The 230686-nt window shown below is 38.4% G+C and carries 193 protein-coding genes, 5 tRNA genes, 3 rRNA genes and 1 riboswitch (2 of these 202 cut by a window edge); of the genes, 111 read left to right on the top strand and 90 right to left on the bottom strand.

All coding sequences use genetic code 11. The annotated features are described in order from the left end of the window. The 6 genes in view from QUE72_RS07330 to QUE72_RS07355 are tightly spaced (at most 40 nt apart) and all read right to left on the bottom strand, a layout consistent with a single transcriptional unit that may run on beyond the window. On the bottom strand, positions 1 to 498 hold the 5' portion of the coding sequence (locus QUE72_RS07330; RefSeq protein ID WP_074498574.1) for a gluconate 2-dehydrogenase subunit 3 family protein. The gene continues 78 nt to the left of window position 1, outside the view; 498 of the gene's 576 nt are visible here — the first part of the coding sequence; its start codon is at positions 496 to 498; its stop codon lies beyond the left edge, outside the window. Between the two features lies 1 nt (position 499). Then, a complete protein-coding gene (locus QUE72_RS07335; protein ID WP_286272457.1) occupies positions 500 to 2203 on the bottom strand; it encodes a GMC oxidoreductase in 1704 nt (567 codons plus the stop codon). 12 nt (positions 2204 to 2215) lie between these two features. Then, complete coding sequence (gene nagA, locus QUE72_RS07340) at positions 2216 to 3397, bottom strand: N-acetylglucosamine-6-phosphate deacetylase (RefSeq protein ID WP_286272458.1); 1182 nt, start codon at positions 3395 to 3397, stop codon at positions 2216 to 2218. Next, positions 3387 to 4301: an ROK family protein gene (locus tag QUE72_RS07345; protein WP_074498571.1), complete on the bottom strand. Its 915-nt coding sequence runs from the start codon at positions 4299 to 4301 to the stop codon at positions 3387 to 3389. Before QUE72_RS07345 ends, nagA begins: the two co-directional genes overlap by 11 nt. 40 nt (positions 4302 to 4341) lie before the next feature. Continuing rightward, positions 4342 to 5466: an SIS domain-containing protein gene (locus QUE72_RS07350; protein ID WP_286272461.1), complete on the bottom strand. Its 1125-nt coding sequence runs from the start codon at positions 5464 to 5466 to the stop codon at positions 4342 to 4344. 10 nt (positions 5467 to 5476) lie between these two features. Next, entirely contained in the window at positions 5477 to 6766 is a 1290-nt protein-coding gene (locus QUE72_RS07355; protein ID WP_286272463.1) for a D-tagatose-bisphosphate aldolase, class II, non-catalytic subunit, read from the bottom strand. Positions 6767 to 7067: 301 nt separating this feature from the next. Between QUE72_RS07355 and QUE72_RS07360 the strand changes: the two genes are divergently transcribed. The 5 genes from QUE72_RS07360 (at position 7068) to QUE72_RS07380 (ending at position 11175) form a co-directional block, all read left to right on the top strand. Next, positions 7068 to 8528, top strand: coding sequence for a Gfo/Idh/MocA family protein (locus QUE72_RS07360; RefSeq protein ID WP_074498568.1), 1461 nt, complete (start codon positions 7068 to 7070; stop codon positions 8526 to 8528). Between the two features lie 730 nt (positions 8529 to 9258). Further along, positions 9259 to 9681 carry a hypothetical protein gene (locus QUE72_RS07365; RefSeq protein ID WP_286272465.1) on the top strand — a complete coding sequence of 141 codons (423 nt, stop codon included), beginning with the start codon at positions 9259 to 9261 and terminating at the stop codon, positions 9679 to 9681. Positions 9682 to 9736: 55 nt separating this feature from the next. Further along, on the top strand, positions 9737 to 9931 hold the full coding sequence (locus tag QUE72_RS07370; RefSeq protein ID WP_286272466.1) for a hypothetical protein: 195 nt from the start codon (positions 9737 to 9739) through the stop codon (positions 9929 to 9931). A gap of 183 nt (positions 9932 to 10114) precedes the next feature. Further along, positions 10115 to 10669: a hypothetical protein gene (locus QUE72_RS07375; protein ID WP_286272467.1), complete on the top strand. Its 555-nt coding sequence runs from the start codon at positions 10115 to 10117 to the stop codon at positions 10667 to 10669. A gap of 101 nt (positions 10670 to 10770) precedes the next feature. Continuing rightward, complete coding sequence (locus tag QUE72_RS07380; RefSeq protein ID WP_286272468.1) at positions 10771 to 11175, top strand: ABZJ_00895 family protein; 405 nt, start codon at positions 10771 to 10773, stop codon at positions 11173 to 11175. 270 nt (positions 11176 to 11445) lie between these two features. Here the strand turns inward: QUE72_RS07380 and QUE72_RS07385 are convergent, their stop codons facing one another. Beyond that, entirely contained in the window at positions 11446 to 12414 is a 969-nt protein-coding gene (locus tag QUE72_RS07385; RefSeq protein WP_286272470.1) for a dihydrodipicolinate synthase family protein, read from the bottom strand. A gap of 856 nt (positions 12415 to 13270) precedes the next feature. On the opposite strand from QUE72_RS07385, the gene QUE72_RS07390 reads away from it, so the two are divergent. The 7 genes from QUE72_RS07390 (at position 13271) to QUE72_RS07420 (ending at position 19771) form a co-directional block, all read left to right on the top strand. Further along, entirely contained in the window at positions 13271 to 13720 is a 450-nt protein-coding gene (locus QUE72_RS07390) for a hypothetical protein (RefSeq protein ID WP_286272472.1), read from the top strand. 125 nt (positions 13721 to 13845) lie between these two features. After that, positions 13846 to 14265 (top strand): VOC family protein, encoded by a 420-nt coding sequence (locus QUE72_RS07395; protein WP_286272474.1) that lies wholly within the window; start codon positions 13846 to 13848, stop codon positions 14263 to 14265. Positions 14266 to 14356: 91 nt separating this feature from the next. Then, positions 14357 to 14806, top strand: coding sequence for a GyrI-like domain-containing protein (locus QUE72_RS07400; protein WP_286272476.1), 450 nt, complete (start codon positions 14357 to 14359; stop codon positions 14804 to 14806). Between the two features lie 145 nt (positions 14807 to 14951). Then, on the top strand, positions 14952 to 15533 hold the full coding sequence (locus QUE72_RS07405; RefSeq protein ID WP_286272477.1) for a YqaA family protein: 582 nt from the start codon (positions 14952 to 14954) through the stop codon (positions 15531 to 15533). 292 nt (positions 15534 to 15825) lie between these two features. Further along, positions 15826 to 17220, top strand: a complete 1395-nt coding sequence (locus QUE72_RS07410; protein WP_286272478.1) for a M28 family peptidase — start codon at positions 15826 to 15828, stop codon at positions 17218 to 17220. A gap of 166 nt (positions 17221 to 17386) precedes the next feature. Then, positions 17387 to 18658 carry a DUF2254 domain-containing protein gene (locus QUE72_RS07415; RefSeq protein WP_286272480.1) on the top strand — a complete coding sequence of 424 codons (1272 nt, stop codon included), beginning with the start codon at positions 17387 to 17389 and terminating at the stop codon, positions 18656 to 18658. Between the two features lie 33 nt (positions 18659 to 18691). After that, entirely contained in the window at positions 18692 to 19771 is a 1080-nt protein-coding gene (locus QUE72_RS07420; protein ID WP_286272482.1) for an endonuclease/exonuclease/phosphatase family protein, read from the top strand. A 534-nt stretch (positions 19772 to 20305) separates the two neighbouring features. On the opposite strand, the gene QUE72_RS07425 is transcribed toward QUE72_RS07420, so the two are convergent. Then, entirely contained in the window at positions 20306 to 23287 is a 2982-nt protein-coding gene (locus QUE72_RS07425) for a TonB-dependent receptor (RefSeq protein ID WP_286272483.1), read from the bottom strand. Between the two features lie 442 nt (positions 23288 to 23729). Here QUE72_RS07425 and zapE point away from each other — a divergent pair, with 442 nt between their 5' ends. Further along, entirely contained in the window at positions 23730 to 24956 is a 1227-nt protein-coding gene (gene zapE / locus QUE72_RS07430; protein ID WP_286272484.1) for a cell division protein ZapE, read from the top strand. Here zapE and agaR read toward each other — a convergent pair. After that, positions 24947 to 25714, bottom strand: a complete 768-nt coding sequence (gene agaR / locus QUE72_RS07435) for a transcriptional repressor AgaR (RefSeq protein WP_286272485.1) — start codon at positions 25712 to 25714, stop codon at positions 24947 to 24949. The genes zapE and agaR overlap by 10 nt on opposite strands. A gap of 278 nt (positions 25715 to 25992) precedes the next feature. Between agaR and QUE72_RS07440 the strand changes: the two genes are divergently transcribed. From QUE72_RS07440 to QUE72_RS07455, 4 genes are all read left to right on the top strand, one after another. Further along, a complete protein-coding gene (locus QUE72_RS07440) occupies positions 25993 to 28854 on the top strand; it encodes a TonB-dependent receptor (protein WP_286272486.1) in 2862 nt (953 codons plus the stop codon). 92 nt (positions 28855 to 28946) lie between these two features. Next, positions 28947 to 31877 (top strand): discoidin domain-containing protein, encoded by a 2931-nt coding sequence (locus QUE72_RS07445; protein ID WP_286272487.1) that lies wholly within the window; start codon positions 28947 to 28949, stop codon positions 31875 to 31877. Between the two features lie 69 nt (positions 31878 to 31946). Beyond that, complete coding sequence (locus QUE72_RS07450; protein WP_286272488.1) at positions 31947 to 33302, top strand: DUF3472 domain-containing protein; 1356 nt, start codon at positions 31947 to 31949, stop codon at positions 33300 to 33302. A 96-nt stretch (positions 33303 to 33398) separates the two neighbouring features. Further along, complete coding sequence (locus tag QUE72_RS07455) at positions 33399 to 34262, top strand: endonuclease/exonuclease/phosphatase family protein (RefSeq protein WP_286272489.1); 864 nt, start codon at positions 33399 to 33401, stop codon at positions 34260 to 34262. Between the two features lie 84 nt (positions 34263 to 34346). Here the strand turns inward: QUE72_RS07455 and megL are convergent, their stop codons facing one another. Beyond that, positions 34347 to 35549 (bottom strand): methionine gamma-lyase, encoded by a 1203-nt coding sequence (gene megL, locus QUE72_RS07460; RefSeq protein ID WP_407704970.1) that lies wholly within the window; start codon positions 35547 to 35549, stop codon positions 34347 to 34349. A 251-nt stretch (positions 35550 to 35800) separates the two neighbouring features. On the opposite strand from megL, the gene QUE72_RS07465 reads away from it, so the two are divergent. Further along, on the top strand, positions 35801 to 37318 hold the full coding sequence (locus QUE72_RS07465) for a sigma 54-interacting transcriptional regulator (protein WP_286272492.1): 1518 nt from the start codon (positions 35801 to 35803) through the stop codon (positions 37316 to 37318). A 136-nt stretch (positions 37319 to 37454) separates the two neighbouring features. Beyond that, positions 37455 to 38633 (top strand): IS4 family transposase, encoded by a 1179-nt coding sequence (locus QUE72_RS07470; RefSeq protein ID WP_286269174.1) that lies wholly within the window; start codon positions 37455 to 37457, stop codon positions 38631 to 38633. A 155-nt stretch (positions 38634 to 38788) separates the two neighbouring features. Here the strand turns inward: QUE72_RS07470 and QUE72_RS07475 are convergent, their stop codons facing one another. The 4 genes from QUE72_RS07475 to QUE72_RS07490 form a co-directional block, all read right to left on the bottom strand. Next, positions 38789 to 39586, bottom strand: coding sequence for a response regulator (locus tag QUE72_RS07475; RefSeq protein WP_074496609.1), 798 nt, complete (start codon positions 39584 to 39586; stop codon positions 38789 to 38791). Between the two features lie 18 nt (positions 39587 to 39604). Further along, positions 39605 to 39934 (bottom strand): SUI1 family translation initiation factor, encoded by a 330-nt coding sequence (locus tag QUE72_RS07480; protein ID WP_286272495.1) that lies wholly within the window; start codon positions 39932 to 39934, stop codon positions 39605 to 39607. Between the two features lie 98 nt (positions 39935 to 40032). Continuing rightward, positions 40033 to 40959, bottom strand: a complete 927-nt coding sequence (locus tag QUE72_RS07485) for an electron transfer flavoprotein subunit alpha/FixB family protein (protein ID WP_074496608.1) — start codon at positions 40957 to 40959, stop codon at positions 40033 to 40035. Continuing rightward, positions 40956 to 41708 (bottom strand): electron transfer flavoprotein subunit beta/FixA family protein, encoded by a 753-nt coding sequence (locus QUE72_RS07490; RefSeq protein WP_074496607.1) that lies wholly within the window; start codon positions 41706 to 41708, stop codon positions 40956 to 40958. The genes QUE72_RS07485 and QUE72_RS07490 overlap by 4 nt, the downstream gene beginning before the upstream one ends. A gap of 283 nt (positions 41709 to 41991) precedes the next feature. Here QUE72_RS07490 and QUE72_RS07495 point away from each other — a divergent pair, with 283 nt between their 5' ends. Further along, on the top strand, positions 41992 to 43641 hold the full coding sequence (locus tag QUE72_RS07495) for an electron transfer flavoprotein-ubiquinone oxidoreductase (RefSeq protein WP_286272499.1): 1650 nt from the start codon (positions 41992 to 41994) through the stop codon (positions 43639 to 43641). A 50-nt stretch (positions 43642 to 43691) separates the two neighbouring features. Here QUE72_RS07495 and QUE72_RS07500 read toward each other — a convergent pair whose 3' ends face one another. Further along, positions 43692 to 44441 (bottom strand): type 1 glutamine amidotransferase domain-containing protein, encoded by a 750-nt coding sequence (locus QUE72_RS07500; protein ID WP_286272502.1) that lies wholly within the window; start codon positions 44439 to 44441, stop codon positions 43692 to 43694. A gap of 159 nt (positions 44442 to 44600) precedes the next feature. Here QUE72_RS07500 and yegD point away from each other — a divergent pair, with 159 nt between their 5' ends. Beyond that, positions 44601 to 45959 (top strand): molecular chaperone, encoded by a 1359-nt coding sequence (yegD, locus tag QUE72_RS07505; RefSeq protein ID WP_286272504.1) that lies wholly within the window; start codon positions 44601 to 44603, stop codon positions 45957 to 45959. Positions 45960 to 46056: 97 nt separating this feature from the next. Here yegD and QUE72_RS07510 read toward each other — a convergent pair whose 3' ends face one another. Further along, on the bottom strand, positions 46057 to 47070 hold the full coding sequence (locus QUE72_RS07510; RefSeq protein ID WP_286272506.1) for a metalloprotease: 1014 nt from the start codon (positions 47068 to 47070) through the stop codon (positions 46057 to 46059). A gap of 405 nt (positions 47071 to 47475) precedes the next feature. Between QUE72_RS07510 and pnp the strand changes: the two genes are divergently transcribed. The 4 genes from pnp to QUE72_RS07530 all read left to right on the top strand — a co-directional run bounded on the left by pnp (position 47476) and on the right by QUE72_RS07530 (position 54020). Further along, positions 47476 to 49605, top strand: a complete 2130-nt coding sequence (pnp, locus tag QUE72_RS07515) for a polyribonucleotide nucleotidyltransferase (RefSeq protein ID WP_074496603.1) — start codon at positions 47476 to 47478, stop codon at positions 49603 to 49605. Positions 49606 to 49730: 125 nt separating this feature from the next. After that, on the top strand, positions 49731 to 50624 hold the full coding sequence (nlpI, locus tag QUE72_RS07520) for a lipoprotein NlpI (RefSeq protein ID WP_286272510.1): 894 nt from the start codon (positions 49731 to 49733) through the stop codon (positions 50622 to 50624). 9 nt (positions 50625 to 50633) lie between these two features. Then, positions 50634 to 51998, top strand: a complete 1365-nt coding sequence (locus tag QUE72_RS07525; RefSeq protein WP_286272512.1) for a hypothetical protein — start codon at positions 50634 to 50636, stop codon at positions 51996 to 51998. A gap of 369 nt (positions 51999 to 52367) precedes the next feature. Further along, positions 52368 to 54020 carry a SufS family cysteine desulfurase gene (locus tag QUE72_RS07530; RefSeq protein WP_407704962.1) on the top strand — a complete coding sequence of 551 codons (1653 nt, stop codon included), beginning with the start codon at positions 52368 to 52370 and terminating at the stop codon, positions 54018 to 54020. Here QUE72_RS07530 and tcdA read toward each other — a convergent pair. Both tcdA and QUE72_RS07540 read right to left on the bottom strand, forming a co-directional pair. Next, complete coding sequence (gene tcdA / locus QUE72_RS07535; RefSeq protein WP_074496598.1) at positions 54017 to 54814, bottom strand: tRNA cyclic N6-threonylcarbamoyladenosine(37) synthase TcdA; 798 nt, start codon at positions 54812 to 54814, stop codon at positions 54017 to 54019. The genes QUE72_RS07530 and tcdA overlap by 4 nt on opposite strands. Positions 54815 to 54885: 71 nt before the next feature. After that, the gene (locus tag QUE72_RS07540; RefSeq protein ID WP_286272514.1) at positions 54886 to 55152 is read right to left on the bottom strand and encodes a hypothetical protein; all 267 of its coding nucleotides are present in this window, start codon (positions 55150 to 55152) and stop codon (positions 54886 to 54888) included. Between the two features lie 115 nt (positions 55153 to 55267). On the opposite strand from QUE72_RS07540, the gene QUE72_RS07545 reads away from it, so the two are divergent. Beyond that, complete coding sequence (locus tag QUE72_RS07545) at positions 55268 to 56257, top strand: GlxA family transcriptional regulator (protein ID WP_286272515.1); 990 nt, start codon at positions 55268 to 55270, stop codon at positions 56255 to 56257. 122 nt (positions 56258 to 56379) lie between these two features. Here QUE72_RS07545 and QUE72_RS07550 read toward each other — a convergent pair whose 3' ends face one another. Next, positions 56380 to 57666: a citrate synthase gene (locus QUE72_RS07550; RefSeq protein WP_286272517.1), complete on the bottom strand. Its 1287-nt coding sequence runs from the start codon at positions 57664 to 57666 to the stop codon at positions 56380 to 56382. Between the two features lie 400 nt (positions 57667 to 58066). Here QUE72_RS07550 and sdhC point away from each other — a divergent pair, with 400 nt between their 5' ends. From sdhC to sucD, 8 genes are all read left to right on the top strand, one after another. After that, positions 58067 to 58441, top strand: a complete 375-nt coding sequence (gene sdhC, locus QUE72_RS07555; protein ID WP_074496595.1) for a succinate dehydrogenase, cytochrome b556 subunit — start codon at positions 58067 to 58069, stop codon at positions 58439 to 58441. After that, a complete protein-coding gene (gene sdhD, locus QUE72_RS07560) occupies positions 58435 to 58782 on the top strand; it encodes a succinate dehydrogenase, hydrophobic membrane anchor protein (RefSeq protein ID WP_286272521.1) in 348 nt (115 codons plus the stop codon). The genes sdhC and sdhD overlap by 7 nt, the downstream gene beginning before the upstream one ends. Then, the gene (sdhA, locus tag QUE72_RS07565; RefSeq protein WP_286272524.1) at positions 58783 to 60552 is read left to right on the top strand and encodes a succinate dehydrogenase flavoprotein subunit; all 1770 of its coding nucleotides are present in this window, start codon (positions 58783 to 58785) and stop codon (positions 60550 to 60552) included. Positions 60553 to 60564: 12 nt separating this feature from the next. Beyond that, entirely contained in the window at positions 60565 to 61275 is a 711-nt protein-coding gene (locus tag QUE72_RS07570; RefSeq protein ID WP_074496592.1) for a succinate dehydrogenase iron-sulfur subunit, read from the top strand. A gap of 149 nt (positions 61276 to 61424) precedes the next feature. After that, positions 61425 to 64232 carry a 2-oxoglutarate dehydrogenase E1 component gene (locus QUE72_RS07575; protein WP_286272526.1) on the top strand — a complete coding sequence of 936 codons (2808 nt, stop codon included), beginning with the start codon at positions 61425 to 61427 and terminating at the stop codon, positions 64230 to 64232. Positions 64233 to 64270: 38 nt separating this feature from the next. Beyond that, the gene (gene odhB, locus QUE72_RS07580; protein WP_286272527.1) at positions 64271 to 65791 is read left to right on the top strand and encodes a 2-oxoglutarate dehydrogenase complex dihydrolipoyllysine-residue succinyltransferase; all 1521 of its coding nucleotides are present in this window, start codon (positions 64271 to 64273) and stop codon (positions 65789 to 65791) included. Between the two features lie 302 nt (positions 65792 to 66093). Then, the gene (gene sucC, locus QUE72_RS07585; protein WP_286272528.1) at positions 66094 to 67260 is read left to right on the top strand and encodes an ADP-forming succinate--CoA ligase subunit beta; all 1167 of its coding nucleotides are present in this window, start codon (positions 66094 to 66096) and stop codon (positions 67258 to 67260) included. Further along, positions 67260 to 68132: a succinate--CoA ligase subunit alpha gene (gene sucD / locus QUE72_RS07590; protein ID WP_286272530.1), complete on the top strand. Its 873-nt coding sequence runs from the start codon at positions 67260 to 67262 to the stop codon at positions 68130 to 68132. The genes sucC and sucD overlap by 1 nt, the downstream gene beginning before the upstream one ends. A gap of 57 nt (positions 68133 to 68189) precedes the next feature. On the opposite strand, the gene QUE72_RS07595 is transcribed toward sucD, so the two are convergent. Continuing rightward, the gene (locus QUE72_RS07595; protein ID WP_286272532.1) at positions 68190 to 69062 is read right to left on the bottom strand and encodes a hypothetical protein; all 873 of its coding nucleotides are present in this window, start codon (positions 69060 to 69062) and stop codon (positions 68190 to 68192) included. Between the two features lie 1936 nt (positions 69063 to 70998). On the opposite strand from QUE72_RS07595, the gene QUE72_RS07600 reads away from it, so the two are divergent. The 4 genes from QUE72_RS07600 (at position 70999) to QUE72_RS07615 (ending at position 73345) form a co-directional block, all read left to right on the top strand. Then, entirely contained in the window at positions 70999 to 71208 is a 210-nt protein-coding gene (locus tag QUE72_RS07600; RefSeq protein ID WP_286272535.1) for a class IIb bacteriocin, lactobin A/cerein 7B family, read from the top strand. Between the two features lie 17 nt (positions 71209 to 71225). Then, positions 71226 to 71414 carry a hypothetical protein gene (locus QUE72_RS07605; RefSeq protein WP_074496585.1) on the top strand — a complete coding sequence of 63 codons (189 nt, stop codon included), beginning with the start codon at positions 71226 to 71228 and terminating at the stop codon, positions 71412 to 71414. A 210-nt stretch (positions 71415 to 71624) separates the two neighbouring features. After that, positions 71625 to 71951 carry a hypothetical protein gene (locus tag QUE72_RS07610; protein WP_286272537.1) on the top strand — a complete coding sequence of 109 codons (327 nt, stop codon included), beginning with the start codon at positions 71625 to 71627 and terminating at the stop codon, positions 71949 to 71951. Between the two features lie 317 nt (positions 71952 to 72268). Then, on the top strand, positions 72269 to 73345 hold the full coding sequence (locus QUE72_RS07615) for a tetratricopeptide repeat protein (RefSeq protein ID WP_286272538.1): 1077 nt from the start codon (positions 72269 to 72271) through the stop codon (positions 73343 to 73345). A gap of 76 nt (positions 73346 to 73421) precedes the next feature. Here the strand turns inward: QUE72_RS07615 and QUE72_RS07620 are convergent, their stop codons facing one another. Next, on the bottom strand, positions 73422 to 73892 hold the full coding sequence (locus QUE72_RS07620; RefSeq protein ID WP_074496582.1) for a nuclear transport factor 2 family protein: 471 nt from the start codon (positions 73890 to 73892) through the stop codon (positions 73422 to 73424). A 604-nt stretch (positions 73893 to 74496) separates the two neighbouring features. Here QUE72_RS07620 and QUE72_RS07625 point away from each other — a divergent pair. The 4 genes from QUE72_RS07625 to QUE72_RS07640 all read left to right on the top strand — a co-directional run bounded on the left by QUE72_RS07625 (position 74497) and on the right by QUE72_RS07640 (position 78399). Beyond that, complete coding sequence (locus QUE72_RS07625) at positions 74497 to 75375, top strand: alpha/beta fold hydrolase (protein ID WP_286272540.1); 879 nt, start codon at positions 74497 to 74499, stop codon at positions 75373 to 75375. After that, positions 75372 to 76532, top strand: coding sequence for an RNA polymerase sigma factor (locus QUE72_RS07630; RefSeq protein WP_286272543.1), 1161 nt, complete (start codon positions 75372 to 75374; stop codon positions 76530 to 76532). Before QUE72_RS07625 ends, QUE72_RS07630 begins: the two co-directional genes overlap by 4 nt. A 131-nt stretch (positions 76533 to 76663) precedes the next feature. Continuing rightward, a complete protein-coding gene (locus tag QUE72_RS07635; RefSeq protein WP_286272544.1) occupies positions 76664 to 77878 on the top strand; it encodes a DUF418 domain-containing protein in 1215 nt (404 codons plus the stop codon). A 41-nt stretch (positions 77879 to 77919) separates the two neighbouring features. Continuing rightward, positions 77920 to 78399 (top strand): YybH family protein, encoded by a 480-nt coding sequence (locus QUE72_RS07640; RefSeq protein WP_286272546.1) that lies wholly within the window; start codon positions 77920 to 77922, stop codon positions 78397 to 78399. A 76-nt stretch (positions 78400 to 78475) separates the two neighbouring features. Here the strand turns inward: QUE72_RS07640 and QUE72_RS07645 are convergent, their stop codons facing one another. The 5 genes from QUE72_RS07645 to QUE72_RS07665 all read right to left on the bottom strand — a co-directional run bounded on the left by QUE72_RS07645 (position 78476) and on the right by QUE72_RS07665 (position 81759). Further along, positions 78476 to 78775 (bottom strand): DUF6172 family protein, encoded by a 300-nt coding sequence (locus QUE72_RS07645; RefSeq protein WP_286272548.1) that lies wholly within the window; start codon positions 78773 to 78775, stop codon positions 78476 to 78478. 187 nt (positions 78776 to 78962) lie between these two features. Next, positions 78963 to 79586 carry an SCO family protein gene (locus QUE72_RS07650; RefSeq protein WP_286272550.1) on the bottom strand — a complete coding sequence of 208 codons (624 nt, stop codon included), beginning with the start codon at positions 79584 to 79586 and terminating at the stop codon, positions 78963 to 78965. Then, positions 79579 to 79977, bottom strand: coding sequence for a hypothetical protein (locus tag QUE72_RS07655; protein WP_074496575.1), 399 nt, complete (start codon positions 79975 to 79977; stop codon positions 79579 to 79581). Before QUE72_RS07655 ends, QUE72_RS07650 begins: the two co-directional genes overlap by 8 nt. Before the next feature lie 5 nt (positions 79978 to 79982). Beyond that, positions 79983 to 80540 (bottom strand): hypothetical protein, encoded by a 558-nt coding sequence (locus tag QUE72_RS07660; RefSeq protein WP_286272552.1) that lies wholly within the window; start codon positions 80538 to 80540, stop codon positions 79983 to 79985. Between the two features lie 10 nt (positions 80541 to 80550). Next, positions 80551 to 81759, bottom strand: a complete 1209-nt coding sequence (locus tag QUE72_RS07665) for an MFS transporter (protein ID WP_286272555.1) — start codon at positions 81757 to 81759, stop codon at positions 80551 to 80553. A 159-nt stretch (positions 81760 to 81918) separates the two neighbouring features. Between QUE72_RS07665 and QUE72_RS07670 the strand changes: the two genes are divergently transcribed. Then, positions 81919 to 82890 carry a LysR family transcriptional regulator gene (locus QUE72_RS07670; RefSeq protein WP_286272556.1) on the top strand — a complete coding sequence of 324 codons (972 nt, stop codon included), beginning with the start codon at positions 81919 to 81921 and terminating at the stop codon, positions 82888 to 82890. 38 nt (positions 82891 to 82928) lie between these two features. Here the strand turns inward: QUE72_RS07670 and QUE72_RS07675 are convergent, their stop codons facing one another. The 4 genes from QUE72_RS07675 to QUE72_RS07690 all read right to left on the bottom strand — a co-directional run bounded on the left by QUE72_RS07675 (position 82929) and on the right by QUE72_RS07690 (position 86320). Continuing rightward, positions 82929 to 83348: a VF530 family protein gene (locus tag QUE72_RS07675; RefSeq protein ID WP_286272558.1), complete on the bottom strand. Its 420-nt coding sequence runs from the start codon at positions 83346 to 83348 to the stop codon at positions 82929 to 82931. A 140-nt stretch (positions 83349 to 83488) separates the two neighbouring features. Beyond that, entirely contained in the window at positions 83489 to 84244 is a 756-nt protein-coding gene (locus QUE72_RS07680) for a DUF4097 family beta strand repeat-containing protein (protein WP_286272559.1), read from the bottom strand. Positions 84245 to 84329: 85 nt separating this feature from the next. After that, on the bottom strand, positions 84330 to 84713 hold the full coding sequence (locus QUE72_RS07685; RefSeq protein ID WP_139302555.1) for a hypothetical protein: 384 nt from the start codon (positions 84711 to 84713) through the stop codon (positions 84330 to 84332). A gap of 269 nt (positions 84714 to 84982) precedes the next feature. Further along, positions 84983 to 86320 carry a CsgG/HfaB family protein gene (locus QUE72_RS07690; RefSeq protein WP_286272560.1) on the bottom strand — a complete coding sequence of 446 codons (1338 nt, stop codon included), beginning with the start codon at positions 86318 to 86320 and terminating at the stop codon, positions 84983 to 84985. A gap of 270 nt (positions 86321 to 86590) precedes the next feature. Here QUE72_RS07690 and QUE72_RS07695 point away from each other — a divergent pair, with 270 nt between their 5' ends. After that, the gene (locus QUE72_RS07695; RefSeq protein WP_286272561.1) at positions 86591 to 88645 is read left to right on the top strand and encodes a tetratricopeptide repeat protein; all 2055 of its coding nucleotides are present in this window, start codon (positions 86591 to 86593) and stop codon (positions 88643 to 88645) included. 315 nt (positions 88646 to 88960) lie between these two features. Here QUE72_RS07695 and QUE72_RS07700 read toward each other — a convergent pair whose 3' ends face one another. From QUE72_RS07700 to QUE72_RS07720, 5 genes are all read right to left on the bottom strand, one after another. Beyond that, entirely contained in the window at positions 88961 to 90139 is a 1179-nt protein-coding gene (locus QUE72_RS07700) for an IS4 family transposase (RefSeq protein ID WP_286269174.1), read from the bottom strand. 357 nt (positions 90140 to 90496) lie between these two features. After that, positions 90497 to 91081 (bottom strand): flavin reductase family protein, encoded by a 585-nt coding sequence (locus tag QUE72_RS07705; protein ID WP_322111099.1) that lies wholly within the window; start codon positions 91079 to 91081, stop codon positions 90497 to 90499. 163 nt (positions 91082 to 91244) lie between these two features. Then, positions 91245 to 91637 carry a hypothetical protein gene (locus tag QUE72_RS07710; protein WP_074496564.1) on the bottom strand — a complete coding sequence of 131 codons (393 nt, stop codon included), beginning with the start codon at positions 91635 to 91637 and terminating at the stop codon, positions 91245 to 91247. 133 nt (positions 91638 to 91770) lie between these two features. Then, the gene (locus tag QUE72_RS07715; protein ID WP_286272564.1) at positions 91771 to 91956 is read right to left on the bottom strand and encodes a hypothetical protein; all 186 of its coding nucleotides are present in this window, start codon (positions 91954 to 91956) and stop codon (positions 91771 to 91773) included. Between the two features lie 653 nt (positions 91957 to 92609). Continuing rightward, a complete protein-coding gene (locus QUE72_RS07720) occupies positions 92610 to 93356 on the bottom strand; it encodes a substrate-binding periplasmic protein (protein ID WP_286272565.1) in 747 nt (248 codons plus the stop codon). A gap of 423 nt (positions 93357 to 93779) precedes the next feature. Between QUE72_RS07720 and QUE72_RS07725 the strand changes: the two genes are divergently transcribed. Continuing rightward, a complete protein-coding gene (locus QUE72_RS07725; RefSeq protein WP_074499047.1) occupies positions 93780 to 94040 on the top strand; it encodes a DUF2999 family protein in 261 nt (86 codons plus the stop codon). A gap of 48 nt (positions 94041 to 94088) precedes the next feature. On the opposite strand, the gene QUE72_RS07730 is transcribed toward QUE72_RS07725, so the two are convergent. Continuing rightward, the gene (locus tag QUE72_RS07730; RefSeq protein WP_286272567.1) at positions 94089 to 94676 is read right to left on the bottom strand and encodes a uracil-DNA glycosylase family protein; all 588 of its coding nucleotides are present in this window, start codon (positions 94674 to 94676) and stop codon (positions 94089 to 94091) included. A 71-nt stretch (positions 94677 to 94747) separates the two neighbouring features. On the opposite strand from QUE72_RS07730, the gene QUE72_RS07735 reads away from it, so the two are divergent. The 6 genes from QUE72_RS07735 to QUE72_RS07760 all read left to right on the top strand — a co-directional run bounded on the left by QUE72_RS07735 (position 94748) and on the right by QUE72_RS07760 (position 101132). Further along, positions 94748 to 95107 carry a Rieske (2Fe-2S) protein gene (locus QUE72_RS07735; protein WP_286272568.1) on the top strand — a complete coding sequence of 120 codons (360 nt, stop codon included), beginning with the start codon at positions 94748 to 94750 and terminating at the stop codon, positions 95105 to 95107. A gap of 128 nt (positions 95108 to 95235) precedes the next feature. Next, entirely contained in the window at positions 95236 to 96081 is an 846-nt protein-coding gene (locus QUE72_RS07740; RefSeq protein WP_286272570.1) for a hypothetical protein, read from the top strand. Between the two features lie 88 nt (positions 96082 to 96169). After that, on the top strand, positions 96170 to 97387 hold the full coding sequence (locus tag QUE72_RS07745) for a lytic murein transglycosylase (RefSeq protein WP_286272572.1): 1218 nt from the start codon (positions 96170 to 96172) through the stop codon (positions 97385 to 97387). Between the two features lie 165 nt (positions 97388 to 97552). Next, positions 97553 to 99226: a glutamine--tRNA ligase gene (gene glnS / locus QUE72_RS07750; protein WP_286272574.1), complete on the top strand. Its 1674-nt coding sequence runs from the start codon at positions 97553 to 97555 to the stop codon at positions 99224 to 99226. A gap of 167 nt (positions 99227 to 99393) precedes the next feature. Next, a complete protein-coding gene (locus QUE72_RS07755) occupies positions 99394 to 100338 on the top strand; it encodes a Gfo/Idh/MocA family protein (RefSeq protein ID WP_286272575.1) in 945 nt (314 codons plus the stop codon). Between the two features lie 524 nt (positions 100339 to 100862). Continuing rightward, complete coding sequence (locus tag QUE72_RS07760) at positions 100863 to 101132, top strand: hypothetical protein (RefSeq protein WP_286272576.1); 270 nt, start codon at positions 100863 to 100865, stop codon at positions 101130 to 101132. Positions 101133 to 101334: 202 nt separating this feature from the next. On the opposite strand, the gene trpA is transcribed toward QUE72_RS07760, so the two are convergent. The 7 genes from trpA to QUE72_RS07795 are packed head-to-tail and all read right to left on the bottom strand — an operon-like array spanning position 101335 to position 109034. Continuing rightward, on the bottom strand, positions 101335 to 102165 hold the full coding sequence (gene trpA, locus QUE72_RS07765) for a tryptophan synthase subunit alpha (protein WP_286272577.1): 831 nt from the start codon (positions 102163 to 102165) through the stop codon (positions 101335 to 101337). Positions 102166 to 102167: 2 nt separating this feature from the next. Further along, positions 102168 to 103373: a tryptophan synthase subunit beta gene (gene trpB / locus QUE72_RS07770; protein WP_074499057.1), complete on the bottom strand. Its 1206-nt coding sequence runs from the start codon at positions 103371 to 103373 to the stop codon at positions 102168 to 102170. A gap of 1 nt (position 103374) precedes the next feature. Continuing rightward, the gene (gene trpCF / locus QUE72_RS07775) at positions 103375 to 104766 is read right to left on the bottom strand and encodes a bifunctional indole-3-glycerol-phosphate synthase TrpC/phosphoribosylanthranilate isomerase TrpF (protein WP_286272579.1); all 1392 of its coding nucleotides are present in this window, start codon (positions 104764 to 104766) and stop codon (positions 103375 to 103377) included. After that, the gene (gene trpD / locus QUE72_RS07780) at positions 104766 to 105782 is read right to left on the bottom strand and encodes an anthranilate phosphoribosyltransferase (RefSeq protein WP_286272581.1); all 1017 of its coding nucleotides are present in this window, start codon (positions 105780 to 105782) and stop codon (positions 104766 to 104768) included. The genes trpCF and trpD overlap by 1 nt, the downstream gene beginning before the upstream one ends. Before the next feature lie 2 nt (positions 105783 to 105784). Beyond that, positions 105785 to 106393: an aminodeoxychorismate/anthranilate synthase component II gene (locus QUE72_RS07785; RefSeq protein ID WP_074499077.1), complete on the bottom strand. Its 609-nt coding sequence runs from the start codon at positions 106391 to 106393 to the stop codon at positions 105785 to 105787. 8 nt (positions 106394 to 106401) lie between these two features. After that, on the bottom strand, positions 106402 to 108021 hold the full coding sequence (locus QUE72_RS07790) for an anthranilate synthase component 1 (protein ID WP_286272582.1): 1620 nt from the start codon (positions 108019 to 108021) through the stop codon (positions 106402 to 106404). Then, positions 108018 to 109034 carry a bifunctional 3-deoxy-7-phosphoheptulonate synthase/chorismate mutase gene (locus tag QUE72_RS07795; RefSeq protein WP_286272584.1) on the bottom strand — a complete coding sequence of 339 codons (1017 nt, stop codon included), beginning with the start codon at positions 109032 to 109034 and terminating at the stop codon, positions 108018 to 108020. Before QUE72_RS07795 ends, QUE72_RS07790 begins: the two co-directional genes overlap by 4 nt. A gap of 317 nt (positions 109035 to 109351) precedes the next feature. Here QUE72_RS07795 and rnm point away from each other — a divergent pair, with 317 nt between their 5' ends. The 17 genes from rnm (at position 109352) to QUE72_RS07880 (ending at position 124983) form a co-directional block, all read left to right on the top strand. Beyond that, on the top strand, positions 109352 to 110221 hold the full coding sequence (gene rnm, locus QUE72_RS07800; protein ID WP_286272586.1) for an RNase RNM: 870 nt from the start codon (positions 109352 to 109354) through the stop codon (positions 110219 to 110221). Positions 110222 to 110289: 68 nt separating this feature from the next. Then, positions 110290 to 110910 carry an L-threonylcarbamoyladenylate synthase gene (locus tag QUE72_RS07805; RefSeq protein ID WP_074499063.1) on the top strand — a complete coding sequence of 207 codons (621 nt, stop codon included), beginning with the start codon at positions 110290 to 110292 and terminating at the stop codon, positions 110908 to 110910. A gap of 62 nt (positions 110911 to 110972) precedes the next feature. Further along, the gene (locus QUE72_RS07810) at positions 110973 to 111776 is read left to right on the top strand and encodes a segregation and condensation protein A (RefSeq protein ID WP_286272958.1); all 804 of its coding nucleotides are present in this window, start codon (positions 110973 to 110975) and stop codon (positions 111774 to 111776) included. Continuing rightward, positions 111769 to 112386, top strand: a complete 618-nt coding sequence (gene scpB, locus QUE72_RS07815) for an SMC-Scp complex subunit ScpB (protein ID WP_286272589.1) — start codon at positions 111769 to 111771, stop codon at positions 112384 to 112386. Before QUE72_RS07810 ends, scpB begins: the two co-directional genes overlap by 8 nt. Before the next feature lie 42 nt (positions 112387 to 112428). Then, positions 112429 to 113292 carry a 23S rRNA pseudouridine(2605) synthase RluB gene (gene rluB, locus QUE72_RS07820; protein ID WP_074499065.1) on the top strand — a complete coding sequence of 288 codons (864 nt, stop codon included), beginning with the start codon at positions 112429 to 112431 and terminating at the stop codon, positions 113290 to 113292. A 7-nt stretch (positions 113293 to 113299) separates the two neighbouring features. Beyond that, the gene (rnd, locus tag QUE72_RS07825; RefSeq protein WP_286272593.1) at positions 113300 to 114442 is read left to right on the top strand and encodes a ribonuclease D; all 1143 of its coding nucleotides are present in this window, start codon (positions 113300 to 113302) and stop codon (positions 114440 to 114442) included. A 54-nt stretch (positions 114443 to 114496) separates the two neighbouring features. Beyond that, positions 114497 to 114787, top strand: coding sequence for a YcgL domain-containing protein (locus QUE72_RS07830; RefSeq protein WP_286272595.1), 291 nt, complete (start codon positions 114497 to 114499; stop codon positions 114785 to 114787). A 12-nt stretch (positions 114788 to 114799) separates the two neighbouring features. Beyond that, the gene (locus tag QUE72_RS07835; protein ID WP_074499079.1) at positions 114800 to 115834 is read left to right on the top strand and encodes a lytic murein transglycosylase; all 1035 of its coding nucleotides are present in this window, start codon (positions 114800 to 114802) and stop codon (positions 115832 to 115834) included. A 19-nt stretch (positions 115835 to 115853) separates the two neighbouring features. Continuing rightward, positions 115854 to 116357, top strand: a complete 504-nt coding sequence (locus QUE72_RS07840) for a YcgN family cysteine cluster protein (protein ID WP_286272596.1) — start codon at positions 115854 to 115856, stop codon at positions 116355 to 116357. Between the two features lie 287 nt (positions 116358 to 116644). Further along, complete coding sequence (locus tag QUE72_RS07845; RefSeq protein WP_286272598.1) at positions 116645 to 117832, top strand: ABC transporter substrate-binding protein; 1188 nt, start codon at positions 116645 to 116647, stop codon at positions 117830 to 117832. Positions 117833 to 117924: 92 nt separating this feature from the next. Next, positions 117925 to 119472 carry a Re/Si-specific NAD(P)(+) transhydrogenase subunit alpha gene (locus QUE72_RS07850; protein ID WP_286272599.1) on the top strand — a complete coding sequence of 516 codons (1548 nt, stop codon included), beginning with the start codon at positions 117925 to 117927 and terminating at the stop codon, positions 119470 to 119472. A 10-nt stretch (positions 119473 to 119482) separates the two neighbouring features. Then, on the top strand, positions 119483 to 120889 hold the full coding sequence (gene pntB, locus QUE72_RS07855) for a Re/Si-specific NAD(P)(+) transhydrogenase subunit beta (protein WP_286272602.1): 1407 nt from the start codon (positions 119483 to 119485) through the stop codon (positions 120887 to 120889). Positions 120890 to 120937: 48 nt separating this feature from the next. Continuing rightward, on the top strand, positions 120938 to 121177 hold the full coding sequence (locus QUE72_RS07860) for a hypothetical protein (protein WP_074499072.1): 240 nt from the start codon (positions 120938 to 120940) through the stop codon (positions 121175 to 121177). Between the two features lie 10 nt (positions 121178 to 121187). Next, a complete protein-coding gene (locus QUE72_RS07865; RefSeq protein WP_074499073.1) occupies positions 121188 to 121460 on the top strand; it encodes a hypothetical protein in 273 nt (90 codons plus the stop codon). Positions 121461 to 121539: 79 nt separating this feature from the next. Continuing rightward, positions 121540 to 122937 carry an alanine/glycine:cation symporter family protein gene (locus QUE72_RS07870; RefSeq protein ID WP_286272606.1) on the top strand — a complete coding sequence of 466 codons (1398 nt, stop codon included), beginning with the start codon at positions 121540 to 121542 and terminating at the stop codon, positions 122935 to 122937. Between the two features lie 97 nt (positions 122938 to 123034). Next, positions 123035 to 124318: a DEAD/DEAH box helicase gene (locus QUE72_RS07875; RefSeq protein WP_286272608.1), complete on the top strand. Its 1284-nt coding sequence runs from the start codon at positions 123035 to 123037 to the stop codon at positions 124316 to 124318. A 5-nt stretch (positions 124319 to 124323) separates the two neighbouring features. Next, the gene (locus tag QUE72_RS07880) at positions 124324 to 124983 is read left to right on the top strand and encodes a hypothetical protein (protein WP_286272610.1); all 660 of its coding nucleotides are present in this window, start codon (positions 124324 to 124326) and stop codon (positions 124981 to 124983) included. Between the two features lie 16 nt (positions 124984 to 124999). Here the strand turns inward: QUE72_RS07880 and QUE72_RS07885 are convergent, their stop codons facing one another. Beyond that, on the bottom strand, positions 125000 to 125890 hold the full coding sequence (locus QUE72_RS07885) for a GGDEF domain-containing protein (protein ID WP_074499076.1): 891 nt from the start codon (positions 125888 to 125890) through the stop codon (positions 125000 to 125002). 321 nt (positions 125891 to 126211) lie between these two features. Between QUE72_RS07885 and QUE72_RS07890 the strand changes: the two genes are divergently transcribed. Next, positions 126212 to 127390 (top strand): IS4 family transposase, encoded by a 1179-nt coding sequence (locus QUE72_RS07890; RefSeq protein WP_286269174.1) that lies wholly within the window; start codon positions 126212 to 126214, stop codon positions 127388 to 127390. A gap of 259 nt (positions 127391 to 127649) precedes the next feature. Next, positions 127650 to 129626, top strand: coding sequence for a monovalent cation:proton antiporter family protein (locus QUE72_RS07895; protein WP_286272611.1), 1977 nt, complete (start codon positions 127650 to 127652; stop codon positions 129624 to 129626). Between the two features lie 383 nt (positions 129627 to 130009). Here QUE72_RS07895 and QUE72_RS07900 read toward each other — a convergent pair whose 3' ends face one another. From QUE72_RS07900 to QUE72_RS07945, 10 genes are all read right to left on the bottom strand, one after another. Beyond that, complete coding sequence (locus QUE72_RS07900; RefSeq protein WP_286272612.1) at positions 130010 to 131161, bottom strand: patatin-like phospholipase family protein; 1152 nt, start codon at positions 131159 to 131161, stop codon at positions 130010 to 130012. 478 nt (positions 131162 to 131639) lie between these two features. Continuing rightward, complete coding sequence (locus QUE72_RS07905; protein WP_074498554.1) at positions 131640 to 131999, bottom strand: DUF3718 domain-containing protein; 360 nt, start codon at positions 131997 to 131999, stop codon at positions 131640 to 131642. A 65-nt stretch (positions 132000 to 132064) separates the two neighbouring features. Continuing rightward, positions 132065 to 132155, bottom strand: a riboswitch (cyclic di-GMP riboswitch). Between the two features lie 224 nt (positions 132156 to 132379). After that, entirely contained in the window at positions 132380 to 133039 is a 660-nt protein-coding gene (locus QUE72_RS07910; RefSeq protein WP_074498553.1) for a 3-oxoacid CoA-transferase subunit B, read from the bottom strand. A 9-nt stretch (positions 133040 to 133048) separates the two neighbouring features. After that, a complete protein-coding gene (locus QUE72_RS07915; RefSeq protein ID WP_286272613.1) occupies positions 133049 to 133750 on the bottom strand; it encodes a CoA transferase subunit A in 702 nt (233 codons plus the stop codon). Positions 133751 to 133827: 77 nt separating this feature from the next. Continuing rightward, entirely contained in the window at positions 133828 to 134733 is a 906-nt protein-coding gene (locus tag QUE72_RS07920; RefSeq protein WP_286272614.1) for a hydroxymethylglutaryl-CoA lyase, read from the bottom strand. After that, positions 134733 to 136763 (bottom strand): acetyl/propionyl/methylcrotonyl-CoA carboxylase subunit alpha, encoded by a 2031-nt coding sequence (locus QUE72_RS07925; RefSeq protein WP_286272959.1) that lies wholly within the window; start codon positions 136761 to 136763, stop codon positions 134733 to 134735. The genes QUE72_RS07920 and QUE72_RS07925 overlap by 1 nt, the downstream gene beginning before the upstream one ends. A 19-nt stretch (positions 136764 to 136782) precedes the next feature. Continuing rightward, positions 136783 to 137598: an enoyl-CoA hydratase/isomerase family protein gene (locus QUE72_RS07930; protein WP_286272615.1), complete on the bottom strand. Its 816-nt coding sequence runs from the start codon at positions 137596 to 137598 to the stop codon at positions 136783 to 136785. Positions 137599 to 137606: 8 nt separating this feature from the next. After that, positions 137607 to 139214 carry a carboxyl transferase domain-containing protein gene (locus tag QUE72_RS07935; RefSeq protein WP_286272616.1) on the bottom strand — a complete coding sequence of 536 codons (1608 nt, stop codon included), beginning with the start codon at positions 139212 to 139214 and terminating at the stop codon, positions 137607 to 137609. Positions 139215 to 139299: 85 nt separating this feature from the next. Continuing rightward, entirely contained in the window at positions 139300 to 140469 is a 1170-nt protein-coding gene (locus QUE72_RS07940; protein ID WP_286272618.1) for an isovaleryl-CoA dehydrogenase, read from the bottom strand. Positions 140470 to 140524: 55 nt separating this feature from the next. Further along, positions 140525 to 140920 (bottom strand): MerR family transcriptional regulator, encoded by a 396-nt coding sequence (locus QUE72_RS07945; protein WP_074498547.1) that lies wholly within the window; start codon positions 140918 to 140920, stop codon positions 140525 to 140527. Positions 140921 to 141172: 252 nt separating this feature from the next. Here QUE72_RS07945 and QUE72_RS07950 point away from each other — a divergent pair, with 252 nt between their 5' ends. The 6 genes from QUE72_RS07950 to QUE72_RS07975 all read left to right on the top strand — a co-directional run bounded on the left by QUE72_RS07950 (position 141173) and on the right by QUE72_RS07975 (position 152288). Then, complete coding sequence (locus tag QUE72_RS07950) at positions 141173 to 142357, top strand: acetyl-CoA C-acyltransferase (protein ID WP_286272622.1); 1185 nt, start codon at positions 141173 to 141175, stop codon at positions 142355 to 142357. Between the two features lie 145 nt (positions 142358 to 142502). Further along, positions 142503 to 142913, top strand: coding sequence for a hypothetical protein (locus tag QUE72_RS07955; protein WP_139302595.1), 411 nt, complete (start codon positions 142503 to 142505; stop codon positions 142911 to 142913). Between the two features lie 209 nt (positions 142914 to 143122). Next, entirely contained in the window at positions 143123 to 145822 is a 2700-nt protein-coding gene (locus tag QUE72_RS07960; RefSeq protein ID WP_175573108.1) for a glycosyl hydrolase family 18 protein, read from the top strand. Between the two features lie 323 nt (positions 145823 to 146145). After that, on the top strand, positions 146146 to 149430 hold the full coding sequence (locus QUE72_RS07965; protein ID WP_286272627.1) for a TonB-dependent receptor: 3285 nt from the start codon (positions 146146 to 146148) through the stop codon (positions 149428 to 149430). A gap of 109 nt (positions 149431 to 149539) precedes the next feature. Continuing rightward, positions 149540 to 151045 carry a tryptophan halogenase family protein gene (locus QUE72_RS07970; RefSeq protein ID WP_286272630.1) on the top strand — a complete coding sequence of 502 codons (1506 nt, stop codon included), beginning with the start codon at positions 149540 to 149542 and terminating at the stop codon, positions 151043 to 151045. A 199-nt stretch (positions 151046 to 151244) separates the two neighbouring features. Beyond that, positions 151245 to 152288: a glycosyl hydrolase family 18 protein gene (locus tag QUE72_RS07975; protein WP_286272632.1), complete on the top strand. Its 1044-nt coding sequence runs from the start codon at positions 151245 to 151247 to the stop codon at positions 152286 to 152288. Positions 152289 to 152378: 90 nt separating this feature from the next. Here QUE72_RS07975 and QUE72_RS18995 read toward each other — a convergent pair whose 3' ends face one another. Continuing rightward, positions 152379 to 152537: a helix-turn-helix domain-containing protein gene (locus QUE72_RS18995; RefSeq protein WP_407704971.1), complete on the bottom strand. Its 159-nt coding sequence runs from the start codon at positions 152535 to 152537 to the stop codon at positions 152379 to 152381. A gap of 777 nt (positions 152538 to 153314) precedes the next feature. On the opposite strand from QUE72_RS18995, the gene QUE72_RS19000 reads away from it, so the two are divergent. After that, positions 153315 to 153641 carry a CPBP family glutamic-type intramembrane protease gene (locus QUE72_RS19000; protein WP_407704972.1) on the top strand — a complete coding sequence of 109 codons (327 nt, stop codon included), beginning with the start codon at positions 153315 to 153317 and terminating at the stop codon, positions 153639 to 153641. Here the strand turns inward: QUE72_RS19000 and QUE72_RS07985 are convergent. Further along, a complete protein-coding gene (locus QUE72_RS07985; protein ID WP_286272636.1) occupies positions 153638 to 154507 on the bottom strand; it encodes an AraC family transcriptional regulator in 870 nt (289 codons plus the stop codon). The two genes, QUE72_RS19000 and QUE72_RS07985, sit on opposite strands and share 4 nt — an antisense overlap. 263 nt (positions 154508 to 154770) lie before the next feature. Here QUE72_RS07985 and QUE72_RS07990 point away from each other — a divergent pair, with 263 nt between their 5' ends. The 11 genes from QUE72_RS07990 (at position 154771) to QUE72_RS08040 (ending at position 168955) form a co-directional block, all read left to right on the top strand. Beyond that, on the top strand, positions 154771 to 158151 hold the full coding sequence (locus QUE72_RS07990; RefSeq protein ID WP_074498539.1) for a methylmalonyl-CoA mutase family protein: 3381 nt from the start codon (positions 154771 to 154773) through the stop codon (positions 158149 to 158151). A 120-nt stretch (positions 158152 to 158271) separates the two neighbouring features. Beyond that, positions 158272 to 159288 (top strand): oxidoreductase, encoded by a 1017-nt coding sequence (locus QUE72_RS07995; RefSeq protein ID WP_286272638.1) that lies wholly within the window; start codon positions 158272 to 158274, stop codon positions 159286 to 159288. An 8-nt stretch (positions 159289 to 159296) separates the two neighbouring features. Next, positions 159297 to 160058, top strand: a complete 762-nt coding sequence (locus tag QUE72_RS08000; RefSeq protein WP_286272639.1) for an SDR family oxidoreductase — start codon at positions 159297 to 159299, stop codon at positions 160056 to 160058. A gap of 96 nt (positions 160059 to 160154) precedes the next feature. Further along, positions 160155 to 160691 (top strand): D-glycero-beta-D-manno-heptose 1,7-bisphosphate 7-phosphatase, encoded by a 537-nt coding sequence (gene gmhB, locus QUE72_RS08005; protein ID WP_074498536.1) that lies wholly within the window; start codon positions 160155 to 160157, stop codon positions 160689 to 160691. Positions 160692 to 161295: 604 nt separating this feature from the next. Further along, positions 161296 to 162838: ribosomal RNA gene (locus tag QUE72_RS08010) — 16S ribosomal RNA — on the top strand. Between the two features lie 87 nt (positions 162839 to 162925). Then, positions 162926 to 163001: transfer RNA gene (locus QUE72_RS08015), tRNA-Ala, on the top strand. 28 nt (positions 163002 to 163029) lie between these two features. Then, positions 163030 to 163106 (top strand) — tRNA-Ile (locus QUE72_RS08020). Between the two features lie 442 nt (positions 163107 to 163548). Then, a 23S ribosomal RNA gene (locus QUE72_RS08025) occupies positions 163549 to 166428 on the top strand. Between the two features lie 120 nt (positions 166429 to 166548). Next, positions 166549 to 166663: ribosomal RNA gene (gene rrf, locus QUE72_RS08030) — 5S ribosomal RNA — on the top strand. The 16S, 23S and 5S rRNA genes sit together here with 2 tRNA genes alongside, the layout of an rRNA operon. Before the next feature lie 728 nt (positions 166664 to 167391). Beyond that, positions 167392 to 168282: a tetratricopeptide repeat protein gene (locus QUE72_RS08035; protein WP_286272640.1), complete on the top strand. Its 891-nt coding sequence runs from the start codon at positions 167392 to 167394 to the stop codon at positions 168280 to 168282. 4 nt (positions 168283 to 168286) lie between these two features. Next, entirely contained in the window at positions 168287 to 168955 is a 669-nt protein-coding gene (locus QUE72_RS08040) for a CPBP family intramembrane glutamic endopeptidase (protein ID WP_286272642.1), read from the top strand. 354 nt (positions 168956 to 169309) lie between these two features. On the opposite strand, the gene QUE72_RS08045 is transcribed toward QUE72_RS08040, so the two are convergent. The 5 genes from QUE72_RS08045 to QUE72_RS08065 all read right to left on the bottom strand — a co-directional run bounded on the left by QUE72_RS08045 (position 169310) and on the right by QUE72_RS08065 (position 171376). Further along, positions 169310 to 169717, bottom strand: coding sequence for an ExbD/TolR family protein (locus QUE72_RS08045; protein ID WP_074495748.1), 408 nt, complete (start codon positions 169715 to 169717; stop codon positions 169310 to 169312). A gap of 103 nt (positions 169718 to 169820) precedes the next feature. Further along, positions 169821 to 170567 (bottom strand): pseudouridine synthase, encoded by a 747-nt coding sequence (locus QUE72_RS08050; protein WP_286272643.1) that lies wholly within the window; start codon positions 170565 to 170567, stop codon positions 169821 to 169823. A 516-nt stretch (positions 170568 to 171083) separates the two neighbouring features. Then, positions 171084 to 171159 (bottom strand) — tRNA-Val (locus tag QUE72_RS08055). Positions 171160 to 171186: 27 nt separating this feature from the next. Continuing rightward, positions 171187 to 171262: transfer RNA gene (locus QUE72_RS08060), tRNA-Val, on the bottom strand. 38 nt (positions 171263 to 171300) lie between these two features. After that, positions 171301 to 171376 (bottom strand) — tRNA-Val (locus QUE72_RS08065). Between the two features lie 247 nt (positions 171377 to 171623). On the opposite strand from QUE72_RS08065, the gene gltX reads away from it, so the two are divergent. Continuing rightward, positions 171624 to 173036, top strand: coding sequence for a glutamate--tRNA ligase (gene gltX / locus QUE72_RS08070; RefSeq protein WP_286272646.1), 1413 nt, complete (start codon positions 171624 to 171626; stop codon positions 173034 to 173036). 606 nt (positions 173037 to 173642) lie between these two features. On the opposite strand, the gene QUE72_RS08080 is transcribed toward gltX, so the two are convergent. Continuing rightward, positions 173643 to 174365, bottom strand: coding sequence for a DUF6445 family protein (locus QUE72_RS08080; RefSeq protein WP_286272648.1), 723 nt, complete (start codon positions 174363 to 174365; stop codon positions 173643 to 173645). Positions 174366 to 174478: 113 nt separating this feature from the next. Between QUE72_RS08080 and QUE72_RS08085 the strand changes: the two genes are divergently transcribed. The 3 genes from QUE72_RS08085 (at position 174479) to QUE72_RS08095 (ending at position 179408) form a co-directional block, all read left to right on the top strand. Next, positions 174479 to 175183 carry a SapC family protein gene (locus tag QUE72_RS08085; protein ID WP_286272649.1) on the top strand — a complete coding sequence of 235 codons (705 nt, stop codon included), beginning with the start codon at positions 174479 to 174481 and terminating at the stop codon, positions 175181 to 175183. 778 nt (positions 175184 to 175961) lie between these two features. Continuing rightward, positions 175962 to 176546 (top strand): porin family protein, encoded by a 585-nt coding sequence (locus QUE72_RS08090; protein WP_286272650.1) that lies wholly within the window; start codon positions 175962 to 175964, stop codon positions 176544 to 176546. A 345-nt stretch (positions 176547 to 176891) separates the two neighbouring features. Then, positions 176892 to 179408 (top strand): acylase, encoded by a 2517-nt coding sequence (locus QUE72_RS08095; RefSeq protein ID WP_407704973.1) that lies wholly within the window; start codon positions 176892 to 176894, stop codon positions 179406 to 179408. A gap of 27 nt (positions 179409 to 179435) precedes the next feature. On the opposite strand, the gene QUE72_RS08100 is transcribed toward QUE72_RS08095, so the two are convergent. Continuing rightward, positions 179436 to 179900 (bottom strand): hypothetical protein, encoded by a 465-nt coding sequence (locus QUE72_RS08100; protein ID WP_286272653.1) that lies wholly within the window; start codon positions 179898 to 179900, stop codon positions 179436 to 179438. A 135-nt stretch (positions 179901 to 180035) separates the two neighbouring features. Between QUE72_RS08100 and QUE72_RS08105 the strand changes: the two genes are divergently transcribed. Genes QUE72_RS08105 through QUE72_RS08115 form a run of 3 tightly spaced genes read left to right on the top strand, consistent with a single transcriptional unit; the run spans position 180036 to position 182127 of the window. Next, on the top strand, positions 180036 to 181376 hold the full coding sequence (locus tag QUE72_RS08105) for a DEAD/DEAH box helicase (protein WP_074495759.1): 1341 nt from the start codon (positions 180036 to 180038) through the stop codon (positions 181374 to 181376). 50 nt (positions 181377 to 181426) lie between these two features. Further along, positions 181427 to 181717, top strand: coding sequence for a hypothetical protein (locus QUE72_RS08110; protein WP_074495762.1), 291 nt, complete (start codon positions 181427 to 181429; stop codon positions 181715 to 181717). A 2-nt stretch (positions 181718 to 181719) separates the two neighbouring features. Beyond that, a complete protein-coding gene (locus tag QUE72_RS08115; RefSeq protein ID WP_074495764.1) occupies positions 181720 to 182127 on the top strand; it encodes a GFA family protein in 408 nt (135 codons plus the stop codon). Between the two features lie 44 nt (positions 182128 to 182171). On the opposite strand, the gene QUE72_RS08120 is transcribed toward QUE72_RS08115, so the two are convergent. Together QUE72_RS08120 and QUE72_RS08125 are read right to left on the bottom strand one after the other, a co-directional pair. Beyond that, the gene (locus tag QUE72_RS08120) at positions 182172 to 183698 is read right to left on the bottom strand and encodes a carotenoid oxygenase family protein (RefSeq protein WP_286272655.1); all 1527 of its coding nucleotides are present in this window, start codon (positions 183696 to 183698) and stop codon (positions 182172 to 182174) included. A 10-nt stretch (positions 183699 to 183708) separates the two neighbouring features. After that, positions 183709 to 184128 carry a DUF2141 domain-containing protein gene (locus QUE72_RS08125; RefSeq protein WP_074495769.1) on the bottom strand — a complete coding sequence of 140 codons (420 nt, stop codon included), beginning with the start codon at positions 184126 to 184128 and terminating at the stop codon, positions 183709 to 183711. A 271-nt stretch (positions 184129 to 184399) separates the two neighbouring features. Here QUE72_RS08125 and QUE72_RS08130 point away from each other — a divergent pair, with 271 nt between their 5' ends. Next, on the top strand, positions 184400 to 185110 hold the full coding sequence (locus QUE72_RS08130; RefSeq protein WP_286272656.1) for a LytTR family DNA-binding domain-containing protein: 711 nt from the start codon (positions 184400 to 184402) through the stop codon (positions 185108 to 185110). Between the two features lie 64 nt (positions 185111 to 185174). Next, entirely contained in the window at positions 185175 to 185975 is an 801-nt protein-coding gene (locus QUE72_RS08135) for a substrate-binding periplasmic protein (protein ID WP_286272657.1), read from the top strand. Positions 185976 to 186255: 280 nt separating this feature from the next. Here QUE72_RS08135 and QUE72_RS08140 read toward each other — a convergent pair whose 3' ends face one another. The 3 genes from QUE72_RS08140 to QUE72_RS08155 form a co-directional block, all read right to left on the bottom strand. Next, positions 186256 to 186762, bottom strand: a complete 507-nt coding sequence (locus tag QUE72_RS08140) for a helix-turn-helix domain-containing protein (RefSeq protein WP_286272658.1) — start codon at positions 186760 to 186762, stop codon at positions 186256 to 186258. An 833-nt stretch (positions 186763 to 187595) separates the two neighbouring features. Next, on the bottom strand, positions 187596 to 189185 hold the full coding sequence (locus tag QUE72_RS08150; RefSeq protein WP_286272960.1) for an ABC-F family ATPase: 1590 nt from the start codon (positions 189183 to 189185) through the stop codon (positions 187596 to 187598). 234 nt (positions 189186 to 189419) lie between these two features. After that, complete coding sequence (locus QUE72_RS08155) at positions 189420 to 191672, bottom strand: YgiQ family radical SAM protein (RefSeq protein WP_286272659.1); 2253 nt, start codon at positions 191670 to 191672, stop codon at positions 189420 to 189422. Positions 191673 to 191991: 319 nt separating this feature from the next. Here QUE72_RS08155 and QUE72_RS08160 point away from each other — a divergent pair, with 319 nt between their 5' ends. After that, positions 191992 to 194535 carry a S9 family peptidase gene (locus QUE72_RS08160; protein WP_286272661.1) on the top strand — a complete coding sequence of 848 codons (2544 nt, stop codon included), beginning with the start codon at positions 191992 to 191994 and terminating at the stop codon, positions 194533 to 194535. A gap of 164 nt (positions 194536 to 194699) precedes the next feature. On the opposite strand, the gene cysZ is transcribed toward QUE72_RS08160, so the two are convergent. After that, on the bottom strand, positions 194700 to 195446 hold the full coding sequence (cysZ, locus tag QUE72_RS08165) for a sulfate transporter CysZ (protein ID WP_286272664.1): 747 nt from the start codon (positions 195444 to 195446) through the stop codon (positions 194700 to 194702). 139 nt (positions 195447 to 195585) lie between these two features. Here cysZ and smc point away from each other — a divergent pair, with 139 nt between their 5' ends. The 4 genes from smc (at position 195586) to QUE72_RS08185 (ending at position 202597) form a co-directional block, all read left to right on the top strand. Next, positions 195586 to 199101, top strand: a complete 3516-nt coding sequence (gene smc / locus QUE72_RS08170; RefSeq protein WP_286272666.1) for a chromosome segregation protein SMC — start codon at positions 195586 to 195588, stop codon at positions 199099 to 199101. A 12-nt stretch (positions 199102 to 199113) separates the two neighbouring features. Beyond that, a complete protein-coding gene (gene zipA / locus QUE72_RS08175) occupies positions 199114 to 200160 on the top strand; it encodes a cell division protein ZipA (protein ID WP_286272668.1) in 1047 nt (348 codons plus the stop codon). Between the two features lie 65 nt (positions 200161 to 200225). Further along, positions 200226 to 202277, top strand: coding sequence for an NAD-dependent DNA ligase LigA (gene ligA / locus QUE72_RS08180; RefSeq protein WP_286272669.1), 2052 nt, complete (start codon positions 200226 to 200228; stop codon positions 202275 to 202277). Next, positions 202274 to 202597, top strand: coding sequence for a DUF3392 domain-containing protein (locus QUE72_RS08185; protein WP_286272670.1), 324 nt, complete (start codon positions 202274 to 202276; stop codon positions 202595 to 202597). The genes ligA and QUE72_RS08185 overlap by 4 nt, the downstream gene beginning before the upstream one ends. On the opposite strand, the gene QUE72_RS08190 is transcribed toward QUE72_RS08185, so the two are convergent. Further along, complete coding sequence (locus tag QUE72_RS08190) at positions 202594 to 202956, bottom strand: hypothetical protein (RefSeq protein ID WP_074495794.1); 363 nt, start codon at positions 202954 to 202956, stop codon at positions 202594 to 202596. The genes QUE72_RS08185 and QUE72_RS08190 overlap by 4 nt on opposite strands. A gap of 59 nt (positions 202957 to 203015) precedes the next feature. On the opposite strand from QUE72_RS08190, the gene QUE72_RS08195 reads away from it, so the two are divergent. The 4 genes from QUE72_RS08195 (at position 203016) to map (ending at position 205693) form a co-directional block, all read left to right on the top strand. Continuing rightward, positions 203016 to 203648 carry a hypothetical protein gene (locus QUE72_RS08195; protein WP_286272673.1) on the top strand — a complete coding sequence of 211 codons (633 nt, stop codon included), beginning with the start codon at positions 203016 to 203018 and terminating at the stop codon, positions 203646 to 203648. Between the two features lie 121 nt (positions 203649 to 203769). Then, positions 203770 to 204555, top strand: coding sequence for a M48 family metallopeptidase (locus QUE72_RS08200; RefSeq protein ID WP_074495797.1), 786 nt, complete (start codon positions 203770 to 203772; stop codon positions 204553 to 204555). A gap of 144 nt (positions 204556 to 204699) precedes the next feature. Beyond that, positions 204700 to 204906 (top strand): ParD-like family protein, encoded by a 207-nt coding sequence (locus QUE72_RS08205; RefSeq protein ID WP_286272676.1) that lies wholly within the window; start codon positions 204700 to 204702, stop codon positions 204904 to 204906. After that, on the top strand, positions 204899 to 205693 hold the full coding sequence (gene map / locus QUE72_RS08210; protein ID WP_286272678.1) for a type I methionyl aminopeptidase: 795 nt from the start codon (positions 204899 to 204901) through the stop codon (positions 205691 to 205693). The genes QUE72_RS08205 and map overlap by 8 nt, the downstream gene beginning before the upstream one ends. A 23-nt stretch (positions 205694 to 205716) precedes the next feature. Here the strand turns inward: map and QUE72_RS08215 are convergent, their stop codons facing one another. The 7 genes from QUE72_RS08215 to QUE72_RS08245 all read right to left on the bottom strand — a co-directional run bounded on the left by QUE72_RS08215 (position 205717) and on the right by QUE72_RS08245 (position 212198). Then, positions 205717 to 205899 (bottom strand): hypothetical protein, encoded by a 183-nt coding sequence (locus tag QUE72_RS08215; protein ID WP_074495809.1) that lies wholly within the window; start codon positions 205897 to 205899, stop codon positions 205717 to 205719. Next, positions 205892 to 206575 carry a M15 family metallopeptidase gene (locus tag QUE72_RS08220; RefSeq protein ID WP_286272679.1) on the bottom strand — a complete coding sequence of 228 codons (684 nt, stop codon included), beginning with the start codon at positions 206573 to 206575 and terminating at the stop codon, positions 205892 to 205894. Before QUE72_RS08220 ends, QUE72_RS08215 begins: the two co-directional genes overlap by 8 nt. A 14-nt stretch (positions 206576 to 206589) precedes the next feature. Beyond that, the gene (gene dapE, locus QUE72_RS08225) at positions 206590 to 207729 is read right to left on the bottom strand and encodes a succinyl-diaminopimelate desuccinylase (protein WP_286272681.1); all 1140 of its coding nucleotides are present in this window, start codon (positions 207727 to 207729) and stop codon (positions 206590 to 206592) included. Further along, positions 207729 to 208073, bottom strand: a complete 345-nt coding sequence (locus QUE72_RS08230; RefSeq protein WP_074495815.1) for an ArsC family reductase — start codon at positions 208071 to 208073, stop codon at positions 207729 to 207731. Before QUE72_RS08230 ends, dapE begins: the two co-directional genes overlap by 1 nt. A 1-nt stretch (position 208074) precedes the next feature. Continuing rightward, positions 208075 to 208455 (bottom strand): ACT domain-containing protein, encoded by a 381-nt coding sequence (locus QUE72_RS08235; protein WP_286272684.1) that lies wholly within the window; start codon positions 208453 to 208455, stop codon positions 208075 to 208077. Between the two features lie 435 nt (positions 208456 to 208890). Continuing rightward, complete coding sequence (pta, locus tag QUE72_RS08240; protein ID WP_286272685.1) at positions 208891 to 210999, bottom strand: phosphate acetyltransferase; 2109 nt, start codon at positions 210997 to 210999, stop codon at positions 208891 to 208893. Next, on the bottom strand, positions 210999 to 212198 hold the full coding sequence (locus QUE72_RS08245) for an acetate/propionate family kinase (RefSeq protein ID WP_286272687.1): 1200 nt from the start codon (positions 212196 to 212198) through the stop codon (positions 210999 to 211001). Before QUE72_RS08245 ends, pta begins: the two co-directional genes overlap by 1 nt. 154 nt (positions 212199 to 212352) lie before the next feature. Here QUE72_RS08245 and yfbV point away from each other — a divergent pair, with 154 nt between their 5' ends. Beyond that, positions 212353 to 212778 (top strand): terminus macrodomain insulation protein YfbV, encoded by a 426-nt coding sequence (gene yfbV, locus QUE72_RS08250; RefSeq protein ID WP_286272691.1) that lies wholly within the window; start codon positions 212353 to 212355, stop codon positions 212776 to 212778. A 20-nt stretch (positions 212779 to 212798) separates the two neighbouring features. Here yfbV and rlmA read toward each other — a convergent pair whose 3' ends face one another. The 7 genes from rlmA to udk all read right to left on the bottom strand — a co-directional run bounded on the left by rlmA (position 212799) and on the right by udk (position 218793). After that, the gene (gene rlmA, locus QUE72_RS08255) at positions 212799 to 213611 is read right to left on the bottom strand and encodes a 23S rRNA (guanine(745)-N(1))-methyltransferase (protein ID WP_286272693.1); all 813 of its coding nucleotides are present in this window, start codon (positions 213609 to 213611) and stop codon (positions 212799 to 212801) included. Continuing rightward, the gene (gene xthA, locus QUE72_RS08260) at positions 213608 to 214414 is read right to left on the bottom strand and encodes an exodeoxyribonuclease III (protein WP_286272695.1); all 807 of its coding nucleotides are present in this window, start codon (positions 214412 to 214414) and stop codon (positions 213608 to 213610) included. Before xthA ends, rlmA begins: the two co-directional genes overlap by 4 nt. Positions 214415 to 214829: 415 nt before the next feature. Beyond that, positions 214830 to 215486: a uracil phosphoribosyltransferase gene (gene upp / locus QUE72_RS08265; protein ID WP_286272697.1), complete on the bottom strand. Its 657-nt coding sequence runs from the start codon at positions 215484 to 215486 to the stop codon at positions 214830 to 214832. Between the two features lie 51 nt (positions 215487 to 215537). Further along, positions 215538 to 216113 carry a thymidine kinase gene (locus QUE72_RS08270; protein WP_074495828.1) on the bottom strand — a complete coding sequence of 192 codons (576 nt, stop codon included), beginning with the start codon at positions 216111 to 216113 and terminating at the stop codon, positions 215538 to 215540. Between the two features lie 6 nt (positions 216114 to 216119). Further along, complete coding sequence (deoC, locus tag QUE72_RS08275) at positions 216120 to 216890, bottom strand: deoxyribose-phosphate aldolase (RefSeq protein ID WP_286272699.1); 771 nt, start codon at positions 216888 to 216890, stop codon at positions 216120 to 216122. 9 nt (positions 216891 to 216899) lie between these two features. Further along, entirely contained in the window at positions 216900 to 218138 is a 1239-nt protein-coding gene (locus QUE72_RS08280) for a NupC/NupG family nucleoside CNT transporter (protein WP_074495832.1), read from the bottom strand. A gap of 16 nt (positions 218139 to 218154) precedes the next feature. Continuing rightward, positions 218155 to 218793 carry a uridine kinase gene (udk, locus tag QUE72_RS08285; RefSeq protein ID WP_074495834.1) on the bottom strand — a complete coding sequence of 213 codons (639 nt, stop codon included), beginning with the start codon at positions 218791 to 218793 and terminating at the stop codon, positions 218155 to 218157. Between the two features lie 185 nt (positions 218794 to 218978). On the opposite strand from udk, the gene QUE72_RS08290 reads away from it, so the two are divergent. Beyond that, the gene (locus tag QUE72_RS08290; RefSeq protein WP_286272701.1) at positions 218979 to 220193 is read left to right on the top strand and encodes a phosphopentomutase; all 1215 of its coding nucleotides are present in this window, start codon (positions 218979 to 218981) and stop codon (positions 220191 to 220193) included. Between the two features lie 196 nt (positions 220194 to 220389). Then, on the top strand, positions 220390 to 222630 hold the full coding sequence (locus QUE72_RS08295; RefSeq protein ID WP_286272703.1) for a TonB-dependent receptor: 2241 nt from the start codon (positions 220390 to 220392) through the stop codon (positions 222628 to 222630). Between the two features lie 64 nt (positions 222631 to 222694). Here QUE72_RS08295 and deoD read toward each other — a convergent pair whose 3' ends face one another. The 3 genes from deoD to add form a co-directional block, all read right to left on the bottom strand. Continuing rightward, positions 222695 to 223399 carry a purine-nucleoside phosphorylase gene (deoD, locus tag QUE72_RS08300; protein ID WP_074495841.1) on the bottom strand — a complete coding sequence of 235 codons (705 nt, stop codon included), beginning with the start codon at positions 223397 to 223399 and terminating at the stop codon, positions 222695 to 222697. 114 nt (positions 223400 to 223513) lie between these two features. Then, a complete protein-coding gene (locus QUE72_RS08305; RefSeq protein ID WP_074495843.1) occupies positions 223514 to 223684 on the bottom strand; it encodes a XapX domain-containing protein in 171 nt (56 codons plus the stop codon). A 3-nt stretch (positions 223685 to 223687) separates the two neighbouring features. After that, positions 223688 to 224707 carry an adenosine deaminase gene (gene add, locus QUE72_RS08310; RefSeq protein ID WP_286272706.1) on the bottom strand — a complete coding sequence of 340 codons (1020 nt, stop codon included), beginning with the start codon at positions 224705 to 224707 and terminating at the stop codon, positions 223688 to 223690. A 189-nt stretch (positions 224708 to 224896) separates the two neighbouring features. Between add and aroG the strand changes: the two genes are divergently transcribed. Next, positions 224897 to 225949, top strand: coding sequence for a 3-deoxy-7-phosphoheptulonate synthase AroG (gene aroG / locus QUE72_RS08315; RefSeq protein WP_074495848.1), 1053 nt, complete (start codon positions 224897 to 224899; stop codon positions 225947 to 225949). Between the two features lie 46 nt (positions 225950 to 225995). Here the strand turns inward: aroG and QUE72_RS08320 are convergent, their stop codons facing one another. Next, positions 225996 to 228554 (bottom strand): EAL domain-containing protein, encoded by a 2559-nt coding sequence (locus QUE72_RS08320; RefSeq protein WP_286272708.1) that lies wholly within the window; start codon positions 228552 to 228554, stop codon positions 225996 to 225998. A gap of 273 nt (positions 228555 to 228827) precedes the next feature. Between QUE72_RS08320 and QUE72_RS08325 the strand changes: the two genes are divergently transcribed. Next, positions 228828 to 229322 carry a low molecular weight protein-tyrosine-phosphatase gene (locus QUE72_RS08325; protein ID WP_074495853.1) on the top strand — a complete coding sequence of 165 codons (495 nt, stop codon included), beginning with the start codon at positions 228828 to 228830 and terminating at the stop codon, positions 229320 to 229322. 39 nt (positions 229323 to 229361) lie between these two features. Here QUE72_RS08325 and ilvN read toward each other — a convergent pair whose 3' ends face one another. Together ilvN and QUE72_RS08335 are read right to left on the bottom strand one after the other, a co-directional pair. After that, complete coding sequence (gene ilvN, locus QUE72_RS08330; RefSeq protein ID WP_074495855.1) at positions 229362 to 229859, bottom strand: acetolactate synthase small subunit; 498 nt, start codon at positions 229857 to 229859, stop codon at positions 229362 to 229364. Further along, on the bottom strand, positions 229859 to 230686 hold the 3' end of the coding sequence (locus tag QUE72_RS08335; protein WP_286272711.1) for an acetolactate synthase 3 large subunit. Its footprint extends 897 nt past the window's final position; the window shows 828 of its 1725 coding nt (coding positions 898–1725); the start codon falls outside the window, past its right edge — the gene reads right to left on this strand; its stop codon occupies positions 229859 to 229861. The genes ilvN and QUE72_RS08335 overlap by 1 nt, the downstream gene beginning before the upstream one ends.

Raw genomic sequence — 230686 nt, forward strand, 5'->3', positions numbered from 1 at the left:
AATAACTAACAACGTTTTTAATGTGCTTAAAAATGCATATTGATAGTAGTGTGCTTTTTTATTTGCTGGTATTTTTTTAAGAGGAAGAGCATCAAAATTTTGATACTCCTCCAGTTGTGTATGCGGTAACGAAAAAAAATGGCTTAAATAATTAACGCACAACTGTGGAGTTTTATGTTCGGTATCGTTGGTAGGGAGTGCTTTTTGGAAAAGTGTTAAGCCATTGAGAAACAAACGTTGTTTTTGTTTGCCAAGTGTCTCTTTCACCATTATGTCAACAAAGTAGTGTAATTTAAGCGTTGTTGCACCTGGGCTGGATGTTTCCGGTAAAATTATTTCACTGAACTGTTTAATTAATTCAAGCTGATCTTCACGAAACCATAACTGGCTTTCAGGGGGATTTTGTTGACTCGCTTGTGCAATACGAAACAATGTTTGACTAGAAGCTGCTACGCCGATTGACGCAAGCAGAGCTTTGATTGCTTGACGTCTTTCCATGTTAGAATAACCCTTGTTTAAATTGTTTTACCGCATGAGCAGCAGCTCGTGCGGTAAATGCCATATAGGTCAAAGATGGGTTTTGATAGCCAGAAGAAGCCATAAAGGATCCATCAGTAACATAGACATTGGCGACGCTGTGTAGTTGATTATGTTTATTAACCACTGAAGTGGTTGGGTCTTTGCCCATTCTAGCCGTTCCCATTTCATGGATTGCTTGTCCAGGGAACGAACCGTCATCGTAGGCTTGTACGTTTTCGTAACCGGCGGTACTTAACATGTCAACTGCTTGGGTTTTCATATCTTCACGCATATTTATTTCGTTATCACCGTATTGGCAATCAAAGGTAACGGTAGGAAGCCCCCAAGGGTCAAGTTTAGAGTAATCTAGTGAAAGTTTGTTTTCATATTGTGGTAAGCACTCACCAAAACCAATTAACGCTACTTGCCATGATCCAGGGTTAAACAGTTGCTCTTTAAAGTCGGCTCCAAATGACATTTCTTTGATGCCTCTACGCCAATCTGAGCGTGTTGCATAACCTTGATAGCCATAGCCTCTAATAAAGTTTCTGTCAGATTTTTTTGATGGTACTAGGTTTCTGAATCTTGGAATATGAAAGCCAACAGGTCGCTTTCCTTGATCAACAAGATGATCAAATTTTGACACTGTCGCTGTTGCACCTATTCTAAAATGATGATCCATTAAATTATGGCCAAGTTGGCCACTGTCATTACCAAGACCATGAGGGAATCTTCGGCAAGTTGATTGCATCAGTAATGATGTGGTTGCAACAGTCGATGCACAACAGAAAATAATATTTGCTGCAATGGTGAATTTTTTATGGCTGTTAGTATCAATTACTTCAACACCCGTTGCCAATTTTGTTCGCTCATTGTAATTGATTTTGCTGACAATTGAATGTGGGCGAAGTGTCATGTTTCCTGTTTTTTTCGCCGCAGGTAGTGTTGAAGCATTACTACTAAAATAACTGCCTGTTGGGCAGCCACGCATGCATTTATTTCGATAGGTACATTGGCTTCTACCTTCGAAGTTTTTATTACCTGTTAGATGTGCAACTCTACCTATAGTTAAATGTCGATCTTGATAGTGCTTGCTAATAGATGCTCTTAAATCTTTTTCAACACTGTTTAATGGCATGGCTGGTAAAAACTTACCATCAGGTAGTTGGCTAAGATTTAACGGTTCTCCCATCACACCAATGAATTGTTCAACTTTATCGTACCATGGGGCTAGATCGTTATATCTTATTGGCCAATCAACCCCATGATTATCAATAGCATTGGCATTAAAGTCTAGATCACTTAACCGTAAGCACTGTCGTCCCCATGTTAATGAACGACCGCCAACATGGTAGCCTCTGAGCCAATCAAAGCGTTTGTTTTCTTGATAAGGGTGCTGAATATCGTTCACGAACCAATGCTTGATATCTTGATTGGTCGCAAAGCCACTACGAGATTGCTTAGCTTGTTGTGTGAATGAATGTTGGTCGGGTAGATTACCAAAGGGCAGTTGCCAAGAAGCTAAGTGGGCAGTAGGGTAGTCTATTGGATGTTCTACCATTCTGCCGCGTTCGAGTACGAGCACTTTTAACCCTTGCTCGCAAAGCTCTTTAGCTGCCCAACCACCTGTAATACCGCTACCAATTACGATCGCGTCAAATTTAGTATTCAGTAAGTCTACCATTGTGTAAACGTATTATTGAGTGAGCGGAGCGAACCCTTGCTCACAAAATACAACGTCACCGTCAATAATGGTGGCATTAACATTGAGTTCGTTATCAAGCACTGCTAAACAAGCACGTTTACCGACTGCAATGCTACCAAGTTGATCGGCTAGCCCTAAGTGAACAGCAGGCACTAAGCTTGCCATATGAACGGCTTCAAAGAATGGTATTTCTGTCATGTCGGTAATGTTTTTTACACTTTTTTCTAGTGTTAACGTACTACCTGCTAATGAACCTTGCTCAGTACGAGCGATACCATCTTTTACCACGACATCAAGTTCTCCTAAACGATAAGTTCCGTCAGAAAAACCACCAGCATTGATACAATCACTGATCAAGGCGATTTTATCTTTACCTTTTAAACGATAAATCATATTCATGATGGTGGGGTGTAAATGTACGCCGTCTGCAATCACTTCAGCAAGTGCCCCTTTGTGCGTTAATACTGCACCTGCACAACCTGGATCACGGTGATGAATACCGCTCATGCCATTAAATACATGTACACCGCCACAAGCACCGGCAGCAAAGGCTTCGGTAGCTTGTTGATACGTTGCATTGGTGTGACCTAACATTACATTGACCCCGAGCGAGTCTAAATAACGAATGATCTCTAATGATCCTTCAAATTCAGGGGCCAGTGCCATGACTTTTAATGTGCCTTGACTCGCTTGGTAGATCTCGTCTACGCGTTCTTTTGTCAGTTCAAGGAAGAAAGCTTCGTTATGTGCTCCTTTATGGGTTTCAGTAAAAAATAGTCCTTCATTATACGCGCCTAGTACTTGAGCACCTGGCATGTTACCGTGGCTTGCTTCGCCGATAACTTCAAAGGCTTTCAGCGTTTGCTGCCAACTGGCGGTCACTGTTGTGGCCAGAAAGCCAGTAACGCCGTGCTTGGCCAATGATTGTGAAATGGTGGCTAATGAGCTTAACTTTGCATCCATCACATCACAGCCTTCGCGGCCGTGAATGTGCATATCGATCATACCGGGGATTAATGTTTGATTATCGAGCTCAATAATTGCGGTATTGTTGCTAGGAGTGTCGGTTATTTCACTGATAATGCCATGTTTGATTAAGACAAACTTGTTATGCTCTACGGCATTCTCTGTGACAACCTTTGAACATTTGAGGTAATATTGATCATGATTCATTGGGTAAGCTCCCTAAAATTGCAGCTCCTCTAACACCGCTAGAGTCGCCAAATTGTGCCGCTACTATTTTGGGTGACGAAAAACCTGGAAATAAATGGCGTTTTATCACTTCAGGAAGTTGCGTGACAATATCGTCTACCAAAGATAAGCCACCGCCTAACACGATGATGTCGGGTTCTTGCACTTTTATTAAAGTAGCAAACGTTTCTGACAGTATATCGAGATAGCAATCAAGAATTTTTTGTGCGGTGTCATCTTTCAATTTTAGCTGTTGGTGCCAATAAATGGCTGTTTCAGTTTTGCCGGTAAAATGTTGATATAAGCGACTGATGCCGGGCCCCGCAATATAGCTTTCAACACAGCCAGTTAAACCACACCCACAGGTAAAAATAGGGAGTTGGTATTTTTGCTGTAATTGAGCCGATAAGGGGATGTGTCCATATTCACCTGCGATGCCTAGTGTTGTTTGCTCAAGCTTACCGTTGACACAAAGCCCGCCAGCAGCGCCTGTGCCAATAATAGCCCCAAACACTCTAGCGTAATGTTTACCTGCTCCTAGGGTAGCCTCAGATAAGGCAAAGCATCTTGTATCGTTTTTGATACTAATGGTGCGATTCAACAAGGTGTTTAAATCATGTGCGATATCTTTATTGGTCGCACAAGGAATATTCGCCGATAACACTTTACCGTGGTGATTGATTAAACCTGGCATACCAATACCTAGGTTACATTGCTCACCGGTGATTTGATCTGCTTTGATTATTTGCGCATTAATTGTGTTTAAAAATAATGCGTAGTCAGTAGTTGGCGTATTTACACGCCAACTATCTAGTAAATTAAAATGGTCATCAAATATAGCAGTTTCTATTTTAGTACCGCCGATATCTACACCGTAACGCGCCATTTTACAGTCCTAATGGTTATTAGTTTTAATGGATATTCACTTAAATATCTTGATAAGGATAAATAGTAACACCTTGAACAACACGGTTCACCTCGCCAGTTGGGCAGGGGTTGTCTGGTGATAAATTGAGTGACATTGATTTATAAAATGCCAACATTTGGCAGTATACAATGAAAGGAAAGCCTGCCCAAATATCATCAATTTTTCGCTCAGTACCAAACACAACCTCGTCAATACAGGTAATTTCATTTGCGATATTGTCTTTTACAACTTCATTGTATAAATCTTCGGTATAACGTCGAGTAACATTATTGTTTGATTGAAAAATAATAATGTCTGTGTTGTTGTTCACTATAGATTTAGGACCATGACGAAAACCTAACGGGCTTTCACAATAACTGGTAATTTTTCCTGCGGTAAGTTCTAAATACTTTAAGGCCGCTTCACGTGCAATACCTAGATTAGTGCCAGAGCCTAAAAATACGATCCTGTCGATATCATTACTGGCTTTCTTTTTAATCGTATTTACTTCTTCTGCCAAGAGGTGCTTAGCGGCGTTAATTGCTAACGATAGCTGTTCTTCATTAGGCGTGAAAATACTTAACACCGACACCATCATCGACGTAAAACTGCTGGTCATTGCAAAACTTTCATCAAGGGTGCCTTCCGGCATAATTAAACTTAATGCGTTTGCTTTGTTTCTTGCGCCATTGGCAAGTTCGCCATTGCTGTTACAGGTGATGACTAAATGATAGCAATCATCAATTAATTGGTTTGCCAATTCCACAGCGGCAATGCTTTCAGGGCTGTTGCCAGAACGCGCGAAAGAAATTAACAGCGTGGGCTTTTCTTTTTGTAAATAATACTCAGGTGTACCGACAATGTCTGTTGTACTAATTGCTTTGCAAGAAAGGCCTGTTTTTTTAGCAATATAAGGAGCTACTGTATCGCCAACATACGCAGATGTGCCAGCACCAGTAAATAACACTCTAATACCGTTTAAGGCAAGAATTGGAGTTAAGAACGCTTGAATTTCATCATGCTTATTAACAATGTTATCGAACGCTTGTTGCCAGACGGTAGGTTGTTGAGCAATTTCTTTTGCGGTCCAGAATGCACCTTGTTCTTTTAAGGAATCGGTGTCGATAGTCAAAAATTTATTCATCGGGTCAAACCTATAGTGGAGACTGTTGATTGCAAGCGTTAGCATATACTTCAGTCACTTGCATAATTTTGTGAACAACTAAGTCGTGTGGACAGTTCTGTATTTCACCTTCTCTTAATGCTTGGTATTGCTCTGGTAGAAACTGGCTGATCAATGGTAACGGAATCGCATTGTTTGTTAAGTTTTCTAACAACACTTGCACCGCTTGTTCAACACGTACTGTATTCCAATAATATCGAATACGGTCACTGTAGCTGTATTGACGATAAAACATTTCTTTTTCAGGGGCTACTTGGTAGAACTTTTGCCAATAACCTGGGTTTTCTTGCATCTCTGTTTCAAACACTGCCATTAAGTTAGCTTGACGTTCTGGCTCAATATACGCTTGTTCAATAAAGCTTAATGCAAATAGTGCCTCTCGCATGGCAAAAGTTAATTGTGGGCCCACTTTTAAAATCGCAAAATGATCAGCGACTAACGCTTTATAAGCACTTGGCTTTTGGTAATCAGTAGAGTGCGCTTCAAAGACAATATTGGGTACTGTTTTAATAAATTGACTAAGCGATTGAGCTTTTTCAGCGTTATAGTCGATGATGCTGGTATGATCAAATTCAACACCGGGTTGAACCACAATGCCGATAACACGTTGCCAAGCATCTGTTAATGCTTTTGCTTTAAACGCCGCTAAATGAATATCATATGTTTTCGCGACATTTTCTTTAGGTGTTACTTCAAGTGAAGTAATTTCTTCAGTTGCACCACCTGGAGGAGGCACTTCAGTGCCAATAACATAAAGAATATCTGATTGACCAAAGGTTTCAATCGCGGTTTTTTCTGCAATTTCGCATAAAATAGCTGCACGTTCTGCGATGATTTCATCGGTTAGTGCTGGTTCATCATCAGCACAAGGCATGCTGGTATCAAGGTGAATTTTTTTAAACCCAGCAGCAACATAACTTTTGATTAAGGTTTTTGACTTTTCCATCGCTTGTTGAGCTGTTTCAGTTACCCAACATACAGGACCAAGATGATCACCACCTAAAATAACCTTTTCCATTGGAAAATTTAACTTTTCGGCAATACTCGTGATAAAAGTTACATAATCAGCTGGTTTCATTGATGTATAACCACCAAATTGATTCACTTGATTGGCGGTTGCTTCTATAAGCACAACGGAATTATTTTTTTGTGCTTGTTTAATTGCAGCTTCAATAATCAAAGGCTGAGCACAGCAAACAGAATAAATGCCAACTTTTACATCATTACGATTACTATTAATGATATCTACTATCTTAGTCACTGCTAATCCTATTTTTACAATTTAAAAATTAATAAAGATACTATCAGCTTTCGTTTTCTTTCGCAATAATGTTAATGAAAGAATGTTATTTATAATAAGTGTTATAATAAAGTTTAATTAAAACAGTGATTTGTGTTATTTGCGTGGTTTGTGTTATGTCTGTTTTTTTCTTTGATTATGGTTTTATTGTTTTTATTGAAGTCTTTTGAAAGTTTTAATTGCGTTTTAAGTCGTGTTTGGTTATATATAGTGCATTACATTTATACATAATTTAGTTTGATAAGAAATAAAGGAAACACACATGTCTGATCTTGGTCGTCGTAAATTTTTAAAGTCAGCAGCCGCAACAGCTGCTGTAGGTGTTGTAGCCGGTTGCGCAGCTACCGCTCAGAATACGGGTTCTCCAATACTTAAACAGCAGGGCCCAAGTGTTATGGGTCTTGTTGTGCCAAAAATGGATGTAGTAAGAGTAGGCTTTATTGGTGTTGGTGTTCGTGGTGGAGATTATCACGTTAAAAATTTCCTTAAAATGGAAGGCGTTGAGGTAAAAGCAATTTGCGATACCGATCAGCAGTCACTTGATAAATCTGTTGCCCATGTTGTTAAGCAAGGCTTTCCAGCACCTGAAAGGTATACAGGCTCTGATTACGCTTACCGTAAAATGCTTGAGAGACAAGATATAGATGTAGTTGTGATTTCTACGCCATGGAAATGGCATGCACCAATGGCTGTAGAGTCAATGGAAAGTGGTAAACACGCACTAATTGAAGTACCAGCGGCGACGACTATTGAAGAGTGTTGGCAGTTAGTTGATACCGCAGAGCGTACTCAGAAAAACTGTATGATGATGGAAAACGTTAACTACGGTCGTGATGAATTAATGTCGCTTAATATGGTGCGTCAAGGCTTATTCGGTGATTTACTGCACGGTGAAGCTGCTTATATTCATGAACTCCGTTGGCAAATGAAAGAAGTTGATCGTAAAACAGGATCATGGCGTACACAACGTCATGCTATGCACAACGGTAATTTATATCCAACGCATGGTTTAGGTCCAGTAGCACAATATATGAATGTTAACCGAGGTGATCGTCTCGATTATCTTACTTCTATGAGTTCACCTGCAATGGGACGTCAACAATATGCTCAACGAGAATTCCCCGCGAGCCACCAACGTAATCAAATGAAATACATCGCCGGTGATATGAATACGAGTATTATTAAAACCGTGAAAGGTCGTAGTATCATGGTTCAACATGACACGACAACTCCAAGACCGTACAGTCGTCATAATTTAATTCAAGGCACTAACGGTGTATTTGCAGGCTTCCCTAATCGTATCGCACTTGAGAACATTCCAGATAAAATTAAAGCTATTTATGACCAAGAGCATGAACAAGCTTTGGCTCAATGGACAGCGAATGGTAAAAAAGGTTATAAGCCACACCATCAGAATTATCATTCATGGGACACAGACATGGAGAAATGGTATCAAGCATATGATCATCCATTATGGAAGCGTTTAGGTGATGCAGCCAAAGGTGCTGGTCATGGTGGTATGGACTTTATTATGACACATCGTATTATTTCATGTTTACGAAATGGTGAGCCTTTAGATCAAGATGTTTATGATGCAGCGGCATGGTCTTCGGTATTCCCACTTAGTATGGATTCCGTTGCAGATCGTAGTAACAGCAAGGTCATTCCAGATTTTACCCGTGGCGCATGGAAAACAGGGAAGCCATTAGGAATTGTTACTTAATTACAGGCCGTAAGCGACTTTTAATAAAGGGCTTTAATTAGATGAACCAATAATTTGGTCATTTGATTAAGGCCTTTTTTATAAGCATCTCATTCTTAATTTTTATTCTTAACACTCACGATTCATGGCATTAAACGAGTGATAAAGTCGAGAAAAACTACTGTCGAAAATTCAGATTTTGTTTGTTCCAGCTTTAAACGCGCAAAGCAATTACTATTTCTAATTATATCGTGGAAGGCGAGAATAGATCTTATTATCCCGTTGATATGATATGGAAGTAGTGGTAATTTGAATATTGAATTTTTGTAATGAGGAACTGTTCATAGCGTGACTTGCGAGAATGGTTCTTATGAAAAATCGCTCGTGTGAATAACTAATTTAATTAACGTTTATTGGGTTTAGTGTTTAATAATTTAATTTGTTTTCGGCTCAATTATTATGACTCTGCTGTTTAAAAAGTTGCGGTTTGGTTTGGTGTTATTGGCAGGGCACTTGTCTCGGTTGTACTCACTACTTGTTGCTTGGTTCAGGTTTACGTTCTTAGGTTAATTAATCAGGTTTAGCAGTGAATCGAACCACTTGCTAAATAACAGATGCTTAAGTAAATTCATCTACAAAAAATTCAAATCGGACTTAAAGAGTTTGTTTCGTTTTTTGCAAAGTGCAAAAAAGTAAACCAATCATTTTAAGTCGTTTAATATAAGCGTTAGGTGATATAAAAGGATTTAGTATGAATTTTGATGATCGTATTATTAATTTTTATCGTGCAGGTATTGGATTAGCTACCTCAGCGATTTGTTTAGCATTCTTAGCACTAATTGGCTTTTTACTTCTCAATAGAACTGCCCCATTTTCAATGCAAGCTGCAGGATTTATTATGGTATTTCTACTTCTAGCTGTTTGGTTTGGTAAGCTTAGCTATCAGCTCATTTTTAAAGCATCAAAGGAACGCACGTATCTGTTTTCTCCAACTTCAATCATCGTAATATTTTCGCTAGTTGGCTTGGGCGCATTATCTGGAATTGTATTTAGGTTCTCAACGGGCGATTTCGAAAACAGCTTCCTAAGTCTCTTAATTTTATTAATACTGTTCCCACTTGGCCATTTTTGTTGGAAACATGCAAAAAATAATAGCAGCGTAAATGTCACCTAAGAAAATAAATCAGGACATTATTGTGGGCGTCATGTGTTTTCTAAGGAGTGGAATTATGAGTGATAAACAGAATAAAGCATTTTGGATTATTTTTATTATGTTTAGTGTTTTAGCTACTGTAGGTATTTATTCTCAAGGGGCCTTCGATAGCATAACGTTGGGTGGCTCTGTAATAATGACTATATTTTATTTATTAGTAGCTTTTTTAATACGTTTATATGTTAAATCTAATCCTGAAACATTTGATTAGCTATCAATAAATTAAACACATAATAAGGGCATAAAGTAATGGGACACGTAAAGCTTGCTCGATTCCACTTTGTTTCACATTTTAGCAAGCATTACTTCGCTGTTTAATGCGGCGTTACATTTCACGCGAACATTGGTGGAAACTAATTGTTTTGGTATTTAATTTGGAAATCATATTTAAGTAATGAAATATTTTAAAACTCCAGAGTTTCTTTATGAAGTACTTGGAGAGAAACAATCAATATTAGAAGTCTCTTGCACAATAATTTTCGCTTTACTTGGTAGCTGGATTATCTATTCCCTCGCAGGCATTGAATTGTGGAATTGGCAAACAGTTGTAGCTTATCTATTAATAACTGATGTATTAGCAGGGTGTATTGCTAATTTTAGTTTTGGTACTAATGAGTTTTACGCAAAAAGGCCTAAAAATCGTCTTATATTTATTTCCATTCATGTTCATATATTAGCTATTGCTTGGTTACTTTCTGAGCCAATGGATACTGCTTTAATTGTTTGGGGGTTCACTATAGCTTCAGCATTTTTGATTAATGCCTTAAAAGGAAAACCCTTTCAGGGCTTTATTGCAGCAAACTTAATGTGTTACGGGATATTGTTACTCATTTATTTGTCTCTTCCTGAATGGTTCTTGATGGTAAGTATGTTCTTTATGATTAAAGTGTTGTTTAGTTTTTCAGTTGATCATTTTGATAAGCAAACTAAAGAGGCAAGTGAAATATAACAAGCGCATAAAGTCACGGGGCACGTAAAGCTTGCTCGGTTCCGGTTCGCTTCACATCTATTTTTGTCCGTTTATATGGACGTCAGTCATCAGGAGAGTCAATGAATTTGCGTAATGTTTTTATATCTTTTTCTATTTATTATATTTTAGCTTCAATAATTATAGGTTCGGCCCTGGTTTATTTTAATATCGGAGGAGTTAAGGCATTAGATGTTTTAATTTTATATTTTGTTATACGTTACATAGGAGAATCTTTTGCTAAAAGTAATGGGCGTTGTTATACGAGCTCAGAACAAACCAAAGTTATCTTGGGCATTATTTTAATTATGACTATCATCCAAAGTCTTTTTGTTCTAAAAGCATTCACAGAACTTGAACAATCATTTAGTTTTGTTGTCTTTATTCCTACAGTAATGATTACCTCAACTATGTATGCAATAGCCATTTATTTATTTGTAATAATCACCAAGAAAAGCTTAATTAAACGTGGCTATGTTGCTGGCTAACAAATCACTTAAATAATCGGACACGTAACGCTTGCTCGGTTACACTTCGTTTCACATTTTAGTAAGCATTACTCAGTTGTTAATTGCGGCGTTAGCAGTACAGGAAAATTCTAATTTAGAACTGTGTCATTAATGGGGAAGTGGACAGTAGTTTCTCGTAATGGCGTTGCGGTATTCGCTATTCATTTCTATGAGCAAAAAGGGCTTATACGAAGCTTTTATTAAAAGCCCCGTGAAAACAGAGCTTTTTCTTTTAAGTATTTGAAAAGATCAGTCTATTAAACTCAGAAGTTCAAGTCTTTCTTTTGCTAGCAAATATCTCGCGCGAACATCATCTATTTGTTCTTGGGTTAATTTCTTGCCAAGGGTACGAAGCCCTCCGGTAGTATCATTATGGTGAATGCCGAATGCAAACTTTAGATATTCCATAAGTAATGGTTGAGCATCAAGATATGAAATGGAATTCATCGCTTGAGAAATTTTGTTTGCCTCAGCCCATTCTCCATTATTAACATATTCTTGCATGGTGACACTCGCTTTTGGAAATATACAACCTACACCGGTAATTCCACCACATGCGCCAGCAAGTCCGGCGTGTACTGTTACAGTGTCAACACCTGCCAGAATTTTTAAGTCTTTATTTTCTAACATCAACGTTTCAATTATTGAAACATCTATCGTCGATATTTTTAGAGCAGTTACTTCAGGTAGGGCAGCAAGCTTTCTAAGAATATCTGTTGAAAGTGCATGATATCCGGCGGCATCAGGGTTGTTATAAGGCATAATGGTTATGCCTGCCTCTTTTGCAGCTTTTGCAGAGAGCTCATAATAGGCAAACATTTCCTCATCAGAAGGTGTTTCCTGAGTTTTGGGTGGCATTACCATTACGGTATCCACGCCAACTGTTGCGAGTTCTTTAACAATGTTGGCAAGTTCTTCTTTCGTCTCTGCCGCAGCTCCGCTGATTAACGGCACATTGTATTCTTTAGCAACAACAGAAAGGGCTTTAAGTAATGAAAGGCGTTGCTCTGCGCTTAGGTAACTATTTTCACCTAGCGTACCAGAACCGACTAACCCGCCCATTCTGCTACCGCCTTTTCCTTTGACTTTCAATATATCTGCAGCGTATTTTTGTGTTGCAGCAAAATCAATTTCAAGGGCACCGGACTCTGACTCTTTTAGCCATGTAAACACGGCCGGCATAACCGTATATCGCCAATCTGTGCTATTTGTTTCCATTATTTTACCTTTAGTTTAAAATCAAATTGTATAAAATATACTAAACAGGATTGTATCAGATAAATTTCTTTCGGCAAAGCAGGAAGTTTGTAGAATTATACCAGTAACGGAGTTAAGTTAACGGCTTAGGTGTATCACATGCCAAATTTCAGTTAATTCTTGAATTCAAAATTTTCACTTGATTTTGGCTGTATTCAATTACTATGTTTACATCTAAGTCAATGGTTGAAACAAAACACCCTATAGCACAATAGTTCTTCCAATGAGTTAAGCTATTACCTACGAGGCTTGATTGTACTTTTCCATTTAATGTACCTGACCCTTGCCACTCTCTTGTCGTTTAATAGATATACATAGATAATTCAAGCACGTAGGTAGATTCTATTTTAAAAACAATGTAATTTAATGCACTGTCATTGAGCTTTTTTCCTTGTGGTTTTGTCGCCTTGCAGCTTAGTCTGTAGCTAAACCTTGGGTAGAAGCTTAAGTATATTAAATACACCCGTGCACTGCTGTTGCAAGTGCTATATACCTAGGCTAGTTTTGATGAATGCATCAACTTTCAATAGTATAACTCGTTTCTTTGGTATCATTTTTATTGGTTTTTTAGCTGCGTGTACTTCTAAATTACATGTGCGAGTGTTCGACGAACATTTGACAAAAAAAGATTTGGCTTTAATTGAAAAGTCATTTAAAACGTTCAAACGTACGGTATTCAATTAGTTCTGTTAGGGTACCTAAATCGCTTACAAGCAACTCAATTATTTATACCCCAGCAATCAATTCCAACCAGCGCGTTTACAAGATCATTGATATTGTAGACTCTTCTGGATTTGATATTTCACAGACATCAATTTTGAGAATAGAAAATCATAGCTTTACAGCGAATAATATGGGCTTATATCTATTCTCTGATGGATACATACAAAAGAGTAACCAAACAGAGTTAGATCAAATAAATGAGTACGGGAGTGTAGAGTATGGCGGTTACCTAACCTTAAAGACAGACACTACATTCAATGTTACTTTTGATATTTGGGATGAAAAGTTAGAAGATTATCGTGTAACAACCGTTTTAGGTACTTGGAAAGCCGAACATGAGGGTAACGTTACCCTTATGGCTAGTAATTGGCAAACCGAGCTTATTTTTAAGAAAAGACAAAGAGTTGAATCTACCCCTGATGGTATTTTGCATACGGTAAGCTTAGAGCCTATGGCAAAAAATGCTGAAAGCGGTTTTTATTTAATAGAGCCCGCAAGCCAACCTGATGTTAATTGCTCATATAATACTTATGTATATCAATAACTATTGACTTATTTCTATCGAGTAAAGTTTGTATTAAACCTTGATAGATAAAAGTGCAGTATAATATTTTTAAAATAGTGGGGTGTTATAGGTAATAATCGTATTCAAACACCGAGGAGATAAAAATGGTAGAAAGGATGATCCCAGCGCTTTATGTCGATGACATTGCTGTTTCAAAGACATTTTATTGTGACCTGTTAGGCTTGAAGCCCGTTTTTGAGTCTGATTGGATAGTGCAACTGTCAGATCCTGAGAATGAAGGAGTAGAACTGATGCTCCAACCTAGAAATCATAAGCTTATACCAGAAGCATTTAGAAAACGTCCTCAGGGAAGTAGCTTGGCTTTTGTGGTGTCAGACTGTGATGAATATTTTGAAAAGGCAAAATCGATGAACTTGAACATAGTGCAAAAACCACGAAATGAGGATTATGGTCAACGTAGATTTCTGACGGTTGACCCTGATGGTTTGTTAATCGATATAAGTGCTAATTGCGAGCCATCTGCGGAGTTTATAGCAAAATATTTTGGCTCAGAAAACGTATAACAAACAAGTCACAATACTGCTGCCAAAATAACTTAACCACTTCATTTGTTGTTTGCTTATTTTATTGTTATGTAACGAAGGAGATATTGACATGGAATTGAAATTTATTTCAGCAAAAAAGATAAACGGGTTAACTATTCGCACTGATAATGCTACTGAGATGGACCCTCATAACGGAAAAATAGGAAGGTTATGGCAAACCTTTGATGAAACTGTGCCAGTAGATTATAAAAAAGGTGAAAGAGTATACGGTGTGTATTCAGAATATGAATCAGATCACACAGGACAGTTTACCGTGCTTGCTGGCTTTGATGGTAGCGCTAATTCACTTGATTCAAGTCTTGAGTCAGTAACTATTCGTGAAGGTAATTATCTTGTATTTAAGCGTAAAGGGGGAATGCCACAAATAGCGATTGATGCGTGGGCAGAAGTGTGGAACTATTTTTTACAAGACAACAAGGAATATATCAGGCTTTATACCACTGACTTTGAGTATTATCCCAATGAAAGTGAAATAGAAGTGCATATAGCCGTAGAGTAATAATTATCACGCAAACAGACAGACTAGCTGATTTTTTGCTGTTTATTCGTTTGTTTTCACGTTTTATGGTGTGATTAGTAATGAATAACATAAAGAAAATCAACTTGAACACCTTATCTAAACCGAGTCATTGAAAGGAAATTTTTTGGCTATTCATACAAGATTAAAACATAAAACACGTCAGTTGATTGATTCAAAAAATATGCTTAGTGGGGTTACGATTGCCTCCTTTTTAGAGTCTACCATTGTGCCTATACCACTTGAAACTGTATTAGTGCCATTAATGCAGGCGCGTCGTGAAAAGCTATGGCTTATTGCTTTAATGGCGACCTTAGGTTGTATTATCGGTGCGTTTTTAGGTTACGCATTGGGGTATTACTTATTTGATGCCATTGGTGATTGGATAATAAGTACCTTTTTTAGTACAGAACAATTTGAAAACGTTAAACAACAAATGCAAAACCAGGGTTTTTGGTTTGTTATTACCTTAGGAATTGCGCCTATTCCGTTTCAAATTGCAATGCTTGCTGCCGGTGCAACGAAATACTCGCTTTTATTATTTTTAACGGCCTCAGCTATTGCGCGATCTATTCGATATTTTGGACTGGCCATTGTCGTGTATTACGCAGGTAATCAAGCGGAACGGATTGTAAATAAACATAAAACTAAAAGTATTATTGTGTTAACTCTTTTAGTGCTGACAGCATGGGGAATCAGCACGATATAAAAATCTCTCTTTTTAACTGTGAAGGGGAGCAGCTTTCCATTAGCTCTCATGTAAAAGTGAGAAATGTTTTGTCCTTTGAGCTAATTTCATTGGGTTATATTGTATTTTAATGTTAAGTAAGCACTCTGTTTAAGGAGAAACGGCAGTGTGATCAAACTAGGCTTTAGCGAAGTTTGAGCTGTTCTGAATAAATGGGCTTAAATTTAAGGTGTTTAACGTTTATCTCAAATAAGTTGCGGTGATGGTTTCACTCTGTCATGTTGGATATATTCACAATAAGGATACTAATGCGATGCCAATTCCACACGTAAAGTTAGTCAGTCAGTTGATAAAGTATGGTGCTTTAGCCTCTCTATATTCAATACCTTTAACTGGTATTGCTAAAGAGCCTTCACAACAATCAAAGTTGCATCAAATCGCTCAACAAATATCAGCTCAACGTATTGAAGCTGATATTCAAACGCTGGTTAACTTCGGTACTCGTCATACTTTGTCAGAAACGCAATCTGATACTCGCGGAATTGGCGCAGCGAGACGCTGGATTAAACAAGAATTTGAAGCTATATCTGCTAAATGTGGAGGTTGCTTGGAAGTCATAGAAGTTAAAAAGACGATATCCGGTGAAAAACGTATACCTGATCCTGTTGAGGTGGTGAATATCGTAGCGATTCAACGAGGAATGTCTGATCCCGATAGAATGGTGATTATGTCGGGAGATATAGACTCAAGAGTCAGTGATGTAATGGACTTTACCAGTGATTCGCCCGGCGCAAACGATAACGCCTCGGGTGTTGCTGGGGTGATTGAAGCGGCTCGGGTTTTATCTCAGTATACATTCAATGGCTCGGTTGTATACGCTGCATTATCTGGCGAAGAGCAAGGCTTGTTTGGTGGTAAAATATTAACCGCTCATGCGCAAAAATATAATTGGCAAGTTCAAGGCGTATTAAATAACGATATGATTGGTAATATTACGGGTATTAACGGTGTAACTGATAATACTACCGCACGGATCTTTTCTGAAGGTACGCGCGTTGTTGAAACTAAAGCTCAAGCTCGTAAACGCCGCTTTACTGGCGGAGAGGTTGATTCAGCAAGTCGAAATTTAGCGCGTTACATAGATACTATTGCTGATCAATACATTGAAAACTTAGATACAATATTGGTGTACCGACTCGACCGTTTTGGTAGAGGAGGGCATCATCGCCCGTTTAATGATGCTGGTTTTGCTGCTGTGCGCATTATGGAAACTAATGAACACTACGATCGACAGCATCAAGATTTACGCACTGAAAATGGTATAGTTTATGGTGATACCATTGAAGGAGTTGATTTTGACTATGCCGCTAAACTTACCTCACTAAACGCAGTTAGTTTAGCTTCTATGGCGTGGGCACCTGCGCCACCTAAAGGGGTTGAAATTTCTGGTGCTGTACGTGCCAGCACGACATTATCGTGGCAGCCAGCAAAAGATGAAAATATTGCGGGTTACCGTATCTATTGGCGCTACACGAGAGAACCACAATGGCAATATAGTCGCTGGGTTGATAATGTAAATGAGTTTACTCTTGAAAATATTGTCATTGATAATTATTACTTTGGAGTTGCTAGTGTCAATAAAAACGGTATTGAATCACCCGTTGTGTTCCCTGGTGATGTTGGCTCGTTTGATCATAATATTCAATAGCGATATTACCGAAAAGTATTGTTCAGTCATTGATAAGGTTTATATAAATTGAAATTCGGTTAATTCTTTTACCATGTCGTGTGTATCTCTTTTGCAATATGGCATATCATGGCAAGACAGCAGGGAAAGCCCCATTGATTTGCAAGGCAATACATAAGGTATCAGTATGAATTCTATCGTTTCGTTAGACCGTCTTCGATTTCTGTTACATCGATTGGGTGAAAAGCTTTGGGTACGCCCTTTAGTGGTATGTTTGCTTTCTATTGCATTAGTATTTGCTGCCAAAATTATTGATGGCTATCCTATTGAAGTTTCCATTCCTGATGTCACAAAAGATTCGGTAGAAACTTTACTTTCACTATTGTCTGCAAGTATGTTAGTTATCGCTACATTTTCGGTTTCGTCTATGGTATCAGCATATTTTGCGGCGAGTAATTCAGCTACACCTCGTTCTTTCAAACTTGTGCTTGCTGATGATGTTTCTCAAAATGCGCTTTCAACATTTGTTGGCGCCTTTATTTTTAGTGTAGTGGCACTTACTGCGGTAAAAAACGCCTTTTATGATAAAGCAGGTCTTTTCGTTATTTTTGTTTTGACGATGATTGTATTTGCGATGGTTGTTGTCACTTTTGTCCGTTGGGTTGACAGTATTGCACGATTAGGTCTTGTTGGCTCAACCATTGATAAGGTTGAACAGGCGACTAAAGCAGCGTTAATACGACGAAGAGATAAACCTACCCTTGGCGGCTTACCAATTTCCAACAGTACAAGCAAAGGGGAGGCTGTTTTTACGGAGGAAATAGGCTATGTTCAACTTATTGATATGGCGAAAATTCAATGTTGGGCTGAAAAGGTTAAAGCGCACGTTGAAATTGCTGTACTGCCAGGGGCATTTACATCTGCAGAACAGCCGCTAGCCTACGTTGATTTTACTTCAACGGAACTAGCTGAAGTAGATTACTCTGACTTCTTTAAGTCATTTAGTATAGGCAATGATCGTACTTTTGAGGATGATCCTCGATTTGGTGTGATTGCATTATCAGAGATTGCTGCCCGTGCTTTATCGCCTGCCGTTAACGACCCAGGTACTGCCATCAAAGTCACTGGTACTTTGGTGCGCTTGATTTCTTTAATCAATGAACCATCAACAGAAAATAGTAATCTAGTTTTTGATCGTGTTTTTGTGCCTGAAATTAAGATGTCTGATTTATTCAATGATGCTTTTACGGCCATAGCGCGTGACGGCGCAAGCTCTGTTGAAGTCTGTGTTTGTTTACAAAAAGGCTTATCTTCGCTTGAATCGCTTAGTAATGAAAGTATCCGTGAACAAGCTAGATACCATAAAAAACTTGCGTTAAAAAGAGCATATAATGCGCTTGATATTGAAGAAGATATAGCAGCAGTTAACGATGCTGCTAATGAAAATAACGTTGAGTAAAACAAAATTATTAACATTATATAGGTTTAAGTTGTGTCTTTACTATTAGCTATTTGTACCGTATTAGTCGTTCTGTTAACTTTGCTCCCGCTTTCGCGTCATCCGCATTGGATCATTCGAGGGTTAGACTTTCCGAGGTTACAACTAGGTATCTTAATTGCTGTTTTGTTAATTGCCGATTATCTATTTCTTGATAAACAATCATTGCAAACATGGCTTTTACTTTCAATCTCAACTTTTTGTTTAATTTGGCAGCTTTGGTGGATTATCCCTTACACAAGTCTGTGGTCTAAAGAAGTCAAACAAGCCAAAAAGGGCAATGCTGATAATCAAATTATTATCATGACTGCCAATGTGCTTACTTCTAATCGAAATGCTGACTCATTGATTCAAATGGTGGAAAAACATTGTCCTGATGTCTTAGTTACATTGGAATCAGACCAATGGTGGGAAGATAAACTCAATGCGGTTGAAGGTGATATGTCATATGCGGTTAAATGCCCATTGGATAACCTATATGGTATGCACGTTTATTCAAGGTTACCTATATTAGAGCACGAAATAGCTTATTTAGTGGAAGATGACGTACCTTCGATTTATGCAAAAATAAAGTTACGTTCAGGCGAGTTGGTACGCATGCATTTTATTCATCCTGCGCCACCAAGCCCGACGGAAAATCCTGAATCAGCCGAGCGCGATGCTGAATTAGTGGTTGTGGCTCGAAGTGTTATTGAAAGAGATTTGCCTGTTATTGTAACCGGTGATTTAAACGATGTTGCTTGGTCTTCTACCACACGCTTGTTCCGTAAAATTAGTGGCTTGTTAGATCCACGAATAGGGCGTGGTATGTTTAATACTTTTCATGCAAATTATTTTTTTATGCGCTGGCCATTAGATCACTTATTTCATAGCGAACATTTTACGTTAAACTTTATTAAACGCTTACCTGCTTTTGGCTCTGATCATTTTCCTTTGTTAACAAAACTAACATATATGCCTAAACGTGCAGTAGAGCAGAGCGGTATTGATCCAGATGTTGATGATCTAAATAGATCAAAAGAAATTGTTAATGAGGAAAGTGTAAGTAAAGAAAATGTACCTAAACCAAGTTGAATAATTGTATGGAACAACGTGTGTTTTATGCTCTTATACCAATTCGCATAAAGATTAAGTCAGTTCAGAGCGATGTCAGAGGTGGGAGAATAAGCGAAACGTGTGCAGGTATAGTCGTTCTACATCAAACACGTTTTGCGCAATTATCGCGCCTCTAACACGCTCCCAAAGGTCGAGTTTAAACGCTTCATAGCCTGTGTTGTTGATTTTAACAAGGACGCTACAAGGATGTAGCTTATTAGAGAACGCAGGAGCACGTTCTCCTGAATAACCATTCTCTGCAATCAACGCCGTGCCTCTAAAGCGTTTAATTCTCGCTGAATGACCGAATATTTATGCGAATTGGTATTAAATGCCCGAAATAAACTAGCTTTAATTTCAGAGCAATTTTTTTATCTCGATGGATTATATAAGGTTTATTATTTACGCAACTTTAGCTAATTATCATACTATTTGTTAACTATGTATAAATAATAAAAGCCTATCAGCATGAACTGATAGGCTTTTTCTAACAAGTTATATTTTGCTTAACAATTAGAATGAAATACGTGCCCCTAGGTAGAAACGACGTGGTTCAACCCACTCCATTTCTTCACCATAAGAAAACGTACCATCACCACCAGCTAAGTCTTGTACTCTGATTGGTGCTTGATCGTCTAATGCGTTAAAGATATCTAAGAAAAATTCGGCTTTGTAGTTGTCAAATTCATGAACATACTTAACTCGAATATCTAAGGTACCGTAAGATGGCGTTACATCTGAGCCGACAACACCGTCTTGAACCCATTCAGTGTTCCAACCGCCAAATTCATAGGCATTTTCTTCCATAAGCGGTAAGTGACGGCCATATAAAGCAAAGGTCTTACTGTAACGTGTACCTGAGTTCCAGTTATACACTGCACCTACTTCAATACCGTTTTCAAAATAGTAGGTACCTAATACTTTTGCTTGATGCTCAATATTACCAGGCTGCTTACCATACATATTTGGTGCTCTAGGATCTAATACTTCCCAATCACCTTGGAAGTCAGCGTTTCCGTCTGAGTTAGAGTTACCTTTCGCATCATTATAGGTATACGATGCTAGTAAGTTCCAATTATCAGTACGTAGTTTTTTGAAGGTCACTTCAACGCCTTCATAATCACGTTTACCACCTGCTAATGTGCCAATAACATAGTTAGAACCAGGGTTACCATCATAGCCGAAGTAAGAATATGGTAATTCAAAATCAGTTCCTGCCATATAACCGTCTTCACTGTAGATACTAAGATCATAGTCTTCCATAATATCTCTTGTTTTACGGTTGGTATAAGTAATTGAGATATTGGTATCTTCAGATAAGTTGGTTGAGTAACCAATTAAAAACTCATCAGTGTAAGGTGTTTTCGTTGTTGGTGAGAAAAACGCATCTTGCGTACTTACACCACCACGAGTTCTGTAGGTTAACCATCTGTCTTGTACATAAATTTGCTCTTCACGTACTGAACCGGTTAAGTTACCCGCGAATGAGGTCATATCTGTTCTAATTGGATCATAATATCGACCACCGAATGCCCACACTTTTGAGTCGCCATCACCATTAATGTCATATACAACACTTAAACGTGGTGCAATTTCCCAATCAAATGTGAAAATACTTTCGCCAGTTGACGCAATGTGTTCCCATTCTTCAGCACGAATACCAGCATTAATTGTCCATTCTTCATAGGTGATACTGTCTTGAAAATAGAATATTTTGCCTTTGGTTTCCATTTTAGATTCAGCTTGCTGAGTTTGCTGAATACGGTAAACGTTTACCGCATCATTCGGGTTACCCGACGTACTACCGAAAGTTAAACTTTCTAGTTCATCTTCTGAAATACTGCCATCACTATTAGCATCAAGAAGGTTTAAGTAGTAAGCTGAGTCAGAACTACCTTCCATGGCTTCTTGAATACGCTGATAATCCGTAGAAGATAATGCTTTTTCACCTGTCCAACTACCGTTTGCGTAGTCACCTAAGGTTGCACCTGCATCACCAGTACCAATCGAGTTGTATTGTGCTCCGTCACCGGTATAAACAGAATTGGTAATATTTTCGTTTGTTTCCCATTCGAAACCTGTTTCAATGGTATGCTCACCAAAAGCGGTGTCGAAATAGTATTCGAAGTTAATATAAACATTTTCTTTGTTACGGTCTCTTAAAGTATCAGCCCCTAAGCCACCTTGGTCCGTTTGACTTTGCGTAGGGTTTATAGAGCGATAGGCAACATCATTAAAGGTTGATTTATCCGCGGCAATATCAGAAAGTTCTGACTCATGACGCATCCAACCGGCATTGATAACTAATTCATCCCAATAATGGGTATAATCAATTTTTATATTATCACCACCCGTTTTACGAGCGCGATCACGGTTATTCAGCGTACTAATATCTTTTGAACCTGAGATATCGGATGGGTCATTAAAGTAAGTTAGCACTAAACGGTCATTATCTGTTGGTTGCCACGTTAACTTACCAAAGCCTAGTTCATCATCTCGTTCAACATTACGGCTAAATTGGCCTGTTGATGGATCTACCACATCATCTTCACGGTTTTTTAATTGATATGAGGCAAAAAACCACAGTTGATCTTTAATGATTGGGCCACCTAACGTAACGGCTGTATCAAAAGTAGAAAATGCGCTATCGGCTTTTGTAGAGCTTTCATAATCACTGACTAAACTATCATTTTGTAAATAATAGTTAATTGAACCATGAAACTCGTTACTGCCTGATTTTGTTACAACTCGAGACACTAAGCCAGAACCACCAGCGTATTTTGCCGGTATAGCGCCGGTAATAACTTGTTGTTCCTGTATAATTTCAGAGTTAATACCACCGCCGTGAGTACCTGTAACATTATCGGTTACATTTACGCCATCAATATAATAAACGTTATCTGAAGACGTACCTGCACCACCATAGCGGGCATCTGGTACATCAGAGTAGTTAACCCCTGATTTTGATGAAGGGTTACCACCTGCACTTGGTTTTACCCCAGGTGCTAATTGTAAGTAACTTTGATATGAACGACCAGTTGGTAAAGACTCTGTCATATCGAGTGTGATATCCATACCTGTTGTCGCTGACGTAGTATCTATTGCCGCTGTAGAGCGCCCTGATACCACGATAGTTTCCATGTCACTTGAAGCCCCGCCTACAGCGTAACTTAAGTTTAAGTTTTTACCTGTTACCACTCTTACATTATTCGCTTCAAATGGCTGAATTGATGCACCATTTATGCTCACAGTATACTTACTAGAAGCATCTAAGCCACGCAATGTTACATAACCTTCAGAGTCTGTTACAGCTTCTCTACTGGTTAAACTATCTGGAGTTTGTACAGATACCGTAGCACCCGCGACAGATTGACCATTTGCATCAGTTACATGGATTTTTAAACCACCAGTTGATGCAGCGTATGCCGTTGCAGACATCCCTATTGTGGCCGCTACAGCAATAGCTGTTAATGACCTTTTAAATGTGTATTTCATATTGTTTCTCTCCGGACTTAAATTATTAATTTTTATGTAATTATTGAGACTACAAAATGCAGTATCATCGTTAATGATGCACGAATAATCTTCTTTTTCAAGTTGCTTTACTAAAACGCTAAAAAATATTAATAAAACTTGGTTGTTTTTATAAGTTGCTGATAAATAAGTGTTAATACTCTTTAAAAAGCTCGATACGTTCTTAAATATGTACATTTTGCATATTTTTCAATATTAATAGTGTTGTAATAATTTGTGTAAAAAGGTAAAAATTTGTTTTGGTTACATTTTGTTCCTTTCTTGTTTACATTTTATTAACTGATATTCGCTGGGTGTCATTCTATAAAAGGTATTTCTGTTAGCTGGAACGAGTGATAGATTAGTTCAAAACAAATCGTAAAATATCTTTTGACTACATACGTAACCCTAAAATCAATAAATAATGTTAGATAATTCACCCATAAGACAATACAACTCATTAATTAGTCAAAATAAAATTTATACTGATCCTGCTCAGACTCAGGCTATTTCTTTATTACAACAACTCTATGAAACAATACAGCAAACACCGCATAAACGTGGTTTGTTAAAGAAAGCAGCTGAAGTGAAAGGTCTCTATTTGTGGGGTGAAGTGGGGCGCGGCAAAACATTTTTAATGGACTTGTTTGTTCAAAGCTTACCTGCTGAAATTTGCAGAAGGCATCACTTTCACCATTTTATGCAAGACGTTCATCACCAACTTCAACGTTTAACCGGTAAACCAGAACCACTCACACTTATTGCTAAGCAATACCGTCAGCAATTTAGAGTTCTCTGTTTTGATGAGTTTTATGTTTCAGATATTGGTGATGCAATGTTACTCGGCAGGTTAATGAAAGCGATGTTTGAGTTTGGCATTGTTATCGTTACGACCAGTAATTGTGCTCCTGAACAGTTATATCGCAATGGTTTACAACGTGAATGCTTTCTTCCTGCAATTGCAGCCATAAAGCATTACATGCAAATAGTACATCTTGATGGAAAACAAGATCATCGGCATCGTAGCCTAACCTTCCAAAAAATTTACTTTCAATTACCCCATGATGTTGAAGAACAAAATAAACTACATCAACGCTTGTTAACTGAATTTAATTTAATATTCTCAACGTCAGCTAGCGATATAGATGCAGAGAACTCATCAAATGAAATAGCTATCTTAGGTAGAAATATTCCCTTTATTGCTAAAAGCACTAATGATAATAATCGCAGCATCTGTTTTGACTTTTCACAACTGTGCCAAGGCCCACGTAGTCATTTTGATTATGTAGAATTAGCAAAGAAATTCGACACAATACTATTATTAAATATCCCACCATTAAGTGGCGATCCTTATGAACGTATTAAAGCAAGAGGCACTGAAGACAACGGTTTAGCGATGGATAATTCAGCTAGTAAAACAGGTGACAGAGAAATTTGCTTAGCTCCTATGGATGATGCAGTAAGACGGTTCATTGCTTTTATTGATGAATGTTATGATCGTAGAATAAATGTTGTACTAACCAGTTATGTCGCTCAAACTGCACTATATAATAGTGGAACGTTAATGTTTGAGTTTGAACGAGCTAAAAGCCGGTTGATCGAAATGGCATCGTTAGAATATCGACAATTAAGTACAAAACATTATGGATGAATAATAAGGTTCACGCCATTTCTTTCAAGCATTTGAGCAAAAGCATCAGGTATGCCTGAATCAGTGATCAAAACATCTATGTCAGCTAAACCACATATTTTGTGTACGCCTGAGCGATTGAACTTTGATGAGTCAGCAACGGTGATCACTTCTTTAGCAACTTTACGCATTAAACGATTCATCATTGCTTCATATTCAAAATGGGTCGTAATTCCAGAATTAAAGTCTATACCATCTACACCGAGAAACGCTTTGTCAAAATGATAGCGCTCTAAACTGTCTTCTGCTTGTCTACCGTAAAAAGATAACGACGTTTTTCTTAGTACACCGCCAGTCATCAACACCTCTACCCCAGAAGCACTTAATAGGTTTTGAGCAACATTTAAGCCGTTGGTCATAACAACGAGTCTATCAAAAGAATGCAAGCAGTTCGCTAATTCAGCCATTGTTGAGCCAGAATCTAAAATAATAGCTTCACCTTCTTTAATTTGATGGCTAGCCAACTCTGCTAGTTTTCGTTTAATATCAATTTGAGCACAATGCTTTTCATTGATTGAAAGCTCTTTTGAAATTACCTTGCTAGCCACAGCACCACCACGAGTTCTACTGACTAAGCTCTTTTTATCTAAATAATTTAAATCGCCTCGAATGGTGACTTCTGATACTTGATAGTTAGTAGCTAAATCATCTACAGATACTCGTCCGTGCTTGAGAGTTTTTTGCACAATATCATGTCGTCTTTCTATCGTATTCATCATAACTTCCAACTTACTACGTTTTGAACATCATAATCTTCTTTCATAATCTTTCAACAATAAAAAACTGTGAAACCTCTTTCGTATCACTTAATGTTATGATTTATAAGTTTAAATTGTGAATGTTTTGTTTTTATTTAGCCTTGTTTAAATAAAAAGTGAAAGGTTTTGTTGGTTTTAATTGTTGATTTTTGGGTTTCATTAGGTGTATATATATAGCGTGGTAAAAGTAAAACAAATAATAACTACAACTAAACATGAGATATAAGAGAGGGTACAGCATGGCAAATCACCAGAAAAAATACCTGAGCTTACTTATTGGTTCCATATTGGGGGTCAGTAGTGTTTGCACAGTTGCTCAAGAAACAGATCAGGAAGTGGATACTTCTGATAACGCGAAAGAAAAAGAAACCGAAGTTATTGAAGTTCGCGGTATGAAGAGCAGTATAAAAGAATCTTTATTTATAAAGCAAAACTCTATTCAAGTGGTTGATGCCATTGTTGCAGAAGATATTGGTAAGTTTCCGGATCAAAACGTTGCTGAAGCATTACAGCGTATTACAGGTATTACCATTACACGTAATGCAGGTGAAGGACAAAACGTTACGGTTCGTGGTTTAGGTGGTGATTATAACGTTACTACTATTAACGGACGTCGTATGGCTTCTGAGCACAATAGCCGTGACTTTAACTACGACTTGATTGCTGCTGAACTCTTAGGTGGCGTTGAAGTTTATAAGTCTTCTGTTGCGCAAACACAAGAAGGCGGTATTGGTTCAGTCATCAATATTAAAACCCGTAGACCGCTTGATTTTGATGGTTTCACTATGTCTGCTTCTGCAAAGGGCATATATGAAGATAGAACGAAAGACACCACACCTCAAGCATCATTTTTAGTAAGCAACACCTTTGATGATGGTAAATTTGGCGCGTTATTTACCGCAGTTTATTCTGAAAGAACCTTGCGTATTGACAGTTATGAAGGCCAAGGTTTTTATAATCCAGTGACAGATCCAGAGCTTACTATTCGCCAAGATGTGGATGGTAATGGTGAGTTTGATAAATACGTTGATAATGAATGGGGTTCAATTATCCCTGGTTATCTTCGTTATGGTAACAAGCAGGATACTCGCGAAAGAACCGGCGGTAGTTTAGCATTACAGTGGGTGCCAACCGATGATTTTGAATTAAATTTTGACAGTATCTATTCTTCATACGAAACAAATGGTACTGAATCACAAATTTCTTTTGTCACCTATGATGAAAGTTGGACTCCAGGTATTCCAGGCGTGAAAGACGTTGGTTTTGCTGATAATGGCTTAGTCAACAAAATGACCATGTACAACAGTGGTGCAATGGCGGAATTATTGAACGTATCTCGTCCAAGAATTACTGAAACATATCAAGTAGGTGTTAACAGTAAATGGAGTGTGAATGATTCATTAACCCTAAACTTCGATTTATCGCATTCTCAATCAGAAAACGAAAACAATGGTCATAACCGTTATATTGTAGCCCGTGGTTTTGTCGAAGAAGTGTCGATTGATGCATCAACCAGTAATTTATTGCCTGACGTTACTGTTTCTCCTAATTTAGATTCAAGCTCGCCGTTTGGGGCACACTACAGTTACAACAGTGGTACGGGTATTAAAGATAAAGTGAGTGAATTCCGTGTTGATGGTAAATGGGTACCAAATATCCACTGGATTGCCTCAGTTGATTTTGGGATAAATATTGGTAAGCAGACAAAAACCACGATCGCAAACGCTTCTAAAAATGCGAGTGCATTCTCAAATGCAGGTACCATCTTAGACTCAACTGAGTATGATGAATGGGACATTGATTTTTCTTCGGCTGAGGAAATCAACGGTTTTGACTTATTCAGACTACCAAGTGATGCAGTAATTGCAGGTAACTTTGATGGCTTTATGAGTGGTGAACCAGGTAAACACCCAACGCCATGGCCAATGTTTGATTACGATAAATTATTCTCATTCTATGAAAGTATTAGCCCAGAAGCTGCAAATCAGCTGATAAAAGCAACGCCTCGTCCAAATGATTCATATGATGTATCTGAACAAACAAGTGCTATTTACCTTGCGATAAACATTGAAGATGATATTTATGATTTTCCATACGTGTTAAATCTTGGTGTACGCGCAATTGAAACCAAGGTGACCAGTACCGGATTTTCATTAAACCCAGCATTAGTGAATTTTGTGGCAGCAGACAATGAGAACCCTGAAATCATCAAATTTTTGAAAGAGGTTGAAAACTATCAAGAAGTTGTTGATTTTGAAGATTCATATCAAGATGTATTACCAAGTTTCAACTTTAAATTAAACCTAACCGATGAGTTGGTTTTCCGTGCGGCAGCGTCAAAAGTTATTACGCGTCCTAGCATTGGTAACTTAAAAGCATGGAGCTACGTTAATATTAACGATCGCGAATATCATGCATCTAACCCAGGTTTGGAGCCATTACGTGCAACGCAAGGTGACTTGGCATTAGAGTGGTATTTCTCCGAGTACGGTGCATTAACGACTGCGTTTTATGTTAAAGATATCGAAACCTTTTCTACGTACGGTAGAAACGGCACCATTGATATAGATGGTGAAGAATTCACGATTGAATCACATATTAACAGTGATGCTGGCGGAAAAATTCAAGGTGTTGAAATTGCCTATCAACAATCTTTTACCGATATTTTACCAGCGCCATTTGATGGTTTAGGTATTCAATTAAACTACACCATTGTTGACTCTGGTTATGACGAAGTAGAAGAAGGTCACGATGAATTTGATTTTCGTGAACGAGACTTACCGTTCAAAGGTATGTCTAAACATTCTTATAACGCCGTTATTTACTATGAGAAAGACAAAATTCAAGCACGTTTTGCCTATAACTGGCGCGATAAATATTTAACAAATGAAGAAGACTGGGGTGGTGTTAGGTGGCAAGCCGATTATGGTCAGCTGGACTTTAGTGCAAGTTATGATCTAACCGAGCAACTTAATATCAATATTTCAGCAAATAACCTAACGAATGAACGCGGTTATGCCTATATCGAGAACGAAGAGCAACTCGCTTATCTGTATCGTTCAGGACGCCTGTTTAATCTAGGTGTTAATTATCGTTTCTAATTTCCAATAAATGAGACAAGAACTCCAGCAAGTATGCGTAATATTCATAACAATTACTTGCTGTAATTATAAAAAATAGCGTGGAAAAAGTGATGAATTTAAAAAACAAGTTATCCATATTATCAACGGCGATCATACTTGCTACGACTGCCGGTTGCGGTTCGTCTGATGACGAAAATGTTACAAATATTGTTGTTGAAAAACCAGTAGTTATACCACCTGGTGAAACAGACCGAGCGCCTTCAACATGGTTGCGTTTTGGTGATGATTTTAATGGCGATACCATCATGCAAGATGTGTATATTCCATCAAATGGTCTAACAACCTATACCTATTATTCAGTATTAAACTGGAATGCCGGTCTAGATGGAGGTGGTTATGCGGGTATTCAAGATCACCCGGATGGTAGAAATTTTATCTTTTCAATTTGGGATCCCTCAAATGGCGAGCCTATTACAGCTGAATACCAGGGTGAAGGTACGCAAGTTGAATTGTTTGGTGGTGAAGGCACCGGTCTTAAATCGTGGAACTTCCAATTAGGTTGGGAGCCAGATAGATGGTACACCTTAGCGACTAAAGTGTGGCATACGCGTGATGACGGTCATACGCACTTTGCTTTTTGGTCCCAAGATAAAGAAACGGGCGTATGGACACATTTAGTGACCATGGATTTTCCTATGCCATGGGTTGTCTTTAGTACAGAAACTGGCTCATTTGTTGAAGATTGGTTAGGTACCGGTAATAACACGCGTACTGCACTATTTAATAATGGTCGTAAACGTGGCATGGATGGCGGTTGGAAAGCCTTCACAAATGCGGATTATAATGTTGTGCAAGAAGAAGCTACTGCCGCTTATAATGAAAACTTCGATATTGCATCAAACGCAGATTATTACCGCATGACAACGGGTGGTACCGCGGGCCCCGCTGAAGATGAAGATGCTTTTGAGCCAGAAGGTGAACTATCAAGACCTTATTTATTAGCAGCGCCAGATGATGCTCCTACTAGTATCACATTATCGACTGTGACAACTACGGGTATTGATTGGCAACTAGCCACCACGGAAGTGCCACAATTATCTTATCGTGTATTAGTTAAAGGTAAAGTGGTTGCAGAAGGTACTGATCCTCAAGCAAGAAGTGCAATGTTCGACCTTATTGATGTTGATGACGAAATCACGCTTGAAATTGAAAATATATTTGGTAAAACAAGCACGTTTAAAGCGACTGCAAATCAAGGACAAATTGAAGTAAATGATACGATTGCTGTCGCTACAGAAGCGCATTTACTTGAGCGCAATGAAGCAACAGTGATTGAATCTATCGCTGCCGGTGAGTCAAAGTTATATCAAGTGATGGGTTTAGATGCGTCTAAATCGATGACAGTAAAACTAGCGGGTGATGAAGGTGATGCTGATATCTACGTGATGGAAAATAGCATGCCTACCACAACAGATTATGACTGTGTAGGCTTCTCTGGAAGTAGCATTGAATCATGTCGTTTACCCGTTAATGTACGTGAAGAAACGCCATATTATGTACTTGTTACTGCAAGAACTGATGTGTCATGTTTAGCATTATCAACCACGCAAGATGGTGAACCTGGTTGGATCAGTGGTTCAAACTATATTGTTAGCTCAGAGTCAGCAACAGGTTCAGGTAATGGGCTTGGCAATGCATTTGATGGTAATGAAGCAACTATTTGGCATACAAATTGGGGCGATGGTGCACCGACTTACCCTCATACTATTACCATTGATTTAGGGGATACTTATGATGTAAATCGTATTCGGTATTTACCGCGTCAAGATGGTGGTGTAAACGGTACAATTGTTGGTTATGAACTCTATATTTCTGATGATCCTGATGTCTATCCAGCGGAACCACAAATTGTTGGTACATGGGAAGATAACACGGATGAGAAAATTGAGTGGTTTGCTGAAGCTGTAACAGGTCGTTTTGTTAAATTTGTTGCTACAGAAGAACGTGGCGGCAGTGAATGGGCATCAGCTGCAGAAATTAAATTTGGTTTTGATGATGGTTCAGATCCGCTAGCAGAAGGTGGTGAAGACGAAACAGAAACTGAAGTTGAGGATGGTGGTGTTTGCTCTGGTGGCGGAGATACTGGCGATGGTAATCATGTTAATATTCCTGTGAATTCAACGTTACTCGATAATGCTGGTTTAACTGCTACTAGTCCGTCAGGGGCGCAACCAGGTCATGAATTGTCTTTTGCACTTGATGGCTTAACTGGCGATGCTGGACATTGGCATACACCGTGGAGCGGCGTTCCTGCTTATCCTCATGAAGTGTTGATTGACCTTGGTGAGATGTACGAAGTTAACCGTTTTGATTATACACCGCGCACCGGTGGCGGTAATGGAACAGTGGTTGAGTATGAGATTTACGTTGGCGATAGTGCTGATAGCTTAGGCGAGCCGGTAGCACAAGGTACGTGGGAAAATAGTGCTGATGTTAAAACCGTAACCTTTACTGATAAACCCGGGCGTTTTGTTAAGTTTGTAGCACTTGCTGAACAAGGTGATGGTGCATGGGCTGCAGCCTCTGAATTTAATGTAGGTGTTAATATGTCTGAGAAAGTGGATAACAGCACATTAAGTTATTCTACTAGCTCAGGGGCACAACCTGGTAATGAACTATCTTATGCCTTTGACGGATCATTTGATGCTAATCATTGGCATACCCCATGGAGTGGTATTCCTGGGTTCCCTCATGAAGTCATTATTGATTTAGGCGAAGCTAAAAATGTTGTTCAATTTAACTATACGCCTAGAGCTGGTGGCGGAAACGGTACGGTTGCCGGTTATGAAGTTTATGTGAGCGACAATAATAGCGACTGGGGTAATGCTGTTGCAACGGGCACTTGGAAAGGTAATGGTAACACTGAAGTTGCAGCGTTTGATGCAACAACAGGCCGTTATATTAAGTTTGTTGCATTAAGTGAGAAAAATGGCAATAACTTTGCTGCCGCAGTTGAGTTTGGTATTCGTGTTAACCCATAATTAGTTAACGATGAGTGTTAAAAGGAAGAAGAGTAAAGCCTTCTTCCTTTTTTATTTAGAGTAAAGAACATGATGAAAATGAAATCGGTGTATCAACACGTAAAATATTGTGTAGTAGGTATGGTGTGTCTTGGTATGCTTGGTGCATGTGGTTCTAGCACAAACAAGACTGAAAAAACTGCAAACCAGGCAGTGGTTTTAACTACTGACGATCTTACCATTGAAGTGCCTATTGCCGGTAATAGTTGGATTGAAAACGATATAGAAGCATCCGATACGTTGATCACCAAAGAAGGGATAACGCAGTGGCAAAGTGAGCAACACCAATTATCTACTTACTTTTATGTTAGTAAAGTGGGTAAAGTTAATTTAGGGCTTAAAGCCAAAACATTAGCTGGTACATCGACGATTTTGGTTGAGCTCAATGATCAGAAAAAACGTATTTTGTTGTCCAATAGCATTGAAAAGATTATTCCTATTGGACAATTTGAGGTAGTAAAACCAGGCTACCAGAAAGTTATAATTACAGGTATTGAAACCTCTAGCGAGTATTACCCTACTATTTCGCAACTGTTGATTGGCGGTGAAGCAACCGCCGGTAGTAATTATTATGTCAAAGATGATTTTTACTGGGGGCGAAGAGGGCCATCAGTGCATTTGCAATATCAATTACCAGATGAAGACGGCAGCTATGAATGGTTTTATAGTGAGATCACCGTGCCTAAAGGGCAAGACACGCTAGGTTCTTATTATATGGCAAATGGCTTTAATGGTGGCTATTTCGGTATACAAGTTAATTCTGAAACTGAACGCAGAGTTTTGTTTTCTATTTGGAGTCCATATCAAACAGATGATCCAACGACTATCCCAGAAGAATACAAAATAAAGTTGTTAAAAAAAGGCGATGATGTTTATACAGGAAAGTTTGGTAACGAAGGCTCTGGTGGTCAAAGTTATGTAAAATATCCTTGGAAAACAGGGGTTACCTATGGTTTTTTAACTCGTTATCAACCAAGGCCCGAGGAAAATAAAACAGATTTCACTGCCTATTTTTATGACCCTCAAATAAAAGAATGGCATCTTATTGCTAGCTTTAGAAGACCCAAAACGACAACTTATTTAGCATCACCATACTCTTTTTTAGAGAACTTTATACCAGGTGCAGGTCAATTCGAACGTATGGCTAAATATGGCAATCAATGGGTGAAATCAAGTGATAAAGCATGGGAGCCTATGCTACACGCAAAATTTACTTATGATGCAACGGCAAGAAAAGAAGCGCGTGTTGATTACCAAGGCGGCATTCAAGGTGACGGTTTTTATTTGAAAAACACGGGTTTTTTCTCCGAACATACTGCATATAAAACACCGTTTACACGCAAAAGTACACAATTACCACCTATAAATTTGGAACAACTTCCTTAGTGCTTAGTACCCGTTGGTGTTGGGTTAGCTTAGGTTGAGTAATATTGCTTAACCTAAGCTTTTTTAAGCGTTAAATGTTGCTGAAGTCTACTTAATATGACCAAAATTTTATTTAATTGTAATAGCTATGGCATGAGTAAAGTTTGCCTTATTACCGTAGTTTTTGTTTGTTCTATTTTTAGCTCGGCGTTTGTAACCGCAGCTAAAACAGCGCCATTTAAATCAACGCTATTGAAAGTAATGACCTATAACGTAAGGCATGGTACTGATTTACATGGTGATATAAGTATTGCAAAACAAGCGGCGTTTATAAAACAACATAATGTTGACTTGTTGGCACTACAGGAAATTGACCAAGAAACCAAGCGTGTTAATGGCGCAAACCAAACAAAATATTTTGCCAATTCGTTATCATTAAATGGTTTGTTTCAACCATTTATGATTTTTGATGGCGGTCAATATGGCATTGCTGCATTCAGTAAAATGCCAATTTTGAAAAGTAAGTCGATAACATTACCCAATGGCTTAGAGCCTAGAAGCTTTCCTTTGTTGACCGTTAACGTTGAAACCCAGCCGCTGATTTTTGTACCCGTTCATTTTGATTGGCCGACGAATGACAGAGCGCGTTTTGAACAAGCAACGCAATTACTTTCGCAATTAGATATAAAGTTACCAATTGTTTTAGCAGGTGATTTTAATGATTACCCTGACTCACGTACCATAGCACTGTTTAAAGATGCCGGATTTTCATTTATCGTGAATAATACTTCAACGTTCTTAGGCCCAAATGAGGGGGGAAAGTCTATTGTTGAAATTGATTTTATTGCGGTTAGGAGTGGCCAGACGACTTCTCTTTCGTTATTAGAGAGCTTTGTTTTTGAACAGCATATTTTTTCGGATCATGCAGCGGTCCTTTCATCAATACTTGTCACTCAAAAACAAATTAATACGGCTTATTGATAAACCAAAGCTCGACGTTTAACGTCGAGCTTTATCTATTGAACATTAATGGCTGCATGTGAGTTGCTAAAAATACTGTTTTGTCTAAGCCACTTTTGTCGTGTTAAGCCTAACCTGATCTAACGACTGTTTAAGGTCGGAAATGATGTCGGTCACATTCTCTAGGCCAACGGAGATTCTTATTAAGCCGTCACTAATACCTGCTTTAGCGCGCTCTTCATCGCTATAAGGAGAATGTGTCATTGATGCTGGGTGTTGAATTAAAGATTCAGCATCACCTAAACTGACGGCGATGGAAAATAACTGCATACGATTAATAAATTCGGCACCACCTGTTACGTCACATTTGAGCTCAAAACCGATAACGCCACCAGCAGCCTTCATTTGTTTACCTATGTACTGGTGGCCTTGATGCGAGGGTAGTCCTGGGTAATATACGGTATCTACCGCAGGGTGGCTTTCTAAGAATTCAGCAACTAACTGTGCATTTTGGCAATGTCTTTCAATTCGAATAGGCAAGGTTTTTAAACCACGTATGATCAACCATGCATCATGAGGGCTCATGGTACCGCCAATATCTTTTAGTGCCGTTAGCTTTATCTCGTTAATCATTTCTGTGCGACCACATATAATACCTGCAACTACATCGCCATGGCCGTTTAAATACTTTGTTGCGCTATGTACAATAATATCTGCTCCAAATCGAATAGGTTTTTGAAGTACGGGCGTTAGAAAAGTGTTATCAACGATAGAAATTAAGTGATGCTTTTTTGCTATCGATAAAATAGATTCTAAATCAAGTACCTGTAGGTTCGGATTAATAGGAGACTCTAGGAAGATAACTTTAGTATTATCTTGAATAGCAGCGTTGATATTTTCTGCTTCGCTCATATCAACAAAACTCACTTCGATGCCGAAGCGCGTTAACATGTGATTCATTAAGGCATATGAGCAGCCATAAATTGCTTTTGATGCAATCAAGTGATCGCCCGCTGTTAAATTAGTTAATAAGGCCGCAGACACTGCAGCCATTCCTGTTGCTGTTGCGGCTGCATCTTCGGTACCTTCTAATTGTGCCATGCGTTGTTCAAGTTCACGCGTAGTAGGGTTACCTAAACGCGTGTACATATATCCCTCAGCTTCTCCCGCAAACCGCTGTGCCCCTTGTTCTGCACTGTCGAAGGTAAAGGTTGATGTTTGATATAAAGGAGACGCTAACGAGCCAAACTGTTCGTCTTTTATTTTGCCGCCGTGCACAACTTGTGTTTCGATAAATTTGCTTTTAATCATAGTTTTCTCATGTGATATCGGAATACGTTCGTTAATGAATTTGGTATCAATATTCACGCCATAACGAGAAATGACATATAAAACAATAGCTTAATGTTTTTATGTAAAAGTAGAGTAATTATTTTTGTAATGTATTTATTACAGTTTGGTTTTTAAATGAAATTAATAAGGCTTTTAATCACTAAATACTTGAAAATTAAATACTATAATGTTGTCATTAAATTATTACTAAGTATCAAAATTATTACATGAAAATTTGTATTGAATCTGCAGACAGAGTAGGTATTAGCCAAGAAATATTAGCCACGTTTGCTTCCCATGACTGGAACGTAAAAAGTATTGAAGTACAAAGCCAAAATACTTTTGTTCATATTGATGCTATAGAGGCGACCCTTTCACGGGTTAAACGTTTGTTAATGCCTGTTGACGGCATAAAACAGTGCATTGAAATTAATGAGATGCCGTCTGAAGTGCGTGAAAAGCATGTACAGGCGTTGTTGGCAAAAATAACGGATCCTATTTTAGATATTAGTAGCACAGGAATGATTTTAGCCTCTAATCAAGCCGCGAAAGCTATTGCAAAGCGAAGTAGCGTGGATTTAGTCCATAGCCATATTGACGATGTGATTGATGCCTCGATAGATGCACTAATACAACCTCATGAATTAAGTATGACGGTCACTTTTTTTGGTGAACCTTTTATTGCAGACATTAATCCAGTGATGAGCGCGAATACTGTCACTGGAGCGGTTATCTATTTAAAATCAGTTGAAAAAGTGGGGCGTCAGTTATCCTTAGTGCAATCATCTAAAGATAACGCGCTGCAAGCCATGATCGGAGAGTCTGAACAAATTAACTTAGTAAAATCTCAGATCTCGCGTTTTGCTACCCTAGATTTACCAGTGTTAATCGTAGGTAAAACAGGCACTGGTAAAGAATTGGTGGCTCAAGCATTACATCAATTAGGCCCGCGAAAAGATAAACCTTTTTTAACGATTAACTGTGCGGCTATTCCTGAGCAACTGCTTGAAAGTGAATTATTTGGTTATACCTCTGGGGCATTCACAGGGGCGAACAAAGGCGGCAAACCAGGCCTTTTTGAGTTAGCAAATGGTGGCACATTATTTTTAGATGAAATCGCTGAAATGTCACCTTATTTGCAAGCCAAACTCTTACGGTTTTTACAGGACTTTCGTTATCGCAAAGTAGGTGGCACCAAAGAATTTAAAGCGGATGTAAAAATTATTAGTGCTAGCCATCAAGACTTTGATGAATTGTTTATACAAGGGGAGTTTCGAGAAGATTTATTTTATCGACTAAATGTATTAAAAGTTGAATTACCGACACTTGCACAACGGCAGTCTGATATTGAATTACTGGTTAATTACTTTTTGTCTTTAGCATCTCAACAAATTAACCAACAAGGTGTTGATATAACTGCAGCTGCTCTTGAATTGCTTCGTGGTTATCACTGGCCGGGTAATATAAGGCAATTGGAAAATACGATTTTTAGATTAGTTGCACTATCTGATGGCGATGTAATAGATACTGAACAAGTGCAACAAGTACTTTTTGGCCAGCAAAAAAACGACGGTCAATTAGAAACGTTACATGTGCAAGACTGGGCTTCTGCGCAAGCTGAGTTTGAAAAAAGTCTGCTAACGCAACTTTACCCACATTACCCTACAACTCGAAAGCTAGCTGCACGTTTAAATGTGTCGCATAATAAAATAGCAATGAAGCTTAGGGCTTATCACATAGGATAAACCCTATTAGGGTCTGTTGATCTTTTGAGATTAAATTTTGTTCGAACCCAAAGGGCTGACGAATCCCCAAAAAATGACAGGCACAACATTTTATGATCTTATTAGTTCGCCAAAACAAAAATAAGAGTAAAATGCTATGCCTGAATCCTTACTTTGCCATAACTTCTTTGATAAGTCCTTATCGAATTTCAATCAAGCGAGAATGAAGACACTTAAAGCATGCTCTGAAGCACTTATAGCGTCTGATAGATTAACCTTAACAAGTTTGGGGCGTTACTTAGCTGGGCGTGCGAACATTAAGCATAAAATAAAAAGGGTTGATCGTTTTCTTAATAACGAGCATTTGTTTAACCAACAAGTTGAAATATACGCTTCGTTGGCCAAACCAATCATTAGCAACTTGCCTTATTTAGCCATTGCAGTGGACTGGAGTGGTTGTTGTCGTTCAGATTACCACCTGCTTAGAGCGAGTTTACTCGTTGATGGTCGTTCTTTAGTGCTTTACAACATGGTTGTTGAATTAAAAGATTTTGATACGCCAGAAACCAATGCCAGATTTTTAGACAACCTCCTTCAAGTTATTGGTGAACACCGGTCCGTTTATATTTTGTCAGATGGTGGTTTTCTTACTCCTTGGTATACTAAAGTCCGTTCATTAGGATGGCACTTTATTGGCCGTCTCAGAGGCACGATGACATGTAAGTTAGAAGGTAAAAATACTTGGGAAAAACTCCCTGCCTTTCATCAGGGAGCGAGCTGTCAACCAACTCGACTTGGCAAAGCGAGGGTTACTCAACACAGTCCAACAGCATGTGATGCATTTCTCCATTTGTACAAAGGAAAATACAAAGGACGAAAAGGGAATAGCCGTTTTACTAAAGATACTCGCATGTATCGACGGCATGCTCATGAGCCATGGTTACTCGCAACATCAGATAATACACTCACTAGTGATCAAGTAATTAAGTTGTACAGTAAAAGGATGCAAATTGAGCAAAACTTTCGCGATGACAAAAGCCAACAATATGGCTTTTCGTGGCGGTTTAGTAAAACACAAGGCGTAAGGCGAATGAGTGCCTTGTGCTTAATTGCATGTTTAGCTAGTCTATTACTTTGGTTTGTTGGCTTTGAAGCGGAGCAGCGCAATTGGCAAATAATGTTTCAGGCTAATACGATAAAACACCGCAGAGTTCTATCGTTTCTTACATTGGCGAAGCAAGTAATTCGGCATAGACTCCACAAAATTAAAAATCACTATCTACAGAAAAGTCGAGAAAACTTTTTAGCTTATTATCAAATATGTTCAGTTATATAAAAATGGGGATCCGTCAGCCCAAAGGGCAGCGTTTTTTGTCATTTATACGTCGTTATTGTTTTCTCATGTGGAATAACCACACATTAATCGCAATGTCTTGTCTAAAGACCCATAAACTGCTGCAAAAATAAACGCGAAAGATCAACAGACCCTAATTAATGCTCTAATAGGGTATATAAAATTTGTTTAACAAATTTAGGTTCAAAGGGTTTGTCGCACAAGGCATTAACGCCATCTTGTTCAATATTTGCTAAGTGAGTATCTTTACTTTCACTGGTTACCATTAGAATAGGTATATGCGATTGTTGGCTTTGCTCTCGTACATATTTAGTTAACTGGCGTCCGTCAACTTCAGGCATATTAAAGTCAGTAACAATTAAATCGAACATGTTTTCGTTTAGTATTTCTATTGCTTCACTGCCGTCTTTTGCTTCTGTAACTTTTAACAAACCCAAATTATTCAACACACGTTTTATATGATTGCGAGCAAGCATGCTGTCGTCAACAAGTAATACACGAATTTCATGCACGTCGAAGTAATCGAGTTCCATTTCATCAGGTGAAATTAAATCAATGGTATTGTTAATGGCGGCGTGTAGGTTTTCAGGTGTAAAGGGTTTTGGCAATATTGCGACAACACCTGATTGTTTAAACTCTTCAAGGCTTTCACGTTTATATTCACTTGACACTAACATAAACGCTGAGTCTTGACACTTATCAGATGTTTTTACATGGCTTAGTAAATCAAGTGCTGTACCTTTATCAAAGTACATAGCACTGGCAATTAAATCAAAGTGATAACGTGTTATTTGCTGTAATGCATCATCAAAGGTTTTTGCTAAGGTAATTTCAGTTATGTTCTGCTGTTTTAATCGATTAATGATTATTTTACTTTGCGTATCAGATGGCTCAACGAGCAAAATAGATAGTTCACTTGGTTGTATATTTGTCATATCTTCTCTCTAGCGCTCTTAGCCGCCGGTAAATTTAACCTTGTAACCTGCTTTTTCTAATTCAGCTTTGATCACATCTCTTTTGTCGCCTTGAATTTCGATGGTTTCATCGACAACACTCCCGCCGGTGCCGGCTTTTTTCTTTAACGTACTTGCTAAGTTTTTTAGTGCTTTTTGATCAAGCCCCAAGCCAGAAATAACAATAACACCTTTACCTTTTCTGCCTTTTGTTTCTCGCCTAACTTTAGCTGTACCATCAGATGGGCTGACTTGTTCAACCTTTTCAGGTTCAATTCTACCTTCGTCAGTTGAGTAAACGAGTTGCGATAACTGATCTTGCCAAGACATATGATAAGCCCTTCGTAAGTTTTCGGCATTATATCTTTACGCATAAAAAAAACCAGTCTTTCGACTGGTTTTGTTATTTTATTACCGTATAAGTCGGTTTATAGTTTGCTTTCAAGCTCGGGTAATACGTCGAATAAGTCAGCAACAATACCGTAATCTGCAACTTGAAATATAGGCGCTTCGGCATCTTTGTTAATGGCAACGATAATTTTAGAATCTTTCATGCCGGCTAAATGCTGGATAGCACCAGAAATACCAACCGCAATATATAAGTCAGGCGCAACAATTTTACCTGTTTGACCTACTTGCATATCGTTAGGTACAAAGCCAGCATCAACAGCTGCACGAGAGGCACCAATTGCGGCACCTAGTTTATCTGCAATACCTTCTAATAATGTGAAGTTATCACCATTTTGCATACCGCGACCGCCTGAAATAACAACGTTTGCTGCGCCTAAGTCAGGGCGCTCTGATTCAGTAAATTCATCATTCACGTGTGATGAAGTACCCGCGTCAGTTGCCTGTGAAAGGTTAACAACGTCTGCGTTACCGTCGGTTGCTACCGCATCAAAAGCTGTAGCACGTACAGTGATCACTTTCTTACTGTCTAAGCTCTGTACCGTTGCTATTGCGTTGCCTGCATAAATTGGACGCACAAAAGTATCAGCAGATTCAACACCGATGATGTCTGAAATCTGTGCTACATCTAACAATGCCGCAACACGTGGCATAAAGTTTTTACCTGTTGTTAGGGCTGTTGCCATGATCACGTTATAATCGGCAGCCAGTTCAGTTACTAATAAACTTACGTTTTCTGCTAACTGGTTTTCGTAAGCTGCATTGTCAGCAATCAATACTTTTGTTACACCATTTACTTTTGCAGCCTGCTCTGCAACCGCTGAACAATTATGACCTGCAACAAGTAAATGAATATCACCACCAATTGCTTGAGCAGCTGATACTGTTTTAAGCGTGTCGGCTTTTAATTCGTTATTATCGTGTTCTACATAGATTAAAATGCTCATGCGATCACCTTAGCTTCGTTTTTCAATTTATCGACTAACTCATCTACTGTTTCAACAACAATACCCGCTTGACGTTCCGCTGGCGGTGTTACTTTTATTAAGGTTGTACGAGGTGTTAAGTCTAAGCCGAATTCTGATGCTTCTTTAACATCTAATGGCTTACGTTTTGCTTTCATAATGTTTGGTAATGAGGCATAACGTGGCTCGTTTAAACGTAAATCAGTCGTCACGATAGCAGGAAGGTTAAGAGCAACTGTCTGCAAACCACCATCTACTTCACGTGTTACGTTAACTTTATCGCCGTCTATTTTTACTTCAGAGGCGAAAGTACCTTGTGGAAGGCCAGTTAATGCTGCAAGCATTTGTCCTGTTTGGTTGTTGTCTGAATCGATTGATTGTTTTCCAAGAATAACCAATTGTGGTTGCTCTTCTTCAACAACTTTTTGCAAAAGCTTGGCGACATGTAATGAATCTAGCTTTTCATCTGTATTTATTTGAATAGCACGGTCAGCACCTAAAGCTAGGGCAGTACGTAACTGTTCTTGACAAGATTTATCACCAATTGAAATCGCGATAATTTCAGTTGCTGTACCTGCTTCTTTGAGTCTTACTGCTTCTTCTACTGCAATTTCACAGAAAGGGTTGATTGCCATTTTAACATTAGCAAGATCAACATCTGAGTTGTCAGCTTTTACACGTACTTTAACGTTATAATCGATGACACGTTTTATCGGAACTAATACTTTCATCGTTGCCTCTAATTGTGCTTGTTGTAATTTAGTGCCCAGTTTTTATAGAAAAGAACTAGACTAGTAATAACTTAACTTGAATTTGTTCAAAGGCTACTTTAGGGTTACGTGAACGTCAACGTAAATTTGTGCGATTGAACGTTTTTTGTTTTATACCAATAAACAGTCTTTTACATCATAGTATTTACTGGCGAAAATTCTATAGGTATGATGTTATCAAACAGGTGTTTGAAAATCAAACGGGTGTTTGAATTTCAGTATGGTTATCATTTCGGGGGGAATTATGGAACGCGAATCAATGGAATTTGACGTAGTGATCGTGGGGGCTGGTCCTTCTGGTTTATCTACTGCATGTAAGCTAATGCAGTTAGCTCAAGAAAAAGAACAAGAGCTAATGGTTTGTGTTGTTGAAAAGGGGTCAGAGGTTGGGGCACATATTTTATCTGGTGCGGTATTTGAGCCAAGAGCCTTAAATGAACTTTTTCCTGATTGGCAAGAAAAAGGCGCGCCACTAAATACCAAAGTAACTGGCGATGATATTTATTTATTAAACGGGGATGAAAGCGCGATTAAACTCCCCGGTTTTGGTGTACCCAAAACAATGCACAATAATGGTAACTATATTGCGAGCATGGGTAACATGTGCCGCTGGTTAGCTGAACAAGCAGAAAGTTTAGGCGTTGAAATTTTTCCAGGCTTTCCGGCACAAGAGGTTATTTATCACGAAGATGGCAGTGTTGCTGGCATATTAACCGGTGATATGGGGCTTGATACTGAAGGTAATCAGAAAGATTCATTTGTGCCTGGTATGGAACTTCGTGCTAAATATACTGTGTTTGCTGAGGGTTGTCGTGGTCATCTAGGTAAAGAACTTATTGGTAAATTTGCCTTAGATGCTGATAAATCGCCTCAACACTATGGTATTGGTTTTAAAGAAATCTGGGATATTGATCCTGATAAACATCAAGAAGGTTTAGTGGTGCATACTGCCGGTTGGCCATTAGATAAAGATACCGGTGGTGGTGGCTATTTGTATCATGCAGAAAACAATCAAGTGTTTGTTGGTATGATCATTGATCTCAATTATAGCAACCCGCATTTAAGTCCATTTGACGAATTTCAACGATATAAACATCATCCTAAAATTGCACAATATTTAACAGGCGGTAAGCGGGTTTCTTATGGTGCAAGAGCGTTAGCAAAAGGTGGATTTAATTCATTACCAAAAATGACAATGCCAGGTGCACTGTTGGTAGGTTGTGATGCTGGCACCATTAATTTTGCTAAAATTAAAGGCAATCATACGGCGATGAAGTCGGGTATGCTTGCCGCTGAAACTGTATTTCAAGCACTTGCTTCGGGTGATGAAGGTGGCAAAGACCTCACTGGTTTCACTGATAAGTTTAAGCAATCATGGCTTTATGATGAGCTATACAATACACGTAACTTTGGCCCTGCAATGCATAAATTTGGTACCTTTTGGGGCGGTGCCTTTAACACCATTGATCAAAACTTTTTTGGTGGTAAGTTACCGGTTAACTTTAAAGATGAATCATTAGATCATGCACAGCTTAAAACGGCGGCAGAGTGTGCGGTAATTCAGTACCCTAAACCGGACAATACATTAAGTTTTGATAAGTTATCTTCAGTATTTTTATCGAATACGAACCATGAAGAAGAACAGCCATGCCATCTAAAATTAGCTGATAGCAGCATTCCTCTCTCAGTCAATTTACCTAAGTATGCAGAACCTGCTCAGCGATATTGTCCTGCAGGAGTATATGAAGTTGAAAGTACCGACGATGGCGATAAGTTTGTGATTAATGCTCAAAACTGTGTTCACTGTAAAACGTGTGACATTAAGGACCCAAGCCAGAATATTACTTGGGTAACGCCAGAAGGGGCTGGGGGGCCAAATTACCCCAACATGTAAACGATTTGAGCCGGCATAAGCCGGCTTTCTTTTAGTTAAACTTATATTGATTAATTTTTCCGTAATTGATTGATTAGCGCGTCAGCTAATGGTGTTGCTGATGCAGGGTTTTGACCGGTTATTAACTGCCCATCAATAATTACATTACTTTGCCAAGGCTTTCCTTCTATGAATGTTGCACCTTGATCTATTAACTTACTTTGTAAAAGAAAAGGCACAATATTTTCAGTGCCTAATTCTTGCTCTTCGATATTACTAAAGCCTGTGACTCTTTTACCTTTAATCAGTAAATCACCATTTGGTAATGTGATACTAGTTAACGCAGCAACACCATGGCAAACTGCGGCAACAATACCATTGTTTTGATAAATAGTGGTCGATATTCGCTCGATGTCAGGGTTATTTGGAAAATCCCACATCGGCCCAGAGCCACCACTGTAGATAACAGCGTCATATTCGTTAGCAACCACCTTATCTATAGGTATGGTATTTAGCACCTTTGTTAGTAGGTCGGTATCATTGAGAAATCGTTGATGGTTATCATCAGCTTCTGTAAAGGCTTTCGCATCTATGGGGGCTAACCCTCCTTTGATGCTGGCAATATCAACGTCAATATTAGCTTGCGTTAAACGGTAGTAAGGATGCGTAAGTTCAGGTAACCAAAAGCCTGTTTTTTTGCCTGTACTCCCAAGTTGATCGTGGCTTGTTAAAACAATTAGCACTTTTTTTGTATCGTTTGCTAATGCCTGATTAGCGAACGATATCATCACTAAAATACTTAAAATGACTTTGTAAAACATCGGATATACCTTTTAAATGGAGAAAGTGAAGGTAGTGTAGATGCCTTGAGCGCGCAGCTCATTTACATAGGTTGATTTTGTTAAGTTTTAGTATTTTTACTTGCACTATTGTTATCAGCCTCTTAAGCTACGCGGCTTTTTATTGCGATGGGGGATAATATGATTGGTTTTGACTATGGTACATCTAATTGTGCTGTTGGCGTAATGGAGCACGGCCAACCCAAAATTGTAAACTTACCCGCGCATGGCACGTTAATGCCTTCAACACTTTATTCACCAGATAGAGATATTATTGTTAGTTGGCTTTATGCTCAGTTAACGCCTAGTGTACAACAAGCGTTTAAAACGTTGCGTATGTTATCGATGCAAAAAGGGCAAAAAGCACTACGAGAATTAGCGTTAGATGGGCTATCAAGCGAGTTATCGTTCGGTCAACAAGCTTTAGCAAATTACTTGGAAGAGCCAGAAGAAGGCTACTATATTAAATCTCCGAAATCATTTTTAGGGGCAAGTGGTTTAAAGCAACCACAAATAGATTTATTTGAAGATATTGTTGCCGCAATGATGTCGCATGTAAAGCAGCAAGTAGAAAGCTCTTTAGGGCGAGAGGTTAATCAGACCGTTATTGGCCGTCCAATTAACTTTCAGGGGTTAAAAGGTGAGGAAAGCAACCAACAAGCGATTGCTATTTTAACAAATGCCGCGAAACGGGTGGGTTTTTCTTCGATTGAATTTCAGTATGAACCCGTTGCTGCAGGCTTTGAATATGAAGCGTCGCTTTCAACAGATAAACGTGTATTAGTTGTTGATATTGGTGGTGGTACGACAGATTGTTCAATGATTTTAATGGGGCCTGCTTATATTGATAGTGATGATCGAAGTAAACAGCTCCTTGCACATTCAGGTGAACGTATTGGTGGTAATGATTTTGATATTCAATTAGCGTTTCGCGGTTTAATGCCAAATTTAGGGGCGACTAGTCAGTTAAAATCGGGTAAACCTATGCCAACGAACAGTTATTGGCAAGCGGTTGCGATAAATAATATTAATGAGCAAACCGCGTTTTATAGCGCAGCCAATGGCCGGCATTTAGACATGTTACAACGTGATGCAGAGCATCCTGAGCTGGTTAGTCGTTTAATAAAACTGTACCGAGAAAAGTTAAGTTATCAATTGGTCAATAGCGCTGAAAATGCCAAAATCTCCTTATCAACACAACCCAGTAATACCGTTGATTTAAGCTATATTGAACATGCATTAATGCAAACGTTGTCGATTGAGGGGTTCCAGCAAGCGTGTGAAAAAGAATTACAGGCTATTGGAAGACTTATGCAAGATTGTGTAAGACAGGCAGGGTGCCAGCCTGATGTTGTATTTGTTACTGGAGGTACCGCTAAATCAACGGTAATCAGCCAGTATATAGAGCAACAATTTCAAGGGGTAGAGCTTGTAATTGGTGATCATTTTGGCAGTGTTACAGCTGGTTTAACACGCTGGGCAGAACGAATATTTAAATAATTAGCTTTAGTTTATTAACATTTATGTCAGTAGTTGTTCTCTAGAGCGTTAATTGAAAAGCCTGAATTATTCAGGCTTTGCTATTTTACAGTTGTAATTAGCTAGATAATATTTTCATGGGTAAACTAAGAATAACATTATCGGCATCGGCAAAATGCATCATTACTGCTACATGCCCGGCAACAACGGCAACATACATTATTGCTGAAAATATCTGACCGTACCTATCTAACGGTAACAAATGAGATTGTTTTCTGCTTCTCCATTCGAAGATTATTTCTATACTGCCAATAAAGATAAAAAAGACTAAAAGCATCAAGCCAAAGGTATAGCTAATCCATAATCCAAGCGTTACACCAGCTAAACACGCGAGTAAACCTATCCAAGAGCGCATGGAAAAACTGATACTTTTTAATACGTGACCTCCATCAAGCGGTAAAATTGGTAATAAGTTAAATAAATTCAGTAATGCACTTATTACGGCAACACCGGCAAAAATTTCCAAGTCGGTTGCATAATATAACACGACACCTAAAATTGAGGTGATCAAACCATAGGCTGGACCCATCAAAGAAATGACCACGTCTTGCCAGCGAGTGGTAATTTTTTCATCGCTGACCGCTAAGCCGCCGACAAAGGGAATTAAATAGATGCCTTTGGTTTTAATACCAAAATATTGCATGGCACGAACATGGCCATATTCATGAATGACTAAACAAACAATTAACATCATGGCAAACTCAAAAGAGAATAACCATGCGTACCCCGCAACAGAAGCGCCGGCTAGCGCCGCTTTAATGATCTTTGCACTTTTAAAAACTTTAAGTCCCAATGCAGCTAAACCTAGCCAACCTGTTTTATTCTCTGTATTTGTTGTGGGCACATCAAGATAATCAAAAGGTGCATCAGTAGTGGCAATTCCAATACGGCCTGCTGATAATTGTTCGGTATCAAATTGAAGCATTGCTCCGTTAATTTGACAGCTTTTAATGAAGTTATTTACCGTGGTTAATTGTATCGCTTGTTGGTCGCAAAACACTTGAACTATTTCTGAGTCATTAACAAAGACGGTAAATTGGGCATCGGCATAGGTGAATGCGAGTTTATTCATGATTAGATAAATTTCGTGCCTTTAATATATAGAGGGAGCAGAGTATAAAAAGTTGTGCTTAGTTTTTACAGTTAAATAATGACAAATTGAACTTTGCCAAGACTAAGTAAACACTTTAATCCATACGAGCCTTTAAACTTATGACATTCTGTCAATGGTAAAATATTTCATCAAATACTAGGAAATCTAGCTAATCTGTGATTTTTTAAGCAATAAAATCGTTAATTGACCTAGCAATACGTAACTCACTCAGTATAATATCCCGTGCTGAAATAAGTCAGCAACGATAAAGCTCCAAACTGTATAATTATTTGTTTATTGGCCATCAGTTTTTCATGGTAACTAAGTGAACAAATAATTGTACAGATTGGATAAAAAGAAATTTTGAATGAAAGGTAAAAGTTAATGTTCAATCCAGTAACAAAATCATTCCAATTTGGCCAACATACGGTCACATTGGAAACAGGTGCGATAGCACGTCAAGCAACTGCAGCTGTCATGGCAAGCATGGACGATACATCAGTATTAGTTTCTGTAGTCGCAAAAAAAGATGCAGTTGAAGGCCAAGACTTCTTCCCACTAACGGTTAATTACCAAGAGCGTACTTACGCTGCAGGTAAAATTCCAGGTGGCTTTTTTAAACGTGAAGGCCGCCCTTCAGAAGAAGAAACATTAATTGCACGCTTAATTGACCGCCCAATTCGTCCGTTATTTCCTGAAGGATTTACAAACGAAGTTCAGGTTATTATCACGGTTGTTTCAGCAAACCCTGAAATTTCACCTGATATTATTTCACTATTAGGTACTTCTGCTGCCTTAGCTATTTCTGGTGCACCATTTAATGGCCCAGTTGGTGCAGCACGTGTTGGTTACTCTGATGGAAAATATCTCCTTAACCCGCTTCAATCTGAACTTGAGTCTTCTCAATTAGATTTAGTGGTTTCTGGTACTGAGTCAGCGGTATTAATGGTTGAGTCTGAAGCAGACGTTTTATCTGAAGAAGTTATGTTAGGTGCCGTTGTATACGGCCATGAGCAAATGCAAACGGCAATTACGGCGATTAATGAATTTGCTGCAGAAGTTGCAACACCTTCATGGGAGTGGTCTGCGCCAGCGAAAAACGTTGATTTAGCAACCAAAATCGCTGAACTTGCAACCGAGCAAGTGAATGATGCATATCAAATTACCGAAAAAGCAGCACGTTATGAAAAAGTTGCTGAAATTCGTAATGCCGTTCTAGCACAATTAGAAGAAGCTGATGCTGAATTGAATGTTCAAGAAGCAAAAGATTTATTCCATGATTTAGAAAAAACAATCGTGCGTGGTCGTATTACACAAGGTTCTCCTCGTATTGATGGTCGTGATCCAGAAATGATCCGTGCATTAGACGTAATGACGGGTGTATTACCAAGAACTCATGGTTCATCTGTATTTACGCGTGGTGAAACACAAGCCTTAGTAACAGCTACTTTAGGTACGCAGCGTGATGCACAACGTATTGATACTATTATGGGTGAGAAAACTGACAACTTTATGTTGCATTATAACTTCCCTCCATACTGTGTAGGTGAAACGGGTTTTGTTGGTTCACCAAAACGTCGTGAAATTGGCCATGGTCGTTTAGCTAAACGTGGTATGTTAGCGGTTATGCCTTCAGTTGATGACTTCCCGTATTCTGTACGTGTAGTATCTGAAATTACTGAATCAAATGGTTCATCTTCAATGGCTTCTGTTTGTGGTACTTCGCTTGCGTTAATGGATGCTGGTGTGCCAATTAAAGCCTCTGTTGCGGGTATCGCGATGGGTCTCGTGAAAGAAGGCGATGACTTTGTTGTGCTTTCTGATATTTTAGGCGACGAAGATCACTTAGGTGATATGGATTTCAAAGTAGCTGGTACTACTGAAGGTATTACTGCGTTACAAATGGATATCAAAATTGAAGGTATCACGCAAGAAATCATGCAAATTGCATTAAACCAAGCAAAAGGTGCGCGTACGCATATTCTTTCTGTAATGGATGATGCAATTAACGGTGCCCGTGACGATATCTCTGAATTTGCCCCACGAATTCATACAATGAAAATCAACGCTGACAAAATTCGTGACGTTATTGGTAAAGGTGGTGCAACAATTCGCCAACTTACCGAAGAAACGGGTACAACGATTGAAATTGAAGATGATGGTACAGTAAAAATTGCTGCAACTGACGGCGAACAAGCAAAAGATGCGATTGCGCGTATTGAAGCATTAACGGCTGAAATTGAAGTGGGTTCGGTTTACACAGGTAAAGTTGTACGTATCGTAGACTTTGGTGCGTTTGTTAACGTTCTTCCTGGTAAAGATGGTTTAGTGCACATTTCACAAATTGCCCATGAGCGTGTTAATGCAGTGACAGACGTATTGAACGAAGGTGAAGAAGTGACGGTTAAAGTGCTCGAAGTCGATCGTCAAGGTCGCGTACGTTTAAGCATGAAAGAATGCATTGAAAAACCAGCACAACCTGAAGAGTCATCTGACGATTCAGCTGCTGAATAACGTTAAATCGTGTTGAAAAAGGAGCCTTAGGCTCCTTTTTTTGTCTCATGGATGTAGATAACTACTCGCATTCATTAATAGCATGAGTATAATCAAACAGACATATTATAAAGGCTGAATTATTCGTGAAAGTATTATTATCTTCCTCGCTTGTGTTAGGGCTTGTCGCTATTTTACAAGGCTGCGCTGCTACTTCTTCCACATCAAATACTTATATTGATCAACTCGTTATTGCTGAGCCTTTACCGGTAAATTATAAAAGTGAAGTAGCAATTGCCAGAATGAGTGATGTCATTCATCGCGCTGAAATTACTGATGAGCAACGCGCTCAGCTTTTTTATGACCGTGGTGTCATTTATGACAGTGTTGGTTTGCGTTCGTTAGCAAGGCTAGATTTTAATCGTGCACTACGCTTAAAACCTGATTTGGTTGAGGCTTATAATTTTTTAGGTATTCATTACACGCAAATGCAAGAATACGAACAAGCTTATGAATCGTTTGACGCTACTCTAGAACTTGCACCTGATCACCAGTATGCATATTTAAACCGAGGTATCGCGCTTTATTATGGTGATCGTGCTTCATTAGCTGTTAATGATCTACGTGAATTCTATCAACAAAGTGAAAATGATCCATACAGACTGTTATGGTTATATATAGGCGAACAAAGAGTAAATGCTGATGAAGCTTTAGTTAACCTTAAATCTCGCGCTAAAAATATTAGCGACAACAGTTGGGCAAAATCAATTGTCAATTTATATGCGGGTAATATTAGTCAAAGTCATTTTATTGATACCGTCACTGAAGATATACATTCGAACAAGCAATTTAGTGAACGATTATGTGAGGCATATTTTTATCTTGGAAAGTTAAACCTACTCAAGGGAAACAAAAGAGCAGCAGCTAATTTTTATAAACTTGCATTGAGTACCAATGTTTATGAGTTTGTTGAACATCGCTATGCACAGCTAGAACTCGATTTACTAAAAAGTCCAAAAATACAATTTCCTGACTCTTAAGCAAAAGCTATGAGGTTGAAAAACCTGATCATATCGGTATGCGCTGTTATACTTTTAGTCATACCGTTGCTATTACCTGCGATTACTAATGTTGCTTTAGAACGTGATATCGCCCCTTCATGGTTGCAAACTTATGGGGCGTACAAAGAATTACCTGCTTATTATCATTTTTTAAGAAGAAATCACAAAGTCGATAGTGAAAAGTGGCTTCGTGCCAGTATTAAACTATCGGTTGATATACCTGAAGTAAGTTATGAAGTTTCTGAGTATTATCGGCATTTAGGTCGCGATAACCAGGCGCTATTTTGGTTAAAAAAATCAGCGAACAAAGGTGTTGAAAAAGCAATATTGCGCTTAGCTAAATATTATATTGCTGAAAAACAAGTCGTGAAAGCAGATCGTTTACTTTCTTCATCTATGCAACACCGAGACGTACTCGAACTATCAATAGAAACCGCGCTAATGTTGGGTGATGAACTTCAATTTAAAGAGCGAAAAAATATACTGGCCAATATTGATAAACGTGCTCCATTACTTGTTACACTCTCTAACTTTTCAATTTTCGAACAGCTACAACCTTTGAATCGCCAATGTGTCATAAATATTCAACCCATAGCGACAAAGCTCAACGACTTAATTTTATTACAGCATCGTATAAGCGAATTGTCAGCCTTCCCAATAAACGACTTTATTTGTTTCGAAAAGCCGTTGTATCATCCGTTAAAAGCCTTAGCATGCTTTCATCAAAACGCTGAACGTATTCAGTGTAATGTGAATATTTGGCAATCATATCCATTAACGCATGTAGACTATTTATTGATCATGTCCCCAGAAGGAGGGGCTAACGTTGATCATGGCATTATTTATATTGATCGGCACGATACAATTGATGTATTAGTGCATGAATTGATGCACTCTTTCGGCTTTATTGATGAGTATCCACTACCACTGAACCATCAACGATGTTCAACTGCGCAAACTAAACCATTTGCACATAACGTCGTGGTATTGGAAAACGAGGTGTTATATGGAGATCGAAAAAAATTGAGAACGAAAGTGTTAGAACAACTGCCATGGCGTGATCATATTTTACCGACTACACCAATTTTAACTGCGGTTGAAAATGGCTGGCAAGTAGGTACTTCTGAAATGCAAAATAACCTTGTCGGTTTATACCATAGCAGAACTTGCCATGGGAATCGCACAGGTAACAAAACCGCTATTAAGCTACAAGCATTTAAACCAATACAATCAAAAACAAAACTAGAATATTTTGAATTAAAAGTGCCAACATTATATTGGCAAATACTTAAACAGCAGCCAAAACGATTTTTGATGCCTGATCACCGAGTTAATGCAAAACGTTTACATTAACAAAGGTTAAGCTACTGATTTATAATTGGTTGTCTAGAGATGTTAGCCTCTCTTAATGATATTTTTTTATTGATATCTGTTTTCTTGTTTATCGGTATGTGCGTTGTTGGCCAGTTAATATTATTTGTTATATTCTTTGCATGTCTCTGTGTGAATTGTTGTGTTTGGGGTAATAACGATTGATTTTTTGCATTGAACCACGAAAATAAAGCCATGAGATACACCTAGCAATTTACCTAATTAAGTTATAGTCAATATTTCACTTTTTACATAAGACGAAAAAGTAACTAACAGGAAAATATTATTAAAAATTTGTATTAAGGATGGGGTATACTCGTTGCAAATTTATGATGCTTTTTTTATTGTTTAATGACGTCTGTGGAACTTACTCAATTACGCCGAACTTTCCCTTTGTTGAATCAAGAAATCAACGGAAATGAAATTATTTATTTCGATAATGCAGCGACTACACAAAAACCCAAAAGTGTAGTTGAAGCAATACAAACCTATTATCAACAAAGTAATGCTAATGTTCATCGTTCAGCACATTCTTTAGCGAGTAAGGCAACAACGCAATTTGAAGACACTCGAATTGCTGTTCAGCAGTTAATTAATGCAAAACATTCACACGAAGTAATTTGGACTAGTGGTACCACAGAAGCCATCAATCTTGTTGCCTATTCTTGGGGAAGATCTCAATTAACAGTGGGTGATGAAATAATTGTTAGTCAGGCAGAGCATCACGCTAATATTGTACCTTGGCAACAACTTGAAAAAGAAATAGGCATAAAGTTACGCATCATTGAGCTGACCGAAACAGGTATTATTGATGTACATTCATTCGAAACATTACTATCAGAAAAAACAAAATTAGTGTCGATTAATCACATCTCAAATGTGATCGGTAAAGTAAATCCGATTGAGGATGTGATTGTCAAAGCTAAGGCCGTTGGTGCGAAAGTACTGCTTGATGCTGCTCAATCAATTGCCCATCTATCTATTGATGTACAACAACTTGATTGTGACTTTATGGTATTTTCTGCGCACAAAATGTATGGCCCTACTGGTGTAGGTTGCCTTTATGGAAAAGCAGAACTCCTCAATGCCATGCCGCCTTATAAAACCGGCGGAGAAATGATCAAAAAAGTGAGTTTCATCTCAGGCACTACTTTCAATACTCTACCTTACAAATTTGAAACAGGTACACCGAATATCGCGGGAGTCATTGGTTTTAATGCGGCAATTAATTTTCTAAAACTGAACCCAAAAGCAAGAGATAAAGAAAAGGCGCTTACTCAATATACTTATCAGCAATTATTAGCTTTAAAGCCTTTAACCTTGTTAGTTGCTGAACAACCAGACATTGGCATATTTTCGTTTAATATCGAATCAGTCCACCCACAAGACGTTGCTAGTTATCTGGATAGTAAGGGCGTAGCAGTAAGAGGAGGGCATCATTGTGCGATGCCTTTAATGGAATACTTCGCTGTGCAAGGTTGTATTAGAGTATCGTTAGCACTTTATAATACAAAAGAAGAAGTTGATAAATTAATAACCTTGCTAAAAAGCTTTCTCACTGAAAATGAGAGATCAAATGTCACGCGTAAAACAGTAGTGCTTCCTAACGATATTATGCCTTTATTTGCACAGGCAAAGTCTTGGGATGCTAAGCACCGCCAAATTATGTTGCTTGGTAAAACGTTGACTGCAATGCCCGATGCATTGAAAACCGATGAAACACTCGTTGATGGCTGTGAAAGTGATGCATGGCTGTATGTTTATGTGAATGACAAAAATGAAGTGGTCATTCAGGCATTTTCACAAGCTAAAATTATCAAAGGATTATTAGTTATTGTGCAAAAAGCGGTAAACAATAAGCCAGTACAGTACGTTAAATCGTTTGATTTTAATAAGTATTTTGATTCACTAGGGCTACTTCAACATTTAAGCCCATCCCGCGGTAATGGGCTATTAGCGATTGTAAATAAAATAAAGCGTGTTATTGCTTATTCTGATACTTAACGTTCATTTTTTAATCGTGCTTTTTTAGTGATTTTATCTAATGCTTTACCTACAGCAAAAAAGGCGAAGCTTGCAGTTACATGGGTAGCCGCACCAAAGCCACCACTGCAATCAAGGCGCATTGCACCGTCGTTAGACTGTTTAGCCTGACATACTTCACCTGAGCCATCAGGGTAGTTTAATTGCTCGGTTGAAAAAACGGCATCAACACCGAATTTTCTTTTAGTATTGCGGCTAAAGTTAAACTCCCGACGGAGTTGATTTCTTACTTTTGATAATAAGGGATCTTGATAAGTATGCGCGAGATCTGAGATAGCAATTTTACTTGGATCGGTTTGCCCACCAGCGCCCCCCACAGTGACTAAATTTATTTTATTTCGCTTACAGTGAGCTATCATTGCTGTTTTGATTTGTACAGAATCAATAGCATCAATGACATAGTCATAACCTTTATCCATTAAATCGGCTAAATTTTCTTTCGTAACAAAATCTTCAATACAATGAACAATGCAATCAGGGTTAATAAGTGAGATGCGTTCAGCCATCACATCAACTTTACTTTGACCGACAGTAGCAGTAAGGGCATGTATTTGCCTGTTAGTATTCGTCGTGCAAATGTCATCTAAATCAATTAAGGTGAGGGTGCTTACACCAGTTCGAGCCAGCGATTCAGCCACCCAAGAGCCAACACCACCGATGCCTACAACACAAATGTGTGAATTTTGAATAGCAGCAGTACCTACTTGTCCGTATAAACGTTCGATACCGCCAAATCTTGTTTGATAATCTGACATAACACGACAACTAAACTAAAAAGTTGGCGCATTATATAGTCAGTACTTCTATTAGGCAAAACTGTATTTTATTAGCAACACATTCCTTTTAAATATGGGCAATCTTTTACATGTGCTTTAATCGTTCCTGAAAGAGTATTAATGTTATTTAACAATCTATTCAATCTGTTATCTATTATCACACCAAAAGTTATGGTCATTAATAGTAATAATGGTAACACAACAAAAGCACCAAATGCTGATATGGGATAATAAAATGGTATTACTGCGAAGGTAATAAAAATTACCAATATAAATAAACTGTGTACTGTTTGAATGAAGCGTATCGTTTTTATCATGTGAATTTCCTCCTGAAGGCTCACCAAGTCAAGTTTATGGCTTGCGCATTTAATCAACAAGTGTCATATTTGACATATTAAAAGGTGAAAGTGACAGTGTTGTACTGGGTGTGTAATGAATATTGGTTTAATTGCAGTAAACAATTGTATGGTTTCGGGCATTTATGGTGTGCTTGATATTTTTTATACAGCCAACTTCTGTATTGAAAAAAAATACGGTAAAAATAGTAAACATCACTTTAATTGCAATATATATACGATTGATGATCGCCCAGTAAAAGGTTTTAATGGAATCGAAATAAAACCAACAGCATCAATTAAAACAAACGATGCGTTAGATATTTTGATTATTTCAGCCAGTGCAGAAATTGTTGTTGAGTGCTGTCAAGAATCAACAGAAATAGAACATCAGGGTGCAATAATCAATTGGTTAACCTACTACCATCAGTTAGGTACCGTTGTAGCAAGTTACTGTACAGGAGCCTTTTTGTTAGCTACTAGCGGGCTATTAACTGGAAAACTAGCGACAACACATTGGCGAAATGCAGACATGTTTAGACGCTTATATCCCAATATTAAGTTAACCTCAGATGAGTTAATTGTAGATAATGGCGATACTATTTGTTCAGGTGGCTCAATATCTTATATTGATTTGTCTTTATATTTAATCAATAAATATATCGGTAAAGATATCAGTGCTGAATGTGCGAAACTATTAGTGTTTGATCCAATACGGGAGAAGCAGTCGCCTTATGTGAGTTTCGAAAAGCAAAAGGATCATCACGATCAGGCTATTTTGAAAGCACAAGAATACATCGAAAGTCATTATCAACAAGACATATCAATAGAGGCGTTAGCTGAAAGGGTAGGTTTGGGATCTCGTACCTTCAAACGACGTTTTAAACAAGCAACGTCAGAAAATCCTTTAACGTATTTGCAGCGAATACGGGTTGAGCAAGCAAAATTGAAATTAGAAAACTCCACTGAATCAATCAACAAAATTATTTGGTCAGTTGGATATGAAGACATTAGTAGTTTTCGACAATTATTTAAAAGATTTACTGGCTTAACACCGAAGGATTATCGTCAAAAATTTGCGGTATAAACGGTTAGAAAAAATGAATAATTATTTGAGTATTTATTTCAAATAGGTGTTTGATTTTTAGCGTTTCTGAGATAAAAAAAAGGGAACATGAAGCTCCCTTTTTCGTAAAAATTAAATTTAAATTATCTTTCAGATAATGCTTTAAATTCACGGTTGATATCGCCAACATAGTTTTGACGAGGACGACCAATTTTCTGACCTGGTTGACCTAACATTTCATCCCAATGTGCAATCCAACCAACGGTGCGCGACATGGCGAAAATAACCGTAAACATATTTGTTGGAATACCGATTGCTTTTAAAATAATGCCTGAGTAGAAATCAACATTTGGATATAACTTCTTCTCAATGAAATATGGGTCTTCTAATGCGACTTTTTCCAGTGCCATGGCTACGTCTAATAGCGGGTCTTTAACACCTAACTCGTTTAGTACTTCGTGGCAAGTATCACGCATTACCGTTGCGCGTGGGTCGAAATTCTTATACACACGGTGACCAAAGCCCATTAAACGGAAAGAGTCATTTTTATCTTTAGCACGTGCAACAAATTCGTCAACACGGCTCAAGTCGCCAATTTCTTCTAGCATGTTTAAGCACGCTTCATTAGCTCCGCCATGTGCAGGACCCCATAATGAGGCAACACCAGCAGCAATACATGCGTAAGGATTTGCGCCAGAAGAACCTGCTAAACGTACAGTAGAAGTAGAAGCATTTTGTTCATGATCAGCATGAAGCGTGAAAATGCGATCCATTGCGCGAGCAAGCGTAGGACTTACTTTATATTCTTCAGCAGGTACTGAAAACAACATGTGAAGGAAGTTTTCAGCATAAGTGAGGTCATTTCTAGGATAAACAAAAGGTTGACCAATACTATATTTATACGCCATTGCCGCAATTGTTGGCATTTTGGCAATCAAGCGATGTGCACTGCGCATACGCTGTACACGATCATTAATATCTAAGTCACTGTGGTAGAATGAAGATAGTGCGCCAACTACACCACAAACCATCGCCATTGGATGCGCATCAGGTAAAAAACCTTGGAAGAAGTGTGCTAACTTCTCGTGCACCATCGTGTGGTTGGTAATAATGCCTTTAAATTCGTTATATTGCGCTTCTGTAGGTAGCTCACCATTTAGCAATGTGTAGCAAACTTCTAAATAATCTGCTTCTTTTGCTAGGTCGTCAATAGCGTATCCACGGTGTTGTAATACACCTTTACTGCCATCGATAAAGGTAATTGCTGATTCACAAGAAGCCGTAGCTAAAAAACCTGGGTCGTAAGTGAAGTAGCCTGCACCGCCTAAAGTGCGAATATCGATAACAGGATTGCCTGCAGTACCTTCAAGTACTGGTAATTCGGCAATTTGTTTGCCATCAATACTAAGAGTGGCTTTTGATTCAGCCATATGTTTTATCCCCTATTTAATTCGTTTTCTGATCATCTGATAATTATAGAATGAAAAGATAATCAGTTTTTATGAATATAAAACTGCGCCGTATTCTACTTCAAAACACCCCCCAAAAGTCAATTTAATTGTTATAAGATTAGACTAAAGTCATATGATTATTTGTTATCGATTAAAAAATAAGCGCAAGCCCTTAAAAACAAGGAAAAATCTCGGGTAAGAAAATTGTAATTAAAAATTTAGAGCTATATAATCACATTGATCTGAGTAAAAGTTCTACAAACAAGGAAAGTTTTTAGTTTTTTGACTAAGATCGTTGGGGGGTTATTCATTTATATCGTAAAAATGGGTAACAAAAAAAGAAAGTTGAAGGCTCTAAAAGAGCACTTAGGCAACAATCGTGAAAAAACAACGTCCTGTAAACCTAGATTTAACTACGATAAAAATGCATTCGGCAGCACATGCATCTATTTTACACCGTATCTCAGGTGTGATTATGGTATTTGCTATCGGTATTTTATTGTGGACATTATCCTTATCATTAACTTCTGCAGATGGCTTCGCGCAAGTAAAAGCATTGCTTGATGGTGTTTTCTTTAAATTAATCATAATCGGTATTATTTCCGCGCTTCTATACCATTTGCTTGGTGGTATTCGTCATTTATTGATGGATCTTGGGCATTTTGAAGAGAAAGCGTCAGGAATTGCTAGTGCCAAACTTATCATTGCTCTTTGGTTAGTATTAACTGTCGTATTTGGAGTTCGTTTATGGTAAATAACGCAGCTACTGTGGGCCGTTCAGGCGTCCATGATTTTATTTTATTACGTGCAAGCGCTGTACTACTAGCCGCTTATACTCTTTACCTATTAGGTTTTTTCGTTATAACGCCTGAAGTAACGTTTGATATTTGGCAAGGTTTTTTCAATAACCTTTGTACAAAAGTCTTCACTGTTTTAGCGCTTTTTGCCTTATTAGTTCATGCATGGATTGGTGTTTGGCAGGTACTTTCTGATTATGTCAAACCAGCCTTTTTGCGTGGCGTATTACAATTTTTATTTGCCGTATTGCTACTTGCATATCTAGTAGCTGGCTTTTTAACAGTGTGGGGTGTGTAAGTGAGCGTATCAGTTCGTGAATTTGACGCCATCGTTATTGGCGCAGGCGGTGCTGGCATGCGTGCAGCACTCGCAATCTCGGAATCAGGCAAAAGTTGTGCTTTGATTTCAAAAGTTTTCCCTACTCGTTCTCATACAGTATCTGCTCAAGGTGGTATTACTGTTGCGCTTGGTAATGCGCATGAAGATCACTGGGAACAACATATGTACGACACAGTGAAAGGTTCTGATTATATTGGTGACCAAGACGCAATTGAGTATATGTGTAAAACTGGCCCAGAATCTATTATTGAATTAGAAAAGATGGGTTTACCGTTTTCTCGATTTGAGAACGGCAAAGTTTATCAACGTCCTTTCGGTGGACAATCGAAAAACTTTGGCGGTGAACAAGCTGCGCGTACAGCGGCTGCTGCCGATCGTACTGGCCACGCTTTGTTACATTGTCTTTATCAGCAAAATGTTAAAAATAAAACTAATGTTTATTCAGAGTGGTATGCATTAGATTTAGTTAAAAATGACGATGGTGCTGTTGTAGGTACAACTGCTATTTGTATCGAAACGGGTGAAGTTGTTTATTTTAAAGCACGCGCAACTGTATTAGCTACTGGTGGCGCAGGTCGTATTTTTGCTTCAACAACCAATGCTCACATTAATACCGGTGATGGTGTTGGCATGTCGCTTCGCGCTGGCGTACAAATGCAAGATATGGAGATGTGGCAATTCCATCCAACGGGCATTGCAGGGGCAGGTACGCTTGTCACTGAAGGCTGTCGTGGTGAAGGTGGCTATCTATTGAATAAAGATGGCGAACGCTTTATGGAACGTTATGCACCAAACGCTAAAGATTTAGCAGGTCGAGACGTTGTTGCTCGTTCAATGATGACAGAGATTCGTGAAGGTCGCGGTTGTGACGGCCCTTGGGGTCCGCACATTAAACTTAAGCTAGATCACCTTGGTCGTGAAACGTTGAATCAGCGTTTACCAGGTGTTTGTGATTTATCGAAAACCTTTGCACATGTTGACCCCGCTGAAGAGCCAATTCCAGTTATTCCTACCTGTCACTACCAAATGGGTGGTGTACCTTGTAATGTTAACGGACAGGCTATCACATTCAATCCGCAGACAGGTGAAGATACTATTATTGAAGGTTTATTTGCGGTTGGAGAAATTGCAAACGTATCTGTACATGGGGCAAACCGTTTAGGTGGTAACTCATTACTTGATTTAGTGGTATTTGGCCGTGCAGCCGGTAACTTCCTGGGGACTTACCTTAACGATACGCAATCAGCTAAAGATGCGTCTGGTTCTGATATTGATGCAGCGCTTGCGCGTTATAATCGTTGGGAATCATCAACAACAGGTGAAGATCCAGTTCAAATTCGTAAAGACCTACAAAAATGTATGCAATTTAACTTCTCGGTATTCCGTGAAGGTGAAGCGATGGCCGAAGGTATGAAAGAATTAACTGAAATTCGTGAACGCCTTAAGCACGCAAAACTTGATGATAAGTCTTCTGAATTTAACACGCAACGTATCGAGTGTTTAGAATTAGACAACCTTATGGAAACGGCCTTTAGTACAGCTAAAGCGGCTAACTTCCGCACTGAATCTCGTGGCGCACATGCTCGAGAAGATTTCCAAGAGCGTGATGATGAAAATTGGTTATGTCATACAATTTACAGCCCTGACACAGAAGATATGTCTAAGCGTACTGTAAATATGGAACCTGTTCACCGTGAAGCTTTCCCACCGAAAGCTCGTACATACTAAGGAGCATTAACGATGAAACAAGTATTTTCTATTTACCGTTACAACCCTGATGTTGATAATGCCCCTTACATGAAAGATTATGAGCTAGAAATACCAGAAGGCTCAGATATGATGGTATTAGATGCGTTAATTTTGCTTAAAGAGCAAGATTCAACATTGTCTTTCCGTCGTTCATGTCGTGAAGGTGTTTGTGGCTCTGACGGTTTAAACATGAATGGTAAAAATGGTCTTGCCTGTATTACGCCTTTATCGGCAGTAAAAGCAAGTAAGATTGTATTACGACCATTACCTGGCTTACCGGTAGTGCGTGATTTGGTTATCGACATGACACAATTCTATAACCAATATGAAAAAATTAAGCCTTATTTAATTAACGATGGCAAAGAACAACCTGCTAGAGAACATTTACAAACGATTGAAGAGCGTGAAAAGCTTGATGGATTGTATGAGTGTATCTTGTGTGCCTGTTGTTCAACATCATGCCCATCGTTCTGGTGGAATCCAGATAAATTTGTCGGTCCTGCTGGCTTGTTACACGCGTATCGATTCTTAATTGATAGTCGAGATACAGCCACAGATGAGCGCTTAGATGATTTACAAGATGCTTACAGCGTATTTCGTTGTCATGGCATTATGAACTGTGTAGATGTGTGTCCAAAAGGGTTAAACCCAACGAAAGCAATCGGCCATATTAAGTCGATGCTACTATCGCGCGCAGTGTAAAAACAATAAAGGCAAATAGCGTGAGCTATTTGCTTTGCTTTTGTCAGGGATATTAATGATTTTTATAGAAATTAGGCTATAGTCTAATAGACATTTAATTCGTTATTATTTAATTTTTAATTGCTTCAACCCTATTCAAGGATCAGGCAATGCCAGAAGGTGTAATGAAGGCTTGGCTAGAGTCTTCCCATTTAAGCGGTGCGAACACTGCTTATATAGAAGAACTATATGAATCTTATTTAGATAATTCGCAATCTGTTTCAGAAGAGTGGCGTGCTGTATTTGACGATTTACCAAAAATCGAAGGTGCAGAGGTCGAATATCGTCATTCTGAAATTCGAGATGAATTTCGTGAACTTGCTAAGCAGGCTCATAAAACAGTTGTTGTCTCAGGCGGTAGTGATGCTAAGCAGGTAAAAGTCTTGCAACTCATTAATGCATTCCGCTTCCGTGGACATCAAAACGCTAACATAGACCCGTTAGGCCTATGGCAGCGAGAGAAAGTTCGTGATTTACAACTATCTCACCACGAATTATCAGAAAATGATTTTGATCGTGAGTTTAATGTCGGTTCATTTGCTTGCGGACAAGAGCAAATGAAGTTAGGTGATTTATACAAAGCGCTAAGCAAAACCTATTGCGGTTCAATAGGTGCAGAGTATATGCACATGACTTCAACCGAAGAAAAACGTTGGTTACAACAGCGTTTAGAATCGGTACAGTCTAAAGCTCAATTGTCAGTTTCTCAAAAAGAAGAAGTGCTTAAAGGCCTCATTGCTGCCGATGGTTTAGAAAAATACCTTGGTGCAAAATTCCCTGGTGCAAAACGCTTTTCATTGGAAGGTGGTGATTCACTTATTCCAATGCTGAAAGAATTAATCACTCGTGCGGGCACTCATGGCACTAAAGAAGTTGTGTTTGGTATGGCCCACCGCGGTCGATTAAATGTACTGGTAAATGTGATGGGTAAAAACCCGTCAAAATTATTTGATGAATTTGCCGGTAAACATGATGATTTAGTTGGCTCTGGTGATGTTAAGTATCACATGGGGTACTCATCAGATTTTGTTACACCAGGTGGCAATGTTCATCTAGCTCTTGCGTTTAACCCTTCACATCTAGAAATTGTTAACCCTGTAGTAATGGGATCTGTACGAGCACGTTTAGATCGTCGTAAGTGTAATGAAGGTGATCTAGTATTACCTATTACTATCCACGGTGATTCAGCAATTGCAGGGCAAGGCGTCGTTCAAGAAACCTTTAATATGTCACAAGCTCGTGCATTTAAAGTAGGTGGCAGTATTCGCATTGTGGTGAATAACCAAGTTGGCTTTACTACATCAAACCAAGCGGATACACGCAGCGGTGAATATTGTACAGAAATCGCGAAAATGGTTCAGGCACCAATTTTTCATGTTAATGGTGATGACCCTGAAGCTGTGATCTTAGCCACACAAATAGCGTTAGATTTTAGAAACAAATTTAAGCGTGATGTGGTGATTGATTTAGTCTGTTACCGCCGTCATGGCCATAATGAAGCAGACGAACCGAATGCTACTCAACCTTTAATGTATCAAAAGGTCAAGAAGCATCCTACGCCACGTCAAATGTATGCAAATCAGCTAGATGAAGAAGGTAGCGTAAAAATAGAGCGCGCTAACGAGTTAGCTGAATATTACCGCACTCTGCTTGATGAAGGGCAATGTACGGTGGAACAATACCGCCCGATGACAGAACACTCTGTTGATTGGACACCGTTTTTAGAACATGACTGGGATGATGAATATGACGCATCAATTCCGCATGATGAAATAAAAGCATTGGCTGATAAAGTAGCTTCATATCCTGATGATCATTCTTTGAACTCTCGCGTTAAGAAAATTTATGATGATCGCAAAAAGATGGCTAATGGCGAAAAACTACTTGATTGGGGGTTTGCTGAAAACCTTGCTTATGCAGCTATTGTAAAAGATGGTCAGCGGGTACGAATTACAGGTCAAGACTCTGCACGTGGCACGTTCTTCCATCGTCATGCTGCGCTGCATAATCAAAAAGATGCAAGCGTCTATTATCCGTTGCAAAACATTAGTGAAGACCAAGGACCTTTTAATGTCTATGACTCAGTACTTTCAGAAGTATCTGTGTTAGCATTTGAATATGGTTACACTACTGCTGAACCAAACGGTTTAACAGTTTGGGAGGCACAATTTGGTGACTTTGCCAACTGTGCACAAGTGGTATTTGATCAATTTATCTCTTCAGGTGAACAAAAATGGGGTAGGTTATGTGGTTTAACTATGTTGCTACCACATGGTTATGAAGGACAAGGCCCAGAGCATTCATCGGCACGTTTAGAACGTTTTTTACAGTTGTGTGCTGATCATAATATGCAGGTGTGTGTACCTTCAACACCGGCTCAAGTATTTAATATGCTTCGTCGCCAAGTTGTGCGACCAATGCGTCGTCCATTAATTGTTATGTCACCAAAATCACTATTACGTCATTCATTAGCTGTATCATCGTTAGATGATCTAGCAACGGGCGTATTCCAGAATGTTATTGGTGAAATAGACGAAGATATTATTGCTAAAGATGTTGATCGTGTTGTGTTTTGTAGTGGTAAAGTGTACTACGAATTATTAGAGCAGCGTCGTAAGAACGAACAAACGAATGTTGCTATTATTCGTATTGAACAATTATATCCGTTCCCAGAAAAAGAGTTAGCAGTTGAATTAGAACAGTATCAACATGTTAAACAGTTTGTTTGGTGTCAGGAAGAACCTCAAAACCAAGGTGCTTGGTATTGTTCGCAGCACCACTTTAGACAAGCAATACCTGATGGAACATATTTGACATATGCTGGCCGTAAGGCTTCTGCTGCACCGGCTGTTGGTTATATGTCTGTCCATGTTAAAGAACAACAAGCGCTCGTTAATGACGCGCTAAACGCTAAGTAGACCATTGTTGTGGTTAAGAGATTGTAAGGAATAAATGAATGACAACCGAAATTAAGGTTCCAGTATTACCAGAATCAGTTGCTGATGCGACAGTAGCTACTTGGCACGTTCAGGAAGGCGATAGTGTTTCTCGTGACCAAGTATTAGTTGAAATAGAAACTGATAAAGTAGTGTTAGAAGTGCCTGCTACATCCGACGGTGTAGTCAGTGAAATTCGTGAAGGCGAAGGTGCAACTGTTCTTGGCGAACAAGTGATTGCAATTATTGAGGCTGGCGATGCAAAAGCAGCTGATGATAAGCCTGCTAAAGAAGAGTCTTCAGAAGATAAACAAAGTGAAGCACAAGATAGCACTGATGCAAAAGAAACCTCTTCTGATGGTGAAGCACAAGATATTCTTGTACCGGTGTTACCAGAATCAGTTGCGGATGCAACGATTGCGACTTGGCATGTTTCAGAAGGTGATTCTGTATCACGTGACCAAGTATTAGTAGATATCGAAACAGACAAAGTGGTACTTGAAGTACCTGCAACATCTGATGGTGTGATGGGTAAAATAATTCACGCAGAAGGTGATACGGTATTAGGTCAACAAAAAATTGCTGAAGTGATTGCTGGCGGTTCTTCTGCTAAAGCTTCTGAAAGTGCTAAAGAAGAATCATCAGAATCAAGTGATGAAGTTGCAAGCCCATCTGTACGTCGTTTATTGACTGAAAAAGGCTTATCTGCAAGTGATGTAAAAGGATCGGGTAAAGGCGGAAGAATTACCAAAGAAGATGTAGAAGCTGCAGTTAACAAATCTGCGCCAGTTGCTAAATCATCTCCAGCTGCTGTTACACCTCAAACTAGTGCATTAGGTGAGCGTACTCAGAAACGTGTACCAATGACACGTTTACGTAAAACAATTGCGAATCGTTTACTTGAAGCGAAAAACTCAACAGCAATGTTGACGACGTTTAACGAAGTGAACATGAAACCAATTATGGATCTTCGTAAGCAATACAAAGATGTGTTTGAAAAAACACATGATACACGTTTAGGTTTTATGTCTTTTTACGTGAAAGCAGTAACTGAAGCGCTAAAACGTTTTCCAGCAGTCAATGCATCACTTGATGGTGATGATATTGTTTATCATAACTTCTTTGATATTTCTATTGCTGTATCTACGCCTCGCGGTTTAGTTACACCCGTTTTACGTGACGCTGATCAATTAAGCATGGCTGGTATTGAAAAGGGAATAAAAACTCTTGCAATTAAAGGCCGCGACGGTAAGTTAAGCATGGATGACATGCAAGGTGGTAACTTTACTATCACTAACGGTGGAGTGTTTGGTTCATTACTATCAACACCTATCATCAACTTACCGCAAACAGCTATTTTAGGCATGCATAAAATACAAGATCGCCCAATGGCGGTAGATGGTAAAGTTGAAATTTTACCAATGATGTATTTAGCACTTTCTTATGACCATCGTTTAATCGATGGTAAAGAGTCTGTTGGCTTCTTAGTAACGATTAAAGAGTTGTTAGAAGACCCTACACGTTTACTATTAGACGTTTAAAATAACCTATGGTTATGCCTATAGTAAAAACCGCTCTGTAGTGAGCGGTTTTTTTGTATTGATTGCATTGTTTTGTTATAAATGTACGAAAAATGCAGGCTCACGAAAAGCATTAACAATTCTGAAACGTATTTTTGGCAAAATGATTGAGCAATAAACAAAAAAACTCATAATCTAGACTATAGTATAGCTTCTAAGGGGTTTGCTCTTTAGAGCTTTTGTACTATAATCGGTCGACTTTTCGATGGTAATGATAGATAGAAATCGTTACCTCTTCATTTACAGATAAGTGGAAAAACACCATGAATTTGCATGAGTATCAAGCGAAACAATTATTCGCTGAATATGGTTTACCAGTTTCTGAAGGTTTCGCGTGCGATACCCCTCAAGAAGCTGCTGAAGCTGCTGACAAAATTGGCGGCAATATGTGGGTAGTTAAGGCACAAGTTCACGCTGGTGGCCGCGGTAAAGCTGGCGGTGTTAAGCTAGTTAAAACTAAAGACGAAATCAAAGAATTCGCACAACATTGGTTAGGTAAGAACCTCGTTACTTATCAAACAGATGCAAACGGTCAGCCAGTTGCTAAAATTTTAGTAGAAAGCTGTACTGATATTGCTAATGAACTATATTTAGGTGCGGTGGTTGACCGTGGTACTCGTCGTGTTGTGTTCATGGCATCAACTGAAGGCGGTGTAGACATCGAAACAGTTGCTGAAGAAACGCCACACTTAATTCACAAGGCGGCGATTGATCCATTAGTAGGTCCTCAAGGTTACCAAGCGCGTGAATTAGGTTTCAAATTAGGTTTAAACCCTACTCAAATGAAGCAATTCGTTAAGATCTTCATGGGTCTTGGCAACATGTTCATTGATCATGATTTCGCTTTACTTGAAATTAACCCATTAGTTATTACAGATGAAGGTAATCTTCATTGTCTTGACGGTAAAATTGGTGTTGATTCAAACGCATTATATCGCCAACCAAAAATTCGTGGTTACCATGATCCATCTCAAGAAGATGAGCGTGAAGCACATGCCGCACAATGGGAATTAAACTACGTAGCATTAGACGGTAACGTAGGTTGTATGGTTAACGGTGCAGGCCTAGCAATGGGTACAATGGATATCGTTAATTTACACGGCGGTAAGCCGGCTAACTTCTTAGATGTTGGTGGCGGTGCTACTAAAGAGCGTGTATCAGAAGCATTCAAAATTATCCTTTCTGATGACAACGTAAAAGCAGTATTAGTAAACATTTTTGGTGGTATCGTTCGTTGTGACATGATCGCTGAAGGTATTATCGGTGCTGTTAAAGAAGTAGGTGTTGAAGTACCAGTAGTTGTTCGTTTAGAAGGTACTAACGCTGAAGCAGGTCGTGAAGTATTAGCTAACTCAGGTTTAGCGATCATCGCTGCTGAATCTTTAACTGACGCTGCAACGAAAGTTGTTGCTGCTGCGGAGGGCAAATAATGTCTGTATTAATTAACAAAGATACTAAAGTTATCTGTCAAGGTTTCACTGGTGGTCAAGGTACTTTCCACTCAGAGCAAGCGATCGAGTACGGAACGCAAATGGTTGGTGGTGTATCACCAGGTAAAGGCGGTCAAACTCACTTAGGTCTTCCTGTGTTCAACACAGTACGTGAAGCAGTAGAAGCAACTGGCGCAACAGCAACAGTAATTTACGTTCCTGCGCCATTTTGTAAAGACGCTATCTTAGAAGCGATCGATGCTGGTATCGAATTAATCGTTACAATCACTGAAGGTATTCCTACGTTAGACATGCTTGACGTTAAAGTGAAGCTTGAAGAAACTGGCGTTCGTATGATTGGTCCTAACTGTCCAGGTGTTATCACACCGGGCGAAACTAAGATCGGTATCATGCCAGGTCACATCCACAAGCCAGGTAAAGTAGGTATTGTATCTCGTTCAGGTACATTAACGTACGAAGCAGTTAAACAAACAACTGATGCTGGTTTTGGTCAATCAACATGTGTTGGTATTGGTGGTGACCCAATCCCAGGTACTAACTTTATTGACGTATTGGAAATGTTCCAAAACGACGACCAAACTGAAGCAATCGTAATGATTGGTGAAATTGGTGGTACGGCAGAAGAAGAAGCAGCAGAGTACATTAAAGAAAATGTAACTAAGCCTGTTGTTTCTTACATCGCAGGTGTTACTGCTCCTCCAGGTAAGCGTATGGGCCATGCTGGCGCAATTATCGCTGGTGGTAAAGGTACAGCTGATGAGAAATTCGCTGCATTAGAAGCGGCTGGTGTTAAAACGGTTCGTTCTTTAGCGGAAATCGGTTCAGCACTTAAAGAGAAAGCGGGTTGGTAAGCTAAGACTTAACAATCTGTTATTCTTTATAGAAGGTCGCGAAAGCGGCCTTTTTAATTATCTTAAAGAACTTCGCAGTTTCAGTTTAATTGGGTTATTAACTGACAGATCTTTTTTCTCTTGCTCATATTGCATCTGAGCTAACATAATCAATTCATCTAATAATTCATATTCTTGATCAAATGAGAGTATGACTTCCAAAATCTGACAAGTATTAGTTATATCTTGATATATATCACTAAAGTAGACTTCATTAATCTTTAGCTTTCTTTTCAAACTATGAAGTGGATAATTTATGTCCTTAAAGCCTAGATATTTTCTTATATCAACAATAGGATAATGTGATGTTAGTAACAATTTTATTAAGTTGCTGTTATCTGAAACGTCATCTATTTTTATTGAATCAATGTATTTCTCCAGTTTTTTTAGATTTTGATGAGTTAATAGTAATCTATTGTTTAAATATTTAGTTGTGTCCTCATCAATTTCAAAAATTCCGTCTCTTGAGCCTGGGAATAGCTGCTTGTGTAATTTACTTACGCTTAAAAAAGTTTCATTACACTTATTATTAGTTAGTAAGTTATTAAATTCTTCTAGATGCTTATAATAATTTGCAAATTTGTTCTGACTTTCGATACTTTTTATTTGTGCTATTGATATCTCAGATCTGTGTTGAGCAGCATAAATTGCACCAATGGGAATTAGAAGAGATAGTATTCCAATAGGGAGCTTATAACTATCAATAAAAGTTTCGTAGCATTTTGCAGATATACATCCAACATAGTTTTCATTAATAGTCACACCATAAGTAAGCACTATTGCAATAATTAAAATTATAGAAAATGTAAACCAAACTACTCCTAACTGAAAAAAGCTTTTGTTGGCTGAAAAGAAACGATAATTTTTAAAACCTACCCAAAGTTTGTTCACTTAGCTTTTCCTTTTATTAATAGTAACCATAAGAAATATAACAGGAAAATTTTACGAAAGCATTTATAAAAGTAACAAACACCTTAAAGACAGATTATCTTCATAAATACTTTAGAATTTGGTTTTCTTTTCTAGTCATATTGTCGCGGTGGCGACTGCACCCAAAGGGAGACTACCTCCGACCTCCCTTTGGAAACCCTCGGAGCTGCTGAAAAATGTATTCTTCATTCTCATCAATAGTCGAGCTAACGTTCAGATAGCACATCCATGTGCTACTTCACTTTGCTGGCGTCCTGCCAGCAATAGCTGATATTGATTTTTTCATTCAGCATTTTTCAAAGCAGAATAATGCTTCGCTCTAGTTTGATGATTAATTTCGCTGTATCCCCAAATGGGATACGAATAAGAAACGAGCGTTGAATTCAACACCATTTCCCATCGAAGCGATTCAAATAGTATTTAGATGAACGATTTAATCATTATCAGCATGGATGCTGATAACTGACGTGATACATGGATGTATCATCGTCAGGAATGGTCAATCGGCTAAATGCTATTTGATGTTTTCGCTGAGTTGGGCACCGAGGGAGTTGTTAGAGGGAAACGGTGTTATTTCCCTCTAACGTGCTGGGGCCACCGCCGCAATATAGCTTGAATAGAGCACCAATTATTGAAAGTATTTTTCTGTAAAGCTTCCTCTTTCTGTAAAAATACTTGTTAGTTTGGCTATTTAATTCTGATTATATTGTGCGGCGGCGACTACGTCCAAAGGGAGGCTGCCTCCAGCCTCCCTTTGGAAACCCTAGGGCTGTGAACAAACGTGATTCTGAAATGAAGAAAAGTGTGTTTCGACGTAACAGCGCTGATGGCACATCCATGTGCCGACAGCGCATTGACTGGCATCCATGCCAGTAATACGTGAATATTTTTATTTATTTCAGCGTTTGTTCAAGCAGAGTTTTATGCTCCGTTCTAGTCTGGTGATGATTTTGTTGTTTTAGGTTTTGTGATTATGAAAGCTAGCTATAGAAGTGAGTAGGGCGGATTTAACCAATTCCCATGTCAGCGGTTTGCTAAATGACTAGCAATGGTAGACCTCGACCCGAGACATGGATTTCGAGGGCTGCCGCGCGGAGGGACGAGCATTCGGCAGGTATCGAGATTTACGCTAGTTGTTTAACAAAGTATTCCGCTGTTTGGGCTCCGAGGGGGTTGCAAGGGGGAAACTGGTGTTATTTTCCCTTGCGTGCTGTCGGCACACCGACAAATTAATGTTAATTAAAACACTTTTATTAAAAGAATTTCACCAGTTAACTTTAAAAGGGCATATAGTTTCAGGTTAAATACTTTATGGATTGGTTTTCTTTTCTGGTCATATTGTCGCAGTGGCGACGGCACTCAAAGTGGGTTCACGCAAACCCTTTTTGAAAAATCTTGCGCTGCTTGCAATGCTTTTCTAAAATCATAATCCTATGCTACTTAGCTTTGCTGGTGTTCTGCTAGCAATAGCTGATATTGATTATTCATTCAGCATTTTTCAAAGCAGATAAGTGCTTCGTTCTCATTTCGTGTTTACTTTTGTGTAATTGCTTTTATTTGTTATAGAAACGAGCAGTTAAGCTAAGCTATGGATGACAATTATTTCAACTTATTTTGTAAACCTCCTTCATATGAATAACCAAATGCTCTAAGTTTTATACCCACTTTTTGCTTTTAATAGTAGTAAGCTCAAAGGAGCTACCACACAATATATTTACTACATTTATACAATCTTTTAAAGTTGATAAAAATCAAATAGTTATAGAGGCTTTTCTAAAACTCCTCTTTTATTAAAAGTTCATATATTAAATGTCTGCTAAATTTTCGATGAAGTATAACCCTGTTAAATGGATAACTATATTTCAATATATGAAAATTAATCGAAAAAGGATAAGTTATGAAAGAGTTAACAAATAAGGAAGTTAAGCACGTAAACGGTGGTGTGAGTAAAATTGAAGTTATTAACTACCTAGGTGATGCATTAACTATTGGTGGTGGTATATTGGCGGGTGCTGCTTATACTGCTTCAGGTTTAGGTGTTGTAACCGTAGCTGTCGTGGGTTCTTATTACGCGGGGCAAGCTATTGGAGACTGGTTGTTTAATTGATACTTTAGGAGAAGGATATGAAAAAAGTATTAGCACTAAGTGTTATTCTGACTTTTTATAGTTTAATCATTCTTTATAGTATTTATGCTATTCCAACTGTTTTTGATAAGAGTAACTTGAAAGGCTTACTTTTAGTACTATTAGCAGGTGTTGCCTTGATAATTTGGACTAAAATTTCTTATCATATTTTAACGTCTAAAAGTTAAGGCTCCTAAAAAGAGTTTTAGCTTATTCTCATTATAAAGTTGGTGTTTAATCGTCAGTAGTAATGTTTTCACTTGTTCAAATCGTTAATGGGGTCAGGTACAACTTAAACCTAAATTGAACCTGACCCCATTTATTCTTTGACATCAATGGTTTGTTTGATCAAAATTGCTAGGCTAAACAGGTACCTAAAATAATGGATGTACAAGAAGATGAACAAAGCAATTGATCAACGTGAAGCAATGGAAGTGATGTGCAAACCAAGGTTATCCTTACCTCATGCGCTTTTGTTAACTGCAGTCGTGTTTTTGAGCGTACAAGCTCTTTGTTGGATATTTGTTGGTGAGTATAGTTTTCCTAATGCTCCATCCATGCTAGATACTACTACAGCATATAGCCGATGGTTAATGATCGATTTGGCAATTCCTTATAAAGCTGCAAATGCTTTAGATTTTACTAATCCCGCTCCGCGAGGGATTATTGCATTTATATTAGCATTTTGTACCTTTAAGCTTGCTCGGGCGAAAGTGATAAAATAGCTTATCTTTGAAATGAATAGTTCAAATATCAAGCGCTAATTAAGTTCAACACTACCCGAGTTGTCAGTGGGAAAGGTTGTTATCCCTGCTGGCATGCTGCGGCCATCATCGCGATATTGATAGCTTCCAACATAAGTTTATTTCAAGTGAAGTAATCTTATTTTCTAGTAACGTCTTAACGCATTCACCTGTATTTTTAACGAAATAGACTTTATGTATTTAGTTTTTAATCGAAACTACGAAAAAATTAGTATATGTACTTGTTTGATTTATAAACGAATGCTATAAAATAACAGCGAATAATAATAACGGATTAAATGATGGATTACCGAGAATCGACTTTATGCTTAGGAACGACAGATAAATTGCACTGTTCTAACTGTGGTGGTCAAACACATAGTATTAACTCGATAATTACTTACGGCTACTATTTCCTTGAATATTTACCCATAGTGCCAATTAAGCGAAATACCCAGGTTCATTGTTTACAATGCCAAAGTATTGTTGATATCCCTCGTAACTCAACAGATTTATCGTTAATTTTTTCAAATTTTGCTTTAGCGTTGTTTAATAAGCTGCGGTTATTAAGTACCTTTAGCGGCAGTTTCTTAATCGTTTTATTTCTAAGCTTCTACTTTTCTGACGAACAGTTACATGTCCGCCAAAGTCAAACGCATATAGATGTACCAAAAGTGAATGACTTTTATTATTTAGACTACCAAAATTCCGTCGGTGATTTTCGCCCTCATCAAAAGTATCGTGTCGCAAAAATTGTTGATATTACCGGAGGAACGGTTTCTCTTGTTTATGGAAACTATTATTACCCGCTAAAATCTACGCTAAGCAACGGTGTTAATTTAGGGCATACGGTAAGTGACGATTATTTCGAGAAAGAAAGGCATCACTTTTCTTACTCGCAATTAAATCAGTTATTCCAGCAAGGCTTTATTTATCGCGTCATTAGACCTGAGCTTAATTACATTGGCCGAAATAGATCGGCGTATATGATTGATGGTAACGTTGTTACTGAGCCTGAAATAGTCGAAAAAGAGTGGCGTTACGTACCCGGAAAGCGGCAAAACACGCAAGCGATGGCTTTTTTGAAATCAACGCATTTAGAAGATAGGTTCGAAAAAGCTTTTGAGTTGTTAAAACAGTCTGCCGACTTAGGCTACGCACCAGGACAAACACATTTGGCGGAGCTTTATTTAACAGGCATTGAAGGCCATAAGGATGTTGAAACAGCAGTGTATTGGTTATTTGAAGCTGCAAAGCAGGGTTATCAACCAGCGGTTGAAAAATATCGTGTGATCTGTCAATTAAAAGAGCAATGTCAGATTGAAGACTTTTACCAAGCGTTAAAAGAAACAGGTGCTAGTTTTACTATTTATTAAACTATTTTAATACTAAAAACTAGCTGTTTTATTTTGATGGTATTCGACTTCTGGGTAAATTTTAACGCTGAAAAACTTATTCTTTAATCGTTAATGCTTGTGACATTTCTCCGGCATTTAGCCATGATTCGTGACTTTGTACAACAAGCCATTGATTATCAGTTTTCTTTAAAACAGCTGACCAAAAAATTTGTCCGGTATATTCTTTAATACCTTTTAATTTCAATCGCAGTTTTACAAGTAATGTAAAAGAAACCAAATCAGCACTCAACACGTTAACGTTCCAGTCAAGTATATCATTGTGAAGATCTTCTACGGCAGCTCCTGCTATTTCGTAGGACGCTTTCAGTTCATCGAGTGATTTTATCGAACCACCACTTATAAAAAACGCATCACTCGTATTTGAGTAATAGTCTAGTCCCTTTAAATATTGTCTATTGTTAGAGGCTTCAAAAATTTTAGTTACGACACTGGAAGTTGTATTCATTATTTCTTGTTTTTCAGCGTCTGTCAGTAATGTTGAGGCTACTCTCTGTTTATTAGTCATAAAATCCTTAAAAAGTTATTTGATAATTCAAACGGTAAATTACGCTAGTTCTTAATGATTATTCAAGCATTTATTTGTATTAAAGTATTTAGGGATACGCTTAAGTGCGAAAAAAGGTTAATAGGGTCAGGTACAATTTAATTCCAGCGCAGGTCAAGCTATTGGAGTCTGGTTAATTAATACTTAAGAAAGTATATTAAAAAAAATTGTTAGTGAGTCTTATCTTAACTTTTTAATGCCTGATCAATATTTATAGTGTTTTTAAATTCCAGATGTTTTTGATAAAAGCTATTTGAAGGGCTTACTTCTAGTACTATCAGTAAGAGTTACATTGTTAATTTGGACTTAAGTTTCTTATCATATTTTTAATATCTGAAAAAAGTAAAGTGGGATCACAAGTTAAATGTACCTGACCCCATTAACCCATAGCCACATGCTACTTCACTTTGTATGCGCTTTAACTGCAACAACTGAGGTTGGTTATCTATTTTCCTGTCTTAATCAGGCTAGACCTTTAAATATTTTTTAAATAATAATAAAAAATGTCACACTTTTTATTATCACCGTGACTTTGTAAGTAACTTAATCAATAAAGAGAAAACCCATGAAACCTATTTTATTATTTTTACTTACCTTGTTACTTAGCGTATCAGCATCGAATGCGAATGCAGACTCGTGTATTGTTTCTAAAGTATCAGGCTCTGGCCAACCGATCTTATTACTGCCTGGTTTTGTTAGTGATGAAACGGTTTGGCAAGCGGTTGCAAACGAACTTAAAAAACAATACCAAGTACATCAAATAGCGATTGCCGGCTTTGGTAAGAATAAAGCCTGTAGTAAAGCAGAATCAATTTACCCACAAGTTATCCAAGAAATAAAGGGGTACATCACTAACAATAAACTACAAAAACCTATTATGATTGGTCATAGTATGGGAGGTTTAATATCTATCGAGTTAGCGTTAGTTAAAGATATTAATCTCGGTGGTGCCATATCTGTCGATGGTTTGCCATTTATCGGCCCAGTGTTTACAAGAAGTAATGAAACAACAGTTGAAGATCTTTCGTATCAAGCGACTTCAGCAAAAGGCATGTACCAACGTGCAACGCCAGCACAAATTAAGAACATGACAAAACAAGGCATTAGTATTCAAACGAAATTGAAAGAAAAATATCAGCACTTACTTGATATGGCCGGAGAATCAGATCCCATTACAGCTGGTAGCGCTATTTATGCAGTGATGACAACTGATTTACGCAAAAACCTTGATAAACTTCAAGCTCCGTTATTACTGGTAGGAGCAGCAGGTGGTTTTACAAATAAGGCGCAACAAACATTATTACAAGAATTATATGCAGATCAATTATCGCAGGCTTCTCAAGCAACTCTTATTATGAATAATAATGGCCGTCATTTTTTAATGTGGGATCAGCCGAAATGGTTAACCCAAACGATAGTAAAACAAGTTGAGATATGGAAATGAGCGCTAAAAGTTACCATTCAGATCTAACAAACGAGCTAAATCATTATGTTGAATTGGCCAAAAATGGAGATAAAGTCGCTTTTCAATCTTTAGTGAGTAAGGTTGCCAATACTGTTTCAGCTATCGCTTTGAGTATAACTAAAAATATACAAGACAGTCATGATGTTAGCCAATTGGTATTTGTTAAAGTGTGGCAGCAAATTAAACAGTTAAAAAATAATGACAGTGTACTGCCGTGGATCCGCCAAATTACACGCTATACCGCGGTGAATTTTGTCAGAGATAACAAAATTAATCGTCAGGTACATCAAGATGAAGATGCTTTAGACACTTTGTTAGATAAAGTTTGCGATGAGCAGCACGAGCTTGATACTAAACTGATTAAACAACAACAAAGTGAACTTATCTGTCATTTGCTGGATCAACTGCCAGATGAAAGCCGTGAAATTATCTTACTTTATTATCGTGAAGAGCATAACAGCAAAGCAGTGGCTAAGCTTTTAGGGATCACTGAATCAACGGTTCGTAAACGTTTGCAACGCGTTCGGTTACAATTAAAATCTGAAGTACTTGCTAAATATGGAGAAGTTATTTTTGCTACTGCACCTATAGGTTTAGTATCTTTATTTGCTTTTACCGCAACCGCTTCAGCACCTGTTGCTGCTAGCTCGTTTACTATTGGTGTAGCGGCAAAGCAAGGCCATTGGTTTAGTAAGTTTATACTTGGTCTAGGTGGAGCGGCTTTAGGTGGCATAATTGCTATTTTCACTAATACGTTAATGATGAATTACATGAAAAAGCATATTGAAAATGAAGAGGATGTACAAAAGCTTAATCAAATAAAGCATAAAAGTAATGCGGTAATCGCCATTACCTGTTTATTCTTTGCGCTAAGTTACAGTTTTACTCAAGGTTGGGTAATGCCAGTAGTAACCTATATTGTTTTCTTATTTGGCCTATACATAAATATAACTGCCGCTAATAAAATAACACATGCTAATTTGTGTCAACAAGCTCTCAATAGCAAAAAAAGTGCAACCTTGCTGAAGTTGAGTCAATGGGGTAATAAGTTAGGTTGGGTGCTTGGCTTAGGCGGGGGAACATTAGGCTTATTATATGGCCTATATAACAGTGGTCGTTTTCAATATTTTTTTTAATTCTTAATCAGCCAGTATTTGACAATTTTTTACATTTTATTTCAAAAAAAGAACAAGAAATATCAGAAATTTTTCTTATATTTCATTATTATGTCTTTTGATATAGATGTAAATAAAAATAAGAGGACTACATGGAGTTTCAATCTCATCACCCTGTACAGACTAGCGATCGTTTGATTGCTATTGATCTTATTCGTGGTGTTGCTTTACTGGGTATTTTGATCATGAATATTCAAGCATTTTCGATGGCTTTTTCAGCGTATAGTAACCCTACAGCATATGGCGATCTTACAGGTGTTAACTATTATGTTTACTATGTTTCACATGTTTTTGCTAACCAAAAATTCATGACGATATTCTCGTTATTATTTGGCTGTAGTATAGTACTCATGGCTGATCATATAGTGAAAAAAGGTGGAAACGCGAGCAAGATTCACTATAAAAGAATGTTCATTTTAGCCGTGGTAGGTATTGCCCATGCCTATCTACTGTGGTTTGGCGATATTTTATTTCCCTATGCTATTGCAGGGGCGTTTGCTTATTTAGGGCGAAATCTAAAAGCGAGAACGCTGATCATTCTTGGGCTTGTGTTCATCGGTTTAAGCTCATTACTGATGTGGTTGGCGGGTATCTCTCTGCCGCATTGGGAACAAGCAGAAGTTGAAGCAATGCAATCGTTGTGGATGCCTACGGCTGAATATATTCAGCAAGATTTATCAAACAATCGTGCTTCGTGGCTAGGTCAAATGGACTCACGTCATATGATGGCGTCAAAAATGCAAACAAACATCATTTTTTATATTCCTCGTATTTTGGGGCTCATGTTTGTTGGTATGGCGCTTTATAAAATGAATTTTTTTGGTCAACGTTTTTCCAATAAGTCATTATTAATTGCTGGTGGGATAAGTTTTATTATTTCAACAATAGCGATCATTGTAGAACTTGAACAAAATTTCGCATTAAATTGGAAATTTGAATTGATGTTCCTCGGTATTCAATATAATTATTGGGGCAGCATTTTAATGGCATTTTCTTATATGTGCTTCTTACTTGTATTTTCTCGTTTGAATATACTACCTCTGCTGCAAAGTGCGATTACTAATGTAGGCAGAATGGCATTAACTAACTATTTGTCACATACCATTATTTGTTGCATTATTTTCTATGGTTGGGGGTTTGGTCTGTATGGTTCACTTGAACGAATTGAACAGTTCGCGGTTGTATTGGCTATTTGGCTATTTCAATTGGTTTTCTCAACATATTGGTTGAAACATTATCGCTTTGGACCATTTGAATGGGTTATGCGTTCATTAACCTATAATTCGCTACAGCCATTGAAAAAATAGCTATTTAATAGGTCACCAAGCACACTTTTAAAAGCAGGTATATGATGAAAAACCTACTAACAGGGTTGAGCATGTTACTTTTATCATTGATCAGCGTTATAACGTTGGCTGATGATAAGGCCTCTGATCGAGAGGCGATAACCGCTCAAGCAAAAGCATTCTCTCAAGCATATGTTGATGGCGATATTGAAACGATTATGGCTATTTATAGTACTGAAGCTAAGATTGTTGATGTTAATGACAACATTGAAAGTAACATTGATGCTATACGCCATTTTTGGACTGCAAACCCGAATAGTAAATGGCAAATAAAGTGGCATAAAACAACATCAACAGAATTAATCATTGAAGGCAATATGGCCAGTGATATTGGCTATTATTCTGGGATGTCAATGCACGAAGATGGCAGGGAAGTTGAGTTTGGTGGAGCTTATGTTATCGTTTGGCGTAAAGTTGATGGTATTTGGCGCATGCATCTTGATATGTGGAATAACATTGATAATGAGTCGTTAAAACAGTAAATTAATACATTGACAATCCTTTGGCGACTTATCAACCGAAAACAGTGTCAATGTTTCACCTTTCTTTAAGTAGTGGTTATTCTTCGCCACTACTTTTCGCTGTTCTATAACCCGGTTTCGCAAGAATCTCAATATAAAAGCTTTTCAAATTATGATCAGCAGCATGATCAATTGATTTGTTCAATTGAGACACATGAATCATATCGGCAGTGGCTTCTGTTGTTCCATATTTACAATCAAAATCCCAGTAATCAGCATCAGTAGGAAGCTGTTTATTTCTTTCTCGTTTTAAATATTTTTTTACTTCAAATTTTATTGCGTCTACAAGACGTGGTGTTTTGATTTTTTCATGTTCTAAAGAAAACGTTTTTTTCATGTGTAACCTTAAAGCTATAATTAAAGGGGTGATGGAACCTCTTAACAAGGGGGTATTCTAACATACTAAGGAGCTTTCAGTTAGCTGCAAATATTTCTTTGAATCCGTTTATAAAAAAAGTAGTTACTTCTATCGCATAAAATAATGTGCTTCATTTGTTTTTGCCTTGAGGGCACTTAACGACCATTTATAGCACGGCTGATATTGCCATTTTTTGTAGCAGCTCATCGGCAATGTTTGCTGCAGAGAATCCTGGCGAAAACCTTCCTCTGAGCTCTCCCTTAGGCCCAATGATTGAAAGCAATATTGAGTGGGCTACGGTATAATTTTGCCCAGTTTTTGACACGTTGAACTGTATACCCAGACTGTCAGTTAATGCCGTTAATTGGCGTTTACTGCCTGACACACCAACAAAGTTAGGATTAAAATATTTAACAAAATAGCCTAAGTTCTTAATACTAACTCGCTCATGATCTACTGAAACGAAAACAAAGTTTATTGGGTGAGCTACTTCTTGTTCGGAAAGCTGCTGCGCAAGTAACGACATTTGAAATAAACTTGTCGGGCATATATCTGCACATTTACTATAACCAAATAACACTATGGTCCAATGTTTATGCAATGAGTGGTTATTGAACGTCCCTAAGTCAGACATTAAGGTAAAGGTATTTATTGGTCGTGGGTTATCTAGCCATTCAATTGTTGATTTTTTAACATAATGTCTATGTTTATTTAAAGAGAAATTTGAAGCAATTATTATGCTTACAGTTATGCCAAAGAAGCAACAAAGAAAGAATGCCCATTTACGCATTTTTAGACGTTCTATGCGTTAAGTAAATTAATCCAATGGCAATCATTGCGGGGAAAATAACACCAGCAAAGTCATCAATTAGCGCTTCTGGATTACAAATACCTGCATAGACTTCCCAGATATGAAATATTGCGTGACCAGTGAGCCAAAGCGTGGGAACAACCCATAGATCAACGCTATGTTTTTTTAAAAGTGCTCCGTAAATAAAGGCAATGCCAATTAATAGGTAGATGATGCCAATATCTCTAATGAAGTGTTGGTTAAATGGTCCACGATCAGGTACACCAGGCACTAACCAATACCAAGTGTCTGGACTAAATGTCATTAAAACGCCATTAACGAAGGCAAATAACCCAAGCAAAATAGCAGTAAACATTATTGATATTTTCATCTAGTTTACTCCTCTATTGTCTGTAAAGTTGAATTAGGTATGAGAGGTTTACTGTTTATTTTTATTTGTTGGCATGCTTTTCCGTAACCTAGAGAGTATTTTAATGTGGGGTAAACACGAGTTGAACTAATAGCATAGGCAATCGCTATAAGAGCTTTATTGCCCCATAGCATTATTATTTTTTCGCGTAATTCATCAGCTGTTGGGTCATGAGTTAATACCTTCTCAGTATACTGAACAATTAATGCAGTTTCTTCCGACAGACTTGTTAAGTCATTAATTATGATAGCTTCAATCGTACTTGTTGGAATTTCAGCTTCAAGAGCCATATTTACCATTAACTGAGTGCATGAGCCGCAATCATCCCAAAGAATAGTGCGAATTCTTGCTGCATATAATAGCTCATTAGCAAGCGTGCCTTTATGTGATGACATAGTTTGAAAGCACATAAACTTAATAAAAGCAGCGAAGTCAGTGTGCAATATGCTTTGCATATAGCTTACATCATAGTTGTATCGGTTTTTCATCGCCAACAACATCTTATTGCATATATATCGAAACATCTTACTATCCTTATTGTTCTAACGTTAATGGGCTTGTTTCTGGGCGCTTAATAGGAACCTTTTTACACGTCTTATCTGCTTTACTCGCTGTTTTGTATAGTAATATCCCGCTGATAACAAACAACAATACACAGGTATAGAGCATGGTATTGAAGTCATTTCGCTCAACTAACATAGAGGCAAGCATAGGCCCGCTTGCGATACCCAATGAAGAGGCAACTGCAGACATTGCGGCAAGTCTGCCACTGTTATCAAACTGTGCTGTCATGGCAAGTAAATATGCTAATAATGCTGGCCATGAAAAAAACAGTAAGGCTAATGCGATCACAAATGATAATGAAGTGTTCAGAGTTGCTAACAAGACGGCAGCTGTAATTGAAGCAATTATTCCAATAATTAAGGGAGGTCTTCGACCAAAGCGGTTACCTGAAATTACCGGCATTAGTGCACCAAGTAACCCTAATAATCCTGTTGTTGCAATGTAAATATTTGTACTGTTATGACTAATGTTAGCGTGTAAGCCGATAAGTCCGCTGTAGGCATATATAGCACTTGCTGCTGTTTGATAAAGAAATATTGATAACAACAATAACGTTGAATACTTACTAAAGATAAGGCCGACTGAATTTTGCAGATTCGTTGCTTTTATCTTTGTTAATTTAGGGACTATTAGTACAAACAAAAGACTGAGCATGGAAATGCTTGCCATAATATAGAAAACTGTAAACGTGCCTAGTATAGGCTCTAAAGTTGGTAATAGACCGATGACTAGCGCACCTATCAAGAATTGGATAAATAGCAGAAAGCCAAATGCACGATCGGGGTTTTGTAAACGCGCTAATACAGAAAATACTATACCAGTACAAACCCCACCAATAACGCCTGCCATTAAGCGCCAGCTCAACATTAACGAGTATCCATTGATTCGAGAAGTGCCTAAATCAATCAGAACTAATAAAGCTAAACAGGCAAATGTTGCTTTGCGCCATGCGATATGACGTACTAGAAAAATAGCGATCATACTCCCAAATATACCGCCATAGCTGTTTGAAGCGACGATTTGCCCTGCGTCACTACTGCTATAAGAAACATTAACGGCTAATGCGTTTACTACACCGGGTAAAAAATTAATGTAGGCAAGGCCAGCCATAGCAATGAAGGCAAGCAAAAAGTAAGTGAAAAGGCTATTTTTTTCTGTTCTATTTAAATGAGTATTCACCGATTTTATTCCTTTCTGGGTTGAACTCAGGATGAAAAATGAGATATTAATGCATTGGAATACAGAGAAAAATAGACGGAATAACCATACTATAGTGAATGTTTTTCATGAACGTTTCTTGTTACTATGAGAAGATTAAACACTGAGATAAGTATGTGAATGGACAAATTACGGTCTTTAGAGATATTTTTAGCAACTTATGATCATGGTAGCTTTGCAGCAGCGGCAAGAGCATGTAATACCGACCCATCAACCGTTAGTAAAGCTGTTCATCGCTTAGAACTGCAACTCGGGTTAACGTTATTTCAGCGTTCCACAAGAAAGTTAAGCATTACCGCAGCAGGAGAAAGGTACGCACACACTGTTAGGAAAATGACTAAAGAGCTAGCAATATGTGAAGATGAATTAAAATATTCAAACAATACGCCTAGCGGTAAACTATGTATTAGTGCAGCGGTTTGTTACGGACATTTGTATATTCGGCCGCTTATAAGTGCCTTTTGTGAGCAATACCCTGAGATAGAATTAGTACTTGAAATTAATGATTTACATGTGGATATTATCGAAAATAATATTGACCTAGCGATTCGTACAGGCTTTGTTAAAGATAGCCGTTTGGTTGCAAGATGTGTGAGCCCGATGGACTTTCTTACCTGTGCATCCCCACAATATTTAGCTAATCATGGTACACCAGGTTGTTCAGATGATTTTCATCAACACCAATGGATAGGCTTTCGTATAAAAGAAACACAACAGTTACAACCTATTTTATTACCTAATAGCCAAGGAGAATACAGACCGTTTTCATTGAAACGAAGCCATATTACCGATGATGGTGAAACTATGGCTCATATGTGTGTTGATGGTTTAGGATTTGCCCAACTACCGCATTTTCTCGCAAAAGAAGGGTTGCAAAATGGCAGTCTTGTTTCTCTTTATCCGTGTTATAGAGCCCCTCAACCTGAGAGTGGCGTATTTGTTATTTATCCTAAACGCGATTTCCTACCCGCTAAGGTAAGAGTATTTATTGATTTTCTCACACATTATTTAGACGAAATAGGTGAAAGTGCTAACCACACTTGGGCAAAAAACTGGCCCCCGTTGATAGCGTTTTCTAATGAGGGTAAGTAAGGTTGATATGCCAATGAAAGATAGCTTTCATTGGCCCATTAGCTGTTTCCCCATGGATTGAACTTACCGGTATTGCGCTTTTCTGCTCTTTGCCTGGTTTTTTCTGCGCGTTTTAATCTCAGGTTTTCTGCATCTTCAAAGCTTAATTCAGCCGGTTCTTTAGGGTTTTCATTGTTGGGAATTATGCGTTCGCGCGGCGGTTTCTCAAATTCTCGATCACTTGCTCGTGGTAAATTTTTATATTGATATAGGTAGAATGATTCAACTTTTTCTCTCGCCCATTGTGTTTTCTTTAAAAACTTTACACTGGCATTAATGCTAGGGTTTTTATTGAAACAATTAATATTGAGGTAAGCATAAAGCAAAGGAAACCCATAATGATCAACAATTTCATTCAGCACAGTTGTTAAACTTGTACCATGAAGTGGGTTAGTTAAATAGGGATTTTCGTTGGTCATAAAAATGATTTACTAGCATAATTTGCGCGAAGTATAGTTCAAGCGCGCGTGTATTTATATCTTTAAGGTTACTCTTTTTTATTTTTCTTAAAGAGCGGTTGTGAATACACGCGATATTAACGTTAACGACTTACACTCTGTTAAAAAGTGTTGTTACCATTCATGTTAACCTTCTCGGCAATATTTTTGATATTGACAGAGCCTGAACCGTCATCGACTAAAGTAAAGCTTTTGGCTTGATCGACGTTAATACTGCCTGAACCATCCGAAATAGAAACTTCTTGTTTGACATTTTTCACATCAATACTGCCTGAACCATCATCTATGGTAACAAACCCTTGTATCGATTTAGCTGTGATAGAGCCAGAACCATCATTTATCGTTAGTGAGCCTTGGATTGATTCTACGGTAATTTCTCCAGAGCCATCGCTTATGTTTACATCGCCGTCAATAAAAGAAATATCAATACTGCCAGAGCCATCGTTTATGTTGGCGGATTTTACATTTGTTAGGGTTATTGGGCCTGAACCATCTTGAATATTTACTGAGAATCGACTAGGTAATTGCAATGCTAAATCAATTCGTGTGCTTTCATTAAAACCTTTATTTTTGGAAGTTAACATCGCGTAAGCATTTTCATTTGTTAATGATAATTGATAATTATCGTGAGCCTCTTTTTGATAAATTTGGGCAACTACTTTGATGATATTAGTGTCACTTCCGGTTATTGATAAAGAGCCTGAACCCACATCTATTTTAATTTTTTGTATGCTATCGGCGTCAAGTTGTAAGGTTTTTGTGTCTTGTAAGGTTAAAGAAGAGTGCCAGTTAGCTAAGGTTGAGAAGGCAATTATAGCCGTGGCAATTAAGGCTGTTATTGGTTGTAGAAGTTTCATTTTAATCCTAATACTTATTATGTTTTATAATTAAGTAACGAGAAATGATAAAAAGGTTTAAACCGATTTACAAAAATTATACTTTTTAGCCTGATAGTTTTTCAATCGCTTTCATTTTTTTGTCTATTAACTCAATTAATGTACCAGTTAATGTCATTAATTGAGTTTCAAGTAACTTGCGTGTTTCTTCTGCTTGTGTTGATTTTTCGTACTGTAATTCAGTGAGTTTACGCTGTGCTTCTTTTATTTGTTCTTTGACTTCTTTAATGAGTTTATTGAGTTGGGTAATTTCACTGTCTTGAGGTTCGGTTTCTGTTTTATCAGTTTGGTTTTCAATGATTTGTTCACCCAATTTTTTGCCGATTTCTTGCTGTTCTTTTTCAAACTTTTCAAGTGCCTCTGCTGAAATAGATACGCGTGTGCTTGGTATACTATTAGAATGACTATCCGCAATATTAATATTTGTCACACTGTTATCTTGTCTAACACTTCTAAGTGATGACAACTGAGTTGATAGCGAAGATGAAACGTTTAAGGTGTTCATATCAATAGTAATGGATTTGAATATGCGTTTACTTGTTATCGGCAAAGAATAAACTTTCTTTACATGTTATTTATTTCAGTAGTGGAACTTGGTTGAGCTGAGAAAATATCTAGGCGTTTAAAATGATTAAGCCATAAGGTTTGAGAAAGTAACCAGTAGCCAGTGAAGGCTACTGGTTATCGAGAGATTAAGAGTTAATGATTAAATAATGACTCTTCGGTGATTAACTCAATAGAGTTTAATACATTAGCAAAGCTATCAGTTAATGAATCACTGTTTAGTACGTTTTGACGGTGCATTTCGAAAAGCTTGTTATATTTTTTGATTTTCTTTCCGAGCACTCTCCAAGCTTGTTTCTTGGCGCCCATCGGCCAAGATTCAAGTTCTATTTTACTCGTCGCTAATCGACTTGAGAACATATTCATCGCTCCAAGTGCCATCTGTCTATGCTGTGAATTAGAATCAGCACTTGAGATAGTTGCTAAGCCCGATGCCACTTCAGATGCTTGTTTTAATGCGTCATAATAATCTTTCATCGCATCTTCGTCGTATTCATCAACTTCAAAATCATATTGTCTATCGCGCACAACATTATGCGTTTGTACGGCGGTATGATGTGTCACAACGGTTGGCTCGGGTTGAACTTCAACAATGGTTGCGCTTGCTGTCGCTTGTGGTGTTGGGTCATCAGCACCGCCAACGGTAAGCATGCCTCCTTTACCTAGCCCCCCTTTAACTTGCTGTGCTTTATAATTTCGCAGCGCTTTAACCATTTGGTTATATGAATCTGCAAATGCTGCAGTGATTATTTTACCTTCGGGAGAGTTACTAAACCCACTTGCTCCTGCAAAACCACCTGAAAACAGTCCACCAAAAAAACTAAAATCGTAATTACCCGCGTTTCCAACGGCGGCTGAAACTTGAACACCTGATCTATTGTCTATAAGTAATAATGTTGTGGCTGCTTCATTTTTGCTTAAACCGCCGCCAATAATGGAACCGAAAGACCCTAATAATGATGCGCCAACGGCTTTTAATCCTTGCGTACCTTGTGCTGAAAATTGTATTTCAGGACTTATGGTGTAATCTGCTGCTACCATTTGACCACCACCTAGATTACTGCCTTGCCTAAGTTGTCCTGATTGCATGAGTTGGCGTTCTCGGTTCATGGCATTCATAGCCTTGCCACGCTCAACGACAACAAAACAATTAGACTGTTGTATCATTAATCTAACAACAGGGAGCGTACTGCCGAGTTTTGGGTATCTGCGTCGATAATCATGCCACCATGCTAAAGAAGTATCTTCAAAGACCGATAAGGTACCTAAAGGTATGGTACATTTTTCTAATCCTGCATTGTCATTTTCTGCGTTACTACCTGCAGCACCACCGCTCACAACATTACCACTTGAGCCTCCCATTTTAGGTGAAGTGGACATACAGCCTATTAACGTGATAGAGATGCTACAAACTACAATTAGCTTTTTTAAATTGAAAGGGGTAGTAAGGATTTTGATATTTTTATTCGCCATGTTCATTTCTCCATTGAAAAGCTTTAATCCTTGCGATTTATCTAAAGATAATAAATAAATCGAGTGTTAATTATATTGAGAACAAAACGTTAGCATTTCGTTAAAAAAGAGGCATCGATAGATAACGGAATTTATCGACAGTTAACGCTATTTAACGATAATTTATATATTTAAAACAGAATCTTTTTGGTTTAATATTAAACAGATCTTGAGTGGTGATTAAATAGCTATAACGCTTTATTTAGTTTATACCAAAGGAATGTTCACGGAATGAAAGAAAAAGTACAGCGTAAAAGAGGGATCAAAGCGTCTCGTGTAAAACTTGAACACGCACTGTTTGCAGCAGGCTTTAAAACTCAAGCGGCTTTAGCTGAACATATTGCTAATATTGAGCAACTCGAAAGTGCGCCTAAAGATATGGTTAATCGTGTTTTTAGGGAAAAAGCCGTGTCTGCGGCATCAATTGAACGAATTGCCGCTGCGTTAAATGTTGATGCTTACACTTTATATTTAACACAAGAAGACTCTTTATCACCGAGTACGGTATTGGTAGATGGAGCAAACGATTCATCAGTTGAATTTATAAAAAATCGTAACAGTCTACAATTTTGGATTGCAGTTGTGATTGGTGTTTTTTTAGTGATTATTGTTTTGTGGCAAGGGACAAAGCCTTCGGTAGAAAATTATATTTCGCAAACTAAAAACAAAGTTGTAGATAACACAGCTTTCACTAAACAATACCGCTCGATGACAGAAAAAGGATTAACACCTGCTATCGCATTTTATGCAAAACCTGAACTTGAATCAGTACTTGTCAGCTTACGTCATCAATTAGAAAATGACTTTAATATAGTTGCTGACACTATTATTAGCTCTCCTGAAACGATACTTCCTAGCGAACAAATTACCCTAAAACAAGTTGATTTTACATTGAGTTTACAAAGCCGTCAGTTTGGTCGGCATATTTTAGTGGAAACGTTTTTAGCAAATGAACAGCAAAAAGTGTTAATAAATCAACACTTTTTTATTAGTAAGGCTTTGTTTTTAGAACCTACATTATTGACAAAAAAGCTCGTTGAACCGATCCAAACACGTGTTACAGGTCAAACTTCTACAATAGAACAAAATAATGTCGTTGATAGTACCGCAGCGATGTTTTATCTAGAGGGAATAGCTTGGCTAGATGAATCTTATGATCTAAATAAAATTAAAATGGCACAAGGTCGTTTTCTCAATGCTATACAAATAAATCCACGCTTTGCTCGTGCTCATGCTGGTTTATGTCAAGCGTATATTTTTGAAAGCTGGAGCGGAGATGAAAAGCATTTATTGGCCCAAGCAACTAAACATTGCCAAATAGCAATAGACATTGATCCTAATTCTACGAACGCTATTGCTGCAGAAACATTCCTAATGCGCCGCACAGGCAGATTAGCAGAAGCTATTCAAAGATTACTCTCACTGCCAAATAAAAATGCCGAATTAAACTATGAATTAGCGTATGCACAATTTGAACAGTTTAGACAATTGGGTCTAGATAAAGAGTCGTTAGATACTGCGAGACAATCAACTTTACAGGCTATTCGTCAAGATGAACATATGTGGAAGTATTATCTGCTATTAGGGTTAATTGAATGGACAGATGGTCATACAGAACGAGCGATTTTAGCTTATGAAAAAGCTGCTCAATATAATCAAAGCGATGTGGTTTTAGCAAATTTAGGTACGCTAAATTATTGCGTAGGAAATATTGAAAGTGCAAAAGGTTATTATCATCAAACGTTATCAAAAAAACCTGATTCATACTTAGCATTAGAGCAACTTAGTATGTTGCATTACTTTGCCGGTGAATACCCCAAAGCTATCGAATTACGCTTACAAGCTATTGCATTAGCGGGCGAAGCCGGAATTCATCAAATATGGGGAGGGCTTGCTGATATGTATGTTGCTAATAATCAGCACAATGAAGCGATTAATGCTTATCAAAAAGCACTAGCGGTTATTGATCGAGACTTTGCTAGGGGCAATGAAACGATTAACGATAAAGTGTATCAATTGTATTATTCAGTGCGTATAGCAAAAGAAAACGGGATGAAGCAACTATCTGAAAGTGACTTGTTAACACGCATAGAACCTTTATCGTCAAGAAGTGATAGTTTAGATTTATCAACTAAAGTTAGAGTGGGATTGTTATATGCGTACGTATCTAAAGATGATAAGGCACAATTGTATTTATCTAAAGCAATAGAAAAATGTCCTATTTATCAGCAATTGCCTGAATTAAAAGCAGATGATAACCAGTTTGTTTTTAAAACCCAGTTGTAGGTACTTGCGAGTAAAACGTTAGGGTCATCGAGATTAAGTTTTGTTGAACTCACGTATCTTTGAAGAAATACGAGGTTATCAACATGCTTGCTAATTTTGCATTTTGATGAGTAATACCAATTCGCATAAATATTCGATCATTCAACGAGAATTAAACGCTTTAGAGGCACGGCGTTGATTGCAAAGAATGGTTATTCAGGAGAACGTGCTCCTACGTTCTCTAATAAGCTACATCCTTGTAGCGTCCTTTTCAAAATCAACAACACAGGCTATGAAGCGTTTAAACTCGCCCTTTGGGCTGACGGATCCCCATTTTTATATAACTGAACATATTTGATAATAAGCTAAAAAGTTTTCTCGACTTTTCTGTAGATAGTGATTTTTAATTTTGTGGAGTCTATGCCGAATTACTTGCTTCGCCAATGTAAGAAACGATAGAACTCTGCGGTGTTTTATCGTATTAGCCTGAAACATTATTTGCCAATTGCGCTGCTCCGCTTCAAAGCCAACAAACCAAAGTAATAGACTGGCTAAACATGCAATTAAGCACAAGGCACTCATTCGCCTTACGCCTTGTGTTTTACTAAACCGCCACGAAAAGCCATATTGTTGGCTTTTGTCATCGCGAAAGTTTTGCTCAATTTGCATCCTTTTACTGTACAACTTAATTACTTGATCACTAGTGAGTGTATTATCTGATGTTGCGAGTAACCATGGCTCATGAGCATGCCGTCGATACATGCGAGTATCTTTAGTAAAACGGCTATTCCCTTTTCGTCCTTTGTATTTTCCTTTGTACAAATGGAGAAATGCATCACATGCTGTTGGACTGTGTTGAGTAACCCTCGCTTTGCCAAGTCGAGTTGGTTGACAGCTCGCTCCCTGATGAAAGGCAGGGAGTTTTTCCCAAGTATTTTTACCTTCTAACTTACATGTCATCGTGCCTCTGAGACGGCCAATAAAGTGCCATCCTAATGAACGGACTTTAGTATACCAAGGAGTAAGAAAACCACCATCTGACAAAATATAAACGGACCGGTGTTCACCAATAACTTGAAGGAGGTTGTCTAAAAATCTGGCATTGGTTTCTGGCGTATCAAAATCTTTTAATTCAACAACCATGTTGTAAAGCACTAAAGAACGGCCGTCAACGAGTAAACTCGCTCTAAGCAGGTGGTAATCTGAACGACAACAACCACTCCAGTCCACTGCAATGGCTAAATAAGGCAAGTTGCTAATGATTGGTTTGGCCAACGAAGCGTATATTTCAACTTGTTGGTTAAACAAATGCTCGTTATTAAGAAAACGATCAACCCTTTTTATTTTATGCTTAATGTTCGCACGTCCAGCTAAGTAACGCCCCAAACTTGTTAAGGTTAATCTATCAGACGCTATAAGTGCTTCAGAGCATGCTTTAAGTGTCTTCATTCTCGCTTGATTGAAATTCGATAAGGACTTATCAAAGAAGTTATGGCAAAGTAAGGATTCAGGCATAGCATTTTACTCTTATTTTTGTTTTGGCGAACTAATAAGATCATAAAATGTTGTGCCTGTCATTTTTTGGGGATTCGTCAGCCCTTTGGGAGCGTGTTAGAGGCGCGATAATTGCGCAAAACGTGTTTGATGTAGAACAACTATACCTGCACACGTTTCGTTTATTCTCCCACCGCTGACATCGCTCTGAACTGACTTAATCTTTATGCGAATTGGTATGAATGTTAACTCTCAAGTTCGAATATAAACACTCTTGATGATAACAGATTCATAGAGTGAGATAGACAAATGGAAAGTGAAAGGTGCTACTTTCCATTTGTCATTTTAGTCAATAAATGCAGTATGATTGTTAAGCGATTAATCAGGTCGATTTTTCTTGAACGGTTGGGTGATCCCTGAGTACTCATTAGCGCCTAATCTTGCTAAAGGCGCTATTTTTTCAGCATGGATTGTCATCCTTTCATTGCTTGAGGAGACCACGTTATCATTGAGAAAAAGTGTTTTTACCTCGACAAATATTAAGCTTTGAGGTGTGTTCCCAATTTCTTTAATTTCATATAATTCACAACCATACGCGATATCACACTGTGCTAGTCTAGGAAGGTCAAATTGATCAAAGGTCGTTGTGTTGAGTAAATTCGTGTCAATTTCTGCTAACTCTGATTCACCATGCGCTAATGTAGCAGCGGTTTGTGTGACGAGTGATGCTTGGCTTTCACTAGCAATGTGTATGACAATTCTTTGATTTTCTAGAATATTCGTTAATGTATCTTTTACTTCACCATGAGGTTTTTTGCCAACAGATATCATTAAAAGCGCCGGTTCACTACTTATCGCAGTAAAATATGAAAAAGGAGCGAGATTTAATACTTGGCGAGTAGTGCCTAAATTTGAAGCGGTTAGTGCCCATGCTATTGGTCTTGGGATCACTGTCTGTGTCATGAAATGGTATCGTTGGTTAGCAGAGAAATCGGAAAAATTTATAAGCATAATAATGAATAAATAACTGTAGATGAATGTATTGATTTATAACAAGTTAGTTTTTGTGTTACCACCATAAATTGTAAATTTGTTAACACGATGCAAGTTATTCAATATTTTTGTCTTATGAATGACAATTTTGTAGTTCTAATTTTAGCCAGTTTAGTGCGCACTCTCTTCCTAGCTGATAACCATCAAATGTTTTCATGTTTAACTTATCGACTGATCTTGCATGGGCCAGTATGTTCGTTTGTTTGGCGTCGAAAGGGTGATAATGTACTATCGCAAAAGCGGCAATATTGCTTAATGACCCTATGCATAACTGTGCTTCGGGCGTATAGGTATAGCGATTAATTTTGTTGACTAAGATGCCTAGTTTATTTGAATAATGTTGCTGTAAAAACGTTTCGTATTCTTCTACCATCTCTAAAGTAAACGTTACATTATTATTGACGATCACTTCCGCAGTATTTTCGGAAAGTTTTTTGATATAACCAAAGCTCAAGCGGTACAACATGGGCTTATCTCGCAAGATGAATAGTTATTTAAATATAGTATAAATACGGTAATTAAAAAATTTTTGTGTTGAAATTATACTAAGGTTAAACCATGGGTAAAAATAAAAATGCGTTTGATAGGTTCTGACTATATTAGACTAACACCACCTCTATATCTTCATCAAATGACTGTTCTAAATAGATAATAGCTAACTCAATAGAGCCAAACTTGTCATTTAACTGCTGACGTGCGTGTTTTTTTGCATTGGCTAGTTTTGGCTCTGATGTGTGTGCTAAAAATAACCAAGTTTTAACGAGCGTTTCAGGATACGTTTTCATACATTGCTTTCCTTGCAATAATACCAATTCGCATAAATATTCGGTCATTCAGCGAGAATTAAACGCTTTAGAGGCACGGCGTTGATTGCAGAGAATGGTTATTCAGGAGAACGTGCTCCTGCGTTCTCTACATCCTTGTAGCGTCCTTTTCAAAATCAACAACACAGGCTATGAAGCGTTTAAACTCGCCCTTTGGGAGCGTATTAGAGGCGCGATAATTGCGCAAAATGTGTTTGATGTAGAACAACTATACCTACACACGTTTCGCTTATTCTCCCACCGCTGACATCGCTCTGAACTGACTTAATCTTTATGCGAATTGGTATAACTACTGTTGATAAAGGTATTATAGACGAATTTTTTAATGTTATAAAAATTGCTAGGGTATTTTTAACGATAACATACGCAGATTTTGTTGTTTTCGTCAAAGGCAATGGTGAATTACATGCTTAAGCTTTGTAAGAATAATGAATCGCGGTATTTGACGTTTTTTTGGTATAAAAGAGGTGCGTTTAGCTCAGCCCAAAGGGCAGCGTTTTTAGTCATTTATACGTCGTTATTGCTGTTTCATGTGGAATAACCACACATTAATCGCAATGCCTTGTCTAAATGCCTATAAACTGCTGCAAATAAACCTGAAAGATCAGCAGGCCTTAATTAATAAGTTGATATTTTTTCTTTAATTCATGATGTTGAGGTGAATTTAAGAATATCTCAAGTTGTTGATTAAAGTTATTTCGAAAGAAGTGGCTTTTAAATGCCGCACTGTATAGGCTTTCTGGGAATACTTTATGTATGGTTAATTGGTTAATATCTTCGCCAGGGTAATATTTGCTGAGCATATAGGCAAAAATATTTTTATCCATAATGATCACCTCAACTCTTTCCTTAAACAACATTTCTAATTGGTGTTGTTGTTTAATTATTTGAATGTAAACGGGGCTAAGTTCAGCACTTTTAGCAAATTCACTGCCGAGTACTTTATGGGCTGATTGAAAAGTTGCTAATGAATAACTTGCTAAATCTGCAACCTTATCAATGCGTAATTCATTTTTCTTTAATGAAATGGCTACATTTTGGTAAGTGATATAAGGTTCGGATAAATAGGCTTTATCGCCAATTATTTGTTTGTTAGCGGTTAAAATAATATCAATGTCATGCTCATTCAACATGCGCTCTGAGCGGCCGAAGGGAACAAAAATATAATTTGGTTGTTTATTCAATTGGTTGAGAACATTGGTAATTAATTCTAACTCAAAGCCTGATTGTGTTTTTTCAATCACATAAGGAGGCTTCGTTAAACCGACAACGACATTCAGTGTTTCTTTACCAAAGGTGATAAAAGAAAGAGCACAGAAAAATGCAATGAAACACAGTTTGAGTAAGATATTAGAGTGCATGGTACAACTAAAAAACGCTTAATACTGATTTATTGTAATAGGATATTCCTCAATACGCTAGGGCTTGTTGAACTTTCGCGTTTATTTTGGCAGCAGTTTATTGGTATTTAGACAAGGCATTGCGATTAATGTGTGGTTATTCCACATGAAACAGCAATAACGACGTATAAATGACTAAAAACGCTGCCCTTTGGTTCAGCTAAACGCTATTTCTTCATCGTTGTTCGCCATTTACATGGAATAACCATGCGATATTGCTCACGCCTTGAACAAAAGCGTTTAGTTCGAACAAAATTTAATCTCGAAAGATCAACAGGCCCTAGTTAAAATGTCTAAAGAAAAACTGATATTGCAATCAAAGGTTTTTCTTTATATTTATTCGCTTTATAATTCGTGTAATTATGCGTACACAATGAGAATGTAATGAATCCGATTATTCAACTTTTAAGAGATGAAAACATCCCCGATGAACAAATTAAGGCTGTTTTTATCCAATTAACTGACAATCCTTTAATGGCGATGAATAGCATTGCTGAACTTGGCATTCCACAAGAAAAGCTTCAAGCGGTTATGATGCAAGTGATGACACAACCACAACTGATACAGGAAGCTGTTATTGAGTTAGGATTAGACGTTGAAGCGCTTGAAAAAGCCAAGAAAACGCTTGAACAGTCAAAACAATAAAACAGGCTGTATAATATAGACACTCTGTATCTTATGACGATCATTTATTTATTCGTTTATTATTGTTTTAAGGCGAGTGCGTAAAGCAGGTAACAAATCTTGTTCAAACCATGGGTTTTTTGTTATCCATGGGATATTTCGAGGGCTAGGATGGGGTAAAACAATCTTATTATCATCTAGTAATGACGGCCATTGTTTACAGAGTTCGGTAAGGGATTTTGAGTTTGATAAGTGCCAATTGGCGGCATATTTGCCTAGTAAAATAGTAAATTGACATTTTGTAAGTGTAGCAAGCAACGGTGCTCGCCACGTGTTAGCACAGCGTTTTATGGGCGGTAAGTCACCTGATTTGCTTTTACCAGGGTAGCAAAAACCCATTGGCAAAATGGAAAAAAGCTTATTGTTGTACAGTTGTTGATCTGTGACTTGTAGCCATTGTTTTAATCGCTTGCCACTTTGATCATCAAAAGGTGTGGAACTCATATGAGCAGATACGCCAGGTGCTTGACCTGCAAGTAGTATTTTACTTTTATGATGGTATTGTAAAACAGGATTTGCTGTAAATGGCAGCTCTTTTTGGCATAAGGTACATTGCTGTACGCTTTTAATCAGTGTGCTTACAGATGAATGTTTCATAACCGTTTCTTAATACCAACAAAGATTTACTTCCGTGTTTACTGATAAATATTAACCGGTAACTTCGTACTATGAATAAAAATGAACTCTTACAATACTTTCCTTGTGGCGGTGTAATTGACCATGAAGTGGAAGTAATGGATGTTAAACCATTAAAACAAAAAAATGCATGGAATGCTATTGCTACTCTACCACCTGCAAACACGGCTAAATCGATTATCATCTATCGTTTAGGAGAAGGTGAAGAGGCTGAGTATAGAGCGATTCCAGCCAAATGCCCGCATCAAGGCGCTGATTTATCAGGTGACGAGCTAAAGCTTGACGGAAATGTTTATTGTCATCTTCATAAGCGACCAATCTGTGTGTTTAGCGAATACAATTACGCTTTTAATGTGATTAAACGTGATAATAAGTTTGTCATAACGCCATAGCAAAGTACGACATAATGTATCAGTGCACTCAATATTAATAGTTGTTATCTAAGTTGAGCAGCTAAACTGTCTTTTACATCAGCTTACCCAATATTCTTGAGCGTAATGCAAGGTAGAGGGCACTTAGCGTGATTGAAATACGAATGCTGTATATTTTTGAAAATGATAAAAGGGCAATAGCAGAAGTAGCTAGCAAATTGGTGATCATGAAAACACATATTTTAAATGGAGATGCTTTACTTCAACGCTTCCCGGAAGCAATAAAAGGGGAGAAAATTATAGCGCGTGAATGTTTGGTTGATGGTGACCTATTTGGTGATACCTTTGAACAGTTTATGTTAAACCGTGCAACATTTATCGCTAGCTATCCACAGTGTACTGAAGCACAATATTTAGCAGAAGCAAAACCTGAATTTGAAAAGATACGTGCATTAACTCATGAAAACCTTGTTGAATTGTGGTTTGAAGAAGACTTATTTTGTCAAGTTAATCTGTGGTACATCTGTTCTTTATTAGTCGATAATAAGGTATGTAAGGTACGTTGGGTAAAGCCTAATGAGGGGAATGAATACAGCTTTGCCGATATGAGTGATGCGGAATTAACCTTAGCTAAAGATAACGCGTTATCCCTTTCGCAACATGACTTGGCTTTTTTTGCTAAGTGTTGGCAAGCTTTCTATCTGAATGACTATGCTCAATTTACTCTATTATTAAATCAGCTTCCGTCGCATCTATGCATGATAAAAAATGCAATTAATGCACAACTTTCTCGCCAGCCGGATGAGAACGGTTTAGGTTACCCTGAAAGAAAATTACTAGCGATTATGAAACATCATGCTTTGAATAATAACTTAGCGTTTGCTCCGGTGTTTAAAGAATATTATGCGAAAATGGCGGTTTATAGTTACGGCGACTTGCAAGTGTATCGAATGTATCAGCAACTAATGCAGCAATATTTTTCAACATACGAGTAAACGTAGATAATTTGCGATTAAGCAGCTTTACTAATTTTCTGCAATTGTATAACGTGCAAGTGTCATTTTTTTATATTTGGATTTTTCAATGCAGCACAAACTTTCTCCTAAGCTATCCAAATGGCTTATAGGTTTATCTACAACGTTTATACTCGCTCAAGCATCAGCAAGCACTATAGAAACCTTTGAACAATGCCAACAGCGGTTTTCTAATTTAGCGGATAATCAGGGGCTTTCTCCTAAAATTCAACAAGTTATTAAGACGCTTGCTCCAGTGGAGCGTGTTATAAAGCTAGATAAAAACCAACCAGAGTTTGTTCAAAGCTTTGCGCAGTATGTTGATAAGCGTGTAAGTCAATATCATATTAAACATGGCCGTATCATGTTGAAAAAACATGAAGCATTATTATCAAGCTTGCAAAAGAAGTATGGTGTAGCGCCACAATATCTCGTGTCTTTTTGGGGATTAGAAACTGTTTTTGGTCGTCATAAAGGCAAGATGTCAGTACTTAATTCAATCGCCACATTAGCGTGTGATAAACGTAGGAAACGTTATTTTACGAGTGAACTCTTCGATTTATTTCAGTTAATTGATCAAAATACCGTAAAGGTTGAACAATTAGCTGGCTCGTGGGCTGGGGCAATGGGGCACATGCAGTTTATGCCTTCTGCATTGAAAAAGTATGCAATTGATGGCGATGATGACGGTAAAATAGATGTGTGGCAAAGCGAAGTTGATGCGTTAACCAGTGCAGCAAATTACCTCAATAAAATTGGTTGGAAACCCTCTTTACGCTGGGGGAGAGAAGTTCGTTTACCAGAAAATTTTGACTTTAGCGCCTTTGAATTTGATACACGATATGCGTTAAATAAGTTTGCAAGTGCAGGTGTTAAGCAAATTAATGGTAAAGCTTTACCGGTGGCTAATATTCAAGCTGAATTAGTGTTACCTAACGGATATCAAGGTAATGCGTTTTTAGTGTACAGCAACTTTGATGTGATCATGAAATGGAATTTATCGAAAAATTACGCGCTTTCAGTGGGGATATTGGCGGATAAGCTTGTAGGTTCGCAAGGCGTACAGCCAATCGAAGATCCTAAACCATTGCATTTTAGTCGTCACCAAATGGAGCAGTTACAAGCAACCTTAAATGAGATGGGTTTTGAAAGTGGTAAACCTGATGGTATTTGGGGGCCGAACAGCCGAAAAGCAATCCGTGCTTTTCAATTAAAGTACTCGCTAGTAGCTGATGGCTTCCCTAATCCTGAGGTGTTTTCACAGCTGCAATTGAACCTAGATAGTTAACCGTCATTGTATTGCTTTTAGGGTAACGCGTATAACAGGTGTATACTGTTTTATCGCGTTACTAAAGAATTTATCGTTAGCCGCATTTTACGCTGTAAGTTATCGTAGCTTTTTGACATAATGCGCGATTAATTTATTGCTTTGTTTTTTGAGGATTGACCCTTCATGTCGGAAGTTGAAAACCGTCCATCTAACTTTATTCGTCAAATTATTGATGCTGATCTTGATAGTGGCAAGCACAATAATATCCAGACGCGTTTTCCACCAGAGCCAAATGGTTATTTACATATTGGCCATGCGAAATCCATTTGCCTAAATTTTGGCCTTGCAGAAGATTATAACGGTCAATGTAATTTACGCTTTGATGATACCAACCCAGAAAAAGAAGACATCGATTATGTTAATTCGATAAAAAACGATGTCCATTGGTTAGGCTTTGAATGGTCAGGCGATGTGCGTTACTCTTCGAACTATTTTGAGCAATTATATGGATTTGCAGTAGAGCTTATTGAAAAAGGCTTAGCTTATGTTTGCTTTTTAAATAATGAGCAAACGCGTGAGTATAGAGGTACGTTAAAGGCACCAGGGAAAAACAGCCCTTATCGTGACACGTCAATTGAAGAAAATCTTGCGCTTTTTGAAAAAATGAAACAAGGTGGATTTAAGGAAGGGGAATGTTCGTTACGCGCAAAAATTGACATGAGTTCAAGCTTTATGTGTATGCGTGACCCTGTAATTTATCGCATTAAGTTTGCTCACCATCATCAAACGGGCGATAAATGGTGCATTTATCCAATGTATGATTTTACACACTGTATTTCTGATGCGATCGAAAATGTTACTCATTCATTATGTACATTGGAGTTTCAAGATAATCGACGTTTATACGATTGGGTGATTGAAAATATAACTATCGATTCCGCACCACATCAGTATGAGTTTTCTCGTTTAAACTTAGAATATACCATGATGAGTAAACGCAAGTTAAATGCGTTAGTAGAAGAGAAAGTAGTTTCTGGCTGGGATGATCCAAGAATGCCAACCGTTTCTGCTTTACGCCGTAGAGGTTTTACGCCCAATTCGATACGTGAATTTACCAAGCGTATCGGTGTAACCAAAATGGATAACACCGTCGAAATGGGCGTGCTTGAAGCTTGTATTCGTGAAGATTTAAATGATAACGCGCCGCGTGCTATGGCAGTATTAGATCCTATTAAGTTAGTGATTGAAAATTACCCTGAAGACCTTGTAGAAACACTAACGGTTAAAAATCATCCAAGTGATGAGTCTTTAGGGAATCGCACGGTACCCTTCAGTAAAGAACTATTGATCGAATCAGAAGACTTTCGTGAAGAAGCTAACAAGAAGTATAAACGCTTAGTGTTAGGTAAAGCGGTACGTTTACGTGGTGCTTATGTTGTTACTGCTACGCGTTGCGATAAAGATGCTGAAGGAAATATTACCACGGTTTATTGTACTTATGATGATAAAACCTTGGGTAAAAATCCAGAAGACGGTACAAAGCCTAAAGGCGTGATACATTGGGTATCAGCAGCGCAAGCGTTAGACGCTACGGTACGTGTATATGATCGTTTATTTACCGTTCCTAACCCTGCAGCGGCAGAAGACTTTCATTCAGTTTTAAATCCTGAATCGTTAGTGGTTATTGATAATGCGAAAGTAGAGCCTGCACTTGCATCAGCAAAACCAGAAATGGCTTATCAATTTGAGCGTCAAGGATATTTTTGTCTCGATAATAAAGATACTTCAGAGGGGAAATTGGTATTTAATAGAACTGTAGGTTTACGAGATACTTGGGCTAAAATATCAGCCTCTTAGAAATAAGTTAAAATGAAAAGCGCGACCTGTGGAAGCGCTTTTTTTTCCGCTAAAATTTGTGTAAATGGTAATACCAAGCTGTTTGAACGGCCACTTATTTATGCGTGGATAATGTAAACGCCTTTATTAATAGGTATTGTCATCAGTTGTTTATGAGGGATGAAAGCTTGAGCATAGAAAGCGGAGAAAAACAAAGAATTGCGATGATAGGGCTAGGTGATATTGCGCAAAAAGCCTACTTACCCATTGTCGCTAATCAGGGAGATGTTTCGCCGATCTTAGTGACGAGAGATGCTGAAACGTTATCGCAACTTGCGCAGCAATACCGTATTGATGAATGCTATCAAGATATTGAAAGCCTTATACAAGCCAAACCCGATGCTGCGATGATCCACAGTGCAACTGAAGCACATTATTCGATGGCATCAACTCTACTAAAAGCTAACATTGCTACGTTTGTTGATAAACCTTTAAGCCTAAATATTGAAGAATGTCGGCATCTAGTTGATATTGCAAAGACCAATAACACATCATTATTTTTAGCGATGAATAGACGGTATGCACCACTCATTAGTGGGTTAAAGCAAAATAGCCCAATTCATGTTAAATGGCAGAAAAATAGAAATAACATACTTTCTACTGCGCAAAATACGATCTTTAATGACTTTATACATGTTATTGACGGTTTGCGTTTTCTTTCTAACGCCAGCTTAAAAGAGATCACTCAAAGCCTTGACGTACATGCATATTTTTTAGGTGAGCATTTAGGTAATATCAGTATTCGCTTCACTTACAATAACGCATTATTTGAAGGCAGTATGAATCGTGTTGCCGGCGTTACAGAAGAAACAATCGAATATTACTCAGCGCATCAGAAACACTATATCAATAATTTAACTTCAGGTTGGTATATGAACTCGGGTAACAAAATTTCACTTGAATTCTCAGATTGGCAGAGCTATTTATTTACTCGGGGCTTTGTTGATTTGTTCTCTGAATGGCAAGCTATCATTAAAGAAAATCAACTGTATTTGCCAGAACATCTTGAAGATATATTGGCAACTCATGAGCTTTGCCATACTATTTTATCGCGTATTGATAACCAAAAATAACAAAAATAAGGTGTAATAAATGTTTTAATGCAAAGACTAAACTTATTATTCCAATGGCTTAAAGGCTGTTTATTTGTATCAGTAAAGCGTTGGAAAATATTAGTATTGTTATTAGGGTTATTGTCATTAGTGTTATTTTGTTTAGGATATTTTTATTTAAGTGGATAATGTTTGTGACAAAGTTTTTTATTTTAAGTGTTATTAGAGCATGTTGAACGTTCATGTTTACTTTTGCTGCAATTTGTTTGGTATTTATGCAAGGCAACACTTGCGCCGTGTAGTTACTCTACTCCAGTCAAGCGTTAACACAGTAGAAATGCCAAACAGATGCAGCCCAAAGGGTTCAACTATACGCCTCCTGCTCTTTGTTACTTGAACTAACCATAGAATGACTATGCAATAATTCAAGTGCCGCGATCAAAAGGCGTTTATTTTGAACAAAACTCAAACAGCAAAGATCAACACGCTCTAATACATAATTGTCGAAAGCATTGTTAACAATAATAAGGTAGATAAGGGTTACTATGGAAAGCGTCGCCTATTCATTTTTTGCCAAATTTCTTGGTGTAATATTATTAGTTTGTAGCACTGTACTTGCAATTAATCTGTTGCAAGGTGAGCCCGCAAGTATAATTGTTTGGTTAACGCATCAGGCTTTGCATATTGAAGTAGACTTGCATGGTTTTTTCGACAAAATATTGACCAGTGTTTTGATCATCGTTATTACTTATTGCGCGATAAGAGCGTTGTTTTATCATCGAAAACCCAAAGCGAATTATCAAGTTAATGATTAGAGCCTGTTGATCTTTCGCGTTTAGTTCGAACAAAATTTAATCTCGAAAGATCAACAGACCTTAAGGTTCAAAGTTACTTTTCGCGGTTATGCAGTTAAAGACTGAGCATTTAATGCAAAAAAACCAACACATCATTGTGTTGGTTTTTTTTGTTTAACGATTTTAACTTAAAATTAAAACTTTTATAGTATGTAAGTGTTTTTTAGCGGGTTGCGGCTTTCATTTCACGAATAAAAGTGGCAAGTGTACTAAGCATCGCTTGTTCATCTTTTAGATGATTTTCAATGATTTTTACCACGGCTGAGCCGCTAATTGCACCTTTTGCTCCAGCTTTTAATGCGTCTTTTACTTGCTCAGGTGAAGAAATTCCAAAACCAATAACGGCAGGAGCTGCATTATTTGCTTTTAACGTTGAAATAATATGCTCTGCTGGCGTGCTTGCTTTGGTTTCGGTGCCTGTGACTCCGGCTCTGCTAAGTACATAAGTATAACCTTTAGTATGCTCGGCAACTGCTGAAAGCTTATCGGCATCAGCATTTGGTGAAGCGATAAAAATAGGAGCAACACCCGCTTGTTCTGCGGCTTTGATAAACGGTTCACTTTCACGAAGAGGTAAATCGGCAATTAATACCGAATCAACGCCAGCCTTTGCTGCATCTTGGTAAAAAGTGGTAATACCACGAGCAAAGACTAAATTGCCGTATAATAAAAGCCCAATTGGAATATCGGGAGCATAAGCACGTACTTGCGCTAAAATATCAAAGCATATATCAGTATTGACGCCAGAAGATAATGCGCGTTTACCCGCTTCTTGAATGATGATGCCATCGGCACTCGGATCAGAAAAAGGAATACCGAGTTCTAGTGCATCTGCGCCAGCATCAATAAGTGTTTTGATTATTTTTAATGAAAGTTCGGGGTTAGGGTCACCAATGGTTACAAAAGGAATAAATGCGCCTTCTTTGGCTGTAGATAAGGCGGTAAAGCAATCATGATAACGTTTGCCTAATGTGTTTGTAGATAATTGTGTCATTGTTATTGCTCCTCGCCATTAAGCACTGTGTGTACATGAGCTAAGTCTTTGTCACCGCGGCCTGATAAATTCACTAAAAAGATAGTTTCTTCAGTGACGTCTTTTGCCATTTTCAGTGCCTGAGCTAATGCATGTGACGACTCTAATGCGGGAATAATACCCTCGGAACGTGCCAGTGTTTGAAAGGCTTCTAGTGCTTCATCATCGTTGATCGGAACATACTGTGCTCGACCTGTTTCTTTTAGGAAGGCATGTTGCGGTCCAACAGCGGGATAATCTAACCCTGCTGAAACGGAATAAGATTCCTCTATTTGGCCAAATTTATCTTGCATAATATAGGTGTAATTACCGTGAAGCATACCTTTTGTACCTGCAGAAAGTGTTGCGCCATGTTCGTGTGTATCAACACCTTTACCGCCAGCTTCAACACCCACAATTTTCACGCTTTCATCATCAAGAAAGTCGTTAAACATGCCGATGGCATTTGAACCTCCGCCAACGCAGGCAATTACGTAATCCGGTAATCGACCTTCTTGCGTTAATAACTGTTGTTTTGCTTCTTCACCGATCATTTTTTGAAAATCACGCACAATGGTTGGAAAAGGGTGAGGGCCCGCTGCTGTGCCTAATAAATAATGCGCATCATCATAATTAGCTGACCAATCACGTAGCGCTTCATTTACTGCATCCTTTAACGTGCCGCCGCCAGCGGTAACAGGAATAACTTCTGCACCCATCAGTTTCATGCGAAAGACGTTAGGCTGTTGTCGTTCACAGTCTACTGCGCCCATATAAACACGACACTTTAATCCTAATAAGGAACAGGCAATTGCCGATGCAACACCATGTTGACCAGCACCTGTTTCAGCAATAATTTCTTTCTTGCCCATACGCTTTGCAAGTAGTGCTTGTCCCAATACTTGGTTAGTTTTATGAGCGCCACCATGCAGAAGATCTTCGCGTTTTAAATAAATTTTTGCTAATGGGTTAGGAGATACATTTCGCGTTAAGGTTAGGGGGGTTGGCCGACCAGCATAATGTTCTAATAAGTCGTTAAACTCTTTAATAAACGCTTCATCTTGTTGCGATTCAATATAGGCTTGCTCTAGTTGCTCTAAAGCAGGCACAAGTAACTCACCAACGTACATGCCGCCAAATTCGCCGAAATAGGCTGGAAGTGTTGGTTTTTTATCTGAATGTGATGTCATGTTAATAATTCCGTATTTGTTCAAACGTATGCGTTAGTTTTTCAGGGCACTTAATGCCGGGTGCTGACTCAACGCCAGAGTTAATATCTAAGCCAAATAAAGCCTGCTCTGTTTGTAAAGCAAGTGCTTGTTTAATGGTTTTGGGTCCAAGGCCACCAGCAAGAAAACAGTGGGTAAATAATAAGTTACTATCAGTGATTAACTGCCAATTAAATGCCTTTCCGCTTCCTGGCTCTGAGCCATCTAATATCACATGATCTACTTCAGGGTTACTTGTAGTGACTAAAGTAGATTCTATTTTAGCCGCTTGCCAAATTTGACAGCTTTCCGGTAGTTTTTGTCGCAGTTCCTTAATGTAAAGTGCTGACTCATCACCGTGAAGTTGAACAGCGTAAAGGTTAAGTGCTTTTGCACTTTCAACCACGATAGCTAAATCGCAATTAACAAAAACGCCTACGTAATTAAGAGAAGGTACATGTGTAACGATATCTTCTGCTTGTTTTTGCGTAATAAAACGTGCAGATTTTTCAGCAAAAATAAGCCCGCCATAAAGTGCGCCTGAATCAACTGCCAGCTTCGCATTTTTAGCTGAAGTTAAGCCGCAGACTTTGTTCTCGCCATAAATAAGTTTACGACAAGCAAGATCAATATCTTGCTGCGCCATGACAGAACTCCCCACTAAGAAGCCATCAACGGCTGGTGCTAGCTCTCTAACTTGTGCATTTGTATAAATGCCTGACTCTGAAATAATAATACGATCATCAGGTATTTTTGGTGCAAATTCAAAAGTACGTGAGATATCAGTGGAAAGATCACGTAAATTACGATTATTTATTCCAATAAGTTTGGCATCTAGTGCTATAGCTCGAGTTAGCTCATCTTCGGTGGATACTTCGGTTAAAATATTGAGGCTTAATTGTTCGGCGATCGTTGCTAATTGCTGATACTCATGATCGTCTAATACACTGAGCATTAATAAAATGGCATCAGCACCGTAGTAGCGTGCAAGATATACTTGGTATGGATCGATAAAAAAGTCTTTATTAAGTACTGGGCAACTAACATGCTCGGTGACAATGTTTAAGTATTCATAGTTACCTTGAAAATATTGTTCGTCGGTTAACACTGAGATGGCTGCGGCATAGTTATCATAGGTTTGACAAATTGACAGTACATCAAAATCTTCACGGATAAGCCCTTTTGAGGGTGAGGCTTTTTTACACTCTAAAATAAACCCAGCACCATTATGACCTTTTGCTCTATCAAGCGCATCATACATATTTTTTGTTGAAGGGGTTAATGTTTCAACAAAGGTAGCTAATGGTTTTTGTTTTTTTAGTGCTTCGATTTCTATGCGTTTGTTAGCAACAATTTTTTCTAATACATTGGCCATTATTGTGCACCTGCTTGATTTGATATAGCGACTAACTGTTCTAGCTTGGTCAAAGCTTCACCCGAGGAGAGCACTTGTTGTGCAACGGAAGCCGCTGCTTTTAAATCGTGAGCTTTACCATGCAAATATAGTAATGCGGCGCAGTTAATGATCACTGCACTGTTGTGTGCATCTTCACCGTTACCAGATAAAATTTGTTTAATTATCTCTGCATTTTCCTGAGGCGTCCCACCTTTAATATCATCTAATGAGTAGCGTGATAAGCCAAAGTCTTCCGGTGTGATGGTTTTATTGCTGAGTTGACCATTACTGATTTCACATACTTGAGTTTCACCGTGTAGGGCAATTTCATCTAAGCCACTACCGTGAACAACCCAGCCTTTTTCTACCCCTGTTAATTGCAGGCTTTTTGCCAGAGTTTGGATTAATTCAGGTGTATATACCCCCATCAACATCACTGAGGGTGAAGCAGGGTTCACTAATGGCCCAAGAATGTTGAATAACGTTCTAATGCCCATCGCTTTGCGAACAGGGCCAGCATATTTAAACCCTGGGTGATACGCTGGCGCGTATAAAAAACATAAATTAGCTTGTTGCAAACATTGACTCGCGGTTTCTGGTGTCATCGATAAGTTAACTCCAAACGCTTCTAATAAATCTGCAGAGCCTGACATACTTGAAACACTACGGTTACCGTGTTTCGCCATTGGAATACCACAAGCAGCTGCTAAAATAGCTGCAGTAGTTGAAATATTAATAGTATTTGCGCCATCACCACCCGTACCTACACAGTCGCTTACTGGCAATGTTTGTGTTGGAAATGAGGTGGCAAATTGTCGAACAGCTACCGCCGCTCCAGCAATTTCTTCAGGTGTTTCACCTTTAATTTTTAATGCCGTTAAGATAGACGCGAGTAATTCCGGCGCGATGTTGCCTTGCATTACGTCGCCAAAAAACGTTTCGGCTTGTGCTTGAGTGAGAGAGTTCCCCTCAACAAGTAATGATAAAACGTTCATGATTATTCCTTTAAAGTTTGTTCAGTTAGGCAACGAATACTTTGCTCTAGTAATGTGCTGCCATAAGTGGTTAATATAGATTCTGGATGAAACTGAAAGCCCATTACGCGGTCAGTTCGGTGAGTTATTGCCATAGGTAGTTGCTCGCCTGAGGCAGCTTCAACGGTTGCTGTTACCGATAATGTGCTTGGAATGTTCAATCCCACTAATGAATGATATCGGGCAACAGGTAAGGGTTGCTCTATGTTTTTAAATGCACCAGTACCACAATGGTTAACGTTTGCGGACTTACCATGAACAATTTCTGGTGCTCGACCTACTTTACCACCGTAGTGCTCTATTAACGCTTGATGACCTAAACAAATACCGAGTATGGGGTATTTTCCAGCTGTTTTTGCGATTAACGCCATTAAACAGCCAGCATGTTCTGGAGACCCTGGTCCAGGCGAAAGCACTAATAATACTTGGTCTGAGCAAGCTTCCATTTGTGCAAGAATAAAATCTGCTGATAACGTGTTGCGGTAAATAACAGGGCTGAAGCCTAGCACGTGAAATTCATCCACTAAGTTATAAGTAAATGAGTCAACGTTATCGAGCATAAAGACCTTTATTTTTTTGCTCATGAGTCACTCTCCTGTGATGAGGAAACGTTTATTAACGTTGCTGCTTTTTGAATTGCGCTGATCACCGCTTGTGCTTTTTGTCGCGTTTCATCAGCTTCAGCTTGTGGATTTGAGTCATATACAACACCCGCACCCGCTTGAATATAGGCGATGTTATTTTTTACAAAAGCACTGCGAATAACAATACAGGTATCCATATCTCCTTCGCCAGTAAGATAGCCTACAGCACCGCCATAACTGCCTCGTCGTTTACCTTCGTGCTGCCTGATCAACGAGGTTGCGCTTATTTTTGGAGCGCCAGATAATGTCCCCATATTCATACAAGCTTGATAGGCATGTAAGGCATCTAATTCATCGGAAAGCGTGCCGCATACACGAGAAACTAAGTGCATCACATGGGAGTATCTATCGGTTTTTAACAAATCTGCCACGTGTCTAGTACCAGGTTTACACACGCGTGCAACATCATTTCGGGCTAAATCTACTAGCATAATATGTTCTGCTAATTCTTTTTGATCTTGTCTTAAGGCTAATTCAATGCGGCAATCAAGATCGGGTGAAAAGCTACCATCAGCATTAAAACCACGCGGCCTCGTGCCGGCAATAGGATAAATTTCAACTTGTCTATTATGTTGTTGATACTTAATGGCAGACTCTGGTGAGGCGCCAAACATGCAAAAATCATCGTCTTGTAAGTAAAACATGTAAGGGCTTGGGTTACTTTCTCGTAAACATAGGTAAGCATTGAAAGTGTCTGAGCAAGGCAAGCTAAAAGTACGAGATGGTACCACTTGAAATATATCACCAGCACAAATATGTTCTTTTAAGGTGCTTACGGTATGACAAAATTCTTCGTCACTAACATCAGTTAAAACAGTTAATGGTTCTACTGGTTTTACGTGTGTTTGAGGCGCTGCGATATCTGATTCAACAAGTGCTTTGATATCAGACAAACGACGAGCAATTTCAAAGTGACACTTTTGCTGATCTGGACCAGAGAAAACATTACCAATAACTTCACTAGCACGTCTTTCATGATCGATAACCACGAGAGTTTCTGCAAGATAAAACACAAAATCAGGGCAGGTGTTTTCACCGCCTTCAACAACCGGCAATGTTTCTGACATTGTGATCATATCAAAGGCAAATGCCCCTGCTAAAAATATGGCAAAAGGGTGATGGTTTTTATTGTCAAAGCGTTTAAATTGTCTTAATGCTTGAAAGGCGTTATCGGCTAACAAACGAGATTTTTCATCAAGTTGTTGATCAACCTCGGGAAAGGTTGCTTTAACTACACCATTTTCTTCTGTTAATGATGCTTGCTTAGCCAAGTTTTCTTTAGCAAAGGCAATTGCAGCTGCGCCATTAAGGGTCAACGGAGTAAAAGTCACGGTAGTGTTGTTGCAAACAATTTTTACTGCTGCATCGACTAATAGTAAACTTTTTAATTGGTGTTTTTTGTCTATTTCTGCGGATTCTAATAATAAGTTGTTCTTTTTGTCACCACATAGTTTCTTAAAAAGCGTTAATGGATCAGGTTGATACCTGGCTTTACCTGACAACGTTGTTACGTAGCCGTAGGTATCATCATTGTGTTGAGTGAATAAGGCATTCATATCGATTTACCTGCAGCTTTAATGAATGGTTTGATATCGGCCATTAAAGTGGCAAAATCGTCAGCGTTAAGTGCTTGGTGCCCGTCAGATAAGGCTTCTGTTGGCTTTAAATGCGTTTCAACAATAATACCGTCCGCACCCACTGCCACAGCTGCTCGAGAAAGTGGATTGATCAACGATTTAACACCCGTTCCATGAGAAGGATCAACCAATACCGGTAAATGAGATTTTTCTTTTAAATAGGCGACTGCATTCAGATCCAATGTATTTCGTGTTGCTGTTTCGAAGGTACGTATGCCACGTTCACATAAAATGACATTGGGGTTGCCGGCATTAATGATGTACTCAGCAGCTAATAAAAGTTCTTCTATGGTCGCGCTTATGCCACGCTTTAATAGCACGGCTTTATCAGAGTGTTTGCCTACGGCTTCCAGTAAACGAAAATTTTGCATATTTCGCGCGCCAATTTGATAACAATCAATGTAATCGTGCATTAATTCGGCATCATTTGGGTCGATGATCTCAGAGACAATATTTAACTGATATTTTTCGCGGGCAGCTTTTAAAAGTTTCAGGCCTTCAAGACCTAGACCTTGAAAAGAGTATGGGCTTGTGCGAGGTTTAAACGCGCCGCCGCGTAATAAAGTGATGCCTTGTTTTGATATCATCTCACTGACACCAAAAAGTTGCTCTTCGCTTTCAACTGAGCAAGGGCCTGCAATTACTGTGAATGCTCCTCCACCGACTTTAATACCACCAATGGATACGATTGAGTCATGAGATTGTAACTCTCGGCTAACGAGTTTATATGGGCTTAAAACGGGTTTTATTTCGTCTACCATTGGATACGCATCTAAATGAAGTTGCGCTAATACGCGTTCATCACCTAATGCTCCTAGGACCGTTCGCTCAATACCCGGCATATATAGTGGTTTGAGCCCAAGGCTTGATATTTTTGTTAATATTTCATTCGCATCTTTTTCTGATGCTTGGGGTTTTAATACAATAATCATGGTTATTCCTAATTTATCTGTTTATGTGTCATCCGGCGTAAATTGGCTGAAGCCACCAGATAAACCAGCTTTTTACTTTTGTAGTTAACATGGTTTTCTCATTAAAAAGTTAAAATAAAAAACCCGCGTAGTAGCACTATGCGGGTTATCTTGAATTTTTAGCAAATACAGCAAACGTTCACAACCCACTATGTTGAGTTATGCCACCACCAAAGGTTCGTTGTTAAAGGTTTTGTTGTTTTCATCTTTTTTTATTGGCTAATAGCCAATTCCCATTTACAATGCGTCTGCCTAAATCCCCTATAGAAAACCTTATTATGACCTTGATGTCAACCGAAAATTTAGCGAGCTTTTCCACGAAACGCGTTGACTTACACAGTCATACTACATGTTCTGACGGCGGTCTTTCGCCTACAGAGCTGATAGACAGAGCCGTTAACTTTCAAATTGATGTGTTAGCTATCACCGATCATGATACCGTAGCAGCGCTTGATATCGCTAAAGGTTATATTCAAGAAAAAAATTATCCATTAACAATCATTGATGGCATTGAAATATCAACTCGGTGGCATAATTTTGAAATTCATATTGTTGGGTTAAATATTCAAGCAAATCACCCTGCATTAGTGTCATTAATTCACTCACAGCAGCAAGCAAGAGAGTTACGTGCGACACTCATTGGTGAAAAACTCGCTAAATGCGGGTTTGATCATGTATATCAACAGGCAAAAGCACTCGCAGGTGAAGGGTCTATTACTCGTGCACACTTTGCAAAAGTGTTATTAAATCAAGGTCATATCAACCACATGCAAGCTGCATTTGATAAATATTTAGGCAAAGGTAAACGGGCATATGTTAAACCTCAGTGGTGTGATATTGAAACCGCAGTTGAGGCCATTCATCTAGCTGGTGGCAGTGCAGTAATCGCCCATCCTATTCGCTATGACATGACAACGAAATGGCTTCGGCGATTAGTGGTAGATTTTAAATCGTGTGGTGGTGATGGTTTAGAAATAGTTTTACCTCAAATGAATAACGAACAACGTAAATTAATGCTAAGCTTTTGTTTGGAGTATGATTTACTTGCATCGTTGGGATCAGACTTTCATTATCCAACTAAATGGGCTGATCTTGGTAAAAATTTAGTGCTTCCAGAACAAGCAATGCCGATTTGGCAAGCTTGGTAAGTATGTATAAATAACGTTTTATCGGTGTTGGTGGCTTTTGTAGTAGCGCAAATTTTAAGGAACACGAGATGAGTCAATTTTTTTATGTACACCCTGATAATCCACAGGGACGTTTAATGAAGCAAGCGGCTGAAATTATTCACCAAGGTGGCGTTATTGTATATCCCACTGATTCTGGCTATGCCTTGGGGTGCCATATTGGCGATAAAAAAGCGCTTGATAGAATATGTCGTATTCGCGATATTAATAAAGACCATAACTTTACTTTAGTCTGTAAAGATTTATCTGAATTGTCTGAGTACGCAAGAGTTGATAATACGGCATTTAGACTATTGAAAAATAATACGCCTGGCGCGTACACCTTTATCTTTAAAGCCAGCAAAGAAGTGCCAAAACGGTTAATGAATCCGAAGAAAAGAACGATAGGCATCAGAGTTCCGAACAGCGCAATTGTACAAGAATTATTAGCTGCACTAGAAGAGCCTATTATGTCCACTAGCTTAATTATGCCGGGTAATTCAATGGCTGAGTTTGATCCTGAAGAAATTAGAGATAAGTTAGAACATCAAGTAGATTTAATTATTCATGGTGGACACCTAGGGGAACATCCAACAACAGTCGTTGATTTTTCCGAGGGAGATGGGCAAATTATTCGCGTTGGCGAAGGTGACCCAACCCCCTTCGAGTAGTGTATTTTAAATGAGAAAGTTAAGGTAATAATTTGGTTGATTCCACACATACAGCAGGTGAAATGCAGCAACAAGTATTGCCGTTTGCGCTTATTCGTGGTGAAGCGATCATTGAAAAACCCCAAGACTTATTTATTCCTCCAAATGCGTTAGAAGTTATTTTAGAGTCTTTTGAAGGTCCTCTTGATTTACTGTTGTATCTGATAAAAAAACAAAAACTAGATATACTTGATTTACCTATTGCTCCGATTACAACGCAATACATGCATTATGTTGCACTGATGGAAGAGCTTAATATGGAGCTGGCATCTGAATACCTTGTCATGGCTTCAATTCTTGCTGAAATTAAATCCAAACTGTTATTACCTAAACAACCCATTGAAGACGAAGAGCACGATCCGCGTGCCGAGTTAATTAAGCGGTTAAAAGAGTACGAAGTGATTAAACAAGCAGCGGAATCTATTGACCAGCTTCCTCGTCTTGAACGGGATTATTTCTGTGCAAAAGCAAGTTTATCTTCCAGTATTGACATAGAAACAGTATTACCTCAAATTGCTTGGCAAGAACTTGTACAAGCACTACAGGGAGTATTAGCGCGAAACCAAGCATTTGAACATCATCAAATTACGAAAGAAGTGTTATCTACTCGAGAACGAATGACAATGATTCTATCGACACTGGAGAATAATAATGCATCTGCCTTTACGCCATTTGAACAGCTTTTTCAATTTGATGAAGGACGTCAAGGTGTATTGGTTACTTTTCTTGCTATTTTAGAGCTATTAAAAATGCAACGAATTGAATGCCAGCAATCACAACAGTTAGGTGTTATATACATAAGGTTGCAGGAGATAAAAGATGAATGATGCAGCTAACCTGAGGTCAGATTCACAGCTCAAATGTTTAATTGAAGCAGCCTTATTTACTGCAGATAAACCATTATCGCTTCAATGGCTTCAAAGCCATACACTTGCTGAATTACACATAAAGAATAAAGTTGTGAAGCGTATTTTGAATGAGTTACAACAAGATTATGAGCAAAGAGGGGTAAACTTAATAGAGGTTGCTTCTGGTTATCGTTTTCAAGTCCCCCTTGAACTCAGTGAAAAAATAGCTCAAGTTGCTCAAAACAAACCGAGTAAATATTCTCGGGCATTATTAGAAACCATAGCGTTAATCGCTTACCGACAACCTATTACACGTGCAGAAATTGAACAAATTCGCGGTGTGGCGGTGAGTAGCCAAATTATTAGAACGTTAACTGAAAGAGAGTGGATAACTGTTATTGGTCAAAAAGAAGTGCCGGGTAAGCCTTCACTTTATGCAACCACGAAACAATTTTTAGATTATTTTTCATTAAATTCGCTAGAACAGTTACCTGATTTACTACCGATCGCAGATTCTGCTATCAACCAAGCGGGGATACAAGATATAATGCATTCTCATGATACACTGACAAAAGAGACAGAGACTTAACAATACATCAATATTGTGCTGTTACTGCCGGGAAATAAAACGATGTCAGAAAAACTACAAAAAGTACTTGCTAGGGCAGGTAAAGGCTCTCGCCGAGAATTGGAAACAATGATCAGTGCAGGCCGAGTAAGTGTTGACGGTAAAGTTGCAAAACTTGGTGACCGCGTTGAAGGTAATGAACAAATTCGCCTTGACGGTCATAACGTTAGCATTCAGCAATCAGAAGAAGAGATTTGCCGTGTTTTAATGTACAACAAACCTGAAGGTGAAATGTGTACACGTAAAGATCCTGAAGGCAGACCAACGGTGTTTGATCGGCTACCGCCTTTAGAGGATTCTCGTTGGATAGCCGTTGGCCGTTTAGATATCAATACCTCAGGTATGTTACTATTTACCACGGACGGTGACTTAGCCAATCGATTAATGCATCCATCACGGAAAGTTGAACGCGAATATGCTGTAAGAGTATTTGGTGAAGTAGATGATGCCATGTTACAGCGTTTGAAAAACGGCGTAAAATTAGAAGATGGCCCAGCAAAATTCCAAGAAATTTATTATCGTGGTGGCGAAGGGCGAAATCATTGGTTTCATGTGGTGATTTCTGAAGGGCGAAACCGTGAAGTTAGACGTTTATGGGAAAGCCAAGACGTTCAAGTGAGCCGCCTTATTCGTGTCAGGTATGGCGATCTTGAATTACAACGTCAATTGCCTTCGGGTGGCTGGACTGAATTGGCATTAAAAGACGTTAATTATTACCGTCAACTGGTTGGCTTACCTATTGAGCGAAAATCGAAAGTAAAAGTTGATGAAAAAGCGATTGATAATGCAAAAGCACGACGTATTCGTCGTAGTGTAAAAAAACATCAGCATCGCAGCATACAAAAAACAAGACGAAGAAGAAGTTAGGTTTACTGTGGTAGAACATTTAATAACAGATCAACAAGCACTCAATGAGTTGTGCCTTCGCTTTTCGACAAAAGATGTGGTTGCAATTGATACTGAATTTGTTCGTACGCGCACGTATTTTCCTAAATTAGGCTTACTACAATTATGTGATGGCGAAGTTGTTGCCTTAATTGATCCATTATCGATAGCAGATTTATCGCCAGTTTGGCAACTGATTGAAAATCCAAAGATCACAAAAGTACTCCATGCCTGTTCTGAAGATGTGGAGATTTTTGTTAATCAGGGAAATTGTTCGCCACAAAATGTCATTGATAGCCAAATTGTCATGAGCTTTCTAGGGCATGGGTTATCAATGGGTTATGCCGCCATGATCAAGCATTATCTCGATATCGATCTTGATAAATCAGATTCACGCACCGACTGGATCAAGCGACCTCTAACTGATAGACAGTTAGTTTATGCAAGTGCCGATGTTACACATTTAATTACGGTATACCCATTGTTACTTGATGATATTGAAAAAACCTCTTGGTTAAGTGCAGCAAAAATTGAATCTGCGCAGCTTATTGCGAAAAAACAACAAAAAATAGATGAAAATAACCTATATAAAAATGTTAAAACAAGCTGGCGTCTTAACGCAAAACAGCTTAATAATTTAAAATATTTAGCGCGTTGGCGATATCAACAAGCATTAAAACGCGATTTGCCGTTAAGCTTTGTTGCAAAAGATAATACGCTCATGGGGTTAGCTCAATATGCACCAAAAAGCATGAGTGCTATGCTAAATATTGAAGGCGTTGATACGCTAGACATTCGCCATAAAGGCAAACAAATGCTTAGGGTGTTAGAAGAAGCTAGCAAGGTAAGTGCTGAGGATTACCCTGAGAAAATAAAGCGTTTAGATCAATGTACTGGTTATAAGCAGTTATACAAAAAAGTGAAAAACTATGTATCTTCTGTTGCTGTAGACAGTCAAATACCAGTAGAAAATTTGGCATCTAAAAAACAAATAAATCAACTGTTATCTTGGTATTACGAGTTGTCACCATCAACGGCTGATATAGACATTTTGCAAACATGGCGTGGTGAGTTATTTGGTGAGGATTTACTACAACATGCGAAAAATCAATTTAGTTCATTACCGTTGTAATATCAGTAATGATTTCATTATAGATATTATCAAATAATCATTTTAGGTTTTATTATGCTAACGGCTGTATATAAAAGTGCGAAAAAAGCAGAAACATATTTATTTATTAAGCAACGTGATGATTTTTCACAAGTGCCTGAAACATTAATGGCGGTTTTTGGAAAACCAGAATTAGTCACGATTATCAATTTAAATACAAAAACCAAATTAGGTTTTGCTGATATAGTGAAAGTACAAGAAAGTTTAACTACCCAGGGCTATTATTTACAGTTACCACCACCGAAAGAAGATTTACTTGCTGCACATAAAGCCAGTAAATTAGATACGTTTAACGAAGATCTATAAGTGTTATTACCGATGAAAAATAAAACTTCTTGCTACTTTTTAACCATTACATTATCAATTTTTAGTACAGTGACAGCTGCTAAAGAATTAACCGAAAGTAACTTTGTAAAATATGTTGAACTATTAAAAGCAGAAGCACAACAAAAAGGCTTTTCTACGCAACTTATTGAAGAAAGTTTTGCGAATGTTACTTTTCATAAACGAGCTGTAAAAGCAGATAGAAGCCAACCGGAAAAAGTTGAAACACTAGATACTTATTTACCGAAACGGGTGCCTGATTGGAAAGTAAATAAAGCGAGAGCATTATATAAAGAAAATGAAACTGTTCTAAGAAAAATAAATGAACAATACGGTGTTCAGCCAAGATTTATTGTTGCGCTGTGGGGGTTAGAAACGAACTTCGGGAAAATAATGGGCAATTATAATGTTATTTCGGCATTAAGTACGCTTGCCTTTGAAGGACGAAGAGAAGCTTTCTTTAAAAAAGAGTTATGGGCTGCTATGACAATATTGCAACAAGGGCATATTGAAGCTGCAAATATGAAAGGTTCTTGGGCAGGCGCTATGGGGCAAAACCAATTTATGCCAAGCTCATTTTTAGCCTATGCTGTTGACGGTGATGGTGATGGTAAAAAAGATATTTGGGGTAATAAAGCAGATGTGTTTGCTTCCATGGCCAATTATCTTGTGCAAGAGGGCTGGAACGGGAATTACACATGGGGAAGACAGGTTTTATTACCTGAAGGGTTTGATTATAGCTTGGCGATCCCTAAAAACACTGGCGGTCGCTCAAACTGGTTAAAGGCGTGGGCGAAGCAAGAGAAGCCAATGGCAGAATGGCAAGCATTAGGTATTAGACGCACTGATGGTACAGATCTACCTAAAGTAGATATAAAGGCGGCATTGGTGTTTCCCGATGATAAAAACGGTCGTGTTTATTTAGCTTATAACAATTATAAAAGTTTAATGCATTGGAATTTATCGTATTATTTCGTGAGTTCGGTAGGTCACTTATCTGATCGTATCAAATTTCCACCTATTCAATAGTGTCTAGAGGTTTACTATTTTGACATTACCTTTTTGGCAAACGAAGTCACTTAATGAAATGACACGTCAAGAGTGGGAGTCGCTGTGTGACGGTTGTGCAAAATGCTGTTTGCATAAATTTATCGATGATGAAAACACCACAGAAACAACTGAGTTACAACCCACAGACTATATCGCCGATGGTGAGAATATGGTGTATGCCAATATAGCTTGTTATTTGTTAAATGATAAAACATGCCAATGCACGCAATACGCTAAAAGAACGACATTAGTGCCAGATTGTGTGCAATTAACGCAAGATAACCTTGATGATGTGTTTTTCATGCCCCCAAGTTGTACTTATCGCAGGCTTAAAGAAGGACGAGGCATGCCGTCATGGCATCCGTTGTTGCATAAAGGTAAAAAGTCAGCAATGCATAAAGCAGGTATGTCGGTACGTGGTAAAATTATTAAAGACAATGAAGTTGATGTCGAATATTTTGATGATTATATCGTCACGTGGCCGTTAGCAGATATTGACTAGAAGCACACGATAAAACGATGCCCCTGATGGATTAAAAATTGAAGAAGTAACTTCGAAAAGCAAACTAGGTTAAGTTTTTAGGTGTATCCCCAAGAAATCTATACAGAGTTCTCAAAATCACTTTATCAGTAACGATAATTTAGCGAAACAATTACCTTTTAAAAATAATAGGTTGCATTATTATTCATCTTAATTAAGATGAAGTTAACGTTTTGTTTACATTTTGCAGTGATAACATGCTTTATTTGTTTAATATTCAGTACGTAAGACTTTTAGTTTGTCTTATTATGCTTGTACTAACAGGCTCGGCTCATGCTGAAAAGAATATTATTAATTTCGCTGTTTTAACTCATTCAGAACAACAAGAAGCAGTGTTACGCCAACAAATTTTACTATTCGAACGTTTGAATCCACATATCAGAGTACGTTTACGTATGCTTGATGGTAAAAACTATCCTGAACTCTTATCTAATTATAAAAAAGTAGCGAACAGTGTTGATGTATTAAATTGGTATTCAGGTAATCGATTAAAACAGTTAATCAATGAACACTATATTACTTCTATTGATGAGTTTTGGTATCAGAATAACCTTCAAGCACTTTTTAGTGATGCAACTATTGAGCAGGTGAGCTACCAAGAGCGTATTTTTGCTGTTCCGTTTAGTATGTATGTTTGGGATATCTACTATAAGAAAAGTGTTTTCGAAAAGTTTGGTTTAACTGCGCCGACTACGTGGCAAGAGTTTTTACATATAGCTAATACGCTAAAACATCATGGAATTTCACCAATAGGTTTAGGATCTGAGCCACCTTGGCAGGTAGCAGCATGGTTTGACTATTTAATGTTGCGAATTAATGGTGCTCATCTATATAAAAAACTTATTTCAGGGGAGCTGTCATTTACTTCTCAAGAGGTTGTGGCTGTTTTTACACATTGGAAAAACTTAATAGAGCAAGACTTTTTTATCAACAATCATCGTCAGTTTGATGGCGAAGAAATCATGCCGTTACTTTATCGTGAAGAGATAGGTATGAATCTTAGTGGCAGCTTTTCGTTAAGTGGTATGCCAAATTATGTGCAAAAGAGCGTTGGATTATTTCCTTTTCCTCAAGTTGGGAAAAATAAAGATCACAGCATTTTAGCGCCAATGTCTGCGCTAATGCTTACTGCACAGGGTAGAGCTAAACCTGAAAGCAAAACCTTGCTTGCTTTTTTTAGTCAATACAAAACCCAGCGTATGATTAATGATGCTATGGCGACTATGTCTCCGATCCTCTACCAAGATGATGTGCATTCAAAGCTTATCAATGAGATCCACAGTGCTGAGCATATTTTCCAATTTTTAGATCGCGAAATGCCTTTTGAAATGGCTGAGTTTAGTAAGCGTACTATGGCGGACTTTCTTAAACATCAAAACATTAAAAAAGTGACAGAGTCATTAGAAGCATTTCGCCTTCAACAACAAAAACATTAACTATTACGGACTAAACCGCTTAAATAGCTTGAATTATCACCAATAAACGGTTAATTATTTAACAAAAGAACAATAATTAACTAAGGCCTACTATGATCATTGGTGTTGTTAAAGAGTCACTACGAGGTGAAAATCGTGTGGCAGCCTCTCCCACAAGTGTCTCCGCATTAATTAAACTAGGATTCATCGTTTACGTTCAAAAAGGAGCAGGTTCAAAGGCCAGCTTTGAAGAACAGGCTTATATTGATGCTGGCGCTGAAATTGTGCCTAAAAAGAAGTGTTGGCAATGTGATTTGCTGTTAAAAGTAAACGCACCTACCGTTGATGAAATTGAACAAATTAAAGAGGGTGCAACACTTATTAGCTTCATTTCTCCGGCACAATCACCTGATCTATTAAAGCACTTAAAAGAGAAGTCAATTACAACGTTAGCTATGGATATGGTGCCAAGAATGACACGATCTCAATCGCTTGATGCCTTAAGTTCAATGGCGAACATTGCTGGATATAGAGCAGTAATTGAAGCAACTAACGCATTTGGTCGCTTTTTAACAGGCCAAATAACCGCAGCTGGAAATTTACCACCAGCGAAAATATTAATTATTGGTGCTGGAGTGGCTGGTCTTGCAGCAATAGGCACCGCAGGTAGTTTAGGCGCTATCGTTCGTGCCTTCGATACTCGCCCAGAAGTTCAAGAGCAAATTGAAAGTATGGGAGCCGAATTTTTAGTACTTGATTATCAAGAAGAAGAGTCTTTAGCATCAACAGATGGTTATGCGAAAGAAATGAGCAAGGCATTTATAGACGCCGAAATGGCGTTGTTTGCTGAACAAGCTCAAGATGTTGATATTATTATTACTACTGCAATGATCCCCGGCAAAAAATCACCAACGCTTATCACAGAAACAATGATTAAATCAATGAAGCCAGGTTCAGTGATTGTTGATTTAGCGGCAGCAGGTGGTGGTAACTGCGAGTTGACGACAGCAGGAAAGGTGATCAATAAGCATGGTGTTACTATTATTGGTTATACCGATTTGGTGTCACGGTTACCCAATCAATCTTCTCAACTTTATGCAAATAACTTGGTTAACTTACTTAAATTATTGTGCAAAGAGGGCAATGGTGAAATTTCACTAGATGTTGAAGATCAAGTTATTCGAAACATGCTTGTTATTCAAGGCGATGAAATTATGTTTCCACCGCCGGAAATCAAAATTAGTGCAACGTCGACTAAACCGGATAATAAAATTCCACATCAAGATGAAAAACGACAGAAAAATACTGATGTAGCTAAAACATCCACAAATAAACTCGGTTTTGCTATTGGCGGCTCTTTACTTTTTGCTTGGATCGCAAGTGTCGCCCCAAGCGACTTTCTCGCGCATTTTACTGTATTCGTATTGGCTTGCATTATCGGTTATTACGTTGTTTGGAACGTAACGCATGCATTGCATACTCCTTTGATGAGCGTAACGAATGCGATATCGGGCATCATTATTGTTGGCGCGTTATTGCAGGTTGGTTCTGAAAATATAATCGTTCAGGTGCTTGCAGGTATCGCAATTCTTATTGCGACCATTAATATTGTGGGTGGCTTTTTTGTCACTAAACGCATGTTAAAAATGTTTAAAAAATAAGGAACAGCTCATGGAATTATCTTACGGGTTAATCGGAGCTGCTTATTTAATTGCGGCAGTATTATTTATTTTGAGTCTATCAGGGTTGAGCAAACAAGAAACTGCGCAATCAGGTAATTATTTTGGTATGGTAGGAATGGCCGTTGCTCTACTTGCTACATTAGCAGATCCACGCGTTGATAATGTGCTAGTGATCATTGTTGCCATGTTAATAGGTAGTGTCATTGGTTTAAAGTTAGCTAAACAAGTTGAAATGACACAAATGCCTGAACTTGTTGCTATCTTACATAGCTTTGTAGGCTTAGCTGCGGTATTGGTGGGCTTTAATAGCTACTTCGCAATGGATCATCATCTACTACAAGTATTAACTGACACACAAATTATCAGTGTCAATATTCATTTAACTGAAATATTTCTTGGGGTCTTTATTGGTGCAGTTACCTTCACTGGCTCGATCGTTGCCTTTGGTAAACTAAGAGGCATTATTAATTCATCCGCGCTAATGTTACCACATCGTCATAAAATGAATTTAGCCGCAGGTATTGTTTGTACCTTTTTAATGATCTCTTTCGTGAAACAAGGAGGAGGAGATTTTATTCTATTTGTGATGACGGCAATAGCATTACTGTTTGGTTGGCATTTGGTAGCGTCTATTGGTGGTGCAGATATGCCAGTGGTTGTTTCCATGTTAAATTCATATTCTGGTTGGGCGGCAGCGGCTGCTGGTTTTATGTTAAGTAACGATTTACTTATCATCACCGGTGCTTTGGTAGGCTCTTCAGGAGCGATTTTATCTTACATAATGTGCAAAGCGATGAACCGCTCGTTTATTAGTGTGATTGCTGGCGGTTTTGGTACAGAAGTGTTGGTTGATCATGATAAAGATTATGGTAGTTATTGTGAAACAGAGTCAAGTGAAGTAGCAAATCTACTATCAGATGCAAAAACAGTGGTTATTACCCCAGGCTATGGCATGGCTGTTGCGCAAGCGCAATATCCTGTTTATGAGCTTACTCAACAATTACAAGCTAAAGGTGTCGAGGTTAAGTTTGCTATTCATCCCGTTGCGGGACGTTTACCTGGTCATATGAATGTATTACTTGCTGAAGCAAAAGTGCCTTATGATATTGTATTAGGCATGGATGAAATTAATCAGGATTTTCAGCACACCGATGTAGTATTGGTTATTGGTGCTAATGACACGGTAAATCCTGCTGCGGCAGAAGATCCTAATAGCCCTATTGCTGGCATGCCAGTGTTAGAGGTATGGCATGCTAAAAATGTCATTGTTTTTAAACGTTCAATGAATACCGGTTATGCGGGTGTACAAAACCCACTGTTTTTTAAAGATAATACTAAAATGTTATTTGGTGATGCAAAAGAGTCAGTGAATAACATTATTGCTGCGGTAGAATAAACATAGATTTCTCTTGATAAGTGTCAACAAAACCAGAGAGCATAGAACATGAGCGTTAAATTTTGGCTAAAACGAGCTTGCTTAGTTTATGCCGCAGTATTTATATTATTATTCATTTCTGAATGTATTAAAGGTCACAAAATTATCGATGGGTTAATTTTCGCTTTAGAGTGGTCTTTACTTTCTACCATGGTGTTTATTAGCACGCGTTTGTATTACGTGCGTAAAGGAAAGTCGTGTGCGTTGTGTAATGACATGCCAATGAAAAGTGATAAAGGGGACATTTAAGATTACTGAATTGACCCGTTTATCTCATTACCAACTCGCAACAATTATTGGTATTTTTGGCATTATTATTGCGCTTTTATTTCATCTGATCCATTTTTATTTTGTTGATCTTTCTCTTTTCGGTTATCGCGTGCTTTTAGCGCCAGGTATGTTTGTGTTAAGTCTTTTTACAGAAGAGCTCAGCTATAAAATAAAAATGCTGCTGATGCTTTCAGGTCAATTTATGGGTTATGCTGCTGGCTATATTGTATTCGTATGGATCCAAAACAACATTGCCGATTAAACCATTAATTTACTATTGCAACTAATAAACCAACAGATTCTTTGTTATCCTAACGAAAACAAACAAATAGAGTGAACGTGTGATTTTTGATGCTGTGGGCCAAATCAATGGCTATTTATGGGGTAGTATTTTAATTTACCTTTTAACGGGGTGTGGTGTTTGGTTCTCAATTCGGTTGAAGTTTATTCAGCTACGTCATTTCTTTCATATGTTTACTTTATTACGTTTTAGCCGACAAAAAAGTCAACATGGTATTTCATCCTTTCAAGCATTATGTACCTCGTTAGCCGCGCGAGTTGGTACGGGAAACCTAATGGGCGTGGCTGTGGCCATATCTTTAGGTGGTGCTGGTGCTGTTTTTTGGATGTGGGTCATCGCCTTTGTTGGTATGGCAACAGCTTTTGCAGAAAGCCTGCTTGGCCAGTTATATAAAGAGAAAGATGCAAATGGTAACTTTCGCGGTGGCCCAGCTTACTATATGCGCAAAGGGCTAAACAGTAAGTTCTTAGCAATCACCTTTTCATTGTGTTTATTTTTTGGGTATGGTTTTGTTTTTAGTTCAGTACAAGCGAACTCTATTACTGATGCCTTTTCTGGTTCCTTTGGTGTTGAACCCATTTATACAGGGATCTTTATAGCCATACTAACCGCTTGGGTTGTAATGGGCGGCTTAAAAAATATTGCTCGTTTTTCTGAAATCATTGTCCCTTTTATGGGCGTAGCGTATTTACTTATTTGTTTAGTTGTAATGGGGATGAATGTTGAGCATTTACCTGGCATATTTGCACTTATTGTTAAGTCTGCGCTGGGCTTAGAGCAAGCAGGAGGCGGCCTTGTTGGTGCGGCAATTGTGCAAGGGGTGAAAAGAGGTTTGTATTCAAATGAAGCGGGTATGGGTAGCGCTCCTAATGTGGCTGCCGCCGCAACAACATACCCTGCACATCCTGCCTCACAAGGTTACATTCAGATGTTAGCGGTGTTTTTTGATACCATTATTATTTGTACTTGTACGGCTTGCTTAATTTTATTATTTGACAATACTGAGCAGGGAATTCAAGGCATACAACTGACTCAGCAAGCATTAGCTTCTCAAGTAGGAGCATGGGGGAGTGACTTTATTACCATCGCGATTTTATTTTTTGGTTTTACGTCAATCATTGCCAGCTTTGCCTACGCAGAAACAAATTTAAAATACTTAAGATTGGATACACTTTTAGGTCACTGGTTTTTACGTATTGGCTTTTTATTCATGTTAATTTTTGGCTCCGTTGCTAGCTTACCTCAAGTGATCGCATTGGCAGATTTATCAACAGGTGTCATGACGATAATCAATGTGATAGCGCTGTTTTTACTTTCCAAAGTTATTATTCATGTGACGAAAGATTATCACCAACAAATGAAAAATAATGTATTGCCAAGTTATCAACCTAATGAAGCAGAGAAAGAAAAATTTAAATTAACGCCAAAAGTTTGGTAATGCTTCAGCTTAAATAACAAATCGCGTGATAAAAGTACTACAACAACATTGAAACTTGTTATACTTCGCGCGATTTTTTAGGTTTAAGGTGAATATCGTGAGTGTAGATGCAATTGGCTTATCAGCAGACTTATTGAAAGCGGTTAAAGCGTGTGGTTATAAAACGCTAACGCCGATACAGCAAAACGCTATACCTGCTATTCGAGCTGGGCATGATGTATTAGCAAGTGCACAAACAGGTACAGGGAAAACTGCAGCATTTACCTTACCCATTCTTGATCTACTTGCGCAACAAAGGACGAATGAACAAGCGTCTTTACGTGCAGTTATATTAACGCCTACCCGAGAACTTGCTATGCAAGTTGCCACGAATATTGAACAATACAGTCAATTTTTACCACTTAAATCTGGCGTTATCTTTGGTGGTGGGAAAATGGCAAGTCAAGCAAATATGTTAAAAGCAGGGCTTGATATTTTAGTAGCAACCCCAGGCCGCTTGTTAGAGCACATGGCATTGCGTAATGTCTCATTATCTCAAGTGAAACATTTAGTACTTGATGAAGCCGATCGTATGTTAGATATGGGCTTCTTAACAGATATTGAACGTATTCGTGAAGGTATCAAGGTATCACCACAAACCATGTTATTTTCAGCAACATTTTCTGAAAAGGTGAAAACATTAGCAAAACAAATGTTAACTCACCCAAAAATGATTGAAGTAGCGAAACAAAATACCACCTCAGGAAAAGTAAAACAGTTTGTTTACCGAGTCAGTGAAGCACGAAAGCGAGAATTACTGTCTGAATTAATTGGTGTGAATAATTGGCAACAAGTGTTAGTTTTTGCTGGCACTAGAGAAAGTGCCAATCAACTGGCGAAAGAATTGAAACTAGATGGCATTAAAGCTAGTTTGTGCCACGGTGAAAAATCGCAAGGAGCGCGCAACAAAGCGTTAGCGCAATTTACCTCAGGCGAAGTTAGAGTGTTAGTTGCAACTGATGTGGCAGCTCGAGGCCTCGATATTCCTGATCTTCCATATGTTGTCAATTTCCATTTACCGTTTTTAGCAGAAGATTACGTGCATCGCATTGGCCGTACCGGGCGCGCAGGTAAAACCGGCACTGCAGTTTCTTTAGTGAGCCCTAAAGATGAAAAATTTTTAGCTAATATAGAAGTATTAATTAATAGAAAGTTTGAACATGTTGTACTCGCAGGTTATGAATTTGATCCGATGACTGAGCGAAAACAACCGAGAAGTGATAAAACAAAGCCAGCAAGTAAAAACCGCTACCAATCAACGCGTGATAAAAATCAGTTGATTAAGAAAAAACAAAGCGTAACCAGTAAAGCCAATGCTAAGGTTAAAAAGAAACGTAAATAAGCGTTATGGTAAAGCACTTAATTACTGAAACCCCTTTTGCTTATCGTTTTACTTGTTGGTTCTGCGGAGAGCCAACAAATAAAACATTTTCTTTTCCACAACACAGCCATTATGTACCTGATTGTGTTCATCCCCCGATTACCCTTTATACTTGTGCCGAATGTTTGCGTTGGGCAAATACTGCGCATGTAGATAATGTTTGGCAGGTCAGGTTTGTCGTAAAAAAAGCGTTAATAAAACATTATAAAAAACATCTCGCTATTGGTATTAATTGGACAAAGAAATCGCTTGAAGAAAGCGGTTTTGAACAGGGTAACTTTGCTTCTTTTCAAAGAAGTGCTTGGATGATGTATGAAATAGCACGCGATAGAGTAAACTTTTCAGGTTGGCCATTAGAAGTTAATGGAAAGACACTGGACGCTTCATCTGCCTTTTTAACACAACCTTTCTGGTTTGACGGTGTTGAATATCCTTCAATTGAGCAAGCGATTAATCAATATGCAGAAAATTTTTCATTAAATAAACATTATTTAAAGCAAGTGTTGTCTGTTGTCGGAAAAGAAAAATTTTCATTGGCAATTAGGTTCTGTCGTGTGCAGGTTGGGGCCACACCACAAGAAAGAGCATACGCATTACGAATGCTCAGTGTAGATTATACAAAGTAGTAGCTTACAAAATCGATTAAATAATACTTAAGCGACACGGCTTTGCTAGTTTTTGTTGATAAAGGCAATTATCGGCACGTTCGAATAACGAATATTCATTATCTGCTCTTGTCATTAATGCACAGCCTATTGAGCTACTGACCTCATATCTTGCAAGTAAGCTATTAGTATTTACTGAATGTTGTAATCTACTTTCAATTATCGTTAGTGCTTGTTCATCTGCGTTTTCGACAATGATTGCAAATTCATCACCGCCGAATCTAAATAAACTTTCAGAGTCTCTTACACTTTCAATTAATGCTTGAGCAAAATGGGTTAACACTTGATCGCCAACATGATGTCCATGGTTATCGTTCACGGCTTTAAATTTATTTAAATCACACACAATTAAGCCGACTTTAGTGCCTTGTCTATTGGCATGATGCATTGCGCGTTTAATTTGTTGATCAAAATGACGTCTATTGCCTAACCCCGTTAAACCGTCTTGCATTGCTAAGCTAAGTGCTTGCTGATATAGCATTGCATTATTTAGCGGGTGTACTAATAACGTGTGCAAGTTCTTTAACATATTATAAGAGGCCAATGGCATTGGCTTGTTTAAGGCGTATGTTAATGTACCGATATAACGCTTATTGACTTTAAGCTCAAAATGTCGCTCTTTTCTTGCAAGTTTACTTCCACGCATTTCACCACTAGTAACATCATTTTTAAAGTAAAGCCCAGTAAAATCGACAAATTTCGTTACTTCCATGGCAAAAATATTGAGAATAGTATCAATATCTAAGCTTGTTTGAAGTTGTTCTGCTAAGGCTAGTTTTCGAGAATTATTTTGACGGTCTTGCGTATCAAATAACCTAAACGCGTTAAATTCAACGTGATCGCTATTGACCAAATTAAGCGTTTGCATAATAGCACCTCTATAAAGTAATTAAACTTCTTTTGCAAATAAAGTGCCAAATATATAAGTCTATGATCATTATATGATAGTTTGTTCCTTAGGTACCGGTTTAGTGGCAATTCATTAAAGATTTAAGCTTTTGTCGGCATCTTGACGGCAATTATTGCCGCTAAGCAGAAGCATTGAAACTGATAAAAATGACTAGAGCGTGTTGATCTTTGCTGTTTAAGTTTTGTTGAACCCTTCGGGCTGACGAATCCCCAAAAAATGACAGGCACAACATTTTATGATCTTATTAGTTCGTCAAAACAAAAATAAGAGTAAAATGCTATGCCTGAATCCTTACTTTGCCATAACTTCTTTGATAAGTCCTTATCGAATTTCAATCAAGCGAGAATGAAGACACTTAAAGCATGCTCTGAAGCACTTATAGCGTCTGATAGATTAACCTTAACAAGTTTGGGGCGTTACTTAGCTGGGCGTGCGAACATTAAGCATAAAATAAAAAGGGTTGATCGTTTTCTTAATAACGAGCATTTGTTTAACCAACAAGTTGAAATATACGCTTCGTTGGCCAAACCAATCATTAGCAACTTGCCTTATTTAGCCATTGCAGTGGACTGGAGTGGTTGTTGTCGTTCAGATTACCACCTGCTTAGAGCGAGTTTACTCGTTGACGGCCGTTCTTTAGTGCTTTACAACATGGTTGTTGAATTAAAAGATTTTGATACGCCAGAAACCAATGCCAGATTTTTAGACAACCTCCTTCAAGTTATTGGTGAACACCGGTCCGTTTATATTTTGTCAGATGGTGGTTTTCTTACTCCTTGGTATACTAAAGTCCGTTCATTAGGATGGCACTTTATTGGCCGTCTCAGAGGCACGATGACATGTAAGTTAGAAGGTAAAAATACTTGGGAAAAACTCCCTGCCTTTCATCAGGGAGCGAGCTGTCAACCAACTCGACTTGGCAAAGCGAGGGTTACTCAACACAGTCCAACAGCATGTGATGCATTTCTCCATTTGTACAAAGGAAAATACAAAGGACGAAAAGGGAATAGCCGTTTTACTAAAGATACTCGCATGTATCGACGGCATGCTCATGAGCCATGGTTACTCGCAACATCAGATAATACACTCACTAGTGATCAAGTAATTAAGTTGTACAGTAAAAGGATGCAAATTGAGCAAAACTTTCGCGATGACAAAAGCCAACAATATGGCTTTTCGTGGCGGTTTAGTAAAACACAAGGCGTAAGGCGAATGAGTGCCTTGTGCTTAATTGCATGTTTAGCCAGTCTATTACTTTGGTTTGTTGGCTTTGAAGCGGAGCAGCGCAATTGGCAAATAATGTTTCAGGCTAATACGATAAAACACCGCAGAGTTCTATCGTTTCTTACATTGGCGAAGCAAGTAATTCGGCATAGACTCCACAAAATTAAAAATCACTATCTACAGAAAAGTCGAGAAAACTTTTTAGCTTATTATCAAATATGTTCAGTTATATAAAAATGGGGATCCGTCAGCCCTTCGGGCTGTATCTGTTTGGTATTTCTACTGTGTTAACGCTTGACTGGAGTAGAATAACTACACGGCGCAAGTGTTGCCTTGTATAAATACCAAACAAATTGCGGCAAAAGTAAACATGAAAGATCAACACGCTCTAGAATGACATGAAATTATTTTGATCATGAATAAAAGCGTTTGAGCTCAAACAATGAGCGATATACTATGATTAAAGTTAGTTTTTATTTTTATTAGGTTTTTTGTGGCTTCCCATATTGAAATTCTGGCTATTTTAACCAGTGCAGTGTTTATTGTTTGGTTATTTAGAAAATTACATTTACCAGCTATTCTTGCTTATTTAGTTGCAGGGATGCTTGTTGGTGAGCATGGTTTAGCTTTTGCGCATGAGCATGTAGATTATGAACATTTTGCCGAGCTAGGCATCGTTTTTCTGTTGTTCACTTTAGGGCTAGAGTTTTCCTTACCTAAGCTAATGGCAATGCGACACTTAGTGCTAGCGGTAGGTTGCTTGCAAGTAGTGTTATCATTAATTTGTTTTACCATTATTTCACTCTTCTTTGGTCAATCCTTTGGCAGTGCTTTAGTGATAGGTGGTGTCATTGCTTTATCATCTACCGCGATTGTGATCAGACAGTTAAGCGAGTCTGGTGCCATGAAGCGAAAGTCAGGGCAAATAGCTGTAGCTGTTTTATTATTTCAAGATGTCGCCGTTGTACCATTACTGATTATTATTCCATTATTAGCACCAAGTACCGAAGGTTCGATGATAATCGCTTTGTTTGCTGCGCTAATAAAAGGGGTATTTGTTGTTGGTATTTTACTGGCCGCAGGAAAATGGATACTTCCTCGTTTATTTAATCTAGTTGCACAAGTTAGAACAGATGAATTGTTTGTATTAACGACTTTATTAGTCACACTTGTCGCTTCCGCATTAACGCAATGGTTTGGCCTTTCAATGGCGCTGGGTGCTTTTCTCGCGGGCATGATGTTAGGAGAAAGCCAATATAAGCACCAACTAGAAGCTGACATACGACCTTACCGAGATATATTGCTTGGTTTGTTTTTTGTGACAGTTGGGATGAAATTAGATATTAATGTGTTGGTGTCTTCACCTTTGACCATTGTCAGCTTGGTTGTTGGTTTGATGCTACTAAAAGTGGTCGTGATAAGAATTTTAGCAGTAAAAGCTGGTGAACAAGGAAAAGATGCTTGGGCAGCTGGGATCATGCTCGCACAAATGGGGGAATTTGGCTTTGTGTTAATTGCGCTTGCTACACAAGTCAATGTATTACCTCTTGATGTTGCTTCTTTATTGATTGGGGCAGGTATTTTGAGCATGGCGGTAACGCCATTTATGGTTGATAATGCTCGAAATTGGGGAAAGTGGCTAGCCAATGAACAAAAAACTGATCACGAAGACTTACAAGCATTTAAAGAGTTAGAAGTTAATACAGAACTGAAAGAGCATGTGATTATTTGTGGTTTTGGTCGTATCGGTCAAACGGTTAGTCGGTTTTTAAAACAAGAAGGTATTGATTTTGTTGCCATTGATATGGACCCCTTACGTACGCGAAAAGCGCGTGAAGCGGGAGAAAATGTGTTATTTGGCTCGTCCCGACAAACTGAATTGTTAGAGGCGGCTAAGTTGTCGACGGCTAAACTTGTCGTCATCGCGTTTGGTGAAGATAAACAGTCGATAGAAGTGATACGTAAAGTACGAAGTTTATCACCTAATGTACCTATTTTAGTACGAACTCGTAATGATGATCAGCTTGATAAATTACAAGCTGCTGGTGCAGATCAAGTAGTGCCTGAAAGCCTTGAAGGGAGCTTGATGTTGGTTTCACAAGTGTTGTCACTTTCAGGCGTGCCATTTTCGCATATCGTTAAACGAGTACAGAAGGAAAGGAAAAGTCATTACAGTCATCTGCATGGCTTTTTTCAGGGGGAACATACAGATATGAGCCCTGATGCTATGGACCGTATAGAATTTGCTAATGCGGTGAATTTAACTGGCCATTCTTATGCGGTAGGGCGAACCTTACAATCTTTGAACTTAGCCACACGCCGCGTAACCGTGGTTGCATTGAGAAGAGCTGGTTTTGAAACCGAACAGCCTGATGAAAATACCATTTTGTTAGCGGATGATACCTTGATTATTCGTGGCAAACCAAGACGTGTTGAGCGGGTTGAACGTTTTATGCATGAAGGGGGTTAGCGTAATACCAACTCGCATAAAGATTAAGTCAGTTCAGTGCGATGTCAGAGGTGGGAGAATAAGCGAAACGTTTGCAGGTATAGTTGTTCTACATCAAACACGTTTTGCGCAATTATCGCGCCTCTAACACGCTCCCAAAGGGCGAGTTTAAACGCTTCATAGCCTGTGTTGTTGATTTTAACAAGGACGCTACAAGGATGTAGCTTATTAGAGAACGCAGGAGCACGTTCTCCTGAATAACCATTCTCTGCAATCAACGCCGTGCCTCTAAAGCGTTTAATTCTCGCTGAATGACCGAATATTTATGCGAATTGGTATAATAGGTTTCTTTTGCTCAATCCCCATATCTCTGCATTTGCGTTAGCTTGAAAGATTTACTACGTTCATTTAAGCGATAAAAATTCACGAATACGTGTTTCGTTCTCTAGTGCATCTTGAAAGCCGAGTTTAATGAGTTGATGGCAATAGGTGCGATCAAATAACAGGTAGCTAATGATACTTGATTCAGGATCATTGCTGATGCCCATCGCCCTAAGAAGCAGTCGAATTGATATTGGCATTTGATGATAATGCTCTACTGCTATTGCATTGAAGTCGTGGCTTGGGTTTATTACTAATGTCTCTATTGATTTTAAGCCTTCTTGTGCTATTTTTTTTTCTTCTGGGATTAACGAAAGTGTTTTATTTACACGTTTGAGACGTTCTAAGTCACTTTGCAAAGTGTCTGAAAAAATGCCATCTAGTAAATGACCTGCGATGGTCGCGCTTGTTGGAGGATGTGGATTGTTTTCCTTAGGATGTAATGGTTCTGACGGTTGTTCAACACCGATAATAAATAGCTTCTCACCGCCTAAATGTATTGCAGGGCTCAACGGAGATAGTTGATGAATAGAGCCGTCACCAAAATGTTCTTTTCCAAGTTTGATCGACGGGAACAATAGTGGAATCGCTGCTGAAGCAAGTAAATGATCACTATTTATCTGACAGGGTAAGCCTTTTCGTTTAGCTCGAAACCAAGGAGAAATGGTTTCACTTGATTGAAAAAAACTAATGGAATCACCACTACTATAACTAGACGCAGTGACTGAAAGCGCGCGTAAATGTCCTTTTAATAGATTATTGTCTATACGCTGAAAGTCAACAACATCTGTTAGTAAGGCTCTTAATGGTGCATTGTTAAGTAAGCTGTGCGCCGATTTGTTTGCATAATCTGCTTGAAAGCTCGCTAATATACCACGGTATATATGACTAAATACACGAGCAGGGTCACTATGATATATCCTGCTTGTTGTTAAGTTCTTCCATACCCATTCAAGTTTTTTAACGCCAAGTTGAAAGCAAGATGCATAACAGGCTAAACCGGTTGAGTTGATCGCTCCGGCAGAGGTACCGCAAATAATTGAAAAAGGGATAGGGTGATGCCGTGGGGAAAATTTTGAAATTGCAGACAGCACACCAACTTGATAGGCAGCTCTTGCACCACCCCCAGTTAATACTAATGCGTTTTTTTCATGCTGGCGCGATCGGTACGTCACAAATTAATCACGGTATCTATTCTATCAATTAACGAGAGTTTATCGTTTATTTTAAAGATTACCAAGTTAAATAACTTGAGCTAGGGATAACAACTTACTTTCTAGCCGTTGTTTTTCCTTATTACTGCGTTAAATGTATTTGCAATAGACACGTTATTGACGCACAAATTTTCCTTGCACTAAGAAAAAACTCCGTGCTAGAACAGTGTGATAAATAAAAAGCTTACCGTTTCTGTTGATTCGCTAACTTCTTATCCCGAGCTCAGGTTAAATAATGTTAGCTGGGTTTAAAAATCGTTCTGTATAAACAATGGTAACCAACACGAACATTTAAATTAATAAAAGGCTTATAAAAGTAAAGGCTACTTTTGTTGAGTTGAAAAAAAAGCCAGCATTAGCTGGCTTTTTTAAGTCGACAGAAGAATTATAAACTAGTAAAGCTATTGATTTAACAAATAACGCCTACTAAAAAATAATTTTAGCTGCTAACGCGTTCGTTAGCGGCATCTATCAATGGTTGCGATCCACTCTGGAGATTTGCAAGGTTCTCTGAAACAACTTTCTTTGGTAGCTTACTTACTATCATAGAACCTGTTTCAACCGCACCTCTTGCAGAAGCAAATACCAGTAAGTTTTGACCATTACATTGAATACCATCAAAAACTCTGCGGATTTTGATTTTATTCGTTCTTAAAAATGAGCGCATACGCTTCTTATCATCTGCAGCTACATACTCACATAAGCTTTGAGCTATATTCGATGCTTCTGCTTTAGGAGCAGAAACGATAGACGTCATTGTTAACGCTGTAATAGTTGAAACTAGTAATAATTTTTTCATTTTAATAACCTTTAATTCAAGTTGAGTTTATTAAAAGAAAAAACCACAGGACGTACCTAATTGAACTCGGTAACTCCGCTGTCATAGATAAATTAAATTATCCTTAGACCGGTGGTTTTGCGTAACATGTTTTCGCATGTTTTGCCTTTTCTTTGTCAATTTCAGTATCACTAATTTGTAAGATAAAATCAAGTCTTGTGAAATTGGCAAGTATGTTGAATGTTAAGTTTTTACTATAAATGTATATTTTACAATGTGTTAGATATAACTTTCTCTTGTAGGATATATGGAAACATTACATATGACTTTCTAATTCTTATAAAAAAAGAGCATTAAAGCTCTTTTTTTATTATATTTACTAATAAATTTATTGGTAAAAGTTATATAAATGTCATCTCAGGTACATTTTCAGGTATAACAAGTTCACCAGCAGTTAACGCTTTAATCTCTTCTACAGATACACCAGGTGCACGTTCAACCAGATGAAAGCTATTATCTTTGATTTCGATAAAGGCTAAATCAGTTAGCACTTTGTTGATACAGCCTTTACCTGTTAATGGTAAGGTACATTGCGAGAGTAACTTAGATTCCCCGTGCTTAGACGCATGGGTCATAGTAACAATAATGTTTTCAGCACCTGCAACTAAGTCCATTGCACCACCCATGCCTTTAATCAACTTACCAGGGATCATATATGAAGCAATATTGCCCTGAACGTCAACTTCAAAAGCGCCTAATACAGTGAGGTCAACATGCCCACCACGGATCATAGCAAATGATTCTGCTGAATCAAAAATTGATGCTCCCTTAGCGGTGGTTACTGTTTGCTTACCAGCATTGATTAAGTCAGCGTCTATTTCGTCTTCAGTAGGAAATTGACCCATGCCAAGTAAACCATTTTCAGATTGCAACATGACTTCCATGCCATTGGGTACGTAATTGGCGACTAATGTAGGAATGCCTATGCCAAGATTTACGTAAAAACCATCTTGCAGTTCTTGTGCTACGCGTTGCGCAATTTGTTCTCTAGATAAAGCCATGTTAACTCCTTATGCGCTTCTAATTGTGCGTTGTTCGATGCGTTTCTCAAACGTCCCTTTAATGAGACGGTTAACGTAAATGCCAGGGGTGTGAATTTCATCAGGTGCTAACTCACCCGGCTCAACGATTTCTTCTACTTCAACTACGGTTATTTTGCCTGCAGTAGCAGCCATAGGGTTGAAGTTACGTGCGGTTTTTCTAAACACAAGGTTTCCGTATCGGTCTGCTTTCCATGCTTTTACGATGGCAAAGTCACCGGTAATGGCTTTTTCTAATATATAGTGACGACCATCAAATTCACGTTCTTCTTTACCTTCGGCCACAGGTGTACCATAACCTGTGGCGGTATAAAATGCAGGAATACCTGCGCCACCTGCGCGCATTTTCTCAGCGAGTGTACCTTGAGGAGTTAAGATAACTTCAAGTTCACCACTCATCATTTGTCGCTCAAACTCAGCATTTTCGCCAACATATGAAGCGAGTATTTTTTTTATTTGTCGATTAGGCAGTAATACCCCTAAACCAAAATCATCAACACCGCAGTTATTTGAAACAACGGTTAACCCTTTTGTGCCTTTACGTTTGATCTCTGTAATAAGATTTTCCGGTATACCGCATAAGCCAAAACCGCCAGCAATAACTGTCATGTTATCTTCTAGCCCTGCTAATGCTTCTTCATAGCTCGACACTACTTTGTCAAAACCCGCCATGATTAACTCCTTGCTAAATGTAAGATCAACGAGTGTTGCAGTTGATCATTAAAATTTGAATGATTATAAAAGTAAAGCTATTCGCATTTAGCTAAAAATGCATTTGAAACTTTTGAAACCGGTGCCTTGCCGAGTTTGTTACTGATATACCAGCCTGCTTCAAGTAAGGTATCGAAGTTAATCCCTGTTTCTATCGCTAAGCCATTTAGCATATAAACAACGTCTTCTGTTGCTACATTACCTGAAGCACCCTTAGCATAAGGGCAACCGCCTAAGCCAGCAATGGCTGAGTCGACAACACTTACGCCGTGTTGTAACGCGGCGTAAATATTCGTTAACGCTTGACCGTAGGTATCATGAAAGTGAACAGCAAGGTGCTTTACGGGGATTCGGGCGCTTACTGCCTGTAACATTTTATTGACACTGGCTACAGTACCTACGCCAATTGTGTCACCAAGTGAAACTTCATAGCAGCCCATTTTGTATAACTTTTCAGCAACCTCAGCCACTGTATCTGGTGCAATATAACCATCGTAAGGACAACCAACTACGCAAGAAACATAACCTCGTACAAGTATGCCATGTTGCTTTGCGGCACGAATAACAGGTTCAAATCGCGCTAGGCTTTCATCTATTGAGCAATTAATATTTTTTTGGCTAAATGCTTCTGAAGCAGCACCAAAAATAGCAACTTCTGAAACACCTGCAGCAAGCGCTGCTTCAAAGCCTTTTAAATTAGGAGTTAATGCCGCATACGTGACGTTTGTTTTTCGTTCTATACCTGCCATTACGTCGGAAGAGGTTGCCATTTGTGGTACCCATTTAGGCGACACAAAGCTTGCAGCTTCGATATAGCTTAATCCGGCGTTACTCAGTTTGTTAATTAACTGTATTTTATCTTTTGCGGCAACGAGTTCTTTTTCATTTTGTAAGCCGTCTCTTGGGCCAACTTCAACAATTTTTACTGATTTAGGTAGTGCCATCAGCCTTGCTCCTTGGGCGTAAACGCTAATAGTTCAGCGCCGCCATCTACCATATCGCCAGTTTGATAATAAACTGTATCGATTATGCCATCTGTAGGTGCCTTAATAGTATGCTCCATTTTCATTGCTTCCATGATCATTAATGGTTGATCTTTCGTAACCGTATCTCCTTGATTAATTAATACGCTGACCATGGTTCCGTTCATAGGCGCAGTTAAGCCGTTTGCATTATCTTCAGCGTTACTTAACCCACAATCAGGGCGTATATAAGTAAAATTAAACACGCCATTTGATCTATATAAACTGATATTATCGCCTTCACGACTTATCGTTGCTTGACTGCGATAACCGTCAATACTGGTAGAAAGTTCATCACCAACTATTGTTCCTTGACAGTCTAATGTACGTCCTTGAAATGCATGATGCTCAACAGTGATTATGTAGTAGCGTCGATTCCCCATTCGCTTTTGCTCAACAATAACGGGGTAGTGAGTGTCATTATGCGCTAATGTTAGCTTATGAATGTGGGCTTCATTAAGTCGCCAAGCATTGGTGTGATTCCAAGGAGAGTGAGGATCTGTCGTACTTTTAGCGTGTGTTTTAGAGCGTTCAGCTAAAGAGAGCACTAAATACAGAGCAGCCATTGGTAATTCGTTGGTTAGTGCTTGCTCGGTATCGTGAAAAATATCATCGTGATGTTTTTCGATAAAACCAGTATCAATATTGCGGTTTATGAACGCTTGGCAAGTTGCTAAGTTATATAGGAAATCGAGATTAGTGACCACACCATTAATACGGTATTCTGTCAGTGCTTTCGTTAAACGTTGTAGTGCTTTGTCACGATTTTCATCCCAAACAATAAGTTTAGCTATCATTGGATCATAAAAAACACTGACTTCATCTCCTTGGCGTACGCCGGTATCCACTCGAACATATTTGCTTTCTTGTGGCGTACGTAGAAAGCTTAAATTGCCAGTGGCTGGTAAAAAGTCATTATTGGCATCTTCAGCGTAAATACGTGCTTCAAAAGCATGTCCGTGGATCTCAAGTTGGTCTTGTGTTTTTGGTAAGGCTTCATCAGCTGCGACACGTAGCTGCCATTCAACTAGATCTTGTCTGGTAATTAACTCTGTAACAGGGTGTTCAACCTGTAAACGAGTATTCATTTCCATAAAATAGAAGGAACCGTCTTGATCAAGTAAGAATTCAACAGTACCTGCCCCTCGGTAACCAATTGCTTTAGCTGACTTTATTGCAGCTTCACCCATTTTTTCACGTAACGTTTGCGATAAGTTGAATGCAGGTGCTTCTTCGATCACTTTTTGATGTCGGCGTTGCACTGAACAATCACGTTCGAACAGATAAACTGCATTGTCATGATTATCACAAAAGACTTGTATTTCAACATGGCGGGGTTGTGTTAAGTATTTTTCCACTAACATCGTGTCGTCACCAAAAGATGATTTTGCTTCGCGTTTTGCTGCAGCAAAACCTTCGGCAAAGTCTTCTTCGCTCCACACCTGGCGCATACCTTTACCACCACCGCCAGCAGTTGCTTTTAGCAAGACAGGATAACCCATGTCATCAGCCGCATTTTTAATGACTGCTTCCGTTTGATCATCACCATGGTAACCTGGTACGAGTGGAACTCGTGCTTTTTCCATGATTGTTTTCGCGGCAGATTTAGAGCCCATGGCTTCAATAGCGCCAACTGGTGGGCCAATAAAGGTAATATTTTCCTGTTCACATAAACGACAAAATTCTGCATTTTCAGAGAGAAAACCATAGCCAGGGTGTATTGCCTGTGCACCTGTACGTTTTGCTGCCGCAATCACTTTTTCTGATAATAAATAACTCTCACGAGAGGGAGAGGGGCCAAGATAAACAGCTTCATCTGCCATACTCACATGTAAAGCATTAGCATCAGCGTCAGAATACACCGCCACCGTAGCAATGCCCATTTTACGGGCTGTTTTAATCACTCTACAAGCTATTTCACCACGGTTAGCAATGAGTATCTTAGTGAACATTGTTGAAGCATGTTGCATGTTATTGTCCTTCATTCTTATCTACTTTTTGCCATTGTGGCTGACGCTTTTCAAAAAAAGCATTTAACCCTTCTTGACCCTGATCGGAAACACGAATAGCGGCGATACGCTCACTGGTAATACCTAATAATTTATTGTCAATGTCTTGAAAAGCGACATCTAAGGCGAGTTGTTTTGCTTGTTGAATCGCTTCTGGGCCATTCGCTAAAAGTGTTGAAACCATATCATTTACAGTGTTATCGAGCGCTTCAAGATCGACGACTTCATCAACTAACCCTAGTTGATTTGCTTTTTCAGCAAAAAACCTTTCTGCGGTTTGAAAGTATCGCCTAGCTGCTTTTTGACCAATGGCAGCGACAACGTAAGGGCTGATGGTAGCTGGAATTAGACCTAGTTTTACTTCGCTTAGGCAAAAGCTAGCTCGGTCACTGGCAATGACAATATCGCAACAGCTAGCTAAGCCAACAGCGCCGCCAAATGCCGCACCTTGCACTTTTGCAATGGTTGTTTGTGGCATGAAGTTTAATGCGTGTAGCATTTGTGCAAGATTATTGGCATCGTTTAGGTTTTCTTCAAAACTATAATTGGCCATTCGCTTCATCCAAGCTAAATCAGCACCCGCTGAAAAGCTTTTACCGTTTGCGGCCAGAATCATAATGCGAATATCGCTGCGTTTAGCAATATCAATGAATAAGCGTTTTAATATATCAATGATAGTGTCATCAAACGCGTTATGCTTGTCTGGAGTGTTGAGTGTTACTGTTGCAACACCATAACGATCAACATCAAAAAGTACAGAGTTTTCAAGTGTATTCATGTTGCCTCCTACATACGGAAGATACCAAACTTGGTCTCTTCAATGGCTTTATTTAATGAAGCGGAAATAGCTAAACCTAATACTTGTCGGGTGTCCGCGGGGTCAATAACACCATCGTCCCAAAGGCGGGCTGATGCATAGTAGGGATGCCCTTGATGTTCATACGTATCAATAATCGGTTGCTTGAAGGATTGTTCTGCTTCTGTTGACCAAGTTTCACCGCGTTTTTCTTTCTGATCACGTTTTACTTGTGCGAGTACTCCGGCAGCTTGTTCGCCACCCATCACTGAAATTCGTGCATTTGGCCACATAAAGAGAAAGCGTGGGTCATAAGCGCGACCACACATACCATAGTTACCTGCACCGAAACTGCCACCGATTAAGACGGTAAATTTAGGCACTTGTGCCGTGGCTACGGCAGTCACCATTTTAGCCCCATGTTTTGCAATGCCACCGGACTCGTATTGTTGGCCCACCATAAAACCAGTGATATTTTGTAAAAAGACCAATGGAATTTTACGCTGCGCGCATAACTCAATAAAATGAGCGCCTTTTTGTGCAGACTCTCCAAAAAGAATACCGTTATTAGCGATAATACCAACAGGGTAACCAAAAATGCGTGCAAAACCACACACCAATGTTGTGCCATATAATGCTTTAAATTCGTCAAACTCGCTGCCGTCGACAATTCGGGCAATAATTTCTCTAATATCAAAGGGCTGTTTAGTATCTTTTGGGATGATCCCGTAAATATCTTCTACAGGGTACTCTGGCTCAATTACCGGCTTGATGTCCATTTGAACAGGCTTAACACGGTTCAGGTTTGTAACGGCAGTTCGGGCCAACTCGAGGGCGTGATTATCATTTTGTGCATAATGATCAGCAACACCTGAGGTTCGACAATGTACGTCTGCGCCACCTAAGTCTTCTGCCGAAACCACTTCGCCTGTAGCGGCTTTTACTAGAGGAGGGCCAGCGAGAAAAATAGTGCCTTGTTCTTTTACAATAATAGATTCATCTGCCATTGCTGGCACATAAGCACCACCGGCAGTACATGACCCCATAACTACGGCAATTTGAGGAATGGCTTTCGCAGACATCGTCGCTTGATTAAAAAAGATACGACCAAAATGTTCTCTATCGGGAAATACATCATCTTGATTAGGAAGGTTGGCGCCACCTGAATCAACTAAGTAGATACAAGGTAGATTGTTTTCTTGTGCGATGGTTTGTGCTCTTAAATGCTTTTTAACGGTTAGTGGGTAGTAGGTGCCACCTTTCACCGTTGCGTCATTAGCTACAATGACACACTCTTGACCACCCACTCTGCCAATACCGGTAATAATTCCAGCGGCCGGTACATCATCATCATAGACCTCATAAGCTGCTAATTGTGATAGCTCAAGAAATGGAGCACCTGGGTCAAGTAATTCATTAACTCTATCTCTAGGTAATAACTTTCCCCTAGATAGATGTCGATCACGACTGCGTTCACCACCACCATGTTTTATTTGATTGAGTTTTTGCTTTAAGTCGTCAACTTGAAGCTGCATATGTTGTGCATTTTCGATGAATTCAGGGCTTCTTGAATTAATTTTTGAAATGATCTTAGCCACGTTGCTACCTTAATATTTGTATTAACAACTAAAATTTAGCGTGAACAACGCAAGACTTATGGTTTTATCAGCCTTGCGTTTAGGGTTACTTACTCTCGTTAAAAAGCTCGCGACCAATTAACATTCGGCGAATTTCTGAAGTACCAGCGCCAATTTCGTAGAGTTTTGCATCACGTAATAATCGTCCGGCAGGAAATTCATTTATGTAGCCATTTCCGCCAAGTAACTGTATGGCATCTAACGCCATTTTTGTTGCCAACTCTGCAGAATATAAAATGACTGCTGCGGCGTCTTTTCGTGTGGTTTCACCGCGGTCACAGGCTTGCGCTACCATATAAACGTACGACTTAGCAGCGTTCATTTGTGTGTACATGTCGGCGACTTTTCCTTGGACTAACTGAAATTCACCAATAGATTGACCAAACTGTTTTCGGTCATGTACGTAAGGAACAACGAGATCCATACAAGCATCCATAATGCCTAAAGGACCACCTGATAATACTAGGCGCTCATAGTCTAAACCTGACATTAATACACGAACACCTTTGCCTTCTTCACCAATAATGTTTTCAGCGGGTACTTCGCAATTTTCAAATACAAGTTCACACGTGTTAGAGCCACGCATACCCAATTTATCGAGCTTTTGATGGCGACTAAACCCCGGGAAATCTCGTTCTACAATAAACGCAGTAATCCCCTTTGAACCTGCAGATACATCTGTTTTGGCATAGATAATAAACACATGGGCATCTGGACCATTAGTGATCCACATTTTATTACCATTCAAAATGTATTTATCACCTTGCTTTTCAGCACGAAGTTTCATGCTGACTACATCAGAACCTGCATTGGGTTCAGACATAGCGAGTGCGCCGATATGTTCACCAGTACATAATTTAGGTAAATATTTTAATTTTTGTTCGTGATTACCATTTTTTCGTAACTGGTTTAAGCATAAATTTGACATAGCACCATAGCTCAGTCCTACTGAAGCGGAAGCGCGAGATATCTCTTGCATGGCAACAACATGTTCTAAATAACCAAGATCTGAGCCACCATACTGCTCTTCAACAGTCATACCAAGTAGGCCCATATCACCAAATTTACGCCACAAATCAGCAGGAAATTCGTTGTCTATATCAATTTGAGCAGCGCGTGGAGCAATCTCATCGCGGGCGAATGCGTTTACTTGGCTACGGATCATCTCAACGGTTTCGCCAAGATTGAAATTAAGTGATGAAAATGTCGAAATCATGTTGTTTCCTTAATTGTAATATTTGTCTAGCAATGGGTGCGTTATATTGCGTTTATTATTTATTATTTATGTTATGCAACGCGTCTTTACAGTTTTCTTCTAAACCATCAAGCTCAACTAATACCGCTTGAATGTCTTCTAATTGCTGCGTCAAATCAGATTTCTTTTGGGCAATTAACTTCATTATGGTTGTTAATTGTGTTGCACTTGATCTATCGGCATCATAAAGCTCAAACAATCTTCCTGTTTCAGCTAATGAGAAACCTAGACGTTTACCGCGTAAAATTAACTTTAGACGAACTTTGTCTCTTTGGTTATAAATTCTTGTTTGACCTTTACGTGTCGGGTGAATTAACCCTTGATCTTCGTAAAAACGTATACTTCGTGTCGTCACATCAAACTCTTTGGCTAACTCGCCAATAGAGTAGGTTGCATTATTTTTCTTGCTCATTTCGCACCCATTATGAATAATAGTGTCGATAACATAGCATGAACTTTACGTTTACGTAAACTTCCTTTTTGGTTTGGCTACCTTATTCTCCTCATATGTGACTATAGTGTGATACGCATAGTGGAAATTTTCTAATACACTGTGTGGTACTTTTCTGCTTTTGAAAGCTTAAGTTAACGTTGGCGTAAACGTAAATTTGAGTTAGTCTGTTTAACAAGTCAAATGACACTGTTTTAATTTTTGGAGAATAATATGTCTACGCAAGATCCTGTGGTTATTGTTGCTGCTAAGCGAACCCCTATGGGAGGCTTCCTAGGTGGATTGTCAGCGGTAACTGCACCAAACCTTGGTGCAACGGCAATTAAAGCCGCTGTTGCTGAATCAGGCTTAAGTGCTGACCAAATTGATGAAGTCGTTATGGGCTGTGTATTACCCGCTGGTTTAAAACAAGCACCAGCACGCCAAGCTGCACTCGAAGCTGATTTAGATCTTTCAACTGTTTGCACCACAATAAATAAAGTCTGTGGTTCAGGTATGAAGGCGGCTATGCAAGCGCATGATGCTTTAATCGCTGGCTCTATCGATGTTGCTGTCGCTGGCGGTATGGAGAGTATGACCAATGCTCCTCATCTACTAGCTTCTGGCCGTTCCGGGATTAAAATGGGTAGCGGACAATTGCTTGATCACATGATGATTGATGGCCTTGAAAATGCTTATGATGGTATTTCAATGGGGTGTTTTGCTCAAGAAACTGCTGATGAAGCAAGCTTTACCCGCGAAGAAATGGATAACTATGCCATTCGCTCATTATCTCGAGCAAATGCAGCAATTGACAGTGGTGCTTTTAACCAAGAGATAGCTTCTGTATCCATTAAATCACGTAAAGGCGAGATTATTTTTGATACTGATGAACAGCCGGGGAATGCTCGTCCGGACAAAATTCCTTCATTACGCCCAGCGTTCAAAAAAGACGGTACCATTACAGCGGCTAACTCTAGTTCAATATCTGATGGTGCTGCAGCCTTGGTGATGATGAAGCAATCAGAAGCTGAAAAACGCGGTTTAGCACCTTTATGTAAAATCGTTGCTCATGCAACGCATGCACAAAAGCCTGCTGAATTTACCGTTGCGCCTGTAGGGGCAATGAAAAAAGTATTAGATAAAGCGAATTGGACTACTGATGAGGTAGAACTTTGGGAAATTAATGAAGCGTTTGCCATGGTAACTATGTTAGCGATTAAGTCTTTATCTCTTGATGTTGAAAAGGTTAACGTTAATGGTGGGGCATGTGCGCTTGGTCATCCTTTAGGGGCAAGTGGTGCGCGTATCATGGTAACGTTAATTCATGCGTTAAAAAATAAAGGGTTATCAAAAGGCGTGGCTTCATTGTGTATTGGTGGCGGTGAAGCAACGGCAATTGCGTTAGAAATGATCTAATTGCTATAAATTCATTGATTGATGTTATTGAAATGACTTTTAAAAACCACTTAATTTTTTAAGTGGTTTTTTTGTTGGTATGGCTTTTGAATAAACGTATAGTACTTATTATAACTGTCAATTTTATAACACTATGCTTGCAATAATGTCTGAAGCACTACCTATTGAGATTAAGGCTGCTGATGAAGCTAAAAAATCGTTAGCTAACATTAGCTCGGTGGTAAATAAATTAGAAGCGCAATTAAATTTTATTGCGATGACCGCAGGGTGGTTTTCTGATCCAGAACAGGAATTAACCATTGAGTTTTCGGTTAATAGCGAGCCGTTTTTTCCAAAACAACTATTTCCCGTTGCAGATGAGTTTATCGTTTTAGCCGATGATGTGCATTTTGCTTATCATGATGAACAATGTAAATATCAATGCTATGTTCAATTGACCGGTACAGAAATCGAACTAGCGAAACAAAAAAAATCTATACTAGCAGCAATTTTAGATAAGAAATTAACCATTGTATTAAATGAGATTGCCTTAAAACAAAGGTTGTCATTCATTTAAAATGATTAATCAATTATATGGAATATTTATTCACATCAATTGTGTTTTTCGTTATGCTACACGAACAATTAAAATAATATATGCTTTTGAAATGCATCAATTTCAGATAAATGTTAATAACTTTTAAAGACTCTTTTCTTTTTCACAAACAATCATTGCGCTTGTTCTGTTCGTCTATTTGTTCAATATTTCTATTATATACTGCCAATGTGTCAGCGATAAACCATGCTGAACAGAATAAACCACCTGTTATTATGGGCTACTATTCACAGTGGTCAGTCTATAGCCCAAACATTCATATTCGAGATCTACCTACACATTTAATGACACACTTTGTCTATAAAAGTGCCGACTTAACCAAAGATGGTGAGGTTATTCTTGGCGATTCGTATGCTGATATTGAGTTTCTTTACCCAGGGGCTGATAGAAACGATCGATTTCTCGGTAGCTTTGGGCAATTAACAAAGGTAAAAAAACGTCAACCTGAATTAAAAGCAATAATAAGCATTGGTGGTTGGGGGCGATCTGAGCACTTTTCTTCAATAGCTGCTTCGCCAAATGGAAGAGCTAAGCTAGCAAAAAGTGCGATACAGTTTATGCAGAAATATCAATTTGATGGAATTGAAATTGACTGGCAGTTTCCGATATATCGCGCTTCTAGCACAGAAATTACTAGTTACCGTAAAGAAGATGGTAAACATTTAAATTTATTACTCGCTGAAATTAAACGTCAGTGTGAACAGATGAGCATAGATTGTTGGTTACAAGCGGTATTAGCACCTTACTCATTAGAAAATGCATGGGATGCAAGCTTACTCAGTAATAGTGCTGATGTTATTGTAGTTGACGTTACACGGTTACCAGGCGATATAGGGGAATTAGCTGAGCCGCAATCAGCACTTTATGCTGCACAAGGTGAACGCTCTGTAGATTCTGTTGTAAGTACTATGGTGGGGTATGGTGTCAAACAAGAAAAAATCGTCATTTCAATTGCCTCTTTTGCTGTTGGTTGGGAAGGGGTTCCAGCAAAAAATAATGGCTTTAAACAACCGCATCAAACATTAAGTTGGGGAAGTTGGGACAGTAAAAGCAGTGGTGCTACAGGGATATACAATCAAAAGAATTTAACGTATTTCTTAGCTACTGGCGAATACCGACATTATTGGGATGATGTGGGCAAAACAGACTATGTGTATAACCCTAATAAATATGGCGGACATTTTATAACCTATGAAGGCGCTAAAGCTATAGCGGCTAAAGCTGACTACGTAAAAGAAAACCACCTGGCCGGTGTGGCAATTATCCAGTTACATCATGGCGATGCCGCATTATTTAATGTTTTTGATCAGTTCCACTTTTTGAAAAGTCGATATTATCAGTTGATTCAGTTTTGGCATGAAAATCGTAATGCATTGATCGTGTTGTTTCAAATGCTAGCTGTTATTCTTATTGGCTTAGTTATGTTCGTTTATTGGCAAAATAAAAAAAATAATGAATTATTTCATGAAAAACAACAGTTTAATAGGTTGCAGTATTGGATGCAGAGTATTGAATGGCCTTTACTTAATGTTGTTACAGTCGCTAAAAGCGCACAAGAAAAAGCACTATTATCTACTGAACAGGTTGAATCCCTTGCTAAATTATCTTCAGAAGTATTACTACCTATTTCTTCTATTATTTCGGAAACCAAACTAAATTTTTCAGTTAATCAATCATTTAAAGAAATTGTTAGCCTTCAACAAGTCATTCAAAATGTTGATATTTTGTTAGAAGTCGAAAGTAATAGGCGATTAACATGGAATAAACAGATAAAAGCCAGACTGCTTGTGAATCCAGACAGGTTTCAGCAATTTCTTTATTACTTATGTGATTATGTGATATTACAGAAAAGCACAAACGAAAACATAACACTAGATATTATTGCGCTTGAGCAAACTATACAGCTAAATATTACATTACTCGTAAACACTGATAACAATCAAATTAATCATACAAGGTTAAATACGTTATTTCATCAAGCTAAATTATTAGATTTCTCAATGCGTTTGGATAGGGAAAAAGGCTTGTTATCTGTGCTTATTAATAATGATGTTATCGTGAATGATGAACAGCATATTGGCTCTTTAGCCTTTACATTTGATCAACACCTTTCGCCCTTATCAACCGATAATTTAGTCGCTGATAATATTGAAGACGAATCAGCTAGTCATGATGTGATACCTCATGCAAGTTCAACGCATATCGAGGAATATTCAACGTTATTTGCGGCGATAACCTCCTTTAATATGTCGGCAGCTCCGAGTAAAGATATTTATAAAGGTTTAGAACAAGCGTGTCAGTACTTTATTGACATATTACAACAAGAAGCGAAAGTACGCGTTTTTCACCACGAACAAGTTGTCAGTAAACTTGGCAAAGAGTCTTTAACCTCTCGGCACGAAATATTGGTTAATTCAGATGACGTTACTGTAGAAGTTATTACGCAGGAAAAATTGAGCGAAGCTGAACAACAATTAATACAAGTGTTAGTGTACCAAACATTAATGGTGCAAAAGGCGATTCAATCGTTATTAAAAGAGCCTTCTATATTAGCAGAACTTTATGAGTTAACACGCTATAAAGATAGAATAAAGTATCTTAAGGCTGAATCAGGTTATACGGGAATTTACATTCAATCACTTAAAGAACCCCGTTATATCTCCATGCGATTACGCTCAATCAAGCAGTATTTTGATGATGTCGCCTTAGTGCAAGTGCATCGCTCATATTTAGTGAATCCCAAAAAAGTGGATAGAATAAATACAGTAGCTAAATTGAAGTTTGAACTTGAAATTGGTTCAGTAAAAATACCGGTAAGCAGAACCTATGTTCCGATGCTTAAAGAGCATTTTCCTCAGTGGTTTTCATAATACTTATATTCAATTTTACCTCTCCTGTTACCATTATTTTTATTGAATCCTAGTACATTTCATGAATGTCAAAGCAATAGGAATAAACAAAAAAACCTTATAAAACAATCATTTGTTTTTTGTTTTGTTACATTTCATGATATGAGCCGTTTGTTGATATATCCTTGTGTCATTGTGCTTGATATAGTCAAAATCAGGGTGACAGCGCTGTCAAATGTTGTTAATAATATGCAGAAAAACTAAGCAAGTATTGTAACGAGCACGAGTATGTTAATAACACCAAAGCGCCCATTAAAAAAACTATAAGCAAATGAGAGTGGAACATGACTAAAAAATTCAATAAAAACTTATTATCGATAGCCGTTTGTAGTGCGTTAGCTTACTCGCATTCTGCCATCGCTTATCAAGAAGAAACAGACAGCAAAAAAGCTGAAGATGAAAATGTTGAAGTTATTGAGGTATTGGGAATACGAAAAAGTATTGCTTCAGCTCAAGACCTTAAACGTATGGCTGATACGGTTAAGGATGTTATTACCGCGACAGATATTGGTGCATTGCCAGATAAATCAGTAACTGAAGCTTTACAACGCGTTCCGGGCGTTACTATTGAACGGTTTGCTGCTTCAGATGATCCTAAGCACTTTGCGGATGAAGGAACAGGCGTGTTAGTTCGTGGTTTAGATCGCGTACGTAGTGAAATTAATGGCCGAGGCGCGTTTAGTGCAAATCCAAACGGTGGGTTAAGTTATGAAGACTTTCCGGCGGAATTGCTAGGAGCTGTAGAAGTTGTTAAAAACCAAACCGCTGATCTAATTTCAGGCGGTATTGCAGGTACCGTTAACCTTATTACGCGTAAACCGTTTGACTCTGATGAGCGTGTGTTTGCTTTTGGCGCTAAAGCAAATTATGGCGATTATCGTGAAGAGGCAACACCTTCATTTAATATGTTACTGTCTGATAGCTGGGAAACAAATTCAGGTAAATGGGGCATTTTAGTTGCGGGTTCTAGATCTGAATTTAAAACTAAAGGTGATGGTTTTGGTTTAGGTAATTATCATAGTCGAGGCCCTGTTCCATTTCATTATGAAAACTGGGGCGAGTTGAGGGGACCAGGTATAGTAGCTGGCTATTGGGACGGTCCTTGTTCGCTTTCAGTGCAGTCTTGGGACGGAACTTGTGAACCGTCAAGTCTTTATACCGAAGAAGATGAGGCAAATTATGTTCCTCCATATGAAGGCGGCCCAGTAGAGGGTCAACCAGATGGTGTTACTTATTATACGCCAGCAGCGTTGACGATCACAACGGCAGAAAATGAGCGTAAACGCACCGGTTTAACCGCATCAGTGCAGTGGGAAAGCCCAGATGAAAGAACGTTAGTGACGGTAGAGCATATTTACTCGAAAGCATCGTTAGATTGGCGCGAATATGTGATCTTTAATGGTGAACGTGGCTTCGTATCAGCTGTGCCAGACGGTATCCAGTGGGGTGCAGGAAGCAATCGTTATCCATTAACGGTTGATGAAAATGGTTATGTAACATCAGGTGTTGGTGATTTAACAACAGGTCAATATCACCATAACTTTTCTTCTCGTTATAACAATACAGAAAGCGAGATTGCAGATACGTCTATTAATGTTAGGTTTAAAGCGACCGATAACTTAACGGTTCACTTTGATTACCAAAACGTTGACTCTGAACGCACTGTTGATAATTATCAACTAACGGCTTCAGTTCGTGGTGGTGCTTATACTGATCAATATGCGCCGTTTTTCTTAGATCTTCGTAATGAAACGCCATCGGTGGAATTTCTCAACAGTGGTATCTCTAACCCACCAGATGTTGAAGGTCCTATAACAAATGATGAAGGCGATCTTGAATATACCCATCCAGTATTGAGCTTATACTCAGGTTTACCACAGCTAGAAGTAAATGATGCTGAATCAGACTCCTTTAAACTTGATCTAGAATATGTCATTGAAAAGGGCATGTTTACCAAAGTTTATGCTGGCGCGTTTTACTCAGACAAAAATTTAATTGCTCGAAATACGGAATACGAAGGTTGGCAGCCGTTGAACAAACGGTGGGAAGCGGACGAAGCCTACCTTTCTTCACCACAAGTTGCACCTGAGCTATTTGAACGTGTTGAATTTAAAGATCATTTCCGAGGTCATACCGTACAAGGCCCATTCACTAGCTATTTATTCCCAAGGATGAATCTTACCGAAAATTTTGATCAAACATTACGTGATGGTTGCGGTACGTATTTCTCACTCGATAATGCGTGGGATCAAAGCGGAGATTGTGCGATTCCGTACGAAGATATGACCGGCAGGGTAGATGGACCTTTTGCTGCGCGCCATATCAGTGAAACTAACACACAACGTACAGAGTTTTACTTACGTGCAGATTTCGAAGTTGATTTATCGAATGATATTTATTTGACCGGTAATGTTGGCTTACGTTCAGTTGATTATGATCTTGAATCGACAGGTGCCGTTACACTACCTGCACCTGCATCTGTCAGCCAAGAAGGGACTGCTCGACGTCAAGTGTGGGAAGATCTTTACCCTGAGCTTGTCAGTTTATCTACCGGTGAAGCATTTTTCTCAACGGTAGAACATAACTACTCAACAGTGCTGCCAAGTTTAAACCTAAACTTTGGTATTGGCGATGATGTGGTTGTGCGATTTGGTGCGTCAAAAGGGATTTACTTCCCGAGTTTAACAGATTCAGTGAACAAAATGTTTGTCAGTTTAAATGCTGAAAGCGTGCTTCAAGATCCTAATCTAGAAGAAAATGAAGAGACAAACCCTGTTGTTGACTACAAAAACATTGAAATAACAGCTAATGCACGTAACCCGTATTTAGATCCTGAAGAATCAGTGAATTTGGATTTAACAGCTGAATGGTACTTTTCAGAAACAGGTTCGTTAACGTTTGGTTTATTTCATAAAAAACTAGACGGTATTATTCGAAATAAATCCTTCGCATCAACGGTTGAAGCGAATGGTCAAGACTATACCGTATCAGCTTATGGCCCAAGTAATGAAGGCTCTGGAACGATTCAAGGTTATGAAGTTTCATATACCCAGTTCTACGATATGCTTCCTGGTGCATGGAAAGGTTTAGGCTTACAGTTGAATTATACCTTTATCGACCAAGATGGACTTGAAGATCCAAATCAAAACCCATCGGTACAATCACGTTTCTCGAATGGCTCGCTAGAAGCACCTGACGGACGTAATACTTTCCGACAGTTCAGCGATTTACCATTGGTAGGTTACTCTGATCAAAACGTAAATATTGTTGGTATGTATGAATATGAAGGTATCTCAGCACGCTTAGCTTACACATGGCGTTCGGAATATTTATTGGCACTACGTGAGTCAACTGAATTTGTACCTGTGTATTCAGAAGCTCAAGGCCTCATGGATTTCAGCATTCACTACAACCTTACTGACAACTTTAAAGTAGGCTTTGAAGTGAGTAATGTACTTGGCGAAGATACCAACACTAAGTATCAACAAAATCAGGAAGGTACCTTAACTAATGCCTTTACTTTTACCACAGACCGTCGTTATGCGTTAACGCTTAGAGGGAGCTTTTAACGATAAGTGATTTGATAATAGGATGCTACTCAGTACCTACTGAGTAGCATCCTTATGTCAATTAGTATTAAATATTAACATCTCCATAACGAAATAACGCGGTATTAGCATGCAAAAAGGTATTAATTCAATTTGTATTGTGGGTGGTGGCACGGCAGGCTGGATGGCTGCATCGCTACTATCTAACCTACTTAAAGGGTGTCAAATTAAGATCACTGTAGTGGAATCACCCGATATTTCAACTATCGGTGTTGGTGAATCTACCGTTCCTTCTATCATTGACTTTTTAAATGCTAGTCAAATAGATCTGAAAGAATTTATCAAAGCAACCTCTGCGACCTTCAAATTAGGTATTCGTTTTGATGACTGGTACGCGGTAAATGAGCATTATTTTCATCCATTTGGCCATATAGGAAGGTCTTTAAATGGTTTTGATTTTTATCAGGTTTGGCTTAAGTCTTTATCAGAAGGGAATAAAGCTTCCTTAATGGACTATTCCGTTAATGCAGAAATGGCAAAGCATAACCGTTTCGTCCTGAAGCCTAAACAGACGAAAGATTGGGTGATAGCTAACAGTTCGTCAGCTTTACACCTAGACGCATCACAAGTCACTCGTTTTTTAAGAGAACTTTGTCTGCAACGAGGTGTAGAGAGAATAGAAGCGACTGTTAGCGATGTGGTGCTAAACGAACAAGGCTTTATTGATCAACTGCATACTGATTGTAAAAAACAAATCACCAGTGACTTTTTTATTGATTGTACTGGGTTTAAAGCACTGCTTATAGAAAAGGCGTTAGGTATTCCTGTTGAAGAATGGTCAAAATACTTACCTTGTGATCGTGCTGTAACTATCCAAACACAAACTGACCAGCCTCCTGTACCTTATACCATTGCTAAAGCACAAGCTGCTGGTTGGTCATGGACTATTCCGCTACAACATCGAACGGGTAATGGTTATGTCTTTTCAAGCAAATATTGCACTGATGAACAAGCAATAAAAACATTGACCAACAATGTGCAAGGTAAAATACTGACTGAGCCTAACGTTATTCCATTTACCACAGGTAAAAGAGAAAAAGTATGGCATAAAAACTGTCTTGCATTAGGATTAGCAGGAGGCTTCTTAGAGCCACTAGAGTCAACAGCGATTCATTTAGTATATAAAACACTCGTTAATTTTTCTCAGCATTTTCCAGATACTGACTTTGATGAGCAAAACGAGCAAATGTTTAATCAAAAAATGGATCTAGATTATTTAGAAATACGAGACTTTATTATTCTGCATTATGCAACTGCCCAGCGTGCTGATACTGACTTTTGGCAGATGTGTCAACAAATGCCAATTCCTGAAAGCCTTAATGAGACCTTATCTATTTTTAAAAAGCGTGGTGAACTTAAAAGTGTTTATGGGGATTTTTTCACTAAAAATAGTTGGTGCGCCGTTCTAGAAGGCATGCATATTCGTCCTAAAAAATATTACCCCTTGATCGATGGATTTGATCCTCAAAAACTCGCCAATATGCTGATGAGAAATGCGCAATTGATTAAAGATACGGTGAGCACAATGCCATTGCACAGTGATTTTATTCATCAGCATTGCCGGGCGAATAAATGAGTTACAAGAATTTAACAACTTTCTCGGGTAACGCTATTTTATTGGCTGTCGATGGCATATTTCCATCTGAGAAAATGGCAAGCTTAAATTAATTTTCATCTTAAAAAGAGCTTTATGGTGACTTGATGGGATTCAAGCCGCTTATTTTGCTTTAAATTGCATCAGAATAACTGATGAGGTAAACAAGGTTTATTGAATTATGTATAAATTTCTAAAAAACATCTTTGTTGTGGTTGGGGTAATGCTAGCGTTGCCTTTTAGCGCGCATGCAACACCAATGATAATAGGCTATATACCGAGTTACCATGGTATAGAGAATCAACTTGAACGGATAGATTTATCAAAGGTTACACATTTAACGTTAGCTTTTTTACACCCAAATAAACAAGGGGAGTTCATCGAAAATAATCAACCGAGCTGTATGACTGGACAACATGGTTTTCCTTTAAGGGTAAGCGAAATTGAGCATTTGCTTGAGAAAGCTCATCGTTCAAATGTCAAAGTTCTTGTATCTATTGGCGGAGCAGCTTATCCATCTTGTGCCGGGGATTGGCGCACACTCTTATCATCAGAAAATCGCGACAAAACGATAAAGAACGTGTTGGCCTTTGTGCATGAACTAGGATTCGATGGTTTGGATATCGATATTGAAAGTAAAATGTTAACTGACATTGATAACAACGGAGATTTTTTACCTTTCATTAAGTCATTAAAACAAAGCTTGATGGCACATGACAAGTTACTTACCGCGGCGACGGGTTCTTACATTGGTGGAATGTTACCAGAATCTACTTTACCTCTTTTTGATTTCGTTTCTGTCATGTCATATGACGCTGTAGGTCCAACGTGGGGAAGTGTAGGTGTTGAGCATTCTACATTAGCGAAAGCGGAAGCTGACTTAGCACTATGGCGAAATAAAGGACTCAGTAAAAAGCAATTAATATTAGGCCTACCTTTTTATGGTTATGGCTTTGGTAAATATAAGAAAAACTATAGCTTCGACGATATTTTTGGTGAGTTTGGGCCTGAAAAAAGCAAGGGCGATCTAATTGGTAACAATTGTGCTGATTGCGATTACATTACCTTTAATGGCTACCAAACCATCAAAGCAAAAACTGAATTAGCTTTGCAGTTAGGAGCTGGCGTGATGATTTGGGAACTATCGCAAGACGTGCCAGCTAACTTGGGGTTACTTCATATGATTAATGAAACCATTAAAAAAAATAAAAATGAGAAAAAGTGACACAGTTCACACGTAGGCAAATTAGACTTTCCCTAATATATGCCACCGTAAATACCTCGGTATTTACGGTTTTTTTTTATAATATAAACCCTAATTTCCTCTATATCGTTTAGGTGACATTCCAACAACTTTTTTAAATAACCGTGAAAAATAATAGGGATCACTATATCCTAATGATTCGCCAATCTGCTTGATGGTTTCTGTCGTATTATCTAGTTGAAAACAGGCTTGTTGCATCTTCATATTGATATAATATTGTAATTTATATTTTAAAAATAAAGTTTGACAGTTTTGAAGTTAATAACTACTTTTATTTTTATATTTTGTAGATGCTGAACTTAAGGTTTGTTTCCCGACCCGCTAATATTACAAATATATTCCTAATATTCGATTAACTACTAATAAAATTTGATGATACTTGTATCACTCTTTTTTTTAATGTTATTGAAGAAAACTAAGTAAAAAAATATGCTAATAAGTCATATAACTAAGATTTAAGGGATTTTCTAAGTAAATTGATGTTTATCATCGCTTTATTAGAAATAAAGAGAGACTGACTGTAATTAACAAGATTTATGCTAATTAAGGTTAAGTCATAAGTTGTGGATGCTATTTTAGAAGCAACGAATCGCATGCCCAATGAAGGGCAACTATATGGAGATAATACAATGCGAGATTTGAATATAAATGAGATAAAAAGTGTAAACGGTGGAGTAATTCCTTGGCTGCTTTCCAATTTAGCTTGGGAAGGACTTAAAATAGCCTTGGCGAGCGGACGTCCACTGTCTCCCAGTAGATACACGGGGGGCTTTCACGGTTAATAATTGTTAAGGAAGAGGTGACTCTTCCTTTCATATTTTATTTATGAAGACCTTTATTTTACCCAGTCGAAATAATTCTTTCGCAATCTCGGTTTGTATAGCTAGCTTGTCTGCATTTTTTGGTTCTTTGTTAATAGTGTCAATTGTGTTCCACAGTGCAACTTTATTACAAATCGAGCTTTTAGGTGCTTTTTCTAAACCTAAGATGTCCATATTTGACATATTTGGTACTGTTGTTTTTGCGCCAATTGTTGAAACATTTTTGTTAATTGTCTTTTTGAAAAGTCTTCTTAAAACCTCATTGTGTAATTGGCAAATTTGTTTGGTTTCATCATTGACTTGGGCTTGTTTACATGGATTAATTTCACCGATGAAAGTCTTTGGCACCTTTTGGAATTTTTATATCTTCAGCCATAGTTATATCGTTTGGTATAAATACTCGAGTATCAAAGGTTTCTCAGCGGCACTAATTCCGCATATGTTCGTGAATACAATATCGTTATCTATTTTATTCGTTATTAATGCTTTCTAATTTCCTCTATATCGTTTTGGTGACATTCCAACAACTTTTTTAAATAACCGTGAAAAATAATAGGGATCACCATATCCTAATGATTCGCCAATCTGCTTGATGGTTTCTGTCGTATTATCTAGTTGAAAACAGGCTTGTTGCATCTTCATATTGATAAAGTACTGTATAGGTGATGTATCTGTGAGTTCTTTAAACTTTTTAGCAAAATGGAATTTCGATAATTGGCTATAATGGGCGAGGGTATCTAAATTCAGCTCTTGACTCAGGTTGTCTCTCATTAAGTCGTCTATAGCGTCAATACTAAAGCTAGAACCTTTATTAAACGACTCTATTCTCAATTGCAGCGCTAAAAAGCTTAACGTTTGTTGTAGTACATGAACGGCATGGATAACGTTGGTTGCTGTATAGCCTCTGCTACCTAAGGCAATCAGGTTATCGTAATCTTTATAGATATTTTCTTGTACATTAACAAAACCTAAACCATCTTCCATTTTCATTAATAAACGTTCTGCGAAATCATCAGCTAATTTTCCTGTAAAATGAATCCAATAAACGGCATTTTTACTACCACTTTTTCGTTGGTATTGAAAAGGTTGGTTAGGTGATATCAATACAAGATCGCCACGCTTTACCGTGCGTTTTTTATGTTTATAACTCAAAATACCTTCACCATATTGGCAATAAATAAGTTGGTGCTGGTCTGCACGAGCTTGTTCAATGGTGGTGAAATTTTGTTGTGAGTATTTGCCGAGGGCAGTAGGGTAAAGCCCTGCCGTTAAAGGGTGGACTTTTAACTTTTCTAATAAGAACTTAGGAATGATTAAGCGAATATCGGCGAATGAGCGTGATGTATATACGGTATTCATTGTTTTAAAAACCATGTCAATAATAGCAATATAGTCCATCATTGAAGCAATAATATCAATGTTGTCCTTACTTTATATATGATTTAATGGTTTCAAGATAGAAACTGTAATAACAAGCAGGCACAAAAAAATTATTACTTTTCATTAAGATCGCGTTGACGATTAGCGAAATTAGCAAATGTGATCAATAGTTGTAGTTCAACGCCTGTAGTTAGATGTTGCAAAAAATAGTAAGTAACATTGCTTAACTAAAGAGACCCAAAATGACGACAGAAAGATATCAATTAAAAAATAAAGTACGCGTTGTAACAGCAGCTTCTTTATTTGATGGTCACGATGCCGCGATCAATATAATGCGCAGAATTTTGCAGGCGAGTGGTGTAGAGGTCATTCACCTTGGTCATGACCGTAGTGTAGAAGAAGTTGTGAATACGGCTATTCAAGAAGATGCAAATGCAATCGCCATGACCTCTTATCAAGGTGGGCACAACGAATACTTTAAATATATGTATGACTTGTTAAAAGAACGTGGCTGTGAGCACATTCGCATTGTTGGTGGTGGTGGTGGTGTAATATTACCTGAAGAAATTAAGATGCTACACGAATACGGTATTACACGTATTTATGCTCCTGATGACGGTAGAGAGCTTGGTTTACAAGGCATGATTGATGATATGATCATGCGTTGCGACTTTAAAACAGGCGTCAATGTTAAAAAAGATGATGTAGCCAATCTAAAGAAAAACGATAAACAAGCTATTGCACGCTTAATCTCCGCAACAGAAAATGCCCCAGAAGAAAATAAAACAGCATTAGATAAAATTAAAAAAATTGCATCAGTGAGTAAAACACCCGTTCTTGGTATTACAGGTACAGGTGGCGCGGGTAAGTCTTCTTTAGTGGATGAGTTAATCAGACGGTTTTTGTTAGCAACCCAAGACAATAAAATTGCTATCGTTTCGGTTGATCCCTCTAAACGAAAAACAGGTGGTGCACTGCTTGGCGATAGAATTCGTATGAATGCAGTAAACAATGACCGTGTGTATATGCGCTCTCTTGCAACTCGCCAATCAAATTTAGCCTTATCTGTTTATGTTAATGATACGTTAGATATTTTAAAGGCAGCTGATTTTGATTTAATTATTCTTGAAACCTCAGGTATTGGCCAATCAGATACTGAAATTGAAGAACATTCAGATGTATCACTCTATGTAATGACGCCAGAATATGGTGCTGCTACACAATTAGAAAAGATAGATATGCTCGACTTTGCCGACATCATAGCGGTAAATAAATTCGATAAACGCGGTGCGCAAGATGCATTACGTGATGTTAAAAAGCAATACAAACGTAATCGTGGCATGTTTGAAGCAGGTGATGACGAAGTACCTGTTTTTGGCACGATTGCTTCTCAATTTAATGATCGCGGTATGACAGAGCTTTATAATAAAGTGATCAGTGAATTGGCGCAAAAATCAGATGCATTAAAAGCTGACGTGCTAGCGCTTGAAGGAACTCAAGCGGAAAAAGCAAGTGTTATTCCAGGCAAACGCACACGTTATTTATCTGAAATTGCAGATAATAACCGCGGTTATGATGAATGGGTAGAAGCTCAAGCAACCGTTGCACAAAAGCTTTATGGTATTCAACAAGCCATGAATGCGGCCAATGAAAGCAATGAAGAAACTGGCAAGGCACTCGCTGAAAATCTTCAAACACTTTTTGATACCGTCGCGTTAGAGCTCGACCCAAAAAATAAATTGATAATAGAACAGTGGCATGAAAAAGTTGAAAAATACAAAGCACCACTTTTTAAATTCCAAGTTCGAAATAAAGAACTGTCGATAGAAACCCACTCTAAATCATTATCTCAGTTGGATATTCCAAAAGTGTGTTTACCTAAGTATCAGGGCTGGGGGGATATTCTTAGATGGAGCTTGCAAGAGAACGTTCCTGGTGAGTTTCCTTATACTGCTGGTTTATTTCCTTTTAAACGTGAAGGTGAAGACCCTACGCGTATGTTTGCCGGTGAAGGTGGTCCAGAAAGAACTAATCGTCGTTTTCATTATGTATCTAAAGGCATGCCAGCAAAACGATTGTCAACAGCGTTTGACTCAGTAACGCTTTATGGTAATGATCCTGATATTCGTCCTGATATTTACGGAAAAATTGGTAATGCAGGGGTCTCAATATGTTGTTTAGATGACGCAAAGAAACTTTATTCAGGTTTTAACTTAGCAGATCCTGCTACATCTGTATCGATGACTATTAATGGTCCTGCACCAATCCTCTTAGGTTTCTTTTTAAATGCTGCCATTGACCAGCAATGTGAACTTTATATCAAAGAGCATCAATTGGAAAAAGAAGTTGAAGCAAAGATTAAGGCGATTTATAAAGGTAAAGAAGGTGAAAAACCAAGCTATCAAGGAGCGTTACCAGAAGGAAATGACGGTTTAGGGCTAATGCTATTGGGGGTAACTGGTGATCAAGTTTTACCAGCCGATGTTTACAGCGAAATAAAAGCGAAAACATTGACGCAAGTTCGCGGTACAGTGCAAGCCGATATATTAAAAGAAGATCAAGCGCAAAATACTTGTATTTTCTCTACCGAATTTGCATTGCGTCTAATGGGTGATGTGCAAGAGTATTTTATTGATAAAGGTGTTCGTAACTTTTATTCAGTTTCTATCTCTGGATATCATATTGCAGAAGCAGGTGCTAACCCAATCACGCAGTTAGCATTAACCTTAGCGAATGGTTTTACGTTTGTAGAATATTACTTAAGTAGAGGGATGGACATCAATGAATTTGGACCAAACCTGTCATTTTTCTTTTCAAATGGTATTGACCCTGAATATGCTGTAATTGGTCGCGTAGCTCGTAGAATATGGTCAAAAGCCATGAAAATGAAGTATAACGCAAATGCTCGTGCACAAATGTTGAAGTATCACATTCAAACCTCTGGTCGCTCGTTACATGCGCAAGAAATTGATTTTAACGATATTCGCACCACATTGCAGGCGTTATATGCAATATATGATAACTGTAACTCGTTACATACCAACGCGTATGATGAAGCAATCACAACACCAACGGAAGATAGCGTTCGTCGCGCCATGGCAATTCAATTAATTATTAACCGAGAGTTAGGGCTAGCGAAAAATGAAAACCCTATCCAAGGCTCATTTATTATCGAAGAGTTAACTGAACTCGTCGAAGAAGCGGTGTTAACTGAATTTGATCGTATTACAGAGCGTGGTGGTGTATTAGGGGCGATGGAAACTATGTACCAACGCAGTAAAATTCAAGAAGAAAGCTTGTATTATGAAAACCTTAAACATACGGGTGAATACCCAATCATTGGTGTAAATACCTTCTTAAGTTCTAAAGGTTCACCAACAGTCATTCCTGCAGAAGTTATTCGTGCTACTGAGGAAGAAAAGCACTATCAAATTGATATGTTAGCAAATTTGCATGTAGCACATGCAGATAAAGCAAATAAAGACTTATCGGTTCTTCAAGCCGCTGCCATTAAACATGAAAACCTATTTGAACATATGATGAGTGCTTGTAAAGTGTGCTCGCTGGGACAAATTGTTAATGCATTGTTTGATGTTGGTGGTCAATACCGTCGAAATATGTAAGTTGTTTGGCGACTTTAATTCCATGCTGATTGGTATGATTAATACTAAAGTCGCCTAGTGCATGCTCAAACACTTGGGTATGTTCTTTAACTACTTTTATAAATAAGGCATTACGTTACAATGAATATACCTGAAAAATTTACCGCATTTCGTATTCACCGAAACGAAGATAAATCAATTCGTAGTGGTTTCGAGCAGATATCTTTAGCGCAGTTAACTGAAGGTGAAGTTGTTATTAAAGTCGCCTATTCTGATATTAACTACAAAGACGCTCTTGCCGCAACGGGTAAAGGCCAAATATTACGTACTTATCCTTTAGTGGGGGGGATTGATCTATCAGGTGTAGTCGTTACCTCTTCTGATCAGCGATTTTCAGTAGGTGATAAAGTGTTAGTGTGTGGCGCACAGCTTTCTGAACTTTATGATGGCGGATATACCGAATATGCACGAGTTAAAGCTGATGCTGTTGTTGCATTACCTACAGGATTAACATTAAAAGATGCTATGGCTTTAGGAACGGCTGGTTATACTGCTGCTATTGCCGTACAACGTATGGAAGACAACGGGCAAATTCCAGAACGAGGAACAATTTTAGTCACTGGTGCTACGGGTGGTGTCGGTAGTTTCGCGATCAATATGTTATCTAATATAGGCTATCGGGTTGCTGCATTAACCGGTAAACCAGAGCAACACGACTATTTAACCCAATTGGGGGCAAGTGAAATTGTTGACCGTCGAGAGCTTGATATGGGTAAACGACCATTAGAAAAAGCTATTTGGGGTGGTGCAGTAGACAACCTTGGTGATGAAATATTAGCATGGTTAACTAAAATCGTTGTGCCATGGGGGAATATTGCTTCTATTGGTTTAGCCGCAGGCTTTAAGTTAGACACCACAGTCATGCCATTTATTTTACGAGGAGTTAGTTTGTTAGGGATAAACTCTGTTGAAATGCCATTATCTGTACGTGATAAAGCATGGCAACGGATAGCAACTGATCTTAAGCCGACGCAATTATCACTTATTGCCCCTAAAACCATTTTATTCAAGAACATAGAGTCAGCATTTAATGCCTACATAGAAGGCTCTGTAACAGCCAGAACTATTGTAGAAATAGACGCATCATTAGATAATTAGAGGAATTTATGAACATACAAGACAAAGTCATTGCTATTACTGGTGGCGGACAAGGACTAGGCCGCGCAATGGCGGTAAATTTAGCGTCAAGTGGTGCAAAGTTAGCATTAATCGATTTGAATGAAGATTTATTAAAAGAAACAGTAAGCTTAATTGAGTCCGCGGGTTCTACGGCTAAATATTATTTAGCGAACGTGACCAATGAAACAGAAGTTGAGCAAACATTTAACCAAATAAATGATGACTTTAATGGTTTTGATGGATTGATTAACAACGCTGGTATATTACGAGACGGTATGCTACTAAAAGCAAAAGATGGCGAAATAGTTAAAAAAATGTCACTTGAACAGTTTCAATCTGTTATTGATGTTAATTTAACGGGGGTATTTTTATGTGGTAGAGAAGCCGCAGCTCATATGATCAAGAATAAGCGTAAAGGTGTTATTATTAATATGTCTTCTATCGCGCGTAATGGCAATATGGGTCAAACCAACTATGCTGCATCAAAAGCAGGCGTTGTCGCCATGACAGTGTGTTGGGCGAGAGAACTTGGTCGTCATGATATTCGTGTTGGTGCAATCGCGCCAGGTGTTATACGCACTGCGATGACAGATGCGATGAAACCTGAAATGCGTGAACGTTTAGAGAAAATGAAACCTGTTGGCCGCCTTGGTGAAGCAGATGAAATTGCCCATACGGTGAAGTATATCTTTGAAAATGAATTCTTTACTGGCAGAGTGGTTGAAATAGATGGTGGCTTATCGATGTAATCGATAGTTATACTAAATAGTATGAATTAGGAAAAAGCGAGTCTTACTCGCTTTTTTCATCTAAGCTTGTAAATAATAGAGTTATCTAAATAAGTTATGAATAAAGCATTATTTTTAGATCGTGATGGCATTATTAATGTAGATCATGGTTATGTCTATCAACAACAAGACTTTGAGTTTACAGAAGGGATCTTCGAGCTTTGTCAGCATGCATCTAAGTTGGGTTACTTGCTAATTGTAATAACGAACCAATCAGGAATAGCGAGAGGGAAGTACACTGAAGCTGACTTTCTTACGCTAACACAGTGGATGAAAGACCAATTTGAACAGCGTGAATGTCGAATTACAGATGTAATGTATTGTCCTCACCACCCTACGAAAGGTAAAGGTGAATATCTTAAAGACTGTCAATGTCGTAAACCTGAACCAGGTATGATACTTCAAGCGGCAAAAATTCATCATGTTGATTTAAACAAAAGTGTGTTTATTGGTGATAAAGTTTCTGATATGCAAGCAGCAGAATCCGCAGGTGTTGTTAATCGAATACTGGTTGCGAGTCAATATAATGATAGACAGCTTGAAACAGCCTGTAGCATCACTAAAATCGCAGATGCTCGTTCGTTTATTGTATAATTTGTATGATATTTCAGCGATCAAACGACTTTTACTAATAAATTGAAAATAGTTGTTGACGGGGCGATAAAAATCCCTAGAATGCGCATCCACTTCTCGGGGACAAGCCAAGAAGGTTCTGTATAGGAAATACTTTAGAGCGAGTCAGGACAACGAAAGCTCAGTTTTGATAAGTTTAGTATCACGAAAGCGGTATAAAACAACAAACCAAACATTCAAAAATAAACGAAAGTTTTTTAAGAAAAAGGTTGACATCAAAACAGGGTTGCGTAGAATGCGCATCTCGCTTGAGGCAACGGCCACAAGCAACTAATAAAGCGGTCTAGTAACGAATGAGATTATTAGCTCGCGTCGAACAAAGCGTTCATCGATGAACCGTTCGACCTACTTGCTTAGGCAAGCATCTTTAACAATTAGTTATCATGCAATTTGTGTGGGCACTCACAGTGATGATGTTTTACCAGTAACTTAGGTTACAAAAATGTCTTAGTGAATGTTCATACAAAAACTTATTTAAGTTTTATTGGTTTATATTACTTTTTAAAAGTAATGACCAAGTATCAGAATTCATTGAGCAGCATCTTCGGATGCACAAACGATTTTTTAATTGAAGAGTTTGATCATGGCTCAGATTGAACGCTGGCGGCAGGCTTAACACATGCAAGTCGAGCGGTAACAGAGATAGCTTGCTATCTGCTGACGAGCGGCGGACGGGTGAGTAATGCTTGGGAATATGCCTAGAGGTGGGGGACAACAGTTGGAAACGACTGCTAATACCGCATAATGTCTACGGACCAAAGGGGGGGCTTCTTCGGAACCTTTCGCCTTTAGATTAGCCCAAGTGAGATTAGCTAGTTGGTAGGGTAAGAGCCTACCAAGGCGACGATCTCTAGCTGGTTTGAGAGGATGATCAGCCACACTGGGACTGAGACACGGCCCAGACTCCTACGGGAGGCAGCAGTGGGGAATATTGCACAATGGGGGAAACCCTGATGCAGCCATGCCGCGTGTGTGAAGAAGGCCTTCGGGTTGTAAAGCACTTTCAGTCGTGAGGAAAGGGTAATGGCTAATATCCATTATCTGTGACGTTAGCGACAGAAGAAGCACCGGCTAACTCCGTGCCAGCAGCCGCGGTAATACGGAGGGTGCGAGCGTTAATCGGAATTACTGGGCGTAAAGCGTGCGTAGGCGGTTAGTTAAGTCAGATGTGAAATCCCGGAGCTCAACTCCGGAACTGCATTTGAAACTGGGTAACTAGAGTATTGTAGAGGGTGGTGGAATTTCCAGTGTAGCGGTGAAATGCGTAGAGATTGGAAGGAACATCAGTGGCGAAGGCGGCCACCTGGACAAATACTGACGCTGAGGCACGAAAGCGTGGGGAGCGAACAGGATTAGATACCCTGGTAGTCCACGCCGTAAACGATGTCAACTAGCTGTTTGTGTCCTTGAGACGTGAGTAGCGTAGCTAACGCGCTAAGTTGACCGCCTGGGGAGTACGGCCGCAAGGTTAAAACTCAAATGAATTGACGGGGGCCCGCACAAGCGGTGGAGCATGTGGTTTAATTCGATGCAACGCGAAGAACCTTACCATCCCTTGACATCCAGAGAATTTTCTAGAGATAGAATTGTGCCTTCGGGAACTCTGAGACAGGTGCTGCATGGCTGTCGTCAGCTCGTGTTGTGAAATGTTGGGTTAAGTCCCGCAACGAGCGCAACCCCTATCCTTATTTGCCAGCGAGTAGTGTCGGGAACTCTAAGGAGACTGCCGGTGATAAACCGGAGGAAGGTGGGGACGACGTCAAGTCATCATGGCCCTTACGGGATGGGCTACACACGTGCTACAATGGTACATACAGAGGGCAGCAAGACCGCGAGGTGGAGCGAATCCCATAAAGTGTATCGTAGTCCGGATCGGAGTCTGCAACTCGACTCCGTGAAGTCGGAATCGCTAGTAATCGTAGATCAGAATGCTACGGTGAATACGTTCCCGGGCCTTGTACACACCGCCCGTCACACCATGGGAGTGGGTTGCAAAAGAAGTGGCTAGTTTAACCTTCGGGGGGACGGTCACCACTTTGTGATTCATGACTGGGGTGAAGTCGTAACAAGGTAACCCTAGGGGAACCTGGGGTTGGATCACCTCCTTATCTTGAAGTGAAACAGATTGTTGTTGAGTGTTCACACAAATTGTATGATAACGAACGTAGAAGAAGTCACCCTGACTAAGTCTAAAAGGGGCTATAGCTCAGCTGGGAGAGCGCCTGCCTTGCACGCAGGAGGTCAGCAGTTCGATCCTGCTTAGCTCCACCACTTTTTGCCTAGTAAAGGGACGTATAATAGGTCTGTAGCTCAGCTGGTTAGAGCGCACCCCTGATAAGGGTGAGGTCGGCAGTTCAAGTCTGCCCAGACCTACCAAATTCTTCGTTATGCGTCTTTGCTTAATGACTCGTTTAGTGAACTAAACGTCGCCATCAAGCGCCTAGCTTAACTCGAATTATTAACTTCTTCATAAAGAACGAGAGACCAAATTAAAGGTTACTTTTTAGTGATTTTCAATTTGGTTTTTTTAACCAAGTTTTTAACCGAATGCGTGTTAATTACGATTTCTTTAACAATCTGGAAAGCTGATATTTATATCCCGATATAAGTAGTTTTATCGACTAGTTATATCACGTTAGCTTTAGGTAAGTAACGAGTGTCGCGCTCATTACTTTAATGAATAAAGCTAACAACCGAAATAAGACTTCCTTATCTTATTTCATTCTAATTCAAGTGCTATTTATAGTACGTGAAAATGTCAGACATACATTGATACTCAGTTTTGTCACTGAGTAACCTAAAATATTTAGGGTTGTATGGTTAAGTGACTAAGCGTATATGGTGGATGCCTTGGCAGTTAGAGGCGATGAAGGACGTGTTAATCTGCGATAAGCTGTGTTAAGTCGATAAAAGACGTTACAGACACAGATTTCCGAATGGGGAAACCCAATGTCATAAGACATTATCATTAACTGAATACATAGGTTAATGAGGCGAACCGGGAGAACTGAAACATCTAAGTACCCCGAGGAAAAGAAATCAACCGAGATTTCGTTAGTAGCGGCGAGCGAACGCGAATTAGCCCTTAAGCGTATGGGCGTCAGTGGAACAAGCTGGAAAGCTTGGCGATACAGGGTGATAGCCCCGTACACGAAGACAAACATATTGTGAAAACGAGTAGGTCGGCACACGTGAAATGTTGACTGAATATGGGGGGACCATCCTCCAAGGCTAAATACTCCTAACTGACCGATAGTGAACCAGTACCGTGAGGGAAAGGCGAAAAGAACCCCTGTGAGGGGAGTGAAATAGAACCTGAAACCGTATACGTACAAGCAGTGGAAGCCTTCGGGTGACTGCGTACCTTTTGTATAATGGGTCAGCGACTTATTTTTAGTAGCAAGGTTAACCGATTAGGGGAGCCGTAGCGAAAGCGAGTGTTAACTGCGCGTACAGTTGCTAGGAATAGACCCGAAACCCGGCGATCTACCCATGGGCAGGTTGAAGGTTGAGTAACATCAACTGGAGGACCGAACACACGTATGTTGAAAAATGCGGTGATGACTTGTGGGTCGGAGTGAAAGGCTAATCAAGCCGGGAGATAGCTGGTTCTCCCCGAAATCTATTTAGGTAGAGCCTCGCACGAACACCATTGGGGGTAGAGCACTGTTAAGGCTAGGGGGTCATCCCGACTTACCAACCCTTTGCAAACTCCGAATACCAATGAGTGATATGCGGGAGACACACTATGGGTGCTAACGTCCATAGTGAAGAGGGAAACAACCCAGACCGCCAGCTAAGGTCCCAAAGTACTAGTTAAGTGGGAAACGATGTGGAAAGGCATAGACAGCTAGGAGGTTGGCTTAGAAGCAGCCATCCTTTAAAGAAAGCGTAATAGCTCACTAGTCGAGTCGGTCTGCGCGGAAGATGTAACGGGGCTAAACTAGTCACCGAAGCTGCGGATTTAAATCTTTGATTTAAGTGGTAGGGGAGCGTTCTGTAAGCCGTTGAAGGTGTGTTGTAAGGCATGCTGGAGGTATCAGAAGTGCGAATGCTGACATGAGTAACGATAATGGGAGTGAAAAACTCCCACGCCGAAAGACCAAGGTTTCCTGTCCCATGTTAATCAGGGCAGGGTAAGTCGGCCCCTAAGGCGAGGCCGAAAGGCGTAGTCGATGGGAAACAGATTAATATTTCTGTACTTCTATATATTGCGAAGGAGGGACGGAGCAGGCTAAACAGGCATGGCGTTGGTAGTCCATGTGAAAGTGAGTAGGTTGAGAACTTAGGCAAATCCGGGTTCTTAAGACTGAGACACGAGACGATACTCTACGGAGTAGAAGCTGTTGATGCCATACTTCCAGGAAAAGCTTCTAAGCATCAGATATATAGGAACCGTACCCCAAACCGACACAGGTGGTTAGGTAGAGAATACTAAGGCGCTTGAGAGAACTCGGGTGAAGGAACTAGGCAAAATAGTACCGTAACTTCGGGAGAAGGTACGCTGTCGACGGTGATGAGACTTGCTCTTTAAGCTGTTGACAGTCGAAGTAACCAGGTGGCTGGAACTGTTTATTAAAAACACAGCACTGTGCAAAATCGAAAGATGACGTATACGGTGTGACGCCTGCCCGGTGCCGGAAGGTTAATTGATTGGGTTAGCTCTGCGAAGCTCATGATCGAAGCCCCGGTAAACGGCGGCCGTAACTATAACGGTCCTAAGGTAGCGAAATTCCTTGTCGGGTAAGTTCCGACCTGCACGAATGGCGTAATCATGGCCACACTGTCTCCACCCGAGACTCAGTGAAATTGAATTTGCGGTTAAGATGCCGTATACCCGCGGCTAGACGGAAAGACCCCGTGAACCTTTACTATAGCTTGACAGTGAACATTGCTCCTACATGTGTAGGATAGGTGGGAGGCTTTGAAGCATGCACGCCAGTGTGTGTGGAGCCAACCTTGAAATACCACCCTTGTATGCGTGATGTTCTAACCTAGGGCCCTGATCGGGCTTGGGGACACTGTCTGGTGGGTAGTTTGACTGGGGCGGTCTCCTCCCAAAGAGTAACGGAGGAGCACGAAGGTTGGCTAAGTACGGTCGGACATCGTACGGTTAGTGCAATGGCATAAGCCAGCTTAACTGCGAGACAGACACGTCGAGCAGGTGCGAAAGCAGGTCATAGTGATCCGGTGGTTCTGTATGGAAGGGCCATCGCTCAACGGATAAAAGGTACTCCGGGGATAACAGGCTGATACCGCCCAAGAGTTCATATCGACGGCGGTGTTTGGCACCTCGATGTCGGCTCATCACATCCTGGGGCTGAAGTCGGTCCCAAGGGTATGGCTGTTCGCCATTTAAAGTGGTACGCGAGCTGGGTTTAGAACGTCGTGAGACAGTTCGGTCCCTATCTGCCGTGGGCGTTTGAGAATTGAAGAGGGCTGCTCCTAGTACGAGAGGACCGGAGTGGACGAACCACTGGTGTTCGGGTTGTCATGCCAATGGCATTGCCCGGTAGCTACGTTCGGAACTGATAACCGCTGAAAGCATCTAAGCGGGAAACAGGCTTTGAGATGAGTTCTCACTGGAGATTTAATCTCCCTAAAGGGTCGTTGGAGACTACAACGTTGATAGGTCAGGTGTGTAAGGGTTGTGAGGCCTTGAGCTAACTGATACTAATTGCCCGTGAGGCTTAACCATACAACACCTAAATGTTTTAGGTATGTTTGATAACATCACGTACTGTGCCTTGAATTAGAATAACGATAGATATCAGAATTCCGAGATTGTGTTTACGCGAGTAAACGAAAAAAGATTATGCTTGATGACAATAGCATTGTAGAACCACCTGACTCCATGCCGAACTCAGTAGTGAAATGCAATAGCGCCGATGGTAGTGTGGGAGTTCCCATGTGAGAGTAGGACATCATCAAGCTTCTATTCCAAAGAAAAGGCCGTCTAGTAAGACGGCCTTTTTTTATGGACAAAATACATGGAGTACTCTCACGAGTGTAGGGTTAAAAAGGTTAACAGACAACATGAACAGTTTCATGTTGGCCCGTTTTAACCGAATGAGCTATGCGAATTCGCGGGCCTGAATCAAGCTTCTATTAAGAGAAACCCGTAGCGAAAGCTACGGGTTTCTGCGTTAAGGGCGAAAAATTATCAAAGTAAAAATAATAATATTAGCACCAGTTGACTCCATGCGCAGATACCCGTAACAGACGCCCTTTTTTGTGGGCACAATATGGGGTATTCTCACTTGGTCGTTCTTTGCCATCCATGGCACCGCGACATTAGTGAAGCCATTCACGTCAGCAGGGCAAAGCATGATTTAAATTGAATAAATATGCTTATTCAATCCCTGAAAGCGGATTGAGCTCTGCGAAATCCTGAACCTGAGTTAGACACTCACTAAAAAAAACGTAATTAAAGCTACGATCTCTTCGTTTTATGATCTCAAGGATGGAGATCATTTGACGATTCGTCAAATGAATATCGATTAGCGATTGTTTAATTCACGAAATATTCTTGCTATTAACGTAAAGCCATTAGTGCTTGCTAGTGTTCCATTTTATTGTGCCTTTTACACAAGGCAAATCAACGTTTAACGCTTAACGTTAAGGTTAAAGCCTCTATCTAAGTTTAAATAGGAGAAATACTTTGAAGTTATTATATGCCATTTTTTTATGGTTGAACTTAGGCTGGTCGTTAAATTCATTGCAAGCATCTGATGATTTAGCCACGCTCTTTAAAAAAGCATCTGTCGCATTAGCTATTGATTTAGACAAAGCGGAATCACTCATAGAGAAAGCACTATCGTTGGAACCCAACAACCCTGAAGTAAACTTTCTTTGTGGTCGGATAATGGGAAGGCAAGCAGAAGATGCTATTTTTACTGCAATGAGTTATGCCAATAAATCATTGTCTTGCTTAAAAAAAGCGGTTGAACTTCAGCCTAATAAAGTTGTTTATAGAATTGGATTACTTAATTTTTATTTGGGAGCACCTTCTATTGCTGGAGGTGATATAGAACTTGCATCAGAACAAGTAGCAGCTATTTATCAATTGAATTCAGTACAAGGTGCATTAGCTGAAATTAAGTTATTGCGTGAACAAGATAAAAAAGATGTATTAAAATCTAAATTAATTAAATGGTCAGCGAAGTATCCTAAGATTAACGAGTTTACTTTTCGTCTTGGCTTGATATACCAAGATGAAAGTAACTTTAGAGAAGCATTCAAAGCTTTTGAACAGGCAGCGTCCAGTCAAGAACAGCAAATATACTATTTGAATTCATTATATCAGCTGGGGAGAAACGCAGTTTTTAGTCACTATAATGTGCAAGAGGGTATTAATTCATTGCTCATTTTTATTGCCGAATCAGATGGCGATAAAGGTGTTCCTTCAAATGAATGGGCTGCACTTCGCTTAGCTCAGTTGTATCGATTGATTGAAAACGATGAATTGACAAGAAAATACGTCAAACTTGCTGAAAAAAGTGATGAACGCGAGTTGCATAGAGTACTTAAGAAAATTTATAACGTTAGGTAAGACTATGATTAATATTAATGCATTAAAAACAGGTGAAGCTAGCATAGTACTATTATTGTTAGTATTGATACTTGAAGGGCCTGTTCGATTGTTTTTACAGCCTGACCCTTGGCTATTACATCCAACGCATTGGTACTTTAATCAACCAACAAGGTTATTGGTTGAACTTACTGTAGTAATTGTCGCACTGTTAGTGCTTTATAAATCGTTTGCCCGTTTATTGTTTATTGATAAAACATACATTCCTCTTATGATTGTTGCATCACTTAGCTCGGCATTAATTTTTGCTATTTTGGAGCTTGAACAATTAAAAGAAAGCTTTAATACGCCGCTAGGTAACATAATGTTATGGTTAATGACGGGGTTTATCATTGGTGTTGGCCAAGAAGTTGTTTATAGAGGGTTATTATTTACCTCATTGACAGCCTACTTTACAGCAAGGGGGTCATCATTAATTACAACGCTCATCTTTGTTATTGCCCCACTGCATTCAATAAGGTTATGGGAGCTCTATAAATTAGAAGAATACCATGTTGTTTTGATTTTAATTACAATTTATGTAGCAGTAAGTTTCTTGTTTCAATGGTTAAGAGATAAAAGCAACAGTATAATTGTACCGGGGGTAGTCCATGGAGTCGGGAATGCAATTACATGGCTAGCAGTGTTTTCTTAGTTAATTTCTTCGATGAGTTATACCAACTCAATTAAATATTTAGTCACTTAGCGAGAAATAAAAGGGTTAGAGGCAAGGCATTGATTGCAAAGAATGGTTATTCCATTGTTAAAATCAATAACACAGTCTATAACCCTTTTAAACTCGCCCTTGGGAACTCATTAGCGCCCTGATAATTTCCCTAAATAATCGAACTATAGAGCGACTATACTTAAATTATTTAGCTTGTTCTAAGCGCGCTAATGAAGTGCTAAGTTGGCTAAATATTTAATAGAATTGGTATTATTAAGATGTATATAAAAAAAGCCCATGTTAAATATGGGCTTTTTTTATTTGAAATTATGTTGAGCTACGCTATTTTTTAGACTTACCAATTGAAATAACGAGTTGATCAAATTGTTTTACCTGATCCATTACTTGAACAACCATATCGTGTGTTGTTTCATATTCAGGAATAATAACAGCACTGTTTGTTAGGTTTTCAGCTAAGAAGCTCTCTATACGTGCACCTAATCGTTCAATATCTACTGGTTTGCCGTTAAATTTAATTTGTCCATTTTCACTAATTTGAACAACAACGGTAGGAGTAGCGTTATTAGGCGGGTTATTTTGCGCTTTTGGTCTATTTACTAAAATACCTTCTTCGCGAACAAAAGAGGTCGTTACGATAAAGAAAATCAATAGTATAAATACAATATCCAACATTGGCGTCATATCTACTTCACTTTCGTTGGCTTCTTCTGCGTGTCTTCTTCTACTCATGGTTAACCCTTATTCTAACCGCAATGACTAATAATATTACGATTTACTTCGTATAGTTTTGATGTAATGTACTGATAAAATGGCTTATGGTCAATCTTTAATCTTAGAATTTACCTGCAAAATTATTATTTTTATAGTTGTTGTTTATTTCTTCAACGCTTAATGATCTTGAGTCGCCAGCTTTAAGGTTTTTATCAAGAGTGATATGACCAACACTAATGCGGTGTATGCTTAAAACTTTGTTTTGAAAACGGCCGAACATACGCTTAATTTGATGATATTTTCCTTCTTGAATGATAACCAAGGCTTTATAACTCGTCAGTATTTCAAGCTGCGCAGGTAATGTTGTTGCATTTTCATACTCAAAATACATGCCCTGGGCAAATGCTGTTGCATAATCTTGCGTTATAGGTTTATCGACAGTCACTAAGTACTGCTTTTCCACTTTAGCAGATGGGTTGGTTATTTGTTCAGACCATCGACTGTCATTGGTTAATAATATAAGCCCTGTGCTATTTAGGTCTAACCTTCCTACTATATGTAATTCGTTTTTATACGGAAAGTTTAATAAGTTAATAACGGTTTGGTGTTTATTGTCTTTTGTAGCTGATACTACACCTTTAGGCTTATTTAACATTAGGTAATAAGCTTCTTCAAAAGGTAATAGTTGTGTTGTTACAATAATTTTTGAAAATTTGTTAACAATTTCGTCTGCATTTTGAGTTGTTACTCCATCAACACTTATCTCTTGTTTTGCAAGTAAGCGTTTAACGTCTTTACGGGAAATGTTTAATGCTTGTGATATTCGCTTATCTAATCGCTGACGGTTTAATGCGTTGTTGTTTGCCACGGTAGCACTCTCAAACGTTGAAGTATTGGAATTGTATCAATTCTATAAATAGATTTTAAATCCTAAACTGTCGATGCCATAACATTTAATGACAAAAATATAAGGTAAATAATAGATATAGTATTTTCTTTGAACTAGACATTAGGCATGGGTGGTAAAAGGTAGAAGGTGCTTGCACCGCAGTAATTAATTAAATATATAAAACAATGAGTGGTGGACGATACTGGGCTTGAACTTGTGATTCGGCGCGGGTGGTAAAAGGTAGAAGGTGCTCGCACCGCTATAATTAACTGAAATCAAAACATAAAGAAATTGGTGGACGATACTGGGCTTGAACTTGTGATTCGGCGCGGGTGGTAAAGGGTAGAAGGTGCTCGCACCGCTATAATTAACTGAAATCAAAACATAAAAAAGTGGTGGGCAGTACTGGGTTTGAACTTGTGATTTGGCGTGGGTGGTAAAAGGTAGAAGGTGCTCGCACCGCTATAATTAACTGAAATCAAAACATAAAGAAATTGGTGGACGATACTGGGCTTGAACCAGTGACCCCCGCCTTGTAAGGGCGGTGCTCTCCCAACTGAGCTAATCGTCCTAATAGGAACAGATATAATTAAAGAAGTGGTGGACGATACTGGGCTTGAACCAGTGACCCCCGCCTTGTAAGGGCGGTGCTCTCCCAACTGAGCTAATCGTCCTAATTATATCTAACAGAAACGCCAAACTTCAAAAGAAGTGGTGGACGGTACTGGGCTTGAACCAGTGACCCCCGCCTTGTAAGGGCGGTGCTCTCCCAACTGAGCTAACCGTCCGTCTCTGTGGTGGCGTATTATAGGGAGATCGTATTTACTGTCAATACAATCACGTTAATTTTTTTAGTTTTTTTGTTAAATTTAAACCAAATGAAGAATATTTCATCAGACTGGGTGTTTTATCACCTTTTTCATTTATCTGCAGTGTTCAAAGGTGTTAACCATCGGAATAGCCTGTTAAAATATCATTATTATTTTATCCTGGTTTTGTTTAAATAAAACCGTTTTCTGTTTTAGTGAGATTGATATGAGCCTAACAACTCGATTTGCACCTAGCCCTACAGGGTATTTACATGTCGGTGGTGCCCGCACTGCCCTTTATAGTTGGTTATATGCACAGAAGAACGGCGGTGAATTTATTCTTCGTATTGAAGATACTGATTTAGAGCGCTCTACTCAAGAATCTGTAGATGCCATTATGGATGGTATGAACTGGCTGAATTTGTCTTGGACTAAGGGCCCGTACTTTCAAACTGAGCGTTTTGATCGTTATAAAGAAGTCATTCAACAACTGATTGTTTCAGGTAATGCATATCGTTGTTACTCAACAGCAGAAGAAGTTGAAGCAATGCGTGAAGAAGCTCGCGCTAAAGGTGAGAAAGAAAAATATAACGGTATATGGCGTGAAAGAACCGATTACCCAGAGGATAAGCCATTTGTCATTCGCTTTAAGAACCCTCTTGACGGTAGCGTTGTGATTAATGACTTAGTTAAAGGCGATATCGTCATTTCAAACGAAGAACTTGACGATTTAATTATTGCGCGTTCAGATGGGTCACCAACGTATAATTTAACGGTTGTTGTTGATGATTGGGATATGGGGGTTACACATGTCGTTCGTGGTGACGATCATGTGAACAATACGCCTCGTCAAATTAATATATTAAAAGCGTTAGGCGCCCCATTACCAGAATATGCCCACATTCCCATGATATTAGGAGACGATGGCAAACGTTTGTCAAAACGTCATGGTGCGGTTTCTGTGATGCAATATCGTGATGATGGGTATTTACCTGAAGCATTACTGAATTATTTAGTGCGTTTAGGTTGGTCTCATGGTGATCAAGAGATTTTTTCTCGTGAAGAAATGATCGAATTGTTTGATTTAACTGGTTGCAATAGGGCACCTTCAGCCTTTAACACTGATAAATTGATTTGGGTAAATCAGCACTATATGAAATCACTTGATCCAGAATATGTTGCCGAACATTTAGCTTGGCACATGAAAGAGCAAGGTATTTCAACAGAAAGTGGGCCTGCATTAAGTGAAATTGTTAAGGTGCAAGCAGATCGCGTAAAAACGCTAAAAGAAATGGCAGAAATATCACGTTACTTTTATCAAGATTTTACCGAGTTTGACGCTACTGCCGCGAAAAAGCATTTGCGACCTGTAGCGGAACAACCATTACAACTTGTTAGAGAAAAGTTATCGTTAGTGTCTGATTGGACACCAGAAGCTATTCAACAAGCAATTAATGCAACAGCAGAAGAGCTTGAATTAGGCATGGGTAAAGTAGGTATGCCATTGCGTGTAGCCGCAACTGGTGCTGGTAATTCTCCTTCGTTAGATGTGACACTTGCTTTGTTACCTCAGGAAAAGGTATTAACAAGAATAGATATGGCATTAGCAGTAATTGAAGCGCGAAAAGCGAATAGTTAATGTTTTCGATAAAGATTGTATAGATATTTTATAATATAGGCCTCGTAAGATATTAAGTGACAATAACTAAAGAGGCTTATTTTTCTGGCGTCGAGAATAATATCTTTATAGTTATATTGAACGCGAATTTAGCGTTGTCATTATCTAAGGTTCACTATTCATTATTAAAGGCCTAACAATAAAAATCAGATAGATTTTTATTGTTAACTTAAAACCATCTTCTGTGAAGGTGGTGATCGTAAAGTCAGGGCTTTGCCCATAAAGTGCTCATGTTAAATATTAACTTCGTTTGCAACCAGCAAATGAAGGAGTAAATAACATGAGCAGATATGAAAACATGTCATGTTGTTGAGTTAAATGTCCAGATAGATCATGTACACCCTTTAGTAAGAACATCACCCAGTTAAGTGTTTCACAACGAGTGGGTTTTACTAATACATTAATGCGCTAAAATCGAGAGTAACTGATTGTAAATATTAAATTAGCATTACTTTTCCTTAAAATGAAAAATCATGCGCATTTGTGCTGAAACAACTATCTTAATGAAGTTACGTATAATAATTTTATGTAACACGATAATAGCTCTAACACACATAAACCAACCGACTAGTAAAATAAAAAACTTCTTAATGTTAATCGACCATTATCTACTGGATTATTTAACAGAAAATTGTCGATTAATGCAGTATGCAGAGCTTGGCTACGGTAAATTACTAAACGATTAAATTTAGCGGGTATAGTATGTATTAAATCGAAGTGTGGTATGTGACCACTTATATATTTTTTTTCAAAATCAGGTGACTCTATGTGCTGCTCTAGAGCTTTAAGGTAATTATTAACTTTTTTACGAGACATTAACTCAATACCAGTTTCTTGATGACGATAAAAACCTGTACCTAGATAAGGAGGATCGCATAAAAAGTGTATACCAGCTAGATTTCCAGAACCATGAGAGTCGTAATGAGGTAAAGCTTGTAATGGGGTCAATTGTTCTTCTGGAGTGTTTACAATAGAAAAGTCACAGAATATTCGCTCTAGGTAGGCAGCAGGTAAATTAAAATATTTTTTTATGTAGGGAGCTAGTAACTTATTTAAGTTATCAGCATAGATTGACTCTACTTCTAAGTGATCTCCTGGATAGTAGTTATCTTTACCACGTGCAGGTTTAGCTTTGTTTTGATTTTTTAAGAATTGAGAAACTAAAAGTTCAGGTTTTACGCTGATATTATCGAAAACTAGAATTGGACTGCCTTCATTGCCGATATATTCAACGTTTGGAGTAACGTCTGTGTTGAAAGAGAGATCATCACTTATAGCTTTTTTAATCATGAAGTTATTTTCATATTAATTTGAAATTCACATGTAATACTACAAGATGATGCTTTTGTTTTAAATGCTTTGATGCAATAATTCGCCTTTCAATTTAATAAAGGTAATCGTTTGTGAATGTAAAATTAAAGCCTCTTTCATTTGAACATCATGGCCAATTAAAATTAAAAAAAGGTCCCCATCTAGATGCTATTTTTAAATCAAATAATGTCGATATAGCTATACATGAATTTGCTAAAGTAGCTTGTGAAGCACCTATAATATTTATTAAAGATCAAGACAGTGGCCAATTTAGAGTTGTTGCTGTTACTGGCCTTAAAGTTGGAGAAAATCTTTTTGTTCATCAAGGAAAATGGCAGGCTAATTTTATACCTCATTGCATAGGTAATACGCCCTTTTATTTAGGTCATAGTCAAGATTCTGCTGACATAGATGATGCAGTTTTACTAGTCGACGAAAAGAATGGAGCACTTGGCAAAGAAGGAACTGCACTTTTTAATGATGATGGCGAATATTCAGATTATGTTTCTGCTACTAAAGAGTCTTTAAAAGACTATGTTAAGTTTCAGCATATGACTAAACAATTTATTAACTTTATTGTGGAACATGAACTGCTTGTATCTCGTGAAATTGACATAACTGCTGGTGAAGAATCAGTGTCATTACATGGCATTTATTTAATTGATCAACAAAAGTTAGATAGTCTATCTGATGAGCTGTTTGTCAAGTTGAGAAAGTTAAACTTTTTACCGTTAATTTATACCCACTTAACATCAATTAGTCAGTTTTCTAATTTGATATCAAACCGTGAAAAATAATAGTAATTGTTAGTAGTAATTAGATCTGTGCTTTGTTGCCTAAAAAGAAAGTCTTAGTAAGAATATACATGGTATGTAGCTTGGAGATAGCTAATCACTTAAAACCTCAAGATTGTAGTGGTCAACTAAAACTGGCCACCTTGTTATAAGTTTTCCAATACTTGTTCTCCGCCTCCTCTGGCATAAACCAACGTTATGCTGGTGTGGTCAGTAACGGTTATTATAACCAACAACATACTTCAGGTGAATAAGTTGGACTAGTTCTATTTGTCATATTAATAACTATTCAGTTATGGTGACCCTATCACCTCTAATTTGGTGGCCAAATTTATTGTGTCACTATTATTGTGCCACTATAGGTGTCAAGGTAACTTTACTAGGAAATTTAGTAACTTTGCAAACTTTGAAAGGTTTTATATAAAAGCGTTTGGTGGATTTTTGTTTAAAATAAACGGAACACGGTTTTTAATAAATGGGTCGATGACACATGATTCTGACTTGTATTTGCGTCTGATACATATACGCAATGGTCTGGTTTTTGAACGATCATTTTAGGGAGTTTTCGGCAACATTTGAACAACATGCAAATGAGAAGATTAATACTAAATGAGAATAGCTCTTACTTGCCATCGACTCCTAAAATTCGACTCTAATTAGTTTCCTACTTTACATTTTCTTACATAGTTATAACACATTCTGAACATTTTTAAATGTAGCCTCTAGCTACAATCAATCACTAACCAATACAAAAATTAGATTACTTTTTTAAAAGGACCTTATGAAAAAACTATTATTTTTTACGCTTCTTGCCTCAACATACGCTACAACGGTGTGCGCTGAAGACAGTTGGTATATTGGCGCATTCTACAATACGCAAGAAATATCTCCTGTTCGAGATTTTAATTCTGCCGGATTCATTGCAGGTTATCAATATAATGAATACTTTGCTCTTGAAACTAGGTTTGCTGCAGGTACATCGGGTTACTCAGGTTCTTATGGCGGCACCAAACCTGAAGGTAGCTATAAAGAAGATATTGACACACAAGCCTCTCTATTAATTAAGGCATCTTACCCTTTATTTGATTCATTTAAAGTGTATGGTTTAGCCGGTTATTCGAATACAAAACTGGAAATAAATGGTTTAGGACAAGATAAGGGGTCAGTGGGTACTATCACAGATGACCTCCCTTTCAAACGCAGTGAATCCGAAAGTGGCTTTAGCTATGGATTCGGTTTAGATTATCAAATAAACGCACAATTAAAAGTGTTCGTTGATTATCAAATTCTTCCTGATTTTGAACCTAATTCAAGTTTTTCTAGAAGCTGGAAGAGTACAACAATTGGTGTTAATTATTCTTTTTAAAATGAATAGTATGGACACCCTTAGTTAATTCTTATGTAGGGTGTCTGGTTAACTTTTAAAGTGAATTGTCTGTAATTGAGGCGCGAAAAGCGAATAGTTAATGTTGTTTATAATCACTTAAGCGCCTTTAATGGCGCTTTTTTTGCAAAAAATTTAGTAAAAACAGGTAAACCAGTGTGTTGCTTGTTTTTAGTACGCCTGCAACGAGGAAAAAACATTATTCGCAAATATATCAAGCTGTTCTAAGATATTCCTAGGTTGTTCATTTTTATTTATTGTGCTAAATACTGGTACGATCAGATTAAAAATATAACAAATTAAAACGGATATTAGCTGGGGAGTTAGATCGTGAAAGTTACCATTAAAAAGGCATTAAAGCCTGCCATCGCTATAGGTATAGCAAGTTTAGTTTCAGCCTGTGGCAACGATTATAAATATGAAAGTGTTAACCAATTAGCACCTGCGGAACCAGAAACACCTACACCACCAACAACTAAGGCACCTTTACCTACGTTTGCGCCTGAAGGTATGTTGTCAGCAAATATACGATGGACAGACTACGGTGTACCGCACGTTAAAGCCGACAATTTAGAAAGCTTGGCTTACGGGGTAGGTTATGCATACGCTAAAGATAATATTTGTATACTTGCAGACCAAGTCGTGAAATATAATTCACAGCGTTCAATGTATTTCGGACCCGATTTAAATCCTGGTTCTGGTGATTCAGAACATCTTATCAATGACTTTGGTTACCTTGCTCTTGGCATTAGAAAACAGGCAGAGCAACACTTTAATGGTATGTCAGAAAATAGCCGCGCGCTGTTAACTGGCTATGCCGCTGGTTATAACAAATATTTAAGTGATAACACCGACGACGTTGATTTAAGCTGTGCTGGGCAGCCTTGGTTACAACCTATCACCAACATAGATGTACTAACTTATTCTTTAGGTGTTGCATTATTACCCGGTGCTGCAAACTTTTTAGGCCCAATGTTTTTAGCTGCACCTCCTGGAGAAAGCTATTTACCTTACCCTAAAGCAGCGAGTGCTTCTGCAAGTTCAATCAAGTATGCACCAAAGGTGAAAATGCCAGAGCGTAATCCATTAGATTTAGGTTCTAATGGTTGGGGTTTAGGGAAAGATAAAACAGAAAATGGTAAAGGTATGGTATTGGCTAATCCTCATTTTCCACATACGGGGAACTTAAGATTTTGGCAGTTTCATAGCATTATTCCTGAGCATATGAATGTTATGGGAGGCTCTTTATCTGGTATGCCAGGCGTAGTGAATATTGGCTTTAATGATAATGTTGCATGGACTCATACTTTTTCGACCGCAGAGCATTTTGTGGTTTATCAATTGACCTTAGATGGATCTCTACCTGGTAACAATCAAGTCATTGATGGTGCTCCTCGAGCAATTGAAGAGCAAGAGCTTGTGATTGATGTTGCTGTTGCGCCAGGTCAAACGATTAAGTTAGCGAAGAAAAGTTACTCAACGGTTCAAGGCCCGATGATCGTTGTACCAGGTAACTTTGAATGGTCAGCAAGTGGTGCCTATGCAATTAAAGACGCTAATTTAGGAAATTTTGATATTGTTGATCATTGGCTAGCGATGAATGTTGCTAGCAACATGGATGAATTTAAGCAGGCCTTTAAGTCACATGATGGCGTTATTTTTAATAATACGATGTCAGCTGATAAAGAAGGCAATGTCTTTTATATTGATGATTCAACCGTGCCTAACCTATCTGATACCGCTATTCATGAGCTAACAACTAACCCATTACTGATTGGCGCTAAACAGCTTGCAGGGTTTACTGTTTTACCCGGTCATATTTCAGCATTTGTTTATGAAGGGGCCGTACCGTACGATAACGCGCCAAAATATGAAGGAAGTGACTACGTACAAAACTCGAACGATAGTTTTTGGCTTACTAATGCCGAATCTCCTATTACGGGGGTTTCTCCATTATACGGCCAAGTAGGAAATCAACAGTCTTTACGTTCAAGAATGGCGCATAAGCTCTTAGCTGATGCAGCTGGAGACGATGGATTATTTACTATCGAGGAAGTAGAAAATGCATTGCTTGGTAATCGTAATTATTTAGGTGAAGCGGTATTAACGGATCTATTAGCTGCATGTACCGAGCAAGGTAGCACACCAGTAAATGGCACGGATATTAGCGCAGGTTGTGGTGCTTTATCGGCATGGGATGGCACAATGAACTTAAACAGTAGTGCAGCTCACTTGTTTAGAGAGTTTGCATTTCAATTTTCGACTAGCCCTCAGTGGTCTGTGCCTTTTAATGTAGAAGACCCCATAAATACACCAAATACACTTGCTTCAAATACCACTATTTTAGCGCACTTTGCCACGGCGATTGAAAAAGTAGAACAAGCCGGAATCGCCTTAGATGCAACGCTTGGTCAGGTGCAGTTTGTTGAGCGTAGCTTACCTAACGGACAAGCGTCAGGTGTTAAATATCCTTGGGGTGGAGCGCATAATATTGAAGGTGGTTTTAATGTCTTTAATAACCGTCGTCATACGGCAAATAATGGTACGTTATTACCAAATCATGGCTATGAAACACAAGACAATACTTCAATCTTAAGTACAGAAGCTGGTGGTTATCATATTGGATACGGTAGTAGCTGGATGACCGTAGTAAACTTTACGGATGAAGGACCTAAAGCGAAAGGGTTATTAACGTACTCGCAGTCTAGAGCTTACGGTACTGAACATAGTGCTGATCAAACTCAGCTTTATTCAATGGAGCCGCAGCTTAGGCCGTTACGATTTACTGAGTCAGAAATTGAAGCGAATAAAATTAACGAAATTACTATTACAAACGCACAATAAAATTTAATAACGCATAAAAAACGAGTGCTAGTCACTCGTTTTTTTATGTTTGTTGATAAAAATATTACAATCACCAGAATGGGTATTGTCAATGAGGTATTGAATTTTCCATTGTTGATCGGTATGGATTAGTTGAAAACTATTTACACCACAATGGCTTAATTTACCATCAATATAAAAAGCATAGGGTGTCCAAACACTGGCTAGGTTATCACTCACATGTACCGAATAAGAAAACAGTTTTTCATCTAAATATTTATCGGATGTATCAACAAACTGCGCAAACTTTGGTAGTGCAGAGAGTGTTACAACGTTTTCCATTGTAACTCTTTCCAGGTGAGCGCCTTTCGTAAATTGCGCCATTAACTTATCACCGTCATGTTCACGCATTGCGTCAAATAAGTGATTAATTGGTTTTAACGCACCATTTTCTTGCGCAGAAATTTGAGTTGTCATAAGTAAAGACAGCAGAGGTAGGAAGGTATATTTCATTGATTGTCCTTTTTATTGTTTGTTTTTTATAGTAATCGATCATCACAAAAGTTAAATAGCGAAAGCATATGCATTTGTAACGAGTTATAATGACTAGGTAATCGTTTAAGTATTGTAATATATAAGGTAATAATTTTGCATTTTAATGACTTTGGTTTTGACAAACGTTTAATGTCTACAATAGAGCATTTAGGTTTTGAACAACCAACAGATATTCAACACCAAGCAATACCGTTAGCAATGCAGGGGCATGATTTAATAGCCTCAAGCAAAACGGGCTCAGGAAAAACACTAGCGTTTATATTGCCTGCAATGCATAGAATTTCTAAAATGCGTGCGCTTTCTAAGAAAGATCCAAGAGTGGTGATATTGACGCCAACACGCGAGTTGGCGAAGCAAGTATTCAATCAGCTTCGCTTATTCACAAGTGGTAGTGCGTTTAAAGCAGCGTTGATCCTTGGAGGTGAAAACTTTAATGACCAAGTAAAGGTATTAGAGAAAGATCCGCATTTTGTTGTCGCTACGCCAGGCCGTTTAACGGATCATTTAACCAAAGGACATTTTTATTTAAATGGTTTAGAAATGTTAATTCTTGATGAAGCTGATCGTATGCTGGATTTAGGTTTCTCAAAAGAATTAAATCTTATAAATGATCGCGCCGATCATCGAAAACGCCAAACATTAATGTTTTCAGCAACATTAGATCATGCACAAGTAAATGAATTTGCTTTAAAGCTTTTAAATAAACCTAAACGAGTTGCAATAGGCGCTGCCCATACTGAGCATAAAGATATTAATAAACGCTTTTACTTAGCAGATAACCTTGACCAAAAACAAGTATTGTTAACGCACTTTCTCTCGAAAGAAATATCACAACAGTTGATTATATTTACTGCGACACGTTCAGATACGGAAAGGTTAGCGACCGAATTAGAACAGCAAGGACACAATACTGTTGCCTTAAGCGGCGAGTTATCGCAAAGCAAGCGTAACCAAATTATGGAAAGTTTTGCTAAAGGGCAGCATAAAATATTGATCACTACAGATCTTGCCTCAAGAGGCTTAGACTTAACCAATGTTTCTCACGTCATTAATTTTGATTTACCTAAACATACTGAAGAATTTGTTCACCGAATAGGGCGAACTGGCCGCGCTGGTAATAAAGGTGATGCCATTTCATTTGTTGGACCGAAAGATTGGTTAAGTTTTAAAAATATAGAAGCTTTTTTACAACAGTCATTTACCTTTTCAACAGTTGAAGGTATTAACGTTAAATTTTCTGGTCTAAAACCGAAAAAAGCGAGTAATGCAAAAAATAAAGTCAATAAGCCGAAACAAGAAAAAGCCGCAGTTAAAAAATTACCACCCAAAAAAGTAAGAAAAGTTAACTTTGAAAAAGATGTTGGTGATTTACCTATATTGAAACATAGCCGTGTAAAGTCTTATAATGACATTGATCGTGATGATGAAGGTTGAGGAACAACCTCTCATCACTTAAGTATTTTTTAAAGTCATGAGGTATGAAAATGGCAAGGAAGTTCGAAATCATAGAAAAAGACTGGTACAAACGCCGCACAATATTGGGTAAAGATATAAAGCCAGTGCATGTAGCGATACCTGATTATCAGCCGGTTCACAATTATATTTGTAATATGATTGTTAGTTATGATGACGATTCATTAAAAACCTTGATTGCTCGCGTGTTGTATAATGAATTAACGAGTAAGTGGACTGTCGATGGTATGGAAGTTTCGGTAACGGTCATCGAAATGTCTAACGAAAATGCCGGCGATATGTTTAATCGACAAGTAGGTTAAGTATGGCAAATACGGCTAGCTGTTTGTGTGGGAAAATAACTTTTTTTGTGCAAGAGTTTATGTCGGCTGTGGCTCATTGTCATTGTACTATGTGTCGTAAATTTCATGGTGCGGCATTTTCTACTTTTGCAGAGGTTAGCCTTAACCATATTACTTTTACTCGTGGTGAAGCGTTGCTTCAAAGCTACGTTGCCGATAATAACAGTGTAAGAAAATTCTGCAAATGTTGTGGGTCAAGTCTGATCTTCGAATCAGCATTTAATCGCTCAGATAATACCATTGAAGTGGCACTCGCAGCGTTTGATCATATTGAAACGATAAAGCCTAACGCACATATTTATGTCGCAAATAAAGCGCCATGGTTTGAAATCACAGACAACATACCTCAATTTAAACATTTTAGAGTATAAAATTTACAATCGGTGTAACTTAACACCGGCTGCTGATGTAAGGGTTAGGTGGTGGCTACAAAATTACCATGAAATCCTAATGGTATATGGTAGGGTAGCCAAGCTCGACAAACAGGGCCATTTGATAGCTCTTTCACATCAAAAATATTTAAACAGGTTCTTTTAGACGGTACATGTAAGGCTGTACCTAGTAAATAACCTTCACCTTCTTTATTTGTTGGGCTAACGGCAATATGTTCTTCTACTAGAAAGTCTTTACCGTAAATATATTGCTGAATCTTTCCATTTGAAACATGGTAGTTAGAAATAGTATCATTCCAAAGCATTGTTTCTGTTGAGCCAATGGTATAAAGCTCATGGTTTCTCAAACCAACCTTTGTCTCATTAATACGTGGAAATTCGCTATTTTCCCCGATGTAGTCATGCTGCACTGTGCCATTGGGCTTTAAAGTAAACAATGTTGTTTTAGCAGTACTTAAAGATGTTGGATTTAAGCCTTTCATTAGCGTATTCATGTGATGTAAAACATCAACACTTGAATACAAACTGGCATCAAAGTGAATGCTGCCATCGCTTTCCTCCCAAGCATTTCCATAATGAAAAGCAAACCCTGACGGTAGGTCAAAACATTTCTTTAACGTTAAGGTAGCTTTATCGACGACTAAAACCTGCATGGGTAATGCATCGTTAAATTCAATTGCATTGAAAAAGCCTGATGTTGTATTGTTTTTTTCTAATGAGGGTAAAATAAGTAAAATATGTTTATGGGTTATCAGGAAGTCATGCAACATACCACCGCGATAGCTAGTTTTTATTAAATTAACATTGCGAGTAATGCCTTTGGCATTTAACTGATAAAGCACAATGTGACCGGTATGTGACATACCGAAATTCCAGATATCACCATTAGCTTCAACTTTTGGATGTGCTGAAAATGCCAAACCTTTTAGAGTATTGCCGTAATCGCTATTTTTTCCTAAGTTAACGTATTCTAAAGTGCTAAGATCTTCTTTTGAAATCGCAACAGGTGAGCCTGCTTCCCATAACGCCCATAATTCACCGTTAACGGGAATGATATTTGTGTTTGCGGTATTTATCGTTTCAGGTGTAGAGACGGGCAAGCTATTAGCTACTCGACTATCTGGCCCAGAATATAGAAATTTACCCACTTGTTGCTCTTGTTGATATTTATGAGTCTTTACGAACTTTCCTCGATGATAAATTTCTCCATTGTTAAAATGAAAATCTTGGATCATGCCATCGCCTTCAAACAAATGCTGATATCGTTGTTGGCCTCGTTCAAATAACGCAGCACCATTACGATAAAAGTTGCCTTTAATATCTTTGGGAATCGTACCTTCTATGGTTAAGCGTGTTTTAGAGAATTCCTGATGGGTTCCCTGAAAGCCGATAAGTTTCGGGTTATTAAGCAGTGCTTTATCAAATAAAGCTTTATTTTCAGCGAGCGAGTCTATTTCTTGTAGCATAAACGCTGCAATAGACTCTGTTGTTGGTAGCATGGTTGTGGCTGCTCCCACAACTAAAGACTTTAATGCTTGGCGTCGTTCCATTGTTAACCCCTTAGTAGATGACTGTAGAGTGGGTGATTACATCACTATCGACAATACTCACTTTCATATCCTGATACTTGGCTGGGCCGAAATTTCCTTTTGCATTATTTGAGTAACCGTAGCCTTCTGTTGGAATGCCAATTAAGTTAGTAGCTAATTGGTTATCGCTATTTTCATCGTGAAAATAACGAATGGCATATTCACCATTTTCTAAGTTGCTAAAGGTGAGTATCAGCGTGCCTTCTTTCGCCATTGATTGTTGAGCCATCATTGGCTTATTAGCTTGATAATTTGATTCACCCTTAAACAGTTGCGCCAATATTTTACCTTGATTACTTTTGACTTCTCGAATTTCTAATTGCAAAGAGTGGCTAAAAACATTTGCTGATAAAGTCAATAATGTTGTGGCAATTGTTAGTTTAATTTTCATTTTCTCTCCAGAATGTTAATTTAAGATTTGTGTATTACTTGTGTCTAAAAAGACGTTAAAATGAAAGTTAATTAACAACGAGTAAACATTCGTTTAGCATGACAATTACTACGTGAATTAAACATAAAAGGAAGAAAACGATTTGGCGAATCGTGAAATACACATTAAAAATCATAAGCTAATAAAGTCATATGATCTTAAAAGTGCCATTAAAGATTTAGTATTTTTGATGGTATTTAGTAGCTTTCTTGCTTTTTTGAGGCCATTTGGAATGGATGAAATAAGCCTAGCCTATTCTTGGCTATTCTGGTCAGTTGTGTGTTTTTGTGGTTTTGTTATTTATAGTCCAGTCATTTCCTATGGTGACGAAATTCTCCCTCGGTACCTTCATAAGAATATAAACAAATATTGGTTAAGAGTTAGCATTTCTACGTTTGTTGCGACTGTCGTAATGGCATTTGTCGTACCGTTTATCATCTTAATGTTTTTTGACACAACATCATCTTATTTAGCGTCAATACCACAACATTTTATTACCGGTTTATTCATTGGTGGTTTGATCACCTTTATTTTGACGGTGCATAATTTGTATCAAGATCAAAAAGCAGTCATTGGACAACAAACAGCTGAACTTGCAAATCAGCAAAAAAATGATAATGAACAACAATCCCCCTTAGTAAAAAAGTTTATCAATCAATTACCATTAAGTGTTAAAGGCGATCTAGTTTGCTTACAAATGGACGATCATTACTTGAACGTATACACAGAAAAGGGTAAGCATTTATTATTAATGCGCTTTAAAGACGCATTAACCATGCTCGAAGATTACCCAGGGTTACAAACACATCGCTCTTGGTGGGTCGCTGAAAAAGCCATAATAGGTACGCGAAAAGAAGGAAGAAAATTGATTTTACTGTTAAACAATGGTGTAGAAGTACCAGTCTCGAATACTTATTTACCCGCAGTCAGAGCGTTGATCTGATCACGCAACACTTGCTTTTATTTTTTACTATGATGTACTAAAAAGTAAATTTTACTGGGAAGGAATGATTATTATATTTTCGTTCATAAAAGCTGTCGTTCTCGCAACTTTGCTAAGTGCTACTAGTACCAGTGTGTGGGGATTTAGTGAACAAAAACCTATAGTGCCGCTTCCAAAACATATTTCTATTGCGGCACCTGAAATACGACCACTTGTGTATATTGGTGAGAACGGGGGTTTAGCGGGACAATTCGTTACGATGTTCGAGCAATTTAGTGTTAGAACAGGGATTAATATTGATATTACAGTTATGCCATGGGGTAGAGCATTACAACAAGTAAAATCAGGAAAAGTCGATGCGTTAATGCCTGCATTATTCACCGAGGAGCGTGCAAATTACCTTACTTTTCCTAAAGCTCCATTAGTGGTTTTCTCTGGTAGTGTTATATTACAGCATCGACAAGATACCCGTGAGATCGCCTCTTGGGACGACATTAAAGATGCCCAAATAGTTAAAGTAAGGTCAATGAATCACGGTGAAAACGTTGAGCAATTATTTACCGATCAAAAAAACAGCCTGATAGAAGTAGTGAGGATCACTGATGGTTTGAAGATGCTTCAATACCAGCGTGTTGATTTTGTCGTAATGGATGCTTTAATTGCCAGTTCATTAATTGAAGAATTAAACCTAGAAAATACCTTAAAAGTCATTCCTCATCCAGAAGAAGCACGATTAATCAATTCTTATTTGGCTTTTTCAACATCATTTGCTGATCAATATGATGTTGAAAAAATTATGGGGCTAATTAATCAATATAATGATCCAGATAAATATATAAAACAACTAGAAATTTATTCACATTAAGTGGCGTAGTCACAATTTCATCTGAAACCTTTCCCATTGGGTTTGAATAAATCTGACAGGCTGCTATGTGCCTAAGTACATTAATAAACGCCGAATGTAGAGCAGCTGTCAGGGCTTTTTGTTGTCAGAGACTGCTATTGTTTGACAAAGGAGAGTCCATGTAGCCTGAATAAAAGGCGGATTAGCTTAGCTATAATAGCGAATAACGAGCGCCAGCTAAGCGTAATACGTCACTTCTTATTCTCTTTTGTAACGCTTTCAAACAATAGCTCATATTTAGCTAAAGTTTACTTTCTTTTTCGTAGCTATCCATTGTTTGTTTAATTTTTTTCTTTTCCCACTTTTCACTAAAAGGTTGGAAGACTGTAATAGCATGGGCTCCGATGATCATAGCGAAGCAGATAGCTGTGCTGATGAGTGCACCAAGGTTTTCGCCTTGATTATAATTTGGTAAAAAGAAAAAGATAAAAATCCCGAACAAAAACAAGGCTAAAATATAAAATTCTTTTTTTGATTTCACTTCTTCTTTGGCTATTTTTTCCCTATTTTCTAAGTCAATCAAGGTGTCTTTATTTATTTGAGTGCTATTGGGCTCACTCTCGTTATTGTTTTCATTTTTTAACACATTTACATCAACTTCAAATACTGCAGCTAAAGATTTCAATGTTTCAAGCCCAACACTTTCACCTTTTTCAACACGTTGAATTGTTCGAATATTTAAACCACTCAGTTGAGCGAGTTGTTGCTGAGACCAATTGTGCTTTTGCCTTAGGGACTTCACAAACATAAACTTTATCCTTAACCACCTTCATTATGCCCAAACTATAACCTAATCTTAGTCGTTGAGAAACGACAAACACATGACAGTCGTACGACTGTAGTAGTACTAGCAATATAAAGCGCTGTTAACCAGCTAAATAAAGTCAGCTAGAATATGGCAAGCAGTGGCAAAGGCAAGCTTTATTTGTCTTACTTTGTTAACTTGATACTAGAGTGTGTTGAACTTTGCTGTTTGATTTTTGTTCAAGGTAAACGCCTTCTGATCGTGGCACTTGGATTCTTGCATAGTCATTCTATGGTTAATTAAAGTAACAAAGAGCAGGAGGCGTTTAGTTGACCCCTTCGGTCAGCACCTATTTGGCATTTCTACTATGTTATCGCTTGATTTGAGTAGAATAACTACACGACACAAGCTCTGCCTTGTATAAATACCAAACAAATTACTGCAAAAACAAACTTGAAAGATCAACACGCTCTAATTGAGACTTTTCCCCGAAGGCTAGCGTTTGGCTAAACTTAAAGGCGATTAAACATAAAAGAGAAAGCTCTATGAAATATACTACTTCTTCATTTTGTTGTGGCATCGATCTACAGGCACAATTTTATATGTTTATATCATTGATGAACGTGGAAAGAAGGTACTACATCAAAAGAAAAAGCTGAACCTCATCAATTACATAAACTACTCAAACATTACATCGGGCAAGTAATCGTGGGCGTTGAGTGCATGTATTATTGCAAAGAGTAACCACGTTTACATCTTAAGTAAATGTGTGAATCAAGGGGGTCACTAGACATTAAGTGCCCTTATAAGATTTAAAGGACACTTAATGTCTGTGTTTAGCTTGTTTGACTTGCTAAATATTCATCATAACTACCGGCAAAATCAATAACGCCTTCGTCTTTTATTTCAATGATACGAGTTGCCAGACTAGAAACAAACTCTCGGTCATGCGATACAAAGATCAATGAACCTTCAAATTGTTCTAAGGCCATATTTAATGATTCGATCGATTCCATATCTAAATGGTTGGTAGGTTCATCCATTACCAAAATGTTCGGGTTTTGCATCATTAATTTGCCAAAAAGCATTCTACCTTGCTCACCACCCGATAATACTTTTACTGATTTTTTTATATCATCAGCTGAAAATAACATGCGGCCTAACGCTCCACGAATTGATTGTTCGTCGTCACCTTCTTTGCGCCATTGGCTCATCCAATCAAATAAATTCATGTCTGCTTCAAATTCATGTGCGTGATCTTGCGCATAATAGCCAATATTATGATTTTCTGACCACTTTACTTCACCGCTATCAGGCTGAATTTCATTCATCAGTGTACGTAAAAAGGTGGTTTTACCGACGCCATTTTCACCAATTACAGCAATTCGTTCGCCGACTTCTGCCATTAAATTGATATTTTTTAATACATGATTATCGTCGAAGCTCACATTCAGTTGCTCAACTTCTAACACATTACGGAATAACTTTTTCTCTTGTTCAAAACGAATGAATGGATTAACTCGACTTGACGCTTTTACTTCATCAAGTTGAATTTTATCAATTTGTTTAGCACGAGACGTTGCCTGTTTAGCTTTAGATGCGTTGGCAGAAAAACGCGCAACAAAGGCTTTTAAGTCTGATATTTGTGCTTGTTTTTTTGCATTATCAGAAAGTAAACGAGCGCGAGCTTGTGTAGCTGCCAGCATATATTCGTCATAATTGCCAGGATAAACGCGAAGTTCGCCGTAATCTAGATCAGCCATATGTGTACAGACCGAATTTAAAAAGTGTCGGTCATGCGAAATAATAATCATGGTTGAATCACGTTCGTTCAGGGTGTCTTCTAACCATTGTATGGTATGAATATCTAAGTTGTTGGTTGGTTCATCAAGTAATAAAATATCTGGATCAGAAAACAACGCTTGTGCGAGAAGTACTCGTAATTTCCAGCCTGGTGCCACTTCACTCATTTTACCGTAATGTTGGTCAACAGGTATGCCAACACCGAGTAGTAATTCACCGGCACGGCTTTCAGCACTGTATCCGTCCATTTCGGCATATAAAGATTCAAGGTCGCCCACACGCATACCATCTTCTTCACTCATTTCTGGTAATGCGTAGATACGGTCTCGTTCTTCTTTTACTTGCCATAATTCGGTGTGTCCGAAAATAACGGTATCAACAACGGAGTATTCTTCAAAACCAAATTGATCTTGTCGTAATTTACCAATACGGTCATTTTGATCAAGGCTAACATTACCGCTGGTAGGTTCTAAATCACTGCCAAGTATTTTCATAAAGGTAGATTTACCACAGCCGTTGGCACCGATCAGACCATAGCGGTTACCGTTGCCAAACTTTTGCGAGATGTTTTCAAATAATGGTTTTGCAGCGAACTGCTGCGTGATGTTATTGGCGACTAAAATAACAGACTCCTAACGAGCTTAAATGAAGTAAAGAAATTGCGCGCGATTATACAGCAACTAACTAGTAGGTGAAATTATAAATACTGATAATTTAGTCGTTATATGGTTAATGTTAAGTAATAACACGGATGAGTTTAGTGTTGTGTTTAGACAGGGAATTGATGTGAAAACAACAGCTAAAATAGCTAAGCTTTAGCTGTTGATTACCATTATGATTACAGAGGAGGGAACCGCTTACCTGTTTTTGGATGAGTTATTACTCGAAAACTGGTTATTGCTGAAACGAGTCAAGCCTTGTTTACTTTTGCCCGTTTTCGTGCGTTTATTAATACCTTCACCTTTTTTAAAGCCATGAGCATTATTTTTGCCTTTACCCGCTTTCTTATAATGCTGATAATTGCCTTCTTGTCTACCTTCTGGCGGCACTAAGCAGCCTGACTTTGTGCCAATCAACTTGCGAGCTAAGCCCATTTTTGTAAGTGCTTCACGGATAATCGGCCAGTTATTTGGATCATGGTAACGTAAAATTGCTTTGTGTAAACGGCGTTGACGACCACCTTTAGGGACAACTACAGAGTCACTGCTTTTTTTGACGTTTCTTAACGAATCTATTTCTGTATGGTACAACGTTGTTGCGTTTGCTAGCGGTGATGGATAAAAGTTTTGTACTTGATCTAATTTAAAATCATTTTCTTTGAGCCAAAGCGCTAAGTTCACCATGTCCATATCTGTGGTGCCAGGGTGGGCTGAGATAAAATAGGGGATAAGATATTGTTTTTTGCCAGCGGCTTTTGAATACTTATCAAACAATGTCTTGAATGCATGATAACTGCCCATGCCAGGCTTCATCATTTTATTTAATGGGCCATCTTCAGTATGTTCTGGGGCAATTTTTAGATAACCACCAACGTGGTGCTCAGCAAGCTCTTTAACATAGTCAGGGTCTTCAACGGCTAGATCGTAACGAACACCAGAGGCTATCAATACCTTTTTAATACCTTTGATTTTACGCGCTTTACGGTAAAGATTGATCGTCGGGGTATGATCGGTATCTAAATGCCCACAAATGGTTGGCCAAACACAGCTAGGTTTTCGGCAGGTAGCCTCTGCCTTAGGGCTTTTACAGCGTAGCTTATACATATTAGCCGTCGGGCCACCAAGGTCACTGATGACGCCAGTAAATCCAGGTACTTTTTCTTTTATATCTTCAATTTCATCCAGAATAGATTGCTCAGAACGCGATTGAATAATACGCCCCTCGTGTTCTGTGATACTGCAGAACGTACAGCCACCAAAACAACCACGCATAATGTTAACGGAAGTTTTGATCATGTCGTAGGCTGGAATTTTAGCATCACCATAATTTGGGTGTGGTACACGTTGATACGGCAAGCCGAAAACACCGTCCATCTCTTTTTCACTTAACGGATATGCAGGCGGATTAAGCCAAATAATACGATCGCCATGACGCTGTACTAATGGTTTAGCAGAACCAGGATTGACTTCTTGATGGAAAATACGTGAGGCATGCGCATAAAGCATTTTATTATCTTTAACTTGCTCAAAAGTGGGCAAATTGATGTAAGTGGTAAGCCACGGTTTAGTTTTGTTTTTCCAGCTCTTGTTTTTATGTTTGTCGCTTTTAAATTCAACTATATTAACAACTTGCGTGTCTGACTTTTCGTCCACAGTTCTTTCTTGTTCAGTGGCACAGCTAGTTTCATTAATTTCTTGGTATGGGCTAACAATAGGATCAATCTTACCTGGTTTATCTATTGCTCTTGAATCTATACCATGCCATCCGGGCAATGCTTGCTTAGCTAAAAATGCTGTTCCCCTGATGTCTGTTAGCGTTTCAACAGGCTCACCTTTAGCTATTCTGTGACTTAATTCAACTAGCGGGCGCTCGGCATTGCCATACACCAGTAAATCTGCTTTGGCATCAAATAATACTGAACGACGTACTTTTTCTGACCAATAATCGTAATGCGCGATACGGCGCAAACTTGCTTCTATGCCGCCAATAATCACAGGTACATCTTTGAATGCTTCTTTACAGCGTTGTGAGTAAACTAAAACTGCTCTATCGGGGCGTTTACCACCCTCATTATTTGGCGTGTAAGCGTCATCATGGCGTAAGCGTTTTTCTGCGGTATAACGATTGATCATTGAGTCCATATTGCCGGCGGTAACACCGAAATATAAGTTTGGCTTGCCAAGTGCCATAAAAGCGTCTTTTGATTGCCATTCCGGTTGCGCAATAATTCCAACGCGAAAGCCTTGAGCTTCTAACATTCTGCCAATAACAGCCATACCAAAACTTGGATGATCAACATAAGCATCACCGGTAATTAAAATAATATCGCAACTGTCCCAACCAAGCTCATCCATTTCTTTCCGAGTAGTGGGTAAAAATGTTGATGTGCCATAACACTCAGCCCAATACTTTGGGTAATCAAACAAGGTTGTTTTAGGTAATGGGATCATGTGTTGCCTATTTAATACTAAAGTGCCTATGTTCGATAAGACGCAAGCCAATTTATCTAACATAGGATTTTGGCGCGCGATTATAGCATTTTTAATTATTATTGTTAGCCAAAGTTAGCTACTGTTGTTTTTTCGAGGCTTAGCTTAGGTAATTTAAATGCTTTTGTTAAATTAAGTGCGCGTAATGTTACAACATGAAGAAAACATTCAGCGCTAAAAATAAACAGGTTAACCTGTTCTGGTTGCCAAGCGTTTGCTTTTTACGTCACACTAGGGAAAATCATTGAATAATTATTTTAACAAAACTTAAGTATTTACTATGAAAAATAACATCTTACTTTTAAGTGCAGTTAGTGTTGCTTTGTTCGGTTGTGTAGCCACGACCAATGAACAAACGGCAGAATCTGTGTTGAATGAACCAAACGTTGTCGAACAACCATCGATGACAGAACAACAAGCCAGTTTTGCGAAAGAAAAGCCTACTTCAGCACCTATCGAAAATTTAACACCGACAAAAAACGTCACACAAAAAACGCTAGCGTCAGGTGAAATTGAATTAACGTTAGAAAAAATCATGTCAGATCCTGATTGGATGGGTAGAAGTCCCGAAGGTTGGTACTGGGGAGATGATAGCAATACCATTTACTATCAACAAAAACGTGAAGGTAACCCCATTCGAGACTTGTTCCGTAAATCGCTACAGCAATCGGGCAACGGAGCAAAAGTTAATTTAGCAGAATACCATCAAGTAAAAGATAGGTTTGCAGTAAAAGACCAGCAGGGTAAACGTGAAGCTTATATCTTTGAAGGCAATGTATTTGTTAAAACATTGGCTACGGGTAAAGTAACTCAACTTACATATACATCTGCGGTAGAGCGTTCTCCAATGTTTCTTACAAATGGAAATGTTGCTTACCGAGTAAATAATAAATTCTTCGAACATGACCTTGCTAGCCAAACTATTAGAGAGCTTGCTAGCTTAGTGGTAAAAGATAAACCTACAGATGAACAACCGTCGTCATATCTAGCAAAAGAACAGCGTAAGCTAATTGGTTATGTCGCCTTACAACAACGTAATAAAGCATTGCGAGATGAGCAAAAAGAGCAATTAAAAGCTAAAAACGCTACTTTAACGAAGACAGAGTTTTTTTTAGGTAAAGGCAAGCGCATCGTTCATGCGAGTTTATCGCCAACAGGTGAAAAGCTTATTGTTAGCGTAGCGGAAAGCAAACCTTCTCGTGCTTCAACGGATATCATGCCGAATTACATTACGGATAATGGCGACATAGAAGCGAAAAAAGTACGTTCACGCGTAGCGAATAATCGTAAATACCAAGAAGACGTTTTTCTGCTTGATTTAAAAACCGGGCAACAATTCCCTCTAAGTTTTGAAACACTTCCTGGGTATAACGAAGATGTGCTTGCTAGCGTAAAACAAGAAAATCATCAGCGTTTAGGCAAAACGTATCAAAGTGAAAAGTCTCCGCGTAATATTCATGTGATGCGCGCAAGTAACCCAATCAAATGGCATGAAAACGGTCAACAAGTTGCAGTGCTACTTGAAGCTTGGGACAATAAAGATCGTTGGCTAACTACTGTAGACTTATTAGAAAATACATTAGTGTCGCAGCATCGGCTTCATGATGAGGCATGGGTAAACTGGTCGTTTAATGAATTTGGCTGGTTAGAAGATAAACTTTATTATCTTTCTGAAGAAAGTGGCTTTTCTCATCTTTATGTCAAACCTTTAAAAGGAAAAGCTAAAAAATTAACGCAAGGTCGATTTGAAGTAAGCAATGTAACCCTGACTGAAAATAAGCGCCATTTTATTTTTAAAGCCAATAAAAAGCATCCTGGTATTTATGAAATTTACCAAGTCGCTGTTGATTCAGGCAAATTAACCGCCTTAACTGATCTTGGTGGTATGAACGACTATGCATTAAGCCCAGATGGTAAAAAATTATTAATCCAACATTCTGAGGTTACCATGCCTCCTGAATTGTACGTTAAAACGATTGATTCAAGCAGTAAAGCAGAGCGAATTACTAACACGGTATCAAAACAGTTCTTATCAATGCCGTGGGTAGCGCCAAGCGTTGTTGCTGTGCCGTCGTCATATCAAAGTGAACCTGTATATTCACGCGTATATTTACCGAAAAATTTTGATAAAACTGCACAGAAAAATAAAGCGGTTATGTTCTCTCATGGTGCAGGTTATTTACAAAATGCGCATTTAGGTTGGTCAGGCTATTTTCGTGAATTTATGTTCCATAGCATGTTAGTACAACAAGGCTACGTTGTGATCGATATGGATTACCGTGCATCTAAAGGTTATGGTCGAGATTGGCGAACTGCAATTTATCGTCATATGGGTAAACCAGAAGTAGAAGATATGCGTGATGGCGTTGAGTGGTTAATTGAAAATGCCAATGTTGATCGTAGAAGAATTGGTACGTATGGCGGCTCTTATGGTGGTTTTCTTACCTTAATGGCGATGTTTAAAGAGCCTGATTTATTTGAATCTGGTTCAGCATTAAGATTAGTGTCTGATTGGGCGTATTATAATCACGGTTATACGGCTAATATTTTAAACACGCCAGAAGATGACGCAATTGCGTATGAACGTAGCTCGCCCATTTATTTTGCTGAGGGGTTAGAAAAGCCCCTGTTAATTAATGCGCCTATGGTAGACGATAACGTGTTTTTTGAAGATACAGTGCGTTTAGTACAGCGTTTAATTGAATTAGAAAAGCAAGATTTTGAAACGGCGATTTATCCGGTAGAACCCCATGGCTTTGTACAGCCAAGTTCATGGTTAGATGAGTATCGTCGAATCTATAAGTTGTTTGAAAATACGCTTTAATAAATGAAGAGTATTGCTATTAAATGCTCAAGCCCAGCCTGAACAAGCTGGGCTTTTTTATACCAATTCTATTAAATATTTAGCCACTTAGCACTTCATTAGCGCGCTTAGAACAAGCTAAATAATTTAAGCATAGTCGCTTTATGGTTCGATTGTATTAACAGTTAATCAGCAAAGTTATCGCGGTAATGATCCACCCATAGGGCAGTTGCACCACAAATGGCTACTGGCATAATAACTAAGTTAACAAAAGGTATCATCGAACATACCGCTGTGGTAACACCAAAGCTATAACTTAACCCTTTACGCTCTGCTAATGCATGCTTCATCGCTTCAAAGGGTACTTTATGATTATCAAAAGCATAATCTTTGTATTGAATCGCCATCATCCATGCAACAAATAAAAACCACATGATTTGCCCAATGATAGGAATAAAGCTCAAGATAAAAAAGCCAACAGCACGTGGTAAATAATAACGGAATTTACACCATTCCCTTGAAAATGTACGTGGTATATCTTTAACAATATCAAACACTGAACCAGGTGGGGGCGTTTTATTGGTAAGCTTTGCTTCGAGCTTTTCCGCTAACAGCCCATTAAACGGCGCTGCAAGCCAATTAGCAACAGAACTAAAAATAAAAGAAAAGAACACTAAAAGAAACAGTAAAGTAAGTGGTTGTACTATCCAGGTTAGCCATTGTAAAAACTCAGGAAGCCAAGACTCGAATGCTAGCATCCATTCATCAAGTTTTGTAAATAAATAACTGAACGCAACGGCGAATAAACACAAGTTGACTGATAACGGTATAAATACAAATCGTTTAACGCCTTTCATTCTGATTAAAGAAAAACCAAGTAATAAATAGCCGGCGCCGCTATAAGCTAAGGGAGAAGAGTGGTTTTGCTGCATTATTAACCTTTACTTTTCTGAAATAAAAATAGTATACCTAGCAAAGTTGTAACAGAGAAGGAAACACAGGTGCTAAAGCCGATATTTTCTGGTAGAGTCAGTTTATAAAAGCAATATATCATGCGGGCTACAAGCGTAAATGCGGTTAAAATATATCAAATTGGCGGGGTTTAAATCTTTTGTTGATCCAACAAAAGTGCCATTTGAACAACAAATGACCGCAATTGTTGGTCCGAACGGCTGCGGTAAGTCGAATATTATTGATGCTGTTCGCTGGGTGTTAGGCGAAAGTTCCGCAAAGCACTTACGTGGCGATGCCATGACCGATGTGATTTTTAATGGTGCTGCAAGTAGAAAGCCTATAGGCCAAGCCAGTGTTGAACTCATGTTTGACAACATGGCGGATCGCTTTCAAGGCTCGATGGCTGATCGCAACCAAGTGTCTATTCGTCGTGTTGTCAATCGTGATTCGCAAAATACCTATTACTTAAATGGTGCTAAGTGTCGTAGGAAAGATATCACTGATATTTTTCTGGGAACAGGCTTAGGACCAAGAAGTTATGCGATTATTGAACAGGGGACCATTTCTCGTCTTATTGAATCTAAACCGCAAGAATTAAGAGTGTTTATCGAAGAAGCGGCGGGTATTTCGAAATACAAAGAAAGACGCAGAGAAACTGAAAACCGCATTCGACACACCCGCGAAAACTTAGATCGCTTAACCGACATTCGATTGGAACTAACGCAACAAATTGAAAAGCTGCATATTCAAGCCGAAGGAGCAAAACGTTTTAAAACGTTAAAAGCTGAAGAGCGACAATTAAAAGCTGAATTAGCTGTGTTACGTTGGCAGAGTTTTGAACACCGTTCGAAGTTAAAGCAACAAGAAATACAAAAGGTTAACGATAGAATAGCTGAGTTAAAACAAACACAACAAGCTGATGCTCTCCTGTTAACTAACGCAAAACAGCAAATTCAAACAGCGAATAGTCAAATTCAACACTGCCAACAAGATAAAATTGTGTTGACTAATGATATTGCGAGAGCTGAGCAACAAATCACGCATGAAAAGGCTCAACAAAAACAGCGTAGAGAAAACGTTGATGTGTTGAAAGCTCAGATGGAAAAAGCACAGAAAATGCTGTTGCATGAGCAGCAGTATTACGCGGAGACGCAACAAAAATTTGAAAAATATACAAAACATATTAACAGCATTGAGGCACAAATTGTTGGATGTGAGCAACAACACCACGACAAAACAACACAACTCCAACAATATCAATTAGAGCTGCAACAACGTAATCTGGCTTATCGTGACAGCGTGCAAGTTAAAAATCATTTTGAAAAACAACAATCAGTGTTTGTATCTGAACTTGAACAACAACAACGACAGTTAAATAAAGTCAATGAACAACACGAAACGTTAGCGCTTGAAAAATCGGCTTTAATGAAGGAGTCGTTGTTTGATGAACAACAGATCCGGCAGGTTATTACTGAAAAAGAACAACAACTACGCGAGCTTAACGCTGATCTCAAAGCCACGTTATTAACACAGCAACAACATGCTGAAACCATTTCCAAGCTTCGTGGTGATTGCCGGAGTCAGCAACAACGAGTAGACGAAATAACCAAAAAGCTGAGTCAACAAGAAAATTGGCAACAAGCACAATTGTCCACGTTTTCCCCTTTACTAAAAAGTGAAATGTGTAGAGTTCAAGACTTATTGCAAGTTAAACCTGGTTGGGAATTGGCTGTAGAAATGGTGCTTGAACAAATGCTACAAGCACATGTTTTCGATTTGCCATGGCATGAAGCGGAAATGGAAAAACTAAACACATTAGACGCTTGCTTTCTTTACTTATCAAGTGAAGATAACCAAGTAGAAGAAATTTCCACTCATCAAATTCAAGCGACACTGGCAAGCAAAGTGTCGAGTGAAGTTTTGCCACGAAGCCTATTTTATAACGTCTTGATTGCTACCGATGAAACAGCTTGTTTTGCTAAGCGAGAAAAGTTGAAGCAACAGCAATCTGTTATTTGCCCTCAAGGGGTTTGGTTAGGAAATAGCTTTATTCGAAAAGGTCAATTAACGCGTTCAGATAACGTCTTACTTTTAACCAATGAAAAGCAACAACTTGAACAATCTTACCAACAATCAATACAGCAACTAAAAGATTCTGAAACGCTTCTTCAGGGAATTTATGCACAAATTGACAACGTAGAAAAAACGCAAGAAGAAGTCTCGAAACAATTAATTAGTCATCAACAGCAGTTATTAGAAGCAACACAATTTAATGCAACTTGGCAACAAAAATATAAGCATATTGAAAAGCAACAAGCACATATACAGCGCGAACAACAGTCACTAACACAAACGATTAACAAGCAGAAAGTTGACCTTATAACATGGGAAAAAGAGCAGCATGTTGACTATAATGTCGCAAACGATGAACTCGTTGCATCAATGGCGTTACTTGAAAAAAAGATAGAACAGCACAATGCTGCGTTAAGTGATATTAATCAGCAACACCAATCGCTAAAAGAAAACTTTCACCAACAACAAATATTGCTGGAGAGAAGTAAACACGAGAGTCAACTCGCGCAGCAAAATATTTCTCGGTATCAAACAACGATTGATAATGCATCTGCGCAGCAAAAAGCGATGAATAACGATGAAAGTTTACCTGAAGAAAAATTAAGTGAATTAAATGAAAAACTACAGCAATGGTTAGCGTCATCGAGTGCGCTAGATAACGAAATTGAGCAACAGCATAAAGTTATTGCAACACAACAAGTTATTTTTCAACAAATGGAACAAAATGCGTCAAAAACCGTCGAACAAATCGAACAGCACAAACACGCGTTATCTCAATTACAATTAAGTGCTGAAAGTTTTTCAATAAAAGCAGAAAATGCACTTGAACAGCTTGATGAAATTGGTAAAAATGCCACAGATATTGCACAGTCTTTATCAGATAGTGCAAATGAATCTCTATGGCAGGCTAAGTTAATAAAGGTTCAAAATGACATTCAACGACTTGGAGCGATTAATTTAGCAGCAATTGACGAGTATGAAAGTCAATTAACGCGAAAAAACTACCTAGATCAACAAGATCAGGATTTAAATCAGGCTATTTCAACGTTAGAATCAGCAATAGAAAAAATAGATAAAGAAAGTCGTCTGAAATTTAAAACAACCTTTGATAAGGTCAACCACGACTTACAAACGTTATTTCCAAAGGTATTTGGTGGTGGCGATGCATATTTAGCATTAACCGGCGATGATTTATTGGAGACTGGCGTAACAATTATGGCTAGACCTCCAGGTAAAAAGAATAGTACGATTCACTTATTATCGGGTGGTGAAAAAGCGTTAACCGCTTTATCATTAGTGTTCGCGATTTTTAGACTTAATCCTGCACCGTTTTGTATGCTGGATGAAGTAGATGCACCACTTGATGATGCAAATGTAGAAAGGTTTTGTAATTTAGTGCGTGAAATGTCGAATAGCGTACAATTTATTTATATTAGTCACAATAAAATTGCCATGGAAATGGCTTCTCACTTAACAGGAGTAACCATGTTTGAACCGGGCGTATCTCGTATGGTATCTGTTGATGTTGAAGAAGCAATTGCTATGGCCGAAGTATCATAAACAGGCTAAAAGATGGAAGATAATTTTAGAAACGTATTAATTATTATCAGTGCTATTGTCATAGCAGCCATATTTGTACATGGCTTTTGGACGATTAGAAAAAATAAAAACCCATATAAACTTAAAGCAAAGCCTGAGTCAGTGACTCCAACTGAACACAGTTTTGATAGTCAAGGGTTTGATCAAGATGGTATTGGCAAAGTACGTGTGGTAAATGAAAGTACTTTAAGCGAAGATGAAGTACCTACAGCACCGGCGCCAGCACCAGATTATGATGAAGATCCAATACCAAAAGATGTTGATAAACCGAATGCGAACTCACCATCATTAGAACCTTCTTTAGGGGACTTGTCTGATATTACTGAACAACCTCCATTAACAAGTCCGCCACCACAAGCACATGCGAGTGAAACGCAACCAGAAGTGGAAGAAGAGATCATCACCGCAACAGAGCCCGTTTATCAAGAGCCTGTAAGTAGACGTAAACCAAAGCGTAGTAGCGAAAAGGCCCCTAAAGGCAAAGTAAAACGTGATCAAATGGAAATCAATTTTGGTGATGAATTTGAAGAAAAAGCTTCGTCAGCAAAAAGCGAGAAAGCACGACATCGAGAACAAAAACCAGACATCGATCCAGAAGTGATTGTTGTGTCAGTGGTTATGCCAGAAGATAATCATATATCAGGCGCCGCGCTGTTACCTACGTTACTTACGCTAGGATTACGTTTTGGCGAAATGGATATTTTCCATCGTCATGAAGATAATGCAGGCAACGGAAAAGTCACCTTTAGCCTAGCAAATATGATGAACCCTGGAACGTTTGACCTTGATAATATGGAAAGTTTCACTACCCAAGGGATCACATTATTTATGACCTTACCAAATGCCGGTGATCCATTTGAAGTATTTGAACACTTAATGAATGCTGCAAAACATTTAGCAGTAGAATTTAATGCTCAATTACTAGACGATAAGCGCAGTGTCATGACCAAGCAAACTGAACAGCATTACATGAGCAAAATTCGAGAGTTTGAACGCAAACATCGAATCGCTTCCGCATAGTTTTATACATACCTAATCAACATATTAAGCCTCAATTGAGGCTTATTTTTTTAACCGAAGATATTATGACAGAACAACAAGCATCAGAAAAAGTAGCAGAACTTCATCGTTTACTTAACCAATATAACCATGAATATTACGTGATGGACGGGCCAAGTGTTCCTGATGCAGAATATGATCGGCTGATGCGTGAGTTAATAGAACTTGAAGCGCAATACCCTCGTTTAAAGCAAAGTGATTCGCCAAGTCAACGTGTTGGCGGTGAGCCGTTAAAAGCCTTTACTCAAGTTACACATCAAATACCGATGTTGTCATTAGATAATGTTTTTTCGGCTGAAGAGTGGCAGGCGTTTGTTAAACGTATTCAAGACCGATTGAATACGCATGAGGCAATATCATTTTGTGCTGAACCTAAATTGGATGGCCTTGCGGTAAGTTTACGTTATGAAAATGGATTATTAGTACAAGCGGCAACTCGAGGAGATGGAGCCGTAGGCGAGAATATCACCGAAAACATAAAAACGATTAAATCGATCCCCTTGAAGCTTCATGGAACTATTTTTCCTAAGGTATTAGAGGTTCGTGGTGAAGTGTTTATGCCAAAGGCGAGCTTTGAGAAGCTCAATGAAACAGCGATGAAGAAAGGTGAGAAAACGTTTGCTAATCCTCGTAATGCAGCAGCCGGAAGTTTACGCCAACTTGACTCTAAAATTGCAGCTAAACGAAATCTAGCTTTTTATGCGTATGGACTAGGGTTCGTATCTGAAGATATCATCGGTCAAAATAACGAGGACTGGCTTGCCACAAGCCACTATCAGCGCTTACAACAAGTTAAACAGCTTGGTTTACCTGTTTGTCCAGAAGTTCGATTACTTGAAGATACATCGCAGGTTGATCATTTTTATCAGCACATTCTTAATCAGCGTTCTGTGCTTGATTATGAAATAGATGGCACTGTATTTAAGGTGGATGATATCGGTCATCAACAAACACTGGGTTTTGTGGCGCGTGCACCTCGTTGGGCCACCGCGTATAAATTTCCTGCCCAAGAAGAATTAACCACACTTGAAGAAGTAGAATTTCAGGTGGGAAGAACTGGCGCTATCACCCCTGTTGCTCGGTTAAAGCCTGTGTTTGTTGGTGGGGTAACCGTTAGCAACGCCACATTACATAATCAAGATGAAATAGACCGGCTTGGCATTAAAGTAAAAGACACGGTCATCATTAGACGCGCAGGTGATGTGATCCCTCAGATTGTCAGTGTAGTATTAGATAAACGCCCTGATAATGCCAAAGACGTTGAATTTCCAACAATTTGTCCTGTGTGTCAGTCAGATGTACTAAGACTAGAAGGAGAGGCCGTATTACGCTGTACTGGTGGCTTGATTTGCGGTGCACAACGTAAAGAAGCAATCAAGCATTTTTCTTCGCGCAAAGCACTAGATATAGATGGTTTAGGCGATAAGTTAGTTGAGCAGCTTGTTGATGAAAAATTAATTCAAACGCCTGCTGACTTGTTTAGTTTGTCTGAACTTGATATCAGTACGATGGAACGTATGGGGAAAAAATCTGCTCAGAATCTTGTACAAGCGATAGAAAAAGCAAAACATACAACGTTAGCAAAGTTTGTTTATGCGCTTGGAATACGTGAAGTAGGTGAAACAACGGCGGCAAATTTGGCACAGCACTTTTTAACGTTTGAAGCGATTAAAACTGCTGATGAAGAAGCATTACAAGCTGTTCCAGATGTTGGTAAGGTTGTGGCTAAAAATATTGTTCAATTTTTTGCACAATCACACAATGTCGACGTTGTTGAAGCGCTAGAGCAGATTATGACATGGCCAGATATTGTTGCTAAAACAGAAGAACAACAACCGTTAACTGATCTTACCTATGTGATCACGGGTACGTTAAATAAAATGGGTCGTAATGATGCCAAAGCATATTTACAGTCGTTAGGGGCGAAAGTTGCGGGCAGTGTTTCTGCTAAAACAGATTACTTAGTTGCTGGAGAAAAAGCAGGTTCAAAGCTAACAAAAGCCCAATCGTTGGGAGTAAAGGTATTAACCGAAGATGATCTACTCGCATTACTTGCAGAGCATAAGGTAGTGTTATGATCGAATTACTTACATCATTAGGGCAATGGTTTCGTCCTTATCAATATCAAACCGCGTTAGCCATAATAGCGACGATACTCGTGTTGTTTGGCAATGATATTAATGGCGCATTAAAACATATGATAAGAAAGCAACACTTTGTTGTGCGTACATTAGTCTTTATTGTGGTATGTGCATTTGGCTATGGTTTGTTAACGGTTTGGCTTACTGCGTTACTTGCTGAACAGCTCAGTAGCATACCTACTGTTTATATTGTCCCAACAGTGGTCATAATTTTTGCTGTTTTAGGCATTTATGCCCAAAAGCAACGTCATATCTAAACGGTAAAAAAGGCATACAGAAACAGTAAACTTGGTGCTGGTAAAATAAAACCAAAAATGGCAGCTTCACACCACTCTATTTTTTGATAAAACTGTCGCCATTTTTTATCTTGTACTTTTGATGATGGTAACACTTGAAAGAAAAAGATAAATGCAGACAACACTAACGCTTGAAGGGCGGAAAACAATATAAATAGCGCTAGCCAAATCAATGATTCAGGTGTTAAGTTAGTAATTTGTCGTTGTAATACAAAATATAAAACAAAAGCAAAAACACTCCAGCCTAACAACTTCCAACGGAAGGTTGATAACGTAATTGCAATGCTATTAAATACTTCAGGACTAAACCAATACTTCATTATTGCCTTACTTACTCGTAGAATAAAGATCACACTCAACGTTAAGTATAAAGAAAGAAATGGCATTACACAGTAAAAAACTTATATTCATTGTCTTTTGGGCATCTTCAATAACACAAGTTGCTTTTGCATTTTCTACCGAAAACAAGCAGCTTTCAATACAACCTCAACAACAAGTCGAAGTAAGGCCTGGTCATGCTAAAGCGCTAAAATCGTTAGATGATGAAAAGTATAAAGATGATCTCACAAAAGTGATTATTTCTACGGTCAGTGAAATGTCTGACAGCAACGGGCTAACCTACATTGGTGCTAAAGTAGAGCGTACAGAAGTTGAAAAGTTTTTGGCACAATTAAAAATAATACTCGGTGATGAGTTTAAACAATACCGTATGAATCAAGCGAACCGAGACGGTAATGCTTTTCATGTGACATTGGTTGCGCCACAAGAATATCAATTAATGAAAAAAGAGGAAGTCACTCTTGGCCGAACCGTGCGTATCACACTAGAAGGCTTAGGTAGAGTGAGTCAAGGCAATAACACCAGTTACTTTGTCGTTGCTTCTTCTAACGATGGTGACTTTATGCGACAAACCTTGCGTTTGGCTGCAAAAGATTTTCATGTAACGCTAGGTTTTGATAAAAAAGATGTTCACGGTGTCAGCAAAGGTCAAAATACATTGATAAAGCAATAGTCATCCTTGTCTCTTTATAGACAGTTAAATTAGCTTATTTATAATTAAATTATGTTAAACGGTTTAGATCATGTCGATGTTTGCTTATTATGAAGCTATGGATTTTAATTAAAGGGCTGATATGAAATCAACATTATTAATAATAGCAACGATTGTTGCTGTGAGTGGTTGTGCTAAATCCTCAACAGGGCGTAATCAAATTACGTTATTTTCAGACAGTGAATTGAACAAGATGGGGGCTACTTCTTTTGAGGAATTAAAAGAGAAAGAGAAAATTAGCCAAGATATTGCAACCAATAATTATGTGCAATGTGTTGCAAAAGCAGTGACAAAAAATGTATCAAAACAAGCCCATTCTGGCGATTGGGAAGTCGTTGTGTTTGATTCTGAACAAGTAAATGCCTTTGCCTTACCAGGCGGTAAAATAGGTGTATATACGGGGATTCTTAACGTTGCCCAAGGTCAAGATCAACTTGCTGCAATTATTGGTCATGAAATTGCTCATGTCACTGAGCGTCACTCTAATGAGCGATTATCGTCAAATCAACTGGTTCAAGCGGGGGCAGCTGTTGGTGGTGCCGTTTTATCGCAGCAAGAGGTGGAAAATAAAGAAACTTGGCTGATGGTTGGTTTAGGCATTGCGCAATATGGCATATTAATGCCATATAGTCGTATGCATGAGAGCGAAGCAGATATCGTTGGTCAAAAGCTAATGGCGCAATCAGGCTTTAAACCGTCAGCAGCCATTTCATTGTGGCAGAATATGGCGAAGCAATCTAAAGGTTCACCCCCCGAATTTTTATCAACGCATCCGTCAAATCAAACACGGATAAATGATTTATCGAAAAACTTACCAACAGCTCAAGCAATTTATCAACGTTCAACCCTTCGTCCTAGCTGCGGATAGTGCAGTAGCTTTCCCTTTTGAGTGAATAAAATGGTGGCAATTTTTGCCACCATTTTTTTTCAATAAATTATACCAATAATGTTGAATGTATATATGTATTATAGCAATATGTATATGAAACGTATTTTTTGGGTTAGATATTAAATGGGTATTGTTAAAATTTCAGAACAATTACATGATGAAGTTAGAAAAACCAGTAGTGTTATGGAACGTTCTATTAATTCTCAGGCTGAATTTTGGCTAAAAATAGGGCGACTCGCTGAGCAAAATCCAACGCTAAGCTATGAACAAATCATTGAACGAGAGATGCGCTCAGGTCAAGTCACCTCAGTAAGGCTTATCGGTGAATAACAATATTATTATTAAATCAACCGCTGAAATCGAATTAATGAGAGAATCAGGCCGATTATTAGCAAAGGTTTTTAAACAACTCGATACCTTTATAGCTGTTGATGTTACAACGTTAGCGATTAATGATTTTGTTGAAGATTTTATTGTTAATACACTTAATGCTCGTCCAGCGAGCAAAGGTCAGTATGGTTATAAATATGTATTAAACTCGTCAGTAAATGAGGTTGTTTGTCATGGAATTCCAAGTGAAAGTAAACGATTAAAATCTGGCGATATAGTTAATATTGATATTACCCTAGAAAAAAATGGCTTTGTTGCTGACAGTAGTAAAATGTATTTAATTGGTGATGTTAAACCAAGAGCAAAGCAATTGTCTAAAGTAACTTATCAAGCGATGTGGCAAGGTATTTCTATGGTAAAGCCTGGCGCTACCTTAGGTGATGTAGGACATGCTATTCAATCATACGCACAGCGTCACGGCTTTAGCGTCGTTCGAGAGTATTGTGGACATGGTATTGGACGTGAGATGCATGAACCACCACAAGTGCTTCATGTTGGTAAGCCTGGAATGGGAATTAAATTAAAAACAGGCATGACATTCACAATAGAGCCTATGATTAACCAAGGCACTCATAAAACGAAAGAAAAAAAAGATGGCTGGACCGTTGTCACTCGGGATAAAAAGTTATCTGCACAATGGGAACATACGGTACTTGTCACCGCTAATGGGGTAGAAGTGCTGACGCTAAGAGATGATGAATCGTTGCCTGCGACACTAAACGTATAAAAAATTCACCCTATACAATACAACTACTTCTTGTTGAATGAGTCCATTTTATGAGGCTTTTTATTTGACCGAGGAAGTGTTTCATCAAGATCATTTAAGTTTTTTTTACGTAGTGGTGTTTTTGCGTTTCTACGCACAGTGCTAAAGTTACCAATAAATATCAGCGCAACAACAATAAAAATTGTAATGATTAACCAGTTATCCATGTGGTACCCCTTGAACGTTGTATACGTAGCGTTCCATTAATTGCTCTATTTGATCAAGAATAAAAGCTTTTCCCTCAATTTCATGTTTGTGAAGAGTGTTAGCTAATATTTCTGGCGTTAATTCTGTTAGGAACTGAGTTGCTAATGGGGCAAACGATAAGTGCCAAGGCTCATGAGCAACTCCCCCTTGATAGCATTGATATGGAAAATAGAAACCATAATTTTGCGCATTTTCATTAAGCCATTTCGTTAGTTTAGCAAATGGACCATATTCCTCATACTCCCATGCTTCAAGTGATAATTGCTGCCCGTTGCTAAGCAATGATGGGTCATAAACATCAATATCTGTTCCCCAATGGTGACGACTAGCACCAGGAAGCGCTGAAAATGTCATGACAGCATGTACTTTTTTTTCAGTTGATAACTTAGTTAGGTTTACTTGCTGTTGTTGTAAATCGAAAACAGGCAATTCTCCCATCATCTTTTTATTCCAAATACTCAACTGGCGATCAAAATCTCGAAAACCACTTGCGATAGATAATTGAAAACCCACTGTTTTCGCAGCATCAACTAAATTTGACCAAGGGAAAAGCATATCGTGGTGTATTCCCTTATTATCTGACAAATAATGAATATGTGCATCGCTTGTACCTGTTAGTAAGGTTTGATCAGCCATGATTATGTATTGCCTTAACTGAGTACGTTTACGAGAGTGTGATAGTAAATATCAACTAACTCTTCAAGGTCAGCACATTTTACACTTTCATTCACTTGATGGATCGTTGCATTACAAGGTCCAAGTTCAACAACTTGCGCACCGGTTGGCGCAATGAATCTTCCGTCAGAAGTGCCGCCTGATGTAGATAACGTCGTGTTAAAGCCTTTTACGGTTTGAATAGCGCTTGACGCTGCATCCACGAGGGTGCCAGGTTCTGTGATGAAAGGCTTACCATTAAATGTCCATTTAATTTCATAGTTTAACTGATGCTCAGTTAAAATCGCGTCGATCTTACTGACGATTTTTTCATCGGTTAACTCTGTGCTATAGCGTAAATTAAACCATGCGGTTAAATGACCAGGAACAACGTTGGTTGCACCTGTGCCAGATTGAATATTTGATAATTGAAAACTTGTTTCAGGAAAATACTCATTACCCGTATCCCAATGTGTTTGACTCAGTGCAGCTAAAGCTGGCATTGCAAGATGAATAGGATTTTCAACATGTTGAGGGTAGGCAACGTGACCTTGTTTACCGAATACTTTTAATTCACCTGAAATTGAACCACGACGGCCGTTTTTAACAATATCTCCCACTTCATTTGTGCTAGAAGGTTCACCAACTATGCAATAATCGATTTTTTCATTTCTTGCTTCTAAAGTGTCTATTACTCGTGTAGTACCATTGATAAATGGACCTTCTTCATCACTGGTAATTAAAAAAGCGATAGAGCCTTTATGATGTGGATGATCTGCAACAAACTTTTCTGTTGCTACTACCATAGCCGCTAAACTACCTTTCATATCAGCGGCGCCGCGGCCGAATAAATAACCATCTTTGAAAGTGGGTTCAAAAGGCGGAGTATCCCAGCTGGCTAAATGACCAGCTGGTACCACATCAGTATGACCAGCAAAGCAAAATACTGGTCCAGTATCACCTTTACGACACCACATATTCGTGGTGTCTTCAAATACCATAGTTTCTGTTAGAAAACCTAATTTTTCTAGGCGTTCAGACATCATCTGCTGACAACCTGCATCTTCAGGAGTAACCGATGGACGAGAGATCAAATCTGCGGCGAGAGTTAAAACAGGCGTGTTAGTCGTCGTCATTAGGCAAAAATCTCTTGATAATTTTCTGCCTTAAAACCTAGATGTAATTGGTCGTCAATAAGCAACAAAGGGCGCTTTAATAATGTTGGCTGTAATAATACTTGTTCTGAGGCTACGGTATCTGAAAGATTAGTTTTTATATGTTCGTCTAAATTTCGGAACGTTGTGCTACGTTTATTGAGTAATAAATCCCATGAAGACATAGCCACAAATTGTTGTAACTGATTGTTATCTAGACCGTCAGTACGAAAATCGTGGAATTGATAGGTAATATTATGTTCATCAAGCCATTTTCGTGCTTTTTTTACGGTGTCGCAGTTTTTTATGCCATATAAAGTTGTCATATTAAATCACTTGATAATTATTGTTGGTTAATGCCGTTATAGCGCTGTCAATTTTATTGCTTTTGACTAAGACATAATCGGTATCAAAGGTAGAAATGGCGAAAATACTGATTTTCTTATTCGCTAATATGGTTGAAATTTTTGAAAGTATCCCCGTTAATGAAAAATCTAATGGACCAACAACTTCAAGTGCTTGCCAGTCAGGTTCACTATCTTCGCTTAACAACATAAGTGTACTAGGAGCGACCACCGATACCTCATCATTAGTTTTTGCGATAAAATACATGTGTTGTTTAAACACTTCGGAGGGTATTTCGCTATTGGCTGGAAAACTATGGATAGTGAACGTGTTATTTAATCGCTTTAACGTTAGTGTTGCCATATGCTAAGCCTGATAAATTCAAAGGTAATACTATAACTCGTCAACGAGGTAAACTCTAGGTGTATATCATGGATATCAACACTTGTTTTAGATATAAAAGTATAGATAAGTCTTCATTATCTATACTTTATTCAGAATAAGTTATTAACTTAGGGAATAATATAGTTAAGTTCTATTTTTATTACTAATTTGATGTAAATAACATCAAGTTAATAATGCTTCTATCCACAAAAAGTGTGGATATCTTTGTGTGCAAGCTATGCTTATGTTTGTAACTATCTGTTATTTATAGGTTATAATTGCTGTTTGTTTTTTGAGTTGCCTATAGTTATTCACATGCCATGAAATAGTTAGCAAAATAGCTTACATATTAACTAACGCGCCTAAATATTAAGATTTTAATAGTTAGATGCGTTAGTTTGATGCATTTTTACCTTATATAGCTTGAATAGCGGTCAATGCAATAGTGAAGACAATATCATCGACTAACGCGCCCCGTGAAAGATCATTTACGGGCTTATTAAGCCCTTGTAACATAGGACCAATACTGACAACATCAGCAGAGCGTTGTACTGCTTTATAAGTTGTATTACCTGTATTTAGATCTGGAAAAACAAAAACAGTCGCTTTTCCAGCAACAGGGCTAGAAGGGGCTTTTTGCTGTGCGACGGTTTCCATGATTGCTGCATCGTACTGTAATGGGCCATCGATGATAATATCAGGCCTACGTGTTTTAACTATCGCTGTTGCTTCTGCTACTTTTTCAACATCAGCACCTTTTCCAGAACTTCCAGTACTGTAACTGATCATTGCAACCCTAGCTTCAATACCAAATTTAATAGCTGACTCAGCACTCTGAATTGCAATCTCAGCTAATTGTTCTGCATTTGGTTCTGGATTAATAGCACAATCACCGTAAACGAGAACTTGATCTGGTAAAAGCATGAAGAAAATGGAAGAAACCAATTTGCTATCAGGTGATGTTTTTATTAGTTGCAACGCAGGGCGAATAGTATTCGCAGTAGTGTTAACTGCGCCAGAAACTAATCCGTCAACTTGGCCTAACTGTAACATCAACGTTGCTAAAACTACGTTGTCTTTGAGTTCTTGTTGTGCGACAACTTCTGTCATCCCTTTATGTTTGCGTAGTTCAACTAATGGTGCGATGTAGTTATCTCGAATTAAAGCAGGATCGGTAATAATCAAACCTGGTGGCAATTCGATACCTTGTTGCTTAGCAATAGTGAGTATATTGTCTTTTTCTCCCAACAACTGGCATCGGGCAATATTTCTTTCAATACAAATAGCCGCAGCTTTTATCGTTCTTGCATCACTACCTTCGGGCAGAACAATTAACTTGTTCGCTTTCCTAGAAAGCTCAGTGAGTTTATGACGAAACGCTGGTGGCGAATACTTCGCATGACCACTTACGTGTTTTGATAATAAGCCTAACCATTGTGGATCGATTTGGTCTGCAACATATTGTTTTACCTTGTCTAAGCGCTGAAGGTCATCTTCAGGTATTTCTGGGTTAAAACTCATGAGGTATCGAGAAGTTTGCCAAGTATCCCATGGAACGGATAGTACTGGTAAGCCAGCTTGTAATGCTTGATCGCATAGCTCAAGTACTTGTGGTTCAGGTTGGTAGCCATTGGTTAATAGAAGTGCACCTACTTTTGTTCCATTTAATGCAGATAAACAGGTTGCGATGATAATATCTGTACGATCGCCAGGGGTAACAATGAGTCTATTCGGTTGTAAGTGACTCATTAAGTTACCTACACTTCTCGCACAGAAACTGATACTTCTAATTCGTCTGTGATCGATATCACCTTGATTAATGATATCGGCATTGAGGTAATTTTTTATATCAATAACACGAGGAGCAATTAAGTCAATTTCCCATGGAATTGTTGCTAGTAACTGAAAACTGCCGCGCTGAAAGATTGATAATTCGTGCCATTTCTCAGGTGGAAATTTTATTTCATAATTTGTTTCTCGTGGCAGTAGTCCTACTTCATCTTTATCGGGAGAGTTAATTTTATTGATAATACACCCAAGTAGTTTGGTATTTTCAGTACCTCCAAAGGTACGAGCACTCACTTCTAATCTGTCCTCAAATTCAAGTGGTGTGTCTTCATCGGGAGAGGCCACTAAAATAATTTCAGCAGAAAGCGCCTGTGCTACTTCACGGTTAATACGAGTAGCATAGGGTTGTCTCGTTGTTGGTAAAAGTCCTTCAATGATAACGATATCATGTGCTTCACAGGCAATTGAATAGTTATCAACTATTTGCTCAAGAATAATATCGCTATTACCTTCTCCCATTTGCTGTTCAACGTAACTTAGTGGGATTTCGTTGGTATCTTTGGAGTATGAAATAACGTGTTGTTTATTTTGTAATACATTTCTAGAGGGTTGACTGATAGGCTTAAATAAACCAACATCAAGCCCAAGTTGTTGACAAGCGTGTGTGAGGCCAAGAGCAACACTGGTCAATCCAACACCAAAGCCAACAGGAATTAACATGATACGACGCGACATTATTTAACCTCCTTAGCGACTAATTGGTGTGTTTGTGTGGCAATGACCCCTTCTTCATCCGTGGGTATCACCCAGCAAGGAATACTTGTTGACGTTGCGATATTACCGCTTTTTCCAAATCTTGCTTCGATGTTAGCATTGTTATTTATACTGATATTTAACAGAGTAAGTTGTTCAATGATGTTTTCCCTAATAAAGCTTGAATTTTCGCCAATTCCTCCTGTAAAAACGATACTGTCTAGCTGTGAAAAGCAGACAGAGAAGCTTGCTATCATTTTTGCAGCGCGATAACAAAACATATCAAGTGCAAGTTTTGCAAGATCATGACCTTGCTCAGCCGCTTCTTCTAATGTTCTGCAATCATTACTTAGCATTGAAATACCTTTTAAACCGCTTTCTTTATTTAGTAAGGTGTTAACCTGATCTAACGTGTAGCCAAGTTGATCAACTAGATGAAATATAATACTAGGGTCAAGGTTTCCTGTTCGAGTGCCCATCATTAGACCTTCTAAAGGGGTTAGGCCTAAACTAGTATCCACTGATTTGCCATTTTTAATGGCTGTTACACTACAACCATTTCCTAGGTGTGCAGATATTAGGTTACATGTTTCAATCGGTTTATTTAGATATTGTGCAGCCTTGTGCGCAACATAATAGTGACTGGTGCCATGAAAGCCATACTTACGAATACCATGATTTTTATACAGCTCATAAGGTAGGGCATATAAAAAGGCTTTTTTAGGCATAGATTGATGAAAGCTAGTATCAAAAACGGCTACCTGAGGTAATTGTCCTAGTGCCTTTTCTGCCGCTTCAATGCCGAGTAAATTCGCAGGATTATGTAATGGTGCTAAAGTTGATAAACGATGTATCTCATGCTTAACCGCTATGGAAATTAATACGGGTTTGTTATACGTCTCACCGCCGTGCACAACACGATGACCAATCGCATAAATGGTTGAAGTAAGTTGTTTATCATCTAACACTTCAACAAAAAATTTGATCGCCATTAAATGATCATAAGGTGCGGGTAAATGAGATTGTTGTTTATTTGCTTCTTGTTTTATTGAGATAGTTGCATGTGCTGAGTGTAATTGCTCAACGAGACCAGAAATTAAAACATGGTTTGTTGTTGGGTTAATGAGTGAAAATTTAACCGATGAACTTCCACAATTGATTACTAATATATTGTTTTGCATTTATATAGGTGAACTTAACTATTGATAAATATAGTATAGCTGACAGATCTAACTTCACGCTTTGATTTGGTTCAAGGTTTAATTAATAATTACATTTAAACTCATTTAGAGTTTGTGCTATCTTGTAAGTAACAGTTGTTATAATGTATGGCCTATGAATATGAATGTTGTAGAAATTGTAAAGTTAGGTCGCAAGTATATGTTACTCTGGCCTGATCGTAGAGAACTAGCGGAATACTTTGCTGAGTATCATGCTATCAAAATGGCGCGTCTTGTGTGTAAATATTTGCCTGGCGTAGCTTTGTTTACTTTAATCATGCAACTTTATTTTGGTGGCGTTGCTTCTTTACCACAATCGGTTGTTTATACCGTGTTTATGCTAAGCGTTCCGTTACAAGCTTTAGTTATGCTAGGGATAAAAGCAGATAAATTTTTGCCACCCGCATTAGCGAATTGGTATAAAGAAGGTGTTGCTAAAATTAATCAAAGCGGCGGAGATATAAAACTTAGCGTGCAAAAACCTCGGTATGTTGATTTGGCACAGTTGCTGAATATTAGTTATCGGCACGCGAAGCATTAATGGAAAATTAAAACCGCTGTTCAGGCGGTTTTTTTATAAATGCGAATAAGAAAGTCAGCCTGACATTCAAAGTTACTTTCTTGTTTTAATTTTTGTTTTACTTCTTCAGTCGCTTTAAAGGCAAAGGGTGTCATTGATAGTAAGTTTAGCAAATCATCACCTGAACGTATCGTCATGGTATAGCTCAGCTGTTCTTGCGTATCTAACGTCATATTATCAACTGTTATTTTGTCTTCGTCATGTTGCAATGCGCGTTGATAAATTTTTTGTTTGAGCGACAATAAATGGTTTCCGCCAGGTGTCACAGTTATTAAATAACCGTTGTCTGATAAAATACGATTAAATTCTGCAGGTAATATGGGAGCATAAATAGAAACAATAGCATTGATATGTTGATCATCAAAAGGTAGTTGCGACAACGTGGCCACTGAAAAATGACAATCAGTATATTTCTTTGCCGCTTTCTTTACGGCTTCTTTGGCAATATCAATACCATACACCGTCTGACAGCTTTGCTTAAACTGCCCTGTATAAAAACCTTCTCCACAGCCGGCATCTAAAATGACACCATTACTAAGGCTTAGTGCATCTAATATTGATATCAATTTGTCGGCAAGCGGTTGATAATATCCCTGTAATAAAAAGGCACGTCTGGCGTTTACCATGGCTTTATTATCGCCAGGTTGTTTCGAATGTTTAAACTGAACTGGCAATAAGTTAACGTAGCCCTCTTTTGCTTGATCAAAACAGTGTGATTGAGCACAACGATACGTGTGCTCTTTTAACATTAAACTTGATTGGCAAATAGGGCAGCGATATTGTGCATTTATCATGTAAATGTAGACCAGATAGGCGCATGATCAGAAGGCTTTTCAATTGCTCGTAATTCATAATCAATGTCAGATTCAACACATTGTTTGGCTAAGTTTTCTGTGGCTAACACAACGTCAATTCGTAGCCCTCGATTATCATCAAAACCACGAGAACGATAATCAAACCATGAGTATTTTTCACTGGTCGATGGGTGTAATTCTCTAAACGTGTCTTTAAACCCCCAATTCATTAGCGTTGAAAGCCATTGGCGCTCTTCTGGTTGAAAACTACATTTACCCGTTTTTAACCAACGTTTTCTATTAGGTTCACCAATACCAATATCTAAATCAATCGGTGAAATATTAATATCACCCATCACTACGAGGTTTTCATCGGGTGTGTGATGTTCATTTAAATAGACCATTAAGTCTTTATAAAACTGACGTTTATAAGGAAATTTACTTTCATGTGCAATATTATCTCCTTGCGGAAAATAACCATTTAAAACCGTAACTTTTTCACCGCGTTCATTGGTGGTCGTTACCATGATCATACGCTTTTGAGAGTCTTCAGTATCGGTAGGAAAGCCTTTAGTCACAACATCAGCTGGTTTTTTACATAGCATTGCAACACCGTAATGTGCTTTTTGACCGTGGAAGTATACGTGATAACCCATCGCTTCAACATCGGCAAGAGGGAAGGCGTCGTCGTGTACTTTGATTTCTTGTAGGCCAATGATGTCAGGTTGATGTTTATCGATTACGGCTTGTAATTGGTGAAGTCTGGCTCGTAAACCATTTATATTGAAAGAGATAATCTTCATGGATAATGTATTTGATGGTTAGTATTCATTAGCGCGAAATAATACCATAAGATGATAGTTGTGTTGAATATTGTTCACAGTAAATTTAATCTTTATGCGAATTGGTATAAACAACAATATTATCGTTATTTAGTACTGTCGTCCCTTATTAGAGCGTGTTGATCTTTCATGTTTACTTTTGCCGCAATTTGTTTGGTTTTTATACAAAGCAACACTTGCGCCGTGTAGTTATTCTACTCCAGTCAAGCGTTAACACAGTAGAAATGCCAAACAGATACAGCACGAAGGGTTCAACTAAACGCCTCCTGCTCTTTGTTACTTGAATTAACCATAGAATGACTATGCAATAATCCAAGTGCCGCGATCAGGAGGCGTTTAATTTGAACAAAACTTAAACAGCAAAGATCAACACGCTCTAGTTTGTACCAAATATTTTATCACCGGCGTCACCTAGACCCGGTAAGATATAGCCTTGTTCGTTGAGCTTTTCATCGCATGCAGCAATATACACATCAATATCAGGGTGGGCTTTCTCTAATGCGCTAATACCTTCTGGCGCCGCAACCATAAATAATGCAGTAATTTTTTCACAACCTGAAGATTTTAGTAAATTAATACACGTTATTGCTGAACCGCCTGTGGCTAACATAGGATCAATCACAATGGCGTGTCGTTCTGCAATATCACTGACAATATTTTCATAATAACTTTCAATACCGATATGCACGGTTCCAGCTTTATCGGTAGAAATATCGTCATCATTGCGTTTTAAGCCAATAATACTGACTTTCGCGCAAGGTAAAATAGTTAAGGCTCCTTCTAACATACCAAGTCCAGCACGTAGAATAGGTACTAATGTTGGTTGCTTTTCGGCTAATAATGGGGTGGAAATATTGCCAGACCAACAAGCTAAAGGTGTGCTTTGTACTTGAAGGTTTTGTGTCGCTTCTACCATCAGCATAGTAGATATTTCGTTAGTTAATTCACGAAAAGACTTTGATGACAGGTTAGCTTCGCGTGCTAATGATACTTTATGTTTTAGTAGTGGATGATTACTAATATAAACGGTCATTTCGTTTCCTTTTGTACAGTGTTATTGGTATTTCGTACTCTGTTTAGTTAATTACCAAACAAGCGCTTTAAAATGTTTTCGACAAAGCGATTCATAGCGTTCGTTGCCACCCACTTCAATTTGAGCACCTGATGTTACAGCATTGCCTTGGTCATCTGTTCTGACGACAAAATTTGCTTTTTTGCCACAATGACAAATGGTTTTTAGTTCGATCAATTTGTCTGCCCATGCCAAAAGTGCGGCACTGCCTACAAACGTTTTACCGAGAAAATCAGTTCTAATGCCATAAGCTAAGACCGGTATTTTTAACATATCAACAATATCAGTAAGTTGCTTTACTTGTTGTTCCGTTAAAAACTGTGCTTCATCGACCAATACACAACTAACAGGGGTTAACTCATGTTGCTGTGTTACTTGTTGAGCGATATCTGTTTCAGCAGAAAATAAATTAGCATCAGCATGTAAACCAAGACGTGAAGAGATTTGTCCCGTCGAGAATCGGTTATCGATATCTGCAGTATAAAGCAGGGTATTCATTCCGCGTTCGCGGTAGTTGTATGAAGACTGCAGCAAATGTGTAGATTTCCCCGCATTCATCGTAGAATAATAAAAATAAAGTTGTGCCATAAGGTATCAATAGCGCTCACTGCTTGGTTGTTCTACTTTACCCTCAATGGTGGCGAGTAAGTTATCTAATAACCCACTCGCGCCGAAACGAAAATGAGTTTGATCAAGCCATGAAGCCCCTAAGGTATCCATGACTAAGGTTAAATACTTTGTGGCATCCTCTAAGGTTTTAACGCCACCAGCAGCTTTAAAGCCAACATTTGGGTTTACGTTTTCAATAACAGATAGCATGATTTTTGCGGCTTCAGGCGTAGCATTTATATCAACTTTCCCTGTGGATGTTTTGATAAAGTCAGCGCCAGCGTCAATCGCTATTTCACTTGCCCGTTGAATTAAAGAATCTGTTTTTAATTTTCCAGACTCAATAATTACTTTTAAGGTAACCTGCTTACCACAAGCTTGTTTACATGCGTTTACTAATTCATAGCCAACATTTTCATCACCAGCAATTAAAGCATTGTAAGGGAACACAACGTCAACTTCATCAGCACCAAGTGAAACAGCTTCTGCTGTTTCTTTCACTGCTTGGTTCACATCACTACCGCCATGAGGAAAGTTAGTGACGGTTGCAATTTTTATCTGTTTATTTGTTTTGGCTAAATGTTGTTTCGCAATGGAAATATACTGAGGATAAATACAAATAGCGGCAGTATCTCCATGTTTTGTCGCTGCTTGTTCACATAGTTCAATAATTTCTTGCTGTGATTCATCGCCTCGTAAACTGGTTAGATCAACGAGAGAAAGGGCAAGTAAAGCGGTTTGTTGTTGCTCTGTCATGTTATTCTCCTAAAGGCTAAGAAATACACCTGCAATTGCAGCACTCATTAAATTAGCTAGTGTTGCTGCCATCATTGCTTTCATACCAAGACGAGCAATATCAGGACGACGCGAAGGTGCCATTGAACCTATACCACCAAGTAAGATAGCAATCGAAGATAAATTAGCAAAACCACATAATGCAAAAGTGATAATCGCTTGGGTAGAAGGTGTTAAAGTATCTTTGATTTCAACAAAATTTACATAAGCAAAAAACTCATTAACAACCACTTTTTGCCCTATAAAACTACCCGCTTGCAGCATTTCTTCTGCGGGAACACCAATAACAAAAGCGAATGGAGCAAATACGTAGCCAAGTAACCATTCAATGGTTAAGTTTTCGATACCAAATAGGTTGCCAACTCCGCCGACTAACATGTTTAAAAGCGCGATGAGCGCGATAAAAGCCAATAGCATTGCACCAACATTAACAGCTAATTTCATGCCTGATGCTGCGCCTGTTGCCGCTGCATCTATCACATTCACCGGTTTAATTTCTTGCTCTGAAATAGATAAGTTATTTGCTTGAATTTTATCAGCTTCGGTTTCCGGTAAAATAATTTTTGCCATTAACAAGCCACCAGGTGCAGCCATAAACGACGCCGCTATAAGATATTTTAGTTCAACACCGAGTCCTGCATAGCCGGCTAATATTGAACCCGCAACTGATGCTAATCCACCTACCATGATGGCAAATAATTCTGATTGAGTCATTGATGCAATGTAAGGTCGAACGACTAAAGGGGCTTCTGTTTGCCCAACAAAAATGTTTGCTGTAGCAGACAGAGATTCAGGTTTACTTGTGCCAAGTAGTTTTTGCAGACCACCACCAATAATGCGAATGATCCATTGCATAATATTAAGGTGATAAAGTACGGCAATTAACGATGAGAAGAAAATAATGACCGGCAATACTCGTACGGCAAACACAAAGCCTACACCGTTGCTAAACATTTTATCAGTGCCTAGACCACCAAATATAAAGTTAATGCCAGCCTTAGCGCTATCAATGACGTTTTGTACGCCGTTGGTCATTGATTCGAGTACATCTTTACCGAATGGAATATATAGCACGAAAGCGCCAAGTATTAACTGTAGTAAAAATGCAAAACCAACGGTTCGAAAATTAATTGACTTCTTATGGCTACTTAACGCGTATGCTGCTACTAACAGCAAAACAATGCCTATGACCCCGTGTAACGCCCCCATGAAATATCCTCTATTATTATTGTTGTATTAATTGTCTAATTTTTGCTTTTATGACTTCAATGGCCATTCTATTTTTACCGCCTTTGTTGACAATAATGTCAGCCCAAGATTTAGAAGGAGCGATAAATTGATGATACATTGGTCTTACTGTTTGTTCATATTGTTGAGTGATAGAATCTATATCACGGTCTCGTTCTTCTATGTCACGCTTTATTCTTCGTAACAAACAAATATCTAATGGTGTATCCATGTATATTTTTAGATCAAAACACTCTCGAAGGTTTTGATCAGCAAAAAGCAAGATACCTTCAACCAAAATAATCGGTGATGCGGGAATTGTCATCGTATCTGTTAAACGCGTGTGCGTTTTATAGCAATATACTGGACACTCTATATCTTTACCTTGTTGTAACATTCGTAACTGTTCAGCGAGCAAAGTATGCTCGAAAGCATTAGGATGATCGTAATTAGTTTCAATTCTTTGCGGTAATGGAATGTGATCTTGATTTTTGTAGTACGCATCTTCTTTAATAATAGCGATACCGTTTTTACCCAGTTCAGGGAACAACTCTTGATAAATAGTTTGCGCAAATAGCGACTTACCAGAAGCAGAAGCCCCTGATATGGCAATAATCGTGGTTTTATTGGTTAGCAATCTTGGCCGCCTGTAAATAACATGGAAGAATAGCTGTTGAACGTTCGGTACAGGTTAATGTGTAGCCAGTAATTCAATATTGCTAATTTCTTTTACTATAACTAAAGACTTAATGATGGTAAATTACCATAACTTGACTAAATGGTCATGAAAAATTCATTTTTTGATGATAAAAAGGTGTGGAAATGGCGCGAGCAATTATATTAGTTTTAGATAGTTTTGGTATAGGGCATGCGCCTGATGCTGAAAAATTTGGTGATATTGGTGCCAATACTTTTGCTCATTTAGCCGAAAAACACTTTGAAATGACAGGGCATAAAATTAATTTACCCAATCTTGCAAGTATGGGGCTTATTGAAGCCAGCTTCTCAGCGGGAAGTGAACGCTTCCCCGCAGAACAATATCCAATAAAAAAAGGCGCGTTTGGCTATGCAGCAGAATTGAGCAGCGGAAAAGATACTCCTAGTGGTCATTGGGAAATGGCAGGTGTACCGGTTTTGTTTGATTGGGGTTACTTCACGGATAAAGAAAATGCTTTCCCTAAAGAGCTAATGCAAATCATTAACGAAGCAACCGGCTATGCTGGTATGCTTGGTAACTGCCATGCATCAGGTACAGAAATTATCGCTCGTTTAGGTGAAGAACATATTAAAACGGGCTTACCTATTTGTTACACCTCTGCAGATAGTGTATTTCAAGTAGCAGCACATGAAGAACATTTTGGTTTAGACAATTTATATACTTATTGTGAAATGGTGCGTTCTTTACTCGATGATTATAATATTGGTCGTGTGATAGCGCGTCCTTTTGTTGGTAATAGCGCTGAAGATTTTGTCCGCACTGGTAATCGTCGAGATTATTCGGTTTTACCACCTTCCCCAACGGTATTAGATAAAATGGTTGAAGCAGGCGGTCATGTGATCAGTGTTGGTAAAATTGCTGATATTTTTGCTCATCAAGGGATTTCAGAAAAAACCAAAGCTACCGGTATTGACGCATTAATAGATGCAACGATTTCACATTTAGGCACAGCAAAAGATAAGAGTATTATTTTTACCAACCTAGTCAACTTTGATCAAGATTATGGTCACCGTCGCGATCCATTAGGTTATGCGGCTGCACTCGAGGCATTTGATAAGCGATTACCTGATATTATTAATGCCATGTCTAATGATGACGTACTTTTCATGACTGCTGATCATGGATGTGATCCTACGTGGCCAGGCTCAGATCACACAAGAGAATTTGTGCCTATGCTCGCTTACCATCATCATATTGGTAATGTGAATTTAGGCCAGAGAAATAGTTTTGCTGATCTTGGTCAAACACTCGCCGAAATGTTTTCTTTGCCAGCACTTGATTATGGCGATAGTTTCTTTTCACAATTAGCTGTTAAGTGAATAAGCGAAATCTAAAATATTGGCTATAATTCATGGCACTAGGAGTGTTCTATTAGGCTATGTTGAACTGTAGGTCGCATATTTGCTGTAAATATACGTCAAAGCTCCATGCAGTTTAATCAATATTGAATAGCAGCGCTTAAAGTCCCTAGTATGAATAATATATTAAAAGATAAGAGTCTTGGGAGAGAACAATATGAAAATGTTCGGACAAAGCGCGCTTAGCCGTAGTGTGCAATTGGCATTGTGTAGTTCTACATTTTTGCTAACTACATCGGTAACCGCAGAAGAAAATAATGATCAAACAGAAAAAGTAGTTGGTCTTGAAGTGATTGAAGTAACCGCTCGTAAACGTGTTGAAACAGTTAAAGATGTACCTGCTACGGTCACTGCCATGTCAGCTGAAAGTATTAATGACTATTTAGGCTCTGGTGAAAATGTACGAGCATTGGCGGGCCGTGTGCCGAGCTTACAAATTGAATCTTCAAACGGTAGACAATCACCTAGGTTTTATATTCGAGGCCTTGGCAATACTGATTTTGATGTAAATGCAAATCAGCCAGTCTCTATGATTTTAGACAATATCGTGCTGGAAAATCCCGTGTTAAAAAGTATTCCTTTATTTGATATCGAACGCGTTGAGGTGCTCAATGGTCCACAAGGTACTGTGTTTGGCAGAAACACTACCGCTGGCATTGTTAAGATTGACACCGTTGCGCCTGATTTTACCAATGAAGGGTATGTTCGGGGTGGTTATGGTAGCCGTGGAACGATGTTTTTAGAAGCAGGTAAAAACTTTGAATTGTCAGATACTTGGGCGGTTAGGGCATCTTTTAAGCATCAAGAGCGAGACGAGTGGGTAGATAACTTAACAACAGGGGATGAAGTAGGAGGCTATGAAGAGTTTGCTTACCGCATCCAATTTTTATATGACAATGGTAGTGACACACGTGCGCTATTAAAGATACATGGCTTTGATCAAGATGGTGACATGCCACAAATTTTTTATGCCAATGCTTTTGAACAGGGTAAGTCTGGTTTAAGAGATAGCTTTGATGAGTCTGAAATATATCATGACAGTACATCAGGCTTTGAATTAGATCATCAAGGTGGCAGTTTAGAAATTGAACATGATTTTGATAACGTAACCTTAACCAGTATCACCGGCTACGACACATTAGAAAGCTGGAGCTATGCTGATATTGATGGTGGTGTAACCGACTTTTCTGGCATACCAAACCAATTAGGTAAGCAATTATGGTTTAATGTCGCTTCTGGTGATGGCCTTTCAGATCATGAGCAATTTACCCAAGAGCTGAGGCTTTCAGGTGATGTAGAAGATATTTATTATCAAGTAGGTGCATTTTATTTCCGTGAAGATTATACCGCTGATTATAAAGATTTAGATACCGAGGGAAATACCACTAACTTTTATCAAATTGACCAATTAACCACCTCGTATGCGTTGTTTGGGCAAGTTGAATACAAACCAAATAATAAATGGGCATTTACGCTAGGTTTACGTTATACCGATGATGAAAAAGAGTTAGACATCCGTGAAGGCGGTACTTCAAATGTAACTTTTGAAATTGATAAAGAGGATGACTACATTAATTGGGACCTTGCCGCTCGTTATACGATAGATGATGATTGGACTGCCTTTGCGCGTATCGGTAACGCTTCAAGAGGCCCTGTTACCATCGGGCGATTTGGATTTCCAAGTGAAGCTGATACTGAAACATTAACGTCTTATGAAGCAGGGCTTAAAGCTAATTTATTCAATGGTAATGCAAGATGGTATATTACGGCTTATACCTATGATATTGAAGATCATCAATTAACTGCCACAGGTGGCGAAGCAAACACTAATTCGCTGTTAAATGCTGACAATACCTATGGCGCAGGCATTGAAACTTCTTTTGAAGCAATGCTAACTGATCAGTTACGTATTAGTACAAATTTAAGCTACAACAAAACAGAAATTCAAGATAAATCGTTGAAAGCCGAACGTTGCGCATCTACACCTACCTGTAATAGTCCTGATGAAGTGGCAAATACGGTTGATGGACCGTTTGGCCCTGTAGTTACCGTATTTGTTGACGGTAACCCGTTGCCTAGATCACCTAAGTGGTTAGCGAATATTAATATTAATTATGAATTTCCGGTAGATTATGGTTACTACTACGCACAAACAGATTGGAACTATAGAAGTAAATCAAATATTTTCCTTTATGAGGCCACAGAATTTTATGCTGATGCTCGGTGGATAGGCGGCTTACGATTAGGTTTTAATAACGATGATGGTTTAGATATTGCCATTGTAGGCCGAAATATTACCGATAAAATTGTTGCTGATGGCGCATTAGATTTTCTCAATTTAACCGCCTTTGTCAATGAGCCAAGGTTTTGGGGAGTAGAAATAGGTTATCAGTTTTAGTCTGCTTGTTATCATAAAAAATCCGGTATGTACCGGATTTTTTATGACTATTGTCAGAGGAAGATTACAAGACACTCTCTAACGTTAATTCCATCATGTCTTTAAAAGTGTTTTCACGTTCATCTGCCGTTGTTTGTTCACCTGTTTTAATATGATCACTGACGGTAAACACTGCTAAGGCTTTTTTACCGTATTCAGCAGCAACACCATATAAACCAGCGGCTTCCATTTCAACCGCTAACACGCCCATGTTTTCCATGGTTTTAAACATTTCAGGTTGTGGTGTGTAAAATAAATCGGCGGTGAAAACATTACCAACATGTACGGGCTTACCAAGTTTTTCAGCAGTATTAACTACGTTTTGTAAGAGTGAAAAGTCAGCACATGCAGCAAAATCACAGTGATTAAAACGCTGGCGATTAACATTCGAGTCTGTGCTTGCAGCCATGCCGATAATAACGTCACGCACTTTTATGTCGTCACGCACTGCACCACATGAGCCAATACGTATGATATTTTCAACGCCAAAGTCTTTATAAAGCTCAGTCGCGTAAATTGAAATAGATGGGATCCCCATGCCTGAGCCCATTACCGAAATTTCTTGGCCTTTATAAGTGCCAGTATAACCAAGCATATTTCGCACTCGGGTAATACATTTTGCATTTTCAAGAAAATTTTCAGCGATAAACTTTGCTCTTAGTGGGTCTCCGGGCATTAACACGGTTTTTGCAAAGTCACCAGGGTTGGCTTCAATGTGAGGAGTTGTCATGAGATATACCTTTAAATAAAAATTTATCTCAGTAAGTTTCAAGCAGGTGGTTCAATTGATATAACACACCCCTATCAAGGATTTTTTACTGAATATTGTTAGTGAAAGTCTATTTTAGCTAAAAAATCGTTCGATGATCCAGTGATAAAGTGTACCGCCTAAATATATACCAACAATTCCTGCGATTCCTGAAATTACCGGAGGTGCTGGAAGTGGAAGTTTGATCACTGAAAAAATTAAACCGACTAGCGCACCTGCAAATAAAGCCAATGCAATCTCTGCCATAAGTTATTCCTTCTGTTGTAAATGATTAAATGCCGTTTTATTTAACAACGCTTGGCGTGCCGAGGTTGATAAAAAACTAGCATCCACACTATTTTGTTGTAATTGTGTAATGTGTTTTTCTTGCAAATTAAATAACGAACTTGCTAGCTTATATTCCTTGATTAGTTCAGTATTTTCAACTGCTGGATCATCGGTATTAAGTGTTACCAACAAACCTTTGTCTAGAAATACTGGCAAAGGGTGGTTAGCTAGGTTGGTAATAGTACCCGTTTGGTAATTTGAGGTTAGACATGATTCGATGGCAATATTGTGTGCGATCATATATTCAAGCAATTTATTATCGTGCTGGCAAGCGACACCATGCCCGATCCGGCTTGCGCCAAGTTCTTTTATAGCTTGCCAAATACTTTCACTACCTGCAGCTTCGCCAGCATGTACAGTCACTTGTAAATCAGTTTGTTTAATCTTATTAAAATGTTCAGTAAACATATCGCCAGGGTAGTTATATTCATCACCGGCTAAATCAACCGCAACGAACTTGTCTTTGTGCGTTAAAATACCACTTAATTCATCCATACACTTTTGTTGACCAAAGGTTCTACTTAAAATACCAATGAGGTTTGCCTCAACGTTGTGGAGTTTTTTAGCTTGATTTACGCCATCAGCGACCGCCTCTATTACGCCTTCTATGGGTAATTGGTGACTCATTGCCATGTAATAGGGTGAAAATCTTAATTCAGCATAATCAATACCCGCTGAGACTAAATCTTCTATATTTTCATAGGCGACACGTTGGCAATCTTCTAAAGTAGCTAACACGGCTACACCCCAATCTAATTTCTTCAAAAAGGCCAATAAGTCAGGTTCGGATTCTTGTATTTGTACCAACGGCATAAAGTGTTCAATTGTTGATACGGGTAATGAAATGTTATGTTGCTGTGCAAGTTGCCAAATGGTGCTTGGGCGGATATTTCCGTCTAGATGACGATGAAGGTCGATTAATGGCAGCGTATTATTGAGCATATAAAGTAAATATCCTTACCGTTGTGTAAACAATTACGTGAATTTTTATTCTAGTTCTTAATTATATCGTTTTTTTCCGATTTTATGTTGGTATTGTTGATATAACGCTGTTAAATTAGCCGACGGGATTCTTATCTAGGTGTCTAGACGTACAAAACAAAATCATAGTAGTAAATAAAGAGAAATAATATGTTCTACCAAACAGACGATGTGCGCATCGAAAAAATTAAAGAATTGTTACCTCCAGTGGCGTTACTGGAGCGATTTCCTGGTTCAGAAAAAGCGTCTGAAACAGTGTTTAGTGGTAGAGCAGCTATCAGTAAAATTTTTAACCATCAAGACGATAGGTTATTAGTGGTTATTGGGCCATGTTCAATCCATGATCCAGAGGCTGCAATTGAATATGGCAAACGCTTGGTTAAGTTAAGAGAAAAATACCAAGATAACCTTGAAATTGTGATGCGTGTTTATTTTGAAAAACCACGTACTACGGTTGGTTGGAAAGGGCTTATAAATGATCCTTATTTAGATAACAGTTTTAAGCTAAATGATGGTTTGCGTATTGGCAGAAAGTTATTAGCTGATTTAAATGATCTTGGTTTACCTACTGCGGGTGAGTTTTTAGATATGATCACGCCTCAGTATATGGCCGATTTTATGTGTTGGGGCGCGATTGGTGCTCGAACGACTGAAAGCCAAGTACATCGAGAGCTTTCATCTGGTTTGTCTTGTCCGGTTGGCTTTAAAAATGGTACTGACGGTACCATTAAAATTGCCATAGATGCGATTGGATCTGCCGCTGCGTCACATCACTTTTTATCAGTCACTAAATTTGGACATTCAGCAATCGTTCAAACAACAGGTAACCCTGATTGTCATATTATTTTACGTGGCGGTAAAGCACCCAACTATGATGCAGAAAGCGTTAAACAAGTAACTGACCAATTAGCCTCGTCAAACTTGAATACTAAAATTATGATTGATTTTAGTCATGGTAACTCGAGCAAAAAATTTGAAAATCAGATGGTTGTTTGTCGAGATGTTAGTGAACAATTGGCTAAAGGTAATAATGATATTTTTGGCGTCATGGTTGAAAGTCACTTGGTTGAAGGCAGACAAGATTTAGTTGACGGTAAAGCTAACGTTTACGGTCAATCTATTACTGACGCATGTATTGGTTGGTCAGATACAGAAACGTTACTCGCACAGCTAAACGAAGCCGTGGACAAACGTAGAGGTTAATAGATAACAATAATACCGCAATCAGCTCATTCAGTCTTGATTGCGGTCATTTTTCAACGGGTATATATTCGCCTTTTAAAGGTGTTTTGACTCTCCCTTGGACTAACGAAGTTAACCATTGCTTATACTCTTCAAGCGGCATTGGCTTAGCATAGTAATATCCTTGCCCTATATCACAGCCAAACTTTCTTAAGGTTGCCTCATCTTCTTCACTGTTAATACCTTCTGCAACAACCTCTAATCCTAAACCTTTCGCCATCTTAACTGTTGCCTCAGCAATGACTAAGCGCTTTTTGTCTTGATTAATATTTTCAACAAATTGACGATCAACTTTAAGTTCTTGAAAGGGTAGATGGCTGATTTGAGACATAGACGAGTAACCCGTACCAAAGTCATCAATACTGATAGTAATGCCGAGGTCGGTAAGTTGCTCAATTACTCGCATCGTGTGTGCGTTATTAGTAAAACTTGCGGACTCTGTTAACTCAAAAATAATTTTATCACTTGCAACTCCTGATGCTTCTATTATATCTAATGCTCTGGCTAAAAAGTGCTTAGATGAAATGTCTTTGCCGCTAATATTAATGGAAACTAAATGGTTGAAGCCATATTCATCCATTAATTGTTTTTGGTGATGCAATGCTTGTTGAATTACCCAAAAAGTGACTTCATGAATTAAGCCCATATCTTCAGCAATGGGGATAAACACATTTGGTGGTATAAAGCCTTCTTTTGCATGTTGCCACCGTAACAAGCATTCACTACTGCAAACACGTAACGTTCTTAAGTCTACTTGAGGCTGGTGGTAAAGCATCAAGGTATTATTTTTAATTGCTTGTTTTAAATCGCTAGTGAGCTTAAACAAATACTGCGTTGTATCTTTAACATCGTTTTCATAATGACTCCACTTTAGTACATTATTTTCCGCATTTGCCGTTGCAATGAGCGCACGGTTGAGCAACAGGTGGCTTTTATCACCATCTACAGGGAAGCGTGCTAAGCCAATAACTGCAGTTAATGGGAGCTTTACTTGGGTGATGTGAAAATTTTCCTGTACTACCTGTTGTATTGATTCAAATAGCATTTCAGCAGGCTGTTCATCAACATGATGATCAATAATCAAGGCAAAACAAGTATGGTTTATTAAACATATCTTTTCTTGCTTATCTGTAATCGGAATTATCGCGTCGTTGTATTGAAAGAGCGAAGAAAGTTTACCGTATAACTGTTTAAACAACTGTGTATTCATTTCGTCATTAATATAAAGCGCTACTTTTTCAATATGCTCAGGTTTAACTATACAAACACTAAAGTCATTGTATTTCTGTTGAACAAGGTTATTGATACAGGTTTCAAGGTTTGATTTTCTGGGGATACCACTTGATAGATGATAAGCAATATTTGTTATTTTATCTTGCTCATTACGGCGCATTCTTTCTGCAAGGGCAAAAGCCATCAAAGATACTTCGGCAATAATAGCGATTAAAAATGCGTTACTGGTGAGAAAAGAATAATCAATAATATTGAGCAGTACAGCAGGTTGAATTGCCGCACCTATGAGTAGTGGTATCCATGAAGCAAGGTAATATTTTGCCCAAGAAAGGTTTCCCCTTATACGTTTTATTAGTAGGTAAATAGCCAATATAAATACGAGAGGCTGAATAGAAAAAAATACAGTTGCTTGCGCTACTTTCTCAAGTGTCAAGGTTGCGAATATAGCGACAACTAAACAGAAACAGACAGTAATAGCAATGCGATACGTGATGCTTTGTTGCTTATCATACCGCAGAAAAAATAAGGTAAAAAACAGTAAAAACAGTACAAGAAGGAAGTGTAGCGGTATAAGATATTTATCGATTTGTTGATTAAAGAAGTCATCAAATAAGATATAACCGAAACCCGTGATACTTGACATAATTAAAAAGGCTGACAACAAGTAACCAATGTAAAACAAATACACTTTATCTTTGACTGCAAAAAACAAGACTAAATTGTATAAAATCATTAACAACGCAATGCCAATAAAAGCACCATATAAAAATTGAGCTGTTAGAATGTGTAAATCAAAAGTGGATTGCGATATTAATTGAATAGGTACATTAGGCGGGCCATCTGTACGAATTTGTAGTAAATAGCTTTGTTCATTACGAGGTGTTAGTTCAATGTTTATGTGTGGATAAATTTGATGAAAAGGTAAGTGCTGTAAAGTTAAGTTTTTTTGTATTGTATTGTTTTTTATGGGGTATACTTTAAAAACATCAAGCAGCTTATTATCTGCAAAAAGCACTAGAGAAACGTGATGTGATTGTGTGTTTTTGATATCCACTAATACCCAGTAGGTTTGATCTTTAAGGGCAAAAGGAATTTCAGCAGGTGTTGTTTGCTTGAATAGCGAGATATTATCGAGAATGTTCTTGTTATCAATAATATTTGAACTATCTATCCAATATTTATAGTTTACGTCGGTAGTATCGCTTGGTTGTTTTTTCGTTAATTGGCTAAGATTACTGCTCGATTGATAAAATATTATTAATAAGCTAAACGCTATAAATAGTATAAATATTCGTGTCAGTGCTAACGAGGCGTAGGAAGCAATTTTTTTCATTAATCGTTAGTGATGTTAATCTAATCTAAATTAACTGTAGCAAATAATTTAAAGATTGGTAATTATTAACCAGAAAATACTAGTAATTATATCTACTTACCATGGAAGTATTGTTATTATGTGTGTTTTAATTTGCATGTGGTTATTCATCATAATTTGTACTCGCTAAATAAATGCTTTTACGTTAGGGTAATTGATTAAAATTTCGTAGTGCTTGAAGCTAAAAACGCGAATAAGGGTTGTTTACTACTTGGACAAACATTGGAAAAATAAATGAATGAAAATATCGTGAATAAGGATATAAAACGTATCTTATTTGTTTGCATGGGTAATATATGCCGCTCTCCGACAGCTGAAGCTGTATTTAGGCATAAAGCTGAACGTAATAAATTAGATCTTAGTATTGATTCTGCAGGTACTATTGGTTCGCATGCCCGTGAAAAGCCTGATCATAGAGCGCAAAAAATCGGCATAGAGCGCGGTTATGACTTTGATAAAATACGAGCGAGAAAGGTAGAAATCGAAGATTTCACGGAATTTGATATTATTTTGGCGATGGATGAACAAAATATAAAAGATTTAAAGAAAGTAGCGCCGCTTGGTTATCACGATAAAATTCATTTATTTTTAGAGTTTGCAAATAACTTTCAAGATACTGAAGTGCCTGATCCATATTACGGTGGTGCGCGAGGCTTTAAATATGTACTTGATCTTGTAGAAGATGCAAGTGATGGTTTGATCGCGCAACTAAAAAAGCTAGGTAAGTAACACCTAGCTTTAAAAAAATTACTGATAATAAAAGAAGCACTAAATTTTTAGTGCTTTTTCACCCCGAGCAATACCTACTGTTCCTGATCTTACCGATTCAATAATTTCTGTTTCGTTGGCGAGAGTTTTTACAAAAGCATTAACCTTTTTGTCGTCACCTGTCAGCTGAATGGTATACACCTGTTTACCTATATCAACAATTGAACCTCTGAAAATATCGGTGATCCGTTTCACTTCCGTGCGTGATTTTTCATTCATTGCAAGCACTTTGATCAGTAAAATTTCACGTTCAACATGCTCTCGATCAGTAAGGTCAGTAATTTTAATCACGTCAATTAGTTTGTTAACCTGCTTAACAATTTGCTCTAATACTCGATCATCACCACGCGTAGTGATTGTGATCCTTGATAGGCTTTGATCCTCAGTAGGCGCAACGGTTAGGCTTTCAATGTTGAAAGCGCGTTGTGAAAATAAGCCCACAATGCGTGAAAGAGACCCAGGTTCATTTTCCAATAATATTGCAAGAATACGACGCATTATGCTTTTACTCCTTTCTTTAACCACATTTCATCAATAGCACCTTGTTTTATTTGCATCGGGTAAACATGTTCTAGTTCATCAACTAAAATATCAACAAAGACTAATCGGTTTTTTATTGAGAATGCCTCGCGTAATTTTTCATCAAGCTCTGTAAGTTGATTAATTTGTATGCCTACATGACCGTACGATTCTGCTAATTTAACAAAATCAGGTAATGATTCCATATACGAAGAAGAGTGACGACCACCATAAATCATATCTTGCCACTGCCTTACCATACCTAAAGAGCGATTGTTTAGCGAAACTATTACTACAGGTAATTGGTATTGAAGGCAGGTTGAAAGTTCTTGAATGTTCATTTGAATAGAACCATCACCTGTAATACAAACAACATGACTGTCAGGAAAGGCTAATTTAACCCCCATTGCAGCAGGCAAACCAAAACCCATCGTGCCTAAGCCACCAGAATTAATCCATTGCCTTGGCTTGGCAAAAGGGTAGTACTGTGCGGCAAACATTTGGTGTTGGCCAACATCAGAGCAAAGGTAAGCTTCACCGTTGGTGATTTCATAAACCGCCTCTATTACTCTTTGAGGCTTAATTTTATCGTTATTTTGTTGATAGCTAATACTGCTTAACGAACGCCATTCATTAATTTGTTGCCACCATTGCTCATTCGAAGTCGATTCAGGAGTAAAGTTTATATTCTCTAACTCTTCCTGTAATTGTGCTAACACAATATCAATTAATCCAACTACCGGGATGTGTGCATTAATAGTTTTAGAAATTGATGTGGGGTCAATATCAACATGTACAATTTTTGC

The sequence above is a fragment of the Thalassotalea hakodatensis genome, assembly GCF_030295995.1.
Classification (GTDB): domain Bacteria; phylum Pseudomonadota; class Gammaproteobacteria; order Enterobacterales; family Alteromonadaceae; genus Thalassotalea_C; species Thalassotalea_C hakodatensis.

Bases quoted from the DNA above. Each gene is read 5' to 3' on its own strand.
- trpCF (WP_286272579.1), bottom strand. From the start codon at position 104,766: ATGGCCAATGTATTAGAAAAAATTGTTGCTAACAAACGCATAGAAATC.
- QUE72_RS19000 (WP_407704972.1), top strand. From the start codon at position 153,315: ATGTCCATATTTGACATATTTGGTACTGTTGTTTTTGCGCCAATTGTT.
- QUE72_RS07640 (WP_286272546.1), top strand. From the start codon at position 77,920: ATGATGAAAAACCTACTAACAGGGTTGAGCATGTTACTTTTATCATTG.
- QUE72_RS07910 (WP_074498553.1), bottom strand. From the start codon at position 133,039: ATGGCTTTATCTAGAGAACAAATTGCGCAACGCGTAGCACAAGAACTG.
- QUE72_RS07655 (WP_074496575.1), bottom strand. From the start codon at position 79,977: ATGAAAATATCAATAATGTTTACTGCTATTTTGCTTGGGTTATTTGCC.
- trpB (WP_074499057.1), bottom strand. From the start codon at position 103,373: ATGACATCACATTCAGATAAAAAACCAACACTTCCAGCCTATTTCGGC.
- QUE72_RS07955 (WP_139302595.1), top strand. From the start codon at position 142,503: ATGTCTGAAGCACTACCTATTGAGATTAAGGCTGCTGATGAAGCTAAA.
- QUE72_RS07495 (WP_286272499.1), top strand. From the start codon at position 41,992: ATGGAACGCGAATCAATGGAATTTGACGTAGTGATCGTGGGGGCTGGT.
- QUE72_RS07710 (WP_074496564.1), bottom strand. From the start codon at position 91,637: ATGTTGTACCGCTTGAGCTTTGGTTATATCAAAAAACTTTCCGAAAAT.
- trpD (WP_286272581.1), bottom strand. From the start codon at position 105,782: ATGAACGTTTTATCATTACTTGTTGAGGGGAACTCTCTCACTCAAGCA.
- yegD (WP_286272504.1), top strand. From the start codon at position 44,601: ATGATTGGTTTTGACTATGGTACATCTAATTGTGCTGTTGGCGTAATG.
- QUE72_RS07480 (WP_286272495.1), bottom strand. From the start codon at position 39,934: ATGTCTTGGCAAGATCAGTTATCGCAACTCGTTTACTCAACTGACGAA.
- QUE72_RS08215 (WP_074495809.1), bottom strand. From the start codon at position 205,899: ATGGATAACTGGTTAATCATTACAATTTTTATTGTTGTTGCGCTGATA.
- gmhB (WP_074498536.1), top strand. From the start codon at position 160,155: ATGAATAAAGCATTATTTTTAGATCGTGATGGCATTATTAATGTAGAT.
- zapE (WP_286272484.1), top strand. From the start codon at position 23,730: ATGTTAGATAATTCACCCATAAGACAATACAACTCATTAATTAGTCAA.
- QUE72_RS07650 (WP_286272550.1), bottom strand. From the start codon at position 79,586: ATGCGTAAATGGGCATTCTTTCTTTGTTGCTTCTTTGGCATAACTGTA.
- QUE72_RS07890 (WP_286269174.1), top strand. From the start codon at position 126,212: ATGCCTGAATCCTTACTTTGCCATAACTTCTTTGATAAGTCCTTATCG.
- QUE72_RS07680 (WP_286272559.1), bottom strand. From the start codon at position 84,244: ATGAAACTTCTACAACCAATAACAGCCTTAATTGCCACGGCTATAATT.
- QUE72_RS08135 (WP_286272657.1), top strand. From the start codon at position 185,175: ATGATTATTATATTTTCGTTCATAAAAGCTGTCGTTCTCGCAACTTTG.
- QUE72_RS08290 (WP_286272701.1), top strand. From the start codon at position 218,979: ATGGCGCGAGCAATTATATTAGTTTTAGATAGTTTTGGTATAGGGCAT.
- QUE72_RS08115 (WP_074495764.1), top strand. From the start codon at position 181,720: ATGGCAAATACGGCTAGCTGTTTGTGTGGGAAAATAACTTTTTTTGTG.
- QUE72_RS08205 (WP_286272676.1), top strand. From the start codon at position 204,700: ATGGGTATTGTTAAAATTTCAGAACAATTACATGATGAAGTTAGAAAA.
- QUE72_RS07345 (WP_074498571.1), bottom strand. From the start codon at position 4,301: ATGGCGCGTTACGGTGTAGATATCGGCGGTACTAAAATAGAAACTGCT.
- QUE72_RS07395 (WP_286272474.1), top strand. From the start codon at position 13,846: ATGGTAGAAAGGATGATCCCAGCGCTTTATGTCGATGACATTGCTGTT.
- pnp (WP_074496603.1), top strand. From the start codon at position 47,476: ATGTTCAATCCAGTAACAAAATCATTCCAATTTGGCCAACATACGGTC.
- QUE72_RS07905 (WP_074498554.1), bottom strand. From the start codon at position 131,999: ATGAAAAAATTATTACTAGTTTCAACTATTACAGCGTTAACAATGACG.
- QUE72_RS08220 (WP_286272679.1), bottom strand. From the start codon at position 206,575: ATGGCTGATCAAACCTTACTAACAGGTACAAGCGATGCACATATTCAT.
- QUE72_RS07450 (WP_286272488.1), top strand. From the start codon at position 31,947: ATGATGAAAATGAAATCGGTGTATCAACACGTAAAATATTGTGTAGTA.
- QUE72_RS07455 (WP_286272489.1), top strand. From the start codon at position 33,399: ATGACCAAAATTTTATTTAATTGTAATAGCTATGGCATGAGTAAAGTT.
- QUE72_RS07385 (WP_286272470.1), bottom strand. From the start codon at position 12,414: ATGGAAACAAATAGCACAGATTGGCGATATACGGTTATGCCGGCCGTG.
- QUE72_RS07835 (WP_074499079.1), top strand. From the start codon at position 114,800: ATGAAAAATAAAACTTCTTGCTACTTTTTAACCATTACATTATCAATT.
- cysZ (WP_286272664.1), bottom strand. From the start codon at position 195,446: ATGCAGCAAAACCACTCTTCTCCCTTAGCTTATAGCGGCGCCGGCTAT.
- QUE72_RS08235 (WP_286272684.1), bottom strand. From the start codon at position 208,455: ATGGCAACACTAACGTTAAAGCGATTAAATAACACGTTCACTATCCAT.
- QUE72_RS07965 (WP_286272627.1), top strand. From the start codon at position 146,146: ATGACTAAAAAATTCAATAAAAACTTATTATCGATAGCCGTTTGTAGT.
- QUE72_RS07705 (WP_322111099.1), bottom strand. From the start codon at position 91,081: ATGACACAGACAGTGATCCCAAGACCAATAGCATGGGCACTAACCGCT.
- QUE72_RS08305 (WP_074495843.1), bottom strand. From the start codon at position 223,684: ATGGCAGAGATTGCATTGGCTTTATTTGCAGGTGCGCTAGTCGGTTTA.
- QUE72_RS08080 (WP_286272648.1), bottom strand. From the start codon at position 174,365: ATGATTAAAAAAGCTATAAGTGATGATCTCTCTTTCAACACAGACGTT.
- QUE72_RS08270 (WP_074495828.1), bottom strand. From the start codon at position 216,113: ATGGCACAACTTTATTTTTATTATTCTACGATGAATGCGGGGAAATCT.
- QUE72_RS07690 (WP_286272560.1), bottom strand. From the start codon at position 86,320: ATGGCGAATAAAAATATCAAAATCCTTACTACCCCTTTCAATTTAAAA.
- dapE (WP_286272681.1), bottom strand. From the start codon at position 207,729: ATGACGACGACTAACACGCCTGTTTTAACTCTCGCCGCAGATTTGATC.
- rluB (WP_074499065.1), top strand. From the start codon at position 112,429: ATGTCAGAAAAACTACAAAAAGTACTTGCTAGGGCAGGTAAAGGCTCT.
- QUE72_RS07950 (WP_286272622.1), top strand. From the start codon at position 141,173: ATGTCTACGCAAGATCCTGTGGTTATTGTTGCTGCTAAGCGAACCCCT.
- QUE72_RS08230 (WP_074495815.1), bottom strand. From the start codon at position 208,073: ATGACAACTTTATATGGCATAAAAAACTGCGACACCGTAAAAAAAGCA.
- QUE72_RS07760 (WP_286272576.1), top strand. From the start codon at position 100,863: ATGGAAAGCGTCGCCTATTCATTTTTTGCCAAATTTCTTGGTGTAATA.
- QUE72_RS07915 (WP_286272613.1), bottom strand. From the start codon at position 133,750: ATGGCGGGTTTTGACAAAGTAGTGTCGAGCTATGAAGAAGCATTAGCA.
- QUE72_RS07500 (WP_286272502.1), bottom strand. From the start codon at position 44,441: ATGTTTTACAAAGTCATTTTAAGTATTTTAGTGATGATATCGTTCGCT.
- QUE72_RS07625 (WP_286272540.1), top strand. From the start codon at position 74,497: ATGAAACCTATTTTATTATTTTTACTTACCTTGTTACTTAGCGTATCA.
- QUE72_RS07790 (WP_286272582.1), bottom strand. From the start codon at position 108,021: ATGAATGCCTTATTCACTCAACACAATGATGATACCTACGGCTACGTA.
- smc (WP_286272666.1), top strand. From the start codon at position 195,586: ATGCGGTTAAAATATATCAAATTGGCGGGGTTTAAATCTTTTGTTGAT.
- QUE72_RS08090 (WP_286272650.1), top strand. From the start codon at position 175,962: ATGAAAAAACTATTATTTTTTACGCTTCTTGCCTCAACATACGCTACA.
- QUE72_RS08100 (WP_286272653.1), bottom strand. From the start codon at position 179,900: ATGAAATATACCTTCCTACCTCTGCTGTCTTTACTTATGACAACTCAA.
- QUE72_RS07525 (WP_286272512.1), top strand. From the start codon at position 50,634: ATGAGGTTGAAAAACCTGATCATATCGGTATGCGCTGTTATACTTTTA.
- QUE72_RS07470 (WP_286269174.1), top strand. From the start codon at position 37,455: ATGCCTGAATCCTTACTTTGCCATAACTTCTTTGATAAGTCCTTATCG.
- QUE72_RS07860 (WP_074499072.1), top strand. From the start codon at position 120,938: ATGAGCGTTAAATTTTGGCTAAAACGAGCTTGCTTAGTTTATGCCGCA.
- QUE72_RS08325 (WP_074495853.1), top strand. From the start codon at position 228,828: ATGAATGAAAATATCGTGAATAAGGATATAAAACGTATCTTATTTGTT.
- add (WP_286272706.1), bottom strand. From the start codon at position 224,707: ATGCTCAATAATACGCTGCCATTAATCGACCTTCATCGTCATCTAGAC.
- aroG (WP_074495848.1), top strand. From the start codon at position 224,897: ATGTTCTACCAAACAGACGATGTGCGCATCGAAAAAATTAAAGAATTG.
- QUE72_RS08040 (WP_286272642.1), top strand. From the start codon at position 168,287: ATGATTAATATTAATGCATTAAAAACAGGTGAAGCTAGCATAGTACTA.
- QUE72_RS08125 (WP_074495769.1), bottom strand. From the start codon at position 184,128: ATGAAAATTAAACTAACAATTGCCACAACATTATTGACTTTATCAGCA.
- scpB (WP_286272589.1), top strand. From the start codon at position 111,769: ATGAATGATGCAGCTAACCTGAGGTCAGATTCACAGCTCAAATGTTTA.
- QUE72_RS07930 (WP_286272615.1), bottom strand. From the start codon at position 137,598: ATGAATACACTTGAAAACTCTGTACTTTTTGATGTTGATCGTTATGGT.
- QUE72_RS07550 (WP_286272517.1), bottom strand. From the start codon at position 57,666: ATGGCTGAATCAAAAGCCACTCTTAGTATTGATGGCAAACAAATTGCC.
- QUE72_RS07490 (WP_074496607.1), bottom strand. From the start codon at position 41,708: ATGAAAGTATTAGTTCCGATAAAACGTGTCATCGATTATAACGTTAAA.
- QUE72_RS08110 (WP_074495762.1), top strand. From the start codon at position 181,427: ATGGCAAGGAAGTTCGAAATCATAGAAAAAGACTGGTACAAACGCCGC.
- QUE72_RS07830 (WP_286272595.1), top strand. From the start codon at position 114,497: ATGCTAACGGCTGTATATAAAAGTGCGAAAAAAGCAGAAACATATTTA.
- QUE72_RS07995 (WP_286272638.1), top strand. From the start codon at position 158,272: ATGAATATACCTGAAAAATTTACCGCATTTCGTATTCACCGAAACGAA.
- QUE72_RS07615 (WP_286272538.1), top strand. From the start codon at position 72,269: ATGATGGATTACCGAGAATCGACTTTATGCTTAGGAACGACAGATAAA.
- QUE72_RS08280 (WP_074495832.1), bottom strand. From the start codon at position 218,138: ATGGGGGCGTTACACGGGGTCATAGGCATTGTTTTGCTGTTAGTAGCA.
- pntB (WP_286272602.1), top strand. From the start codon at position 119,483: ATGGAATTATCTTACGGGTTAATCGGAGCTGCTTATTTAATTGCGGCA.
- QUE72_RS07805 (WP_074499063.1), top strand. From the start codon at position 110,290: ATGAGTCAATTTTTTTATGTACACCCTGATAATCCACAGGGACGTTTA.
- QUE72_RS08195 (WP_286272673.1), top strand. From the start codon at position 203,016: ATGGCATTACACAGTAAAAAACTTATATTCATTGTCTTTTGGGCATCT.
- QUE72_RS07380 (WP_286272468.1), top strand. From the start codon at position 10,771: ATGAATTTGCGTAATGTTTTTATATCTTTTTCTATTTATTATATTTTA.
- nagA (WP_286272458.1), bottom strand. From the start codon at position 3,397: ATGAATCATGATCAATATTACCTCAAATGTTCAAAGGTTGTCACAGAG.
- QUE72_RS07440 (WP_286272486.1), top strand. From the start codon at position 25,993: ATGGCAAATCACCAGAAAAAATACCTGAGCTTACTTATTGGTTCCATA.
- sucC (WP_286272528.1), top strand. From the start codon at position 66,094: ATGAATTTGCATGAGTATCAAGCGAAACAATTATTCGCTGAATATGGT.
- QUE72_RS07675 (WP_286272558.1), bottom strand. From the start codon at position 83,348: ATGACCAACGAAAATCCCTATTTAACTAACCCACTTCATGGTACAAGT.
- QUE72_RS07990 (WP_074498539.1), top strand. From the start codon at position 154,771: ATGACGACAGAAAGATATCAATTAAAAAATAAAGTACGCGTTGTAACA.
- QUE72_RS07725 (WP_074499047.1), top strand. From the start codon at position 93,780: ATGAATCCGATTATTCAACTTTTAAGAGATGAAAACATCCCCGATGAA.
- QUE72_RS07620 (WP_074496582.1), bottom strand. From the start codon at position 73,892: ATGACTAATAAACAGAGAGTAGCCTCAACATTACTGACAGACGCTGAA.
- QUE72_RS07475 (WP_074496609.1), bottom strand. From the start codon at position 39,586: ATGACAAATATACAACCAAGTGAACTATCTATTTTGCTCGTTGAGCCA.
- QUE72_RS07645 (WP_286272548.1), bottom strand. From the start codon at position 78,775: ATGAAAAAAACGTTTTCTTTAGAACATGAAAAAATCAAAACACCACGT.
- QUE72_RS07730 (WP_286272567.1), bottom strand. From the start codon at position 94,676: ATGAAACATTCATCTGTAAGCACACTGATTAAAAGCGTACAGCAATGT.
- QUE72_RS07530 (WP_407704962.1), top strand. From the start codon at position 52,368: ATGACGTCTGTGGAACTTACTCAATTACGCCGAACTTTCCCTTTGTTG.
- QUE72_RS07810 (WP_286272958.1), top strand. From the start codon at position 110,973: ATGCAGCAACAAGTATTGCCGTTTGCGCTTATTCGTGGTGAAGCGATC.
- QUE72_RS07400 (WP_286272476.1), top strand. From the start codon at position 14,357: ATGGAATTGAAATTTATTTCAGCAAAAAAGATAAACGGGTTAACTATT.
- QUE72_RS07945 (WP_074498547.1), bottom strand. From the start codon at position 140,920: ATGAGCAAGAAAAATAATGCAACCTACTCTATTGGCGAGTTAGCCAAA.
- QUE72_RS07715 (WP_286272564.1), bottom strand. From the start codon at position 91,956: ATGAAAACGTATCCTGAAACGCTCGTTAAAACTTGGTTATTTTTAGCA.
- QUE72_RS07885 (WP_074499076.1), bottom strand. From the start codon at position 125,890: ATGCAAACGCTTAATTTGGTCAATAGCGATCACGTTGAATTTAACGCG.
- QUE72_RS08000 (WP_286272639.1), top strand. From the start codon at position 159,297: ATGAACATACAAGACAAAGTCATTGCTATTACTGGTGGCGGACAAGGA.
- QUE72_RS08295 (WP_286272703.1), top strand. From the start codon at position 220,390: ATGAAAATGTTCGGACAAAGCGCGCTTAGCCGTAGTGTGCAATTGGCA.
- QUE72_RS07335 (WP_286272457.1), bottom strand. From the start codon at position 2,203: ATGGTAGACTTACTGAATACTAAATTTGACGCGATCGTAATTGGTAGC.
- yfbV (WP_286272691.1), top strand. From the start codon at position 212,353: ATGAATATGAATGTTGTAGAAATTGTAAAGTTAGGTCGCAAGTATATG.
- tcdA (WP_074496598.1), bottom strand. From the start codon at position 54,814: ATGTCAGATTATCAAACAAGATTTGGCGGTATCGAACGTTTATACGGA.
- QUE72_RS07970 (WP_286272630.1), top strand. From the start codon at position 149,540: ATGCAAAAAGGTATTAATTCAATTTGTATTGTGGGTGGTGGCACGGCA.
- odhB (WP_286272527.1), top strand. From the start codon at position 64,271: ATGACAACCGAAATTAAGGTTCCAGTATTACCAGAATCAGTTGCTGAT.
- QUE72_RS07920 (WP_286272614.1), bottom strand. From the start codon at position 134,733: ATGGCACTACCTAAATCAGTAAAAATTGTTGAAGTTGGCCCAAGAGAC.
- QUE72_RS07880 (WP_286272610.1), top strand. From the start codon at position 124,324: ATGGTAAAGCACTTAATTACTGAAACCCCTTTTGCTTATCGTTTTACT.
- QUE72_RS07720 (WP_286272565.1), bottom strand. From the start codon at position 93,356: ATGCACTCTAATATCTTACTCAAACTGTGTTTCATTGCATTTTTCTGT.
- QUE72_RS07360 (WP_074498568.1), top strand. From the start codon at position 7,068: ATGTCTGATCTTGGTCGTCGTAAATTTTTAAAGTCAGCAGCCGCAACA.
- QUE72_RS07695 (WP_286272561.1), top strand. From the start codon at position 86,591: ATGAAAGAAAAAGTACAGCGTAAAAGAGGGATCAAAGCGTCTCGTGTA.
- xthA (WP_286272695.1), bottom strand. From the start codon at position 214,414: ATGAAGATTATCTCTTTCAATATAAATGGTTTACGAGCCAGACTTCAC.
- QUE72_RS07485 (WP_074496608.1), bottom strand. From the start codon at position 40,959: ATGAGCATTTTAATCTATGTAGAACACGATAATAACGAATTAAAAGCC.
- QUE72_RS08155 (WP_286272659.1), bottom strand. From the start codon at position 191,672: ATGATCCCATTACCTAAAACAACCTTGTTTGATTACCCAAAGTATTGG.
- QUE72_RS08320 (WP_286272708.1), bottom strand. From the start codon at position 228,554: ATGAAAAAAATTGCTTCCTACGCCTCGTTAGCACTGACACGAATATTT.
- QUE72_RS07850 (WP_286272599.1), top strand. From the start codon at position 117,925: ATGATCATTGGTGTTGTTAAAGAGTCACTACGAGGTGAAAATCGTGTG.
- QUE72_RS08245 (WP_286272687.1), bottom strand. From the start codon at position 212,198: ATGCAAAACAATATATTAGTAATCAATTGTGGAAGTTCATCGGTTAAA.
- QUE72_RS07610 (WP_286272537.1), top strand. From the start codon at position 71,625: ATGAACAAAGCAATTGATCAACGTGAAGCAATGGAAGTGATGTGCAAA.
- agaR (WP_286272485.1), bottom strand. From the start codon at position 25,714: ATGATGAATACGATAGAAAGACGACATGATATTGTGCAAAAAACTCTC.
- QUE72_RS07510 (WP_286272506.1), bottom strand. From the start codon at position 47,070: ATGAATAAACTCGCATTCACCTATGCCGATGCCCAATTTACCGTCTTT.
- sdhD (WP_286272521.1), top strand. From the start codon at position 58,435: ATGGTAAATAACGCAGCTACTGTGGGCCGTTCAGGCGTCCATGATTTT.
- QUE72_RS07745 (WP_286272572.1), top strand. From the start codon at position 96,170: ATGCAGCACAAACTTTCTCCTAAGCTATCCAAATGGCTTATAGGTTTA.
- QUE72_RS07635 (WP_286272544.1), top strand. From the start codon at position 76,664: ATGGAGTTTCAATCTCATCACCCTGTACAGACTAGCGATCGTTTGATT.
- rlmA (WP_286272693.1), bottom strand. From the start codon at position 213,611: ATGATAAATGCACAATATCGCTGCCCTATTTGCCAATCAAGTTTAATG.
- QUE72_RS07445 (WP_286272487.1), top strand. From the start codon at position 28,947: ATGAATTTAAAAAACAAGTTATCCATATTATCAACGGCGATCATACTT.
- QUE72_RS07795 (WP_286272584.1), bottom strand. From the start codon at position 109,034: ATGATTATTGTATTAAAACCCCAAGCATCAGAAAAAGATGCGAATGAA.
- QUE72_RS07575 (WP_286272526.1), top strand. From the start codon at position 61,425: ATGCCAGAAGGTGTAATGAAGGCTTGGCTAGAGTCTTCCCATTTAAGC.
- sucD (WP_286272530.1), top strand. From the start codon at position 67,260: ATGTCTGTATTAATTAACAAAGATACTAAAGTTATCTGTCAAGGTTTC.
- QUE72_RS08160 (WP_286272661.1), top strand. From the start codon at position 191,992: ATGAAAAATAACATCTTACTTTTAAGTGCAGTTAGTGTTGCTTTGTTC.
- ligA (WP_286272669.1), top strand. From the start codon at position 200,226: ATGACAGAACAACAAGCATCAGAAAAAGTAGCAGAACTTCATCGTTTA.
- QUE72_RS07940 (WP_286272618.1), bottom strand. From the start codon at position 140,469: ATGATTTCGACATTTTCATCACTTAATTTCAATCTTGGCGAAACCGTT.
- QUE72_RS07630 (WP_286272543.1), top strand. From the start codon at position 75,372: ATGAGCGCTAAAAGTTACCATTCAGATCTAACAAACGAGCTAAATCAT.
- QUE72_RS08045 (WP_074495748.1), bottom strand. From the start codon at position 169,717: ATGAGTAGAAGAAGACACGCAGAAGAAGCCAACGAAAGTGAAGTAGAT.
- QUE72_RS07425 (WP_286272483.1), bottom strand. From the start codon at position 23,287: ATGAAATACACATTTAAAAGGTCATTAACAGCTATTGCTGTAGCGGCC.
- QUE72_RS08185 (WP_286272670.1), top strand. From the start codon at position 202,274: ATGATCGAATTACTTACATCATTAGGGCAATGGTTTCGTCCTTATCAA.
- QUE72_RS08120 (WP_286272655.1), bottom strand. From the start codon at position 183,698: ATGGAACGACGCCAAGCATTAAAGTCTTTAGTTGTGGGAGCAGCCACA.
- QUE72_RS07845 (WP_286272598.1), top strand. From the start codon at position 116,645: ATGCTTGTACTAACAGGCTCGGCTCATGCTGAAAAGAATATTATTAAT.
- QUE72_RS07375 (WP_286272467.1), top strand. From the start codon at position 10,115: ATGAAATATTTTAAAACTCCAGAGTTTCTTTATGAAGTACTTGGAGAG.
- QUE72_RS07600 (WP_286272535.1), top strand. From the start codon at position 70,999: ATGAAAGAGTTAACAAATAAGGAAGTTAAGCACGTAAACGGTGGTGTG.
- QUE72_RS07465 (WP_286272492.1), top strand. From the start codon at position 35,801: ATGAAAATTTGTATTGAATCTGCAGACAGAGTAGGTATTAGCCAAGAA.
- QUE72_RS07370 (WP_286272466.1), top strand. From the start codon at position 9,737: ATGAGTGATAAACAGAATAAAGCATTTTGGATTATTTTTATTATGTTT.
- QUE72_RS07660 (WP_286272552.1), bottom strand. From the start codon at position 80,540: ATGTTTCGATATATATGCAATAAGATGTTGTTGGCGATGAAAAACCGA.
- QUE72_RS07540 (WP_286272514.1), bottom strand. From the start codon at position 55,152: ATGATAAAAACGATACGCTTCATTCAAACAGTACACAGTTTATTTATA.
- QUE72_RS08140 (WP_286272658.1), bottom strand. From the start codon at position 186,762: ATGTTTGTGAAGTCCCTAAGGCAAAAGCACAATTGGTCTCAGCAACAA.
- upp (WP_286272697.1), bottom strand. From the start codon at position 215,486: ATGACCGTTTATATTAGTAATCATCCACTACTAAAACATAAAGTATCA.
- deoC (WP_286272699.1), bottom strand. From the start codon at position 216,890: ATGACAGAGCAACAACAAACCGCTTTACTTGCCCTTTCTCTCGTTGAT.
- QUE72_RS07410 (WP_286272478.1), top strand. From the start codon at position 15,826: ATGCCAATTCCACACGTAAAGTTAGTCAGTCAGTTGATAAAGTATGGT.
- QUE72_RS07545 (WP_286272515.1), top strand. From the start codon at position 55,268: ATGAATATTGGTTTAATTGCAGTAAACAATTGTATGGTTTCGGGCATT.
- QUE72_RS08130 (WP_286272656.1), top strand. From the start codon at position 184,400: ATGGATGAAATAAGCCTAGCCTATTCTTGGCTATTCTGGTCAGTTGTG.
- QUE72_RS07975 (WP_286272632.1), top strand. From the start codon at position 151,245: ATGTATAAATTTCTAAAAAACATCTTTGTTGTGGTTGGGGTAATGCTA.
- QUE72_RS07570 (WP_074496592.1), top strand. From the start codon at position 60,565: ATGAAACAAGTATTTTCTATTTACCGTTACAACCCTGATGTTGATAAT.
- QUE72_RS07605 (WP_074496585.1), top strand. From the start codon at position 71,226: ATGAAAAAAGTATTAGCACTAAGTGTTATTCTGACTTTTTATAGTTTA.
- gltX (WP_286272646.1), top strand. From the start codon at position 171,624: ATGAGCCTAACAACTCGATTTGCACCTAGCCCTACAGGGTATTTACAT.
- QUE72_RS08200 (WP_074495797.1), top strand. From the start codon at position 203,770: ATGAAATCAACATTATTAATAATAGCAACGATTGTTGCTGTGAGTGGT.
- QUE72_RS07350 (WP_286272461.1), bottom strand. From the start codon at position 5,466: ATGAATAAATTTTTGACTATCGACACCGATTCCTTAAAAGAACAAGGT.
- QUE72_RS07415 (WP_286272480.1), top strand. From the start codon at position 17,387: ATGAATTCTATCGTTTCGTTAGACCGTCTTCGATTTCTGTTACATCGA.
- QUE72_RS07985 (WP_286272636.1), bottom strand. From the start codon at position 154,507: ATGAATACCGTATATACATCACGCTCATTCGCCGATATTCGCTTAATC.
- QUE72_RS07735 (WP_286272568.1), top strand. From the start codon at position 94,748: ATGAATAAAAATGAACTCTTACAATACTTTCCTTGTGGCGGTGTAATT.
- QUE72_RS07700 (WP_286269174.1), bottom strand. From the start codon at position 90,139: ATGCCTGAATCCTTACTTTGCCATAACTTCTTTGATAAGTCCTTATCG.
- QUE72_RS08190 (WP_074495794.1), bottom strand. From the start codon at position 202,956: ATGAAGTATTGGTTTAGTCCTGAAGTATTTAATAGCATTGCAATTACG.
- zipA (WP_286272668.1), top strand. From the start codon at position 199,114: ATGGAAGATAATTTTAGAAACGTATTAATTATTATCAGTGCTATTGTC.
- QUE72_RS07365 (WP_286272465.1), top strand. From the start codon at position 9,259: ATGAATTTTGATGATCGTATTATTAATTTTTATCGTGCAGGTATTGGA.
- ilvN (WP_074495855.1), bottom strand. From the start codon at position 229,859: ATGCGTCGTATTCTTGCAATATTATTGGAAAATGAACCTGGGTCTCTT.
- glnS (WP_286272574.1), top strand. From the start codon at position 97,553: ATGTCGGAAGTTGAAAACCGTCCATCTAACTTTATTCGTCAAATTATT.
- QUE72_RS07670 (WP_286272556.1), top strand. From the start codon at position 81,919: ATGGACAAATTACGGTCTTTAGAGATATTTTTAGCAACTTATGATCAT.
- trpA (WP_286272577.1), bottom strand. From the start codon at position 102,165: ATGACACAATTATCTACAAACACATTAGGCAAACGTTATCATGATTGC.
- QUE72_RS07925 (WP_286272959.1), bottom strand. From the start codon at position 136,763: ATGTTCACTAAGATACTCATTGCTAACCGTGGTGAAATAGCTTGTAGA.
- rnm (WP_286272586.1), top strand. From the start codon at position 109,352: ATGACCTTGATGTCAACCGAAAATTTAGCGAGCTTTTCCACGAAACGC.
- deoD (WP_074495841.1), bottom strand. From the start codon at position 223,399: ATGACAACTCCTCACATTGAAGCCAACCCTGGTGACTTTGCAAAAACC.
- pta (WP_286272685.1), bottom strand. From the start codon at position 210,999: ATGTCGCGTCGTATCATGTTAATTCCTGTTGGCTTTGGTGTTGGATTG.